227 protein-coding genes, 5 tRNA genes and 8 pseudogenes (2 of these 240 only partly in view) are annotated in these 226,506 nt (G+C 65.5%); 119 read left to right on the top strand and 121 right to left on the bottom strand.

Annotated features, from left to right (window positions below):
* Positions 1–185, bottom strand: partial view of a phosphate ABC transporter substrate-binding protein PstS gene (gene pstS / locus MAAFP003_RS24650; RefSeq protein WP_096290264.1) — the beginning only. 946 nt of this gene lie to the left of the window's left edge; the window shows 185 of its 1,131 coding nt (coding positions 1–185); the start codon lies at positions 183–185; the stop codon falls past the left edge of the window.
* A 158-nt stretch (positions 186–343) separates the two neighbouring features.
* Here pstS (MAAFP003_RS24650) and MAAFP003_RS24645 point away from each other — a divergent pair, with 158 nt between their 5' ends.
* Both MAAFP003_RS24645 and MAAFP003_RS24640 read left to right on the top strand, forming a co-directional pair.
* A complete protein-coding gene (locus MAAFP003_RS24645; protein WP_096290263.1) occupies positions 344–1,168 on the top strand; it encodes an amidohydrolase family protein in 825 nt (274 codons plus the stop codon).
* The gene (locus MAAFP003_RS24640) at positions 1,165–2,715 is read left to right on the top strand and encodes an acetolactate synthase large subunit (RefSeq protein WP_096290262.1); all 1,551 of its coding nucleotides are present in this window, start codon (positions 1,165–1,167) and stop codon (positions 2,713–2,715) included. Before MAAFP003_RS24645 ends, MAAFP003_RS24640 begins: the two co-directional genes overlap by 4 nt.
* A gap of 24 nt (positions 2,716–2,739) precedes the next feature.
* Here MAAFP003_RS24640 and MAAFP003_RS24635 read toward each other — a convergent pair whose 3' ends face one another.
* From MAAFP003_RS24635 to MAAFP003_RS24620, 4 genes are read right to left on the bottom strand one after another with little or no spacing between them, the layout of a single operon-like run.
* A complete protein-coding gene (locus tag MAAFP003_RS24635) occupies positions 2,740–3,453 on the bottom strand; it encodes a serine hydrolase (protein WP_096290261.1) in 714 nt (237 codons plus the stop codon).
* 4 nt (positions 3,454–3,457) lie between these two features.
* Positions 3,458–4,966: a long-chain-fatty-acid--CoA ligase FadD17 gene (gene fadD17 / locus MAAFP003_RS24630; protein WP_096290260.1), complete on the bottom strand. Its 1,509-nt coding sequence runs from the start codon at positions 4,964–4,966 to the stop codon at positions 3,458–3,460.
* A gap of 4 nt (positions 4,967–4,970) precedes the next feature.
* Positions 4,971–6,068, bottom strand: a complete 1,098-nt coding sequence (locus MAAFP003_RS24625) for an acyl-CoA dehydrogenase family protein (RefSeq protein WP_096290259.1) — start codon at positions 6,066–6,068, stop codon at positions 4,971–4,973.
* 23 nt (positions 6,069–6,091) lie between these two features.
* The gene (locus MAAFP003_RS24620) at positions 6,092–7,282 is read right to left on the bottom strand and encodes an acyl-CoA dehydrogenase (RefSeq protein ID WP_096290258.1); all 1,191 of its coding nucleotides are present in this window, start codon (positions 7,280–7,282) and stop codon (positions 6,092–6,094) included.
* Between the two features lie 191 nt (positions 7,283–7,473).
* Here MAAFP003_RS24620 and MAAFP003_RS24615 point away from each other — a divergent pair, with 191 nt between their 5' ends.
* From MAAFP003_RS24615 to MAAFP003_RS24560, 12 genes are all read left to right on the top strand, one after another.
* A complete protein-coding gene (locus MAAFP003_RS24615) occupies positions 7,474–7,665 on the top strand; it encodes a ferredoxin (protein WP_096291388.1) in 192 nt (63 codons plus the stop codon).
* Between the two features lie 35 nt (positions 7,666–7,700).
* Positions 7,701–8,615 carry a 3-oxoacyl-ACP reductase gene (locus MAAFP003_RS24610; RefSeq protein WP_096290257.1) on the top strand — a complete coding sequence of 305 codons (915 nt, stop codon included), beginning with the start codon at positions 7,701–7,703 and terminating at the stop codon, positions 8,613–8,615.
* 237 nt (positions 8,616–8,852) lie between these two features.
* Entirely contained in the window at positions 8,853–9,617 is a 765-nt protein-coding gene (locus MAAFP003_RS24605; protein ID WP_036471724.1) for an MlaE family ABC transporter permease, read from the top strand.
* A gap of 19 nt (positions 9,618–9,636) precedes the next feature.
* A complete protein-coding gene (locus tag MAAFP003_RS24600) occupies positions 9,637–10,479 on the top strand; it encodes an MlaE family ABC transporter permease (RefSeq protein WP_096290256.1) in 843 nt (280 codons plus the stop codon).
* A 17-nt stretch (positions 10,480–10,496) separates the two neighbouring features.
* A complete protein-coding gene (locus tag MAAFP003_RS24595) occupies positions 10,497–11,699 on the top strand; it encodes an MCE family protein (protein ID WP_096290255.1) in 1,203 nt (400 codons plus the stop codon).
* Entirely contained in the window at positions 11,699–12,754 is a 1,056-nt protein-coding gene (locus tag MAAFP003_RS24590) for an MCE family protein (RefSeq protein WP_096290254.1), read from the top strand. The genes MAAFP003_RS24595 and MAAFP003_RS24590 overlap by 1 nt, the downstream gene beginning before the upstream one ends.
* The gene (locus tag MAAFP003_RS24585; RefSeq protein WP_096290253.1) at positions 12,741–13,805 is read left to right on the top strand and encodes a virulence factor Mce family protein; all 1,065 of its coding nucleotides are present in this window, start codon (positions 12,741–12,743) and stop codon (positions 13,803–13,805) included. Before MAAFP003_RS24590 ends, MAAFP003_RS24585 begins: the two co-directional genes overlap by 14 nt.
* Positions 13,806–13,821: 16 nt before the next feature.
* Positions 13,822–15,255 (top strand): virulence factor Mce family protein, encoded by a 1,434-nt coding sequence (locus MAAFP003_RS24580; RefSeq protein ID WP_096290252.1) that lies wholly within the window; start codon positions 13,822–13,824, stop codon positions 15,253–15,255.
* Positions 15,252–16,409, top strand: coding sequence for a virulence factor Mce family protein (locus MAAFP003_RS24575; protein WP_096290251.1), 1,158 nt, complete (start codon positions 15,252–15,254; stop codon positions 16,407–16,409). Before MAAFP003_RS24580 ends, MAAFP003_RS24575 begins: the two co-directional genes overlap by 4 nt.
* Before the next feature lie 10 nt (positions 16,410–16,419).
* Positions 16,420–18,108 (top strand): virulence factor Mce family protein, encoded by a 1,689-nt coding sequence (locus MAAFP003_RS24570; protein WP_096290250.1) that lies wholly within the window; start codon positions 16,420–16,422, stop codon positions 18,106–18,108.
* On the top strand, positions 18,109–18,822 hold the full coding sequence (locus MAAFP003_RS24565) for a mammalian cell entry protein (RefSeq protein WP_096290249.1): 714 nt from the start codon (positions 18,109–18,111) through the stop codon (positions 18,820–18,822).
* Complete coding sequence (locus tag MAAFP003_RS24560) at positions 18,822–19,313, top strand: mammalian cell entry protein (protein WP_096290248.1); 492 nt, start codon at positions 18,822–18,824, stop codon at positions 19,311–19,313. The genes MAAFP003_RS24565 and MAAFP003_RS24560 overlap by 1 nt, the downstream gene beginning before the upstream one ends.
* A 10-nt stretch (positions 19,314–19,323) precedes the next feature.
* Here MAAFP003_RS24560 and MAAFP003_RS24555 read toward each other — a convergent pair whose 3' ends face one another.
* From MAAFP003_RS24555 to MAAFP003_RS24545, 3 genes are all read right to left on the bottom strand, one after another.
* Positions 19,324–19,902, bottom strand: a complete 579-nt coding sequence (locus tag MAAFP003_RS24555) for a hypothetical protein (RefSeq protein ID WP_096290247.1) — start codon at positions 19,900–19,902, stop codon at positions 19,324–19,326.
* Between the two features lie 78 nt (positions 19,903–19,980).
* Positions 19,981–21,462 carry an alpha,alpha-trehalose-phosphate synthase (UDP-forming) gene (locus MAAFP003_RS24550; RefSeq protein WP_096290246.1) on the bottom strand — a complete coding sequence of 494 codons (1,482 nt, stop codon included), beginning with the start codon at positions 21,460–21,462 and terminating at the stop codon, positions 19,981–19,983.
* Positions 21,463–21,627 (bottom strand): hypothetical protein, encoded by a 165-nt coding sequence (locus MAAFP003_RS24545; protein WP_090607062.1) that lies wholly within the window; start codon positions 21,625–21,627, stop codon positions 21,463–21,465. It lies immediately after the preceding gene.
* Between the two features lie 597 nt (positions 21,628–22,224).
* Between MAAFP003_RS24545 and MAAFP003_RS29425 the strand changes: the two genes are divergently transcribed.
* The 4 genes from MAAFP003_RS29425 (at position 22,225) to MAAFP003_RS24525 (ending at position 26,005) form a co-directional block, all read left to right on the top strand.
* Entirely contained in the window at positions 22,225–23,190 is a 966-nt protein-coding gene (locus MAAFP003_RS29425) for a DivIVA domain-containing protein (protein ID WP_096290245.1), read from the top strand.
* Between the two features lie 107 nt (positions 23,191–23,297).
* The gene (locus MAAFP003_RS24535; RefSeq protein ID WP_096290244.1) at positions 23,298–24,233 is read left to right on the top strand and encodes an enoyl-CoA hydratase; all 936 of its coding nucleotides are present in this window, start codon (positions 23,298–23,300) and stop codon (positions 24,231–24,233) included.
* Between the two features lie 112 nt (positions 24,234–24,345).
* Positions 24,346–25,191 carry an SDR family oxidoreductase gene (locus tag MAAFP003_RS24530; protein ID WP_096290243.1) on the top strand — a complete coding sequence of 282 codons (846 nt, stop codon included), beginning with the start codon at positions 24,346–24,348 and terminating at the stop codon, positions 25,189–25,191.
* Positions 25,192–25,213: 22 nt separating this feature from the next.
* Positions 25,214–26,005, top strand: coding sequence for an SDR family NAD(P)-dependent oxidoreductase (locus MAAFP003_RS24525; protein WP_096291387.1), 792 nt, complete (start codon positions 25,214–25,216; stop codon positions 26,003–26,005).
* An 18-nt stretch (positions 26,006–26,023) separates the two neighbouring features.
* On the opposite strand, the gene MAAFP003_RS24520 is transcribed toward MAAFP003_RS24525, so the two are convergent.
* Positions 26,024–27,604, bottom strand: coding sequence for an LCP family protein (locus MAAFP003_RS24520; protein ID WP_096290242.1), 1,581 nt, complete (start codon positions 27,602–27,604; stop codon positions 26,024–26,026).
* 265 nt (positions 27,605–27,869) lie between these two features.
* On the opposite strand from MAAFP003_RS24520, the gene MAAFP003_RS24515 reads away from it, so the two are divergent.
* The gene (locus MAAFP003_RS24515; RefSeq protein ID WP_096290241.1) at positions 27,870–28,520 is read left to right on the top strand and encodes a hypothetical protein; all 651 of its coding nucleotides are present in this window, start codon (positions 27,870–27,872) and stop codon (positions 28,518–28,520) included.
* Positions 28,521–28,536: 16 nt separating this feature from the next.
* Here MAAFP003_RS24515 and MAAFP003_RS24510 read toward each other — a convergent pair whose 3' ends face one another.
* Entirely contained in the window at positions 28,537–28,812 is a 276-nt protein-coding gene (locus MAAFP003_RS24510) for a hypothetical protein (protein WP_207768628.1), read from the bottom strand.
* A gap of 59 nt (positions 28,813–28,871) precedes the next feature.
* Here MAAFP003_RS24510 and MAAFP003_RS24505 point away from each other — a divergent pair, with 59 nt between their 5' ends.
* The 8 genes from MAAFP003_RS24505 to MAAFP003_RS24470 all read left to right on the top strand — a co-directional run bounded on the left by MAAFP003_RS24505 (position 28,872) and on the right by MAAFP003_RS24470 (position 36,186).
* Positions 28,872–30,020 carry a TDT family transporter gene (locus MAAFP003_RS24505; RefSeq protein ID WP_096290240.1) on the top strand — a complete coding sequence of 383 codons (1,149 nt, stop codon included), beginning with the start codon at positions 28,872–28,874 and terminating at the stop codon, positions 30,018–30,020.
* A gap of 189 nt (positions 30,021–30,209) precedes the next feature.
* Entirely contained in the window at positions 30,210–30,380 is a 171-nt protein-coding gene (locus tag MAAFP003_RS29295; protein ID WP_165796487.1) for a hypothetical protein, read from the top strand.
* Between the two features lie 24 nt (positions 30,381–30,404).
* Complete coding sequence (locus MAAFP003_RS24500; RefSeq protein ID WP_096290239.1) at positions 30,405–31,280, top strand: alpha/beta fold hydrolase; 876 nt, start codon at positions 30,405–30,407, stop codon at positions 31,278–31,280.
* A gap of 127 nt (positions 31,281–31,407) precedes the next feature.
* A complete protein-coding gene (locus MAAFP003_RS24495; RefSeq protein ID WP_165796486.1) occupies positions 31,408–32,052 on the top strand; it encodes a S1 family peptidase in 645 nt (214 codons plus the stop codon).
* A 143-nt stretch (positions 32,053–32,195) separates the two neighbouring features.
* A complete protein-coding gene (locus MAAFP003_RS24490) occupies positions 32,196–32,660 on the top strand; it encodes a lipoprotein LpqH (protein ID WP_096290237.1) in 465 nt (154 codons plus the stop codon).
* Between the two features lie 51 nt (positions 32,661–32,711).
* On the top strand, positions 32,712–33,644 hold the full coding sequence (locus MAAFP003_RS29420; protein ID WP_207768607.1) for an MAP_0585 family protein: 933 nt from the start codon (positions 32,712–32,714) through the stop codon (positions 33,642–33,644).
* A 17-nt stretch (positions 33,645–33,661) separates the two neighbouring features.
* A complete protein-coding gene (locus tag MAAFP003_RS24475; protein WP_096290234.1) occupies positions 33,662–34,432 on the top strand; it encodes an enoyl-CoA hydratase in 771 nt (256 codons plus the stop codon).
* Positions 34,433–34,548: 116 nt separating this feature from the next.
* Complete coding sequence (locus tag MAAFP003_RS24470) at positions 34,549–36,186, top strand: diflavin oxidoreductase (protein WP_096291385.1); 1,638 nt, start codon at positions 34,549–34,551, stop codon at positions 36,184–36,186.
* Here the strand turns inward: MAAFP003_RS24470 and MAAFP003_RS24465 are convergent, their stop codons facing one another.
* Positions 36,187–36,792, bottom strand: coding sequence for a TetR/AcrR family transcriptional regulator (locus MAAFP003_RS24465; RefSeq protein WP_096290233.1), 606 nt, complete (start codon positions 36,790–36,792; stop codon positions 36,187–36,189).
* Positions 36,793–36,863: 71 nt separating this feature from the next.
* Between MAAFP003_RS24465 and MAAFP003_RS24460 the strand changes: the two genes are divergently transcribed.
* Together MAAFP003_RS24460 and MAAFP003_RS24455 are read left to right on the top strand one after the other, a co-directional pair.
* Positions 36,864–38,279 (top strand): ABC1 kinase family protein, encoded by a 1,416-nt coding sequence (locus tag MAAFP003_RS24460; protein ID WP_207768606.1) that lies wholly within the window; start codon positions 36,864–36,866, stop codon positions 38,277–38,279.
* A 148-nt stretch (positions 38,280–38,427) separates the two neighbouring features.
* Positions 38,428–39,491 (top strand): annotated as a pseudogene (locus MAAFP003_RS24455) (cytochrome P450).
* Here the strand turns inward: MAAFP003_RS24455 and MAAFP003_RS24450 are convergent.
* From MAAFP003_RS24450 to MAAFP003_RS24425, 6 genes and pseudogenes are all read right to left on the bottom strand, one after another.
* Positions 39,488–40,597, bottom strand: a pseudogene (locus tag MAAFP003_RS24450) (sensor histidine kinase); the annotation flags it as partial. The pseudogenes MAAFP003_RS24455 and MAAFP003_RS24450 overlap by 4 nt on opposite strands.
* A 713-nt stretch (positions 40,598–41,310) precedes the next feature.
* On the bottom strand, positions 41,311–41,754 hold the full coding sequence (locus MAAFP003_RS24445; protein WP_096290231.1) for an ATP-binding protein: 444 nt from the start codon (positions 41,752–41,754) through the stop codon (positions 41,311–41,313).
* Positions 41,755–41,842: 88 nt separating this feature from the next.
* A complete protein-coding gene (locus MAAFP003_RS24440; protein ID WP_096290230.1) occupies positions 41,843–42,283 on the bottom strand; it encodes a response regulator in 441 nt (146 codons plus the stop codon).
* 115 nt (positions 42,284–42,398) lie between these two features.
* Positions 42,399–42,761 carry a hypothetical protein gene (locus MAAFP003_RS24435; RefSeq protein WP_243394189.1) on the bottom strand — a complete coding sequence of 121 codons (363 nt, stop codon included), beginning with the start codon at positions 42,759–42,761 and terminating at the stop codon, positions 42,399–42,401.
* A gap of 233 nt (positions 42,762–42,994) precedes the next feature.
* The gene (locus tag MAAFP003_RS24430) at positions 42,995–43,309 is read right to left on the bottom strand and encodes a class I SAM-dependent methyltransferase (RefSeq protein WP_096290228.1); all 315 of its coding nucleotides are present in this window, start codon (positions 43,307–43,309) and stop codon (positions 42,995–42,997) included.
* 155 nt (positions 43,310–43,464) lie between these two features.
* The gene (locus MAAFP003_RS24425) at positions 43,465–44,181 is read right to left on the bottom strand and encodes an SDR family NAD(P)-dependent oxidoreductase (protein ID WP_096290227.1); all 717 of its coding nucleotides are present in this window, start codon (positions 44,179–44,181) and stop codon (positions 43,465–43,467) included.
* Between the two features lie 254 nt (positions 44,182–44,435).
* Between MAAFP003_RS24425 and MAAFP003_RS24420 the strand changes: the two genes are divergently transcribed.
* The gene (locus MAAFP003_RS24420) at positions 44,436–45,227 is read left to right on the top strand and encodes a DUF732 domain-containing protein (RefSeq protein WP_096290226.1); all 792 of its coding nucleotides are present in this window, start codon (positions 44,436–44,438) and stop codon (positions 45,225–45,227) included.
* A gap of 389 nt (positions 45,228–45,616) precedes the next feature.
* Here MAAFP003_RS24420 and MAAFP003_RS24415 read toward each other — a convergent pair whose 3' ends face one another.
* The 4 genes from MAAFP003_RS24415 to MAAFP003_RS24400 form a co-directional block, all read right to left on the bottom strand.
* Positions 45,617–45,874: a hypothetical protein gene (locus MAAFP003_RS24415; protein ID WP_096290225.1), complete on the bottom strand. Its 258-nt coding sequence runs from the start codon at positions 45,872–45,874 to the stop codon at positions 45,617–45,619.
* 53 nt (positions 45,875–45,927) lie between these two features.
* On the bottom strand, positions 45,928–46,227 hold the full coding sequence (locus MAAFP003_RS24410; protein ID WP_096290224.1) for a hypothetical protein: 300 nt from the start codon (positions 46,225–46,227) through the stop codon (positions 45,928–45,930).
* Between the two features lie 165 nt (positions 46,228–46,392).
* A tRNA-Thr gene (locus MAAFP003_RS24405) sits at positions 46,393–46,464 on the bottom strand.
* A gap of 29 nt (positions 46,465–46,493) precedes the next feature.
* Complete coding sequence (locus MAAFP003_RS24400; protein ID WP_096290223.1) at positions 46,494–47,219, bottom strand: hypothetical protein; 726 nt, start codon at positions 47,217–47,219, stop codon at positions 46,494–46,496.
* A 158-nt stretch (positions 47,220–47,377) separates the two neighbouring features.
* Here MAAFP003_RS24400 and phoP point away from each other — a divergent pair, with 158 nt between their 5' ends.
* Positions 47,378–48,097 carry a two-component system response regulator PhoP gene (phoP, locus tag MAAFP003_RS24395; RefSeq protein ID WP_096290222.1) on the top strand — a complete coding sequence of 240 codons (720 nt, stop codon included), beginning with the start codon at positions 47,378–47,380 and terminating at the stop codon, positions 48,095–48,097.
* A gap of 35 nt (positions 48,098–48,132) precedes the next feature.
* Positions 48,133–49,584, top strand: coding sequence for a sensor histidine kinase (locus MAAFP003_RS24390; protein WP_165796485.1), 1,452 nt, complete (start codon positions 48,133–48,135; stop codon positions 49,582–49,584).
* Here MAAFP003_RS24390 and MAAFP003_RS24385 read toward each other — a convergent pair.
* From MAAFP003_RS24385 to MAAFP003_RS24340, 10 genes are all read right to left on the bottom strand, one after another.
* A complete protein-coding gene (locus tag MAAFP003_RS24385; protein ID WP_096290221.1) occupies positions 49,581–49,991 on the bottom strand; it encodes an HIT family protein in 411 nt (136 codons plus the stop codon). The genes MAAFP003_RS24390 and MAAFP003_RS24385 overlap by 4 nt on opposite strands.
* 37 nt (positions 49,992–50,028) lie before the next feature.
* Positions 50,029–50,448: a ketosteroid isomerase family protein gene (locus MAAFP003_RS24380; protein WP_096290220.1), complete on the bottom strand. Its 420-nt coding sequence runs from the start codon at positions 50,446–50,448 to the stop codon at positions 50,029–50,031.
* Between the two features lie 19 nt (positions 50,449–50,467).
* A complete protein-coding gene (locus tag MAAFP003_RS24375; protein ID WP_096290219.1) occupies positions 50,468–52,522 on the bottom strand; it encodes an oxidoreductase in 2,055 nt (684 codons plus the stop codon).
* A 15-nt stretch (positions 52,523–52,537) separates the two neighbouring features.
* The gene (locus MAAFP003_RS24370; protein WP_096290218.1) at positions 52,538–53,665 is read right to left on the bottom strand and encodes an NDMA-dependent alcohol dehydrogenase; all 1,128 of its coding nucleotides are present in this window, start codon (positions 53,663–53,665) and stop codon (positions 52,538–52,540) included.
* Between the two features lie 154 nt (positions 53,666–53,819).
* Positions 53,820–54,374 carry a nuclear transport factor 2-like protein gene (locus tag MAAFP003_RS24365; protein ID WP_096290217.1) on the bottom strand — a complete coding sequence of 185 codons (555 nt, stop codon included), beginning with the start codon at positions 54,372–54,374 and terminating at the stop codon, positions 53,820–53,822.
* Between the two features lie 3 nt (positions 54,375–54,377).
* Entirely contained in the window at positions 54,378–54,584 is a 207-nt protein-coding gene (locus MAAFP003_RS24360; protein WP_096290216.1) for a ferredoxin, read from the bottom strand.
* Positions 54,585–54,593: 9 nt separating this feature from the next.
* Positions 54,594–55,946, bottom strand: a complete 1,353-nt coding sequence (locus tag MAAFP003_RS24355) for a cytochrome P450 (protein WP_096290215.1) — start codon at positions 55,944–55,946, stop codon at positions 54,594–54,596.
* 52 nt (positions 55,947–55,998) lie between these two features.
* Positions 55,999–56,823 (bottom strand): SDR family oxidoreductase, encoded by an 825-nt coding sequence (locus MAAFP003_RS24350; protein WP_096290214.1) that lies wholly within the window; start codon positions 56,821–56,823, stop codon positions 55,999–56,001.
* Positions 56,823–58,046: a cytochrome P450 gene (locus MAAFP003_RS24345; protein WP_096290213.1), complete on the bottom strand. Its 1,224-nt coding sequence runs from the start codon at positions 58,044–58,046 to the stop codon at positions 56,823–56,825. Before MAAFP003_RS24345 ends, MAAFP003_RS24350 begins: the two co-directional genes overlap by 1 nt.
* Positions 58,043–58,681, bottom strand: coding sequence for a TetR/AcrR family transcriptional regulator (locus MAAFP003_RS24340; protein WP_096290212.1), 639 nt, complete (start codon positions 58,679–58,681; stop codon positions 58,043–58,045). Before MAAFP003_RS24340 ends, MAAFP003_RS24345 begins: the two co-directional genes overlap by 4 nt.
* A 223-nt stretch (positions 58,682–58,904) precedes the next feature.
* Between MAAFP003_RS24340 and MAAFP003_RS24335 the strand changes: the two genes are divergently transcribed.
* From MAAFP003_RS24335 to MAAFP003_RS24320, 4 genes are read left to right on the top strand one after another with little or no spacing between them, the layout of a single operon-like run.
* Positions 58,905–60,371 carry an aldehyde dehydrogenase gene (locus MAAFP003_RS24335; protein WP_096290211.1) on the top strand — a complete coding sequence of 489 codons (1,467 nt, stop codon included), beginning with the start codon at positions 58,905–58,907 and terminating at the stop codon, positions 60,369–60,371.
* A 19-nt stretch (positions 60,372–60,390) separates the two neighbouring features.
* The gene (locus MAAFP003_RS24330) at positions 60,391–61,140 is read left to right on the top strand and encodes an SDR family oxidoreductase (RefSeq protein WP_096290210.1); all 750 of its coding nucleotides are present in this window, start codon (positions 60,391–60,393) and stop codon (positions 61,138–61,140) included.
* Positions 61,137–61,991 carry an NAD(P)-dependent oxidoreductase gene (locus MAAFP003_RS24325; protein WP_096290209.1) on the top strand — a complete coding sequence of 285 codons (855 nt, stop codon included), beginning with the start codon at positions 61,137–61,139 and terminating at the stop codon, positions 61,989–61,991. The genes MAAFP003_RS24330 and MAAFP003_RS24325 overlap by 4 nt, the downstream gene beginning before the upstream one ends.
* Positions 61,992–62,420 carry a carboxymuconolactone decarboxylase family protein gene (locus MAAFP003_RS24320; protein WP_096290208.1) on the top strand — a complete coding sequence of 143 codons (429 nt, stop codon included), beginning with the start codon at positions 61,992–61,994 and terminating at the stop codon, positions 62,418–62,420.
* 9 nt (positions 62,421–62,429) lie between these two features.
* On the opposite strand, the gene MAAFP003_RS24315 is transcribed toward MAAFP003_RS24320, so the two are convergent.
* Positions 62,430–63,524 (bottom strand): aldo/keto reductase, encoded by a 1,095-nt coding sequence (locus MAAFP003_RS24315; RefSeq protein ID WP_096290207.1) that lies wholly within the window; start codon positions 63,522–63,524, stop codon positions 62,430–62,432.
* 72 nt (positions 63,525–63,596) lie between these two features.
* Between MAAFP003_RS24315 and MAAFP003_RS24310 the strand changes: the two genes are divergently transcribed.
* Together MAAFP003_RS24310 and purD are read left to right on the top strand one after the other, a co-directional pair.
* A complete protein-coding gene (locus MAAFP003_RS24310; protein WP_096290206.1) occupies positions 63,597–64,004 on the top strand; it encodes a MarR family winged helix-turn-helix transcriptional regulator in 408 nt (135 codons plus the stop codon).
* A 25-nt stretch (positions 64,005–64,029) separates the two neighbouring features.
* Complete coding sequence (gene purD / locus MAAFP003_RS24305) at positions 64,030–65,298, top strand: phosphoribosylamine--glycine ligase (protein WP_096290205.1); 1,269 nt, start codon at positions 64,030–64,032, stop codon at positions 65,296–65,298.
* Here the strand turns inward: purD and MAAFP003_RS24300 are convergent.
* Together MAAFP003_RS24300 and MAAFP003_RS24295 are read right to left on the bottom strand one after the other, a co-directional pair.
* Entirely contained in the window at positions 65,295–66,878 is a 1,584-nt protein-coding gene (locus MAAFP003_RS24300) for a gamma-glutamyltransferase family protein (protein ID WP_096290204.1), read from the bottom strand. The genes purD and MAAFP003_RS24300 overlap by 4 nt on opposite strands.
* A gap of 19 nt (positions 66,879–66,897) precedes the next feature.
* A complete protein-coding gene (locus MAAFP003_RS24295) occupies positions 66,898–67,812 on the bottom strand; it encodes an alpha/beta hydrolase-fold protein (protein WP_096290203.1) in 915 nt (304 codons plus the stop codon).
* A 73-nt stretch (positions 67,813–67,885) separates the two neighbouring features.
* Here MAAFP003_RS24295 and MAAFP003_RS24290 point away from each other — a divergent pair, with 73 nt between their 5' ends.
* On the top strand, positions 67,886–68,503 hold the full coding sequence (locus tag MAAFP003_RS24290) for a TetR/AcrR family transcriptional regulator (protein WP_036471656.1): 618 nt from the start codon (positions 67,886–67,888) through the stop codon (positions 68,501–68,503).
* A gap of 2 nt (positions 68,504–68,505) precedes the next feature.
* Here the strand turns inward: MAAFP003_RS24290 and MAAFP003_RS24285 are convergent, their stop codons facing one another.
* The gene (locus MAAFP003_RS24285; RefSeq protein WP_096290202.1) at positions 68,506–69,252 is read right to left on the bottom strand and encodes a DUF429 domain-containing protein; all 747 of its coding nucleotides are present in this window, start codon (positions 69,250–69,252) and stop codon (positions 68,506–68,508) included.
* A gap of 190 nt (positions 69,253–69,442) precedes the next feature.
* On the opposite strand from MAAFP003_RS24285, the gene purB reads away from it, so the two are divergent.
* Both purB and MAAFP003_RS24275 read left to right on the top strand, forming a co-directional pair.
* Positions 69,443–70,861 (top strand): adenylosuccinate lyase, encoded by a 1,419-nt coding sequence (purB, locus tag MAAFP003_RS24280; protein ID WP_096290201.1) that lies wholly within the window; start codon positions 69,443–69,445, stop codon positions 70,859–70,861.
* Positions 70,858–72,117 (top strand): cytochrome P450, encoded by a 1,260-nt coding sequence (locus MAAFP003_RS24275; RefSeq protein WP_096290200.1) that lies wholly within the window; start codon positions 70,858–70,860, stop codon positions 72,115–72,117. Before purB ends, MAAFP003_RS24275 begins: the two co-directional genes overlap by 4 nt.
* Before the next feature lie 49 nt (positions 72,118–72,166).
* Here the strand turns inward: MAAFP003_RS24275 and MAAFP003_RS24270 are convergent, their stop codons facing one another.
* Positions 72,167–72,787, bottom strand: coding sequence for a hypothetical protein (locus MAAFP003_RS24270; protein ID WP_096290199.1), 621 nt, complete (start codon positions 72,785–72,787; stop codon positions 72,167–72,169).
* 56 nt (positions 72,788–72,843) lie between these two features.
* Between MAAFP003_RS24270 and MAAFP003_RS24265 the strand changes: the two genes are divergently transcribed.
* The gene (locus MAAFP003_RS24265) at positions 72,844–73,737 is read left to right on the top strand and encodes a phosphoribosylaminoimidazolesuccinocarboxamide synthase (RefSeq protein WP_096290198.1); all 894 of its coding nucleotides are present in this window, start codon (positions 72,844–72,846) and stop codon (positions 73,735–73,737) included.
* The gene (locus tag MAAFP003_RS24260) at positions 73,734–75,884 is read left to right on the top strand and encodes a S9 family peptidase (protein WP_096290197.1); all 2,151 of its coding nucleotides are present in this window, start codon (positions 73,734–73,736) and stop codon (positions 75,882–75,884) included. Before MAAFP003_RS24265 ends, MAAFP003_RS24260 begins: the two co-directional genes overlap by 4 nt.
* Positions 75,885–75,915: 31 nt before the next feature.
* On the opposite strand, the gene MAAFP003_RS24255 is transcribed toward MAAFP003_RS24260, so the two are convergent.
* Both MAAFP003_RS24255 and MAAFP003_RS24250 read right to left on the bottom strand, forming a co-directional pair.
* Complete coding sequence (locus MAAFP003_RS24255; RefSeq protein WP_096291382.1) at positions 75,916–77,556, bottom strand: DHA2 family efflux MFS transporter permease subunit; 1,641 nt, start codon at positions 77,554–77,556, stop codon at positions 75,916–75,918.
* Positions 77,557–77,781: 225 nt separating this feature from the next.
* Entirely contained in the window at positions 77,782–79,401 is a 1,620-nt protein-coding gene (locus tag MAAFP003_RS24250) for a DHA2 family efflux MFS transporter permease subunit (protein WP_243394188.1), read from the bottom strand.
* A gap of 232 nt (positions 79,402–79,633) precedes the next feature.
* Between MAAFP003_RS24250 and MAAFP003_RS24245 the strand changes: the two genes are divergently transcribed.
* Both MAAFP003_RS24245 and MAAFP003_RS24240 read left to right on the top strand, forming a co-directional pair.
* Entirely contained in the window at positions 79,634–80,338 is a 705-nt protein-coding gene (locus tag MAAFP003_RS24245; RefSeq protein ID WP_096290196.1) for a DUF2334 domain-containing protein, read from the top strand.
* A 50-nt stretch (positions 80,339–80,388) separates the two neighbouring features.
* Positions 80,389–82,056 carry an FAD-binding dehydrogenase gene (locus MAAFP003_RS24240; RefSeq protein ID WP_096290195.1) on the top strand — a complete coding sequence of 556 codons (1,668 nt, stop codon included), beginning with the start codon at positions 80,389–80,391 and terminating at the stop codon, positions 82,054–82,056.
* 86 nt (positions 82,057–82,142) lie between these two features.
* Here MAAFP003_RS24240 and MAAFP003_RS24235 read toward each other — a convergent pair whose 3' ends face one another.
* Positions 82,143–82,781, bottom strand: coding sequence for an MBL fold metallo-hydrolase (locus MAAFP003_RS24235; protein WP_096290194.1), 639 nt, complete (start codon positions 82,779–82,781; stop codon positions 82,143–82,145).
* 32 nt (positions 82,782–82,813) lie between these two features.
* On the opposite strand from MAAFP003_RS24235, the gene MAAFP003_RS24230 reads away from it, so the two are divergent.
* From MAAFP003_RS24230 to purQ, 3 genes are all read left to right on the top strand, one after another.
* Entirely contained in the window at positions 82,814–83,491 is a 678-nt protein-coding gene (locus MAAFP003_RS24230) for an ATPase (RefSeq protein WP_096290193.1), read from the top strand.
* 64 nt (positions 83,492–83,555) lie between these two features.
* Positions 83,556–83,795 (top strand): phosphoribosylformylglycinamidine synthase subunit PurS, encoded by a 240-nt coding sequence (gene purS, locus MAAFP003_RS24225; protein WP_096290192.1) that lies wholly within the window; start codon positions 83,556–83,558, stop codon positions 83,793–83,795.
* Positions 83,792–84,466, top strand: coding sequence for a phosphoribosylformylglycinamidine synthase subunit PurQ (gene purQ / locus MAAFP003_RS24220; RefSeq protein ID WP_096290191.1), 675 nt, complete (start codon positions 83,792–83,794; stop codon positions 84,464–84,466). The genes purS and purQ overlap by 4 nt, the downstream gene beginning before the upstream one ends.
* Here the strand turns inward: purQ and MAAFP003_RS24215 are convergent.
* Complete coding sequence (locus MAAFP003_RS24215) at positions 84,437–85,858, bottom strand: WS/DGAT/MGAT family O-acyltransferase (RefSeq protein WP_207768605.1); 1,422 nt, start codon at positions 85,856–85,858, stop codon at positions 84,437–84,439. The genes purQ and MAAFP003_RS24215 overlap by 30 nt on opposite strands.
* Before the next feature lie 209 nt (positions 85,859–86,067).
* On the opposite strand from MAAFP003_RS24215, the pseudogene MAAFP003_RS24210 reads away from it, so the two are divergent.
* Positions 86,068–86,365: pseudogene (locus MAAFP003_RS24210) on the top strand (SDR family NAD(P)-dependent oxidoreductase); the annotation flags it as partial.
* Positions 86,366–86,444: 79 nt separating this feature from the next.
* Here the strand turns inward: MAAFP003_RS24210 and MAAFP003_RS24205 are convergent.
* Both MAAFP003_RS24205 and MAAFP003_RS24200 read right to left on the bottom strand, forming a co-directional pair.
* The gene (locus MAAFP003_RS24205) at positions 86,445–87,251 is read right to left on the bottom strand and encodes a lysophospholipid acyltransferase family protein (protein WP_096290188.1); all 807 of its coding nucleotides are present in this window, start codon (positions 87,249–87,251) and stop codon (positions 86,445–86,447) included.
* Positions 87,252–87,395: 144 nt separating this feature from the next.
* The gene (locus tag MAAFP003_RS24200) at positions 87,396–87,860 is read right to left on the bottom strand and encodes a type III secretion system chaperone family protein (RefSeq protein WP_096290187.1); all 465 of its coding nucleotides are present in this window, start codon (positions 87,858–87,860) and stop codon (positions 87,396–87,398) included.
* A 255-nt stretch (positions 87,861–88,115) separates the two neighbouring features.
* On the opposite strand from MAAFP003_RS24200, the gene MAAFP003_RS24195 reads away from it, so the two are divergent.
* On the top strand, positions 88,116–88,514 hold the full coding sequence (locus MAAFP003_RS24195) for a VOC family protein (RefSeq protein WP_096290186.1): 399 nt from the start codon (positions 88,116–88,118) through the stop codon (positions 88,512–88,514).
* Here MAAFP003_RS24195 and MAAFP003_RS24190 read toward each other — a convergent pair.
* The 7 genes from MAAFP003_RS24190 to MAAFP003_RS24160 all read right to left on the bottom strand — a co-directional run bounded on the left by MAAFP003_RS24190 (position 88,508) and on the right by MAAFP003_RS24160 (position 94,834).
* Positions 88,508–88,975: a cupin domain-containing protein gene (locus MAAFP003_RS24190; protein WP_096290185.1), complete on the bottom strand. Its 468-nt coding sequence runs from the start codon at positions 88,973–88,975 to the stop codon at positions 88,508–88,510. The two genes, MAAFP003_RS24195 and MAAFP003_RS24190, sit on opposite strands and share 7 nt — an antisense overlap.
* Positions 88,976–88,989: 14 nt before the next feature.
* A complete protein-coding gene (locus MAAFP003_RS24185; protein ID WP_096290184.1) occupies positions 88,990–90,441 on the bottom strand; it encodes a dihydrolipoyl dehydrogenase family protein in 1,452 nt (483 codons plus the stop codon).
* Positions 90,442–90,611: 170 nt separating this feature from the next.
* Positions 90,612–91,301, bottom strand: a complete 690-nt coding sequence (locus MAAFP003_RS24180; protein WP_096290183.1) for a haloacid dehalogenase type II — start codon at positions 91,299–91,301, stop codon at positions 90,612–90,614.
* A 42-nt stretch (positions 91,302–91,343) separates the two neighbouring features.
* The gene (locus tag MAAFP003_RS24175) at positions 91,344–92,393 is read right to left on the bottom strand and encodes a zinc-binding dehydrogenase (RefSeq protein WP_243394187.1); all 1,050 of its coding nucleotides are present in this window, start codon (positions 92,391–92,393) and stop codon (positions 91,344–91,346) included.
* Between the two features lie 139 nt (positions 92,394–92,532).
* A complete protein-coding gene (locus tag MAAFP003_RS24170; RefSeq protein WP_165796483.1) occupies positions 92,533–93,189 on the bottom strand; it encodes a TetR/AcrR family transcriptional regulator in 657 nt (218 codons plus the stop codon).
* A complete protein-coding gene (locus MAAFP003_RS24165; RefSeq protein ID WP_096290182.1) occupies positions 93,186–93,887 on the bottom strand; it encodes a TetR/AcrR family transcriptional regulator in 702 nt (233 codons plus the stop codon). The genes MAAFP003_RS24170 and MAAFP003_RS24165 overlap by 4 nt, the downstream gene beginning before the upstream one ends.
* Before the next feature lie 77 nt (positions 93,888–93,964).
* Positions 93,965–94,834: an alpha/beta fold hydrolase gene (locus MAAFP003_RS24160; protein ID WP_096290181.1), complete on the bottom strand. Its 870-nt coding sequence runs from the start codon at positions 94,832–94,834 to the stop codon at positions 93,965–93,967.
* 249 nt (positions 94,835–95,083) lie between these two features.
* Here MAAFP003_RS24160 and MAAFP003_RS24155 point away from each other — a divergent pair, with 249 nt between their 5' ends.
* Positions 95,084–96,787, top strand: coding sequence for an MOSC and FAD-binding oxidoreductase domain-containing protein (locus MAAFP003_RS24155; protein WP_096290180.1), 1,704 nt, complete (start codon positions 95,084–95,086; stop codon positions 96,785–96,787).
* Positions 96,788–96,894: 107 nt separating this feature from the next.
* Here MAAFP003_RS24155 and MAAFP003_RS24150 read toward each other — a convergent pair whose 3' ends face one another.
* Positions 96,895–97,695, bottom strand: coding sequence for a family 1 encapsulin nanocompartment shell protein (locus tag MAAFP003_RS24150; protein ID WP_096290179.1), 801 nt, complete (start codon positions 97,693–97,695; stop codon positions 96,895–96,897).
* Positions 97,692–98,753 carry a Dyp-type peroxidase gene (locus MAAFP003_RS24145; protein WP_207768627.1) on the bottom strand — a complete coding sequence of 354 codons (1,062 nt, stop codon included), beginning with the start codon at positions 98,751–98,753 and terminating at the stop codon, positions 97,692–97,694. Before MAAFP003_RS24145 ends, MAAFP003_RS24150 begins: the two co-directional genes overlap by 4 nt.
* 10 nt (positions 98,754–98,763) lie before the next feature.
* On the opposite strand from MAAFP003_RS24145, the gene MAAFP003_RS24140 reads away from it, so the two are divergent.
* Both MAAFP003_RS24140 and MAAFP003_RS24135 read left to right on the top strand, forming a co-directional pair.
* Entirely contained in the window at positions 98,764–100,032 is a 1,269-nt protein-coding gene (locus MAAFP003_RS24140) for a M18 family aminopeptidase (RefSeq protein ID WP_096291378.1), read from the top strand.
* A 10-nt stretch (positions 100,033–100,042) separates the two neighbouring features.
* Entirely contained in the window at positions 100,043–100,390 is a 348-nt protein-coding gene (locus tag MAAFP003_RS24135) for a VOC family protein (protein ID WP_096290177.1), read from the top strand.
* Positions 100,391–100,510: 120 nt separating this feature from the next.
* Here the strand turns inward: MAAFP003_RS24135 and MAAFP003_RS24130 are convergent, their stop codons facing one another.
* Positions 100,511–100,909, bottom strand: a complete 399-nt coding sequence (locus MAAFP003_RS24130; protein ID WP_096290176.1) for a nuclear transport factor 2 family protein — start codon at positions 100,907–100,909, stop codon at positions 100,511–100,513.
* A gap of 125 nt (positions 100,910–101,034) precedes the next feature.
* Between MAAFP003_RS24130 and MAAFP003_RS24125 the strand changes: the two genes are divergently transcribed.
* Together MAAFP003_RS24125 and purL are read left to right on the top strand one after the other, a co-directional pair.
* Positions 101,035–101,823: a helix-turn-helix domain-containing protein gene (locus MAAFP003_RS24125; RefSeq protein WP_096290175.1), complete on the top strand. Its 789-nt coding sequence runs from the start codon at positions 101,035–101,037 to the stop codon at positions 101,821–101,823.
* Positions 101,824–101,873: 50 nt separating this feature from the next.
* Positions 101,874–104,150 carry a phosphoribosylformylglycinamidine synthase subunit PurL gene (purL, locus tag MAAFP003_RS24120; RefSeq protein ID WP_165796504.1) on the top strand — a complete coding sequence of 759 codons (2,277 nt, stop codon included), beginning with the start codon at positions 101,874–101,876 and terminating at the stop codon, positions 104,148–104,150.
* Positions 104,151–104,156: 6 nt separating this feature from the next.
* Here purL and MAAFP003_RS24115 read toward each other — a convergent pair whose 3' ends face one another.
* Together MAAFP003_RS24115 and MAAFP003_RS24110 are read right to left on the bottom strand one after the other, a co-directional pair.
* Positions 104,157–105,449 (bottom strand): HAD family hydrolase, encoded by a 1,293-nt coding sequence (locus tag MAAFP003_RS24115; protein ID WP_243394186.1) that lies wholly within the window; start codon positions 105,447–105,449, stop codon positions 104,157–104,159.
* Between the two features lie 36 nt (positions 105,450–105,485).
* Positions 105,486–106,691: an MCE family protein gene (locus MAAFP003_RS24110; RefSeq protein ID WP_096290172.1), complete on the bottom strand. Its 1,206-nt coding sequence runs from the start codon at positions 106,689–106,691 to the stop codon at positions 105,486–105,488.
* A 19-nt stretch (positions 106,692–106,710) separates the two neighbouring features.
* Here MAAFP003_RS24110 and MAAFP003_RS24105 point away from each other — a divergent pair, with 19 nt between their 5' ends.
* The 3 genes from MAAFP003_RS24105 to purM all read left to right on the top strand — a co-directional run bounded on the left by MAAFP003_RS24105 (position 106,711) and on the right by purM (position 109,926).
* Positions 106,711–107,100, top strand: a complete 390-nt coding sequence (locus tag MAAFP003_RS24105) for a sterol carrier family protein (RefSeq protein WP_096290171.1) — start codon at positions 106,711–106,713, stop codon at positions 107,098–107,100.
* A gap of 136 nt (positions 107,101–107,236) precedes the next feature.
* Positions 107,237–108,772, top strand: coding sequence for an amidophosphoribosyltransferase (gene purF / locus MAAFP003_RS24100; protein WP_096290170.1), 1,536 nt, complete (start codon positions 107,237–107,239; stop codon positions 108,770–108,772).
* A 59-nt stretch (positions 108,773–108,831) separates the two neighbouring features.
* Positions 108,832–109,926 carry a phosphoribosylformylglycinamidine cyclo-ligase gene (gene purM / locus MAAFP003_RS24095; protein WP_096290169.1) on the top strand — a complete coding sequence of 365 codons (1,095 nt, stop codon included), beginning with the start codon at positions 108,832–108,834 and terminating at the stop codon, positions 109,924–109,926.
* Positions 109,927–109,989: 63 nt separating this feature from the next.
* Here the strand turns inward: purM and MAAFP003_RS24090 are convergent, their stop codons facing one another.
* From MAAFP003_RS24090 to MAAFP003_RS29740, 3 genes and pseudogenes are all read right to left on the bottom strand, one after another.
* Positions 109,990–110,169 carry a DUF3073 domain-containing protein gene (locus MAAFP003_RS24090; RefSeq protein WP_096290168.1) on the bottom strand — a complete coding sequence of 60 codons (180 nt, stop codon included), beginning with the start codon at positions 110,167–110,169 and terminating at the stop codon, positions 109,990–109,992.
* A 146-nt stretch (positions 110,170–110,315) separates the two neighbouring features.
* Complete coding sequence (ygfZ, locus tag MAAFP003_RS24085) at positions 110,316–111,410, bottom strand: CAF17-like 4Fe-4S cluster assembly/insertion protein YgfZ (RefSeq protein ID WP_096290167.1); 1,095 nt, start codon at positions 111,408–111,410, stop codon at positions 110,316–110,318.
* Positions 111,407–111,478 (bottom strand): annotated as a pseudogene (locus tag MAAFP003_RS29740) (16S rRNA (guanine(966)-N(2))-methyltransferase RsmD); the annotation flags it as partial. The pseudogene MAAFP003_RS29740 and the gene ygfZ, both read right to left, overlap by 4 nt.
* 183 nt (positions 111,479–111,661) lie before the next feature.
* Between MAAFP003_RS29740 and MAAFP003_RS24080 the strand changes: the two are divergent.
* The gene (locus MAAFP003_RS24080; protein WP_096291377.1) at positions 111,662–112,534 is read left to right on the top strand and encodes an aminodeoxychorismate lyase; all 873 of its coding nucleotides are present in this window, start codon (positions 111,662–111,664) and stop codon (positions 112,532–112,534) included.
* A 242-nt stretch (positions 112,535–112,776) separates the two neighbouring features.
* Here the strand turns inward: MAAFP003_RS24080 and MAAFP003_RS24075 are convergent, their stop codons facing one another.
* From MAAFP003_RS24075 to lmeA, 9 genes are all read right to left on the bottom strand, one after another.
* The gene (locus MAAFP003_RS24075; RefSeq protein WP_096290166.1) at positions 112,777–114,303 is read right to left on the bottom strand and encodes a sensor domain-containing protein; all 1,527 of its coding nucleotides are present in this window, start codon (positions 114,301–114,303) and stop codon (positions 112,777–112,779) included.
* Between the two features lie 153 nt (positions 114,304–114,456).
* The gene (locus MAAFP003_RS24070) at positions 114,457–116,829 is read right to left on the bottom strand and encodes a hypothetical protein (protein WP_096290165.1); all 2,373 of its coding nucleotides are present in this window, start codon (positions 116,827–116,829) and stop codon (positions 114,457–114,459) included.
* Between the two features lie 117 nt (positions 116,830–116,946).
* Positions 116,947–117,612 (bottom strand): heme-binding beta-barrel domain-containing protein, encoded by a 666-nt coding sequence (locus MAAFP003_RS24065; RefSeq protein WP_096290164.1) that lies wholly within the window; start codon positions 117,610–117,612, stop codon positions 116,947–116,949.
* Between the two features lie 163 nt (positions 117,613–117,775).
* Positions 117,776–118,078, bottom strand: coding sequence for a DUF1416 domain-containing protein (locus MAAFP003_RS24060; protein WP_036471607.1), 303 nt, complete (start codon positions 118,076–118,078; stop codon positions 117,776–117,778).
* A gap of 1 nt (position 118,079) precedes the next feature.
* Positions 118,080–118,913, bottom strand: coding sequence for a sulfurtransferase (locus tag MAAFP003_RS24055; protein WP_096290162.1), 834 nt, complete (start codon positions 118,911–118,913; stop codon positions 118,080–118,082).
* Positions 118,914–118,950: 37 nt separating this feature from the next.
* On the bottom strand, positions 118,951–119,421 hold the full coding sequence (locus tag MAAFP003_RS24050) for a DUF4395 domain-containing protein (RefSeq protein ID WP_096290161.1): 471 nt from the start codon (positions 119,419–119,421) through the stop codon (positions 118,951–118,953).
* 95 nt (positions 119,422–119,516) lie between these two features.
* Complete coding sequence (locus tag MAAFP003_RS30170; RefSeq protein ID WP_372513296.1) at positions 119,517–119,600, bottom strand: Ms5788A family Cys-rich leader peptide; 84 nt, start codon at positions 119,598–119,600, stop codon at positions 119,517–119,519.
* 41 nt (positions 119,601–119,641) lie between these two features.
* Entirely contained in the window at positions 119,642–120,067 is a 426-nt protein-coding gene (locus MAAFP003_RS24045) for a thioredoxin family protein (RefSeq protein WP_096290160.1), read from the bottom strand.
* The gene (lmeA, locus tag MAAFP003_RS24040) at positions 120,064–120,876 is read right to left on the bottom strand and encodes a mannan chain length control protein LmeA (RefSeq protein WP_096290159.1); all 813 of its coding nucleotides are present in this window, start codon (positions 120,874–120,876) and stop codon (positions 120,064–120,066) included. Before lmeA ends, MAAFP003_RS24045 begins: the two co-directional genes overlap by 4 nt.
* A gap of 187 nt (positions 120,877–121,063) precedes the next feature.
* Here lmeA and MAAFP003_RS24035 point away from each other — a divergent pair, with 187 nt between their 5' ends.
* From MAAFP003_RS24035 to pstB, 6 genes are all read left to right on the top strand, one after another.
* A complete protein-coding gene (locus tag MAAFP003_RS24035) occupies positions 121,064–121,837 on the top strand; it encodes a winged helix-turn-helix transcriptional regulator (protein WP_096291376.1) in 774 nt (257 codons plus the stop codon).
* Complete coding sequence (gene mshD, locus MAAFP003_RS24030) at positions 121,834–122,751, top strand: mycothiol synthase (protein ID WP_096290158.1); 918 nt, start codon at positions 121,834–121,836, stop codon at positions 122,749–122,751. The genes MAAFP003_RS24035 and mshD overlap by 4 nt, the downstream gene beginning before the upstream one ends.
* 143 nt (positions 122,752–122,894) lie before the next feature.
* Positions 122,895–124,019, top strand: a complete 1,125-nt coding sequence (pstS, locus tag MAAFP003_RS24025; RefSeq protein WP_423790940.1) for a phosphate ABC transporter substrate-binding protein PstS — start codon at positions 122,895–122,897, stop codon at positions 124,017–124,019.
* A gap of 47 nt (positions 124,020–124,066) precedes the next feature.
* A complete protein-coding gene (gene pstC, locus MAAFP003_RS24020) occupies positions 124,067–125,098 on the top strand; it encodes a phosphate ABC transporter permease subunit PstC (protein WP_096290157.1) in 1,032 nt (343 codons plus the stop codon).
* Positions 125,095–126,009, top strand: a complete 915-nt coding sequence (pstA, locus tag MAAFP003_RS24015) for a phosphate ABC transporter permease PstA (protein ID WP_096290156.1) — start codon at positions 125,095–125,097, stop codon at positions 126,007–126,009. Before pstC ends, pstA begins: the two co-directional genes overlap by 4 nt.
* A 12-nt stretch (positions 126,010–126,021) precedes the next feature.
* Positions 126,022–126,798 carry a phosphate ABC transporter ATP-binding protein PstB gene (gene pstB / locus MAAFP003_RS24010; RefSeq protein WP_096290155.1) on the top strand — a complete coding sequence of 259 codons (777 nt, stop codon included), beginning with the start codon at positions 126,022–126,024 and terminating at the stop codon, positions 126,796–126,798.
* A gap of 4 nt (positions 126,799–126,802) precedes the next feature.
* Here the strand turns inward: pstB and phoU are convergent, their stop codons facing one another.
* The 5 genes from phoU to MAAFP003_RS23985 form a co-directional block, all read right to left on the bottom strand.
* Positions 126,803–127,471, bottom strand: coding sequence for a phosphate signaling complex protein PhoU (gene phoU / locus MAAFP003_RS24005; RefSeq protein WP_096290154.1), 669 nt, complete (start codon positions 127,469–127,471; stop codon positions 126,803–126,805).
* A 57-nt stretch (positions 127,472–127,528) separates the two neighbouring features.
* Positions 127,529–129,658 carry an LCP family protein gene (locus MAAFP003_RS24000; RefSeq protein ID WP_096290153.1) on the bottom strand — a complete coding sequence of 710 codons (2,130 nt, stop codon included), beginning with the start codon at positions 129,656–129,658 and terminating at the stop codon, positions 127,529–127,531.
* A gap of 223 nt (positions 129,659–129,881) precedes the next feature.
* A complete protein-coding gene (dusB, locus tag MAAFP003_RS23995) occupies positions 129,882–131,015 on the bottom strand; it encodes a tRNA dihydrouridine synthase DusB (protein ID WP_096290152.1) in 1,134 nt (377 codons plus the stop codon).
* Between the two features lie 7 nt (positions 131,016–131,022).
* Positions 131,023–132,051: an acyl-ACP desaturase gene (locus MAAFP003_RS23990; protein WP_096290151.1), complete on the bottom strand. Its 1,029-nt coding sequence runs from the start codon at positions 132,049–132,051 to the stop codon at positions 131,023–131,025.
* A 134-nt stretch (positions 132,052–132,185) separates the two neighbouring features.
* Positions 132,186–132,797, bottom strand: coding sequence for a TetR/AcrR family transcriptional regulator (locus tag MAAFP003_RS23985; RefSeq protein ID WP_096290150.1), 612 nt, complete (start codon positions 132,795–132,797; stop codon positions 132,186–132,188).
* 68 nt (positions 132,798–132,865) lie between these two features.
* On the opposite strand from MAAFP003_RS23985, the gene MAAFP003_RS23980 reads away from it, so the two are divergent.
* Complete coding sequence (locus tag MAAFP003_RS23980; RefSeq protein WP_423790939.1) at positions 132,866–133,924, top strand: oxygenase MpaB family protein; 1,059 nt, start codon at positions 132,866–132,868, stop codon at positions 133,922–133,924.
* Here the strand turns inward: MAAFP003_RS23980 and MAAFP003_RS23975 are convergent.
* The gene (locus MAAFP003_RS23975) at positions 133,921–134,424 is read right to left on the bottom strand and encodes a nucleoside deaminase (protein WP_096290148.1); all 504 of its coding nucleotides are present in this window, start codon (positions 134,422–134,424) and stop codon (positions 133,921–133,923) included. The two genes, MAAFP003_RS23980 and MAAFP003_RS23975, sit on opposite strands and share 4 nt — an antisense overlap.
* Before the next feature lie 122 nt (positions 134,425–134,546).
* Between MAAFP003_RS23975 and MAAFP003_RS23970 the strand changes: the two genes are divergently transcribed.
* Positions 134,547–135,446 (top strand): class I SAM-dependent methyltransferase, encoded by a 900-nt coding sequence (locus MAAFP003_RS23970; protein WP_096290147.1) that lies wholly within the window; start codon positions 134,547–134,549, stop codon positions 135,444–135,446.
* A gap of 3 nt (positions 135,447–135,449) precedes the next feature.
* Here MAAFP003_RS23970 and MAAFP003_RS23965 read toward each other — a convergent pair whose 3' ends face one another.
* From MAAFP003_RS23965 to MAAFP003_RS23955, 3 genes and pseudogenes are all read right to left on the bottom strand, one after another.
* On the bottom strand, positions 135,450–136,271 hold the full coding sequence (locus MAAFP003_RS23965; RefSeq protein WP_423790954.1) for a TIGR04255 family protein: 822 nt from the start codon (positions 136,269–136,271) through the stop codon (positions 135,450–135,452).
* A gap of 19 nt (positions 136,272–136,290) precedes the next feature.
* Positions 136,291–136,440, bottom strand: a pseudogene (locus tag MAAFP003_RS23960) (helix-turn-helix domain-containing protein); the annotation flags it as partial.
* Positions 136,441–136,552: 112 nt separating this feature from the next.
* A tRNA-Lys gene (locus MAAFP003_RS23955) sits at positions 136,553–136,625 on the bottom strand.
* A gap of 136 nt (positions 136,626–136,761) precedes the next feature.
* On the opposite strand from MAAFP003_RS23955, the gene MAAFP003_RS23950 reads away from it, so the two are divergent.
* The 3 genes from MAAFP003_RS23950 (at position 136,762) to MAAFP003_RS23940 (ending at position 137,055) form a co-directional block, all read left to right on the top strand.
* A tRNA-Glu gene (locus MAAFP003_RS23950) sits at positions 136,762–136,834 on the top strand.
* A 39-nt stretch (positions 136,835–136,873) separates the two neighbouring features.
* Positions 136,874–136,947 (top strand) — tRNA-Asp (locus MAAFP003_RS23945).
* Positions 136,948–136,981: 34 nt separating this feature from the next.
* A tRNA-Phe gene (locus tag MAAFP003_RS23940) sits at positions 136,982–137,055 on the top strand.
* Positions 137,056–137,167: 112 nt separating this feature from the next.
* Here MAAFP003_RS23940 and MAAFP003_RS23935 read toward each other — a convergent pair.
* The 8 genes from MAAFP003_RS23935 to MAAFP003_RS23900 form a co-directional block, all read right to left on the bottom strand.
* Complete coding sequence (locus tag MAAFP003_RS23935) at positions 137,168–138,109, bottom strand: zinc-binding dehydrogenase (protein WP_096290146.1); 942 nt, start codon at positions 138,107–138,109, stop codon at positions 137,168–137,170.
* 34 nt (positions 138,110–138,143) lie between these two features.
* Positions 138,144–138,992 carry an SDR family NAD(P)-dependent oxidoreductase gene (locus MAAFP003_RS23930; protein WP_096290145.1) on the bottom strand — a complete coding sequence of 283 codons (849 nt, stop codon included), beginning with the start codon at positions 138,990–138,992 and terminating at the stop codon, positions 138,144–138,146.
* Positions 138,989–140,227, bottom strand: a complete 1,239-nt coding sequence (locus tag MAAFP003_RS23925) for a cytochrome P450 (protein WP_096290144.1) — start codon at positions 140,225–140,227, stop codon at positions 138,989–138,991. Before MAAFP003_RS23925 ends, MAAFP003_RS23930 begins: the two co-directional genes overlap by 4 nt.
* Before the next feature lie 87 nt (positions 140,228–140,314).
* Positions 140,315–141,355 carry a substrate-binding domain-containing protein gene (locus MAAFP003_RS23920; protein WP_096291373.1) on the bottom strand — a complete coding sequence of 347 codons (1,041 nt, stop codon included), beginning with the start codon at positions 141,353–141,355 and terminating at the stop codon, positions 140,315–140,317.
* 52 nt (positions 141,356–141,407) lie between these two features.
* Positions 141,408–141,959: a hypothetical protein gene (locus MAAFP003_RS23915; protein ID WP_096290143.1), complete on the bottom strand. Its 552-nt coding sequence runs from the start codon at positions 141,957–141,959 to the stop codon at positions 141,408–141,410.
* Positions 141,959–143,104 carry an LLM class flavin-dependent oxidoreductase gene (locus MAAFP003_RS23910; protein ID WP_096290142.1) on the bottom strand — a complete coding sequence of 382 codons (1,146 nt, stop codon included), beginning with the start codon at positions 143,102–143,104 and terminating at the stop codon, positions 141,959–141,961. Before MAAFP003_RS23910 ends, MAAFP003_RS23915 begins: the two co-directional genes overlap by 1 nt.
* 6 nt (positions 143,105–143,110) lie before the next feature.
* Complete coding sequence (locus tag MAAFP003_RS23905) at positions 143,111–144,352, bottom strand: cytochrome P450 (RefSeq protein ID WP_096290141.1); 1,242 nt, start codon at positions 144,350–144,352, stop codon at positions 143,111–143,113.
* 57 nt (positions 144,353–144,409) lie between these two features.
* Entirely contained in the window at positions 144,410–145,081 is a 672-nt protein-coding gene (locus MAAFP003_RS23900) for a TetR/AcrR family transcriptional regulator (protein ID WP_243394184.1), read from the bottom strand.
* Positions 145,082–145,230: 149 nt separating this feature from the next.
* Here MAAFP003_RS23900 and MAAFP003_RS23895 point away from each other — a divergent pair, with 149 nt between their 5' ends.
* The 5 genes from MAAFP003_RS23895 (at position 145,231) to MAAFP003_RS23880 (ending at position 150,429) form a co-directional block, all read left to right on the top strand.
* Positions 145,231–146,418, top strand: coding sequence for a cytochrome P450 (locus tag MAAFP003_RS23895; protein WP_096290139.1), 1,188 nt, complete (start codon positions 145,231–145,233; stop codon positions 146,416–146,418).
* A 45-nt stretch (positions 146,419–146,463) separates the two neighbouring features.
* Positions 146,464–147,663, top strand: coding sequence for an alcohol dehydrogenase catalytic domain-containing protein (locus MAAFP003_RS29290; RefSeq protein ID WP_207768603.1), 1,200 nt, complete (start codon positions 146,464–146,466; stop codon positions 147,661–147,663).
* A 41-nt stretch (positions 147,664–147,704) separates the two neighbouring features.
* The gene (locus MAAFP003_RS29285; RefSeq protein ID WP_279304558.1) at positions 147,705–148,226 is read left to right on the top strand and encodes a nuclear transport factor 2 family protein; all 522 of its coding nucleotides are present in this window, start codon (positions 147,705–147,707) and stop codon (positions 148,224–148,226) included.
* 115 nt (positions 148,227–148,341) lie between these two features.
* On the top strand, positions 148,342–149,304 hold the full coding sequence (locus MAAFP003_RS23885; RefSeq protein WP_096290138.1) for a zinc-binding dehydrogenase: 963 nt from the start codon (positions 148,342–148,344) through the stop codon (positions 149,302–149,304).
* Positions 149,305–149,478: 174 nt separating this feature from the next.
* Positions 149,479–150,429, top strand: a complete 951-nt coding sequence (locus tag MAAFP003_RS23880; RefSeq protein ID WP_133160887.1) for a C1 family peptidase — start codon at positions 149,479–149,481, stop codon at positions 150,427–150,429.
* A 4-nt stretch (positions 150,430–150,433) separates the two neighbouring features.
* On the opposite strand, the gene MAAFP003_RS23875 is transcribed toward MAAFP003_RS23880, so the two are convergent.
* The 3 genes from MAAFP003_RS23875 to MAAFP003_RS23865 all read right to left on the bottom strand — a co-directional run bounded on the left by MAAFP003_RS23875 (position 150,434) and on the right by MAAFP003_RS23865 (position 152,402).
* Positions 150,434–150,889 (bottom strand): PPOX class F420-dependent oxidoreductase, encoded by a 456-nt coding sequence (locus MAAFP003_RS23875; protein WP_096291371.1) that lies wholly within the window; start codon positions 150,887–150,889, stop codon positions 150,434–150,436.
* A 25-nt stretch (positions 150,890–150,914) separates the two neighbouring features.
* A complete protein-coding gene (locus tag MAAFP003_RS23870) occupies positions 150,915–151,754 on the bottom strand; it encodes a mycofactocin-coupled SDR family oxidoreductase (protein WP_096290136.1) in 840 nt (279 codons plus the stop codon).
* Between the two features lie 99 nt (positions 151,755–151,853).
* Complete coding sequence (locus MAAFP003_RS23865) at positions 151,854–152,402, bottom strand: TetR/AcrR family transcriptional regulator (RefSeq protein ID WP_243394226.1); 549 nt, start codon at positions 152,400–152,402, stop codon at positions 151,854–151,856.
* Positions 152,403–152,552: 150 nt separating this feature from the next.
* Between MAAFP003_RS23865 and MAAFP003_RS23860 the strand changes: the two genes are divergently transcribed.
* Together MAAFP003_RS23860 and MAAFP003_RS23855 are read left to right on the top strand one after the other, a co-directional pair.
* On the top strand, positions 152,553–152,756 hold the full coding sequence (locus MAAFP003_RS23860; RefSeq protein ID WP_096290134.1) for a ferredoxin: 204 nt from the start codon (positions 152,553–152,555) through the stop codon (positions 152,754–152,756).
* 22 nt (positions 152,757–152,778) lie between these two features.
* The gene (locus MAAFP003_RS23855) at positions 152,779–154,059 is read left to right on the top strand and encodes a cytochrome P450 (RefSeq protein WP_096290133.1); all 1,281 of its coding nucleotides are present in this window, start codon (positions 152,779–152,781) and stop codon (positions 154,057–154,059) included.
* Between the two features lie 6 nt (positions 154,060–154,065).
* Here MAAFP003_RS23855 and MAAFP003_RS23850 read toward each other — a convergent pair whose 3' ends face one another.
* Positions 154,066–154,563 carry a hypothetical protein gene (locus MAAFP003_RS23850; protein ID WP_096290132.1) on the bottom strand — a complete coding sequence of 166 codons (498 nt, stop codon included), beginning with the start codon at positions 154,561–154,563 and terminating at the stop codon, positions 154,066–154,068.
* A gap of 365 nt (positions 154,564–154,928) precedes the next feature.
* On the opposite strand from MAAFP003_RS23850, the gene MAAFP003_RS23845 reads away from it, so the two are divergent.
* Together MAAFP003_RS23845 and MAAFP003_RS23840 are read left to right on the top strand one after the other, a co-directional pair.
* Positions 154,929–155,621: a M15 family metallopeptidase gene (locus MAAFP003_RS23845; RefSeq protein ID WP_423790953.1), complete on the top strand. Its 693-nt coding sequence runs from the start codon at positions 154,929–154,931 to the stop codon at positions 155,619–155,621.
* Between the two features lie 60 nt (positions 155,622–155,681).
* Positions 155,682–156,488: a class I SAM-dependent methyltransferase gene (locus MAAFP003_RS23840; RefSeq protein ID WP_096290130.1), complete on the top strand. Its 807-nt coding sequence runs from the start codon at positions 155,682–155,684 to the stop codon at positions 156,486–156,488.
* A gap of 10 nt (positions 156,489–156,498) precedes the next feature.
* Here the strand turns inward: MAAFP003_RS23840 and MAAFP003_RS23835 are convergent, their stop codons facing one another.
* Both MAAFP003_RS23835 and MAAFP003_RS23830 read right to left on the bottom strand, forming a co-directional pair.
* The gene (locus tag MAAFP003_RS23835) at positions 156,499–158,028 is read right to left on the bottom strand and encodes an amidase (RefSeq protein ID WP_096291370.1); all 1,530 of its coding nucleotides are present in this window, start codon (positions 158,026–158,028) and stop codon (positions 156,499–156,501) included.
* Positions 158,029–158,090: 62 nt separating this feature from the next.
* Positions 158,091–158,417 (bottom strand): annotated as a pseudogene (locus tag MAAFP003_RS23830) (SDR family NAD(P)-dependent oxidoreductase); the annotation flags it as partial.
* An 89-nt stretch (positions 158,418–158,506) separates the two neighbouring features.
* Between MAAFP003_RS23830 and MAAFP003_RS23825 the strand changes: the two are divergent.
* The 4 genes from MAAFP003_RS23825 to MAAFP003_RS23810 are packed head-to-tail and all read left to right on the top strand — an operon-like array spanning position 158,507 to position 162,479.
* Positions 158,507–160,084: a methylmalonyl-CoA mutase family protein gene (locus tag MAAFP003_RS23825; protein ID WP_096290129.1), complete on the top strand. Its 1,578-nt coding sequence runs from the start codon at positions 158,507–158,509 to the stop codon at positions 160,082–160,084.
* Positions 160,085–160,501 carry a cobalamin-dependent protein gene (locus MAAFP003_RS23820; RefSeq protein ID WP_096290128.1) on the top strand — a complete coding sequence of 139 codons (417 nt, stop codon included), beginning with the start codon at positions 160,085–160,087 and terminating at the stop codon, positions 160,499–160,501.
* Entirely contained in the window at positions 160,486–161,442 is a 957-nt protein-coding gene (locus MAAFP003_RS23815; protein WP_096290127.1) for an LLM class F420-dependent oxidoreductase, read from the top strand. Before MAAFP003_RS23820 ends, MAAFP003_RS23815 begins: the two co-directional genes overlap by 16 nt.
* Entirely contained in the window at positions 161,439–162,479 is a 1,041-nt protein-coding gene (locus MAAFP003_RS23810; protein WP_096290126.1) for a CaiB/BaiF CoA transferase family protein, read from the top strand. Before MAAFP003_RS23815 ends, MAAFP003_RS23810 begins: the two co-directional genes overlap by 4 nt.
* A gap of 27 nt (positions 162,480–162,506) precedes the next feature.
* Here MAAFP003_RS23810 and MAAFP003_RS23805 read toward each other — a convergent pair whose 3' ends face one another.
* From MAAFP003_RS23805 to MAAFP003_RS23795, 3 genes are read right to left on the bottom strand one after another with little or no spacing between them, the layout of a single operon-like run.
* Positions 162,507–163,772: an amidohydrolase family protein gene (locus MAAFP003_RS23805; protein ID WP_096290125.1), complete on the bottom strand. Its 1,266-nt coding sequence runs from the start codon at positions 163,770–163,772 to the stop codon at positions 162,507–162,509.
* Between the two features lie 23 nt (positions 163,773–163,795).
* Complete coding sequence (locus MAAFP003_RS23800; RefSeq protein ID WP_096291369.1) at positions 163,796–164,110, bottom strand: DUF4286 family protein; 315 nt, start codon at positions 164,108–164,110, stop codon at positions 163,796–163,798.
* 20 nt (positions 164,111–164,130) lie between these two features.
* On the bottom strand, positions 164,131–164,433 hold the full coding sequence (locus MAAFP003_RS23795) for a 2Fe-2S iron-sulfur cluster-binding protein (protein WP_423790938.1): 303 nt from the start codon (positions 164,431–164,433) through the stop codon (positions 164,131–164,133).
* Between the two features lie 180 nt (positions 164,434–164,613).
* Here MAAFP003_RS23795 and MAAFP003_RS23790 point away from each other — a divergent pair, with 180 nt between their 5' ends.
* The 4 genes from MAAFP003_RS23790 to MAAFP003_RS23775 are packed head-to-tail and all read left to right on the top strand — an operon-like array spanning position 164,614 to position 168,753.
* Positions 164,614–166,017, top strand: a complete 1,404-nt coding sequence (locus MAAFP003_RS23790; RefSeq protein ID WP_096290124.1) for a class I adenylate-forming enzyme family protein — start codon at positions 164,614–164,616, stop codon at positions 166,015–166,017.
* Positions 165,995–166,900, top strand: coding sequence for an acyl-CoA dehydrogenase family protein (locus MAAFP003_RS23785; RefSeq protein WP_096290123.1), 906 nt, complete (start codon positions 165,995–165,997; stop codon positions 166,898–166,900). The genes MAAFP003_RS23790 and MAAFP003_RS23785 overlap by 23 nt, the downstream gene beginning before the upstream one ends.
* Positions 166,887–167,984: an acyl-CoA dehydrogenase family protein gene (locus MAAFP003_RS23780; protein ID WP_096290122.1), complete on the top strand. Its 1,098-nt coding sequence runs from the start codon at positions 166,887–166,889 to the stop codon at positions 167,982–167,984. The genes MAAFP003_RS23785 and MAAFP003_RS23780 overlap by 14 nt, the downstream gene beginning before the upstream one ends.
* 1 nt (position 167,985) lies before the next feature.
* On the top strand, positions 167,986–168,753 hold the full coding sequence (locus MAAFP003_RS23775) for an enoyl-CoA hydratase/isomerase family protein (protein WP_096290121.1): 768 nt from the start codon (positions 167,986–167,988) through the stop codon (positions 168,751–168,753).
* A 36-nt stretch (positions 168,754–168,789) separates the two neighbouring features.
* Here the strand turns inward: MAAFP003_RS23775 and mbp1 are convergent, their stop codons facing one another.
* Positions 168,790–169,032 carry a microaggregate-binding protein 1 gene (gene mbp1, locus MAAFP003_RS23770; protein ID WP_096290120.1) on the bottom strand — a complete coding sequence of 81 codons (243 nt, stop codon included), beginning with the start codon at positions 169,030–169,032 and terminating at the stop codon, positions 168,790–168,792.
* 142 nt (positions 169,033–169,174) lie between these two features.
* Positions 169,175–170,044: a proline iminopeptidase-family hydrolase gene (locus MAAFP003_RS23765; RefSeq protein WP_096290119.1), complete on the bottom strand. Its 870-nt coding sequence runs from the start codon at positions 170,042–170,044 to the stop codon at positions 169,175–169,177.
* 311 nt (positions 170,045–170,355) lie between these two features.
* Here MAAFP003_RS23765 and meaB point away from each other — a divergent pair, with 311 nt between their 5' ends.
* Complete coding sequence (gene meaB / locus MAAFP003_RS23760; protein WP_096290118.1) at positions 170,356–171,243, top strand: methylmalonyl Co-A mutase-associated GTPase MeaB; 888 nt, start codon at positions 170,356–170,358, stop codon at positions 171,241–171,243.
* Positions 171,244–171,371: 128 nt separating this feature from the next.
* Positions 171,372–172,271: a thiamine pyrophosphate-dependent enzyme gene (locus MAAFP003_RS23755; protein WP_207768601.1), complete on the top strand. Its 900-nt coding sequence runs from the start codon at positions 171,372–171,374 to the stop codon at positions 172,269–172,271.
* Here MAAFP003_RS23755 and MAAFP003_RS23750 read toward each other — a convergent pair.
* Positions 172,264–172,917 (bottom strand): response regulator, encoded by a 654-nt coding sequence (locus MAAFP003_RS23750; RefSeq protein ID WP_096290117.1) that lies wholly within the window; start codon positions 172,915–172,917, stop codon positions 172,264–172,266. The two genes, MAAFP003_RS23755 and MAAFP003_RS23750, sit on opposite strands and share 8 nt — an antisense overlap.
* A 113-nt stretch (positions 172,918–173,030) precedes the next feature.
* Between MAAFP003_RS23750 and MAAFP003_RS23745 the strand changes: the two genes are divergently transcribed.
* Complete coding sequence (locus MAAFP003_RS23745) at positions 173,031–174,248, top strand: sensor histidine kinase (RefSeq protein WP_165796480.1); 1,218 nt, start codon at positions 173,031–173,033, stop codon at positions 174,246–174,248.
* A 4-nt stretch (positions 174,249–174,252) separates the two neighbouring features.
* Here the strand turns inward: MAAFP003_RS23745 and MAAFP003_RS23740 are convergent, their stop codons facing one another.
* Together MAAFP003_RS23740 and MAAFP003_RS23735 are read right to left on the bottom strand one after the other, a co-directional pair.
* Positions 174,253–175,866: an FAD-dependent oxidoreductase gene (locus MAAFP003_RS23740; protein ID WP_096290115.1), complete on the bottom strand. Its 1,614-nt coding sequence runs from the start codon at positions 175,864–175,866 to the stop codon at positions 174,253–174,255.
* 14 nt (positions 175,867–175,880) lie between these two features.
* On the bottom strand, positions 175,881–176,558 hold the full coding sequence (locus MAAFP003_RS23735) for an IclR family transcriptional regulator (RefSeq protein ID WP_096290114.1): 678 nt from the start codon (positions 176,556–176,558) through the stop codon (positions 175,881–175,883).
* 127 nt (positions 176,559–176,685) lie between these two features.
* On the opposite strand from MAAFP003_RS23735, the gene MAAFP003_RS23730 reads away from it, so the two are divergent.
* Genes MAAFP003_RS23730 through MAAFP003_RS23695 form a run of 8 tightly spaced genes read left to right on the top strand, consistent with a single transcriptional unit; the run spans position 176,686 to position 185,806 of the window.
* The gene (locus MAAFP003_RS23730; RefSeq protein WP_096290113.1) at positions 176,686–177,549 is read left to right on the top strand and encodes an alpha/beta fold hydrolase; all 864 of its coding nucleotides are present in this window, start codon (positions 176,686–176,688) and stop codon (positions 177,547–177,549) included.
* Positions 177,549–179,255, top strand: coding sequence for a bifunctional 3-(3-hydroxy-phenyl)propionate/3-hydroxycinnamic acid hydroxylase (locus MAAFP003_RS23725; protein ID WP_096290112.1), 1,707 nt, complete (start codon positions 177,549–177,551; stop codon positions 179,253–179,255). Before MAAFP003_RS23730 ends, MAAFP003_RS23725 begins: the two co-directional genes overlap by 1 nt.
* Complete coding sequence (locus tag MAAFP003_RS23720; RefSeq protein ID WP_243394183.1) at positions 179,203–180,120, top strand: 3-carboxyethylcatechol 2,3-dioxygenase; 918 nt, start codon at positions 179,203–179,205, stop codon at positions 180,118–180,120. Before MAAFP003_RS23725 ends, MAAFP003_RS23720 begins: the two co-directional genes overlap by 53 nt.
* A gap of 11 nt (positions 180,121–180,131) precedes the next feature.
* Positions 180,132–181,829: an FAD-binding protein gene (locus tag MAAFP003_RS23715; protein WP_096291366.1), complete on the top strand. Its 1,698-nt coding sequence runs from the start codon at positions 180,132–180,134 to the stop codon at positions 181,827–181,829.
* Positions 181,830–181,847: 18 nt separating this feature from the next.
* Positions 181,848–183,152 carry an LLM class flavin-dependent oxidoreductase gene (locus MAAFP003_RS23710; RefSeq protein WP_096290110.1) on the top strand — a complete coding sequence of 435 codons (1,305 nt, stop codon included), beginning with the start codon at positions 181,848–181,850 and terminating at the stop codon, positions 183,150–183,152.
* Between the two features lie 20 nt (positions 183,153–183,172).
* The gene (locus MAAFP003_RS23705) at positions 183,173–184,012 is read left to right on the top strand and encodes a coniferyl-alcohol dehydrogenase (RefSeq protein WP_096290109.1); all 840 of its coding nucleotides are present in this window, start codon (positions 183,173–183,175) and stop codon (positions 184,010–184,012) included.
* Positions 183,990–184,988, top strand: coding sequence for a cyclase family protein (locus MAAFP003_RS23700; RefSeq protein WP_096290108.1), 999 nt, complete (start codon positions 183,990–183,992; stop codon positions 184,986–184,988). Before MAAFP003_RS23705 ends, MAAFP003_RS23700 begins: the two co-directional genes overlap by 23 nt.
* Positions 184,988–185,806 (top strand): alpha/beta fold hydrolase, encoded by an 819-nt coding sequence (locus MAAFP003_RS23695; protein WP_096290107.1) that lies wholly within the window; start codon positions 184,988–184,990, stop codon positions 185,804–185,806. The genes MAAFP003_RS23700 and MAAFP003_RS23695 overlap by 1 nt, the downstream gene beginning before the upstream one ends.
* Here the strand turns inward: MAAFP003_RS23695 and MAAFP003_RS23690 are convergent.
* The 3 genes from MAAFP003_RS23690 to MAAFP003_RS23680 all read right to left on the bottom strand — a co-directional run bounded on the left by MAAFP003_RS23690 (position 185,803) and on the right by MAAFP003_RS23680 (position 189,253).
* The gene (locus MAAFP003_RS23690; RefSeq protein WP_096290106.1) at positions 185,803–187,437 is read right to left on the bottom strand and encodes a multicopper oxidase family protein; all 1,635 of its coding nucleotides are present in this window, start codon (positions 187,435–187,437) and stop codon (positions 185,803–185,805) included. The two genes, MAAFP003_RS23695 and MAAFP003_RS23690, sit on opposite strands and share 4 nt — an antisense overlap.
* A 99-nt stretch (positions 187,438–187,536) precedes the next feature.
* The gene (locus MAAFP003_RS23685; protein WP_096290105.1) at positions 187,537–188,295 is read right to left on the bottom strand and encodes an SDR family oxidoreductase; all 759 of its coding nucleotides are present in this window, start codon (positions 188,293–188,295) and stop codon (positions 187,537–187,539) included.
* A gap of 82 nt (positions 188,296–188,377) precedes the next feature.
* Positions 188,378–189,253 (bottom strand): hypothetical protein, encoded by an 876-nt coding sequence (locus MAAFP003_RS23680; RefSeq protein WP_096290104.1) that lies wholly within the window; start codon positions 189,251–189,253, stop codon positions 188,378–188,380.
* A gap of 133 nt (positions 189,254–189,386) precedes the next feature.
* Here MAAFP003_RS23680 and MAAFP003_RS23675 point away from each other — a divergent pair, with 133 nt between their 5' ends.
* From MAAFP003_RS23675 to MAAFP003_RS23635, 9 genes are all read left to right on the top strand, one after another.
* Complete coding sequence (locus MAAFP003_RS23675) at positions 189,387–190,196, top strand: SDR family NAD(P)-dependent oxidoreductase (protein WP_096290103.1); 810 nt, start codon at positions 189,387–189,389, stop codon at positions 190,194–190,196.
* A gap of 140 nt (positions 190,197–190,336) precedes the next feature.
* The gene (locus MAAFP003_RS23670) at positions 190,337–191,002 is read left to right on the top strand and encodes a TetR/AcrR family transcriptional regulator (protein WP_096290102.1); all 666 of its coding nucleotides are present in this window, start codon (positions 190,337–190,339) and stop codon (positions 191,000–191,002) included.
* An 11-nt stretch (positions 191,003–191,013) separates the two neighbouring features.
* The gene (locus MAAFP003_RS23665) at positions 191,014–191,208 is read left to right on the top strand and encodes a ferredoxin (RefSeq protein ID WP_096291365.1); all 195 of its coding nucleotides are present in this window, start codon (positions 191,014–191,016) and stop codon (positions 191,206–191,208) included.
* 1 nt (position 191,209) lies between these two features.
* On the top strand, positions 191,210–192,454 hold the full coding sequence (locus MAAFP003_RS23660) for a cytochrome P450 (RefSeq protein ID WP_096290101.1): 1,245 nt from the start codon (positions 191,210–191,212) through the stop codon (positions 192,452–192,454).
* 65 nt (positions 192,455–192,519) lie between these two features.
* Positions 192,520–193,692 (top strand): amidohydrolase family protein, encoded by a 1,173-nt coding sequence (locus MAAFP003_RS23655; RefSeq protein ID WP_096290100.1) that lies wholly within the window; start codon positions 192,520–192,522, stop codon positions 193,690–193,692.
* The gene (locus tag MAAFP003_RS23650; protein ID WP_096290099.1) at positions 193,692–194,936 is read left to right on the top strand and encodes a M24 family metallopeptidase; all 1,245 of its coding nucleotides are present in this window, start codon (positions 193,692–193,694) and stop codon (positions 194,934–194,936) included. The genes MAAFP003_RS23655 and MAAFP003_RS23650 overlap by 1 nt, the downstream gene beginning before the upstream one ends.
* Complete coding sequence (locus tag MAAFP003_RS23645; protein WP_096290098.1) at positions 194,926–196,053, top strand: M24 family metallopeptidase; 1,128 nt, start codon at positions 194,926–194,928, stop codon at positions 196,051–196,053. Before MAAFP003_RS23650 ends, MAAFP003_RS23645 begins: the two co-directional genes overlap by 11 nt.
* A 2-nt stretch (positions 196,054–196,055) precedes the next feature.
* A complete protein-coding gene (locus MAAFP003_RS23640; protein ID WP_096290097.1) occupies positions 196,056–197,051 on the top strand; it encodes an enoyl-CoA hydratase/isomerase family protein in 996 nt (331 codons plus the stop codon).
* Entirely contained in the window at positions 197,048–199,462 is a 2,415-nt protein-coding gene (locus MAAFP003_RS23635; protein WP_096290096.1) for a CaiB/BaiF CoA transferase family protein, read from the top strand. Before MAAFP003_RS23640 ends, MAAFP003_RS23635 begins: the two co-directional genes overlap by 4 nt.
* On the opposite strand, the gene MAAFP003_RS23630 is transcribed toward MAAFP003_RS23635, so the two are convergent.
* Positions 199,459–200,298 (bottom strand): SDR family NAD(P)-dependent oxidoreductase, encoded by an 840-nt coding sequence (locus MAAFP003_RS23630; RefSeq protein ID WP_096290095.1) that lies wholly within the window; start codon positions 200,296–200,298, stop codon positions 199,459–199,461. The genes MAAFP003_RS23635 and MAAFP003_RS23630 overlap by 4 nt on opposite strands.
* 108 nt (positions 200,299–200,406) lie before the next feature.
* On the opposite strand from MAAFP003_RS23630, the gene MAAFP003_RS23625 reads away from it, so the two are divergent.
* Together MAAFP003_RS23625 and MAAFP003_RS23620 are read left to right on the top strand one after the other, a co-directional pair.
* On the top strand, positions 200,407–200,892 hold the full coding sequence (locus MAAFP003_RS23625; RefSeq protein ID WP_096290094.1) for a MarR family winged helix-turn-helix transcriptional regulator: 486 nt from the start codon (positions 200,407–200,409) through the stop codon (positions 200,890–200,892).
* Positions 200,893–200,901: 9 nt separating this feature from the next.
* A complete protein-coding gene (locus tag MAAFP003_RS23620) occupies positions 200,902–201,318 on the top strand; it encodes a DUF5313 domain-containing protein (protein WP_096290093.1) in 417 nt (138 codons plus the stop codon).
* Between the two features lie 3 nt (positions 201,319–201,321).
* Here the strand turns inward: MAAFP003_RS23620 and MAAFP003_RS23615 are convergent, their stop codons facing one another.
* The 3 genes and pseudogenes from MAAFP003_RS23615 to MAAFP003_RS23605 form a co-directional block, all read right to left on the bottom strand.
* Complete coding sequence (locus MAAFP003_RS23615) at positions 201,322–202,161, bottom strand: mycofactocin-coupled SDR family oxidoreductase (protein WP_096290092.1); 840 nt, start codon at positions 202,159–202,161, stop codon at positions 201,322–201,324.
* Positions 202,162–202,192: 31 nt separating this feature from the next.
* Positions 202,193–202,417: pseudogene (locus MAAFP003_RS23610) on the bottom strand (cytochrome P450); the annotation flags it as partial.
* 218 nt (positions 202,418–202,635) lie between these two features.
* Positions 202,636–203,286 (bottom strand): TetR/AcrR family transcriptional regulator, encoded by a 651-nt coding sequence (locus MAAFP003_RS23605; protein ID WP_096290091.1) that lies wholly within the window; start codon positions 203,284–203,286, stop codon positions 202,636–202,638.
* Between the two features lie 240 nt (positions 203,287–203,526).
* Here MAAFP003_RS23605 and MAAFP003_RS23600 point away from each other — a divergent pair, with 240 nt between their 5' ends.
* On the top strand, positions 203,527–204,702 hold the full coding sequence (locus MAAFP003_RS23600) for an acyl-CoA dehydrogenase family protein (protein WP_096290090.1): 1,176 nt from the start codon (positions 203,527–203,529) through the stop codon (positions 204,700–204,702).
* Here the strand turns inward: MAAFP003_RS23600 and MAAFP003_RS23595 are convergent.
* The 8 genes from MAAFP003_RS23595 to MAAFP003_RS23560 are packed head-to-tail and all read right to left on the bottom strand — an operon-like array spanning position 204,699 to position 210,758.
* Positions 204,699–205,013, bottom strand: coding sequence for a DUF4190 domain-containing protein (locus MAAFP003_RS23595; protein WP_096290089.1), 315 nt, complete (start codon positions 205,011–205,013; stop codon positions 204,699–204,701). The genes MAAFP003_RS23600 and MAAFP003_RS23595 overlap by 4 nt on opposite strands.
* 46 nt (positions 205,014–205,059) lie before the next feature.
* Positions 205,060–205,872, bottom strand: coding sequence for an acyl-CoA dehydrogenase family protein (locus MAAFP003_RS23590; RefSeq protein WP_096290088.1), 813 nt, complete (start codon positions 205,870–205,872; stop codon positions 205,060–205,062).
* A 2-nt stretch (positions 205,873–205,874) separates the two neighbouring features.
* Positions 205,875–206,981 carry an acyl-CoA dehydrogenase family protein gene (locus MAAFP003_RS23585; RefSeq protein WP_096290087.1) on the bottom strand — a complete coding sequence of 369 codons (1,107 nt, stop codon included), beginning with the start codon at positions 206,979–206,981 and terminating at the stop codon, positions 205,875–205,877.
* Positions 206,982–206,991: 10 nt separating this feature from the next.
* Positions 206,992–207,423, bottom strand: a complete 432-nt coding sequence (locus MAAFP003_RS23580; protein ID WP_096290086.1) for a nuclear transport factor 2 family protein — start codon at positions 207,421–207,423, stop codon at positions 206,992–206,994.
* Positions 207,398–208,621 (bottom strand): metal-dependent hydrolase family protein, encoded by a 1,224-nt coding sequence (locus MAAFP003_RS23575; protein WP_096290085.1) that lies wholly within the window; start codon positions 208,619–208,621, stop codon positions 207,398–207,400. The genes MAAFP003_RS23580 and MAAFP003_RS23575 overlap by 26 nt, the downstream gene beginning before the upstream one ends.
* Positions 208,622–208,624: 3 nt before the next feature.
* Positions 208,625–208,948: a hypothetical protein gene (locus tag MAAFP003_RS23570; RefSeq protein WP_096290084.1), complete on the bottom strand. Its 324-nt coding sequence runs from the start codon at positions 208,946–208,948 to the stop codon at positions 208,625–208,627.
* Entirely contained in the window at positions 208,932–210,209 is a 1,278-nt protein-coding gene (locus tag MAAFP003_RS23565; protein ID WP_096290083.1) for an aromatic ring-hydroxylating oxygenase subunit alpha, read from the bottom strand. The genes MAAFP003_RS23570 and MAAFP003_RS23565 overlap by 17 nt, the downstream gene beginning before the upstream one ends.
* An 18-nt stretch (positions 210,210–210,227) precedes the next feature.
* Positions 210,228–210,758 carry a carboxymuconolactone decarboxylase family protein gene (locus MAAFP003_RS23560; protein ID WP_096290082.1) on the bottom strand — a complete coding sequence of 177 codons (531 nt, stop codon included), beginning with the start codon at positions 210,756–210,758 and terminating at the stop codon, positions 210,228–210,230.
* 419 nt (positions 210,759–211,177) lie between these two features.
* On the opposite strand from MAAFP003_RS23560, the gene MAAFP003_RS23555 reads away from it, so the two are divergent.
* The 9 genes and pseudogenes from MAAFP003_RS23555 to MAAFP003_RS23515 all read left to right on the top strand — a co-directional run bounded on the left by MAAFP003_RS23555 (position 211,178) and on the right by MAAFP003_RS23515 (position 218,887).
* Complete coding sequence (locus MAAFP003_RS23555) at positions 211,178–212,476, top strand: amidohydrolase family protein (RefSeq protein WP_096290081.1); 1,299 nt, start codon at positions 211,178–211,180, stop codon at positions 212,474–212,476.
* Between the two features lie 72 nt (positions 212,477–212,548).
* Positions 212,549–213,715: an acyl-CoA dehydrogenase family protein gene (locus MAAFP003_RS23550; RefSeq protein WP_096291364.1), complete on the top strand. Its 1,167-nt coding sequence runs from the start codon at positions 212,549–212,551 to the stop codon at positions 213,713–213,715.
* A 55-nt stretch (positions 213,716–213,770) separates the two neighbouring features.
* The gene (locus MAAFP003_RS23545; RefSeq protein ID WP_096290080.1) at positions 213,771–214,583 is read left to right on the top strand and encodes an enoyl-CoA hydratase/isomerase family protein; all 813 of its coding nucleotides are present in this window, start codon (positions 213,771–213,773) and stop codon (positions 214,581–214,583) included.
* Positions 214,584–214,587: 4 nt separating this feature from the next.
* Positions 214,588–215,736: a thiolase family protein gene (locus tag MAAFP003_RS23540; protein WP_096290079.1), complete on the top strand. Its 1,149-nt coding sequence runs from the start codon at positions 214,588–214,590 to the stop codon at positions 215,734–215,736.
* Between the two features lie 113 nt (positions 215,737–215,849).
* Positions 215,850–216,443: a TetR/AcrR family transcriptional regulator gene (locus MAAFP003_RS23535; RefSeq protein ID WP_096290078.1), complete on the top strand. Its 594-nt coding sequence runs from the start codon at positions 215,850–215,852 to the stop codon at positions 216,441–216,443.
* 32 nt (positions 216,444–216,475) lie between these two features.
* On the top strand, positions 216,476–216,991 hold the full coding sequence (locus MAAFP003_RS23530) for a hypothetical protein (RefSeq protein WP_096290077.1): 516 nt from the start codon (positions 216,476–216,478) through the stop codon (positions 216,989–216,991).
* Between the two features lie 135 nt (positions 216,992–217,126).
* A pseudogene (locus MAAFP003_RS23525) lies at positions 217,127–218,378 on the top strand (cytochrome P450).
* A complete protein-coding gene (locus MAAFP003_RS23520) occupies positions 218,375–218,563 on the top strand; it encodes a ferredoxin (protein WP_085223765.1) in 189 nt (62 codons plus the stop codon). The pseudogene MAAFP003_RS23525 and the gene MAAFP003_RS23520 overlap by 4 nt, the downstream one beginning before the upstream one ends.
* Before the next feature lie 30 nt (positions 218,564–218,593).
* Entirely contained in the window at positions 218,594–218,887 is a 294-nt protein-coding gene (locus MAAFP003_RS23515; protein ID WP_096290076.1) for a DUF1330 domain-containing protein, read from the top strand.
* Between the two features lie 3 nt (positions 218,888–218,890).
* Here MAAFP003_RS23515 and MAAFP003_RS23510 read toward each other — a convergent pair whose 3' ends face one another.
* The 9 genes from MAAFP003_RS23510 to MAAFP003_RS23470 all read right to left on the bottom strand — a co-directional run.
* Complete coding sequence (locus MAAFP003_RS23510) at positions 218,891–219,091, bottom strand: ferredoxin (protein WP_090606577.1); 201 nt, start codon at positions 219,089–219,091, stop codon at positions 218,891–218,893.
* A gap of 10 nt (positions 219,092–219,101) precedes the next feature.
* On the bottom strand, positions 219,102–220,307 hold the full coding sequence (locus MAAFP003_RS23505; protein ID WP_096290075.1) for a cytochrome P450: 1,206 nt from the start codon (positions 220,305–220,307) through the stop codon (positions 219,102–219,104).
* Positions 220,308–220,427: 120 nt separating this feature from the next.
* A complete protein-coding gene (locus tag MAAFP003_RS23500) occupies positions 220,428–221,243 on the bottom strand; it encodes an NAD(P)-dependent oxidoreductase (protein WP_096290074.1) in 816 nt (271 codons plus the stop codon).
* On the bottom strand, positions 221,233–222,048 hold the full coding sequence (locus MAAFP003_RS23495; protein ID WP_096290073.1) for an NAD(P)-dependent oxidoreductase: 816 nt from the start codon (positions 222,046–222,048) through the stop codon (positions 221,233–221,235). Before MAAFP003_RS23495 ends, MAAFP003_RS23500 begins: the two co-directional genes overlap by 11 nt.
* Positions 222,045–222,935 carry an alpha/beta hydrolase gene (locus tag MAAFP003_RS23490; RefSeq protein ID WP_096290072.1) on the bottom strand — a complete coding sequence of 297 codons (891 nt, stop codon included), beginning with the start codon at positions 222,933–222,935 and terminating at the stop codon, positions 222,045–222,047. The genes MAAFP003_RS23495 and MAAFP003_RS23490 overlap by 4 nt, the downstream gene beginning before the upstream one ends.
* A gap of 7 nt (positions 222,936–222,942) precedes the next feature.
* The gene (locus tag MAAFP003_RS23485) at positions 222,943–224,607 is read right to left on the bottom strand and encodes a thiolase C-terminal domain-containing protein (RefSeq protein ID WP_096290071.1); all 1,665 of its coding nucleotides are present in this window, start codon (positions 224,605–224,607) and stop codon (positions 222,943–222,945) included.
* A 132-nt stretch (positions 224,608–224,739) separates the two neighbouring features.
* Positions 224,740–225,060, bottom strand: a complete 321-nt coding sequence (locus MAAFP003_RS23480; RefSeq protein WP_096290070.1) for a hypothetical protein — start codon at positions 225,058–225,060, stop codon at positions 224,740–224,742.
* Positions 225,061–225,180: 120 nt separating this feature from the next.
* Positions 225,181–225,477 (bottom strand): ferredoxin, encoded by a 297-nt coding sequence (locus tag MAAFP003_RS23475; protein ID WP_096290069.1) that lies wholly within the window; start codon positions 225,475–225,477, stop codon positions 225,181–225,183.
* Positions 225,474–226,506: the 3' portion of an NADH-ubiquinone oxidoreductase-F iron-sulfur binding region domain-containing protein gene (locus tag MAAFP003_RS23470; RefSeq protein WP_096290068.1), read on the bottom strand. It continues 269 nt past the right edge of the window; 1,033 of the gene's 1,302 nt are visible here — the last part of the coding sequence; its start codon lies off the right edge, out of view; the stop codon is at positions 225,474–225,476. The genes MAAFP003_RS23475 and MAAFP003_RS23470 overlap by 4 nt, the downstream gene beginning before the upstream one ends.

Raw genomic sequence — 226,506 nt, 5'->3', positions numbered from 1 at the left:
TCGAGCAGCGGGTAGAGGTCCTTGGAGCCGGTCTCCGACAGCGTCACGTTTGACGTTGGTGGGGCGGTGGCGATGGTGACGGCGGCGCTGGCGGTCGACGACGCGCCCGACGAGTGTGAACCGCAGGCAGCGGTGATCAACAGCAGCGGAATGACCGCGCCTAGCGCGAGCAAACGAATGTTCATCGGCCCTCGTCGAGTTTCCGTCGTCCCTGGCAGCCACCGGGAAGCCTGCGAACACTATTGCAGTTCCACACATGTTCTACAGCGGTTCCAATCGAGGCTGCTTGCCTGACCATCCGCTTGCCCTATGTGGCCGGTACGGGCCGTACAGTCGAATCGCGATGACGATCGATGTGTGGATGCAGCACCCCACTGCGCGGTTCCTGCGCAGCGACATGCTGGCGTCCTTGCGCCGCTGGACGGGTGGCGCCATGCCGGACGCCGATATCCCGATCGACGTCACCGTCGCGGCGATGGACGCGGCCGACGTCGGCTTCGGGCTGCTCAGCGCGTGGTATGGACCCCACGGTCAGGACCTGGTCTCCAACGACGAGGTCGCCGAGTGGGTTCGGTTGCACCCGAACCGGTTTGCCGGTCTGGCGACCGTGGATCTGGATCGCCCGATGCAGGCGGTCCGTGAGCTACGGCGCCGGATCGCCGAAGGATTTGCCGGGCTGCGGTTGGTGCCCTGGCTGTGGAACGCGCCGCCCACCGATCGCCGTTACTACCCGCTGTTCGCCGAGTGCGTGGAGGTCGGCGTGCCGTTCTGCACGCAAGTCGGCCACACCGGACCACTGCGCCCCTCGGAGACCGGGCGCCCGATTCCCTACATCGACCAGGTGGCGCTGGATTTTCCCGAGCTGGTGATCGTGTGCGGACATGTCGGCTATCCGTGGACCGAGGAGATGGTGGCCGTCGCGCGCAAGCATGAGAATGTCTACATCGATACGTCCGCGTACACCATTGAGCGGCTGCCGGAAGAACTGATCCGGTTCATGAAAACCGGTACCGGACAACGCAAAGTCCTGTTCGGCACCAACTACCCGATGATCACGCACACGCACGCCTTGGCCGGGCTCGACGGGCTGGGGCTTCCCGACGCGGCCCGCCACGACTTTCTGCACGGCAATGCCGAACGCATATTCAAACTGGAGGCAAGCAGGTGAACGGTGCGCAGGCTCTGATCAACACCCTGGTCGACGGCGGCGTGGACGTGTGCTTCGCCAATCCCGGTACCTCGGAGATGCACTTCGTGGCCGCACTGGACACCGTTCCCCAAATGCGGGGCGTGCTGGCCCTTTTCGAGGGCGTCGCGACGGGCGCGGCCGATGGCTATGCCCGCATCGCCGAGCGGCCGGCGGCAGTGTTGCTGCATCTGGGGCCAGGCTTGGGCAATGGCCTGGCCAACCTGCACAACGCGCGCCGGGCGCATGTGCCGATGGTGGTCGTCGTCGGAGACCACGCCACCTATCACAAAAAGTTCGACGCCCCACTGGAATCCGATATCGACGCGCTCGCGGGCAGTGTCTCGGGATGGGCGCGCCGCACGGCCACCGCCGCCGATGTGGCGCTCGACGCCGCCGAGGCGATCGCGGCGAGTCGGTCCCGTTCGCAGATCTCCACGCTGATCCTGCCCGCCGACGCGTCCTGGTCGGATGGCGCCCAGCCCGCCGCAGCACCGTCCGCGCGGCCGGCGAGTGCGGACCCGCTGCTGGCGCCCGCGGTCGCGCAGGTCCTGCGATCGGGGGAACCGGCGGTGATCATGGTGGGCGGTGACGCGACCCGCGGCCCCGGGCTGGCCGCCGCCGCGCGGATCGCGCAGGCAACCGGGACTCGCTGGCTTTGCGAGACGTTTCCGACGCGCCTGGAACGAGGCGCCGGCGTTCCCGCCGTCGAGCGGTTGGCGTATTTCGCCGAGGCCGCCGCGGCCCAACTGGACGGCGCCAAGCATCTGATCCTGGCCGGTGCCAAATCTCCGGTGTCGTTCTTCGCCTACCCGAACATGCCCAGCGACCTGGTACCGGCGGGTTGCGAGGTGCACGTGCTCGCCGACTACCTCGGTGCGGCCGATGCGCTGATCGCGCTGGCCGACGAGATCGCACCCGGCACGGTCGCGCCCCTGGCCGCCGCGTCGCGCCCGCGGCTGCCGACCGGCGCGTTGACCTCGGCGTCGGCGGCCGACGTGATCGGCGCGCTGCTGCCCGAACGGGCGATCGTCGTCGACGAGTCGAACACCTCGGGCCTGATGCTGGCGCAGGCCACTGCCGGGGCGCCGGCGCACGATTGGCTGACGCTGACCGGCGGGGCGATCGGCTACGGCATCCCCGCCGCGGTCGGCGCCGCGGTGGCCGCCCCGGACCGGCCGGTGCTGTGCCTGGAGTCCGACGGGTCGGCGATGTACACGATCGCCGGGCTGTGGACGCAGGCGCGCGAGAACCTCAACGTGACCACCGTGCTGTACGACAACAGCGCCTACGACATCTTGCGGATTGAGCTGCAGCGCGTCGGTGCCGGTTCTGCCCCCGGTCCCAAGGCCCTTGATCTGCTTGATTTATCACGTCCCACAATGGATTTCGTCAAGATCTCCGAGGGCATGGGGGTACCGGCCCGCCGGGTGGACACCGCCGAGGAGTTCGCCGACGCGTTGCGCGAAGCCCTGGCCGAACCGGGGCCGCATCTGATCGACGCGGTGGTGCCTTCGATCACGGGTTGACGCCCCATGATTGGGCCGCATCCGTCAATAACGGGCCAGCACGGGAAGCCGGCTGACGAGCCAGTCCGTCAACGTGTTGACGACCTCGACTCCGGTTTCAAATCCGCCATCGTGGACTTCGGCCGCCACTGCCACGCCCCATTCCCCCGAAGGCGTGGGCAGGATCCCGAATTGCCGTACCAGGTACTCGCCATCGGTGCCCGGGCCCCAACCACCTTTAGCCGCAGCACCATTGGCGGCCAGGCCCCATCGGTGGTCGGGCGTGAGGTCGGCCATCAGCTCGATCACATCCGCCGCGCCCGGTACCGACGGCAACTCCGCGGCAAATCGCGCCTGCCGCTGCAGCGTCCACTGCGTCTGGCCGAATGCGGTGTAGCCGCGTCGAAGTCGCCGCGATTCGACCACCGTCGCGGTGTCGCCACCTTCGGCGACGACGCCCTGTACCTTGCGGGCCGCGTCCACCGGTTCGCCCAGCAGCGACCACAACTGTTCGGATGCGCGATTGTCGGATTCGGTGATGGCCTTGACCGCCGGCTCGCGGGCGTTGAGCCAATCGCTGCGCAACGCCGCGATCGCCAACGGCACTTTGATCGTCGACCAGGCGACGCCCGACCACCACCTGCCCAGTGAATAAGTCCGGTCCGGACGCGCGATCGCCACACCGATGTTGGCCGGTACCGCGTCGGAGAGCTGTTCAAAACTCGCTTCCAGCGCGAGTTCCAGAGGCCGGGACGTCATAGGGCTATCGGGGTATCGGCCATACCCGATCATGACAGTCGACACCTTCGGCCGCCAACTGGCGTTTGAGCACCTTGAAAGTCACCGTCCGCGGCAGCTCCGCGCTGATCCGGACGTACGACGGCCATTGTTTGGGCCCCAGATCGGGCTGCTCGGCCAGGAACGCCCGAAACTTCTCGGCGTCGAACTCGCTGCCCGGTGCCATCACCAAAGCGGCCATCACCTGGTCACCGACCACCGGGTCGGGGATCGCATAGACGGCGACCTCGGCCGCGTCGGGGTATCGCGACAGAACCCGTTCGATCGGTGCCGCACCGAGGTTCTCGCCGTCGACCCGCATCCAATCACCAAGGCGCCCAGCGAAGTACGCGAATCCGTCCTCGTCGCGATAGGCGAGGTCACCACTGTGATAGATGCCGCCGGCCATTCGCTCGGCCTCGGCGGCAGCGTCGTTGTAGTAACCCTCGAAACGGCCCGGCCCGCTGGTGTTCACCAACTCGCCGACGACTCCGGCCGGGCAGGACTTGCCGGTCTCGGGGTCGACGATGTCCAGCCCCTCGGTCAGCGGTCCCAAGGCGCCCGGCGGCGTGTCGGGTGTGCGGGCGATCGCGACTCCACCTTCGGTCGAGCCGAACCCGTCCTGCACCTTGCAGCCGAATCTGCGTGCGAATCGTTCGATGTCGGTGGGCACGCCCTCGTTGCCGTACACCACCCGCAGCGGATTGTCCGCGTCGTCGGGTTGCTCCGGCTGGGCCAGCACATAGGACAGCGGCTTACCGACGTAGTTGGCGTAGGTCGCCCCGTAGCGGCGGACGTCGACCATAAAGTTCGATGCAGAGAACTTGCGCCGCAACGCCATTGAGCCCCGGCACGCCGCAGCCACCGCCCAGCCGACCAGAACCGCGTTGGAATGGAACAACGGCATCGACACATAGCAGACGTCGACACGGCCGAGGTCGAACCGTTGTGTCATTGTCGTTCCGGCGATCGCGACCTTGCCATGGCTGCACTTCACCGCCTTGGGCTCCCCGCTGGTGCCCGAGGTGAAGATCAGCATGAAGAGGTCTTCGGCCGACGCTGACTGGAAACTCAACTCGGCATCACGATGTGCGTCGACTTCGGCCACCCACTGCGCCGAATCGACGTTCAGGTGATCGATGTCATCCAGTGTCGCAGCGGATTTCGAGTCGGCGAGGACCAGCTGGCAGTCGGCCCGGCTGATATCGCGGGCCAGTGCCTCGCCGCGGCGCACCGAGTTGAGACCGACCGGCACGATCCCCGACGTGCCGGCCGCCGTCAACATCGCCGAGAAGAACGGCGTGTTCTCCAGCAGTACGCCGACGTGCGGCGGCCGGTTGGGGTCGAGCCGCTCGCGCAGCGTCGCCGCGATCGCGGCACCGTGTCGCAGATGATCGCGCCAGCTGGTGAACGACTCCTCGAAGTAGATCCCCCGGTCGTCGATCTCAGCCAGCGGCTCCAGCAGCTTGGTGACCGTCGGGTCGGCCGGAATCACGAAGCTAGGCAGGAGTTTCCGCCAGCTCGCGACCGATGCGGCGCAGCTGCCCGGTGGCACCGCCCAACGCGAACTCCGCCTCTTTGGCGGCCAGGAAGTAGCGGTGTGCGGGGTGATCGGTGTCGACGCCCACGCCACCGTGCACGTGCACGATGGTGTGCGCGACGCGGTGTCCGGCGTCGGCGGCCCAGAACGCGGCGCTGGCCACGTCGATCTCGGCGGGGATGTCCTCGGAGACCTTCCACGCCGCCTGGGTGAGCGTCAGCCGCAGCCCCTTGACGTCGATGTAACCGTCGGCCAGTCGTTGTGACACCGCTTGGAAGCTGCCGATCGGACGGTCGAATTGCTCGCGCTCGCGGGCGTATTCGGCCGTCATCTGCAAACCGCGATCGAGCACCCCGAGCTGATAGGCGCTGCGGCCCAGGGTCCCCAGCGTGCCGAGCCAGGCGACGACTTCGCTTCCGCCGACCTTGCGGGCCTCGTCCACCGCTACGCCGTCCAGCGCGAGATGCCCGACACTGTTCTTCCCGGTGGTCGCCAGCGTGGTCACCTTGACGCCCTCGTCTTCGGCGCTGACCAGGAAAACGGCTGTGCCGGAATCGGTTTCGGCCGGAACAAGGAAGGCATCCGCAACGGGGCCGAAGAAGACCTGGGTGCGCGTCCCGGTCAGCTGGTAACCGTCACCGGCGCGGGTGGCCCGCACGGGGCCCTCACCCATCTCGCCGTCCAGGGCGGGCGTCAGGATCTTCTCTCCCTTGACGGCGGGTACTCCCCAGGTCTGCTGCAGATCCTCGGAGCCGAAGCGTGCCAGCACTCCGGCGCCCAGCATCACCGATTCCAGGTACGGCACGGCGGCCAACTGGCGACCGAGCGCAACCAGGATCGCGACCTGTTCGAGCGCACCGAAACCGTCGCCGCCCAGCGCCGACGCCGACGCACTGGTGAGAATGTCGGCCTCGATCAGCTTCTGCCACAGGCCGCGGTCGAACCGTTGATCGAGCCCGTCGAGCTCGCGCTGATGCTCCGGTGTGCACACCGAGTCCACGATCGTGTCGACCAGGCCGCCGAGGTCAGTCGCCGCTTCGGTTGTCGTGAAATCCATTCCGATGCCGTCCTTGTCGATGCTTAGCGGTTTCGAGGCAGCCCGAGGGCGACCATGCCGATGATGTCGCGCTGCACCTCGTTGGTGCCGCCGCCGAAGGTGAGGATCAGGCATGCGCGGTGCATCCGCTCGACCCGGCCGCGCAACAGCGCACCCGGCGAGTCCTGGCGCACCGTCGCCGCGGTGCCCAGCACCTCCATCAGCAGCCGGTAGGCCTCGGTGGCCAGCTCGGTGCCGTACACCTTCGCCGCCGACGCGTCCGCGGGGCCCAGGTCGTGCCCCTGCGCCCCCCCTGCTTCAGAGGCCAGTTCCCAGTTGATCAACTTGAGCACCTCGGCCTTGGCGTGCACTCGCGCCAGGTTCAGCTGGACCCACTCGGAGTCGATCAGCCTGGCCCCGCCGTCGTCCTTGGTGTTTTGCGCCCATTCGCGAACCTCGCGCAGGGCCAGGAAGATCGGTTGCGGCGAGACCAGGGCGACTCGCTCGTGGTTGAGCTGGTTGGTCACCAGCTTCCAGCCGCCGTTCTCCTCGCCGATCAGGTTGGTCACCGGGACGCGCACGTCCGAGTAATAGGTGGCGCTGGTGTCCACCCCGGCCATCGTGTGCACGGGAGTCCAGGAGAAGCCCTCGGCGGTCGTCGGCACCGCCAGCATCGAAATGCCGCGGTGCTTCTTGGCTTCGGGGTTGGTGCGCACCGCCAGCCAGACCCAGTCGGCGTAGGCGATCAGGCTGGTCCACATCTTTTGGCCGTTGATCACGTAGTCGTCGCCGTCGCGGACCGCCGTGGTGCGCAGGTTCGCCAGGTCGGTGCCGGCGCCGGGCTCGGAGTAACCGATCGAGAAGTGCAGTTCTCCGGCGGCGATCTTGGGCAGGAAGAATTTCTTCTGCTCTTCGGTGCCGAACGCCATGATCGTGGGTGCCACGCTGTTGATCGTCAGGAACGGCACCGGCACGCCGGCGATCGCGGCTTCGTCGGTGAAGATCAGCGAGTCCATCGGGGACCGGTCCTGGCCGCCGTACTCCTTGGGCCAGTTCAGGGTGAGCCACCCATCCTTGCCCATCTGCGCAACGGTGTCGCGATACGCGTTGCCCGTTCCGACCTCGCCCTGGGTCGAGTGCAGCGCCTCGCGGCGTTCCGGCGTCATGAGCGCGGTGAAGTACGACCGCAGCTCGCGACGCAGCTCCTCCTGTTCAGGGGTGTAACTGATGCGCATTCCAGCCGTCCTTTTGGTTGAACGTGACAAGCGGCTATTTGACCAACGGCGACCCGTTCGTCTTCCCGGTTGTAACACGTTCTAGTCTGGGAATCCAGCGACCGTTTCCTCAGACGCACGTGAGCCCTATGGTGGAGCTACATTCTGATGGGACACAGGACGAGATCCGGGCCAGCTTCAAGGAGGATGCCGTGCGGGTGATCGTGGATCGTGACCGGTGCGAGGGCAACGCGGTGTGCTTGGGAATCGCACCAGATGTCTTCGACCTCGATGATGAGGACTACGCCGTCGTAAAGCTCGATCCGATTCCGTCCGACCAAGAAAATCTCGCCGAGCAGGCGATCGCCGAGTGCCCGCGCGCGGCGTTGCTGCGCGAAGACTAGCGGCGAGAGACCCCGAAACTAGAGGTATTCATAAATTGACTAGCAGCACGAACGCGACCGATCTATCCGGGAAGGTCGCGGTGGTGACCGGTGCGGCCGCGGGACTCGGGCGCGCCGAAGCGCTTGGTCTGGCCCGCCTCGGCGCCACCGTCGTCGTCAACGACATCGCCGCCGCCCTGGATGCCTCGGACGTGATCGACGAGATCGGCGCCGCCGGTTCCAAGGCCGTCGCGGTGACCGGTGACATCAGCCAGCGCTCGACGGCCGACGAGCTGGTGTCGTGCGCCGACGGCCTGGGCGGACTCGACATCGTGGTCAACAATGCCGGCATCACCCGCGACCGGATGCTGTTCAACATGTCCGACGAGGAATGGGACCAGGTCATCGCGGTGCACCTGCGTGGGCACTTCCTGCTCACCCGCAACGCCGCGACCTACTGGCGCAGCCGGGCCAAGGACGCCGGCGGATCGATCTTCGGCCGGATCGTCAACACCGCCTCCGAGGCCGGACTGGTGGGTCCGGTCGGGCAGGCTAACTACGGCGCCGCCAAGGCCGGCATCATCTCGCTCACCCTGACCGCGGCCCGGGCGCTGGGCCGTTACGGGGTGTGTGCCAACGCGATCTGCCCACGCGCGCGCACCGCGATGACGGCGGACGTGTTCGGCAGCGCACCGGATATAGAGGACGGCGGCGTCGACCCGCTGTCGCCCGATCACGTGGTGAACCTGGTGCAGTTCCTAGCGTCTCCCGCGGCCGCCGAGGTTAACGGTCAGGTGTTCATCGTTTACGGACCTCAAGTGACATTGGTCTCAGCTCCGACGGCGGAGCACCGATTCATCGCGGACGGCGCCGCGTGGGACTCGGACGACCTCAGCAGCACTTTGCGCGACTACTTTGCTGGTCGGGATCCAGAACGTAACTTTGCCGCGACCGCATTAATGGAACAATAGCGACGCGAAGCTGTTTCTCCGGGCGAAATCAGCTAGTAGAACGTGTGTCAGATTGGCACTGACTTAAGGCCGCTGACCAGGACAAATTAGCGGTTTAGACAGAGATAACCTGTTCATTGACACCGTGAACTTTCTCTGAGTTAATATGATCCGGCTCACACGGAGCCGGCTGCGAGTAAAGACAACGCAAAGGCGAAGCACAGGCTTCGCCGTGAGCAGCAAAGGGGGGCTACCGGGTTGATCGAACAGCTTGCGGTTCCCGCCCGTGCTGTCGGCGGGTTTTTCGAGATGATGATCGATACGGCCCGTGCCTCTTTCCGACGACCGTTTCAAGGCCGCGAGTTTCTGGATCAGACGTGGATGATCGCGCGGGTGTCGTTGGTCCCGACTCTGTTGGTCTCGATCCCGTTCACGGTCCTGGTCGCATTCACCCTCAATATCCTGCTTCGCGAGATCGGCGCGGCCGATTTGTCCGGCGCCGGAACGGCGTTCGGCACCATCACCCAGTTGGGCCCGGTGGTGACCGTGCTCGTTGTCGCCGGGGCGGGCGCCACCGCGATCTGTGCCGACCTCGGTGCCCGCACCATCCGCGAAGAAATCGACGCGATGCGGGTGCTCGGCATCGACCCGATCCACCGGCTGGTGGTGCCCCGCGTTCTGGCCTCTACCGTTGTCGCACTGTTGCTCAACGGTTTGGTGTGCGCGATCGGCTTGTCCGGTGGGTACGTTTTCTCCGTGTTTCTCCAGGGGGTGAATCCAGGCGCGTTCATCAACGGGTTGACCGTGTTGACCGGTCTGCGCGAGTTGGTGCTCGCCGAAGTCAAGGCGCTGCTGTTCGGTGTGATGGCCGGTCTGGTCGGCTGCTACCGCGGCCTCACCGTCAAGGGTGGGCCGAAGGGCGTCGGCAACGCGGTCAACGAAACCGTCGTCTACGCGTTCATCTGTCTGTTCGTCATCAACGTCGTGATGACGGCCATCGGCGTGCGGTTCTCGACCAAATGACGAGGCGAGTGATCACGCGATGAGTTACGACGTCACTTACCGGTTCCGCCGCGTGTTCTCCCGGCTGCAGGGGCCGGTCGACGACTTCGGCGAGCAGGCGCTCTTCTACGGCCAAACCGTGCGCTACGTCCCCAACGCGCTGACCCGGTACCGCAAGGAGACGATCCGGCTGGTCGCGGAGATGACCCTGGGGGCCGGCGCGCTGGTGATGATCGGCGGCACGGTCGGCGTCGCGGCGTTCCTGACGCTGGCCTCCGGAGGGGTCATCGCCGTCCAGGGTTACTCGTCGCTGGGCAACATCGGTATCGAGGCATTGACCGGCTTCCTCTCGGCGTTCCTGAACGTGCGCGTGGTCGCACCGGTCATTGCCGGCATCGCGCTGGCCGCCACGATTGGTGCCGGTGCCACCGCCCAACTGGGCGCGATGCGGGTCTCGGAGGAGATCGACGCCGTCGAATGCATGGCGGTGCACTCGGTGTCCTACCTGGTGTCGACGCGACTGATCGCCGGCCTGGTCGCGATCGTGCCGCTGTATTCGCTCTCGGTGCTCGCCGCGTTTTTCGCCGCCCGGTTCACCACGGTTTTCATCAACGGGCAGTCGGCGGGTCTCTACGACCACTACTTCAATACATTCCTCATCCCCTCGGACCTCCTTTGGTCGTTCCTGCAGGCCATCGTGATGTCCATTGCGGTGATGCTGGTCCATACCTATTACGGCTACAACGCCAGTGGCGGGCCGGTGGGAGTGGGCATCGCGGTCGGTCAGGCGGTGCGGACCTCGCTGATCGTCGTTGTCGTCATTACTTTGTTCATCTCGCTGGCTGTGTACGGCGCGTCCGGTAACTTCAACCTCTCGGGGTAAGGGGACCGCTTAAACACATGTCGGATACCGGATCGCGACGCACACATGTTCGGCTGGCAGCGGCGCTGCTGGCCAGTTTGTTGGTGGCGTTTTCGGTGCTGACGTACCTCTCGTACACAGCGGCTTTCGCCTCCGTCGACACGGTCACCGTCGCGGCGCCACGTGCTGGTCTGGTGATGGACAAGGGCGCCAAGGTCAAGTACCGCGGCATCCAGATCGGCAAGGTCACCGACATCAGCTACGGGGGTGAGCAGGCACGCCTGACGCTGGCGATCAACAGCGACGACCTGCATTTCATCCCCTCCAACGCGCCGGTGCATATCGCGGGTAATACGATCTTCGGCGCCAAGTCGGTGGAATTCGTGCCGCCCCAGGCTCCTTCGCCGACATCGCTGCGTCCCAACGCACACGTCGAGGCCTCCGCGGTGCAACTGGAAGTCAACACGCTGTTTCAGTCGCTGATGGATCTGCTGCACAAGGTCGACCCGATTGAATTGAACGGGACGCTCAGCGCTTTCGCCGAAGGTTTGCGCGGTCATGGTGACGACTTGGGTGCGCTGCTCTCGGGCGTGAATACCCTGGCACAGCAAACGAATCCGAAGTTGCCCGCGCTGCAGGAGGACTTCCGCAAGGCCGCGATCGTCACAGGTGTGTACGCCGACGCCGCCCCGGACCTGAACACGATCTTCGACAACCTGCCCACCATCAACAGGACCGTCGTCGACCAGCAGAAGAATCTCAACGACACCCTGCTGGCCACGATCGGCCTGTCCAACAACGCTTACGAGACGTTGCAGCCGGCCGAGAAGGACCTGATCGACACGATCAACAGGCTGCGGGCCCCACTCAAGGTGGCCTCGGACTACTCGCCCGAATTCGGTTGCCTGTTCGCGGGTATCGATCGGGGGCTCAAGGAGTTCGGCCCAATTCTGGGTGTCCGCAAGGCGGGCCTGTTCACCTCGTCGAGCTTCGTCCTGGGCGCGCCGGCCTACACGTACCCGGAGTCCCTGCCGATCGTCAACGCTTCGGGCGGACCCAACTGCCGTGGGCTGCCTGACATTCCGAACAAGCAGAACGGCGGATCGTGGTATCGGGCGCCGTTCCTGGTCACCGATAACGCCAACATCCCGTACGAGCCGTTCACCGAACTGCAGTTCGACGCGCCCTCGACGCTGCAGTTCTTGTTCCACGGCTCGTTCGCCGAACGGGACGACTTCTGATGGCGGGGTCGGAAATGCCATCGCACCGGTCGATGGTGATCAAGGTCAGCATTTTCACGGTAGCGATGCTGCTGGTCGCCGCGGGTTTGGTGGTGGTCTTCGGCGACTTCCGGTTCGGCAACGAAAGCAGCTATCACGCAACGTTTATCGACGCGTCTCGACTGAAGGCCGGCCAAAAGGTTCGCATTTCCGGTGTACCCGTCGGTTCGGTGAACGGCGTCAAACTCAACCCGGACAACACCGTCGACGTGGCATTCGGCATCGACAGCCGCTACACGCTGTACTCGTCCACGCGCGCGGTGATCCGCTACGAAAACCTGGTCGGTGACCGTTTCCTCGAGATCACGTCGGGTCCGGGGGAGCTGCGCAAGCTGGCGCCGGGCGGCACGATCAACGCCCAACACACCCAGCCCGCACTGGATTTGGATGCGCTGCTGGGTGGACTGCGGCCGCTGCTCAAGGGTTTGGACGCCGACAAGGTCAACACGATCAGCGGCGCCGTCATCGAGTTGTTGCAGGGCCAGGGCGGGGCGTTGTCGAACGTGCTGGCCGACACCAGTGCTTTCTCGACGGCGCTGGGCCAGCGCGACCAACTCATCGGCGACACGATCACCAATCTGAACCAGGTGCTGGGCACCATCGATCAAAAGAGCGCGCAATTCTCGACCAGCGTCGACCAGCTGCAGCAATTGATCAGTGGGCTGGCCAAGAACAAGGACTCGATCGCCGGAGCCATTCCGCCGCTCGCGTCGACGACGACGGATCTCACTGAGCTGCTGAAGAATTCACGTCGGCCGCTGCAAGGCATCCTGGAAAACACCCGGCCGTTGGCCACCGAGATCGACAACCGCAAGGCCGAGGTCGACAACGACGTCGAGCAACTGGGCGAGGACTATCTGCGCCTGGCCGCACTCGGTGCCTATGGCTCGTTCTTCAACATCTACTTCTGCTCCGTGACGATCAAAATCAACGGACCGGCCGGTAGCGACATCCGCCTGCCCCTGGGTGGCCAGGTGGATCCCAGTCAAGGAAGGTGCGCATTTGTCAAGCAATGACAAGCGTGAACGTGATCCGTTGCGCACCGGGGTCTTCGGCGTGGTGCTGGTCCTGTGCGTGGTGTTGCTCGCGTTCGGTTACTCCAACTTGCCATTCTGGCCGCAGGGCCGGGTCTACGACGCCTATTTCAGTGACGCCGGCGGTATCTCGCCCGGCAACTCCGTGTACGTGTCGGGCTTCAAGGTGGGCAAGGTGCAGGCGGTCGGTCTGGCCGGCGACAGTGCGAAGGTGACGTTCTCCGTCGATCGCCACGTCGCGGTCGGTGACCAGTCACTGGCCGCGATCCGCACCGACACCATCCTGGGTGAGCGCTCCATTGCGGTGACTCCTGCCGGTCACGGCAAGGCCACCACGATTCCGCTGAGCCGCACGACGACGCCGTACACGCTGGCCGGTGCCCTCGAGGATCTGGGTCAAAATGCCAACAACCTGAACAAGCCGCAGTTCGAACAGGCGTTGAACGTTCTCACCGACACGCTGCACGGCGCCACCCCGGAACTGCGCGGCGCGCTGGACGGGGTGACCTCGTTGTCCCGCACCCTGAATCGCCGAGACGAGGCGCTGCAAAGCCTGCTTGCACATGCGAAGTCGGTGACAGCGGTGTTGTCCGACCGGGCCAATCAGGTCAACAAATTGGTCGACGACGGCAACGAGTTGTTCGCCGCGCTCGACGAGCGCCGCGCCGCCCTGGGGCAATTGATCTCGGGCATCAACGACGTCTCGGTCCAGATTTCCGGCTTCGTCGCCGACAACCGCAAGGAGTTCGGCCCCGCCCTGAGCAAGCTCAACGACGTGCTGAGCAACCTCAACGAGCGCCGCGACTACATCACCGAGGCCCTCAAGCGGTTGCCCACGTACGCCACCGAGCTCGGCGAGGTGGTCGGGTCCGGGCCCGGATTCAACGTCAACGTCTACGGCGTCATTCCGGCACCGCTGCTGGCCACGATGTTTGACTTCTTCTACCAGCCGGGCAAGCTGCCGGCCAGCCTCTCCGACTACCTGCGCGGGTTGATCCAGGAACGCTGGACCATCCGCCCGAAGTCGCCATGATGCCGGGATCGTCCTCATGAGGAGGATCGCCGGCAGCCGCGGGCTGCGCTACACCACCATCATCGCGCTGGTCGCGGTGCTGGTGGGTGGCGTGTATGTGCTTACCGCGAAGGCGAATAAACGCACCATCACCGGATACTTCACGTCCGCGGTCGGGTTGTATCCCGGAGATCAGGTACGGGTGCTCGGTGTGCCGATCGGCACGATCGACTCCATCGAGCCGCGGCCGTCGGACGTCAAAATCACGATGTCGGTGCCCAAGGACGTGAAGATCCCCAAGGACGCCAAGGCCGTCATCATGTCGCCGAATCTGGTGGCGGCCAGGTTCATTCAGCTCGCGCCGGCCTACACCGGTGGGGCGGTGCTACCCGACGGCGCCAGCATCGATCTGTCCCGCACCGCGGTTCCGGTGGAATGGGACGAGGTCAAAGAAGCCCTGACCCAATTGGCGGTCTCGTTGGGACCGACCGCCGGCTCGATGCAGGGGCCGTTGGGCGCGGCGATCAACCAGGCCGCGGACACGTTCGACGGCAAGGGCCAATCGTTCCACAGTGCGCTGCAGGAGCTTTCGCAAGTGGCTGGGCGACTGGGGGATTCGCGCAGTGACATCTTCGGCACGATCAAGAACCTGCAGGTGCTGGTCAACGCGCTGTCGGCGAGTAACGACCAGATCGTGCAGTTCGCCGGAAACGTCGCGTCGGTATCGCAGGTGCTCGCCGACAGCTCACGCCATCTGGACAACACGCTGGGCAACCTCAACCAGGCACTCACGGACATCCGCGGGTTCCTGCACCAGAACAACTCGACGCTGATCGATACGGTCAACCAGCTCAACGACTTCAGCAAGACATTGAGCGATCAGAGCGACAACATCGAACAGGTGCTGCACGTCGCCGGCCCCGGTATCGCCAACTTCTACAACATCTATGACCCGGCCCAGGGCACGCTGAACGGCCTGTTGTCGATTCCCGAGTTCGCCAACCCGGTGCAGTTCATCTGCGGTGGCTCCTTCGAGACGGCCGCCGGCCCGCGCGCACCCGACTATTACCGGCGTGCCGAGCTGTGCCGCGAACGGCTGGGACCGGTGCTGCGCCGGCTGGCGGTCAATTACCCGCCGGTCATGTTCCACCCGCTCAACACGATCACCGCGTACAAGGGTCAGATCATCTACGACACCCCGGCCACGGAAGCCAAGGCGCAGACCCCGATTCCGCAGCTGACCTGGATACCGGCTCAAGGTGTTCCGCCGCCGGCCGTCCAGAATCCGGCCGACTTGCAGGCCCTGCTGGTGCCGACCGCCCCGCAGGCTGGACCGGCGCCGGGTCCGGCCGGCGCGCCCTCGCCCGCTCCTGCTCCCGGTCCCGGCCCGGGATCCGCGTTCGGCCCCCTGCCGGGTCCTGCGCCGGGCCCCGCCGCAGGACTGCAAAATGCTCCGGGCGGCGGCGGATGAGACGAATCATGTTGCGCGGCAGCGCATTAGCGGCGGGCAGCGGATTGCTCGCCCGCTGCCCGTTCGGCGGGCTGAACTCGCTGTCGATGCCGGGCACCGCCGGTCACGGCAGCGGCGCATTCTCGATCACAGTCGAAATGCCCGACGTCGCGACGTTGCCGCAGAACTCACCGGTGATGGTCGACGACGTCACGGTCGGCAGTGTGGCCGGTATCGCTGCCGAGCAGCGCTCCGACGGATCCTTTTATGCCGCAGTAAAATTGGCGCTGGACAAGAATGTCGTGTTGCCGGCGAACTCCACCGCCACCGTCGCGCAGACCTCGTTGCTGGGTTCGCTGCACATCGATCTGGCGGCGCCCAAGGGCAAGCCGGCGACCGGCCGCCTCGTCGACGGGTCCAAGATCTCGGAGTCCAACACCGGCCGATTCCCGACCACCGAGGAGGTCTTCTCGGCCCTTGGCGTCGTGGTCAACAAGGGCAATCTCGGTGCGCTGGAAGAGATCACCGATGAGACGTACCAGGCGGTGGCGGGACGGCAGAACCAGTTCGTCGACCTGGTACCCAGGCTGGCTGAATTGACGTCGGGACTCAACCGGCAGGTGGGTGACATCATCGATGCGGTCGACGGTTTGAACCGGTTTTCCGCGACGCTCGCGCGCGACAAGGACAATCTGGCCCGGGCGCTGGACACCCTGCCCGAGGCGCTGAAGGTGCTCAACAAGAATCGCGAACACATTGTCGACGCGTTCGCTTCGCTGAAGAAGTTGGCGACGGTCACCTCACACGTATTGTCGAAGACGAAGACCGACTTCGCCGAAGATCTCAAAGACCTGTATTCGGTCGTCAAGGCGCTCAACGACAACCGGAAGAACCTCGTCACGTCGCTGCAGATATTGCTGACGTTCCCCTTCCCCAACTACGGCATCAAGCAAGCCGTCCGTGGCGACTACCTCAACGTGTTCACCACGTTCGACCTGACTTTGCGCCGACTCGGTGAGACGTTCTTCACCACGTCGTATGCGCTCGACCCGAACATGATGCACATGAGCGAGATCCTCAACCCGCCCGACTTCTTGACCGGCGAACTGGCAAACCTGTCCGGACAGGCGGCCGACCCGTTCAAGATTCCGCCCGGCACGGCTTCGGGACAGTAAGGGCGGCACGATGATTGACAAACTCACCAGGATTCAGCTCTGGGTATTCGCGGTGATCACCGCGGTCACGCTGACCATCATGGCGATCTTCTACCTGCGCTTGCCCGCGACGTTCGGCATCGGGACCTATGTTGCCAATGCCGACTTCGTCGCCGGCGGCGGTCTGTACAAGAATGCCAACGTCACCTATCGCGGCGTCGCCGTCGGCAGGGTGGAGTCGGTGGCACTGAACCCAAGTGGCGTCACCGCCGAGATGCGGCTGAACAGCGGCACTCCCATTCCGTCGAACGTCATCGCCACCGTGAAGAGCGTGTCGGCCGTCGGTGAGCAGTACATCGACCTGGTGCCACCCAAGGATCCGGCATCGAGCAAGTTGCACAACGGTTCTCGCATCGACCGGGCGAACACCCGGATCGGTCAGGACGTCGCCGATCTGTTGAAGCGAGCCGAGACGCTGGTCAACAGCCTGAGTGACACCCGGCTAAAAGAGCTGCTGCACGAGACGTTCCAGGCGGCCAACGGTTCGGGTCCAGAGCTGGCCCGGTTGCTGGAATCGGCCCGGTTGCTGGTGGACGAGGCCAACGCCGACTATCCGCAAGTCTCACAGCTGATCGATCAGGCGGGTCCGTTCCTGCAATCCCAGATCCGTGCCGGCGCTGACATCAAGTCGCTGGCAGATGGGTTGGCGCGGTTCACTTCCGAGGTGCGACGGGCCGACCCTCAGCTCCGTTCGACGTTGGCCACCGCGCCGGGCGCCGCCGACGAGGCAAGCACCGCGTTCTCCGGCATCCGCCCCAGTTTCCCGGCGCTGGCCGCCAACCTTGCGAACCTGGGCCGGGTCGGCGTGATCTACCACAAGTCGATCGAGCAGCTGTTGGTGGTATTGCCGGCGCTGTTCGCCGCGATCATCACGATGGCGGGCGGCCCGCCCCTCGACGAGGGCGGCAAGTTGGACTTCAAGCTCGACCTCAACGACCCGCCGCCGTGCGCTGTCGGGTTCTTGCCGCCGCCGTTGATGCGCACCCCTGCCGACGAGACGGTGCGCGAACTCCCAAGGGATATGTACTGCAAGGTCGCGCAGAACGACCCCAGCACCGTGCGTGGCGCGCGCAACTATCCATGCCAGGAGTTCCCCGGCAAGCGTGCCCCGACGATTCAGCTGTGTCGTGACCCGAAGGGCTACGTCCCGATTGGGCGTAACCCGTGGCGCGGTCCGCCGGTGCCGTACAACACGCCGCAGACAAATGGGCTGAACACGTTGCCGCCCAACAAGTTCCCCTACATTCCGCCGGAAGCGGAGCCGGACCCGGGTACGCCCATCGTCGGTCCACCCCCGCCGGGTGTGGTGCCGGGGCCGGGGCCGCTGCCCAACCACCAGCCCGCCTTCGATCCCCCGCCGCCCAACGACAGGCCGCCGCCGCCGGGCAACCCGTCGTGGATGCCGCCCGGCGTCCCCCCGGTGCCGCCGCTGCTCCCGTATCCGAAGTGGCTGCCGCCTCCATCACCCCCGCAGGCCATGGGTCCGCCGGTTGCGCCGAGTCTGCCGTCACAGGCCGGCGGCCCCGCGTACACCACCTATGACGAGTCCACCGGCGCGTTCAGGGACCCGGCAGGAGGCACTGGTATCTTCGCGGCCGGCGCGAACACGTCGAGCGCCGAGAATTGGGTGGACCTCATGCTTGATCCAAGGCCGATGTAAGTGGCCTCTGCAACAGGGGGCGAACAATCCACGACGCCACCGCGTACTCGTCGCCGGGCATCGCGCGCGGCCGGTCCGGCGAAGAGCGAGTCGAGCATCGCGACCGAGATTGCGCTCGAGGCTCCCGCCGCACCGAAGAAGCAACCGGTCAAACGCGCCAAGACCCTCAAGGCGCTCAAGCCGCCACCGCGGCGGCGGCCGAATGGTCGCATGGTTGGCTGGATTTCGTTCGCGGCCGCATTGTTGGCGCTTGGCGGGCTGGCGGCGGGCCTGACCGCCCTGGTTATTTCGCAGCGTCACGCCGAAGCCGCGCAGGCCCGTGATCAGCGTTTCGTCGACACCGCCACGCAGACGGTGCAAAACATGTTCAGTTACAAGCAGGACAACATCGACGAGAGCGTGAACCGTTTCTACAACGGCACCAGCGGACCGCTGCGCGGCATGCTGGGCGCCAATAACAACATCGAAAACCTCAAGGCGCTTTTCCGTTCCACCAACGCGACGTCGGAGGCAGTGATCAACGGCGCGGCTCTGGAAGGCATTGACACGGTTACGGATAACGCCTCGGTGCTGGTGTCGGTCCGGGTAACGGTGGCCGACATCGACGGCGTGCACAAGCCATCCATGCCCTACCGACTGCGAGTCGTCGTGCACGAGGACGAGCAGGGGCACATGACGGGTTACGACCTGAAGTACCCCGACGGGGGCAACTGATGCGTTGGCGGCGTTGGCTGATCGCCACCGCGGGATACCTCGCGGTCGTGGGCGTGGTCGGGTTGTCCGCTGCGGCCGGCTGGTTCTACTGGGAACGGGTGGAGATCCGTGGCGAGCAGGCGGCGCGAGCGGTGTTACCGCAGCTGGCCGCCAAAGAGGTGCCCGCCGTGTTCGCTTATGACTACCAGACCGTCGAACGCAGTCTCGCCGAGGCGTATCCGATGCTGACGCCCGACTATCGCCAGGAATTCCAGAAGAGTGCCAACGCGCAGATCATCCCCGAGGCCAAGAAGCGCGAGGTGGTCGTACAGGCCAATGTTGTTGGCGTTGGGGTCATGTCGGCGAAGCGGGATTCGGCTTCAGTGATGGTGTACATGAACCGCACCGTGACCGACAAGACGCGGCAGCCGCTTTACGACGGCAGCCGACTGCGGGTGGACTTCAAGAGGATCGGCAACAAATGGCTGATCAACTACATCACGCCGATCTAAGCCGATCCGCTCAGAAGCACATCGCAAATTCGTTGCAGTGCATGGGGTAACGCTGGATCGGGCTGGGCGGTGGCCCGGTCATCTGCAGCGAGAACGGCGTCTTCTTCATCGCCGGTTCCATGCCACAGACGGCACCGTGCATCGTGGTATGGGTGCCGCTCATAGATTCGTCGCTGAAGGCCCAGGTTTCGGTGGACGGTGCGGTGCCGCCGCCCGGACAGGACACTCCGTCTGCCTTGTCGACGCCGAAAGTCCACAGCATGCTGGACATCCGGGCCCGGCCGCTGAAGTTCTGCAGTTTGTCGGCAGCGCTGATCTTCTCGTCGGTGGCGCTCACGACGTTCAGCGCGCATTGCATCGCGAAAACGATCGGGTCGGAATAGTCGTTCATATTCCGGGTTCCGGAGGGCTGATCGCAGATCGCGGTGATGGTCCAGGTAACGCCCGATACGCCGGCCTCATTGTAGCTGTACTTGCCGTCCGCCGGTGGGCCGAGAGCGTGTGCCGGGTTACCGGATTCCAGCGCGATTCCGATTGCCACTGCTGAGAAGACGCCGGCTCCTGCGGCCAGCGCGCGACGCATCTTCACAGTGCCCTCCCTTCCGGCTTTCCCAATACGCTGCATCGAGTAAAACAGCGTTTCGGCACCAGCACCATGGGTCCGGCGCTATTTCGTAATCGGCGGATGCGCCTCTGCGAGCGCATCGAGAAATGATCGTGCCCAACGGTCCACGTCATGAGCAAGCACCTGGCGCCGCAACGATCGCATCCGCCGGCGGCCCTCGTCGGCCGGCTGGTTCAGCGCCGCCTCGATCGCGTCCTTGACGCCCTCGAGGTCGTGCGGGTTGACCAGGTATGCCTGTCGCAATTCAGCTGCAGCGCCGGTGAATTCGGACAGAACCAGCGCACCGCCGAGATCGCTGCGGCAGGCGACGTACTCCTTGGCCACCAGGTTCATGCCGTCCCGCAGCGGAGTGACCAGCATGACGTCGCTGGCCACGAAGAACGCGATGAGCTCGTCACGGGGAACCGAGCGATGGATGTAATGGACCACCGGATGCCCGACTTCGGCGTATTCGCCGTTGATGTGGCCGACTTGGCGTTCGATGTCGTTGCGCAGAATCTGGTAGCTCTCCACGCGTTCGCGGCTTGGTGTGGCCAGCTGGACCAGCACCGTGTCGTCACGCTTGATGCGTCCCTCGGCGAGCAACTCCGAAAAGGCCTTCAGCCGGACGTCGATGCCCTTGGTGTAGTCGAGCCGGTCGACCCCGAGCAGGATCTTGCGCGGGTTTCCCAGCTCCGCGCGAATCTCCTTGGCGTGGCGCCGGATGTCGCGGTGCCGGGCTACCTGGTCAAGAGCGCCGGAGTCGATGGAGATGGGGAAGGCGCCCACCCGGACGGTGCGGGATTCCAGCTGCACTTCGCCGAACCGCGACCGCACCCCGACGGCGCCCCGCGAGGTGTTGGCACCGACCAGTTGCCGGGACAAAAACAGGAAATTCTGGGCGCCACCGACCAGATGAAATCCGACCAGGTCGGCCCCCAGCAAGCCCTCGATGATCTCGGTGCGCCACGGCATCTGCATGAACAGCTCGACCGGTGGGAACGGGATGTGCAGGAAGAAGCCGATGGTCAGATCCGGGCGCAGGGTGCGCAGCATCTTGGGGACCAGCTGCAGTTGGTAGTCCTGAACCCAGACCGTCGCGCCCTTCGCGGCGGCGCGGGAGGTGGCTTCGGCGAAGCGCTCGTTGACCTCGACGTAGCGGTCCCACCATTCGCGGTGGTAGATCGGCTTGACGATGACGTCGTGGTACAGCGGCCACAGCGTCGCGTTGGAGAACCCCTCGTAGTACTGGGCGACGTCGTCGGAGGACAGACGTACCGGGTGCAGCTGCAGCTCGTCTTGCGCTACCGGCTCATCGTCGACGTCGACTTCGTCGTCGACGACGCCGGGCCACCCGACCCACGCCCCGCTGCGCTTGCGCAGTAGCGGCTCCAAGGCCGTGACCAGGCCGCCGGGGCTGCGTTTCCAACTTGTGGTGCCGTCGGGGAGCCGTTCCAAATCGACCGGCAGCCGATTAGCGACCACCACAAAGTCGGAATTCCCGAACTCTGAGGTCGTCGAGCGCTGGCTTCCCCGGGGAGCCATTTATGCGTCGAGTTTCGCCGGTCCAATACCGAGCATGGACAAGAAAACGCGGCACTCGTCAGCGTCGTTCGCGTATGCGGCGACGACTCGCCTGGCCTGGTTAGCGGTGCTGTCGGCCAGCGGCTCGACATCGCCGATTTCGCCAGGGTCAGATTTCGTAGGCATGAGACAACTCTATGCGACGCCGATATCGGCCTGCAGGAGTCCGGTGCGGCGAGGGAGCCCGGCCGACCGCGGGACCGGATTTGCTCGTGCCGCGCACCGGGTCGAAACCCGGGCGCAGTCATTTGTTCATGCAAAGAACTGGAATCGTTAACAAGTACCGAATCTTCGTCTTGGTGAGATGCGGTCGCGGGCGCCGCGCCGGAGGGCAACGCAAAGCGCCGGAGTTAAATCCGAAGATTCGCATTCGCCGGCTTCCGGGTGACGATTCCGCGGGGCGTCCTGGCGAACGTTCGCGGCGGCTCAGGCACCGGGCCATCCGGCGGGATCCACCCCGGTCTCAATTGCCGGCCGGGTGACGCCGCGAGGTGCACCGACGCCAGCACGATCACGGTTGCGACGTGGAAAGACGTGGCTTGAGGGTAGTGCCGGGGGCTCGTTTCGCGATAGCCTGCGCAGGGCCGCACCTGTCTGTCTACTGACTGATGTCCAGTTGTTCAAAGGCAAACCAGGATGTCATCGCGACAAAGGCATTATCCTAAGCCGCAGTGCGCCGCATTTTGGCGTTGCGTTGACATCTAAGACTTCGGGAGAAGAACAATGGCTCTCACGCCGGCCGATGTTCACAATGTCGCGTTCTCCAGGGCGCGTATTGGGAAACGTGGCTACAGCGAGCAAGAAGTCGACCTGTTCATCGACCTGGTTGAGCAAGAGCTGATCCGTCACATCGAAGAGGACGCCGAGCTTCGTCACCGCAACGCCGAGCTGCGCAACCGCGACGGGGGGCTCAAGAAGCGGGAAGCCGAGCTGGCCCAGCGGGAAGCGATGCTGCACGAGCACGAATCCGAAGTCCGCCGGAAAGAAGTCGAAATCCGCAAGCACGGGGAACAAGTTCGCCACCAGGAGGCCCAGCTCGCCCACCGGGCAACGCCGCTTCCTCAGCAGGTCGCCCAGCTTCGCTATCGGGAAGCCCAGGTCGCGCAGCGCGAGGCGCAATTCGCCCAGCACGAGGCCGAAGTCGCGCAGCATGAGGCGCAGCTCGCCCAGCGGGAGTCCGAGCTTCGCCGCCGGGAAGCCGAGCTCAACCAGTGGGAGTCTGAGCTTCGTCAGCAGGAGGCCGAGTTCGAGCAGCACGAAGCGCGGCTCGCCGAGCGGGAATCGGAGATTGAACAGCACGAAGCCGAGCTGCACCATCTGTTGGAGCAGCCCCATGCGGTGGCATCCGGCGCAGAGCCGGGGGCCGCCCAGATGGCGCGGCAGCAATTGCGAGCGGTGCCGCCGGTCGCGGTCAACGGGGCCGGGCACCTCGAGGAGACGCGTGCGGTCGCGGCGGTGCACGGGCGCCATGACATGGAGCGGATGGCGATCCGGGCGGTCACCGACACGCTCGGCAACACGCTGACCGAGACGGTGCACGAGCGGACCCGCCGCAGCGAGGGCACCGTCGCCACCGACGAGGTCACCGAACTTGATCAGCTGAAGGAAGAGAACGCCGAGCTGGCCCGCTCGCTGGGCTTGCTCAAATCCGCCGCCGCCCTCCTGGCCGCCGCTCTCGACCGGCCGTAGCTCGGCTGGCCGCAGCTCGACCGGTGGCGACCAACCCGACGCGGAGTTGCTTACACACTCGCCGTAATGTGTAAACAAGCGCATTCAACGACGAACGAGGTGGCGCAATGACAGTCTCCGAGCAAGCCGACGCCGCTGCGGCCAACTCCGGCGCCGACGAGCTGGTGGCCTACGAGACCCTCGACGAGGGCCGCATCGCGCGGATTTGGCTTAACCGGCCCGAGGCCCACAACGCGCAGAGCCGCGGCCTGCTGGTCCAGCTCGACGAGGCGTTCGGCCGCGCGGAGGCCGATGACACCGTGCGCGTGGTGATCTTGGCGGCACGCGGCAGGAACTTCTCCGCCGGCCACGACCTGGGCTCCGAGCAGGCGCTGGCCGAGCGTGCACCCGGGCCCGGGCAGCACCCGAGCTTCCGGTCACGCGGGGCCACCCTCGAGCCGATCATGGAGAAGCTGTACCACCAGGAATGGCACTATTTCTTCGAAAACACTTGCCGCTGGCGCGATTTGCGCAAGATCACTATTGCCCAGGTTCAGGGCAACGCGATCTCGGCGGGCCTGATGCTGATCTGGGCGTGCGATCTGATCGTCGCGGCCGACAATGCGAAGTTCAGCGATGTGGTTGCCGTGCGGCTCGGCATGCCGGGTGTCGAATACTATGCCCATCCTTGGGAATTCGGACCGCGTAAGGCTAAAGAGCTTCTGCTGACCGGTGATTCGATCGACGCCGATGAAGCACACCGACTGGGTATGGTTTCCAAGGTGTTCCCGGTCGACGAATTGGCGGAAAAGACACTGGAATTCGCGCGGCGTATCGCCGAGCGGCCCACGATGGCGTCGCTGCTGATCAAGGATTCGGTAAACGCCGCCTCCGACGCGATGGGCTATACCGAGGCGCTGCGGCACGCGTTCCACGTCCACCTGCTGGGCCACGCGCACTGGGCCGCGTTCAACGAGAACAGGTGGCCGGTCGGCCAGCCGCCGCACGTCGAGGACTGGCGTAACGCGAAGCCGACGAAGATCGCTCGCCGCGATCAGCCGTAGTAGCCGCCGCCCCAGCCGGGGCGGCCGCCTAACGAGACCCGGGGTAGCGATATTCGCCGCTGGTGCTGCATGCTTCTATAGCTAGAACCTGTTCCAGTTTGAGAGGGCCCTCGTGCAGCTATCTTTCGAAGACCGGACGTATGTGATCACCGGCGGCGGCAGTGGAATCGGTAAAGGTGTGGCCGCCGGGCTGGCCGCGGCCGGGGCTTCCGTCATGATCGTCGGCCGCAATGCCGACCGGTTGGCGGGCGCCGTCGAGGAGGTCCAGGCGCTGGCCGACAGCGCGGGCAAAGGCGGGGCGATCCGTTACGAGCCCGCCGACGTCACCAGCGAGGAGGAGGTGACCCGTGCGGTCGACGCGGCGACGGCCTGGCACGGCCGGCTCAACGGCGCGGTGCACTGCGCGGGCGGCTCGCTGACCATCGGGCCGATCACCCACACCGACTCGGAGGCTTGGCGAAACACCGTCGACCTCAACGTCAATGGGACCATGTATGTGCTCAAACACGTGTGTCGTGAGTTGGTGCGTGGCGGCGGCGGCTCGTTCGTCGGAATCTCCTCGATCGCGGCCAGCAACACCCACCGATGGTTCGGACCCTACGGCGTCACCAAGTCGGCGATCGACCACATGATGATGTTGGCCGCCGACGAACTCGGGCCGTCCTGGGTGCGTGTCAACAGCATTCGCCCGGGCTTGATCCGCACGGATCTCGTTGATGCCAGCGTCATTCAGTCCCCGGAGATCAGCGGCGACTACGCGTTGTGCACGCCGCTGCCCCGGGTGGGCGAGGTCTCCGACGTCGCCAACCTGGCGCTGTTCCTGCTCAGCGACGCGGCGAACTGGATCACCGGACAGTGCATCAACGTCGACGGCGGCCACATCCTGCGCCGCGGCCCGGACTACTCCTCGATGATGGTGCAGATGTTCGGCGAGGACGCGTTGCGCGGAGTGGTCTAGCGGAGTGGTCTTGGAGAAGCAGATGAACAGACTCGAGGGCAAGCGGATCCTGGTGACAGGCGCCGCATCGGGGATCGGCCAGGCCACCGCGCTGCGGTTGCTCAGCGAGGGCGCCGGCGTGGTAGCTGCTGACATTTCGGCCGCTGGTCTCAGCAACACCCAGGCCGGCGCCGAGGAGGCAGGGACGGCGCAGCGGCTCACCACCGTGCCGATCGACGTCGGCAACGAGGACTCGGTCATCGACGGCGTCTGCTGGGCGGTCGAGCAGCTCGGCGGCCTGGATTCGCTGGTCAACGCGGCGGGCATGCTGCGGGCCTGGCATACCCACCAGACCACCCTGGACCAGTGGAACCAGATCATCGCCGTCAACCTGACCGGCACCTTCCTCGTGGTCCGCGAAGCACTGCCGGCACTACTGGCGAATTCGCGCAGCGCGATCGTGAACTTCAGCTCGACATCGGCGTCGTTCGCCCACCCCTACATGGCGGCCTACGCCGCGAGCAAGGGGGGTATCCAGGCCTTCACCCATGCGTTGGCGCTGGAGTATGCGAAAGACGGTCTGCGTGCCACGTGTGTCGCGCCGGGCAGCATCAAGTCCGGAATCACCGATGCCACCGGCGGATACATTCCGAAGGACGCTGATTGGACGCTGTTTCCCCGACTGATGCCGATCCTGCCGACCACGACGGAATCCAGCGGCGCGGGGATGGCCGGACCCGAGGCGGTGGCCGGCGTGATCGCGATGCTGGTCTCCGACGACGGAGCCTGGATCACGGGCACCGAGATCCGGATGGACGGCGGCACGCACGCCTGAAGGTGCCTGCGATCGCCGCTAGTTGACGCACGGAACGCCGCCACCGTCGATCGGCTTGCCCTGATCGGGTGTCGGATAGGTACTGGTGCCATAGCCGTAATTCCAGCTGCTCTTGCTCGACGTCGTGGTGGACGACGACGAGGACGACGACGAGTACGAGTCGTCCATCGATTCGTCCGGCGTCGGCATCGTGAAGCTGGTGTCGACGGTCACCCGGACGTGTCCGGGTTCGACGCCGGCGTCGGGCTGCTTGGGGGCGTCCAGGCTGAGCAGGTTCGCCAGGTTCTGCGCATCGGCCTCGGCGCCGGCGCCGTACTGGATGGATGTCTTGCTCGGATCGAACCAGTTGCGGTCGCGGATTGTGCCCGCGGTGTAGCCGTACTTCTTCAGTGTGCGCGACACCTGGCTGGCGAGACCGCTTGTGCTGCTTGCGTTGACCACGTCGACGATGGTCGACGGATTGGGCTTGGCGGCGGTCGTCGGGGACGAGCTCGTCGGGCTGTCGCCGCCGATCGCCGAGGCGACCTCGGCTTTGATCGCCACTGGGTCGACGATGTTCACGTCCTGCCCGCCGATGTTGTCGTACCGGACCACCGGCAGCGTCCGGAATACCACCTGGTTCGCCGCTGCGCTGCCGGCGATTTCGCCGATGCGGCGGAACATGTCCTCGTCCCAGCCGGCCGACAGCACGACGTCTTTGCGGGCCACGGCCATCAAACTCTTCATCTTGTCCAGGTTGGTGAAGGTGCCGGAATCCTGTAGCTCTCGCATGACCGACGAGATGAAGGCTTGCTGGCGGTGGGTACGGTCCAGGTCGCCGTTGTCCAGCCCATGACGTTGCCGGACGAAGGCCAGCGCCTCGGAGGCATCCAGCCGTTGCGGCCCGGCGGGGAAGTCGGCGCCGGAGTAGGAGTCGTAGACGGCGTGGTTGAGGCAGACGTTCACGCCGCCCAAGCTCTGCGCCAGATCGTAGAAGCCGGCCAGGTTGACCTCGGCGAAGTAGTCGATCGGAACTCCGGTCAGGTTGCGTACCGCGCGCAATGTCGCTGCCCGGGCGGCTTCGCGGCCCTTGGTCTCCAGCTCCTTCTGGCTGCTCAGCCCCTGGTTGAGCAGCTTTTGAGCGACGTACTGCTTGGTGAGGCCGTACGCCTCCTTGATCTTGATGTGGTTGTACCCGGGCACGCCGTTGAACGGCACCCAGTCGTCGCGGGGGATCGAGAAGGCGACCACCTTGTTATCGGAGCTGACGTGCACGAGGATCAGCGTGTTGGTGTTGTAGCCGCCGTCATCTGAATCGCCCGCGTGCAGCTGCTTGAGGATCGAATTGGGAAGGTCGTTGCCGTCCTGGTCTTTTCGCGAATCCAGTCCGATCAGCAGGATGTTCATATTGTCGCCGCTGGATCGCGGATCGTCGGGACTCAGCGCCTGGGAAACGGTGATGCCACCCAACGCCCCGTGTGCCACGTAGTAGCCGGCGCCGGTCATCAGCACCGCCGCGGTGGACACCAGCGTCATGAACGCCCGCGTCACCCCTCTGCGCAGAGGCGACGGTTGGCGAACCGCCCGATGGCGGCGATGTGCACCGCCGGAGCGTGCCATCAGAGATCTTGACCCTTCACCCGGACACCACCGGATACCGCATCTGCGGTTTGCGGTGATGAGGCGAAAAGCATGAGGTCAAGTATGCGGTAGCTTGCTGTGAAGCCCCCAATTTTGATCGCGCCCGGCGGCCCACTGTGGTCCTTCTCACGCCCGCGAAACGCCCAACTCGCCGATGGCGATCTTCGCGCTACCAGCATGTTTTGGCTAGGATGCCCCGAGCCTAGGGTTCGTAACCGTCGCGGACCGGTCTCGGGAGGAAAACATGGCCGACGAGATCGATGCCGACTCGTCACCGGACGGAAACCACCACACGGGCAAGGTCGATGCCGAGGCGCCGGACCGCGGCTTACGGCAGTTCTGGCAGAAGGTCCCACCGGGTCTGCGGACGGTGCTACCCCTGGCTTTGCTGGTGTCCGTCGTGATCGTCGGCTTCTACAACTGGGTGCGGCCTTCGCGGGACGATTGGTCGCATCTGCCGGACCGGCTTGTCTGCCAGATGCAGTCGGTGACCAGACCACCACCCGCGCTCGTCGTGGACTCGGTCGGTGTGAGCCATCCCCGCGCCGACGTTCTGCGACTCGTGGTGCACTTTGCCCAACCACTGCCGGCGGCGCCGAGCTATCAATTGACCTACCGCCTCGCCAACAACGGCACCCCGTTCGCCGTGCTGACCCAGCGACCCGGCAGCGACGACTTGGCGATCAGCAACACCCGATCCGACGGTTCCGACATCCGAACGGATCTTGGCACGCACGCCAGAAGGACGGCACCTGACACCGTCGAGATGACACTGAATCTACCGAAATTCGGTATCCAGAAGGACTTCGTGAGCCCGACGCTCGCGGTTTCGTCGCAGCTCGACGCGCGCGGCGGCGAACCGATGGCTTACGCGTTGCAGGTTTGCCACGGATAGCGAAAGCTGTTGCGGCTCAAGGTTGGCGAACTTTTTCGAGGTCCTCGCCGGAACGGTAGAACACCCGGATATTGGACCCGGTCACCATTTCTGCCAGGTATACGCCGACCGGTTCAACTTCGTAGTAATGGTGAACGTAGCCACGTTTGTCCAACGTGGTGGCACAGGTCAGGCCCGGCGCCCCGCACCGTTGCTTGGTGGGCAACGCGAGTACACCGATGACCAGCATGACGATGATTCCGATCAAGATTGGAGCCTTGTTCACGGTGTGCCTCGTTTGCACGGAATACATCACCCGATGGAGTGTAAGCGCAACATCGCCCGATCCCGGGGAAGTAGGGTCTGTCAGCTATGACGAGTGCAACCTCTGACAACCCACCGTCGTCGCCCGCCCGGGTCGAGGTACTCGGCAATATCGGTCCCAATTGGTTTGCCTCGGTAATGGGGACGGGGATCGTCGCTATCGGCGGTGCCACGCTGCCGTTTCACGTCGTGGGTCTGCGGGCCTTCGCGGAAGTGGTGTGGGTGATCGCCGCCCTGCTGCTGGTGGTGCTCATCGTCTTGGTTGGCGGTCACTGGTTGCTGCATCCGACCGTGGCGCGCGGGCACGCCCGCAATCCGCAGATGGCGCATTTCTACGGCGCCGCGCCGATGGCGCTGATGACGGTCGGCGGGGGAGCGATGGTGGTCGGCCGGGACCTGATCGGGGAGCGCATCGCCGTCGACCTGGACTGGGTGCTGTGGACCGCGGGGACCCTCGGCGGGCTGTTCACCGCGGTCACCATTCCATTTCTGATGTTCACCCAGCACGATGTCGAGCCCGACGCGGCGTTCGGCGGCTGGTTGATGCCGGTGGTTCCGCCGATGGTGACCGCGGCGATGGGGGCGTTGTTGCTGCCGCACATGGCCGCGGGCACCGGCCGTCAAACCATGCTCTATTTCTGCTATGCGATGTTCGGGCTGTCGCTGCTGGCCTCGTTCAACATCATCGCGATGATCTGGAGCCGGCTGGTCCTGTACGGCACCTCAGGCACCGCGCGGGTGCCGACGTTGTGGATCGTGTTGGGTCCGCTCGGCCAATCCATCACGGCGGCAGGGCTTCTCGGAGGTGTCGCGGGGTTGGCCGTCGAGCATGACGTTGCCGAGGACCTGAATGTGTTCGCGATTCTGTATGGGGTTCCGGTGTGGGGCTTCGCGGTGCTGTGGATCGCGCTGGCCACCTCGCTCACCGTGCGTACCCTGCGACGCGGAATGCCGTTCGCCCTGACGTGGTGGAGCCTGACCTTCCCGGTCGGCACTTTCGTGACCGGGACGTCGCAGCTTGCGGCTCACACGCACCTGCCGGCCTTCAAGGTGGCCGCCGCCATCGCCTACGCCGGCCTGCTCTTCACCTGGCTGTTGGTCGCGATCCGCACCGCCCGGGGCAGCCTGCGCGGCAACCTGTTCAAGCTGCCGCCGAGCGCTGCGCCGGTCAAGGCCCACAAGGAACAGGTGTCTTGAATGCCGATCTGCGGCTGCGGCATCCGCGCGATGCCACGCTGAACGACGTATTGCGCATCTGCCGACGGCGCGTGAGCGCGCACCGTTTTGATACACCCGCCCGGCGGGTAGGCAACGTTGAACCGGCTCGGGGTGAACATGTCGGATCCGCCGGCAGAAACTCGGCTCATCGAGAAATGGAGGACACCCATGCGCGCTGAAGAAGGCGACGAATCAGTCGACGACTATGCCCGGGAAGGCAAGCAGACGCACGACCGGATCAAGGATGCGCAGCGAGCGGGAAGCCCGTTGGGACGGATCGCACAGCGGGTCGCCAAGTTCTTTCGCGGCGAACACGATTCCCCGGCCGGCAACGACTGATTGGGGTCGTCTTACGATCTCTTGATGACGACGGCTCCTGAACAGTTCTCCACCTCAGGGATAGGTGGCGTTCGCATCGTCGCCGATCGCCAGGGCAACCCCCTTTCGCGGGCCGTAGTTTTCTTGCACGGCGGAGGCCAGACCCGGCGCTCCTGGGGCCGTGCGGCTGCCGCGGTCGCCAAGCGTGGCTGGCAGGCGGTCACGATCGATCTGCGGGGCCACGGCGAGTCCGACTGGTCCAGCGAAGGTGACTACCGCGTCGTCAGCTTTGCCGCCGACGTCCAAGAGGTGCTGCGGGGGCTGCCGCCGAAACCCGTATTGGTAGGCGCCTCTCTCGGCGGCTTCACCTCAATGCTGCTGGCCGGGGAGATCTCGCCCGGCATCGCCAGCGCCGTCGTTCTCGTCGACATCGTTCCCAACATGGAGCAATCCGGGGCGAATCGGATCCACAACTTCATGTCCGACCGGGTGGAATCCGGGTTCGCCTCATTGGAAGAAGTCGCCGACGCGATCGCCGAATACAACCCTCACCGCCCGAGGCCGACGGACCTCGAGGGGCTGACCACCAACCTGCGCCGTCGTGGGGATCGTTGGTATTGGCATTGGGATCCCCAATTCATCAGTGGCACTGCGGCTTTCCCGCCCTTCGAGGTCACTGACGCCGATCGCATGCACACCGCCGTAGAGGCGATCCTGAGCAGCGGCGTGCCCATGCTGCTGGTTCGTGGCCAGGTCAGCGACCTGGTCAGCCAGGAGCGGGCCGACGAATTTCTCGCGCGCTTTCCCGAGGTCGAATTCACCGATGTGCACGGCGCGGGACACATGGTCGCCGGCGATCGCAACGACGTTTTCGCCGGTGCCGTCCTGGATTTCCTGTCTCGCCACGTCGACGCCGGATAACGTCGCGGCTTTTGCCGGCTGCACGTCGATGGGCCAGCGCGAATACCTGATTGGGGCGTCGCCGCTCTCTGACCAGGAACAAGCCGTATCGGGCTGGTAGCATCCTGGCCCGACAAAGGAGAGCGGCGTGGGTACAGCGCGGTTGCGGGGGTTGGGTTTGTTCGCTGCCATGGTTATGGCGGCGACGGTGTTCGCGAATCCGGCCGCGGCCGAGGAGCCGCCGACGCCGGGTGTGCAGCTCGAGGATGAAAGCAGCAGGTGCACAGCAGGTTTCGCTGCGCAAGGCAATGACGGCAGCTACTACTTGCTGACCAGCGGTCACTGCGACGCACACGACGGCTCGGTATGGACCTACGGCCCGAGTATCCCGCTCGGGGCGATCACCGTCAGCGAGAAGGAAGGCGACAAGCGCGACGCCGCCATCATCCGCCTCAACCCGGCTGTGGGTGTGCCGACCGGTGGTGTCGGCGGACTGACTATCCGAGATGTGTTGAGCAGCAACCAACTTAAGCTGGGTACGCCGTTCTGCAAGTTGGGTGCCGTCACCGGAGAGACCTGTGGGACCATCACCCAGGTCGACGGCGATGTGGTCGAAGCCAGCGTGTACAGCCTGGGTGGCGACAGCGGTAGTCCAGGCTACGTCAAGAACGACGACGGGACCGTAAGTGCGGTGGGTATCTTGATGTCCTCACCGGATGGTGACGACAACACCACATACTTCACCTTGGTGCAGCCGCTTTTGGGCAAGTGGGGAATTCGCATTCTGCCCTGACGAGGACCGGGTTTCGACGTGTTCGGTATTGGGTACTAGCCGGTCCGGCAGCTTGCGTACGGACCCGCGCCGCCCGGTAGGGTCCCTAGGTGCTGACAGAGGCGAACGTGGTTAGCGGCACCAGTAACACAAGGGAGTGGTCGGTGAAACGTGAGATCGTGATCGGCGCGGCCGGCGTGGCCATGGTGGTCGCAGGCTGTGTCGGCTGTTCAAGCAACAAGTCCAACACCGGCGCATCGAGTTCGGCGGCGGCACCGGCCGGCCCCCAGGTCATCGTGGACGGCCAGAAGCAGAACGTCACCGGGCAGGTCACCTGCACGCCGGCCGGCGACAACATCAACATCGGTATCGGTGATGCCTCCGCCGGCGTGGGTGCGGTCATCAGCAACGCCAACCCGCCCCTCGTCCATGCGGTCGGGTTGGGCAACGTCAACGGCATCGCGTTCGGCTATTCCGATGCCGCCCCGAACCAGGCCAGCAATGCCGGGGCCGCCGTGGACGGCAAGTACTACGCGATCAAGGGCACTGCGACCGGTACCGATATGACCAATCCGGACCAGCCGCAGACGTTGACCAAGCCTTTTGAGATGGACGTGACCTGCCCGTAGCGCGGGCCAACGAGACATCATCGGGGCCGACGGCCCAGAGGGGACGCAGCTATGTCGAAGAAGCGTGTCAGCGCGGTGGCGCTCGCGGCGGGACTCAGCATCTCGGCGTTGAACCCGGGATTCGCGAGTGCCTTCCCGCTCGACCCACCGGCGTGCCCGAATGGCAGTTGCCACGGCGGGCCCGGCGGACCGCGCCCGCAGGCGCCGGAAACCACCGCCCCGCCGGCCACCACAGCCGCACCCGCGACCACTGCCGCGCCCGCGACTACGGCCGCTCCCCAGACGACCGCAGCGCCGCAGACCACGGCCGCGCCGCAGACCACTGAGCAGCCGAGTCCGCAAACCACCGCGCCGCAAACCAGTGCGAGCGCGCCAAGCACGACCGCACCGGCCACGCAGACCACGACTCCGCCGGCCAGCCAAACGACCACGCCGGCCCAACAGCCCACGACTCCGCCGGCCAGCCAAACCACGACGCCGGCCGAGCAAACCACCACAGCGCCGAGCGCACAAACCACGACGCCGGCGGGCAGCCAAACCACCTCGCCATCCGGGCAGCGGCCCACTCGGACCGTAGTTGCGCCGAGCACCCAGCCGCCGCACGAGCCGTATCAGCCTCGTGGCACCTACCTGACGGCCAGCGCCGAGGTCGGCGGACCGATGGACTCATCGGTTGGCTTCAGCATTGTCGGCCACGGGGCACCGCCTCCACCGCCGCCGCGCGGCTGGGGCTGGAACGACGGCCCGCCGCCGGGTCACCCGCCGCCACACTGGTACGGCCCGCCGCCTCCGGGTGGCTGGAACGGCCCGCCGCCCCCGGGTGGCTGGAACCGTCCGTGGGTCGGCCCCCCGCGTGACGTGGTGTATGCGCGCAGCAACTTCTCGCCGTTCGCCTACAACACCTTTACCGTCGTACCGGTCTTCAACTGGCAGTTCGGCGGTTGGGGTTACTGGTTCTTCGGTGTCTGGGTCCCGCTTTACTGAGCACCGAAAATCCTTAGTTGGAGCGACGATTCGTCAGGCTGGGCCGCGATCGCGGCCTGGTCACCGTCGAACTGATCAACTCCAAGACGCTCAATATCTTGGGTAGCGGGGCCATCGAGGAACTGTCCCAGGCGTTCCGCGAGATCGGCGGTGACACCGGCGTCCGCGTCGTGGTGCTGCGCGGCGCGGGTGAGCAGGCATTCATCGGGGGCGCCGACATCAACGAGATGGTCGAGTTGGACCGCGCCACCGGCGAGGTTTTCATCCGCCGGCTCGCGGGCTTGTGCGAAGCGATTCGGCAATGCCCGGTACCCGTCATCGCCAGGCTCGCGGGCTGGTGCCTGGGCGGTGGGCTGGAGGTCGCGATCTCATGCGATCTGCGGATCGCGGAGTCGGGGGCCAAATTCGGCATGCCCGAAGTGGCTGTCGGCATCCCGTCGGTCATCCATTCGGCGATGCTGCCCGCGCTGATCGGAGCATCTCATGCGGGCTGGCTGTTGCTGACCGGCGAGACGATCGACGCCGCGACGGCGCTCGGGTGGGGACTCGTCCACGAGGTGGTCGCCGCCGACGAGCTCGACCACCGCATCGCCGAACTCACCACCAAACTCAGCAAGTTCGGCACGTCCGCGGTCCGCCAGCAAAAGCGCCTGCTCAACAAGTGGTTCGATATGACCCTGCACGGGGCGATCGAAGACAGCGTCGAGCAGTTCGGTCTGGCCTTTCTGACAGGTGAGCCCCAGCAGCACATGCGGGCATTCCTCTCCCGCAAGCGCGACAACAGCTAGCCCTGCCGGTCACCGGCCGCGAGTGGGTCGGGTTGTTGCGACTCTCGCGATCCAAAACTAAGGTAAGCCTAAGCTTATGAAACGTTGAGTGTCGTGCGACGACAATGGGAGCGATCATGACTTCTCGACCAGAATTCTCGCTGATTGTCGGCTACGGCAGCGACATGGGCAATGCCGAGGATGCCGCCCTGACGTTCGCCGAAGCGGTCGAAGAATCTCTCGCCGTCAGCACCGCCGCCATCGAGCTGAACCAGATCGAGCCGACCGACCTGCAATCGGCGACCCACTTCGTCGTCGTGTGCTCGACGTGGGGGGAGGGCGAGTTCCCGGACAATGCCTCTTTGTTCTGGGAGGCGATCAGTGCCGAGGGCGCGCAGCGGCTGGAGCATTTGCGGTTCGCGGTGCTTGCCCTGGGCGACACCGGATATGAGCAGTTCTGCAACGCCGGGCGGCTACTCGATGAGCGACTGGAAACCCTGGGCGCAATCCGTTTGATGGACCGCGTCGACGTCGACGGCGTCTATGTGCAGGCGGCCCGGGCGTGGACGGATGATCTCGTCAAGCTGCTACTGGCCGATCGCACCGATCCTGTGGCCGCGATTGCCGTCGGTGTGCCGGACCCTCGCCCGTCCGACCATGCCGAACAAGCACGGCGCGATCGCAGCCATCCCCTCCTCGATGCGCGCGTTGTGGTCAACCGACGGCTGACCACCGCCCAGTCCGACAAAGAGGTCCGCCACTATGAGGTGGACCTCCTCGGTTCGGGAATCGATTACCACGCGGGCGATTCCATCGCGGTCCATGCCAGCAACGATCCGATCCTCGTCGAAGCGATCCTGAGCGAGCTGGGCGTCGGCCCCGAGGACGCCGTCGTCGGCTATGACGAGGTGCTCGGCGAGCTGCTCACCGAGCACCTCGAGATACGGACACCGTCGCGAGCGCTGCAGACGTTGGTCGCCGCCCGCCTTCACGACGCCGCCGCGAACGCGCTGAGTGCCGAAGCCGTTGCGGGGCAAGGTTCTTGGTGGTACGGCAAGGATGTTCTCGACCTGATCCGGCTGGGCGAACTGACTGTCGACGAAGTCGTCGACACCCTGCGTCCACTGCAGTCGCGTGATTATTCGATCGCGTCGAGTCCACTGGTACATCCCGACCGCGTACACCTGACGGTGGCGACCGTCCGCTATACGCTCGGCGATCGCCGGCACGGCGGCGTCGCGTCGACGTTCCTGGCGGAGCGCGCCGACACCGTACGCGTACACCTGCGGCCCAACCACTCGTTCCGCTTGCCCGCGGCCGACGTGCCCATCATCATGATCGGCCCGGGCACCGGCATCGCGCCGTTCCGTGGCTTCCTGCAAGAGCGCCAGGCCCTCGGCGCGTCCGGGCGAGCATGGTTGTTCTTCGGAGACCGGCGGCGGCACTGCGATTTCCTCTACGGCGACGAGCTCGGTGCCTTCCTCCGGTCGGGTACGCTGACCCGGCTCGACTTGGCGTTCTCCCGTGACGGAGCTTCCGGCGAATCGAAACAGTATGTGCAGCAACGTATGTCGGAGAATGCCGCGGACATCTTCGGGTGGTTGCAGGACGGCGCGTATGTCTACGTGTGCGGCGACGCCGACCGAATGGCCAAGGATGTCGACGAGGCATTACGGGCAATAGTGGGCAGCTGCGGCGGGATGAGCGACGGCGCCGCGCACGCGTACGTCAACGACCTCATAAAGAGCCACCGCTACCTGCGCGATGTCTACTGACTAGCTGCCGTTGACCTGCCGTATCCGGGCGCCCAGGAGCTCGGTCCACTCGGCGAGGTAGTGATCGTCGGCAACTCGCGACTCCGGTTGATGAAACAGGGTGGTAGCAAAGCGAGCGCCGAGGATGCCGTTGACACCGAGCGCAGCCAAAACCGTGGCCTGTTGTTGTGTCATTGCGGGTGCCCAGACCCTAATCCACTCTCCCAGTTCCGTATTGAGCGTGTCGACCAGCGCGGCGTATGCGGTATCGAGGCGGGCGGAGCGACCCGCCGAGGTGCGAGCGGCGATCTGTATCAGCTCGATTTCGTCGTCGACAACCGACAGTAGGTACCTGCCCAGGACGGTCAACTCGGCGTGCATGTCGCCGAGGCCGGCGAAGAGATTGCGAATGTCACGCATGGCACGGCGGCGGTCCAGCTGGCGGTCGATACCGGCGTTCAGCAGCTCTTCTTTGGATTTGAAGTGGTGATACAAGGCTCCCGAGCCGGCTGCCAATCCGGCGGCGGCCTCGATCTGGGAGACGCTGGTCGCGTCGAATCCCTTGGCGCTGAAAAGCCGCATCGCCTCGTCGACCAGCCGGTCGCGTGTTGACGCGGGTGTCGTCATTGACCCCTCCAAAGTGATCACTTACTCTTTTACAAGGTAGCACTTAATGGGCGCGGTTGGTGAGAGGCCAGATGCCGGATCAGGATAGTCCGCTGCCGCAGGGCCGGATCCGCCGCACCATGCCGTTGGTGGGCTTCACCGCGAGGGCGGCGGGGGGCCGACTCGTCGCGGGACTGCGCCAACGAGCGGGCGAAGAGGACGCCGTCGAGCGCTTTCACGAACGCACAGCCGACCGCTATACCGAACTGCTCGGGCACTCCAAGGGTGTGCTGATGAAGCTCGGCCAGATCATGTCGATGATCGACAGTCGTGCGGTGGGCACCGGCGGGTTCTGGCCTTATCAGAAAGCCATGAGCCGCCTGCAGGCCGACGCTCCGCCAATGCATCCGGAGCTGGTTAGAGAAGTCCTCGATGCCGAACTCGGTTCGGCCGTAGCGCAATTCGCCGAGTTCACCGACGAGCCGTTGGCCGCCGCGTCGATCGGTCAGGTGCACCGCGCCACCCTGCGCGACGGTCGCGCGGTTGCCGTCAAGATCCAGTACCCCGGTGTGGGCAAGGCAATCCGAGATGATCTGGCCAATACGGAGTTGTTGACCACGTTTCTGCGTTTCATGACCTCGGCATCGGGAATGAAGCCGGACTTTCAGTCGGTGGCCCGCGAGGCCGCGGCTCGGATCTCCGAAGAGGTCGATTACCGGCATGAGGCGGCGATGATCACCGCGTTCAGCGACCTCTACCGGGGCCACCCGTTCATTCGGGTGCCCGAGGTCATCCCGGAGGCGTCCGGCGATCGGGTGTTGACGATGAGTTACCTCGACGGGATGAACTTTGCGCGGGCAAAAGAGGCCGATCAGGATCTGAAAAATGTGTGGAGCGAGGCGATCCTGCGTTTCAGTCAAAGCAATTTCCGGCACGCGAACCTGCTGCACGCCGACCCTCATCCCGGCAATTACCTATTCAACGACGACGGCACCGTGGGATTCGTGGACTTCGGTTGCGTGAAGATCCTGCCCGAACCGCAACGGTGGCGATTGGTCGCGATGCACCGGGCCGTGATCGACGGACGCAAACACGACTACCGCGACCTGATGGTGCAGGCGGGGTTCCTCACTGCCGATTCCGACCTGACCGCCGACGAGCTGTACCGGTGGCAATCGGAGATGCTCTACGAGTTCATCGGTGCACCGCAGCCGGTCACCTACACGCCCGAAACGACCGCACGCACCATCCAGGGGTTGTTCGACCTTCGTGTTCCCGACCATCCGATGGCCCGCATGAACGCGCCCGAAGACTTTGTGTTCGCGGGACGCGTCCAGCTCGCCGTCGGCAGCCTGTTTGATGGCCTCCGCGCGACCACACCGGCCCGGGCCATCATCGACGACATGGACGGTGTGGCCAAGCCGACCACCGAGCTGGGCAAGCTGCATCATGCCTGGGTCCGCAAGCGCCGTCTCCCGTCGGCATTGGACCACCATGACCGTCCCTGAAATCCCTGAAATCCCTGAAATCCCTGACATACCTGAGAACCCGGCGATCACGCGGTTGCCCTGGGACGCCGCGGACCCCTTCGCCTACTACGAGTACCGACGACGCTCGGAGGGCGACGTGGTCTGGGAACAGGGGATGGGGGCGTGGCTGGTCCTCGGCTATCAGCCCGTGCAACAGATTCTCGGGGGTGCCGGGTGGACGAGTAGCCCGCTCGCGAACGCCCGCGCCCGGGAGGCCCTTCGGGCTGTCGATCGAGACATGTTGCGCCGCAACATCTTGTTCAGCGACGGCGTCGACCATCAACGGCTGCGTGATTCGGTTCGAGACTTTTTTACCCCGTCCTTTGTCTCCGGTCTGAACGAAGGCATCGAAGCGATTGCCACGGAAACGATCGACCGCATCCCGGCCGGAGTCGACTTCGACTTCATGACCGAAATCGCAGCGCCGCTACCGATCGCGGTCGTCGCAGCCTGGATGGGCCTCGACGTCGACACGGCACGGTTGTTCGGCGACGAATGTCCAGCCATCAGCCGCATGATCAACGACGTCGCGGACACCGAGGCCGTCGAAGCCGGAACAGCCGCATTCGCGGCACTGGTCGCCGAGTTGCTTCCGCTGGCGGCGGACCGCCGCACCCACCGCCGCGACGACCTGCTCGGCTATATTGCTGCGGACCCAAACCTCGAACTCGACGACGTGGTCACCACGGCGGCGATCATCGCGGCCGCCGGGATTGAAACGACGGCAAATCTGTTGGGCGCAGCCATGATCGGCTGCTAAAGCCCAGGCCCAACCGTATTCGCCTCATAGACGCCATCGACGTGGTCGACGATCGAATTGTCAGCGAGCTACTGCGCCTGGACGGACCCGTCCAGGCCGTGGCGCGCACGGCCACGCTCGACCAGATCGTGGGCGGTGTTGCCATCCACGCCGGGGAGCCGGTCATCGCCGTGATCGGCGCCGCCAATCGCGATCCGGAGGTTTTCAACTGGCCTACCAGGCTCCAGGCGGACCGCTGCGGACCAGCGCCGCTGACGTTCGGCTACGGATCGCACTACTGTCTGGGCGCAGCGCTCGCCCGCCTCGAAATTGCTGTGGCCCTGCAACACATCCTGGCCCGCCGCCCGGTGCTTCGTGATGACCCGATATGGCGGACCACTCCCGCGATTCGCGGTCCCCTGCGCGTGTCGATGGCCTTCGAGGAAGGTTAAAGGTGGCCACCAGCTTGCCGCGGCGCGACCGGGCGTAGCGGCAGGAGGAGCCGAAAGCGTGCCCCGCTGTCGGTCGGCAGGCAGGTCAGCTCCCCCTGGTGGGCGCGCGCCAGTGCGCGGGCGATGGGCAGGCCGAGCCCGGCGCCGCCGTGGTCACGATGGCGCGAAGAGTCAAGTCGGACAAGGCGATCGAAGATTCTTTCGCGGTCGGCGTCCGGGATTCCCGGTCCCGAGTCGGTGACCGTCAACTCGGCACAGCGCAATCCCGAATGATCGGCCGCGCGCACGTCGAGCACGATGTGGCCACCGGCCGGAGTGTGCCGGCGGGCGTTGTCGGCGAGATTCGACACGATCTGGGTGACCCGGGTGCGGTCGGCGTGAATGGGTGCGGTGGGGTCACCGGTACGGCTCACGGTCAGATCGGGGGAAAGCACCGCCGCGCGTTCGCGTTCGGCTTCGGCGATGGCGACGAGGTCGGTGTCGGCGAGCTCCAGGGTCAGGCCCGCGTCGATGCGGCTCAGGTCGAGCATGTCGGCGACCAGCCGACCGGCCCGCCGGGATTCGTTGAGTAACAGTGTCGCGCGGCGGTATTGGCGGTTGGCTGACGCGTCGTCCTCCGCCTGCACAGTGGCGCCCAAGATCTGCTCGGCGGTGGTCCGGATACCGGTGATCGGAGTGCGCAGTTCATGGGCCGCGTCGGCCAAGAACCGACGAGTGCGCTGTTCGGAAGCTTCCAACGCGTCCAACATGCTGTCGAATGCGGCTGCTGCCCGGCCTAATTCGGTGTTGGCGCGATCCGGCCGCAGTCGTTGTCCCCGATCACCGGTGGTGATGGATCGGGCGAGCGTGGTGAGTCGGTCCAACGGCCGCAGGGCGGTGCGGGTGACAACGATCAGCAAGAGACCGGCCACTACAAGGGTGATCACGCCCCCGGCGATCATCACTTCACGCAACCGCCGAATCAGCGCGGTGGTTTGGGTGGTGTCTGCTACCAGGATCACCCGCCCGCCCGATGCCAACGGGTGCACGACGACCGTCGCTGTGGCGTCCGGCGGTGGTGCGGCGGGCGGCGGGAACGGGAAGACCGCGGGTGGCGGCGGTGGAGGACCCCATCCGGGGCGGCTCTTTTACACACCCCACGCCGTCGGCGATAACGCCGAGTTAGGTTTCCGTGAGCACCTGCTTAACTAAATCATAAATATAACTATTAATACTTCTACGCGCGACAACGGGCGCCAGATGGGTAAAAGGGACAGGCCCGGAGCCTGGGCCCCCGACCCATCGCCGGGTGCGCACCAACCAGCTCCCGGCGTACCGCCGCCCCCGGCATCCGGCCCGGGTCGTTGACGGCATGCGCACCTGGTGGCCGCCTGTGGCCGCCTGCGCCGCCGGCACGACCGCCACCGCAGGGCGCGAACTGCGGGAATGAACCGACGAACAGAAATGAGAAATGGGTCGAGTGATGAAGATAAAGACGTTAATCGCTGGGTCGCTGTTGGCAGGTGCTCTCGGGACCGCCGCGATGGGCATCGGTGGCGCGGTGGCCGGAGCGGATCCCTTCCCGCCACCACCGGGCCCTGGTCAGCCGGGACCGCCGCCGCCCGGCCCGGGTGGACCGTTCGGCCCGCCGGGGCCTGGTGGGCCGATGGGGGGCCCGCCTCCCGGTGGCCCGCTTGGGCCGCCGCCGCCCGGAGCGCCGCACCCGCCGGGCTTCTGATTCGGCTACACGTACCTGGTGGCCGCCTCTGTCATTGAGGCGGCCACCGTCAGGTGCAACGACTAAAGTCGTTGGAATCCAACGGCTTTGAGCGGAGCTACCTCAGGGCTTCTGGGCCGCGGAATAATCCAGGCACACCGTGGTGCCGCCGGGGCGAGTGTTGATGGTGCAGTGGTCTGCCAGCGCATGCATCAACATGATGCCGCGAGAAGCTCGAGGGTCGTGGGGTTGGCGCGGCGAGCGCCGGTGCCAGCTGCCACGATCGCTGACGCACACGCTGATCGTCTGCGCCGCGGGGTCATAGCCGGCCTGTAGCCGCATGGGGCCGACGACGTCCTGAGCGTGGTAGGCGTGTTCGACGCAGTTGGCCAGTGCTTCGTTGGCGCCGAGGATGACATCCCCGCTGACCTCTGGCGAGGCCTGCGGCAGCTCCCGCAGCCAGCGTCGCAAGGTATGGCGCAACTTGCACGCGGTCGCGGCGTCGGCCGCACCCGTGCAACTCAACTGCGCCGGGACGGCGGAAACTGCGGGGACCTCAGCGTTCATAGGCCATCGCATACCCCGTCGACTCTGGAAAAAACAAGGGACCCGTATCGCTTCTGCCACAGATCAATAGACGCACCGAGACTTGAGCTCAGCGGCGTGGGGGCAGTCGCACGATCTGGACGAAGAAGTTGTCGATCGTTCTGATGGCCGCCATGTAGCGATCGAGGTCGACAGGCTTTGTGACGTAGGCATTGGCATGGAGGTTGTAACTACGCAAGATGTCCTCTTGGAGAGACGACGTGGTGAGCACGACGACCGGGATGTCCTGCAGGTCGGGGTCTGACTTGACGGTCTGCAAGATATGGCGGCCGTCGAATTTGGGCAGATTGAGATCCAGCAGGATGAGATCTGGCCGTGGCGCGTCGCGAAATTCGCCGCGGCGGTAGAGGAAGTCCAGTCCTTCTGCGCCATCACGTGCGACATGCAGGTTGTTGGCGATCTTGTGGTGTTCGAACGCTTCTCGCGTGATCAGTTCATCACCGGGGTCGTCTTCGACGAGTAGTACGTCTATCGGATAAGGCGACGTCATCGGGGGAATCCACCTTTCGGGCGGGCGACGCGCACAAAGCGCTTCTTGAAAAGTGGTTTACCCCTTGGTAATAGGCACTAATCCGACTGTGACGCTTTGCTCACCAGTCGCTAATCTATTGGCCGGCAATGGCATCCATTGGCGGGCCATCACCGTGCCCGACACCGCGATGGGCCAGGCTCGTCGCCAGTGCCCTACCGCCTTGGACGGTCCCGACAATGTCCACAGCATCGTTGACCGTGAAATGTGAAGCGACAGTGAGCGGTTTGCTGCCATGGCCGGTGATCACGGTGGTGTCCGGGGTGAGCAAATAGGTCTGGGTGTACCCGCTGGCGCTACGCGCGGTTATCGAATCCGCCGATACCGCGATCAGGACTCCCTCCTGACTCACCGGGACCGACGCAGGAGGTGTCGCCGCGGTCACATGGGCAGGTGCCACTGGCTTTTCGGTGTCGACGGTAAGGGCGGCGAAACTCACCGCGCACAGCAGGGAGACGGGAGCAGCCCCACACATAAGCAATCGGCGTCGCCGTCTGCCCGGTCCTGTCAGTCGGTGCTTGGCGCCCACGATCAATCCTTCTTTCCGCGGTGCGGCGCCAATGGTCATCGGCTCCGACCCAGTCAGATTCGTTGCAGGGGGAATTACCCGACGCGCCCTGCGGGTAAACCCGGCGCTGCCGCGGCGGCTCGTCGTCCGGTCGCCGGGATTGTTCAGCTCGCGTTGAGCGTCGGGCAATCCTCGTAGCGAGCCGCGTCGATGTAGGCGTCGGCGCGTTCGGCCGCCTCGTCGCTATCCACCCCGGTCAGGTCGTAGTTGTTCGCCTTTTCCGCGGTGCTGACGATCTGGCGCCGCGACCACCCCTGCGCCAAGGCTGCGCATATCGTCTTTTCGGTCTGGTTTCTATGGTTCGGCCAGTCGGGCAAGAAGGTCACCTGATCGGCGCTTGCCGTGGCGATCATGCCAGGCAGCGCGCCCATTCCAAGGAGTGGAATCGTCAGCGACACTCCGTAGAGCAATTTCTTCATGGCCGCCGACCGTACGCTCGTTAACCGAGAGTTTACTGTGTTGTCACTGTGTGGACTTTCATTTTGCTGGGCAGCTGAACTCAGTTCCGTCACCGAGCGGATCACTATTTGCCGCCATTCACGTTGATCGATTGCCGCACTGGGCCTTTGAATGGCTAGGCTCCGGCGAGCAGGGCTGCGTATTGATTCTCGAGTACCTTGGCTGGGCCCATGCGCCACATTTCCGCCAAGGATTGCGAGAGGGCGTCGGGAAAGATCTCGTCCTCGTCGTTTTCCAGCCCGTCGAAGATCCCCTGCGCCACCGATTGCGTTGATGCTTTTGGTATTTCGAGACCTCGAGTCATATCGGTATCCACCGGGCCAGTGAGTACGGCATGCACGCGGATGCCTTGCGGCGCCAAGGTGAAGCGCAGCGATTGCGTCAGCGAGAACGCCGCGGCCTTGGACACGGAGTACGCCGGGATGATCGGCAATGGCGCCAGGGCGTTGAGCGAAAGGTTGTTGACGATCGAGCCGCCTTGGCGCGCGAGAATAGGCAGGTACGCGCTGATTACCGCGTAGGTGCCGAAAAGGTTGACGGCCAAGTGTTGTTCGAGTGCGGATCGATCGCTCAGGTCGTCGTATTGCGCCACACCCGCGTTATTGATCAGGATGTCGACGGCGTCCACCTGTGTGGCCGACTGTTGAATCTGCGCCGGTTCGGTGATGTCCAGCGCTAACGGTGTTACACGAGAGTCGAAGTTGGCCAACGGCTTTCGTGAGCCGACATATACCCGACTGGCGCCCCTGTTCAGGGCTTCGTCGACGAGGGCGCGTCCGATACCGCGGTTGCCCCCGGTAATCAGCACCGCTTTGTCCGAGATGGTGACCATGATCGCAAGCTCCTTGGTTGCTGGTGGCAGTGAGCGGGCGCCCGCCGGTGTCGGTGGTCGAGCCGTCCGTCGGCAGATGTCCGTATGTGATCCGATACGTGGACCCGTGACGATTCATCGGTCAGCTGGTCAACGGCCGCTGACGTTCGAGCCGTCCGGGCCGACGGACATCGCGGGCGCCGGCGCCGTACCGCGTTGCGCACGGTATCGGCCTGGACTTGTCACAACGTCGTGACACTCGCAAACTGGTTGATATGCGCGACCGCGAGACCATCGAGTCAGAATTACGGCGGATCGCTGCGCAGGGCGCTCAGCCCTCATCCCGAGAGGCCGACGAGCTGCTCGACGAACTACTGGCTCATAGCGCCGGGATTCCGTACTCCGCACCCGTTGCGGCGGCGGAGTTCGACTACGTCCCGGACGCCTGGTTACGCGAGCCTCCTCGCGAGACGAAGACCGAAAAGACCATGACGCGCCGACGCAAGGGCGCGCTGCGCCGCTTCGGCCTTGTCGCGGCGCTGCCGCTGTCTCTGGTAGCACTTGTCGCCGCGGTGGTGGTGATGCTCGCGTTGCGCCATCACGATTCATCGGCGCCGTCGGCGCAACCGCAACCGACGGAAGGCCCGCCGTCGGTCGCGCCGCCCCAGCCGGTCGCACCCAAAGCGCCAGCGTCGCGGGGGGACGTCGTCGACACGGCGTTCATCGAGGCGTTGAAGCACGAAGGCGTACCGGTTCCCAGCCAGGAGTACGTCGTGGCCCAAGGGCACGCGGTTTGTGATTTCCTGGCGCGCCAACGCAATTTCTCGGATGCGGTCGGATTCGTGCAGCGATCTTCGATATGGGACGCCAACCAGAGCACCGAGGTCACCGCGGGCGCCATCGTCTCGTACTGTCCGCAGTCCCGGCCCTCGATGGCGGACGAGATGCAGCCGGCTTACCAGAACACTCTCTCGGATCTGCAGGCCATCGAAGGAAAACTGCAGGGCATCCAAGACGATCTGCACGGCATTCAGGGTGGGCTGGACAACCTCCCGGGTCACCCGTAAACCGGGTCACCCAGCGCGGAGCCTCCTGTCAGGATTGAACTCGCCTGACGGTGCGGCGGGGGAGGGTGAAAGCCCCTCTTAGCAGCGAAAGTTCGTTACCAGAGATCAAGGGAGATATCTGTAACTGCAGCGGAATTGTGGGCATTTTGTGGGCAGAAGTCTGGCGGAGGGCCCGTCGGCCTGCCTCGCATCTCATCCGTTCCGAGATAGCATTCAATTCTGTTCGGGCCTGGTCGATTTGGTCGTAGGCGTACCTCGCGATGGCAGCGAGGTGCCTCGGTCTGTCCGGGCGGGCCCGGTGAAAGTGCGCGACCATTCCTGCCTGCGGACCGGACACCACTTCCGGCTCGCTCACATTGCAGTTCAGAACTGATTGGGCAATTTGTCAGTCACTCATTTGTGGGCCACGCCGAATAGTAGGCTCCGATTGCTTTTTCGATTGCTTGACCGCGCTCGTTCGGCCGCCAATCGGGCCCGAGATTGTTCATCATTTCGGTGATGAGGACGTCCACCACGGCGCGAGTCTGTTCGCTGCTCGGCTCTTTTGTGGCGCGAAGTTCAGTGGGCATGGCCGGTTCCAGGCGTGCCAGTTCGTCAATAATCACCGCGCGATGCTCCGCCGGGATGGCGTCCAGAACATTGTTCACGGGTTGATCTCCGAGAGGGAGGGCACTCCCACGCCACCGACCCCCGCCACCGGTTACACCTGAGGTATCGAGGCGCCGAGAGCGGCGGCTTGCTGCGCGCCATCGATGTCCGTCGCAGCAAACTCGGTGCCCGCCATGGCTGATTTGAGCGCACTCGTTTGCGCTCGTTGGGCCAGGGTGGCGATGGCTTCGTCCAGGGCCGCATGGGTAGCACCGACAGCGCCGGACGTCGCCTGGATGGCTAGCCCCACCCTGGGCAGCGGTGTCGCCGCCACCAACTCCGCCGAGACCGTCGCGCAGTGTGCCGCCAGCACCTGCAACCCCTCATTGCTGACCCGAAAAACGTCGGCCACATCGCAGACTTTAAAGCGCCGCGGGGGACACGCCAGTCAGTTCGCCGTTTGGCTAACGCTCACCTCTGGCCACCTCACCGGAAAATGTGGGCAAGAAAGTCTCAACCGCCCGATTGTTCGACGCCGAAAACGCCTCTACCAGCACCGACGGGAACCGAAAGTGGGAGCCCCCTGTCAGGATTGAACTGACGACCTTTCGCTTACAAGGCGAGTGCTCTACCACTGAGCTAAGGAGGCCGGGGTAAATCGGGTGCCAGCTTAGCCGTTCAGGCGTCGCCCTCGATGATCCGCTGCGACGGCACCGGACGTGACACGGTGCGTCGCCCGGGTCGCCGGCCCGGCAGCGGGATCCGCTCGGCGATGTTGCTCAGCGGGTTAACGACCATAGTGAGCGCGTTGACGGCGTCCTGCAGCGTGGCGATGGCCGGCTCGAGCGCTTCCATCCCGGGCGTCAATCGCGCCAAAGTGTCGGCGACGTCGGCAAGCTGGTCCAGCGGACCGTTTTTGGCGGTCAGCTTGTCGATCAGGCCGCCCTCGGACAACAGGCGGTCCGCCAGCCCATCCTCGGACAACACGCGCTCGATCAGCCCGTCCTCGGATAGCAGCTGATCGGCCAGCCCGCCCGGTTGCAGCGTCCGATGCAGGCCGCCGCCCTCCGCGGTCAGCCGATCGACCAGGCCGCCGTCCGACATCAGCAGGTCGACCACGCCGCCCGGGCGCAGCAACCGGTCGAGCGGCCCGTCGACCGCCATCGCTCGTCCCAGCGGTGCGTCGTCGTCCATCATTCTGGCCAGCCGATTGGCACGGTTGATCGCGTCGTCGAGCCCCAGCATCGAGGTCACCGCGTTGGTGCGGGTTTGTCCGCTCTCGCCGAGTGATCGCTTCGCCACCCCGACGGCCGCGGTGGCAAGATTCAGGCTCGCTTCGGCAGCCGCAAGGCCGACCCGGGCGGGCGCGGTCGCGGCGGACACCATGCTCTTGGCGAGATCCATGGTTCGAGTCTATGCACGACGCGCCCTCAAAAACCGGGTACCGGTCCAAGCTGATGCGATGATTCCTGGCAGACTACTAGCAGAAGCTTGTCACCGAGCTCCCAGGAATTACACAATTATTACATAGGCAATGTTCAGCTTAGGACGGGACAACCCAGATGACAGCGGCACCCCAAAGCGACACCAAACCGGAAGCCCGCATCCTCGTCGTTGACGACGAGGTCAATATCGTCGAGCTGCTCTCCGTGAGTCTCAAGTTCCAGGGGTTCGAAGTCTCCACCGCGACCAACGGAGCCCAGGCCCTGGACCGCGCGCGTGAAGCGCGCCCTGACGCGGTGATCCTCGACGTGATGATGCCCGGCATGGACGGCTTTGGTGTGTTGCGGCGGTTGCGGGCCGACGGCATCGATGCCCCGGCATTGTTCCTGACGGCACGCGACTCCCTGCAGGACAAGATCGCGGGTCTGACGCTGGGCGGTGACGACTACGTGACCAAGCCGTTCAGTTTGGAGGAGGTCGTTGCCCGGCTGCGGGTCATCTTGCGGCGGGCCGGCAAGGGTGGCGCCGAAACCCACAATGCCCGACTGACTTTCGCCGACATCGAGCTCGACGAAGAGACCCACGAAGTGTGGAAGGCCGGCGAACCGGTGTCGTTGTCGCCCACCGAATTCACGCTGCTCCGTTACTTCGTAATCAATGCGGGGACGGTGCTGAGCAAGCCGAAAATCCTTGACCACGTTTGGCGTTACGACTTCGGCGGCGACGTCAATGTCGTCGAGTCCTACGTGTCGTATCTGCGCCGGAAGATCGATACTGGGGAGAAGCGGCTGCTGCATACCCTGCGCGGGGTGGGCTACGTTCTTCGGGAGCCGCGCTGAGTACGCACCCGGCCATTCGCGGAAAGTAGCAATCGGTGGCGAAGAAGACGGAAACGACCGCCCAGGTTCGCCGGGGACTGCCCCTGCGAGTGGGTCTGGTCGCGGCAACCCTGGTGTTGGTTGCGTGCGGGCTGGCGGCCTCGGGGGTCATGGTCACGTCGATCCTGCGGCACAGTCTGGTCAGCCGCATCGACACGACGCTGCTCGAGGCCTCGCGCGGTTGGGCGCTGGCCCCGCGGCGGCAACTGACGGCGTCTTCCTACGAAGGCCCGGACCCGGGCCGGCCCCCGTCGAAGTACTACGTGCGCGGTGTCGGCACCGACGGCCAACCGTTTACCGCCATCAATGACCGCAACGCCGAACCGGCCCTGCCGCCCAACAACGACGTGGGCCCCAATCCGACTACGCTGCCCTCGGTCAACGGCTCCGACATTCAGTGGCGAGCGGTGTCGGTACACGGGCCGCACGGCCTGACGACCGTCGCGATCGACCTGTCCGACGTCCAGCAAACCGTCCGGTCGCTGGTCTGGTTGCAGTTCGGCATCGGGGTGGCCGTGCTGGTGGTGGTCGGCATCGCCGGCTTCGCGGTGGTGCACCGCAGCCTGCGCCCGCTGGTCGAGGTCGAACAAACCGCCGCCGCGATCGCCGCGGGCCAGCTGGACCGTCGCGTTCCCGAACGTGATCCCCGCACCGAAGTGGGCCGGCTTTCGTTGGCGCTCAACGGAATGCTCACCCAGATTCAGCAAGCGGTGGCATCCTCGGTGTCCTCGGCCGAAACAGCACGCGGCTCGGAGGATCGGATGCGACGGTTCATCACCGACGCCAGCCACGAACTGCGGACCCCGCTCACCACCATTCGCGGCTTCGCCGAACTGTATCGGCAGGGCGCGGCGCGCGACGTGGCGATGTTGCTGTCGCGCATCGAAAGCGAAGCCAGCCGGATGGGCCTACTGGTCGACGACCTGTTGCTGCTGGCCCGGCTGGACGTGCAGCGGCCGCTGGAACACCATCGCGTCGACCTGCTGGCGCTGGCCAGTGACGCCGTGCACGATGCGCAGGCCATCGACCCGAAGCGCACCGTCACGATGGAAATCCTCGACGGCCCCGGCACTCCCGAGGTGCTCGGTGACGAGGCGCGGATCCGCCAGGTGCTGAGCAATCTCGTCGCCAACGCCCTGCAGCACACCCCGACCAGTGCCGACCTCATCGTTCGGGTCGGTACCGACGGCGACGACGCGGTGATCGAGGTGGCCGACCGGGGGCCCGGCATGAGCGAGCAGGACGCGTCGCGGGTGTTCGAGCGGTTCTATCGCACCGACTCGTCGCGCGCGCGGGCCAGCGGTGGTACCGGCCTGGGGCTGTCCATCGTCGACTCGCTGGTTCACGCGCACGGCGGCAAGGTCACCGTCCAAACGGCGCCCGGTGAGGGCTGTTGTTTCCGCGTCACCCTGCCGCGCGTGAGCGACGTACCGGCCCAGGTCGGCTAGGCCTGGCCTAGCTGCTCGAGCGCCGCTTTGATCCTGGCCTGCGCCTGATCGAGCGACTCCGGCGACGGATTGCGGTCGACGTTGGCGAAGCCGAAGTCGCTGAGGCTGCGGGTGGGGAAGACGTGAACGTGCAGATGCGGCACCTCCAGACCCGCGATGATCAGCCCGGCCCGCTCGGCCCGAAACGCCTTGCACACCGCCTTGCCTATCAGCTGGCCGACCGACATCACGCGCGCGAACGCGCCTTGTTCGACGCTCTGCCACTGATCGATCTCGGCGCGCGGCACCACCAGCGTGTGCCCCTGGGTCATCGGCTCGATCGTCAGGAATGCGACGACGTCGTCATCCTCGTACACAAATCGGCCCGGCAGTTCACGGTTGATGATCTTGGTGAAGATCGACGACATGGCCCCAGCATAGGTAGGACCATCCGGCGCCGTTGCGTCAGTCCTCCTGGCCGAACTCCATCACGTCGAGGTTCCAGTAGCCGCGCATGTTGGTGATCAGCCCCGCCTCGTTGACCTTGTAGGTGAACACGCCGCGCACCTTGCTGGTCATGCCGCCCTCAAACTTGCTCTGCAGCACCAGAATATGAGCGATCTCGTTGGGATCACTCGATCCGAACGTCTCTTCGCAGGTGATGGTCAGCTGGTTTTGCGCAATGTTGTTGTCGAAGAACTCGCCGACGGCGGCTTTGCCACGCACACCGGTGCCGTCGGGGTTGGTGACCGACTTGCCGATCGGGTCCTCGATGACCACGTCGTCGGTCATCAGCGCCAGCCAGCCGTCCCGGTCTTTGCCCTGCGCGCACCGCCACGACGACTGCGAGGCGGTCAGTGCCGGGGATTGGGTGGTTTGGGTCATCGCTATCTCTCTCCTGTCGTTAGATCGCGCACGCGGCGCGCGCGCCCTCTTCGGTTGCCTTACGAATAAGCCCCAGACCGCTGCAATCGCCGGCGGCATGCACGTCGGCCCCGGGCAGGGCGGCCGTCACGCTGTCGAACAGTGCGGTGTCGGGTTCGACGGACCCGGCGATCACGACGCTGTCGGCGGGCAGTTCGCGAGTGGTCCCACCGACCGGGGTGAATATCACGCCCCGGGTCGTGATGCGGTCGACGGCCGCGCGGATGTGCACGGTGACGCCGAGCCGGTCGAGTCGGTCCATGTGTTCAGTCTTGCGCTTGTTACCCACTTCCGGGGCGATGTCCTTGCCGGACTCGAGGATCGACACCAGCCGGCCCCGGCCGGCCAGGAACTCGGCGAGTTCCAGGGCGACCAGGTCTCCGCCGATGATGACGACGCGGCGGCCCACCGGCATCCAGGCGCGGGTGGCAAGCCGAACGGCGGCCGGGTGCACCAGCCGCTGCCGCCGGCCCGCCAGTAGCGCGGCGCCCAGCCGTTGCCAGGCCGGATCGGTGCCTTCGGCGTGGCCGCCGAGCAACTGACGCAAACCCGGCCCGGTGTGCACGTGCGGCAGCTCGGCTCCTGGAATCGCCGGTACCGCGACGTGACCGCCGGTGGCGACCACCACGGCGTCGGGCGCATGCGCGAGAACGTCGTCGACCGAAACTGCATGGCCCATATGCACTTTGGCGGTGCTGAGCCTGATCTCGTCGCGTAGATACCGTAGGAACGGTTGGTTCTCGGGATGCAGCACGCAGGCCCAGCGCAGCGCGCCGCCGAGTTGGCCGGCGCGCTCGAAGAGCGTGACGCGGTGGCCGCGCTGAGCGGCCACGCGGGCGGCCTCCAGGCCGGCCGGCCCGCCGCCGATCACCACGACGCGCTTGGCGCGACCGGCGCGTGGCGCAGACAGTTCGCGTTCCTTGCCGGTGCGGGGATTGACGGCGCAGTCGACAGAGAAGCGCTGTTCCATTGCGTCGATACAGTTTTCGCAAGAAATGCACTTGCGGATGCGGTGCGATTGACCGGTCTGCAGTTTGCGGGGCAGATCGGGGTCGGCCAGCAGCGGGCGCCCCATCGCGATGAAGTCCGCGCGTCCATCGGCGAGGATCTGCTCGGCCCGGACGGGGTCATGGATCCGGCCGACGGCGATCACCGGCACATCGACCGTCTGCTTGACGGCCGCGGCCGCGCCGACATTGAGCGCGTCGCCGTCGTCGGCGGCGTTGACCATGCCCGTGACGAGCCGGTCTATCACCCCGCCGCTGACGTGGAAGGCGTCGACCCCCGCTGCGACAAGTTCGGTTGCCATGCGGGCGGTTTCGTAGATCGCCCGCCCTCCGGCGACCCGTTCGTAGCCGGAGATGCGCAGCGTGATGGGCAGCGCGTCGCCCACCTCGGACCGAATGGCGGCCAGCGCCTCCAGCACCACCCGCAGCCGGCCCCGGGTGGAGTCACCCCGATAGTCGTCGGTGCGTCGATTACGTTGTGGTGCAAGGAAAGAGCCCAGCAGCATGTAGCCGTGTGCGGCGTGCAGTTCGATACCGTCGTAGCCCGCTTCGGCGGCGCGGCGCACCGCTCCCTTGAACAAGTCGAAGACTTCGCGGAGTTGTCGCTTGCTGATTTCGCTGGACGGGCGGCCGGTGAGATACGACGGGATCACCGATGGCCCCAACGATTCGACCCCGAAAAGCTCCGGGCCCAGCCCGTCGGGGCCGGCGTGCACGATCTGCGGCTGGATCTTGGCGCCGTGTTCGTGCACGACCTCCACCAGCGCCCGATGGGCGCCGATCGCCTCGTCGGTGGCCAGATGAAGGCCACCGGGAGTCTCGGGGTGGTGATGGTCGACCCCGGTGGCGCCCAACGTGATCAACCCGACCCCACCGCGGGCACGAGCGGCGAAATAGTCGCGGGTGCGCGCCGACGGTAGCCCGTCGCCGGTGCCGTACATCGTCTCCATCGGAGACATGACGACCCGGTTGCGCACCGTCATGGCGCCGATTCGCCCCGGCGCCAAGAGGTGCGGAAAGCTGGTCACCCAGGACCGGTCGGGTTACCGGTCGGCGTCGGTGTACCGAATGACGCCGCGAATGTTCTTGCCGTCCAGCATGTCCTGGTAACCCTCGTTGATCTGCTCGAGGCGGTACTGGGTGGTGACCATGTCGTCCAGGTTGAGCTTGCCGGCCTTGTACATCGACAGCAGCTGCGGGATGTCGTACTGCGGGTTACCACCGCCGAAGATGGTGCCCTGCAGGTTCTTCTGCATCAGGGTCAGCATCGCCAGATTGATGTTGACGTTGGTGTCCAACAGGCTGCCGATCGCGGTCAGCACGCAGGTCCCGCCCTTTTGGGTGATGTTCAGGTAGTTGTCGATGTCGGCCCCGTGCAGCTCGCCGACGGTGACGACCACCTTGTGGGCCATCAGGCCGTAAGTGACCTCGGCAATGCCCATCAGCGCGGCGTTGATGTCCGGGTAGACGTGGGTGGCTCCGAACTTCAGTGCCTGGTCGCGCTTCCACTCCACCGGGTCGATCGCGAAGATGTAGCGGGCACCGGCGTTGACCGCACCCTGTAGCGCGGCCATGCCGACACCGCCGACGCCGACGATCGCGACGTCCTGGCCCGGCCGGATGTCGGCGGTGCGGACCGCCGAGCCGTAGCCGGTGGTGACGCCGCAACCGACCAGGGCGGCCACCTCGAACGGCACCGACGGGTCGATCTTCACCACCGAGGCGCGGTGCACAACCATGTACGGCGAGAAGGTGCCCAGCAGCGTCATCGGGAAGACGTTCTGGCCGCGGGCCTGGATGCGGAAGGTGCCGTCGCTGACCGCCTCACCGCCGAGCAGGCCGGCGCCCAAGTCGCACAGGTTGCGCATGCCGGACTGGCAGGTCGGACACTGCCCGCAGGACGGGATGAACGACAGCACCACGTGGTCGCCCGGCGCGATGTCCTCCACGCCGGGGCCGACCTCGGTGACGATGCCCGCACCCTCGTGGCCGCCGAGAACGGGGAAGCCCGCCATCGGGATGCCACCGGTAACTAGATGATGATCCGAATGGCACATCCCGGCCGCTTCCATCTGGATCTTGACCTCGTGCGCTTTGGGGTCGCCGATCTCAATTTCCTCGATGGACCACGGCTGGTTGAATTCCCAGATCAGTGCGCCTTTTGTCTTCATGAAGGACCTCCACTAACGTGCCCTGACCCGAATGCCGGTGAAAGGGGCCGGCCGGGGCCGGATGGCAATTTAGAACGTGTTCTCATTCGCTGACCATTATGACGTGCATCACCGGGCTGTAAACAAGTGGGGGTCCAACCAACCGGTCGGGAGGTCACCAGATGGGAACGGGAGCCTGGCCGAGCGGATAGTAACCGGGCAGCTTCTCGCCGGCGATGCTGCGCTCGATGCGCTTCTGCATCCCGTCGCTCAGGTCGCCGGACTCGATCAGCTTGCCGAACATGTACGCGACGTGACCGAAATCGAAGAAATCACGTTGCCACTCGATTAGTCCTTCGGCGTTCAGGCGGAACCAGCTGCCGCCGATGCCGTAGATCTCGTCGCGGGTGCCGTCGGCCTTGTTCACGATCTGCTTCCAGAAGCCGACGATCTCACCCTGCTTCTCGTCGATGAGCACCTTCTGGTACTCGTAGACCCAGTTCTCCAGGCCCTCCATCTCGAGGCCGAGTGCGACATCGCGGATCTCGTCGACACCCACGCACATCACGTCTTCCTTCGGGCCGATGTTCCAGCCGTAGGTCGCGTCCTTGGCGTAGAAGTCGGCCAACGGCTTCCAGTCGCCGGCCTTTTCGCAGTCCTTGTTGGTCTGTAGCCAGCGCTCGACCCATGCCTCGAGATCTGCGCGCGAGTGTGACGCCTGTGATGTCATGGATCAGTCTTCCTTTTCCTCGATGAATAGGGCTTGGGTTGGGCACATATCGACCGCGCGCTGGACTTCATCGCGGGCGTCTTCGGGCGGTTCTGAGTCGAGGATCTCGACCTTGCCCCGCCTGGGCACCTTGAAGTAATCGGGTGCCTCCAGCTCGCACATGGCGTGGCCCTGACACAAGTCCAGGTCGACTCCGATACGAAATGCCATCGCCGGCTCCTAGGCGGTGCGCTTGCGGTAGCGGGCCTTGGCGGGCCGAGCCAGCTGGACGACCATCTTGGAGTGGTCGTTGTGGTAGGTGTCGGCCGGCTGCGCCATCTCAAACTCGTACTCGCGCAACAGGACCGAGAAGATCGCCTTGATCTGCATCTGGGCGAACGCCGCGCCCACGCAGCGGTGCCGCCCGGCGCCGAACGGAATCCACGTCCACCGGTTGACGATGTCGGCCTGCTCGGGCTTGTTGTAGCGGTCCGGCTTGAACGCGTCCGGATCGGGGAAGTCCTCGGGAATGCGGTTGCTGATCGCGGGGGACGCCGCGACGAAGTCTCCCTTGTGGATCGGGAAACCTTCGACCTCGAACTCGCCTTGAGCCACCCGCATCAGGATGATCAGCGGAGGGTGCAGCCGCAGTGTCTCCTTGACCACGTTGTCCAGCTTCGGAATCGACCGCAGCGCATGGAAACTCACTTCCTGGCCGTCGGCGTACAGCTCGTCGAGCTCGGTCAGCACCTCGGCGTACACGTCGGGATGGCGGATCAACTCGATCAGGGTCCACGCCGAGGTCCCCGAGCTGGTGTGGTGCCCGGCGAACATCAGCGAGATGAACATGCCGGTGACCTCGTCGGCCGAGAAGCGCAAGTTGCCCTCTTCGTCCTTGATGGACACCAGCACGTCGAGCATGTCGCGGTCGCTCTTGTCCTTGGGCGGGTTCGCGATCCGCTGATCCATGATTTCCTGAACCAGTGCAACGAGTTTCACCCGCGCCTCGTCGCGCAGCTTGAAACTCTCGATCGGCAGGTACGGGTCGACGTAGCACAGCGGGTCGGTGCCGCGCTCCAATTGGTGGTAGTACTCGGCGAAGCGGTGGTCGAGCTGCTCGCGGAACTTCAGCCCGATCAGGCAGGCGGTCGAGGTGTAGATGGTCAGCTCGGCGAAGAAGTCGAGCAGCTCGATTTCGCCCTCGTCGCCCCAATTGGCGATCATCTTCTTGACTTCGCCCTCGATCGTGGCGGCGTGCCCCTTCATCTGCTCGCCGCGCAGTGCGGAGTTGTGCAGCATCTCCTTGCGCCGCTCCGGGCTGGCGTCGAACACCACGCCCTTGCCGAAGATCGGCGTCATGAACGGGTAGGCCTCGGCCTGGTCGAGATCCTCGTCGGCGGAGCGGAAGAAGAACTCGTTGGCGTTCGCGCCGGACAGCAGGATCACGTGCTTGTCGACCAGCTGGAACCAACCGACGTCGCCACACTCCTCGCGGACGCGCTTCATCAAACCGATTGGGTCGGTACGGAATTCCTCAAGATGGCCGTGCTCTTCTTCGCCGCCGGAAACCCGTGGCACGATGGCGGCTGTCATTTGCTCACTCCTTCTCGCCGCGCGCCGCGCGCCGCATCGTCGATTCGCGAAGTCATGACGGCATCCCCTCTTCGCCCAGGGCGAGCTTCTGTCGGTCTTTGTTGTCGGCCAGCGGGGCTTCGGGCTGAAGCTCCATGCTTGCGATGAATCCACCACGCGGTGTCTCGGCGACGAACGTGATGGCTCGTCCGAGGTCTGCCGCGCGCAGGAAGTAGTCGTGGCGCGCCTGGCCCCACTTGGCCCAGTCCTCCAGCGCGGGACCGATCTTGTCGGCCGGGAGACTCCAGCCCATCGACGTCTTGGTCGGGCCCGGGTGCACGATCGAGGCCCGCACACCAGTGCCCTCCAGTTCCATCTGGAAATTGGTGACCATGGCGACCAGTGCGGCCTTGGCCGCGCCGTAGGCGCCCATGTGCGGGCGCTGGCGCAGCGCGACATCGGAACCCACGAAGATCAGATCGCCGCGCTGGCGTTCGAGCATGCCCGGCAGCACGGCCGAGGCCAACCGGAAGGCGCCGACAAGGTGGATCTGCAGCTGCGATTCGAACTCGTCGCCTGCGATCTCGGCGAGCTTTCCGAAGTAGGTGTCACCCGCGCCGGCGACCAGTACCTCGATGTCACCGAGGGCGTCGACCGACTGTGCAACAAAGGTTTTCACCGAGTTCGGGTCGGTGACGTCGAGGTGGAATCCGACCGCCTCGCCACCGTCGGCGTTGATCTTGCCGACGATATCGTCGAGCTTTTCGACCCGGCGGGCGCCCAGGGCGACCGGGAAGCCGTGGGCGGCGAGTTCGATAGCGGTGGCCTCTCCGATACCGGAGGAGGCGCCGGCGACGATCACCGGCCGACGTTCGGGCAGGGGGGCGAAGCGAGGCATCAGCGGGTCTCCACGGTGATGGGTAGGTGAGCGAATCCGCGGACATTGCTGGAGTGGACGCGGACGGCGTTGGCCTCGTCGACTTGATATCCGCGGATTCGCTTGAACAACTCGGTGAGCGCTACGCGTGCCTCCATCCGGGCCAGGTGGGCTCCCAGGCAGAAATGCGCCCCGCTACCGAAACTCATTAACTTGGAACCGATTTCACGTCCGATCACATAGTCGTCCGGGTTATCGAACACCCGCTCGTCGCGATGGGCGGAGCCGGGCAGCAGCAGAACCACATCCCCGTCGGGGATCGTGGTGCCGTAGAGGGTGAGCTCGCCGGCCACGGTGCGGGCGAGGATCTGGCTGGACGTGTCGTAGCGCAGGGTCTCCTCGACCCACGGCGTCACCAGTTCGGGATCGTCGTAGACTCCTGCCAACTGGTCGGGGTTCTTGTGTCCCCAAAACGCAGCGTTGGCAAGCAATTTGGTGGTGGTCTCGTTTCCGGCGATCACCATCAGGAACATGAAGCCGAGTACTTCGTCGTCGGTCAGGCGGTCGCCGTCGATCTCTGCTTCCAGCAGCGCGGTGGTCAGATCGTCGGTCGGCTTGGTGCGCCGCTCGGCGACCATCTGCTGGTAATACACGATCAGGTTGATCGACGCCTCGACCGCCTCCGGCGGCACGTCGGTGACGCCCTCGTCGCGGTGCATCACCCCGTCGGCCCAGGCCCGCACCTGCACGCGGTCGGCCTCGGGTACCCCCATCAGCTCGGAGATCACATCCATCGGTAGCTTGCCCGCGAACTCGTCGACGAAATCGACAGTGGCGCCGCCGGATGCGGCCGCGTCCAGCATCGTGTCGAGGTGCTTGACCGCGATTTCGGTGACCCGCGGTTCGAGCTCGCGAATGCGGCGCGGGGTGAACCCCTTCGACACCAATGTGCGCAGCCGCAGGTGGGCCGGATCGTCCATCGCGAGGAAGCTCATCGTCTTGCTGGCATGCGGGCCGCGCGACGCCGGGTCCAATGAGACGCCGTATTTGTTGGAAAGCGTTGTGCTGTTGCGGAATCCCTGCAACACATCCTGATGCCGCGACAGCGCCCAGAACTTCAGTTCGTCATTGCGATACAACGGCGCTTCGTCGCGCAGCCGTTTGTAGTACGGATACGGATCTTCGTGGAAGTCGTAGTCGTAAGGATCGAGGACCAATTCGTGATCTCCAACGTGGAGGGTCATTTGGTTCTTGTCTCCTGGCTCGTCTCCCCGGTGCCGGGCAGGATCAGACTGACGACATAGGCCAACCGGTCGGCGATCTGGTGATAGGTGAACTGGCCACTGGCGGCTTGTACCAGTGCGCCGAAGAATGTCATTTCGAGCGCGGACACCGTGCTGGCGTCGGCGCCTGGCCCGATGGCCGTCGCGATGCGACGGTGGATCTCCGCACCGATGCGGTCCCGCGCGGCGCCCACCGCGGGATCGGCGCTTCCGCCGAGTAGCGCGATCGTGCACGCGGCGCCGACCTCGGGTTCGTCGGCGACCACCAACGCCAGGTGGCGCAACACCTTGTCCACCCGAACGGGCATGGGGTCGTTGACATCGGTGAAGAACGGGACCTGTTGCACCAGGTCCAGATACACCTCGGCGATCAAGTGGTTTTTCGACGAGAAGTAGGTGTAGGCGGTGGCGGGGGCCACTTTGGCCCGGGCCGCGACCGCTCGCACCGTCAGGGCGGCGTACGACTTCTCGCGCAGGGGTTCGATGCCGGCGGCAAGCACCTTGCGGAAAGTCTCCTCTTGGCGGCGATTGCGCGGCGCCTGACCGCTTGATTGCCCGTTCTGGGCTGTGACTGTAACCAGGGCATCGCTGGACACATGTCCAAGCTATCGGACAGCAGGGACGCGAAGCAAGCCCGCCGATCAAATCGGCTGGTTAATGAGCATTTATGCTGCGGTATGCCGTCGGTTTGGAGATCGGCTCTTGCACCGCTGATGGACCGACAGCTATGGTGCCTGGGGGCATTATCGGACAACTGTCCATTCGAATGGGCGTGTCGAATCACCCCTTGGATTTGCCACCCATAGACGGGAGCGAGAGATGGCCTTGTTGGCCGACGGCGTGAGTGAACTCTTCATCGACGGCAAGATGTCGCCTGGCGGAGCCGGTACCTTCCCGACGATCAATCCGGCGACGGAGGAAGTGCTGGGCGTCGCGGCGGACGCCGACACCGACGACATGAGCCGCGCGATCGATGCCGCGCGCCGCGCCTTCGACGAGACGGACTGGTCGCGCGACACCGAGCTGCGCGTGCGGTGTGTGCGCCAGCTGCGCGAGGCGATGCAGCAGCATCTTGAAGAGCTGCGCGACATGACCATCGCCGAGGTCGGCGCGCCGCGTATGCTTACCGCGATCGCGCAGCTCGAAGTCCCGGTCAACGACCTGGCGTTCGCGGCCGATACTGCCGAATCCTATGAGTACAACCAGGATCTCGGCGAGGCCAAGCCGATGGGTATCCCCACCCGGCGCACCATCGCGCGCGAGGCAGTCGGGGTCGTCGGTGCCATCACGCCGTGGAACTTTCCGCACCAGATCAACCTCGCCAAGATCGGGCCAGCCCTGGCGGCCGGCAATACCGTCGTCCTGAAGCCGGCTCCTGACACTCCTTGGTGTGCCGCCGTATTGGGCGAGCTGATCGCCGAGCACACCGACTTCCCCGCGGGTGTGATCAACGTCGTCACCTCCAGCGACCACAGTGTGGGTGCGATGTTGTCCAAAGACCCTCGGGTGGACATGGTTTCGTTCACCGGATCGACGGCCACCGGCCGCGCCGTGATGGCCGACGGCGCCGCGACCATCAAGAGGGTTTTCCTCGAACTGGGCGGCAAGTCGGCGTTCATCGTCCTTGACGACGCCGACCTGGCCGGAGCGGTGGGGGTGGCGGGCTTCTCGGTGTGCATGCACGCCGGCCAAGGCTGCGCGATCACCACTCGTCTGGTGGTACCGCGGGCCAAGTACGACGAAGCCGTCTCCATCGCGGCTGCGACGATGGGCGGTATCAAAGCCGGCGATCCCACCGACCCCGGAACCATCTGCGGGCCGGTGATTTCCGCGCGTCAGCGGGATCGGATCCAGGGTTACCTCGACTCGGCGATCGCCGAGGGCGGGACGTTCGCCTGCGGAGGCGGCCGCCCGGCCGACCGCGAGGTTGGCTTCTTCATCGAGCCCACCCTGATCGCCGGTCTGGGCAACGACGCCCGCGTCGCACGCGAGGAGATCTTTGGACCGGTCCTGACGGTGATCGCGCACGATGGTGACGACGACGCCGTGCGTATAGCCAACGACTCGCCCTACGGGTTGTCGGGCACCGTGTTCGGCGCCGATCCGGAGCGGGCCGCCCGGGCTGCCGCGCGGGTGCGCGCCGGAACCATCAATGTCAATGGCGGCGTGTGGTATTCGGCCGATGCGCCGTTCGGCGGGTACAAGCAATCCGGGAACGGCCGCGAAATGGGTCTGGCCGGGTTCGAGGAGTACTTGGAAACCAAGACGATTGCGACAGCGGTTTAACCAGAGGAGCTTGAAGAACATGAGATTTGAGAACAAGGTCGCCATCGTCACCGGATCGGGCGGTGGCATTGGTCAGGCCTACGTCGAGGCGCTGGCCCGTGAGGGAGCGGCCGTGGTTGTTGCGGACATCAACGTGGCGGGTGCCGAGAAGGGGGCCGACGGGGTTAAGGGGGAGGGCGGCACCGCGCCGGCCCTGCCCGTCGACGTGTCGGATCCGGCGTCTGCCAAGGAGATGGCCGACCGCACCCTGGCCGAGTTCGGCGGCATCGACTACCTGGTGAACAACGCGGCGATCTTCGGCGGCATGAAGCTCGACTTCCTGATCACCGTCGACCCTGAGTACTACAAGAAGTTCATGAGCGTGAACCTCGACGGTGCGCTGTGGTGCACCCGCGCGGTCTACAAGAAGATGGCCAAACGTGGCGGCGGAGCAATCGTCAACCAGTCGTCCACCGCAGCCTGGCTGTACTCGAACTTCTACGGGTTGGCCAAGGTCGGAATCAACGGACTCACCCAGCAGCTGGCCACCGAACTCGGGGGCCAGAATATTCGGATCAACGCCATCGCGCCGGGTCCGATCGACACCGAGGCCAACCGGTCCACCACGCCGCAGGAGATGGTTGCCGACATCATCAAGGGAATTCCCTTGTCGCGCATGGGACAGCCGGAGGATCTCGTCGGCATGTGCCTGTTCCTGCTATCGGACGAGGCGTCCTGGATCACCGGGCAGATCTTCAACGTCGACGGCGGACAGATCTTCCGGTCATGACCGATCTCAGGCTGGGGTACATCGGGCTGGGGAACATGGGCGCGCCGATGGCCACGAAGATGACCGAATGGCCTGGCGGGGTGACGGTTTACGACATCCGCACCGAGGCGATGACGCCACTGGTCGAGAAGGGTGCCGGCATCGCCGACAGCGTCGCCGACATCGCGGCCGCCGACATCATCCACATCACCGTGCTCAACGACGCCCAGGTGCGTGAGGTCGTCGCGGAGTTGGCCGCACATGCCAAGCCGGGTACCGTCATTGCAATCCATTCGACGATCAGCGACACCACCGCTGTAGAGCTGGCGGCCGAACTCAAACCGCAGGGCATTCATATCGTCGACGCGCCCGTCAGCGGCGGGGCGGCCGCCGCGGCGGAAGGCAAGCTCGCCACGATGGTGGGCGCCGATCGCGAGGTATACGAGCGGATCAAACCGGCGTTCAAGCACTGGGCGGCGATGGTCGTCCATGCCGGCGAGCCGGGTGCGGGCACCCGAATGAAGCTGGCGCGCAACATGTTGACGTTCACCTCGTACGTCGCGGCCTGCGAGGCGATGAAACTCGCCGAGGCGGCGGGGCTGGATCTGCAGACGCTGGGCCGGGTGGTCCGCCACACCGACGCGCTCACCAGTGGCCCCGGCGCGATCATGGTGCGCGAAGACATGAAAGACCTTGAGCCGGGCAACTTCCTGTACGAGCCCTTCCTGCACACTCGCGGGCTCGGCGAGAAGGACTTGAGCCTGGCGTTGGCCCTCGGAGAATCCGTGTCCGTCGACCTGCCGCTGGCCCAGTTGGCGTATGAGGGGTTGGCCGCCGGCCTCGGGGTGCCGCACACAGAGAAAGAGACGTAAATGGACGAACTGCGCCGCAAGGGCCTCGAAAAAATGAACGAGGTCTACGGGTGGGAGATGCCCAACATCGAGGGCGACGCTTACTTCGACCTGACAGTTGATCATCTGTTCGGCGACATCTGGAACCGGCCCGGCCTGTCGATGCGAGACAAGCGCATCATGACGTTGACGGCGGTGACCGCGGTTGGCAGCCGCGACCTGGCCGAGATCCAGATCAACGCGGCACTGCTCAACGGCGAACTCAGCGAGGACGAGCTCAAGGAGATGGCCGTTTTCCTCACCCACTACCTCGGCTTTCCGCTGGGCTCCGCGCTCAACGGCGCGGTATCGGCCGTCGTCGCAAAGCGCAAGAAGGCCGCGGCCAAGGGTGCCGGCGAGGACAAGAAGGCCAACGTGGACGCCGCGCTGAAGATGCACTCGGGCGACTGACCCGCTTACTCAGTACGGCTGGCCACCTTCGGGCATCACGTATTCGGAGGGCGCTCCGTAGACACCGTTGACCGTGGTTCCGCCTTGGATGATCCCTGGCGCCATGTCCATCATGCCTTGCGGGAAACCGAGTCTCGGCTTGGTCAGTTTGGTCAACCGAGTCAGTTCGTCATCGGTGAGGTCCACGTCGACCGCGCGGACATTGTCGTCGAGCTGCGAGAGTCTGCGTGCCCCAATGATGATCGACGAGACGGCGGGCTGTGCGCCCACCCACGCCAGCGCGACACTGGCAACGTTGGTCTCGTGCGCCTGGGCGATGGCCTCGAGTTCGTCGATCAGCGCGTAGGTCTTGTCGTTGAGGAATGCACCAACCATCGCACCGCGATCGGCGTTGTGCTGTCCCGCGTTTTGCCGGGTGTACTTGCCGCTGAGCACGCCGCCCTTCAGCGGTGACCACGGCGTGATGCCCAGGCCGAATTCGCCGGCCATCGGCACCAGTTCCTGTTCGATCGTGCGTTCCAGCAGCGAGTACTCGACCTGCAGGCCGATGAATGACGACCAGCCGCGGAACTTGGCGATCAGGTTGGCTTCGACGATCTTCCACGCCGGGGTGTCCGACACCCCGATGTAGCGGACCTTGCCGGCCGCGACGAGATCGTCCAGCGCTCCCATCGTCTCCTCGATGGGGGTGTTGACGTCCCACATGTGCAGCCAGTACAGGTCGATGTAGTCGGTCTGCAAGCGCCGCAACGAGTTTTCGCAGGCATTGATCAGCGATTTGCGGCCCGCGCCACCACCATTGGGGTCACCGGGGTACAGATTGCCGCTGAACTTCGTCGCGATCACCAGGCGATCGCGCCGCGCCGCGTGGCGTCCGACGTGGTCGCCGATGATTTTTTCGGAGTGGCTGCGGGTGTAGAAGTTGGCGGTGTCGATGAAGTTGCCGCCGAGTTCGGTGTAGCGATCGATGATCTGCTGCGACTCTTCCACGCTGGTACCCCAGCCGAGGTCTTCACCGAACGTCATCGCGCCCAGGCACAGGGGGCTGACGCGCAAGCCGGACCGTCCGAGTGTCACGTATTGATCCAGAGGCATGATGGCCACTCCTGGTAGATTGTTCGCTTATGAGATTGTTCATTACCAAACTAGTTCACAGCTGAACGATCTGGCAAGTCGATGTCTGCGGTTGATGCGGCCAAGATCTGGTCACTGAACTATCGGGTACTGCTCTCGGTCATATCGTGCGCCGAGGCCGACATCTGTGCGCTGGGGCTGGAGTCCAAAGAGCTGTTCCTGCTCGCCGAGATCGACGAACATCCCTACCCGGCCGAGTTGGCAGCCGCGCTGAGCATGCCCAAGGCGACGGTGACGTTGTACCTGAAGCGACTCGAGGCCGCCGGGTTCGTGCGCCGGGAGATCGACCCGGCGGATTTGCGCCGCCATCGGCTGCTGCTCACCCCGGCCGGGCGCCAAGCTGCCGCGAAAGGGTTGGCGTTGCTGTCCGCCGAGTTCAACAAGCGCCTTGGGCGCCTGACGGCAACGCAGCAAAAGGACCTCAAAAACCTGCTCGAGAGGATCCTGTAACGCCGTGCCGCTAGTCTGACCTGTCGTGCGCGTTCTGGTGATCGGCTCCGGTGCCCGTGAACATGCCCTGCTGCTGGCTCTCAGTAGAGATCCGCAGGTCACGGGGCTGGCCATCGCTCCCGGCAATGCCGGCACCGGCAGGTTGGCCGAGCAGCACGATGTCGACATCACCTCCGGTGCGGACGTCGTCGCGCTGGCCCGCGAGGTCGGTGCCGACCTTGTCGTCATCGGACCTGAGGTGCCGCTGGTGCTCGGGGTCGCCGACGCCGTGCGCGCCGCCGGCATCGCCTGCTTCGGCCCCAGCAAGGACGCGGCTCGCATCGAGGGATCGAAGGCGTTCGCCAAGGAGGTCATGGCGGCCGCCGGGGTGCGGACCGCTTCGAGCGAAATCGTGGACAATCCGGCGCATTTGGACGCGGCCCTCGGTCGCTTCGGGCCGCCCGCGGGTGACCGGGCCTGGGTGGTCAAGGACGATGCCCTGGCAGCCGGTAAGGGCGTGGTAGTCACGCCCGATCGCGACGTCGCCCGCGCCCATGGCGCGAGCTTGCTCGAGTCCGGTCATCCCGTGTTGCTGGAGTCCTTCCTCGACGGGCCCGAGGTTTCGCTGTTCTGTGTGGTCGACGGCGAGACGGTGGTGCCGTTGCTGCCGGCGCAGGATTTCAAGCGGGTGGGCGACGGCGACGCCGGCCCGAACACCGGTGGCATGGGTGCCTATGCGCCGTTGCCGTGGCTGTCCGCCGATGTGTGCCGCGACATCGTCAGCGGGATCGTCGAACCCGTTGCGGCCGAGATGGTTCGGCGCGGTTGCCCGTTCTCCGGACTGCTGTATGTCGGCCTCGCGATCACTGCCAAGGGGCCAGCGGTGGTCGAATTCAACTGCCGCTTCGGCGATCCGGAGACCCAGGCGGTGTTGGCCCTGCTGGAGTCACCACTCGGGCAGCTGCTGCACGCCGCCAGTACCGGTGCGCTGGCCGGCTTCGGTGAGTTGCGCTGGAAAGACGGTGCGGCCGTGACCGTGGTGCTGGCTGCCGAGAACTATCCCGGGCGCCCGCGAGTCGGCGACGTCATCACCGGATCCGAAGCCGACGGCGTGCTCCATGCCGGCACAGCGCGGCGCGATGACGGCGCGATCGTCTCGTCGGGCGGACGGGTGCTGTCGGTGGTCGGCACCGGCGCCGACCTGACCGGCGCACGCGCGGCGGCATACCGGATCCTGGACTCAATTCGGTTGCCGGGCAGCCATTTCCGGACCGATATCGGGTTGTTGGCCCAAGAGGGCAAAATCCACGTCTAGAACGCGGTGGCTTGCCCGTCCCGGCGTGGGTCACTGGCCGCGAGATACCCGTCGTCGAGGCGCCAGATCGCCTGGCAGCTGCCGAAGGCGTTGTAGTCGTCGACGGTGAGCAGGTCGTGTCCGCGCCGGCGCAACTCGTCGAGTGCCGCCGGTGGGAAGGCCGGCTCGCAGGCCACCTGCATGCCCTGCAACCAGCGGAACCGCGGGCCGTCGCAGGCCGCCTGCGGATTCTGGCCGTAATCGGCGATGCGGACCAACACCTGCACGTGGCCCTGGGGCTGCATCGGACCCCCCATGACCCCGAAGCTCATGACCGGCGCGCCGTCCTTGGTGACGAAGCCCGGAATGATCGTCTGGTACGGCCGCTTGTTCGGCCCGACTTGGTTCGGATGTCCCTGATTTGCAACGAAACCCGCTCCGCGGTTCTGCAGTGAGATGCCGGTGCCCCTCACCACCACGCCGGAGCCGAACCCCATGTAGTTCGACTGGATCATCGACACCATCACCCCCGATGCGTCGGCCGCGGTGAGATAGACGGTGCCTCCCGCCGGGGTGCCCGCCGATGCGGGCTGGGCCTGATCGCGGTCGATCAGCGCGGCCCGCTGCTTGAGGTACTCGGCGTCCAGCAGGTCCTCGGGGGGCATCGCCATGTGGTCGATGTCGGAGACGTAGGCCTGCGCGTCCGCGAAGGCCAGCTTGAGCGCTTCGATCTGCAGATGCAGGCTGTCGGCGGAATCGACTGGCAGCGAGGACATCTCGAAGTGCGCAAGGATTCCGAGCGCGATCAACGCCACGATGCCCTGGCAGTTGGGCGGTATCTCGTGGACGGTGTAGCCGCGATAGGTTCCGGAAATCGTGCCGACCCAGTCGGCGCGGTGGGCGGCGAGGTCGCCGGCCCGCAATACCCCGCCGTGCGCCGTCGCGTGCGCTTCGAGTTGGGCCGCCAGGTCGCCGCGGTAGAACGCCTCACCGCTGGTCGCGGCGATCTTTTCCAGTGTTGCCGAGTGCTCGGGAAGACGCACGCGCTCACCGGGTTTCGGCGCCCGCCCATCGGGCAGGAACGTCTCGGCGAAGCCCGGCTGCGATTCGAACGTCGGGACCTGTGCGGCCCATTGCTGCGCGATCGTAGGTGACACTGCGAACCCGTTGCGGCCGTAGGAGATCGCCGGCTCGAAGAGGCGCTCGAACGGGAGTTTGCCGAACTTGGCGTGCAACTCGACCCAGGCCGACACCGCTCCCGGCACGGTCACCGAATTCCAGCCCAGCACGGGAACACCTTTGCCGCCGAAGTACTCCGGGGTCCATGCGGCCGGCGAGCGACCGGATGCGTTCAGTCCGTGTAACTGCTTGCCGTCCCAGACGATGGCGAAGGCGTCTGAGCCGATGCCGTTGGAGACCGGCTCCACCACGGTCAGCGTGATCGCGGTGGCAATCGCCGCGTCGGCGGCACTGCCGCCCTCGGCGAGCATCCGAAGACCGGCTTGGGCGGCGAGCGGTTGCGACGTGCACACGACGTTCGACCCCAGAACGGGCTTGCGCGGCCAGGAGTAGGGGAAGTTCCAGTCGAACGGCGTGCTCACGTCCGCGAGGGTAGCGCGCCTACGCCGTCAGCAGCGGTGCCATCCAGGTCAGTTCGGCCGGTAGCTGCGAACTCCAGAACGTGGGATTGTGCCCGCCGGGCGAGAAACCACCTGCGGGCGGGTGGGGCAACTGAGCGATGAACTGCTTGGTCGCGTCGTAGAAGGGATCACTGTCGCCGCAGTCGATCCGGATCGGAATGGAGGCCAGCGCCGGCATTCCGAACACCGAATTCGCCGCGAAGTCGTCGGGTCCGTCGAAAGCGCCGGGTGCGGCCGCGCCGGATGACATCCACAACGCCGGGCTCACCGCGCAGATCGCCGCGGTGCGCGCCGGTCCGAGCCGGCCGCCGAGCAGCAGCGCGCCGTAGCCGCCCATCGACCAGCCCAGGAATGCCACCCGCGAGGTGTCCAGCCGCTGGCTGTCCAGCATCGGAATCAGCTCGTCCAGCACCATCGCACCGGAGTCTTCGCCCGACGACCGCTTGTGCCAGTAGCCGCCCCCGCCGTCGACGGCGACGACCGCGAACGGCGGCAGCCCCGCGTTGACGGCCTGCGCCAGACCCTGCTCGACACCGCCGGCCATGACCGTGGCCGCATCACTGCCCTTGCCGTGCAGGGCGATAACCGGACGCAGTGCCTTGGTCTGTCCCGGTGGCCGGGCGATCGCCCAGTTCGTCGATATCCCGCCCCGCGCCGCGGAGGTGAAAGCACCCGTTGTCATCGTCGGCGCCGGGTCCCCGGCAGGGGCCGGTTCCAGCGGCGCGGTCGACGGCGCCAACGGAACCTGCGTGCTGGCGCTCGAAACCGGGATGCTGCGAGTTGTCCTGGTGTGTAATAGGTTGTCGAGCGCAAACGCGCCCGCTGCTCCTATAGCCGCGCTGGCACCAAGACTGAGCACCGCGCGACGGCTCAAGTCGGGCATGCGGGCCATCATGCCATGCCGGTCTGGCGGGCCGTTTAGCGGAAATGGCAATGCAGTACCACTTTGACTGGCACGATGGCTACTCGTGACTGCAGCGGTTACTCCGAAAGGAGAACGTCGACGGTATGCGCTAGTGAGCGCTGCCGCCGAGCTGCTTGCCGAAGGAGGGTTCGAAGCGGTGCGGCACCGGGCGGTCGCACAGCGTGCCGGTCTGCCCCTGGCGTCCACCACTTATTACTTCTCGTCCCTGGACGATTTGATCGCGCGCGCGGTCGAACACATCGCGATGATCGAGGTTGCCCAGCTGCGAGCGCGAGTCAACGCGCTGTCCCGCCGGCGCCGCGGACCCGAGACCACCGCCGAAGTACTGGTCGACCTCTTGGTGGGCGACCTGTCCGATCAGACCCTCGTCGAGCAGCTGATTTCGCGATACGAGCGCAACATCGCCTGCACCCGCCTGACCGCGTTGCGCGAAACCATGCGCCGCAGCCTGCGCCAGCGTGCCGATGCCGTCGCCGAGGCGATCGAGCGATCCGGCCGAGCCGTGCGAATCGAGCTGATCTGCACCCTGATCTGCGCGGTCGACGGCTCAGTGGTCTCCGCCCTGGTCGAGGGGCGCGATCCGCGGACCGCGGCGATGGGAACGGTGATCGACATCATCGATGTGCTGGCACCCATCGACGAGCGACCGGTGCGGATCTGACGTTACTGCCTGGTCAGGTCGGCAGGCAGGGACGGCGTGACGATGTATCCGCTGGCCGAGTCCCCGTAAATCGTGACGCGGGTCGGGCAACGCTGGGCGTATAGCGCTACATAGGCGCAGATCACGGCGTCGACCGGGTCTTCGGCACGACGCAGCTCGCTCTTGCGCTGCGCGCCGGTCACCTGTTCGCGCAGCGCGACCCAGTCGGGGTGATCGGCGACGCGTATCGGCACGTCGGTGTCGGCAAGCCGCTCGACCCCGTCCATCAGCAACAGCAACTCGGATTTCAGCCGCTCGAGGGTGCGGCCGGGTTTGGCCTTGTATTTCAGGGTCCGCTCCAGCCGGAACAACGCCACGGTCGCCGCATGCGGATATACCTCGAGTGCGCGCCGGACGGTGGCGGAGTGTGGATCCATGTCGAGGCTCATCGCCTCGGCCAGCCGCGCCGCGCGGGGCCCATTGGCGAATTCGGGTTTTCCGGTGTTGGCCGGGTGGGCGCCCGCTTCGAATCTGCGGAAGTCGCGGTTGAGCGCCGTCTCGGCCGGGCGCTGACCAGTGGGGTTGTTCACCACCAGCGGTGCGTCGAAGCCGACGGCGCAATCGCCCCGCACGTACGGGCGCAGTGCCGTCAGGATTTCGCCGTCGTCGCGTACCGCACCGGCGCTGACCAGGCAACCGTCGGAGTCGACGACGGCGATACCGGTGGGATTGCGGATGCCCCACGCGAGGTCGACGCCGAGGAAATGCATCGGGACAGGTTATGCGGTAAGCGCTCGTCGCATCGGTGTGTTGTCGGAGCGACGTCCCGTGTGCCCGCCTAAGAGCGACAACGTGGAGATTTGTCAGGGTGACGATCAAATTGTCGCTCGGAGGCGGGCACTTTGGGTCCTGCCGAAGCGAAGAACCATGCCGGCTGTGCCGACCGTAAGCTGTGTGCTTGTGAGCATTCCGAATGTGCTGGCCGCCCGGTACGCCAGTGCCGAGATGGTCGGGATCTGGTCGCCGGAGGCCAAGGTCGTCGCGGAGCGGCGGCTGTGGCTGGCCGTGTTGCGGGCTCAGTCCGAACTCGGTGTTCCCGTGCCCGCGGAAGCGGTCGCCGACTACGAGCGAGTGCTCGAGGACGTGGACCTGGCGTCGATCGCGGCCCGCGAACGGGTGCTGCGGCACGACGTCAAGGCCCGCATCGAGGAATTCAACGCGCTGGCCGGTCACGAGCATGTGCACAAGGGGATGACCAGTCGCGATCTGACCGAGAACGTCGAGCAGCTGCAGATCCGGCGGTCGCTGGAACTGGTTTTCTCCCACGGGGTGGCGGTGGTCGCGCGGCTCGCCGAGCGGGCGGTTCTGTATCGCGATCTGGTGATGGCCGGACGCAGCCACAACGTCGCCGCGCAGGCCACCACGCTGGGCAAGCGGTTCGCATCCGCGGCCCAGGAGACGATGGTCGCGTTGACCAGGCTGCGCGAGTTGATCGATCGTTACCCGCTGCGCGGGATCAAGGGGCCGATGGGCACCTCGCAGGACATGCTCGACCTGCTCGACGGCGACTCGGTCAAGCTGAGTGACCTCGAGCGTCGCATTGCTGAGTTCCTCGGTTTTGCAACGGTTTTGACCAGCGTCGGGCAGGTTTATCCGCGGTCGCTGGACCACGATGTGCTCTCCGCGCTGGTGCAGCTGGGTGCCGGCCCGTCGTCGCTGGCCCACACCATCCGGCTGATGGCGGGACACGAACTCGTGACCGAAGGGTTCGCGGAGGGGCAGGTTGGTTCCTCGGCGATGCCGCACAAGATGAACACCCGCAGCTGCGAACGGGTCAACGGGCTGCAGGTAGTGCTGCGCGGATATGCCTCGATGGCCGCCGAGCTGGCTGGCGCGCAGTGGAACGAGGGCGACGTCTTCTGCTCGGTGGTACGCCGAGTTGCCTTGCCGGACAGCTTCTTTGCCATCGACGGCCAAATCGAGACGTTCTTGACGGTGCTCGACGAGTTCGGCGCCTACCCCGCCGTGATCGAGCGGGAGCTGGATCGCTACCTGCCGTTCCTGGCCACCACCAAGGTGTTGATCGCGGCGGTGCGGGCCGGGATGGGCCGCGAGGCCGCGCATCACGTGATCCGCGAACACGCGGTGGCAACGGCATTGGCGATGCGGGAACGCGGCGCCGAGCCCGATCTGCTGGACCGGTTGGCCGCCGACGAGCGACTGCCGCTGGATCGCGCGGCGCTCGACGCGGCGCTGGCCGACAAGAAAGCCTTCACCGGCGCCGCCGCAGATCAGGTCGATGAGGTTGCCGCAATAGTCGATTCGCTGGTGGGTCGCTACCCGGACGCGGCCAAATATGCTCCGGGTGCAATCCTGTGACCCTCGCCGGCGCGCTCTCGGGGGTCGACTTCACCGATCTGGATAACTTCGCCAACGGTTTCCCGCACGAGTTGTTCGCCGTGCACCGCCGCGAGGCGCCGGTCTATTGGCATCAGCCGACCGACAACACCCCGGACGGCGAGGGCTTTTGGTCCGTTGCGACGTACGCGGAAACCCTTGCTGTGCTGAAGGATCCGGTGACGTACTCATCGGTGACCGGCGGGGCGCGGCCGTTCGGCGGTACGCTGTTGCAGGACCTGTCCATCGCGGGCCAGGTGCTCAACATGATGGACGACCCGCGGCATTCCCAGATCCGGCGGCTGGTCAGCTCCGGGCTGACGCCGCGGATGATCCGTCGCGTCGAAGATGATCTGCGGGCTCGGGCCCGACGGCTGCTGGACGACGTGGTGCCCGGCGAACCGTTCGACTTCCTCGTCGACATCGCGGCCGAACTGCCGATGCAGATGATCTGCATCCTGCTGGGAGTGCCTGAATCCGAACGACATTGGCTGTTCGAGGCCATCGAGCCGCAGTTCGACTTCGGCGGCTCGCGCAAGGCTTCGCTTTCGCAGTTGTCTCCCACCGAAAGAGACGCCGCAGCCGGGTCGCGGATGTACAACTACGGCCAGGAGCTGATCGCCTCGAAACGCGCCGAACCGACCGACGACATGCTGTCGGTGGTCGCCAACGCGACGGTCGACGAGGTGGACGGGCCGGCCCCGTCGGATCTCGAGGTGTATCTGTTCTTCAGCCTGCTGTTCAGCGCCGGCGCGGAGACGACCCGCAACGCGGTGGCGGGCGGACTGCTCTCGCTGGCCGAACATCCGGACCAATTGCGGGCGCTGCGTGCCGATTTCGGCCTGTTGCCGACGGCGGTCGAGGAGATGGTGCGCTGGACATCACCGTCGCCCTCGAAGCGGCGCACCGCCACCCGTGACGCCGTGCTCGGCGGGCAGTCGATCGAAGCCGGGCAGAAGGTACAGATCTGGGAGGGCTCGGCGAATCGCGACGACATGGTCTTCGACCGGGCAGACGAGTTCGATATCGCCCGAAAACCCAATCCGCACCTGGGTTTCGGTCAGGGCGTGCACTACTGCCTGGGGGCCAACCTGGCGCGCCTGGAGTTGCGTGTCCTGTACGAAGAGCTGCTGTCGCGCTTCGGCGCCGTGCGAGTGGTGGCGCCCGTGGAATGGACCCGGAGCAACCGCCACACCGGTATCCGGCATTTGGTCGTGGAACTACTCGAGGAATCGTGAGGTTGCGGCTCGCTGACGTCGAGCCGTCAGCCCGTTGTATTCGCCGCAGCTAGTGCCCGCGAATCGTGATTCCCGCCGAGCGCAGTTCCAGTGCGGCCAGCGCGCGGATCGTGAACGGATCCTGGTGACGCCAGCCGCCGACGGGATCCGCACTGACGCCGGCCAATTTCGCCGGCGAGCGATTGGTCAGTGCCCGCAGTGCCAGCAACTCCTCGCCGGCCGGGGTGGCGGCCAGGGCCGTCACGGTCAATTTGCGCCGGAAGAACCGAAGCCGCAGGTAAAGCCATGGCACGGCCGCGATGAGCACAGGGGGAGCGATCACGGCCAGTGCCAGCAGCACCGCGAGCCAGCTGGCCGTGGTGTCCAGGTCGTGGACCGCGTTGGCGATGTCGAGGGCGGCCTGGCTTGCCGAGGTGAGTGGCTTGCTGACATTGTCGCCGACAACCGGAATGTGTTGTGCGCCATGCCCCGCGGAGGCCAGGTTCCCCGCGATGCTGTGGGTGCCGTCTTCGACTTGGCGGCCGGCGTCGGCGATCGTCGAGATGGCGTCGTAGACGGCGGTGCCGATGAGCAACCAGATCGCCGTCCACACGACGATGACCGCGTCGCTGAACAGCTGGGCCAGCAATCGGCCGGGCGTGGTGGCATAGGGCAGAAAGCGCGATCTCATACCTCGATCCCAGCACAGCTCCGGGGTCGGGGTGGGCTTGCCGATAGGCTGGCCCGATGCGCCCTGCACTGTCCGACTACCAGCATCTGGCCAGCGGCAAGGTCCGCGAGCTGTATCGCATCGACGACGAGCACCTGTTGCTGGTCGCCAGCGACCGGATCTCGGCGTACGACTTCGTCTTGGACAGCACGATCCCGGACAAGGGCCGCATCCTGACCGCGATGAGTGTGTTCTTCTTCGGCCTGGTCGAGGCACCCAACCACTTGGCTGGACCGCCCGATGACCCGCGCATTCCGGACGAGGTGCTGGGCCGTGCGCTGGTGGTGCGCCAGCTGGAGATGATGCCGGTCGAATGTGTGGCCCGCGGATATCTCACCGGCTCGGGATTGCTGGACTATCAGGCGACCGGCAAGGTCTGCGGAATCGCGCTGCCGCCTGGGCTGGTGGAGGCCAGCAAGTTCAGCCAGCCACTGTTCACCCCGGCGACCAAAGCCGCGCTGGGTGATCACGACGAGAACATCACCTTTGACCGGGTGATCGAGATGGTGGGTGCGGTAGCGGCCAACCAGTTGCGCGACCGCACGCTGCAGATCTATGTGCAGGCCGCCGATCATGCCTTGACGAGGGGAATCATCATCGCCGACACCAAGTTCGAGTTCGGCACCGACCGGGACGGCAATCTGCTGCTGGCCGACGAGATCTTCACCCCGGACTCGTCGCGGTACTGGCCTGCCGAGGATTACCGCGTCGGGGTGGTCCAGACCAGTTTCGACAAGCAGTTCGTCCGCAATTGGCTCACCAGCCCCGCGTCCGGCTGGGACCGGCACGGCACGCAACCGCCACCACCACTGCCGGATGACATCATCGCCGCCACCCGCGATCGTTATGTCAATGCCTACGAACGGATTTCCGGCTTGAGCTTCGGCGACTGGATCGGCCCGGCCGCATGACCGCTGACGGTACCCCGCCAGTCGCGAAACGGATCGACACCACCCGCGAGCACCACGGTGATGTGTTCGTCGATCCGTACGAGTGGCTGCGCGAGAAGTCGAATCCCGAAGTCATCGACTACCTGGAGGCGGAGAACGACTACGTCGACCATGCCCTTGCCCAGCTGGAACCGCTGCGGCAAAAGATCTTCGACGAGATCAAGGCGCGCACCAAGGAAACCGATTTGTCGGTGCCGACCAGGCAGGGCGACTGGTGGTACTACTCGCGCACTTTTGAGGGAAAGCAGTATCGCGTCCAATGTCGTTGTCCGGTATCAGATCCCGATGACTGGGACCCGCCGGTTCTTGACGAGAACACCGAAATACCGGGCGAGCAGGTACTGCTCGATTCGAATGAAGAGGCCGACGGGCACGACTTCTTCGCCCTGGGTGCCGCACTGGTCAGCCTGGACGCCAACCTGCTCGCTTATTCCGTCGACGTCATCGGGGACGAACGGTACACGCTGCGGTTCAAGGACTTACGGACCGGCGAGAAGTATCCGGACGAAATCGCCGACATCGCGGGCGGAGTGACTTGGGCAGCCGACAACCGGACCGTGTACTACCTGACTCTGGACGACGCCCACCGCCCGGACAAGGTATGGCGGTATCGGCTGGGCTCGGGGGAGCCGTCGGAACTGGTGTATCACGAAGCAGACGAACGGTTCTGGCTTGGGGCGGGACTGAGTCGAAGCGAGGCATATGTGTTCATCGCCTCGGGCTCGTCCATCACATCCGAGGTGCGCTACGCCGATGCCGCGGACCCGCAGGCGGAGTTCACCGTCGTGTTGCCGCGCCGTGAAGGTGTCGAATACTCGGTGGAGCATGCGGTGGTCGGGGGACAGGATCGCTTCCTGATCCTGCACAACGACGGTGCGGTGAACTTCATGCTCACCGAGGCTCCGGTCGGCGATCCCACCCAGCAGCGCACCCTGGTCGCGCACCGCGACGACGTTCGGATCGAAGCCGCGGACGCCTTTGCCGGTCACTTGGTGATCAGTTACCGGCGTGCGGCATTGCCGCGAATCCAGTTGTGGCCCATCGGTTCTGATGGCGAATACGGTGAGCCCGAGGAGATCGCCTTCGATTCGGAGCTGATGTCGTCTGGCCTGGGCGGCAATCCGAACTGGGTTTCACCCAAGCTGCGGATCAGGGCGGGGTCTCTCGTCACGCCGCTGCGGGTCTACGACATCGACTTGGGTACCGGCGAGCGCACTTTGTTGCGTGAGCAACCCGTACTCGGTGACTACCAGCCGAGCGACTACGTCGAGCGGCGGGACTGGGCAGTCGCCTCCGACGGCACCCGCATCCCGGTTTCGATCGTGCACCGCACCGGCCTCCAATTCCCCGCGCCCACCCTTATTTACGGATACGGCGCCTACGAGATGTGCACGGACCCAACCTTTTCCATCTCGCGGTTGTCGCTGCTGGACCGGGGCATGGTGTTCGTCATCGCCCACGTCCGCGGTGGGGGAGAGATGGGCCGGTTGTGGTACGAGCACGGAAAGCTGCTGGAGAAGAAGAACACCTTCACCGACTTCGTGGCGGCCGCGCAGCATTTGGTGGACTCGGGAGTGACGCGCCCGCAGCAGCTGGTGGCTTTGGGCGGTAGCGCGGGTGGGCTGCTGATGGGCGCGGTGGCCAACCTGGCGCCGGATCTGTTCGCCGGGATCCTCGCTCAGGTCCCCTTCGTCGACCCGCTGACCACGATCTTGGATCCCTCACTGCCGCTGACCGTCACCGAGTGGGACGAATGGGGAAATCCCTTGAGCGACAGCGAAGTCTACGCGTACATGAAGTCGTACTCGCCGTACGAGAATGTTGAGACGAAGAAGTACCCCGCCATCCTGGCGATGACCTCGCTGAACGACACCAGAGTCTACTACGTGGAGCCGGCCAAATGGGTTGCGGCGCTGCGGTACGCCAATGCCGACGGCAACACGGTGCTGCTCAAGACACAGATGGCGGCGGGCCACGGCGGCGTCAGTGGTCGCTACCGGGGCTGGCAGGAGACCGCATTTCAGTACGCGTGGCTGCTAGCCGCTGCCGACGGCGACCGCTACGGCGGCGACGAGGAAGACGATCTCGGCGGGGATGCGCACGGGTAGCCGCGTCGTCATCGACCGGGGCTGAGCAGGCTCAGTCGGCCGGCGCTTCGGCCGGCTCGGGGTCTTGCGCCGGCTCCGGGCGCCTGGTCGGAAGGAACGCGGCCGGGATGATCGTCAACACCACCATCGCGACGGCCACCACGAAGACCGCCGTGTAGGCGTGGGAGAGGCCGTGCGTCACGTTGGTGGCGAATTCAGGGCCCATCGTTTTCCATGCCGAGGACGAGGCTTCGATCGGCATGCGTTGCCCGCTGGCCTGCTGTTGGGCCGCGACGAGCTTGTTTGCCGTCACCAGGGTTTCGTTGTGGTTGAACAGCTGCGTCAGGATCACGCCCAGCAACGCCGCGCCGATCGATCCGCTCACCTGTTGGTTGACCGTCACCAGCGTGGTGCCGCGCGCGACCTGATGCGGGGCCAGCGACTGCAGGACCGCCGCCGACAGGGGCGTCGTGGTGCAGCCGACTCCCAGGCCCACGATGGCCAGCCCGATCAGCAGCGTCGGGTTGTAAGCGGCCTCCGTGGCGACGCCATAGGTGAAGATGCCCAGACCCACCGCCATCGTGGGAAGGCCGATCAGCACCATCAGGCCGGGTCCGCGCTTGTCCATGAATGCCCCGGCCAGCGGCATCGTCAGGACCGCGCCCAGGCCGACCGGGGCCACATACATCCCGGACTGCATCGGTGTTTGATGCATCACCACTTGGAAGTAACTCGGAACCAGCAGTCCCAGTCCGACGAACGGGGCGCCAAATACCAGCAGGGCGAGATTGGCTTGAGTGACCACGCGATTCTTGAAAAGGCGGAGGTCGATCAGCGGATGGTCGGTGCGAAAGGAGTGCAGCACGAATGCCGCGACCAGTAAGAACCCCATGATCGTCGGCACCAGCACGGTCGGACTGCCTACCGTGCCCTGTGCGGGGATGGACGAGACCCCGGCCAAAAACAGCGTGACACCCGGCGGCAGCAGCAGCACGCTGACGATGTCGAGTCTTTCCGCCGGGGCCGGGCGATCCTTCGGAAAGGTGATTGCTGCGAGGACGATCGCGAGCAGGCCGATCGGCAGGTTGATCAGGAAGATCCACTGCCAGCCGTAGGCGCCGACCAGCCAGCCGCCCAGGATGGGCCCCCCGATCGGCCCGAGCAGGATCGGAATTCCCCCGATGGCCATCAGTCGGCCGACGCGCTTCGGGCCCGCCTCATGAGTCAGGATCACGAAGCTCAGTGGCATCAACATGCCGCCGCCGATACCTTGGACCACTCGAAAGACGATGAGCAGCATGATGGTTGGCGATATCGCGCACAGGAGCGAGCCCAGCATGAACACCAGGACCGAACCGATGAAGAGCCGTTTGGTGCCGAATCTGTCCGCTGCCCAACCGGTCACCGGGATGACGGTCGCAAATGCGAGCATGTAGGCCGCCACGGTCCAGGAGACGACCGCCTGGGTGGAATTGAACTGGGTGACGAAGGTGCCTTGAGCGACCGCGACGACGGTGCTGTCGAGCACCGCCATCACGGCGGCCAGCCCGCAGATGAAGACGACGCGCATCAGCTTGGCGTCGAGCTTGTCGGGGTAGTCGCGGCCTGCCGTGGCACTGTGTCCGGCGGAGGCGAGGGGGATCGCGACGTTGGGGGCTGCGGAACGCGCGCCTTCCATAGCGTCGCTGAGCATACGGCCGAGCATAACGAGACGACCGCGCCATTTGGTCGCTTTGCCGGTATTCCCGACCTGTTAAGCCCGGGCGCAGGGGCCGCGATCCGCCCGTGCCGACCGCCCGGCCGTCATCGTCTCGACACTCGCGCGGATTAATTCCACCCGTGCCGAATCAGGGCGTAAGACCATTTTCACCAGACCGTGCGGAGCTGGTATCGGTGCTGCTCGAGAACCCTATTTGGACTATTCGACGGCAGTCTGGACGGCGGGCTTTTTGGGCAGAAATGACGCCGGGATGATGGTGAAAGCCACCAATATCACCGCCACTACGAATACGGACGTGTAGGCCTGCGAAAGGTCGTGCAAGAGATTGGCCGAAAATCCGGGGGCGAGTGACTGATGTGGTATTTGTGACGGATCAACCGGCACGCCGCTGATCGCGGCCTGCTGCTGTAGCGCCGCGAGCTTGTTCGCCGCGACGATGTCGGGGCTCCGGTCGAATTGGTCGGTCAGGATCATCGCCATCAGCGCTGTTCCCACCGAGCCGCCCACCTGGTGGCTGACGCTCATCAGCGTGGTGCCGCGGGCAATCTGGTGCGGCGCCAGTGCCTGCACCGACGCCACCGACAGCGGCATCATCGTGCACCCCATCCCCAGACCCATGATCGTCAGCGCGACCAGCAGGGTGGGTGCATATCCGGCATGCCTGGCCACACCGAAAGCGAACGTGCCCAGGCCGGCGATGATCATCGCGATACCGGCCAGCACATATTTGCCCGGACCATGTCGATCCACGAGTGGACCGGCCAATCGCATTGTCAGCATGGCGCCGAGTCCCTGCGGGATCAGGTGCACGCCGGCCTGCATCGGCGTCTGGTGGAGCACCTGCTGAAAATAACTCGGCAGCAGTAGACCGGCGCCGAAGAATGCGCCGGCGAACAGCAGCATCGTCACATTGGCCCGGGTGAGGACCGGGTTCTGGAACAAATGCAGATCGATGAGCGGATGATCCGCGCGGCGCAATGCGTGCACCACGAACGCGGCAATCAACGTCAGGCCGATGACCGCGGGTATCAAGACGCGACGGTCGGCGACCGTTCCGTAGCGCGGGATGGACGACACCGCGAACAGGAACGTCGCCAACCCCGGTGAGAGCAACAACCCGCCGACGACGTCGAACGTTTCCGACCGCGCAGGGTGATCTCGCGGGAACACGACCCAGGCGAGGATGAACGTGGCGAGCCCGATCGGCAGGTTGATGAGGAAGATCCACTTCCAACTGGAGGTGTCGATCAGCCAGCCGCCCAGGATCGGCCCGGCGATCGGGGCGAGCAACATGGGAATGCTCAATATCGACATCAGGCGACCGAGTCGCCCGGGGCCGGCTTCGCGCGTCATGATCATGAATCCGAGCGGCATCAGCATGCCGCCACTGATGCCCTGCACTACGCGAAATATGATGAGCTGCAATATCGTTGACGCCAACGCGCACAGCAGCGAGCCGAGCACGAACGCCACCACCGAGCCCATGAAAAGCCGTTTGGTGCCGAACCGGTCGGCCGCCCAGCCGGTCAGTGGAATCACGGTCGCCAACCCGAGTGTGTAGCCGGTCATCGTCCACGCGACGACGGCCTGGCTGGACTCGAACTCGGCGATGAAGGTGCGTTGCGCGACGGTGACGACGGTGACATCCAGGATCGCCATGATGGTGGCCAGCAGGCACACACCGGAAATCCGCAGCAGTGGCGCGTCCAGTTTGTCCGGATACACACGTTCCTTCGCACCCGGGAGCCCGGCGGGGGCGGTGGGCAGCGCGGCGTCGCCCGCTGCGGAACGGGCCTTCTCCATGGCGTTGCTTAGCATATCGAACCGTTTCCTGATCGCGACGGTGGTCCGCGTTTGCTCGCGGCGTGTGGCGGGGCGGGCCGCCGGCAGCGTGCAACGCCGGGTGGTGGACGTCACGTGGAGCGGCCCAACTACGTTGTGGCGAAAGCCGTATCGGAGTCGGGAGTGACGTCTGGCATACGCGTCGATATACGCCTGCAGTCTGCGTGTCCTTCACCATCCCGACACCTGCGCTCGTCAAACTGCGGGTGTGTCTGGAAAACTGATCGTCTCGGTCTCAGGGATAGGCGAGCGCACCCTGGACGACGTCGAGGCGTTCTGCGCACAAATGGATTCCCGCAAGGTACCGGTTTCGTTGCTGGTCGCTCCGCGGCTGTCCGGCGACTACCGGCTGGACCACGATCCGCGCACCGTCGAATGGCTGACCGCCCGGCGCGCCGGTGGCGACGCCATTGTGCTGCACGGCTACGACGACGCGGCGACCAAGAAGCGGCGTGGCGAGTTCGCCATCCTGCGGGCACATGAGGCCAACCTTCGGCTGATGGCCGCCGACCGGGTGCTCGAGCACCTCGGACTGCGTACCCGGCTGTTCGCCGCACCGGGCTGGACCGTCTCGCCTGGCGTCGTTAAGGCATTGCCGGGCAACGGTTTCCGGCTTCTCGCTGATTTGCACGGGATCACCGACCTGGTCCGCCACGCCACCGTGCGCACCCGGGTACTGGGCATCGGAGAAGGATTCCTCACCGAGCCGTGGTGGTGCCGCATGGTGGTGCTGTCCTCCGAGCGGATCGCCCGTCGCGGCGGGATCGTGCGGGTAGCGGTTGCCGCCCGCCAATTGCGCAAGCCGGGGCCGTTGCAGGCGATGCTCGACGCCGTCGACCTGGCTTCGATGCACGGGTGCACGCCGACGGTCTACCGCTGGCGGCCCGACAGGGCGGTTCTCGACGCGGCCTGAGCTAAGCCGTCTGATTAATCGCTGCGGCCCGGGCACTACCCTGATCCGACATGGGCGATTCTTCGGCAGCCGGCTTCGCCGCTGACGCGATTGTTGTCGGGGCCGGCCTCTCCGGATTGGTGGCCGCCTGTGAGTTGGTGGACCGCGGCTTGCGGGTGCTGGTCCTTGATCAGGAGAACAGCGCCAACCTCGGCGGTCAGGCCTTCTGGTCGTTCGGCGGTCTGTTCTTCGTCGACAGCCCCGAGCAGCGCCGGCTGGGCATTCGGGATAGTCACGAGCTCGCGTTGCAGGACTGGTTGGGCACAGCGGCTTTCGATCGCGAAGAGGACTACTGGCCACGGCAATGGGCGCATGCCTACGTGGATTTCGCGGCCGGGGAGAAGCGCAGTTGGCTGCGTGAACGGGGCCTGAAACTGTTTCCACTGGTCGGCTGGGCCGAACGCGGCGGCTACAACGCGCAGGGGCATGGCAACTCGGTTCCCAGGTTCCACATCACCTGGGGCACCGGCCCGGCCCTGGTCGACATCTTCGCGCGGCAACTGCGGGATCGCTCCACGGTCCGTTTCGCGCACCGGCACCAAGTCGACGAACTGATCGTCGAGGCCGGCGCGGTGACCGGCGTCCGGGGTACCGTGCTCGAGCCGTCGACTCAACCGCGCGGAGTGTCATCGTCGCGAAAAGCCGTGGGTCAATTCGAGTTTCGTGCGTCCGCAGTGATAGTCACCAGCGGTGGGATCGGCGGCAACCACGATCTGGTGCGCAAGAATTGGCCAAAGCGAATGGGTCGTGTGCCCGAGCAGATGCTGAGCGGCGTGCCGGCCCACGTGGACGGCAGGATGATCGGCATTTCCCAGCAGGCCGGGGCCCGCGTGATCAACCCCGACCGGATGTGGCACTACACCGAGGGCATCACGAACTACGACCCGATCTGGCCGTTGCACGGCATCAGGATCATCCCGGGCCCCTCGTCGCTGTGGCTGGACGCGGCCGGCAAGCGGTTGCCGGTTCCGCTGTATCCCGGATTCGACACGCTGGGCACGCTGGAATACATCACCAAATCCGGGTACGACTACACCTGGTTTATCTTGAACGCCAGGATCATTGAGAAGGAATTCGCCCTTTCCGGGCAGGAGCAGAACCCGGATCTGACCGGGCAGAGTGTGCGCGAGCTGGTGCGCAACCGGGCCAGCTCCGGGCCGCCCGGACCGGTCCAGGCGTTCATCGATCGGGGTGTGGACTTCGTCAGCGCGGATACCCTGGGCGAGTTGGTAAGCGGCATGAACAAGCTGCCCGACGTGGCCCCGTTGGACTATGCCACGGTCGAAGCGGAGGTGACCGCCCGCGATCGTGAGGTCGCCAACAAATTCACCAAAGACGGCCAGATCACCGCGATCCGCGCCGCTCGCGGGTATCTGGGTGACCGGCTGGGACGAGTGGTGGCGCCGCACCGGCTGACCGATCCGAAATCCGGGCCGATGATCGCGGTCAAATTACACATTCTGACGCGAAAGACGTTGGGCGGCATTGAGACCGACCTGGGCGGGCGAGTCCTCACCGACGGCGGCACCCCGTTGACCGGACTGTACGCGGCGGGCGAGGTGGCCGGGTTCGGCGGCGGCGGCGTGCACGGTTACCGCGCCCTGGAGGGCACCTTCCTGGGCGGCTGCATCTTCAGCGGCCGCGCCGCCGGTCGCGGTGCCGCCGACGACATCACCTAGCGGTACTCGCTTAGCCGAATGTCACGCCAGAGTGACGGTGAACCGCGAACGTCGCGCTGGCGTGACGCTCGAAGCCGCCGCCGACGTCAGAAGGTGACCGCGCTTTCCTCCGGCAGCACCTGGAAGTCGGTGTCGGTCATCTCGGTGAACCGGCCGTAGTAGATGCCCCGCGCCTCGGGGGCGACGATGCCCTGGTGGATGGGCACCGCCCGCGTCGGGGACACCGCGCGCAGGTAATCGATGGCCTCGGAGATCTTCATCCACGGCGCGGCCGCCGGTGCGGCCAATACGTCGACCGGCTCGTCGGGCACGAACAAGGCGTCACCCGGATGCATCAACCGCGCGCGATGATCACCGTCGTCAACCAGATACGAAAGGTTCTCTATCACAGGGATGTCCGGGTGAATCACCGCATGCTTTCCGCCGAGCGCCCGAATCCTCAGTCCACCGACCGTCAGCTCGTCGCCGGCGTGCACCGCCTGGAAGGGCGCATCGAGCTGCGCCGCGGTCTGCGAGTCGGTGTAAAGCGCCGCACCGGGGTTGGCCTCGATCAGCGCCGGCAGTCGCGCCGGGTCGACATGATCCGGATGCTGGTGTGTGATCAGAATGGCGTCCAGGCCGGTGATGCCCTCGAAGCCATGCGCGAAGGTTCCGGGGTCAAAGAGCACGCTAGTGTGATCGAACTCGGCAAGTAGGCAGGAATGCCCGAAATGCGTCAGTTGCATGCCTACGATTGTGCCCTGACGGGGGTGGTCGTGTGCGGGTAGTTTTCGCGACGATACTGGTCGCCGGCGGCCTGGTGGCCGCCCTCATCTTCGTGGTTCCGGCCCCGGCCGAGCCGGAGGCCTGTCCGCCCACCTGTGACCAGATCCCGGCCACCGCGTGGATACAGCAGCGCGCCGTGCCGCTGAACTCCACCTACAACTGGCCCGCGCTGGCGGGCCTGGCGGTGCAGGTGACCGGGGCGGGCAACGGGCCGAGGTTCAGGTTCGAGGAGCTGTGCGCCGCGCAGCCGTTGGCGCAGGACCCCCGCGCCTCGGCGGTGGCGGCCCGCGCGAGTGTCGACCATCCGGGCGGCCAGTGGCAGCTCAAGGCCCAGATCGTGCACTGGCGCGGTGATACCGCCCGTGGCGGTGCGATCGCCTCCTCGGTGTTCGGCAATGCCGTCGCGGTGCTGCGCGGCTGCCAGCTGGGCGCGCCGCTGCAGTCGCCCTCGATCACGACCGACGAACCCAACCGGATGGCCGCGGTGATCAGCGGGCCCGTGGTGATGCATACCTACCTGGTCGCGCACGTCGCGAGCAGCACGATCAGCGAGCTGACGCTGTGGTCTACCGCGCCGCCGCAGGCGCCGTGGCCCTCGATGGCGGACAACCAGGTACTGGACTCCATGACGGCCCCGCTGTGCGAGGCGTATATCGCCTCGTGCCCGTGAGCCGCGTCCGGCAACGGCCGCCGGTAGAGTTGGCGCCGACAGCGACTCGTCAGGAGGAACGCCGGTGGCGCGGGTGATCGTTCATGTGATGCCCAAAGCGGAGATTCTCGACCCGCAGGGTCAGGCGATTGTCGGCGCGCTGGGCCGACTCGGACATCACGGGATCTCAGATGTCCGTCAGGGCAAGCGGTTTGAGCTCGAGGTCGACGATACCGTCGACGATTCCGCGCTCGCCGAGATCGCAGAATCACTGTTGGCCAACACCGTGATCGAGGACTGGACGATCAGCCGGGAAGTGCTGTGACGGCGCGGATCGGCGTCATCACCTTCCCCGGCACGCTGGACGACGTGGACGCCGCTCGTGCGGTGCGCCGGGTCGGTGCGGAGGCGGTGAGCCTGTGGCACGCCGACGCCGACCTCAAATCGGTCGATGCGGTCGTGGTCCCGGGCGGGTTCTCCTACGGCGACTATCTGCGGGCCGGCGCGATCGCTCGCTTCGCCCCGGTGATGTCGGAAGTGGTCTACGCGGCGGGTCGCGGTATGCCGGTATTGGGAATTTGCAACGGTTTTCAGGTGCTGTGTGAGACCCGGCTGCTGCCCGGGGTGTTGACACGCAACGCGGGTCTGCACTTCATCTGCCGCGACGTGTGGCTTCGGGTGGCCTCCAACTCGACGGCGTGGACGTCGCGCTTCGAGCCCGACGCCGATCTGCTGGTCCCGCTGAAATCGGGCGAGGGCCGCTACGTGGCGCCGGAGAACGTGCTCGACGAGCTCGAGGGCGAGGGACGGGTGGTGTTTCGGTACCACGACAACATCAACGGCTCGATGCGTGGCATCGCCGGCATCAGCTCGGCCAACGGCCGCGTGGTCGGGCTGATGCCACACCCCGAACATGCCATCGAAGCACTGACCGGTCCCTCCGATGACGGCCTGGGCTTGTTCTATTCAGCGCTGGACGCCGTGCTCGCCGCTTGACATATTCGGCCCGGGAAGCCCTGCGGCACTGCGTAATTCGAGGAAGGCCCGTGCCATGGCGTCGGTCGCTTCATGCGGGTCGTTGAACGTCTGGTCGTCGGTGAGTACCGCGATCCCGAGCCCGTCGACATAGCTCCACACGGTGATATTGACCGGTGCGCCCGGCGAGAGCACCCCGGTGGAGTAGATCTCCGCGACGGCGGCGCCACCGAAATGACCGCGTTCACGCGGCCCCACCACGCTCGAGACCGCCACGTTCATCAGCTTGTTGGGCACGTCGTGGCGGCCGAGCCACCGGAACGCGGCCGGGGCGAATGCCGTCGGCAGATAGGCCATCATCCGGCCGTAGAGTTCGGGACCCATGATTTCGTGGTCTTCCTTGGCGATCCGCGTCGCCAGTGAGACCAGCCGCGCCCGCTCGGCGGGATCGGCGATGTGGACCGGCAGCGAAATCATCAGACCGCTGATCTCGTTACCGGTGATGCGGTCCGACTTGTCGGTGGCGGTGGGCACCGAAGCAATGATCGGACGCTGCGCCTGGCCGTCGTAGCTCAACAGCAGCGTGCGCAATCCGCCGGTGGCTATGGCCAGCACCATGTCGTTGACGGTGATGCCCAATGCCTTGGCGGTCGCTTTCACCTCGGCCAAGGGCAGCGTCGCGCTGGCGAAGCGGCGCTGCGGTGACACCACGTGGTTGAGGAAGGTCGCCGGTGCGGCGAAGGCATCGGCCAGATCCGGGTGATCCCCGCGCTCTTTGGACCGGCGCCGCACCCGGCTCATGCCCACCGCGGCGTCCTTGATCAGTCCGGGCAGTTCCGCGATCTGGCGGACATGGTCTCTGGCGGCCGCCCGCAGCAGATCACCCTTGGTCGCGGTGATGCCTGCCTCGTCGTTGTCGCGCTCGTCGGGCACCGTGCCCTTGAGGTCCATCGCACGCGCCAGCAGATTGACCGAGGCGACGCCGTCGGCCAACGCATGGTGCACCTTTCCGATCAAGGCGAATCGGCCGTCGGCAAGCCCCTCGGCGAAATGGAACTCCCACAGCGGACGGCTGCGGTCCAGCGGCGTGGACGCCACCCGCCCGATGACCTCGTCCAGTTCTCGCCGGCCGCCCGGGTCGGGCACCTGCACGCGGCGCAAGTGGTAGGCAAGGTCGACGTCGCAGTTCTCCTGCCACATCGGGTGGTGAAGCTGCCCGGGGATGTCGACGAGCTTGTAGCGCAACGGTTCCAACAGGTGCAGCCGGCGGCGCACGTGCTGACGGAAGGTCTCGAAGTCGAATTCGCCGTGGAAGTCGGACGGGTCGAGTATCGCGACTTTCAGTGTGTGCGTGTGTAGGTTCGGCGTCTCGCTGTAGAGCAGCATGGCGTCCATGCCGTTGAGTCTTTTCACACGTCACCTCGCCGTGTCGATGCGACCTGAAAACAACTATGTCGTAATGCTTCCGGGTTTGATGTGGGTCGCCGGCCGCCAATGATCGGCGGTAGGAGACGGCGCCTCTTGCGTGCTAGGAGACGCGTCATTGTCGATGCTGCATGTGGGGCGCACGATCGAAGGTGGGAGGTCTCAGCACTCTGGGGAGGAAGCCAGTGACCACTAGCCTGCAGGGCCGCGTCGCGCTGGTCACCGGGGCGGCGCGTGGGCAAGGACGCGCGCATGCCCTTCGACTTGCCGACGAAGGCGCGGATATCGTCGCAGTAGATGTGTGCGCCGCCGTTTCCCCCAACCATCCGCTACCCGGCCGCTACTTCCGACGAACTGGTGGAAACGGCTCGGGCAGTAAAGAATTCGGGATGCAAGGCACTGGTTCGCGAAATCGATATCCGCAATCTGGCCGACCAACAACAGCTGATTGCCGATGCGATCGATCAATTCGGCAGACTCGATGTCGTCGTCGCCTGGCTTGCCGGAGACGGGTCCGCGAATATCTCGGGCAGTCAGGTCGTCGTGGATCGCGGCCACCTGAAGCATTAGCCGGCTAGCCCAGGATGGGGAAGCGGCGCTGGGCGGCCAGCCGCTTGAGCGCGGCTTCCATCACCGAACGCACGTGGGCGTCGACCTCGTCGATGTCGGGGTCCTTGCCGAACTCGGCGATCACGTCGATCGGCTCGAGCACCTCGGTGACGATCTTGGACGGCAACGGCAGGTTCGGCGGAAAGATGACGCTCAGCCCGAACGGGAAGCCGAAGCTGACGGGCAGAATGTCCATGCGGGCCTTGGTGATTCCCAGCTTGCGGGCTAGCCAGTTGCCCCGGGTCAGGAACAGCTGGGTCTCTTGAGCCCCGATCGAGACAGTGGGCACGATCGGCACTCCGGCTTCGATGGCGGTTCGCACATAGCCGGTGCGCCCGTTGAAGTCGATGGTGTTCGCGCTCAGCGTGGGCCGGTAGGAGTCGTAGTCACCGCCCGGAAAGACCAACACGACCGCGCCCGAATGCAGCGCGGTGGCCGCGTTTTCGCGGCTGGCTTCGATAACGCCCACCCGGCGTAGCCAGCCGTCCAACGGTCCCAGGAATACCCCGTAGTGAGCCAGGGTGTACACCGGGCGGCCGTAACCGAATTTGTCGTAGAACGCTGACGAGAAGATCAGCACGTCGGGCGTGAAGATGCCGCCGGAGTGGTTGGACACCACCAGCGCCCCACCGGCCGGCGGAACGTTGTCGAGGTTTCGGACTTCGGCCCGAAACCAGCGATTGACCACCGGGCCGACGGTGTTGCGCACCTGTTGCGTGAACGCCGGATCCCATTTGGCGGTTTCGAGGCTGTCTTCCTCGGCGTTGCCCATCGCGATTCCCCCGCGGTTGTGTTCCTACCAGTAGTTGCCAGCGCGAGGCCGTTACCCCAGGGCACACCGCGTTTGACATAGGTTACTCTCTTTTTGGGAGAATGTCATATCCGTTTGCTGCGGGTTCCACGCATCGGGGACGGCTCAGCCGGCGTCTAACACCAACGGCTGCGAGGGGCACTCGGCGACCGAGTCCACACCGGCGAAGAACTCGATCGCGGCGGCGATGGTGTGGTCGATGTAGGTCGCGAAGTCGTCGAAGTCGACGGGTTCCCGAACCTTGCGGGAGCTGCGCGCGAGGACGCCGACCCGCTGTGGGTCAGAGGATCCGTGGACGGTCACCACGACGTCGCGGCTGCGCCGGTTCCACGAGTCGGCAAGCTCAGCCAGCTCGTCACCGTCGGCGGCGGGGAAGAAGCAGCCGGGCGTGACCTGAATCGTGAACTCGTCGCGGTGCCAACGAGAGATCCCGAGGTGGACATGCAGCCGTCGCGGACGGGTGTTTGCGACATAGAAGAATTCACCGTCGTGCTGGCCGCGGAAGTAGCGGCTGCCACGGGTGCACAGGTAGCGTTCGATCAATTCGGCGGACAACGCCTCAGTCGTCATGAGATTAATGGTGAGGCCTGCGGCTTTACGGATCCTTTGAGTCGAGCGATGTGTCGGCAAAGAAACTGGTGAGAATTTGCTGAGTTTGTAACGAACCGGTCACGCGAAGTGAACTGCCCTGCAACGGAATACGACTGAAGCGTTCAGGGCAGGACACGGACCGAAAGGTTCGACCAGCCGGCCACGCGGTCGATGTCGAATTCGTCGGCGTCGGTGAAGTAGTCTCGTTCTCAGTTCGCGCCAGGAGGGTTGAAGATGGGGTTCGCGGTGCAACGGTTCGACCATATTGTGGTCAACTGCAACGATATTGAGGCGACCGCGGCGTGGTACGAGCGAGTGCTCGGCATGACGCGTGAGACGTTCGGGCTGGCCGGGCGCACCGCGCTGAGATTCGGAAATCAGAAGATCAACCTGCGGCCCATCGGCGCGCTCGCCGACGATCCGGACTGGGTGACCGGGGCGGTCGAAGCGGCGGGCTCCGAAGACCTGTGCTTCATCACCGATTCCAGCCCCTGCGAGGTGCGTGCGCACCTGCAGGCATGCGGTGTCGAGATCACCGCGGGACCGGTCACCAAGAGCGGTGCGCTGGGGCCGATGACCTCACACTACTGCCGGGACATCGACGGGAATCTCGTCGAGATCGCGGTCTACTGATCGCTTTCGAGCGGGTAGAGCGCGGGCAGATTGACCACGATCGCCTCCTGGCTGCTGCGCGCGATCACCACCTCCGCGATGGTGTTCAGGTCGGGATTCTCTTCGCGGTGCGGCAGATACGGCGGGGTGAAGACGTAGTCGCCGGGCGCGGCCGTGATGCGCACCCCGTCAACGCCGTCGTGAAAGACGAACTCGGGGGGGCCGCTTCGCACATAAATGGCGGTCTCGGACTCGCCGTGATGATGGTTGGAGGAGACGGTCTCGGGTAGCGCGTGAGTCTCGCCCATCCACAGCTTCTCGGCGCCGACCGACTTACCGGACAGCGCCGCGAAGCGCCGCAGCCCTTCCGATTGCGCGGTGTCAGAACTGATGTCCGAGGCTTTGATGTGGTGCACCCGGCCGTGCGGGACCTGCCGCCCGGTGTCGTCGAAGTCCGGGTGAAATCCGTCAGCGGTGGCCATCTGCGCTCCTGTCGCTACTCTCGGTTATCCGCATCCCGGTAAGCCTCAAGGAGTCTCAGCCACAGTTCGCTGATCGTCGGAAAGCATGGCACCGCGTGCCAGAGCCGGGCGATAGGAACCTGGCCCGCGACGGCGATGGTGGCAGAGTGCAACAATTCGGTGGCACCCGGACCGACCAAAGTCACCCCGAGCAAATAACGCTGATCCTCCTCGACCACCATACGCGCTCGGCCACGGTAGCCGTCGGCGTGAAGTTTGGCGCCCATGACGACTTCACCGATTTCGATGTCGACAGTGCGTACCCGATGACCGGCCTGCACGGCCTGCTCAGCCGTCAGGCCGACGGCGGCTGCCTCGGGATCGGTGAAGAAGGCTTGCGGTACCGCAAAATGATCGGCCGTCGTGGCATGGGTCCCCCAGGGCGTGGTATCCAGCGGTGTGCCCGCGGCACGGGCCCCGATCGCCGCGCCGGCGATGCGTCCTTGGTACTTGCCCTGATGCGTCAGCAAGGCGCGATGGTTGACGTCACCCGCCGCGTAGAGCCAGCCTTCGGACACGGCTTTCACTCTGCAGGTGTCGTCGACCTCGAGCCAGCTTCCCGGCTCGAGGCCCACCGTATCCAGACCGATGTCGTCGGTGAGCGGTGCGCGGCCCGTGGCGAAAAGGACCTCGTCGACCGTCAATTCGGTGTTGTCGTCGAGTTCGAGGGTCACCGGTCCGGCCGGGTCGGACCGGTGAAGTGTCCGCACTGATACACCCAGGCGCAGATCCACACCCGCGTCTTGCAGCCCCCGGCCGATCAACTCGCCCACGAAGGGTTCCATCCTCGGCAGCAGTCCCGATCCCCGAGCCAACAGCGTCACCGAGGCACCCAAGCCACGCCACGCGGTTGCCATCTCGACCCCGACTCCGCCGCCGCCGACGACCGCGAGGCGCCCAGGGACGTGGCTGCTGTCCGTCGCATGACGGTTTGTCCATGGCCGGGCCTCGACGATGCCGGGAAGCTCGGGGAGTGCGGACCGGCTTCCGGTACACACCACGACCGCGTGCCGAGCACGCAGCGTGACGTCCTCGCCGCTGGACTTGGACACGGTGACTACTCGCGCCCCGCTCAACCGGCCGTGCCCGCGCACCAGTGTGGCACCGATTCCGGCCACCCAGTCGGCCTGGGCGCTGTCGTCCCAGTTGGTCACATAGCGGTTGCGTCGCCCGAACACGCCAGGCGGGTCGATCGGCCCCGTCACCGCCTCGCGGGCTCCGTCGACGCGCCGGACATCGGCCAGGGCCAGGACCGGGCGTAACAATGCTTTGCTGGGTACACAGGCCCAGTAAGAACATTCGCCTCCGACGAGTTCGCGCTCCACCATCGCGACCTGCAGGCCCGCGGCCCGGGCGCGCTCCGCGGCATTCTGCCCAATGGGTCCGGCCCCAAGGATCACCACGTCGAATTCTGCATCGGATGCCATCGTTGAAATCGCCTCTCGTTCGGTTGGTCGCGGTGGTGTTGCATGGCGCTCAGTTGCCCAAAACGGCTGGGAGCAATGTGGTGATTACCCGGCGACATGGTGAATGCCGTTGTGGGGCAAAAGAATGACGCGGGACATTGGGGGTGCCGGATGGGTGCATGGTGGCGGACTCAGCCCGGCCCGGCGATGAGCCGGTCGGCCAATTGGTGCAGGTCGTCGACCACCATCGTCGGTTGCGGCAGCCCCTCGGCCCGCAGCGGGGAATTGCCCGGGCGGGCGACGAGCGCGGCGCTCAAACCCACGTTCTGCGCGCCGAGTAGATCCCATACGTGGGCGGCCACCATCATGCAATCCGCCGGCGCCACACCGAGTGCCTCGCAGGCGTGCCGGTAGACCACGGGCGATGGCTTGAAGGCGCGACACGATTCCACGCTGAGCTGTCGATCGAAAAGGGGTGCCAGCCCGGCATTGTCCAGCGGCGTAGCGACGCCGGCCCGGTGTGGTGAGTTCGTCAGCGTCACCAATCGAAAACCGTTGTCGCGCAGCGTGGCCAGCGATCCTGCTGCATCGGGGTGCGCAGGCATGGTGCGCATCTGCTCTTGCAGGCGGCCCGCGTCGGCGTCGGTGACCTGCACCCCGTAGGCGTCGGCCAGCATGTGCAGTACACCGCGACCGAGGGTGAAGAAGTCGACATAGCAATCGGCCATCGTGGCCGTCATCGAGTATGTGACGAGCTGGCCGAACCACTCACGAAGCACCCGCTGGTCGCCGAACAGCTCGCCGAAAAGCGTTGCAAGAGAATCGATATCGATCAACGTTTCATTCACGTCGAAAATGAGGACAGACGGCGTCGTCGGCATGCCTAATGTTTTCCCAACTCCTGATCGGTGTCCAGTCCGCGGCTAATCCAGCACCACGACGATCTTTCCGCCGGCCTCGCCCGACTCCGCCACCCGGTGCGCCTCGCGAATCTCGCTGAATGAGAAGACTCGCGCCGGCTTCGCGTCGAGCTTGCCGTCGGCGATTTCTTGGGCGATCTCGCTCAGCGGTATGTTCGACACCTCGAAGCCCGGATTTCCAAAGACGGGACTGGCGAAGAAGGAGAAGCTCACGCCGCTGGCCATGCGTGCCAACGGGTTGAAGTCACCAATAGGCGCGAGTCCGCCCAGCCAGCCGGCGAGGCAGGCGGTGCCGCCCACGCGCAGCATGTCCAGGGAATCGAGGATGGTGCTGTTGCCGACCAGGTCGAGCACCGCATCGATGTGCTTGGCCTCGGCGATGTGAGCGGCGAGGTCGGGCCGTTCCAATTCGACGCGAGCGGCGCCGAGTTGCTCCAGCATGGGAAAGCGCTTCTCGCTGCGGGCGGTGGCGATGATGTCGGCTCCGGTGATGACCGCCATCTTCAACGCGGCCTGGCCCAGCGCCGACGTCGCGCCACGGATCACGAGTGTCTGTCCGGCTGTCAGCTTGAGGTTGCGAAACAGGCAAGTCCAGGACGTCGCATACGTTTCCGGCAAGGCCGCCAGTTGCGACCACGGCAGGTCGGATTCCATCAGGGTGACGTTCGCCGCGCGTACCCGGGTGTACTCCGCATAGCTTCCGTTGACAGTTCGGCCCAGGCCACCCATCAGTGCGGCGACCTTGGCGCCGACCGGGAACTCGCCGCCCGGGCACGAGTCGACGATGCCGACGCATTCGATGCCGCTGACTTCGGCCGCTTCGGCCCACTCGCCGCGGCGCATGTGTATTTCGGCGTGGTTGACACCGAAGGCCTTGACTTCGATTACTACTTCGCCCGCCTTGGGCAGTGGTTTGGGGATCTCCGTATGGACCAGCCGGTCCAGACCCCCGAACCCGGTCAGAATGATCGCCCGCATCGTGTCCCCGCCGGGCTGCTCGCGTACCACTGCCGGAGCGGTCGGCAGCGCGGTCGCATGGCTGGTGGTGGTCATGACATGCCTCTTTGCAATCTTCGGTCAGACTTGGACGTCGGCGCGCCATAATAATGGGTCGTATAACCCATTATTATGGGCCGCTCAGCCCAAAATTGTCCAGCCCGGGCCGATCGGTAAATGGGTCAGGATGCGGTGCTCAGACTTTTCTCTTGCGCGCCAGGTTCTTTCGGCTTCGGGCATTGACCTCGAAGGAACGTACATAATCTACGGCGGCGTTGACGGCGACCCGCAGTGGTTCGGCCTCACCGGTGGCGTGCGTGATCATCGCGCCGCCTTGATGCGCGACGACCAGCGAGACGGCCAGATGCCGTGGGTCGGCGTCGGCGCGCAGATCGCCGCGGCGGCGCATCGCGTCGATGCCATGGCGGAACAGTTCGAGCCACCGGTCGTAGCCGTGCGCAAGGTCGTCACGAACTTCGTCGTCGGCCTCGATCAGTTCTCCGGCCAGTGACCCGTAGACGCATCCGTTCAGCCGATACACGGTGTCGATGTTGTCGACGCAGGCGTCGGCCCAGGCCTGCAGCGCCGCGATGCTGTCGAGGCCCCCGAGTCGGGGTTGGGTATGAAACTCGATGACGTCATTGCGGCGCGCGGCGATGACCTCACGGGTCAGGTCACGTTTGTCGCGGAAGTAGTGCGACATCTGCGACCCGCCCACCCCGGCGGAGCTACGTACCTCGTCGATGCTGGTGTTGGCCACGCCGCGCTGGAACATCAGCCGGGCGGCGGCCTCGACGATGCGCGCCCGTGTTGCCTGTCCTTTGCGGGTGAACGGAGACTTTCCCTCAGTCACGTTGCCGCCCTATGCTTTCCGTGCCGCCCGCGGGGACGTCGCGGGGGCCGGGGCGTGCGTTCGCCGGCATGGGCGGCAAACATTCGCAGGTAGTTGACCGCGAACCGGGTGGCATCGGCATGCGGCCACGCCGCCCGGTAAGTGAAGGCCAACGTGCCGCCGCCCTGGTGCGCACAGACGATGGCGAGCGCCAGTTCCCGTGGATTGGCGCCGGCGACCAGGACCCTGGTGTCTTTCATCCGTTGGATGGCGTGCTCGAGCAGATCTACCCACTGCCAGTAACCCGTCGCCAAGGTGGCGCGGGTCTCGTCGTCGGACTTGGCCAGCTGGGCGGTCAGCGCATGGTAGGTCGGTGTGCCACCGGAGGTTCCGATACGACGCAGGTAACGCATGTTCAGATCGATCCATCGCTCGAAGTCGTCGAACGAGTCCAGGTCGCCGAGCAGGGGCTGGCGATGGAAGTCCAGAACGACGCCGATCTGGCGTCTGATCACCGCGCGAATCAATGCGCCCTTGTCGGCGAAATAGTGGGCGAGCTGAGAGCCGCTGACCGACGCGGCCTTGCGCACATTCTCCATGTTGGAGGCCGACAAGCCTTCGGTGACGATGAGCTGGGCCGCGGCCTGCACAATCCGATCGCGGGTGGCACGCCCCTTGGCGGTCAACCGTTGTTCGTCCTGAACATCGGAATGGGCCATCGCGTCAGGCTAACTCGCGAACGCCGCTGATTATGGGATATGCAGCCCATTGCTATCCGCGCCGCCCGCGGGCCCGGTTAGGCGGGCACGCGAGCCTCGAGGAAGTTGCGGATCAGCCCGGTGACTTCGTCGAGGGCGGACTCCAGCAGGAAATGCCCGCCGTCGAGCAGATGAATCTGCGCGTCGGGCAGGTCGTCGGCGAACGCTTCGGCGCCGGCGGGCCCGAAGATCTCGTCGCCGCGGCCCCACACCGCGAGCAGCGGAACCCCGGTGGTGCGAAAATACTCGTGCACCCGGGGATACATCGCAGCGTTGGTGGCATAGTCGCGAAACAGCTTCAGCTGCACCAGGTCGTTGCCGGGCCGCGACAGCAGCGCGAAGTCGTGATGCCAGCACTCGGGATCGACGAGCGTCTCGTCGGCCACGCCGGTGACGTATTGCCAGCGGGTCGCGTCCAACGTGAGAAATTGGCGTACCGGGGCCTCGGTCTGCGCGGTCGGGTTGGCCTGGTAGGCCCACACGGTCTTCCAGAAACTCTCCACGAAGCCGGCGTCGTAGCCATTGCCGTTCTGGCTGATGATCGCGGTAACTGAGGACGGCTCACGCAGCGCCAACCGCCATCCGATCGGGGCTCCGTAGTCCTGCACGTAGATCGCGTACCGATCGAGCCCGAGGCTGCGCAGCAGGCCCGCGGTCAGGTCAGTCAGCGCATCGAAGGTGTAGTCGAACTCGGTGACGGCCGGGGCGTCGGAGAATCCAAAGCCCAGGTGGTCGGTGGCGATCACGTGGTAGCGGTCGGCCAGCGCCGGAATCAGGTGCCGGAACATGTGGGAGCTGGACGGAAACCCGTGCAACAGAACCAGCGCCGGCTTACCCACGTCCCCTGCCTCACGGTAGAACAGCCGATGGCCGTCGACGGTCGCGTAACGATGATGAACAGCCGGCATGGGATTCCTCCTGCCCGACCTTCCGGATTTTGGGATATATATCCCAGTATGCACCAAAGCCACCACCCCGCAATAGTTCCGGAACAGTTGACGGTCGGGGCGCTCCGGGAATATTCTGGGTTGGGCATCCCAATCTAACCGCGTTGAGGAGCTGTTCGCGTGAACAAGACTTTCATGGCCGATATGACGTCGAAAGTCGACGGCGGCGAGCCGCTGATCTAGGCTCACTCAAAGCCAAAGGAGACAACCGTGGGCAGGCTCGTGTCGGTGAATGTGGGCATGCCCAAAAACGTGCAGTGGCGCGACAACACCGTCTATACCGGGATCTGGAAGTCGCCGGTCCAGGGCCCGGTCATGGCGCGACGCCTCAACCTCGACGGCGACGGACAGGGTGATCTCGGCGGCCACGGCGGCGAGCAGCGCGCGGTCATGGTCTACCAGACCGAGTCGTACGACTTTTGGAAGAACTACCTCCAGCGTGACGATCTGGTTCCGGGCAATTTCGGCGAAAATTTCACCATCACCGGGCTATCCGACTTCGACGTTTGCATCGGCGACCGCTACCGCATCGGCGATGCCGAATTCGAAGTTACCCAACCACGGGTCACCTGCTTCAGAATTGGGCTAAGGCTCGACGAACCGGAGATGCCCAACCTCCTTGTCGCCCAACATCGTCCAGGGTTCTACTTCCGCGTGATCACCGAGGGCCATGTCCAAGCCGGCGACGACATCGTGCGAACCCGCCGCGGCCGCCACGAGCTCAGTGTCGCCGATGTCGACGCACTGCTGTACCTGCCGGACAAAGATGGCGATACGCTGCGCAAGATTGTCGACGTCCCGGCACTGAGTCCCGGATGGCAGCAATCCTTCAACGACATGCTCGCCTTACAGACGCAGGCGGGTCCTGCCATCGGAGTCGAGCCCGGGTGGAACGGGTTTCGGCCGTTGCGGGTCACGGCAACGCACCGCGAGAGTCCCTCGGTGCTGTCGATCCGCCTTGCGGCCGACGACGGCGCCTCGCTGCCCGCGGCACTGCCGGGGCAATACCTCACCATTCGCATTCCCGGGGCCGGCGATCCCGTACCGCTGCGCAGCTATTCGCTCTCGGGCAATCCCGCCGTGGGCGATCATTACCGCATCAGCGTCAAACGGGAAGAGCATGGCTTGGCCAGTCGGTGGTTGCACGCGCACATCGAACCCGGATTGGTTCTAGAAGCGGCGGCGCCGCGCGGCGATTTCTACCTCGCCGACGACGACCGGCCGGTGGTATTGATGTCGGCGGGAATCGGCATCACCCCGGTCTTGGCGATGCTGCACGCACTCGCGGCGGCCCACAGTGCCCGCGACATCTGGTGGCTGCACACCAGCCGCAATCGCGAAACTCAAGCCTTTGCAACCGAAGTCACGATCCTGATCGAGTCGTTGCCGCATGCTCGCCAGCAGGTGTCCTACACCGAGACGCGGGGGCGATTGGATCAGCGGGCCATCGCGGCGCTCGGACTGCCGGCCGACGCCGCGGCGTATCTCTGCGGCCCTACCCAATTCATGGCCGATATGCGCGAGGCGCTGGCTGCCGCGGGTCTGGACACGACGCGTATCCACAGCGAGCTGTTCGGTGCACTGCCGCCGATCAATCCCGGTGTCGTCGGCGGAGCTGCACGGACGCCCCCACACCCGCCGGCCGGCCCGCCGGGAACCGGGCCGTCAATTACCTTCGCCCGCAGCGGACTTACCGCCAACTGGTCGGCCGACTACGGCACCATCCTCGATTTCGCCGAGGCTTGCGACGTGCCGACTCGCTTCTCCTGCCGAAGCGGTGTGTGCCATATCTGCGAGACGGGGGTCGTGACAGGTACCACGAAATACGTCCAAGCGCCGCTGGAGCCGCCCGGGCCGGGCACGGTGCTGGTCTGCTCCGCGGCTCCCGACAGCGACCTGGTGCTCGACCTCTGATCGCCCGCGCCCGTCGAGCCCGTAATTTCGCAGGCCTCCACTTGCACTTTGCCTGCAGAATGACAGGCTCGGGAAGTCAGCGCGAAAGTCGTTGCGCTGAGCCTGTTCTAGGCGCCCAGCGCGACCGATGCCTCGGCGGTGTAGCACAGGAACGTCAGGGTTTCCTGCAGATACAGCTGTACGGAGTCGGCGTCATGGCTGGTGTAGCCGATCGACACATCAGTGCCCAGCTGCAGATCGAAGTCACCGCCCCGAGTGGTCAGGACGAACGCGCCGTCGATGGCGGGCGCCCAGATGATGTCACCGGGAACCAGCCGGTCGATGTGCTCGAGGATCGGATACCCGTGCTCGGTGGTCTCGCTGACCCTGGTGTACACATCGGCGGCCAGCAACACCGAATACGGGCCGTCCACGCCGGCCAGCCGCAGCTCGGTGATGGCTTGGGTGATGACGTCCGGGATCTCACGCGGATCCGCCGGTAACGTCAGCGGTTTGTTCGAGCTGGCGGCGCGAATGCCCTCGATCTGCGCGGCGGGGTAGCCCTCGAAGATGGCCCGGTCCTCGACGAATGCCAACTTCTTGGCGGCTTCCTTGACCGGATCCCAATCCGAGTCCTGCGCACCGCGCTCGACATTGTCGATCTCGGTACGGGACAGGGTAAACGGAACCCGAAGTCGGACAAGGGGATTACTGGCCCTCAGGTGTGCGACCACACCATCGGTTGGTGCCTGAACGTCGACCAGACGCCCCGTGCTGACCGCGGCGGTGACCGGACCGCCCGGCTCGCTCACGTCGACCACGCGGCGCCCGGCGATGTGTCGCTTGAACGTTCGCGTCGCCTCCAATTCGATTTCCGCCCAGGCGGCATCGGTTACCGGTGCCAGATTGCGGTACAGATTGTTCGTCATGGACTGGTTCCTTTCAGACTGCCGATCGCGAGTGTGCCCTCAGGGGCGGGGGACGGTTCCGGTCGCACGGTCTCGAGTGGCGCGGGAAGGGGAGGTGGATCGTCGAGGAAGTCGACGGTCGGGGAGAAGAACAACCCGCCGGTGACGGCGGTCGAGAAGTCCAGGATGCGGTCGGTGTTGCCGGGCGGGTCGCCGATGAACATATTGCGCAGCATCCGTTCGGTGACCTCCGGTGTGCGCGAATACCCGATGTAGTAGGTGCCGAATTCGCCGGCGCCGAGTTCGCCGAATGGCATGTTGTGCCGGATGATCTTCAGCTCGTTGCCGTCGTCGTCTTCGATGACGTTGAGCGCGACATGCGAGTCGGACGGCTTCACATCGTCGTCGAGTTCGATGTCCTCCAGTTTGGTCCGGCCGATCACCCGTTCCTGCTCGGTCACCGACAGCGATTCCCATGCCGTCATGTCGTGTAGGTACTTCTGCACGTGGACATAGCAGGAGCCGGCGAAGCCGGGGTCCTCATCGCCGATCGTGCTTGCGCTGACAGCGATTGCGCCGTCGGGGTTTTCGGTGCCGTCTACAAACCCCAGCAGGTCGCGGTTGTCGAAGAATTTGAAACCGTGCACTTCGTCGACGACGGTGACCGCGTCCGCCATCGACTTGAGGATGCGGCCGGCCAGTTCGAAACACACGTCCATCGTCTCGGCTCGAATGTGGAACAACAGGTCGCCGGCGGTGGCAGGCGCGGTATGCCGCGGTCCGTTCAGCTCGATGAACGGATGCAGTTCGGCGGGCCGTGACCCGCCGAACAACCTATCCCAGGCCGCCGAGCCGATCGAGGTGATCACCGACAGGCGTTTGGTCGGGTCGCGAAAGCCGATGGCGCGCACCAGCCCCGAGATGTCGGGCAGCGCGTCGTGGACGGTCGCTTCGCCGCCGTCGTCGATGGTGACCACCAGAAAAATCGCGGCAGGTGTCAACGGAGCGAGGATGGGCTGGGGCTGGACCGTCGGCACTCTGCCGACCCTAGCGTGAACTGCGCGGCAACGAACAGCCATGATGTTGAACATGTCGGCCAGCGCCGCAGGCCTCTGCGAATTCATCGACGCCTCTCCGTCCCCGTTCCATGCCTGCGCGACGGCCGCGAACCGGTTGCTCGCCGCCGGCTACACCGAACTCCGCGAAGCCGACCCCTGGCCCGCAGATCCGGGGCGCTTCTTCACCGTCCGCGCCGGGTCACTGGTCGCCTGGAACACACCCGGCCCCGACGGTGCGTTCCGGATCGTCGGGGCGCACACCGACAGCCCGAACCTGCGGGTCAAGCAACATCCCGACCGGGTCGTCGCGGGCTGGCAGGTGGTGGCGCTGGAGCCTTATGGCGGGGCGTGGCTGAACTCGTGGCTGGACCGCGATCTGGGACTCAGCGGCCGATTGTCGGTGCGGGACGGCTCGGCGGTCGACCATCGGCTCGTCCGGATCGACGACCCGATCCTGCGCGTGCCGCAACTGGCCATCCATCTGGCCGAGGACCGCAAGTCGGTGACCCTGGACCCGCAGCGCCACGTCAACGCGGTCTGGGGCTCGAACGCACAAGCCGACCAAGCACGTGGATTCGTGGACTACGTGGCCGAGCGCGCCGGGGTCGCACCGACCGATGTGCTGGCCGCCGACCTGATGACGCACGACCTGACCCCGTCCACGGTGCTCGGCGCCGACGCGAGTCTGCTCAGCGCACCCCGGCTGGACAACCAGGCCAGTTGTTACGCGGGCTTGGAGGCGTTGCTGGGTGCCGAACCGCGGGGCAACGTGGCGGTCTTGGTGCTGTTCGACCACGAAGAGGTCGGGTCGTCGTCGGACCACGGTGCACAGTCCAACCTGCTGAGCACGATTCTGGAACGCATCGTGCTGGCGGCCGGCGGCAGCCGGGAAGACTTCCTGCGGCGGCTGCCGGTATCGCTGCTGGCCTCGGCGGACATGGCGCATGCCACTCACCCGAACTACCCGGAGCGTCACGAGCCCGGCCACCTGATCGCCATCAACGGCGGACCGGTACTCAAGGTGCATCCCAATCTGCGGTACGCCACCGACGGACGAACGGCGGCGGCGTTCGCGCTGGCGTGTGAGCAGGCCGGGGTGGCGCTGCAGCGTTACGAGCATCGCGCCGACCTGCCGTGCGGTTCGACGATCGGGCCGCTGGCCTCGGCGCGAACCGGCATCCCCACCGTCGACGTCGGTGCGCCTCAGCTCGCGATGCACTCCGCGCGGGAATTGATGGGTGCTCACGATGTGGCCGCGTATTCCGCTGCGCTGCAAGCGTTTTTGTCGCCGGCGACGTAGGGTTTCGCGTATGGCACTCCACGTGGAAATGATCACCATCGACTGCAGCGATCCGGCGACCTTGGCCGGTTGGTGGGCGGACCAATTCGGCGGCACGACGCACGACTTGCTCGCCGACGAATTCACGGTGGTGACCTTGTCTGAGGGGCTGCAGCTCGGGTTTCAGAAGGTGCCAGATCCCACTCCCGGCAAAAACCGCGTGCACCTGGATTTCGGTGCTGCGGACGTGGACGAAGAGGTGTCGCGGCTGACGGCCGCGGGAGCCACCGAGGTGGGTCGGCACAGCTTCGGAGATGATTTTCGCTGGGTAGTACTGGCCGACCCCGAGGGCAACGTGTTCTGCGTGACCCGTCAGTAGCTCGATACGCCGTCGAACAGCGCGTCGACGAGCCCGTCGAATCCGGCGCCCGCGGTCGGTCACGTCAGCGCGTGGAGGAGCAGCGTGCCGATCGGCGCTCGCCGAGATCGTGGGCTGAGTTCAGCCCTGCCCCAGAAACAGCGGGTCGTAACGGATCACGTTCTCCACGACCAGGCCGTCGCGAGTCCGCACCCGGTCGAGGCCGCGGATCTGGAACGGGCCGTCCGGCCCGGTGCCCCGGCCGGTGTAGTGCAAGAACACCAGCTGTTCACCCGCGGCGGACCCGGCGACCGTCGCGCTGTCGACGACGTGGAGCTGCAAATCCGGTGCGGCATCGAGTATTTCGGCGATCTTAGCCGTGTAAGCCGCAATCCCGCGGACCGGCTCAGTGTCGCCCGGCCAATAACCGACGATGTCGTCGGCCAAAATGTGCAATCCACGCGACAAGTCGGGAGCGGCCCAAAACTCCGCGAACAGCTCGGCGCTGAACTTGGGCGCAGCGGAAGCGATGTCGGTCATGATTTCCTCCGGGGGTCGACGCTCCGAATGAGCGCGTTGCAGGCAAGCGTGTCCGCGTGCCCTGCGGCAGCACAATTACCTCCGAGGTCATCGCCTCGGGTACGCATCGTGGCTACCGTGAGTGCGTGAGTAACGCGCCGGTCGGTGTTCTGTTGCGCGAATGGCGCACGCGCCGGCGGGTCAGCCAGCTTGACCTGTCGTCGAGTGTGGGTGTGTCGGCGCGACATCTGAGCTTTATCGAGACCGGGCGCTCGCGTCCGAGCCCGGAGATGGTGCTGACGCTGGCCGAGGGCCTCGACATTCCCTTGCGCGAGCGCAACGCGCTGCTGCTGGCCGCCGGGTTCGCCCCGCGCTACCGGTCGCGCCCACTCGACGACGCCGCGCTGTCCCCGGCTCGCGACGCGATCCAGCGGCTCCTCGATGCGCACGACCCTTACCCCGGTGTGGTCATCGATCGGTGCTGGAACATCGTGGGGGCCAACGTTGCCGCGTCCGCGCTGACCGCAGGCCTGCCCGGGGAGCTGCTCGGCCCGCCGATCAACGTCTACCGGCTGTGCCTGCATCCCGACGGGCTGGCCGGGCGGACGCTGAATTTCGGAGAATGGGCCGGCTACCTGCTGCACCAGCTGCAGCGGACGATTGCGCTGACGGGCGACCCGGCGTTGCAGGCGCTGTGCGACGAAGTGCGCGGATACCCCGGCGTCGCAACAACCGCGAACCCGTGGGGCACGCCATCGGAGGCCACGTCGCTGCTCGTTCCGTTCGTGCTCGATGCCGGCGCCGGTCAACGGCTGTCGATGTTCACCACGCTGACGACGTTCGGCACTCCGCTCGACGTGACGCTCGCCGAATTGGCCGTCGAATTGTTCTATCCGGCCGACGCCGAAAGCGCCCGCCTGCTGCGCGGCGGCTAGCTCTTTAGACTGTGTGCGTGACTGTCTCCGGAGCGGGCGCCCGTACTCACGTGGCCGACACCGTCGAACATGCGGCCGCCACCCCCGACCAGCCGCAGCCCTTCGGCGAACTGGGCCTTAAAGACGACGAGTACCAGCGGATTCGCGCGATTCTGGGCCGCAGGCCCACCGACACCGAGTTGGCGATGTACTCGGTGATGTGGAGCGAACACTGCTCCTACAAGTCGTCCAAGGTCCATCTGCGCTACTTCGGTGAGACCACCACCGAGCAGATGCGCGCGGGCATGCTGGCCGGCATCGGCGAGAACGCGGGTGTCGTCGACATCGGCGACGGGTGGGCCGTCACGTTCAAGGTGGAGTCGCACAACCACCCGTCTTACGTGGAGCCCTACCAGGGTGCGGCCACCGGTGTGGGCGGCATCGTGCGCGACATCATGGCCATGGGTGCCCGGCCGGTCGCCGTGATGGACCAGCTGCGGTTCGGCGCCGCCGACGCGCCCGACACCCGCCGCGTGCTCGACGGCGTGGTCCGCGGTATCGGCGGCTACGGCAACTCACTCGGCCTGCCCAACATCGGCGGCGAGACCGTCTTCGACGCGTCGTATGCGGGCAACCCGTTGGTGAACGCATTGTGCGTCGGGGTGCTGCGCAAGGAGGACCTGCACCTGGCTTTCGCCTCGGGAACCGGCAACAAGATCATCCTGTTCGGCGCGCGCACCGGCCTGGACGGGATCGGCGGCGTATCCGTACTGGCGTCGGAGACCTTCGGCGGCGACGAGGGCGGCACCACCGGCCGCAAGAAGCTGCCCTCGGTGCAGGTTGGTGACCCGTTCACCGAGAAGGTGCTCATCGAGTGCTGCCTGGAGTTGTACGCGGCCGGGTTGGTGATCGGCATTCAGGACCTCGGCGGCGCCGGATTATCCTGTGCGACTTCAGAACTCGCATCCGCAGGGGATGGCGGAATGCGGGTCGAGCTGGAGACCGTGCCGTTGCGGGCGGCCAACATGACGCCGGCTGAGATCCTCTCCAGCGAGTCGCAGGAGCGGATGTGCGCGGTCGTCGCTCCGGAGAACGTCGAGGCTTTCCTGGCGGTGTGCCGCAAGTGGGAGGTGCTGGCGACGGTCATCGGTGAGGTCACCGACGGCGACCGGTTGCGCATCACCTGGCACGGCGAGACCGTCGTCGACGTGCCGCCGCGCACCGTTGCGCATCAAGGGCCGGTATACGAACGCCCGGTGGCTCGCCCGGAATCGCAGGACGCGCTGAATGCCGACACCTCGGCCAGCCTGCCCCGGCCGACCACCGGTGAGGAGCTGCGCGCGACTTTGCTTGCGCTGCTGGGCAGCCCGCACCTGTGCAGCCGGGCATTCATCACCGAGCAGTACGACCGCTATGTGCGCGGCAACACCGTGCTGGCCGAGCACGCCGACGGTGGGGTGTTGCGCATCGACGAGTCCACCGGCCGTGGCATCGCGCTGTCGACCGACGCGTCGGGGCGCTACACCAAGCTGGACCCCTACACCGGAGCCCAGCTGGCGCTGGCCGAGGCCTACCGCAATGTCGCGGCCACCGGGGCCGTCCCGGTCGCGGTGACCAACTGCCTCAACTTCGGCTCGCCCGAAGATCCGGGGGTGATGTGGCAGTTCTCCCAGGCGGTCCGGGGGCTCGCCGATGGCTGTGTGGCCTTGGGGATTCCAGTGACCGGCGGCAACGTCAGCTTCTACAACCAGACCGGGTCGATCGCGATCCTGCCCACCCCGGTGGTGGGGGTGCTGGGCGTAATCGACGATGTCGATCGGCGCATCCCGACGGCCCTGGGCACCGACGCGGGAGAATCCCTGTTGCTCCTCGGCGACACCCGCGACGAGTTCGACGGCTCGATCTGGGCCCAGGTGACCGGCGACCATCTCGGTGGCTTGCCGCCCGCGGTCGACCTGCAGCGGGAGAAGCTGCTGGCCGAGGTGCTCAGCGCCGCAGCTCGCGACGGATTGGTGACCGCGGCCCATGACCTGTCCGAGGGCGGCTTGGCCCAGGCCATTGTGGAGTCGGCTCTGGCGGGTGAAACCGGTTGCCGCATAGTGCTTCCCGAGGGCAGCGATCCGTTCGTGACGCTGTTCTCCGAGTCGGCAGGACGGATGCTGGTGGCGGTGCCGCGCACCGAGGAGAGCCGGTTTCGCTCCATGTGCGAGGCGCGCGGACTTCCCGCCGTCCGCATCGGCGTGGTCGACCAGGACTCGGACGCGGTCGAATTTCAGGGCCTGTTCACGGTGTCACTGGCCGAACTGCGTGCGACGTCCGAAGCGGTGCTGCCGCGATTCTTCGGCTGACCCGAGCTATCCCGCGTGCACGCGGTCCTGCTGGTCGGGCACGGGGCTGCCATCAGGCCGCAGCAAGGGCGCCTGGCCGCCGTTAGGTAAATCGAAACCCTGTGTCGCACAAGGGTAGGGCGGACTGACGCCCAACGGGGTGGTGAACATCGGGTTGACCAGCCATCGCCCGTCGAGATTGGCATAGGCCCGGCACATCAACTCGATCTGGTTGCGATTGATCACCAGGCGCAGCGCGGTCGCGTCCGCGGTGAACGTGGCGTCGCCGTCGGAGTCGCCGGCCCCGAACACCTGGCGCCGATCCTCGGGTCGTTGCTCGAACGCCGCCGGACCCCCGACGCCGAACACCTGCTCGTTGACCCGGCAGCGTTTGCCCTCGTTGAACGGAATCGAGGTCTCCCCACCGCAGGACGCCAACCGCGCGGTGAGCAGGTCGCCGTCGTGCTCGGTGCGGGTGCCCATCACCCGGTCGGCGGAGATTCCGAGGTCGGCGGCCCACACGCGCACCACGGGCTCCGGTGAGGCCGAGATGATCCGCACGTCAAATCCGTTGGCCTGCAGGGTCGCAACCAGATCGCGCATCTGGGCGTAGTAGCGAACCCACCCGGCCTGGCGGCCACTGCCGACCGCCTGCTCGGTGCCCTCGGGGGCGTCCAGGTTCTCCTTCCGGGCCGTTTCGGCGAATCCGGTGACGTCGGCCTCCGTCCAGCCGGCGAGCAGTTGCACCGCCCAGGCGGCAGCGGGAGCCATGCGCCGATGGTTGTATCCGTCGAATGCCGCTGACCCCGTACGTGTCTGGCGAGTGCTGTACACCGAAACCAGTTCGTCAGCGCATCCGGGGTTGGTTCCCGTCGGCAACGGCTGGCCTGCAGGTGCCAGCGCGCCGCACGCGGAGGCCAGCGCCGCCGCGGCGGTAGCGGTGAGGTACGAGCTTGTGGTGCGCCAATTCCCGTCGGCGGGCTGGCGCACCTTGGAATTGCGCACCATCCAGAAGAACGTCGCGTCGCCGATGTCGTTCTTCACCATGGTGCCGTCCCAGTCGAACAACGCCAGCGGAGGGTCGTCGGTCTCGGGTTCCAGCTTGCCGCAGGTGCCGAGGTGGCTGACCATCGCGTTGAGCCGGTCCCGGTTGTCGCCATACCAACCAGGATCGGCGGCCAGCGTGCGGCAGCCGTTGTCGCTGGCGTCGCCTTCGCGATGGTCGCCGGAGTCGCCGCAACCCGACACCGACAGCGTTGCCGCGGTGATCGTCAATGCCGTGAGCCGACGAGCGAGCGACGCCGCCCGGTGAGCAGCCAAGCGTGCGATTGTCATCGCCTCTGTTCGGACCTCTCTTCAGGGGTTGATGGTGTAGTCGCCCAGTTGGCGGCCCCACACATACTCCACGGCAACCGGTGAACCGACCTCGAAGTGGTTGTATGGGGCCACGCTGGCGCCGGTGTCCATGACGAGCAAGGGAGCGGGCCACAGTTCGCGGGTAATCGACTGCCAGCATCCTGGCCGGCCGCCGGGCCCGCCCCGGGCGTTGGTGCGCGGCAGGTTCTCCGGGTAGGTGTACGGGTTGGGCGCTCCCGCGATCGAGCCCGACGAGTGGGCGCCCAGCGCGTACCCGTTGTCGCCGAGCGCGACGTGGATCTTGGGTGCGACCTGGTTGAAATTGCGGATGGTGCAGAAGATCTCGGGGCTGTACTCGTCCAGCAGTTGGGCGCTGGGAACGAGATCGGCCGCACCGCGTGCCAGATAGGGTCCACCCCGGCCGAACACGTCGGCGCCGCCGTTGCCCAATCCCGCCGCCGCCAGCAACGCCACATCCAGATCTCCAAGCTGGCGGTCGATGGTTCGCGCGGTGGTCATCGCGTGCTCGAGCGCATTCCACAAGTCCGGCGCGGCGTCGGCGTAGGTGTCACCCAGCGCCGCCAGCCGCGCAATGTCGAAGTGGATCATCGGCATCCGAGGGTTCACGTCGTCGAGGATCGCGTTGCCGTTGAGTAACGATGCGCCGAATTTTTCGCCCAGCCCGGCCAGCGCCTGTGCCGTCGCGGACAGCGTCAGGTTCACCTTGACGGGGTCGATCTTCTCGGTGATCGACGTCAGCGTCTCGAAGACAGTGTTGAACTCGGTCGTGACCGTCGTAGCGTCGATCACCATCGAAGGTGTAATCGATTGTGGCGCAGGGTTCTTCGGTGAGCTCAGCGCAACGTATTTGTTGCCGAATACCGTGCTCGCCTTCACTTCGGCCGCCACGTTGGCCGGAATCATGTTGACGTACTTGGGAGTCACGTCCAGCACCACCTTGGCGGCCGGCTTGCCGTCTCGGGTGATCTCGGAAATGCCGGCCACCCGGCCGATCTCGACACCGTTGTAGGTGACCTTCGAGCCGGGATCCATCACCAATCCCGCCCGGGGGGCTACCAGGGTCAACTTCGTCTTGGGTGTGAAATCACCGCGAAACTGCGAATACAGGACCAGCCCGATGAGCCCCATGACCACGATCGTCACGAGGCCGACGGTTTTATACGGTGGCCCGCGGCGCGGATCCATGGTTCTGAGACCCTAAGGCATGGCCGCCCGCGATACTGCCGATCCGGCCAAGACGCGTCAGGTCCTGATGACCGTCGCGGACTGGCTGCGCGACCAAACCGGCCCGCCACCCGATCGCGCCACCCTGGCGGCCGCTGTCCGGCTCACCGCGCGCACTCTGGCCGCGCTGGCCCCCGGTGCCAGCGTCGAGGTCCGGATCCCGCCGTTCGTGGCGGTGCAGTGCGTGGCGGGGCCGAAGCACACCCGCGGCACACCGCCCAACATCGTCGAGACCGATCCGCGCACCTGGCTGCTGCTGGCCACCGGGATGTTGACACTCGCCGACGCAAAAGCGAACGGATTATTAACGCTCTCCGGGTCGCGTGCGGGTGAAATTGACCACTGGTTGCCCTTATTCGATGTGAGCTGAATATAACTCTGAACTGCAGGTTTAGGGTGACACGCCGAGAACATTCGTGCTCAACACGCCCAACGGATTCGTCCGCTGGGCTTACGTGCCCGTAAACTCCGAGGAGTCACTACCCCTCGCTAGGGAGCCGCCCACCGTGACCGTCGCTGGATCAGATGTATCCGAGCAGGACCTGAACTCGCCCCGTGAAGAGTGCGGTGTATTCGGGGTATGGGCCCCGGGCGAGGAAGTTGCCAAACTCACCTACTACGGCCTCTACGCGCTGCAGCATCGCGGTCAGGAAGCCGCCGGCATCGCCGTCGCGGATGGATCTCAGGTATTGGTCTTCAAAGACCTCGGCCTGGTCAGTCAGGTGTTCGACGAGCAGACGCTGGCCGCCATGCCGGGCCACGTCGCGATCGGGCACTGCCGATACTCCACCACCGGCGACACCACCTGGGAAAACGCCCAGCCGGTGTTCCGCAACACCGCGGCCGGTACCGGGGTTGCCTTGGGGCACAACGGGAACCTGGTCAACACCGCTGAGCTTGCCGGCCAGGCCCGTGACGCCGGGCTGATCGCCAAGCGCGCCCCGGCCCCGGCGACGACCGACTCCGACATCCTGGGCGCGCTGCTCGCCCATGGTGCGGCCGACTCCACTCTGGAACAGTCTGCGCTGCAACTGTTGCCGACCGTGCGCGGCGCCTTCTGCTTGACGTTCATGGACGAGAACACGCTGTATGCGGCCCGCGATCCCCATGGGGTGCGGCCGCTTTCGCTCGGACGCCTCGACCGCGGCTGGGTGGTGGCCTCCGAAACCGCCGCGCTCGACATCGTCGGCGCTTCGTTCGTCCGCGACATCGAGCCGGGCGAACTGCTGGCCATCGACGCCGACGGCGTGCGCTCCACCCGCTTCGCCAACCCGACTCCCAAGGGTTGCGTTTTCGAATACGTCTACCTGGCCCGGCCGGACAGCACGATCGGCGGTCGATCGGTGCACGGCGCCCGGGTGGAGATCGGCCGCCGGCTGGCCCGCGAACGCCCGGTGGACGCCGACCTGGTGATCGGTGTGCCGGAATCGGGCACCCCGGCCGCGGTGGGATACGCGCAGGAGTCCGGCATTCCCTACGGGCAGGGCCTGATGAAGAACGCCTACGTCGGGCGGACATTCATTCAGCCGTCCCAGACCATCCGTCAGTTGGGCATCCGGTTGAAGCTCAACCCGCTCAAAGAGGTGATCCGCGGCAAGCGGCTCATCGTCGTCGACGACTCGATCGTGCGGGGTAACACCCAGCGTGCCTTGTTGCGCATGCTGCGCGAGGCCGGCGCCGTCGAGGTGCACGTGCGGATTGCCTCGCCTCCGGTGAAGTGGCCGTGCTTCTACGGCATCGACTTCCCGTCACCGGCCGAGTTGATCGCCAACGCCGTCGAGGACGAGGAAGAGATGCTCGAGGCGGTGCGGCATGCGATCGGCGCCGACACGCTGGGCTACATCTCGCTGCGCGGCATGATCGCCGCGACCGAGCAGCCGGCCTCCCGGCTGTGCACCGCCTGCTTCGACGGTAAGTACCCGATCGAGCTGCCCAGCGAGACAGCGCTGGGTAAGAACGTCATTGAGCACATGCTCGCCAACGCCGCGCGCGGCGCGGAGCTCGGCGATGTCGCGGCCGACGAGGTTCCTGTCAACCACTGACGGAATCCTTCAAGACGTTTGATACCGGCGCGAAGCGCCTACCGGTAGCCTTTATCGCGATGACGGATCCCGGAAAAAGCCCCGGAGAAGAACCGGGCAGCCAGGGCATTACTTACGCATCGGCCGGGGTGGATATCGAAGCCGGTGACCGCGCGGTCGATCTGTTCAAGCCGCTGGCTGCGAAAGCCACCAGGCCCGAGGTACTCGGCGGGCTCGGCGGATTCGCCGGACTGTTCGCGCTGCGTGGTGACTACCGCGAGCCGGTGCTGGCGGCCTCCAGCGACGGCGTCGGGACCAAGCTGGCGGTCGCGCAGGCGATGGACAAGCACGACACCGTCGGCCTCGACCTGGTGGCCATGGTCGTCGACGACCTCGTTGTCTGCGGCGCCGAGCCACTTTTCCTGCAGGACTACATCGCCGTCGGGCGCACGGTGCCCGAACGGGTGGCGGCCATCGTCGCGGGTATTGCCGAGGGATGTGTGCGCGCGGGGTGCGCGCTGCTGGGTGGCGAGACCGCCGAGCACCCCGGGCTGATGGAACCCGACCACTACGACATCTCGGCCACCGGCGTCGGCGTGGTCGAAGCCGACGACATCCTGGGGCCCGATCGGGTCAAACCCGGCGACGTCATCATCGCGATGGGGTCCTCCGGTCTGCATTCCAACGGATATTCCCTGGCTCGCAGCGTCCTGCTGGAGATCGACCGGATGAACCTGGCCGGCTACGTCGAGGAGTTCGGCCGCACGCTGGGTGAAGAGTTGCTGGAACCCACCCGGATCTACGCCAAGGACTGCCTGGCGCTGGCCGCCGAAACCCAGGTGCGCACGTTCTGCCATGTCACCGGTGGCGGGCTGGCGGGCAACCTGCAGCGCGTCATCCCGCACGGGTTGACCGCCGAGGTCGACCGTGGCACCTGGACGCCGGCGCCGGTGTTCGCGATGATCGCCCAGCGCGGCCGCATCGTCCGCGAGGAGATGGAGAAGACCTTCAACATGGGCGTCGGCATGATCGCCGTCGTCGCACCCGAAGACACCGACCGCGCCCTGGCGATTTTGACCGCACGCCATTTGGACTGCTGGGTGTTGGGGACGATTTGCAAGGGCGGAAAAGATGGCCCGCGCGCGAAACTCGTGGGGCAGCACCCGAGATTCTGAGAGCCCGCGCCTAGCTGGGAACAACACTGTGCCGATGCACGCGGCATCGGCACGGAGCAGATTCTAGCGGCGCCAGTCGTCTTCGTAATCCGAAGATTCGTCGGCGCCATCGAGGTGACCCGATTCGTCCCCACCGCTGCCCGCCAGCTCGCGCTGAAGCCGATCGAAGTCGGTCTGCGGGGAGCTGTACTTAAGTTCTCGAGCAACCTTGGTCTGCTTTGCCTTAGCCCGGCCGCGGCCCATGGGGGAACCCCCTCGCGCAATAACGGAGCGGCCTAACAAGTAGGCGGCTCCGATCTCTGGTGTCGTTATTGTCCTGCCAACAGCTTACCGTGCCTCGCGGATGAGCGTCGGTGCCCCCTGCCCGCCGTGTTGGACTTCAACGGACATTATCTCGTCCCGCCCCGCAACCGCTCGACGGCGAGCCGTCCCGCCCCGATCTGTTCGCTCGGCGGCAGCGTATCGGCGTCGATGACCGCCGCTACCGAGCCCTCCGGGCCGGTTGCCAGTTCGGTGTCGGCCGGTATCCCGCGCTTGAGCAACGCCAGCGCGATCGGGCCCAGATCCACGTGATCGACGACGGTGCCCAGCCGTCCCACCACCCGCCCGCCCGCGAGCACCGCGTCGCCGGTCGACGGCCGGTCCACCGAGCCGTCGAGGTGCAACAAGACCAGCATTCGGGGTGGTTTGCCCAGGTTGTGGACTCGGGCGACGGTTTCCTGGCCGCGATAGCAGCCCTTGTCCAAATGGACGGCCCCGTCACCCGGACCACCGATCCAGCGCACCTCGTGCGGAATCGTGCGTTCGTCGGTGTCCACCCCGAGGCGCGGGCGCACGGCCGCGACCCGATGGGCTTCGTAGGCCCATACCCCGGCCGGACGCACGCCGGCCTGCGCGAAGCGGCGTTGCCAGTCGGCGGCATCGCCCCGCGGTACCAATAGGTCGAGTTCGATCTGGCCGGCTCCGGAGGTGGGCATCCGCCGCACGAAGCCGCCGCCGGGTAGCGGGATCGCAGCCACCTCGTCGGGCAGGGCGTCCAGGCCGAGCACCTCGAGCACCGCGCGGTCGCCCAGCCGCGGTCCGATCAGCGACAACACCGCCAGGTCGGCGGCCGCGGGCGTGACGTCCGACCAGAACACCATCTTGCTCAGGTAGTTCAGCAGCGGCTCACCGCGCCAGGGTTCGGTGTCTAGGTAGCTGACGCCGCCGAGCTCGGTCTGCATCCAGTGGTCCTCCACCCGGCCCTGCCCGTCCAGGCTGAGGTTCTGCGTGCTGGCCCCGTCGGGTAGCTCGCTGACGTGTTGGGTCGAGATGTTGTGCAGCCAGCTCTGCCGGTCCGCGCCGGTCAGGGTGAGCACCGCGCGATGCGAGCGGTCCACCAGCACGGCATCGGTTTCGGCCGCGCGCTGCTCGCTGAGCGGGTCGCCGTAGTGCCAGATCGCGCCGGCGTCGGGCCCGGAATCGGGGGCGGGTGCTGCAGTCATGTGCGCTGCTCCTCCTCATCGCTTCGTCCCCCGCAAGCGGGCGGTACCCCCACTGCATCGTGGCTAGCGCAGGTCACACGTCAACTCTACGGATCTGGGCTCTGGTCCAACGAGTGTGCGGCCAGCCGCACGTTGGGCGACGAGTGCGCGGCCAGCCGCACATTCGGCAGTGTCTGCGTGCTGTCGCCCGTTCGCGGCCGGCGTAATCACGCGACCCGATAGGCTCTTTCGGCATGGCAGCCCAGACGGGTGTGATCGTCACCCTCGACGGCGAGATACATCCGCCCGATACCCCGCTCTTGCACGCCGACGATCTCGCGGCCGTGCGCGGTGACGGTGCCTTCGAGACCCTGCTGGTCCGCGACGGCGGTGCCTGTCTCGTCGGGTCGCATTTGCAGCGCCTGACTCAATCGGCCAAATTCATGGACCTGCCCGAGCCGGACCTTCCGAAGTGGCGGGCCGCGATCGACATCGCCACCCGGGAGTGGGTGGCGGGCTCGTCTGCCGAAGCCGCGTTGCGGCTGATCTACAGCCGCGGGCGTGAGAGTGGGTCCGAGCCCACCGCGTACGTGATGGTCAGCGCGGTTCCGGAAAGGGTTGCCGTGGTTCGCCACAATGGCCTGGCGGCGATCACGCTGGACCGAGGACTGCCCGCGATCGGTGTCGGCGAGATGCCCTGGCTGTTGGCCGGTGCGAAAACCCTGTCCTACGCGGTGAATATGGCCGCGTTGCGCCACGCCGCCCAGCGGGGCGCCGGCGACGTGATCTTCGTCAGCTCCGACGGCTACATCCTGGAAGGCCCGCGTTCGACGGTGGTGATCGCCACCGATTCCGATGCGGGCCCGGACCGCAATCTGTGCCTGCTGACGCCGCCGCCCTGGTATCCGATTTTGCGCGGCACCACCCAGCAGGCGTTGTTCGAGGTGGCACGCAGTAAAGGCTACGACTGCGACTACCGGGCGCTACGGGTCGCGGATTTGCATGCTGCCCAAGGAGTCTGGTTGGTATCGAGCATGACCCTGGCCGCTCGCGTGCACACGATCGACGGCCGTCCGCTGGGTCGATCGCCGATGACCGAGGACTTCGCCCAGCTGGTCGACGCGGCGATCGTCAGTGATCGCTGAGCGCTGAATTGTGTTGTCGGCTCGCGCAGTGGCGGGTACGGTCGGCCGTACACAAGGAAGGAGGTGGTCCGCGAAATTGATAGCTTCATGGACATGTGAGGTGGCTACGCGCTAGCTGCATGGCTTCCGAAGAGCTAGCGATATACGCGCGCTGGCGAATTCCACGTAGCCACCCGGCCCCCGAGCTTCCCGGTCTGTCCAACCGGGAGCATGGCTCGGGGGCCGCTCCATGTCTTGGGCCTTTAGTCGTCCACCTTCTTGGCGATCTGCTCGGCGATCTTGCCGGCTTGGCCCGGCGCGGCATCCGGGCCGCACACATTCACCTCGATGACGTTGGCGCCCTCCGCGTGCAGCACGTGGTGGCAGGTTTTGGCATTGTCCGAACGGGTGCGTTGCATCGCGATCCGGGGTACGGTCCCGTCGACTTGGGCGAATGTGTAATCGAAGCTCTTGCCATTGAGCTTCTCCGTCACCGTTTTTCCGGCGCAGGCCTTCCACTTGTCGGCGGATGCCGCGACGAACGCGCTCGCCTTCTCGGACGACGAGAATTCCGAGACGGCCTCGATGATCCGCAGCGGCGGGTCCTGTCCAGGCGAGTGCACGACCAGCGTGCTCGTGGCGGTGAATCCGCCGGCGTCCTGATAGACCGCCGCGATGGTGGGCTCGAAAGCGCCGGCGCACTCGGGATCGGACAGCGTGTACTTCGGGCTGCGTAGCCCACTGACTTTTTCGCCGGGCACCAACGTTGGGTCACCTACGATGGCGCCGACTTCAGGGGCGCCGATCAGGAAGGAATCCAGCTTCGCCGAGCCCGGATTGGGTGCCGAATTCGGCGTGGCCGGAGCCGAATTCGAGTTCGACGCCTGCGGAGCAGGCTTGGGCTTGCTGCTCTGCGTGGTCATCACCACGACGATCGCGATCGCGGCGATGACCGCGCCCGCGGCACCGCCGATGATGAGCAGCCGCTTGTTCGATCCGCCGCCGCCGGCCGCGCCGCCGCTCACCGCGGTCGGGACGGTGACAGCGTTCGCGCCGCTGGGTGCTGCCGCGGGAGTCGACGCAGCGGCAGCAGCCGGAGCCGCGGCCTTGGCGGCGCCTCCGGGCGAACCGTCCTTGGCCTCGATTTCGGCCAGCACGTTGTCGATTTCGCTTCGGGTGCGGTAGGTGACGTCGTGCCGCAGGCGCAGCATGCGCAACAGCTGCGCGATGTCGCCGCGGGCGCTGGGGTCGTCGCCGTCCTCGTCGAACCCGGAGCGCAGTTCGACCAACAGCTGGAGCTGCTGCTGCGGGCTCAGCTCTTTTTCGGCCAGGGTGTTCCCCAGCCGGGTGATGTAGCCGAACGGCACCGGGGGCTCTTCGGGCAGCGGGTCGGGCAACGGCACGGGCTTGCTGCGAAGCGCGTGCACGGCGGTGACCAACTGGATGCCGGCGTCCACCGTCGGTTCGCGGTAATCGATGATCTGCAATGCGGCAAGGGGATTCACGCGCATGCTGTCGACTTCACCGATCCGGACGGGAAGGATCGGACGGCCCAGCGCCTGGGCGTAGCGCAGCTCCGCCTGGCTCGGCTTGGATTGCAACCAGTTGCTCGACAGCGCGACGATGAACACTTCACAATCGCGGATCTGCTCGAGGATCTTGGCCCACCACGAGTCGCCGCCGCCGAGCTCTTGGTCGAACCACACCTGGTTCTGTCCGCGGCGAAGGGCGGTGGTCAGGGCGTCGACCGTCGACCGATCTTGGCTCGAGTAGCTGATAAACAGCGCCATCGCACTCTCCTAGGGTGAAGCGGAGCTAACCAACTGGGGCGAAAGCCTGCCTGCGCGACCCATACGCACATGCGCCGATACCGTATCAGTGTTGGGCCGCTTCAGGATGCGCAAATTTTCAGCGCGATTTCGGACTCGCAAACAGACGACCGGTCACCCCTCGCCACCGTTTGGGGCATGGGCTTCTTCGGGCGGTCGGTACGCGGCGTAGCGCCGGGCGAACTCGTCACCGGGGACCGGCCACTGCTCACCGCTGGCTCCGCGCACCACCCAATCGCCTTCGGCGGCACTCGTCGGCCCCTCCAGGGTGTTGATGGTTTCGCCCGGATACGCCGGGCGGGCTTGTACCCGCCCCTTGCGTTGCCACTGCCCGTCGCCCGCGGGCTCGTAGGTGTCCCGGAAAATGTCGTCACGCACCGACCAGACCTTGCCGTCCTCGGAGATGGCCCAGTCGCCCGCGTCGGCGCGCATCGGGTGCCCGGAGTCCGACGTCCATGCCCATGGCGCGCTTCGTTGCTCGGCGGTGACCGTCCCCACCCGGGTGAAGGACTGCCACAGCGGACGCGACCGGAAGCCCAGCTGCCGCAGGCTCCACAGCGTTCCCGCCAAACTGCGCACCGCGGCGTTGAGCAATTCCGGGTCGCATTCCACGGCGGACCAGTCGACCAGCTTGTTGTGGATCTTGCGTGAGTCATCGCGCGGGGAGCCGTATTTCCAGCCGTTGCGCCGGTAGTAGCGACACCAGTCCTCGTGCTCTGCCCGGGCCATCCGCAGCGCGGAATCGTGGTCGAAGCCCATCAGCGCAAGCTGTTCCAGCGGCGTCAACTCGGCCATTTCGCTGCCCGAGAGCTGTTGTGGCGGGCTGCCCCAGGTGTTCCAGGTATGACCCGCGATTTGTTCGACCATCCATAACGCGTTGCGGACCTGGCGCCGGTTGGACCCGCGGTAGAACTCGTTGAGCTCGGCCCACGGCACCGATGCGGGGCCCCGCGTCCAGCTCGGGTCGATCGTGGCGACATAGCGTTCGTGGATCAGCCGGGCCGCGCGCTCCCAGGCGTCCTGAACCTGACCCTCCTGGGTGTCGAGCACCAGCGAGTAGGACTGCAGTCGGCCGACGACCTGGATCGAGTCGTCGGTGATGCTGGTGTTCAGGTCGGAGGCGTAGATGGGCATGTCGGGGAAGCGGGCGGCCAGCCGGGCCGCGGTTGTTCCGGCATGCGCGTCGACGAAGATGACCGCGCTGGTGGCAGGGTCGACATCGCCGATCAGCTTCAGCATGGTCGGTATCGCCGGGGCCTCGGCAACCGCGTCGATCGTCGGGCCCTCGGAGGCGAATCCCGCTTGCTGGCGGTGGAACTCGTGATCGCGCAGGTACTCTTCGGCGTCTCGTTCGACGAGGGTCAGCGCGGGCAGCGTGACCGCGCCGGGCGGGGTGTAGAAGTCGCGCTCCAGCGCGCGCTGGGTCAGGTCGGCGCATAGTGCCAGTGTCAATTGCGAAGTGCCGCAGACGAATACCTGCTTGGTCCGCCCGGTCGCCAGAATGCTGTTGAGTAACCGGCCCGCGGTCACCTCGTATTTGCCGACCACGTCGGCCGCCCATCGGGTGTCCGACCCGCCGAACTGCTGGGCGCGCCACGCCTGGGCCAGCCAGGGATCGTCCATGCGCACGATCAGCGGCAACCGCTGCTTGTGCGCGATTTCGGAGAGCCGGCGGCTGATCAGGTCGAGCCACATCAGGTTGAGCGCCGGGTCCGGTGCTATCAGGTAGAGCCGAGAAAGGCGGCGCCACAGCCGAAGTGACACCAGGGTCGACGGGGTGTTGAAGTCCACCAGCACCACCCGGGCGCCTTGGCGGCGGGCCCGCTGCACGCGGTCGTCGCTGGCGCCGGTGATGACGACCAGGGTGCTGCGCCGGTCCAAGGTGCGCCCGACGGCGCTGAGCATCGACGGGGTGTCACTGTCGATCCCGACGACCGCCGTAACGGATTCGGCCCAGTTGGCCCGTATCCGGTCCACCTGGGATCGGAAGACCCCGACCACGGCACCGCCCAATCCGGTGAAGATGGCCGACAGCGCGGCGATCCGGGCCAGTTCCAGGCCGACGGGCGTGGGGCTCGGGCAGGTTTTCCCGCCGACCGAGAAGTCCCCGGTACCGCCCTTGACCAGACTCGCCGTCGCCATCAGGGGAGTGAAGAAGGCCGGATGGTTGGCGTCGTGACATCCCCAGTAGGAAGTCAGCCCGAGGACCGCCGTCATCGGGACCAGGGCTGCAATCAGGGTGAACGAAACACCCACCACCCGGTGGCTACCCGAGCGGAAATTCAGCACCGACGCCCAAATGAGCACGACGACAACGACGGCGAGCGTCGGCATCGATCCCGGCCGGCCGAACCACCCCAGCCAGGCTGGAAATGAGTCGTCGACCGACGGGCGCGCATCCAGGACGGCCAAGTAGGTGATCAACACCAGGCCGACCGCGGTTACGGCCCAACGCAAGATGGGCGAGGGTGCCCTCTTGGGACGCATCCGCCGATCTCCCTTCGCGCGGTCGCTCGGACGTCGAACAGTACACGCAATAGATTGGGCGAAGGCAATGGTTTGGTGCGAGTGCGAATTAGCTAGTCGGGCAACAGCAGCGGGCCGCTAGCCGACGAATCGCGACAGCCGCGCCGACAGGTGCGGGACCAGTCCGCCGTCGGCGTCCACCCGCTCCTCCACGTAGGCGAGGTCGCCGCCTTCGACGATGCCGTAGAGGCGCTTGGCGCCGCCGACCAGAACGCCCGATCGGCTGCGGGCCAGGGCATCGGTCACCAGCTCCCACGACGACTGGTTGCGCGGGCGCCCATAGAAGAGTTCGACGTAACCAGACGAGTGTGCCAGCAACAGCTCGATGGCCTGGGATTCGCTCAGGTCGTCGGGGTCGAAGACGAATCGCCAGAAGCCGGTCTCGCGCAGGCCGGGTTCCTGGTAATTGCCGTCGCCGTCCACGCGCCAGGATCGGGCTTCCCAATTCAGGTAGTCGCCGCCGTCGTGGGAGACCACGATCTGCTGCCCGAACCGGTAGTCGCCATCGGGTCCGCGGCCCTCGCCCTCGCCCCGCCAGACGCCTACCAGCGGCAACAACGCCAGCAGCGCGTCGTTGAGGTTGGCGCCTTCACGCAGGTTCGCCGTGTCGGGCGGGACCGGCAGATCGTCGAAGGCCGGGATGTTGCGGGCCGCGGTCACCTTGGCGCGTTCGGCTGCGGCAGCCACCGCGCGGTCGCCGGAGCCTGCAGAACCGGCCGGTCCCTCAGGGTCCTCGTAAGTCACGACTCGTCGGTGATGAGTCGGTAGAGGGTGTACAACGCGAACCAGGAGATGACCACGACTGTCGCGACCAGCATGATCTCGAAGAAGAGCACCACGCTGACGAGTCTATTCGCCTCGCGCCGTCAACCGCGCTCCCGGGTGATCCCGGTCGCGGCGTCGGCGGTCATGCGATCTTGACGTCCACCTCGTGGATACCGGCGCCCGACGGCGCGACGACAGCGTCGCCGTTGCCCGCCTTGGACAGCGCACGCAGCGTCCACGCTCCCGGTGCGGCGAAGAACCGGAAGTCGCCGGTGGCCGACGCGACGACCTCTGCCGTGAACTCGTCCGACGAGTCCAGCAGGCGGACAAAGGCGCCACCGACGGCCTGGCCGTCGCGGTCGACGACGCGGCCGGTGATCACGGTTTCCTTCTCCAGGTCGACGCTGGCCGGCAACGTCTGTCCTTGCCTAGGTGCAGAGCACATATCAGCTTCCCAACTCGATCGGGGCGCCCACCAGGGAGCCGTATTCCGTCCAACTGCCGTCGTAGTTCTTGACGTTCTTATGCCCGAGTAATTCCTGCAGGACGAACCAGGTGTGCGACGAACGTTCCCCGATTCGGCAATAGGCAATCGTTTCCTTGGTGCCGTCCAGGCCGGCGTCGGCGTACAGCTTGGCCAACTCCTCGTCCGACTTGAAGGTGCCGTCCTCGTTAGCGGCGCGGCTCCACGGCACGTTGATCGCTCCCGGAATATGTCCGGGTCGCTGGCTCTGCTCCTGCGGCAGGTGCGCGGGCGCCAGGATCTTGCCGGAGAACTCGTCGGGGGAGCGCACGTCGACCAGGTTTTTGGTGTTGATGGCCGCGATGACCTCGTCCCGGAACGCCCGGATGGTGTTGTCCGGCGGCGCCGCGGTGTATGAGGTGGCCGGGCGGCTGACGGGGTCGGCGGTCAGCGGGCGCCCGTCGAGCTCCCACTTCTTGCGGCCGCCGTCGAGCAGCTTGACGTCGTTGTGGCCGTAGAGCTTGAAGTACCAGTAGGCGTAGGCGGCGAACCAGTTGTTGTTGCCGCCGTAGAGCACCACGGTGTCGTCATTGGCGATGCCGCGGTCGGACAGCAGTTTCGAGAACTGCTGGGCGTCGACGAAGTCGCGCTTGACCGGGTCCTGCAGGTCGGTGCGCCAATCGAGCCTGACCGCACCGGCGATGTGGCCTGCGTCGTAGGCACTGGTGTCCTCGTCGACCTCGACGAACACGACGTTCGCCGTGTCGAGGTTTTTCTCAGCCCATTCGGCGGAGACCAGGACGTCAGAGCGTGCCATGGGGTGGATCCTTTCGATTACTTGCGATGAACGTGGGTTACGCCGGGCCGGCGGTCGGTCGTAAGCGAACCACAAGCGGATAAAGCTGGCGGCCCAGGCAGATGCCGAAGGCCGCATTCAGGAACGCCGCCACCAGCGCGAAGGCCGTCGCGACGACGCCCACCAGGGGAGCGCCGACAGCGAATCCGGTCGTACCGACGATCGCGAAGACCAGGCCTACCAATTGGGCGAACTTCAGGGGAGCCACGGGTTCGCGCTCCTTGACCGGGCCCAGCCGGGGTGCCACCAGCGTGGCGAACACCCGGCCATAGGGGTGGCGGCGCGGGCCGCCCAGAGCGCCGATTCCGAAGATGACGGCCTGCAAACCCAGGATGACCGCGGCCGCCGGCGGGCTCAGGGCGGAGACGAGCAGGGTGACGACCAGGACCGCAGTGGTGACCCAGGCGGCGAATCTGGGTCCGCGAACGTCGACGCGGTCCAGCTGGGCGGTGGTATCGGGGCTTGACACGAAAGACTCCTATTCGCCTGTTGCACGGAAAAGTAGAGACACACCACGGTGGGGTTCCGGGCTGCTCCGAGTGCTGCGCGGGCGGGCGCGGCTACTCAGCAGCTACAGCAACAGCGACAACAACAACCCGCGATGCGGCACAGATCGACTGCGCGACGCCTGGTGAGCATGGGCTCCATGCGGGATAACACGTCGGTCAGCTTACCCAATGACATCGCGATCAAGCCAACAGCGGTTCGAGCGCGGAGCGCAGGTCGGCGGGCTTGGGGACACCCGATACCCGGAAACGCTGACGTCCGTCGACGTCGAAAATCAGGGTTGTCGGCAGCGACAACACCGAAAACCGGCGTGCGGCTGCGGGGTTGGCGTCGATGTCGACTTCGACGTGCGCCACGTCGCCCATGTTGTCGCACACCTGGCCGACCACCCGGCGGACACGATCGCAGGGTCCGCACCACGGTGCGCTGAAATGCACGACGGTCGGCCCGGTACTGGACAGGCCCAGGTCCGCGGAGTCGGCGCCGGCGCTCTCGCCGGGTCCGGGAGCAACCTGTTTCAGGCTTCCGGAGTGCCGGGTCATCAGCCAACCGGCAACTGCCGCCAGGGCAACAGCCGCCAGGATCGCGACGACGACGGTGGTGGTCATGATTGCTTAAACCCTTCGAGGGTCACGGTTACTCCCGTGGTGATGCCCTCGATGATGACGTCCGAGCCGCGAGCTCCCACCGTGCGCGGCGCCACGCCGAACGGAAGCCGCTGATTGGGCAGTCTGGCGGCGAACACGCGCAGCACGGCGTCGCGCTTATCGTCCGGGACGGCCTGGTTGGCGGTATCGGGTCCGGTCATGATGCCGGTCGGGGTGAACACGAGTGTCGCCGGGTCATCAGCAGCGATCGACAGGTCCACCGACACGCTCACCCGGTGGTCGAAGTTTGCCGATTTAGGGGTGCCGCTGAACACCAGCCCGTGGTTGCCGGAAATACCCGATTCGGTGGTGCCGCCGGTGGCGTCGTTGGTCTCGGCGGGTGGCGCCTCCACCATCAGGTCGTCCATGCCGAGGTAGCGGCCCAGGTGCGTCGAGTCGAGGATGATGCGGCTCTCCAACTTGCCCACCGGTAGCTTCGCATCGGGTCTGATCAGCCACGATGCGTAGGTCAGGTCGATCGAGTGCATGGTGGCTTCCAGCGTGGCCTTGCCGGTCGGCGCGTGCTCGATGCCGTTTGCCTTGATCTCCAGCTCGTTGTAGTGGCGGCGAATGGCCTGCGGAATGAACGGGAAGGCCAGGATGGCCACGAAGGGGTCTGACCCCAGATCCGCCGCGGTGCGTACGGTGCGCGAGAGGTGGTATTCGGCGTAAATGCTGGCGCCGTAGTCCACGCCGACGGCGCCGACGACGATGGCCGCCACGACGGAAACCGAGGCGATCACACTGATCAGCACCCTGTGCATGCGCATATTGTGGCGTAGTTCGCCGCGTGGCGCGGCGGCGGATTCCGGTCTGGATTGCCTCGTGGCGGGGCTCACAGTCGTCAGCAAGGACACGCACAAAGGCCAGGTAGCACGTTATCGTTAGATGGCCTGGCCACTAACGCCGCGTGGCTTTATGAATCTGGGAGATGCCTTTCCCACGAGCTGGAGGGGCTTGTTGGAGCTACTACTACTCACCTCTGAGCTGCACCCGGACCCAGTCCTGCCGTCGTTGTCTTTGCTTCCCCACACCGTGCGGACGGCGCCGCCCGAGCCTTCTTCCCTGCTGGAGGCGGGGACCGCGGACGCGGTGCTCGTGGACGCGCGCACCGATCTGTCGGCCGCGCGCGGGCTTTGCCGTCTGTTGAGCACCGCGGGCCGGTCGGTGCCGGTGGTGGCGGTGGTGGCCGAGGGCGGGCTGGTCGCGGTCAGCGCCGACTGGGGGCTGGACGAAATCCTGCTGCCCGGCACCGGACCCGCCGAGGTTGACGCCCGGATACGGCTGGTGGTGGGTCGCCGCGGTGGGCTGGCCGACCAGGAAAGCGCCGGCAAGGTCAGCCTGGGCGAGCTGGTGATCGACGAAGGCACCTACACCGCGCGGCTGCGGGGCCGCCCGCTGGACCTCACCTACAAAGAGTTCGAGCTGCTGAAGTACCTGGCCCAGCATGCGGGCCGGGTGTTCACCCGCGCCCAGCTGCTGCACGAGGTGTGGGGATACGACTTCTTCGGTGGCACGCGCACGGTCGATGTGCACGTGCGCCGGCTGCGGGCCAAACTCGGACCCGAGTACGAGGCGCTGATCGGCACGGTTCGCAACGTGGGCTACAAGGCGGTTCGCCCGGCGCGCGGACGAGCGCCGATTCCCCAACCCGACGACGAGCCCGAAAGCGACGAGGCCGACTCCGAAAATCTACAGGATCCACTGGCCGACCCGCTGCGCAGTCAGTGATCGCGCCTGACTGGCGCTCCGCACTGACCGCGCAAGAGCAGCAGCAGGTGCGTGAACTGGTCGCTGCGGCAACCGAATTGGATGGGGTAGCACCCGTCGGTGAACAGGTACTTCGCGAACTCGGGCAGGACCGCACGGATCACCTGCTGGTCACCGCTGACAACACGATCCAGGGCTACCTGAATCTCAGTCCGCCGCGTGACGGCGTTGACGGGATGGCCGAGCTCGTAGTCCACCCGCAGGCGCGCCGACGCGGTATCGGCACCGCGATGGGGCGCGCGGCAATCGCCAAAACCCTTGGGAATAACCGTTTTTGGGCCCATGGCACGCTGGCGCCGGCCGCCGCGACCGCGGCTGCGCTGGGGCTGATCGCGGTGCGGGAACTCGTCCAGATGAGGCTCTCGCTGCACGAGATCCCCGGGCCGGTAAGCCCGTTGCCCGGCGTGCGGGTGCGTACCTATGCCGGTACCGACGACGACGCCGAGCTGCTGCGGGTCAACAACGCCGCGTTCGTCGACCACCCCGAGCAGGGCGGATGGACCGCGGCCGACCTGGCCGAGCGGCGCAGCGAGCCGTGGTTCGACCCGGCTGGCTTGTTCTTGGCGTTCGACGACAGCGATGCGCTACTGGGCTTCCACTGGACCAAGGTGCATCTCGACCAGCCGCGGCTCGGCGAGGTGTACGTCCTCGGTGTCGACCCGTCCGCGCAGGGCCGCGGTTTGGGGCAGATGCTAACGGCCGTGGGCATCGAGTCGCTGGCGCGCCGGCTCCTCGGGTCGCCGGACTCGGGCGGCGTCACCGTGTTGCTCTACGTCGAATCGGACAATGTCGCTGCGGTTCGGACCTATCAGCGGCAGGGATTCACCACCCACAGCGTCGACACCGCCTATGCGCCGGCGTCCACCACCGGCTGAAAGAAAGCGCAGGCAGAAGTGGCGTGCCAGCTGACAATTCACCGCACGTTCACCACCTAGGCACTCTTGTGAACGGTGCGTCAGCGCATAGTTTCGAGCGGCGGCGGCCGCATGCGTCGAAACAGTGTCAGAAAGCGAGATCGGTGAGCCTGGACAACGTGGGCAAGGCGCTGGCGGCAGCGGTGCTGACGATCACGATGACCAGTGCGGGCCTGACGGCCTGCGGCAGCGATGACAACCGTCACGACCCGGCCTCGGGCGCGTCCTCGGGACCCGCCGGCACGCCGACCTGCGGCGGCAAAAACGAACTGACGGCCGAAGGGTCGACCGCCCAACAGAATGCGATGGCGGTGTTCGGCCATGTCTGGGGCCAGTACTGCCCGCGCAAGTCGGTGTCGTACAACCCGACGGGATCGGGAGCGGGCCGCGAGCAATTCATCGCCGGCCACGTCGATTTCGCCGGATCGGACTCGCCGCTGATCGCCGACCAGATCCTGCCCGCCACCAAGCGCTGCAACGGAAACCCCGCGTGGGACCTGCCGTTGGTGTTCGGCCCGGTGGCGCTGGTCTACAACCTGCCCGAGGCCAAGACGTTGATCGTCAACAGCGATGCGCTGGCCAGGATTCTGACCGGCCGGATCACCTTCTGGAACGACCCTGTCCTGACGGCGCTGAATCCCGGTGTCGCCCTGCCTGACATCAGGATCGCGCCGATCTACCGGATGGACTCGTCGGGTACCACCGACAACGTGCAGAAGTTTCTGACCGCCGCAGCGCCCGAGAGCTGGTCGCAGGGAGTCGGTACCGAATTTCTGGGCGGTGTCGGCGAAGGAGCGACGAAGTCCTCCGGTGTGATCCAGGCGGTGCGAGCCACCCATGGCGCCATCGGATACGTCGAGAAGGGTTTCGCGGACCAGGCTGGCCTTCCCTACGCCCAACTCGCCACGGCCACCGGCGTGGTCCCGCTGACCACCGAGACGGCCAGTGCCGCGATCGACACGGCCACCTTCGTGACGGGAGGCAACGACCTGGTGCTGAACCTGAATTCGATGTATGCCGCCCAGCAGCCGGGCGCCTACCCGTTGGTGCTGGCCACCTACGAGATCGTCTGCTCGAAGGGTTATGACTCCGAGACCGCCAAGGCGATCAAGTCCTTCCTGAGCGTGGCGGCGAACACCGGCCAGGCCAACCTTTCCTCGGCCGGCTACATCCCGTTGACCGATAAGGTCAAGGAGCGACTGATCACCGCGATCAATGCGATGCAGTAGCCCGCGGGCCCCAGGAGCACACCAAAACCAGCAGTGACGGATTGACAATGACTACGCCAGATCCATCCCAGGCGGGTTCGGGGGCGGTTGTCGCCGCGTCCTTTCCGGAGGCGCCAGTCGTGCCCATCCGCTCCTGGAAGGCTGTCGAATCCCGGTTCGGGGACCGGGTCTTTCGCAAGTTCGCGGAGACCTCGGCGGTCCTGGTCGCCACCGTCGTCATCGCGATCGGCGGGTTTCTGCTGATGCGCGCCGTACCGGCGTTCAAGCGCAACCAGGAAGACTTCTTCACCTACCGCGGCAACTGGGGCACCACCAACACCTCGGCGATGCACTTCGGCATCCTCGACCTGCTACAGGTGACAGTGTTCATCTCGGTGTTCGCATTGATCCTGGCGATGCCCGTGGCGCTGGGCGTCGCCATCTTCCTCACCCAGTACGCACCGCGGCGGCTCGCCGGGGCGCTGGCCTACACGGTCGATCTACTGGCCGCGGTGCCCTCGATCATCTACGGGGTATGGGGCCTGTATGTGCTGGCGCCGCAGCTGCGGCCGGTCGCGACCTGGCTGAACCAGTCGCTGGGCTGGTTCTTCCTGTTCGCCGACGGCACTGCGTCTCCCGCCGGCGGCGGCACCATCTTCACCGGCGGGATCGTGCTGGCGGTGATGATCCTGCCGCTGATCACCGCAGTCACCCGGGAAGTTTTCGTGCAGACGCCGAACGAGCAGATCGAGGCCGCGCTGGCCCTCGGTGCCACCCGCTGGGAGGTCGTCACCACCACGGTGTTGCCGTTCGGTAGGTCGGGGTACATCAGCGGCGCGATGCTCGGGCTGGGCCGCGCCCTGGGCGAGACGGTCGCTCTGCTGATCATCTTGCGCGGCACTCAAAAGGCGTTCGGCTGGTCGCTATTCGACGGCGGCTCGACCTTCGCGACAAAGATCGCGGCCACCGCGTGGGAATTCAACGACCGATATAAAGCCGGCGCGTATATCGCGGCGGGACTGGTGCTTTTCGTGCTGACCTTCATCGTCGATGCGCTGGCGCGCGGCGCCCTCGCCGGGATCCGCAAGGGCGCGCGATGACCTCGATCTACGACCGGCCGCTCAAGGCTCGCACACTGTCCGGACTCGGACGGCGCCGCCGGGCTTCGAACATCGTTGCGACGGTGTTGGTTTCGCTGTCGATGCTGATTGCGCTGGCGCCCCTGCTGTGGGTGCTGGGCGCGGTTGTCGTCAAGGGATTCAACGCGATCGCGTCCACGTCGTGGTGGACGCATTCGCAGGCGGGCACGACGCCGTTTGCGCGCGGAGGGGGTGCCTACCACGCGATCGCCGGCACCCTGTTGCAGGGATTGATGTCCGCCGCGATCTCCGTCCCGATCGGGGTCATGCTCGCGATCTATCTGGTCGAGTACGGGGGCGGAACACGGCTTGGCAGACTGGCCACATTCATGGTGGACATCTTGTCCGGTGTGCCATCAATTGTTGCCGCATTGTTCATCTACGCGTCGTGTGTAGCCACGCTGGGCCTTGGCCGTTCCGGGTTCGCGGTGTCGTTGGCGCTGGTCTTGTTGATGCTGCCGGTGATCGAGCGATCGACGGAGGAGATGCTGCGGATCGTGCCGATGGATCTCCGCGAGGCCAGCTACGCGTTGGGCGTGCCGAAGTGGAAAACCATTGTCAGGGTGGTGATTCCGACCGGGCTGCCGGGCATTATCACCGGGATCATGTTGGCGCTGGCACGGGTGATGGGCGAGACGGCGCCGCTGCTTGTCTTGGTCGGTTATTCGCAGGCGATGAACTTCGATCTCTTCAAGGGATTCATGGGGACGTTGCCTGGCATGATGTTCAACGAGACAGCAGCGGGCGCAGGCGTTAACCCGGTTCCCACCGAGCGGCTCTGGGGCGCGGGGCTTACCCTGATCGTGATGATTGCCGCGATCAACGTCGGAGCCAGAATGGTTTCGAAGATGTTTGCTCCCAAGAAGTCCTAGGCAGGAGTACCGGTGGCCAAGCGGTTGGACCTCAAAGACGTCAACATCTACTACGGGTCGTTTCAGGCGGTCGCCGACGTGACGCTGTCGATTCTTCCGCGGAGTGTGACGGCCTTCATCGGCTCATCCGGCTGCGGCAAGACGACCGTCTTGCGCACGCTGAACCGGATGCACGAGGTCATCCCGGGTGCGCGGGTCCAGGGCGCGGTGATGCTTGACGATGAAAACATCTACGCCCCCGGCATCGACCCGGTTGCTGTACGACGGGCGATCGGCATGGTGTTCCAGCGGCCAAACCCGTTTCCCGCCATGTCTATTCGCGACAACGTGGTGGCGGGGCTGAAGCTGCAGGGCGTGCGCAATCGCAAGCTGCTCGACGAAGTCACCGAACACTCGCTGCGCGGGGCCAACCTGTGGGATGAGGTCAAGGATCGGTTGCACAAACCCGGTGGTGGTCTGTCCGGCGGACAGCAGCAGCGGTTGTGCATCGCGCGCGCGATCGCCGTTCAGCCCGATGTGTTGCTGATGGACGAGCCGTGCTCCGCGCTGGACCCGATCTCGACGATGGCGATCGAGGAACTGATCAGCGAGTTGAAGCAGGACTACACGATCGTGATCGTGACGCACAACATGCAGCAGGCCGCTCGTGTCAGCGATCAGACGGCGTTCTTCAACCTGGAAGCCGCGGGCAAGGCCGGCCGGCTCATCGAGATCGACGACACCGAGAAGATCTTCTCCAACCCCAAACAGAAGGCCACCGAGGACTACATCTCCGGTCGCTTCGGCTAACGGGTTACGGCGACGTCTGCGCCGCCTCGTCTTCGGGTAGCTTGCCCGTCGCCTGGAAGATCACCCGCCTGGCCACCTCGACCGCATGGTCGGCGAAGCGTTCGTAGAAGCGGCCCAGCAGCGTCACGTCGACGGCGGCCGCCACACCGTGCTTCCATTCGCGGTCCATCAGCACCGAGAACAAGTGCCGGTGCAGATCGTCCATCGCGTCGTCTTCTTCGCGGATACGGGCGGCCTTCTCCGGATCGCGAGACAACACCACTTCTTGCGCGCTGTTGCCCAATTCGACTGCGACCCTGCCCATTTCAGCGAAATAGCCGTTGACCTCTTCGGGCAGGGCATGCTGAGGGTGGCGTCGACGAGCGATCTTGGCGACGTGCAGCGCGAGCGCGCCCATCCGGTCGATATCGGCCACCATCTGGATGGCACTCACGATGGACCGCAGATCGCCGGCCACCGGTGCCTGCAACGCCAGCAGGACAAAGGCGCTCTCCTCGGCGCGCGCACTCAACTGGGCTATCTCTTCGTGGCCGGAGATCACCTGTTCGGCCAGGACGAGATCGGCTTGCAAGAGCGCCTGGGTTGCCTGCTCCATAGCTACCCCCGCCAGCCCGCACATCTCGCCGAGGCGCTCGGACAAATCCGAGAGTTGCTCATGATAGGCGGTCCGCATATCGCCAAGCCTACTGACTCAGCGTGGTAATCGGCGATCTACTGAGCCGAAATACGGTTATTCACAGGTGGTATCGGCGGCGTTCGTCACCGTCAGGTCGTCCGGCAATTTGGTCGGCGTGCTACTCGGACTGTGGTCGATCTGGACGGACAGCGACGAGCCGCTGGGCGCCGGAGTGCTCACCGACTTGAAGTCCGGGCCGAGCACTACCTGAACGACCTGTCCGTAGCCGGAAACGCGGGCCACCTTCGAGTTGGCGAATGCCGATGCCACCGTCGCGGCCGCTTGTTCGTTGCCGGGCGAGAAGAACACCGTCGTGGCGTTCAGTGAACTCGGATAGTCATCGGGTGACATGACGTTGAAGCCGTTGCGTTTGAGTTGGCTGGTGGCGGTGGCGGCGAGTCCGCTCTGCGGGGTTGCATTAGAGACCCGCACAGTGACCTCGTCGGGCGAGGTCGTCGTCACCTGCTCGCGTCGCCCCTCGGGTGCGGCGCTCGGCGGCGATGACTTCTTGGTGGTGGGTGCGGTCGTCGGTCCCGAGCTCGGCGTCGTCGACAGGTTCTGCGCGTTCTGGTCGTTCTCCTCGGGCAGCGGATCATCGTTGATGATCGCGCTGAACAGGGCCTTCATGTCGGCGGTCCGCGGCGGTTCGTCGCCGTTCTGGTCTGTCACACCGGTGGGCACCGTGACGAAGGTGAAGTGCCCGGCGGCCATGCCCTGCAGCGACTGACCCAGCTGAACAAGGTCTTTGGTCTGGACGTTGTCCACGCGGCTGTTGCTGATGAACATGTTGACGACGTTGTTGAGCTTGTTGAGGTCGGTCAGGGTGGATTCAGAGATCAGCGAACGCAGCAGCGACGACAAGAACAATTGCTGGCGTTTGATGCGCCCGTAGTCGCCGTTGAATTCCGTGGTGATCTGGCGGGCCCGCACGTAGTTCAGCGCCGTTGGGCCATCGATGATCTGGCGTCCCGAATGCTCGAGGACGGTACCGAGTTCGTAGTCGTGCAGCGGGGTCTTGCTGCACACCTCCACGCCGCCGAGGGCTTCGACCATCTTGGCGAACCCGGCGAAGTCGACGGCGATGAACCGGTTGATGCTCAAACCGGACAGCTTCTGAATTTCCTTCACCAGACATTTCGGGCCGCCGAAGGAGAACGCCGAGTTCAGCTTGGTCTCGGTGTAGACCATCTTGGGACCCCAGGTCTTCGTCTTCTCGTCGTAGAGGGGGCCGTACTTACCGGTTTCGGGGTTCCACGCTTCGCACTGCATCGGGGTGATCGCCAGGTCGCGGGGGAAGGAGACCGCCACCACGCGTTTGCGGTTCGCCGGGATGTTGACCAGCATCACGGTGTCCGACCGGGCGCCGCCCGCGTCCTCGGTGTCACCCGCGCCCATGTCGGCGTTCTCCCCGGAGCGCGAATCCATGCCGACGATCAGGAAGTCTTCATCGCCGTACTGGCCACCAGGGTCGACGATGTCGCCGGAGTCCGGGTCGAGCGCATTGACGACGTTGAGGCGATGGTTTTTCGACGCACTCCACTGGTAAGCACCGCCGGTCACGGCCAGCGCCACCCCGGCACACAGCGCGGCCATCGATCGAACGACCAGCAGTATCGGCCGACGGCGGGACTTGCGTTTCGGCGCCGAGTTCGCGGGAGATTTCGGTCGGCGGATCCGCTTCGGCTTCACCGGACGCGCATCGCTGGGTTCCTCGACCGCGAGTTCCAGCTCGGTCTCGTCGCCATGCGGATAGTTCGTCAGCCCGAGGTCGGGAACCTCCGAGACCACGTCGAGCAAGTAGGCCGGGGTATCAATGACCTGGGTGTCCTGCAGGTCCGGCTCGGGTTCGTCGGCTCCCTCGTCGAGGGCCGCCCGGCGGTGCCTTGTGCCGGCGTTGGTTGCGCCGACCTTGGCGATCAGGTCCGCGACGCTGAGCGCACCGGAGGCATGGCTTCCACCGCCTCGCTCCGTGCTGCGGGCCGACCGCTCGACAGGTTCGGCCGGCTCTTGGTCGGATGTCTGGGCGGGCGGCTCGATCTGCCATCGGTGGACGCTGTCGTCGGCGAGTGGTTCGGAGAATCGCTCCCACGGTGCGGCGCTCGAGCCGGCCGAACTCGGGGAGGCATGACGGTCGCGGGGGCCACGGCGATGGTCAAGAGTGGCGTCCACCTCGCCGTCACTCATGTCCTACCCGCCTCCGAAGCCCTGATGCCGCCGTCAGTGATGTCCGTGCGCCAATTCACCGCCGCGCCACGCTAATAGCGCTGCAGCTTCGCCACCCCGTGGGTCGCGCCGTAATCCACAGCCCCTGGGCAGCGGGTTAAACCGACCGCTACCCAAACGCAATCAAGCAAGGTCCACATCGTACTGACTTATCGCCGCAGACGCGATTTCGAGCGGGTTCGGCTCAGCCGCCGGAGTGCATGACGTCGGCCCCCGCTGGAACCGTGCAGTCATCGGGGTCCTTCAGCCACCCTTCGGGCAGACTGACGCGGGCCGGTGAACCCTGGCGCCCGCGTGGCCCGGTCGCCGCCTCCGGGAACTCGACGGTGCGGTCCAGCCGGTCCAGCAGCGCGTCGAGCTCGTCGAGCGTGTTGACGAGGGCCAGCGCGCGCCGCAGATCGGATCCGGCCGGGAAACCGTGCAGATACCAGGCGACGTGTTTGCGGATGTCCCGCATGCCCTTGTCCTCACCGAAGTGCGCGGTGAGCAACTCGCCGTGCCGGCGCACGATGTCGGCGACCTCACCGAGCGTCGGCGGGGTGGGGGACAGGGTGCCGGTGAACGCGGCCGACAGTTCGGCGAACAGCCAGGGCCGGCCCAGGCAACCGCGGCCGATCACGACGCCGTCGCATCCGGTACTGGCCATCATCGTCAGCGCGTCGCTGGCGTCGTAGATGTCGCCGTTGCCCAGCACCGGAATCGTCGTGACATGTTGCTTGAGCAAAGCGATCTGCTCCCAGTCGGCGGTGCCGGAGTAACGCTGCGCCGCGGTTCGGGCATGCAGCGCGACCGCGGCCGCGCCCTCGGCTTCGGCGATGCGGCCGGCGTCGAGGTGGGTGTGGTGGTCGTCGTCAATGCCGATGCGGAATTTCACCGTCACCGGAATGTCGGTGCCTGCGGTGGCGCGCACCGCCGCGGCGACGATCTGGCCGAACAGGCGCCGCTTGAACGGCAGTGCCGCACCCCCGCCGCGCTTGGTGACCTTAGGCACCGGGCAGCCGAAGTTCATGTCGATGTGGTCGGCCAGGCCTTCGTCGGCGATCATCTTGGCCGCCGCGTAGGTGGTGGCCGGGTCGACGGTATACAGCTGCAACGAGCGCGGCGATTCGTCCGGGGCGAACGTCGTCATGTGCATCGTGACCGGATGCCGCTCGACGAGGGCCCGGGCGGTCACCATCTCGCAGACGTAGAGCCCGCTGACCGTGCCGACCCGGGTCAACTCCAGCTCCCGGCACAGTGTCCGGAAAGCCACGTTGGTCACGCCTGCCATCGGTGCCAAGACCACCGGGCTGGCGAGCTCGATGGAGCCGATGCGCACTGCTTGGTTACCGCCTGCTCATCGCCAGCTTGCCGGCGGTCTGGTGCAGCTCGAACGCGGTGACCTTCTTGCCCGTGCGAGCTTCCCGCTCGAGCTGGCGCTGCTTGGACACCTCGAACTTGTCGCAGGCATCCTCGAGTTCCTTGATCAGCAGGCCGAGGTCGTCGCGCAGTGCGGCCGCCTCACCGGTGATGTCCTCGCGCTCGAAGAAGCGCCATTTCTTCAGCACCGGCATCACGACCTCGTCGAGGTGGATGCGCGGATCGTAGACGCCGCCGACGGCGATGTAGACGGCCTTGCGGCGGAACTCGGGCACCTGGAAGCCGGGCATCTGGAAGTTGCGCAGGATCTTGTGCAGCGACCTCGTCGCCTGGTTGGGGTCGATCTCGAAGCCGGCCTCGCTGACATCGCGGTAGAAGATCATGTGCAGGTTCTCGTCGGCCGAGATCTTGCCCAGCAACTGGTCCGCGATGGGCTCGTTGCAGGCCCTACCGGTATTGCGGTGCGAAATCCTGGTCGCCAGCTCCTGGAAGGTCACGTAGATGACCGAGTCGAACAGGCTCTCGGCGAACAGATCGTCACGGACCTGGTGATTCTGGCCCGGGCTGAAGCCGCGGTTGACGACCTCGATGCGCAGCTTCTCCAGCTCGACGGGGTCGACCGCGCGGGTCACGACAAGATAGTCGCGCAGCGCGATGCCGTGCCTGTTCTCTTCGGCGGTCCATCGGTTGACCCAGGTACCCCAGGGGCCGTCGAGACCGAAGTTCATCGCGATCTCGCGGTGATAGGAAGGCAGATTGTCCTCGGTCATCAGGTTCTGCACCATCGCCACCTGGGCGAGGTCGGAGAGCTGGCTCTGCTCGGGGTCCCAGTCCTGCCCGCCGAGCGCGTAGAAGTTCTTGCCGTCCGACCACGGGATGTAGTCGTGCGGGTTCCACGGCTTGTGCATGCTCAGGTGCCGATTCAGGTACTTCTCGACGACCGGCTCCAGTTCGTGCAAAAGCTGCAAGTCCGTCAGGTCGGCTGTCGCTGGCATGACACCCCCAGTTATCTGTGTCTAATAGTTGCAGTCAATATATCTGTGTCGATCAGTAGCATCAAGTTCCGCCCCGGGCGCGCCGAGTAACAACTTGGCTACTTAGTCTGGACGGCTTTTCGCGGGCGAACGCGTTACTCGGATACCCCGTCCAGGGGCGGAACATACGGGGCCGCCGTGTTGAAGAGCATGTTCACGCAATAGTCGATGAACTGTTTGCGAGTGGCCCCGAGCTGCCTGTTCAGATAGGCAGTGAACAAGCTGGTCAGGCCGCCGACCAGGCTGGTGGCGATCATCTTCTGCAGCACCGGGTCGCCGATGTTGGACAGCTTTTTCTGCAGTAGGCCGATGAAGCTTGGCATCCACTCCGCGCCCGATTGCGTCAGGATCGGCTCGACGGCCGGCGCCAAGAGCAGCACGCGCCCGCGCACCGGATCATCGACCATCAGCTCGACGAACTGCTCGACCGCTTCCCGTGGGGTGTCCGCGGAGGTAAGGGTCGTCATGGCCCGGGCGCAAACATCGTCGTAGACCGCGCGCACGAATTCGTCGCGGTCGGAGAAACTCTCGTAGAAGTACCGTTCGGTCAACGCCGCCTTGCGGCAGACGGCCCGGACGGTCAGCGCTGGACCGCGCTCGCTGCCCAGTAATTGCACGCCGGCGGCGATCAGGTTGTCGCGTCGCAGAGCGTGGCGACTTTCCAGGGGAACGCCTGACCAACGGCCCCGTCGTTGACCGGTCTGCACATCGCTCCTAAACTCTAAAATGACAACGCACGTAGTCAGAATCTCGGCTAGCTATAGGAAACCCAATAGTGACCCAACATACGTCCGCAGCCTGCCCACTGACCAGCGCCGAAGCTGGTAGCGGCGCGACCACTCTCGACGAGTTGGCAATGTCTGACCGCGCCTCTGACGGGGTCGCGAGCGGGTGTCCGGTATCACAATTCGGATATAACGCTTTACCACTGGGTCCCGATTCCCTGACGTGGCGCTACTTCGGGGATTGGCGCGGCATGTTGCAGGGGCCGTGGGCGGGATCCATGCAGAACATGCACCCGCAACTGGGCGCTGCGGTCAGCGACCACTCGACCTTCTTCCGGGAACGCTGGCCCCGGCTGTTGCGGTCGTTGTATCCGATCGGCGGCGTCGTCTTCGACGGGGACCGCGCTCCGGCCACCGGCGCCGAGGTGCGCGACTATCACGTCAACATCAAGGGTGTCGACGAGCAGGGTCGCCGCTATCACGCGCTGAATCCCGATGTCTTCTACTGGGCGCATGCCACCTTCTTCGTCGGGACTATCCATGTGGCAGAACGGTTCTGCGGCGGGCTGACCGAGGATCAGAAGCGGCAGCTGTTCGCCGAACACATCGACTGGTACCGGATGTACGGCATGAGCATGCGACCGGTCCCGGCGTCCTGGGAGGACTTCCAGGTTTACTGGGATCACATGTGCCGCAACGTATTAGAGGACCACGAGGCCGCACGTGCGGTGCTGGATCTGACCGACCTGCCCAAGCCGCCGTTTGCCGGCAAGGTTCCGGATTGGTTGTGGGCGGCGCAACGCAAACTGCTGGCGCCGTTCTTCGTCTGGTTCACCGTCGGTCTGTACGACCCGCCGGTGCGGCAGCTGATGGGCTACCAATGGTCACGCCGTGACGAATGGCTGCACCGGCGCCTCGGTGACCTGGTTCGTCTGGTGTTCGCTTGTGTGCCAGCACGATTCAGAAAGCACCCGCGGGCCAGGGCGGGGTTGGATCGGGCGTCTGGACGGATCCCGGCCGACGCGCCGCTGGTGCACACCCCGGCGCGCAACCTGCCGCCCGTCGACGAGCGGGACAACCCAATGCACTACTGCCCCAACGTTTCCTAGGGCGAGGCTGGGACGACCGTCGATTTACGCTCGCCGCCATTGCGTTCGTTCCACAACCGGTAGACCTCGACCGCGGCGTCTTGAGGCTGGTATCGCATGGGTAGCCGCCGCTGGTCCCAGCTTTTCGCGAATTCGTCGTAAAACGTCGAGACCTCAAAGTATTTGCGGTCGTCGAGGTAGTACTGCTCGTAGGACTCGCGGGTGATCAAGAAGACGACTTCCGCAGGCGAGCAGTAGTACAGCGAGCCCAGGCACATCGGGCACGGATGGGCCATCACGTAGATGGTGGCGTCAACCAGGTGCTCGGTGCCCAGCTTGATGCAGGCTTCGCGGATCGCGAGGATCTCGGCGTGGGCGGTCGGATCGTTGGACTGGGCGACCTTGTTGGCGCTCTCGGCGAGCACCTGGCCGTCCTGGACGATCACGGTCGCGAACGGCCGGCCGCCCTCGGCGACGTTTCGGCGGGCCAGCTCGATGGTCCGTCGGGCAAAATCGGTCACGGTTCCTCCGGCGCGGGCGGGCAGTTAAGTCGGAGAGTAGTCCCGACCGGTGCAGCGGCCGCCCGTCGTGGTAATAACTAGCTTGTCTATGTTTGTTGGAGATACGGATTCAGGGGAGCACTGTGGCGCGCACCGATAGCGATCGCTGGGACCTCGCGACGAGCGTCGGGGCGACAGCCACCATGGTTGCCGCCCACCGGGCGCTGTCCCACGATGAGAAGTTGATCGACGACCCGTACGCCGCGGCTTTGGTGCGGGCAGTCGGGATAGATGTGTACGTCCGCATGGTCGACGGGCAGATTCCGGTCGGCGGGGATGCCGAATTCGACCCTCGCCGCACGGCCGAGGGGATGGCGTGTCGCACCAGGTTCTACGACCAGTACTTCCTGGCAGCCGCACGCAGCGGCGTCGCGCAGGCGGTGATTCTCGCCTCGGGTCTGGATGCGCGCGCCTACCGTCTGCCGTGGCCGGCGGGCACCGTCGTCTACGAGGTCGACCTGCCCGACGTGATCGAGTTCAAGACCCTGACTCTGGGTGATCTCGGCGCACAGCCGACCGCGCAGCGGCGCGCCGTCGCGGTCGATCTGCGCGACGACTGGGCCGGCGCGCTACAGGCCGCGGGATTCGACCCGACGGCGCCCTCGGCGTGGAGCGCGGAGGGCTTGCTGGTGTACCTGCCCGACGAGGCTCAGGACACGTTGTTCGACCACATCACCGAGCTCAGCGCCCCGGGCAGCCAGCTGGCTTTCGAATTCGTCCCCGACACAGCGATTTTCGCGGATCCGCGGTGGCGCGCACACCACGACCGGATGAGCGAACTCGGCTTCGAAGTCGACTTCAACGATCTCGTCTACCACGGGCACCGCAGCCACCTCGTCGACCACCTCAAGCAGCGTGGCTGGGACGTGTCGTCACAGACGGTCAAGGAACTGCACGCGGCCAACGGCTTTCACTACCCCGACGACGACGTCGCGCAGGCGTTCGCCGATGTGACCTACAGCAGGGCTGTGCGTACCCGCTAGGGCTCAGGCCTGCAGGTCATCCTTCAGGCTGCTGGTGAGCATTTCCTGAAACACCGCACGGGCCGGCTCGTAGAGATTGTGGAACGTCGCACGGACCGCATCGCGGTTGTATTCGGGGATCGAGGCGGCCGGGGTCCAGAAGCTGTCGATGTCCAGCTGGAAAAACGGTCCGGGCTGCGCCGGCAGGGTGCGGCGCAGGTAGTAGTTGGGGTCCAGGGCCTGGCCGATGCCCGGTCCGTAGCGCACGATCATCGATTTGCCCGGTTGCTGTTCGCGGTAGACCGCAGCGCCCTGCCATTCGGTGAGGGTCAGGCCGCCGGGAGCGATGCGTTGCGGGCCGAGCAGCGGCTCGGCGATCCATTCGGCCCAGTCGATGCGACCGTCGGCGCCCAGCGGGACGCGGATCTCCAGCAGATAGCGCAGACCGATGCGTTCCACGCCGACGATCGAAGACACCTGGGAACGAGCCTCGATGACGCGCATCGCGACGTCTGACAGCGCATCGAAGGTGGAGTAGGCGGTGGTCTCGATGACGATTGCCTGGTTCTTGATCGAGGCGGCCAGCGTGCCGTCCCGGTTCACATAGCGGGCGAACTGTTCCGCCGTCGGCGCAGGGCCTCCCCCTGGAGCCATCGCCCAGGCGACGTCCTGAGCTTGGCGTTCGATGGGCAGGTCGTCGGCGAGCAGGCTTTTGAGCTCCCGGCTCGACGATTCGGTGAGGGAATCCGTTGCGGGGTGACGGATTTCCATCGTTACCAGGGCTGCGGGCGCGTTTTGCCAGGCCGGATCGACACTCACCCGCGAAGCATAGCCAAGTCGGGTCAGGGTCAAACGAGGACTTCGGCAAGCCCTCAGCCTCGTAACGGGCCAGCGATCGGTGCAGCGTTTGACGCGCCACCCCGACCTTTTCCGCGGCCTGCGACACCGACAAACCGTCGCCGATCACCGCCAACACGGCCGCATACCGTTGCTCGGCCAGACTCAACTCCCTCATCTCGGGAGTGTCAGGATCAGCCGAAGTAACTGTCAACCATCAGCCGAAACACTGTCGCGCATCAGCCGAAGGAGAAATGTCACGCATCAGCCGAGGTAATACAGCGTTTTTGTGCCCCCACTAGGACTCGAACCTAGGACCTGCGGATTAAAAGTCCGTAGCTCTACCAACTGAGCTATAGGGGCGGCGAACGTTCAGGATACTTGGGCTCGAAACGCGACTCGAACGGCGCTCGTTTGAGGATTAGGCCTGCGGTGACCTAAGCTAGCGTGGCTTCCAACGGTAGTTGCGTTGCGAGTACCCCGGAGTGATTCGGTTCGGGCCCCCATCGTCTAGTGGCCTAGGACGCCGCCCTTTCACGGCGGTAGCACGGGTTCGAATCCCGTTGGGGGTACACGCAACGGCGGTAACGTCGGAGCGAGCAGTACAGCAAGGCCCTGTGGCGCAGTTGGTTAGCGCGCCGCCCTGTCACGGCGGAGGTCGCGGGTTCGAGTCCCGTCAGGGTCGCCCTTAAGGCGAGGCACGTTATCGGTGCCTTCCGGGCCAGGTAGCTCAGTTGGTACGAGCGTCCGCCTGAAAAGCGGAAGGTCGCCGGTTCGATCCCGGCCCTGGCCACAACTGTCGAACGTACTGGCCGGTCGAGCTCGGCCGCGAAGAATCCCGAGCCTTCTTCAAAATCGCACGTGCCTTGAGCATTTCGGCATTCTCCTAGCGGAGGCGCTTTGACTCAGCCGGTTTCGGCGACCAGGCGTCCTCGGGTGTCACCAGACTTGAGTCGTTCGATGGCTTCAGGGATGTCATCAAATCCGATGGTTTCGGTGTGGATCGACAGCTGGCCGGCGGCCATCAGGCCCAGGACGGCTTTCAGGTCGCCGGGGTGACCGCCACGCGCGCCGCGCAGGACCACTTCTTTGAAGACGAGTTCGGTGGTTGGGATGGTCGCTTCGTCGACCCCAAGGCCCACCTGGATGACCCGTCCTTCTGGTCGGACCGCGCTGACGGCGCCAGCGGTGGTGGTCCCGAATCCGGCGAAGTCGACGATGACGTCCAGTTGCAGGGGCGCCAGGTCGCGAACGTCCTCGAAGATCTGGGTGACGCCGTTTTGCGTCGCCAGTTCCCAGATCTCGCGTTTGGGTTCGGCGGCGAAGACCTCGGCTCCGGCCACCACCGCGATGCGCGCACCGGTGAGGCCTAATCCGCCCAGACCGACGATTCCCACACGTTCCCCGGCTTGTAGCGCGCCGACTCCCATGACGGCTCCGTAGGCGGTTTGGCCCGCGTCAGTGGCGGTAGCTGCTTGGGCGAAGCTGATCTGATCGGCCAGCTTGATGACGCCCTTGGCGGAGGCCAGGCACTTGTCGGCGAAGCCGCCGTCGGCTGACCAGCCGGGGGCGCCATGTTCGCTCAATTCGATGACGACGCGGTCGCCGACGGCAAGATCCTCGACGTCGGGGCCCAGTTCGGCGATGACGCCGGACACTTCGTGTCCGGGAATGATCGGCAGCTTGGGGAGCAACGGGGTCAGAGTGCCGTCGAGGAAACCGACGTCGCTGTGGCACAACCCGGCGGCGCGGACGTCGACAACGACTTGACCCGGCCCGGGCTCGGGGTCGTCGCATTCCACGCGCTGCAACGGCTGGTTGGCTGCGATCAGGTGCCAGGCTTTCATAGGTACTTGCTCCTCGATGAGTTGCGGCGGGGGATCAGCGAATGGGGTTGCGGTCGATGCCGGTGAGTTGGTCGCTGACGCGGCACAGCTGGGCGCCCAGCGCCGCGTCGCGAGCCAGCTTGGAGGGTTGCTTGATGCGATTTCGGTTGAAGTAGGCGCCGGTGACGTTGTCGAGCCGCGGTTCGACAGCGACGTGGGTGATGCGGGCGCCTCCTTGGGCGGGAGTCAGCATCGCGACTCGTTTGACCGCCGCGACCAGCGGGCGCGCCAAAGCGGGTGTGCTGTCCCAGATGTCGGTGGCCACCATGCCCGGGTGTAGCGCATTCGCGGTGACCCCTTTGCCGTCCAGCTCGGCGGCCAGGGCGCGCATGTAGAGGACGTTGGCCAGTTTGGATCGGTAGTAGGCCTTGAAGCTGTCGTAGTGATGCTGGAAATGCAGGTCGTCGAAGTCGATGGAACCGTGTGAGTGCCCGGAAGAGGCGGTGATGACGACGCGGGCCGGGGCACTGTGTATCAGCAACGGTTTGAGACGTTCGGTCAGCAGATAACCCGCCAGGTGGTTCACGCCGAAGGTGGCCTCGTAGCCGTCGCGTGTCACGGTGCGGTGGCCGAACAGCCCGCCGGCGTTGTTGATCAAGACGTCGAGTCGGTCGCAGCTGTCGAGCACCACTCGTGCCGCCGCATCGACCGCACGCAGTGATTGGAAGTCGGCGACAACGGTGTCGACGTGAACTGCGCCGGCGGCGCGGACTCGTGCGGCCGCGGTGGCGAGCTTGGCTTCGCTGCGGGCAATCAGCACCAGGTGATGCCCCGCAGCGCCGAGTTGCTCGGCGCTGTGCAACCCGATACCAGCCGTCGCACCGGTGATCACAATCGTCTTCACGCGTGCGCGCCTGGCCCGATGGAGTGTTTCGCCGGATGGGTGTGGGCGGGAAGGGCGTCCCAGCCTCGACCCGTTGATGTGGTGGAGAACCGGGCGTTAGTCACGTCGACATCCCATTCGGGGAATCGCTTGAGGACTTCCTCGAGGGCAATCCGGCCTTCCAGTCGCGCCAACGCCGACCCCAGGCAATAGTGCGCGCCGACGCCGAAGACCGCATGCTGATGCACTGGGCGGTGAATGTCGAACACGTCACCGTTGGGCGGATGCTGACGATGGTCGCGGGTCGCGGCGGCCAGCAGCAACAGCATGATGCTCCCTTCGGGCACGGTCTGTCCGTGCAACTGGACCTCGCGGGTGACGTAGCGAGCGACATGCGGAGCCGGGGTCTCGAACCGCAGCAATTCCTCTATCGCCTGCGGGATCAGCTCCGGGCGTTCGGCGAGTTCGCGACGTTGGTCGGGGTGGTCGGCGAGGACCTTGCCAATCCACCCGATCAGCCGCACGGTGGTTTCGTTGCCCGCGCCGGCGACGACGTTGACGTAGTTGAGGATCTCTTCTCGGGTCAGGCGGCGCGTGATGCCGGTTTCGTCGACAAACTCCGCGTTGAGCAACTCCGTCATGATGTCGTCAGCGGGATGCTGGGCGCGCCAGTCCAGGTACTCGCCGAACATCTCGCCCAGCACCAGCCCCTCCGACGCCGCCCTGATCGGCTTACCGTCGTCGGTGCGCATCTGGGCGTTGGAGTGATCGCGAATCGCCTCCCGGTCGGCCTCGGGGATTCCGACCAGCATGCTGATGGTCTTCATCGGCATCTGCGCGCCGAGATCCTGGACGAAGTCGAAGCGTCCGGTCCCGACCAGCGGATCGAGGCTCTCGGCGCAGAATCTTCGGATTTGTGGCTCCAGCGCCATCACTTTGCGGGGCGTGAACATCCGCGACAACAGCTTTCGATGCACGTCGTGCAGCGGCGGATCCTCGAAGATCAGGACACCGGGCGGAATAGTGATGTCGGCCTTGATCAACTCGACAATCGCGGTTCGCGCGGAACTGTAGGTCTCGTGATCGACCAGTGCGGCGGCGACGTCGCTGAAGCGACTCAGTGCATAGAAGTCGTGGTCGGCGTTGTAGTACAGCGGCGCTTCCTCACGCAGCCGCGCGAACATCGGATACGGGTCGGTGTTCAGTGCCGAATCGTAGGGGTCGTAGTACGCCCGGGTCGGATTGCTGACAGTCATGGGCCCGTCCTTTCGTACGAGGTCGCTTACACGATTAAGCTAGTTACACGATTAAGTCAACCCTGGAGGCAGGGCGCCAATCCGGGGCTAGGTGGATTCGCGTTGGATCAGGGCGACGAATTCCGTCGCACCGGGAGCGGGACTGTCGTCGACATCGAAATCTACGTCTAAACCCAGTTGTGTCATCAGGGCCGTGACGGCCTGTCTGGCGATCGCCTCGATGTTGAACGACACCGACGTGAGAAGCGGGTCGCTGACGTGGCCGAGTTCTCCCGCATCGGCGCCGATCACCGCCACGTCGCCAGGGCATCGCAAGCCCAGTTTGTGGATGCCGCGTAGGACCATCAGCGCGGTCAGATCGGTTTGCGCACAGACCGCTGTGACACCCGACTGTTTCCAGTCCTCCACGACGGCGGCGGCGCTGCCCCCGGTCGTCGGTACTGTTGCCGCCGCCACGTCGGGCAGACCAGCCTGCGACGCGGCGGCGCGAAGCCCGCTCAGCCAGTAGTCGCCTTGCGCCCGTAGTTTCTCGTCGCCCGAGTAGGCGAAGGCCAGTTGGCGATGTCCACGGCTGACTAGATGCTCGACCCAGACCCGGCCGAGGCTGTCATTGAGCGATTCCAATGTCTGCAGGTTCGCGCTACCCAGATAGACCTGCGGCAGTCCAGCGGCTTCCACGGCGTCACGTACCCGACCGCCGAGGGGGAACACGCTGGTCACCGCCATCGGCCGCAGATTGTGAATCGCATCGATGACGTCTTGCGCATCAGTGGTCTCCACCTGCAATGACAGCACCAGTCCACGTTGCGACAACGCGGCTGTCAGCCGGCTGGCCACCTCGATGAGGACCTCGCCCAGAGGCATGCGCGGCACCACGTAGAGCACCAGTCCGCTGCCGCCGGTGCGTAGGTGGCGGGCCACCAGGTTGGGCCGGTAACCCAGGTCCTTCGCCGCACCCAGGACGGCTGCCTTAGTCTGCGCCGAGATCGACTGGCCGGGAGCACCATTGAGCACATAGCTGACCGTTGCCGTAGACACCCCTGCGCGGCGCGCGACGTCGGCACTAGTCACCGGCCTGCGTGCGCCCGTGTTCTGCACCGCTACCTCCCTAACCGCACCGCGCACCATCATGGCAGCTGGCGGTGTCCCGGCGCGGTGTGCACCGCCCGGAGCGGGGCAGTTATGCGAACAGCAAGGCTCGTTCTGTGCCCTGAGTGGTGTGGAAGGTCTCAGTGAGTGCGCGGGTTTTATGAGCTGTCCGGATCGCCTTGAGCGCATGGTCCCTGAAGACGTTTGCGGCGGCGCTCGGTTGGTGGCTGGCTGGTGTTAGGAATGAACGCAAATCATGCGGGCAAGTGCCGCCCCAGAGGATGACCGCGATGCGACTGTCGTCGAGCGCGAGATGTACCCCACGTCGGATCCGGTCGTCGGTGTCGTAAGCCTGGGTCGCTACCGCGATGGCGCGGGGCAACGCGAGGGCGTCAGGGTTTCGCAGTGAGTGCTCGAAATTGCCGACGTCGACTCCAAGGATCGATAATCCGCGCAGCTCAGCACATTTGGGCGCAAGTGCCTTGACATCCCACCCGGCCTTGACAAGGTCGAAAAGCCACCCCCCGATGCCGCTGACCATTTCGACCGCTTCGGTCGCGACAACGTCGAGGCGGTAGCGGGCGGAATGTGCGAAGTCTTCCGATCGGTTGGCGCAGTGCAGTTTTGTCAGCGGTGTGGTCATCAGAGCTTTTTGAGTCCGCGGATGACTTTTAAGTACGGTCGGGTGGTTGCCATGCCTTTGGTCATGCTGGGTTGGATAGCGCTGGCGTTGCCGACGACCAGGTAGCGCAGCCCCTGGTCGCGCCATTCCGCGAATTGTTCGACGACTTCGTCGGGTGTGCCGACGGCGAATTGTTCTTGCAGAAGGCTTTTGGGCACTTTGGTGGCGTAGCGCAGTGCGGTCACTTCGTCGATGGTCTGCGGGACGAGATCTTGCACGCCGGTGAACTCGGCGCCCATCGGGTGTTGGCTGCCGTGGCGGGCCCACGCTTCGGCGGGTGAGGCGAGCATGAAGATCTTAGCGATGTCGGAGTCGAGGATTTCGTTGATGTCGTCCCAGTTGCGGCCGGTGATAACGAATCGTATGGCGGCTGGGGTGATGTGGTCAGGGTTGCGGCCGGCGTCGGAGGCCGCGGCCCGTAAAGCGGTGAGTTTCTCACCATAGGTCTTGGGTTGAGTGATATTGGCGGGGAACCAGCCATCGGCGTATTTCCCGGCGGCGCGGATCATTCGTGGCCCGTTGGCGGCGATCCAGACGGGCGGCCATGCACCTTTGTACGGAGGCACGTTGAAGGTGGCGTTGTGTAGCGGGAAGAAGGGCGAGTCTCGGTTGATGAGTTCGCCGCGGGAATCCCACAGCGCCCGGATGGTGGCTAGGGCTTCTTCAAAGCGCGCCACGGGTTTTGACCAGTCCACGCCGTAGGGTTCGTTGCCTTCACGTTCGCCGGTCCCGATTCCCAAGATGGCACGCCCCTTGGTGAGCAGATGCAGTGTCGCGGCGGCCTGGGCAGTGACGGCGGGGTTGCGTCGACCAGGATCCGTGACCGAGATTCCGAGTCGAAGTCGGCCGATCCGGCTCAGGGAGGCCAAGTGTCCGAGCATGGTCCAGGGTTCGAGGTGGGCGTCGATGTTGGGGATGATCTTGGCCAGGCCGGTGTGTTTGGGTGTCCACATGGAACGCGGGAGCACGCCGTTGAGGTGATCACCCACCCATAGCGAGTCGGATCCGGTAACAAGGGCCATGATGTGGTCGGCCCGGACCAGCGGCCCGGGTCCGAAGCGGGAGTTGATCGTGTTGTGCAGCACGCCCAGTTGAAGTGCGGTCATGGTCCCTTACCAGCTGACTGGGAGTTCGTAGGCGCCGTAGGCCAGCCGGTCGTGCTTGAGGGGCACCTGGTCGAGCGGGACGGCTAGTTGCAGCGTGGGGATGCGCTTGAGCAAGGTGGAGAATACGATCTGCAGTTCGACTCGGGCCAGGCTTTGTCCGATACATTGGTGCCGGCCGTAGCCAAAACCCATGTGTTTGTTAACTTCTGGGCGCTGCAGGTTCAGTTGGCCGGGGTCGTCGAACACTGTGGGATCCCAGTTCGCCGGGACAAGGTCAATGATGATGCCCTCGCCGCGGCGAATCACTTCGCCGGCGATCGCGATGTCCTCGGTGGCGACGCGACGCTGGCCGTTGTGGATGATGCTCAAGTATCGCAACAACTCTTCCACTGCCGAGGAGATGATCTTCGGGTCGGTGGTGTCGCGCAATATCGCCATTTGGCGTGGATGTTCCAGCAGGGCCAGCACGCCCAGGCTGATCATGTTGCCAGTGGTTTCGTGGCCGCCGATGAGCAATGTGTTGGCGGCTTGCGCGGCTTCTTTCAATGTCAGCTCGCCGATTTTGACGCGTTCGGCGATGTCGGAGACCGCGTCTTCGGCGGGTTGCTCGATTTTCGATTCGACGAGCTGCCGCAGGTAGGTGAACAGGCTGCGCCCGCTTTTGGCGGCGTCGTCGGCGGTGGCGTAACGGGCCAGGCCGTTGGTAGCTGATTCCTGAAAGAATTCGGCGTCTTCGTAGGGGACGCCGAGCAGCTTGCTGATCACCAGCGACGGGATCGGCAGGGCCAGCGCGGTGACGATATCGGCCGGTTTGGGGCCGGCCAGCATGGCGTCGATATGGTCGTCGGTGATCTGCTGGATCAGCGGGCGCATCGCTTCGATGCGTTTGACCGTGAATGGCTTGGAAAGCATGCGGCGAAATCGGGTGTGGTGTTCGCCGTCGGCGGTGACCAGTGAGGCGGCCCGCTTGCGGGCCATGACCTGCATACCCTCGTTCCAATACGGGAACCCATCTTGGTGATCGTCGACACTGACGCGCGGATCGGCGAATAGGGCCCGTGCCTCGTCGTAGCCGGTGACCAGCCACGGCGCGGCACCGTTCCAAATCCGGACACGGTGCAGGGGCCCGTCGGCGTTCAGATCGAGAAGGTGCTGTGGTGGATTGAATGGGCAGCGCCCATCGCGCACCATCGGATATCCCGGCAGTTCTGCAGAGTCGATCGTGGTGGTGTCGGCGAACTCTGTCATCGAATCTCCTTGCAGGCTGCGCGATGTCGGTACGTCAGTGGGTGGCGGAGACGCGGGCTAGTCTCCCGGCGCTTCGGTGTCGGGAGAAACCGGTGCTCGCCACAGGCCTACCATCGCGTCGATCAGGCCGGAACCGATGCCGTCCCAAGTGGTTCGGGGCATCGGTCGACCTTCAGCGAAGCTGGTTTCGTACTCGGCGCAAACATGGTTGAGCAACAGGCGTGTGTAAAGGTGTCGCTCGCTGCGCACGTGGCCGGGCAGCTCGGGTAGGCATTTCCCGATGCCGTCGAGCACTTGCTGCAACGCTGAGGAGGTTAGAGCGCCTGACGTCATGACCTTTGCATAGACCGGATCAGTCATGGTTTGGGCGCAGAACCGTGCATACCAGCACGGGGTGCCCAGCGAGGCGAGGTGATCGGTGTATGACCGAACCAGACACCCAATCCAGTCGGTGAGACTGGTGGACCCGGCCACTCGCCGGACGTGCTCAGCCAGGCGGCGCTCGACATGATCGGCATGCTTGCGTTCGATGGCGCGGACCAACTCGGCTTTGTTGCCGAAGTGGTAGGCGACCGCGGCGTTATTGCCCTGCCGTGCGCTGGCCACAATCTGCCGGTGAGAGACATTGTTCACCCCGTGCTCGGCGAACAGCTGTTCGGCCGCTGTGAGGATCGCCGCGCGGGTGGATTCCCCACGGTCAGAACGCGATTCACCAACTGCTGACGTCACTCTCGGCTCCTTCGACAACCCGGGTCGTGCCTAGCGCGCTACCCAGTGAACAACCTTCTCTGAACTAAGTCAAACGTTTTACTTAATGTGATAGCGTTCGTCGCCGTAGTGAGTATTCCGTCGCACACAGCACGAAGTTGAGGGGTTTGATGACTGCTAGCACCGCCGGCGAGCTCTACTACGACCCGTACGACGTCGCGCTGAACACCGATCCGTTCGCAATGTTTCGGCGGCTGCGCGAGGAGGCGCCGCTGTACTACAACGCCCACCACGATTTCTATGCGTTGAGCCGGTTCGACGACGTGAGTGCCGCGCTCGTCAATCACGAGGTTTTCAGTTCGGCACGCGGTGCCATCCTGGAGATCATCCGGGCCGACATGTCGATCCCCTCCGGATTGCTGATTTTCGAGGATCCTCCAGTCCACGACATCCACCGCAACCTGTTGTCGCGGGTGTTCACCCCCCGTCGTATCGGCGCGCTGGAACCACAGATCCGCCAGATGTGCGCGGAAATCCTCGCGCCCGCGGTGCAAAACGGTGGATTCGATTTCGTCACCGACGTGGGGTTGCTTCTTCCGGTCCGGGTGGTGGGAAAACTGTTCGGCATCCCGGAAGGCGAGCAAGACCGCCTATTCCAAAAGAGCCTATCGACGCTCGATAACGAACCCGGCCAGCCACTCGTCGGCCTGGCAAACGGTGAAGTTTTCGCTGACTATGTGGACTGGCGTGCCAAGAACCCTTCCGACGACTTGCTGACCGAGTTGATGAACGCGGAATTCACCGACGAGTCTGGCGTCGTGCGCCGACTGTCCGGCGAGGAGCTGCTGCTCTACCTGACCGTCGTGGCGACGGCCGGCGCCGATACGACTACGCGGCTGATTGGTGCGGCTGGAAAGCTTTTGGCCGATCACCCCGATCAGCGCCGCGATCTGGTCGATGACCGCTCACTAATAGGGCAGGCCGTCGAAGAAATCGTGCGATTCGAACCGCCCGCGGTGCACGTGGCTCGCTACGTCACCCGCGATATCGAATTGCACGGGCAGACGGTGCAAGCGGGCAGTGTGGTGATCTTGTTGCTCGCCTCGGCCAACCGGGACGATCGCCGGTTCGTCAACGGCGACACCTTCGACGTGCACCGAAAACCGCGCCAGCATCTCGGTTTTGGTGTGGGCACCCACTATTGCCTCGGGAATGCGTTAGCACGGCTCGAGGGCCGCGTTGCCCTCGACGAAATACTCAACCGCTTTCCCGAGTGGCGCATCGATGAATCTGGCGCCCGATACACCACCACTTCGCTGGCGCGCGGCTGGGCATCACTTCCGGTGTTCGTGTCCTGATTCGGCATGCAATCCTCCGCAGGGCCGCACAGGAAAGAGGCCGATATGTCAGCCGCGCAAGCGGGACGCCCGGGATCTACCACGTCATCTAATGACCCGTCCGGCAAGGCCGCTGGAGCACTGCTTCGCGGGCTACGGATCAGCTCGTCGGTTTCTGACGGAGCAATTCGGCTCGAGGTTGCCGATGTGGTGGTGCGTTCACCCAAGCCAGGGCAGGTCGTCGTTCGGATGGAGGCAGCGCCGATCAACCCGTCGGATCTGATGACCATGCTCGGTCCCGCTGACCTAGCGAACGCCGAATTCGACGACACCGCAAGGTATCCCAATGTGCGGATTCCGGTGCCGGGATCGGCGCGCGCAGCGCTTGTCGCACGCGGCGCGGCGGCGCTGCCCGTCGGTCAAGAGGGTGCAGGAACCGTCATTATGACGGCACCGGACTGCGCGGACTGGCGGGGACGTCGTGTTGCCCTGATGCCACGAACCGGGGGAACGTTTGGCCAATACCTCACCGTGTCGGCCGGCGAATGCGTCGCGGTTCCCGATCACATCGAGGCAACCCACGCTGCCGCACTCATGGTCAACCCCTTGACGGCATTGGCGATGGTGGAAACTGTTGTGCGCAAAGGCCATCGAGCGCTTATCAATACGGCCGCGGCATCGAGCCTTGGCCAAATGCTGGTGAAACTCTGCCGCCAGGACAACATCGCGTTGGTAAACATCGTGCGGCGAGAAGAACACGTTCGCACGTTGCAGGCTTTGGGTGCCGAATATGTCTGCAACTCCGCCAACCGCACCTTCTCCGAGGCACTGGTCGCCGCGGTCGCGGCCACCGGCGCGACCGCGGCGTTCGACGCCATCGGCGGCGGCACCATGAGCGCCGATCTGCTCGTCGCCATGGAGTATGCGGCCGCCGCCCGCATGACGCACCCCACTCCGTATGGCTCCGTCGAGCCCAAACACGTCTACATCTACGGCCACCTGGACCCCGGACCGACCCTGGTGCACGCCACCGGCAACGGCATGCTGTGGGGGATCAGCGGATGGACCATGGCGCACGCCTTGGCTCGCCTCACACCGCAACGCAATGCGGAGTTGCGTCAAAGGATCATCGCCGAATCCGACACGACGTTCGCCACGACCTATGCGCGGACGGTTCCCCTCACCCAAGCGCTCACTCGCGAAGCGATGCTCGGATATTGCCGGCAAGCCACCGCTGGCAAGTACCTCATCTCTTGCCAGTCGTGACCATAAACAGCTCCACCACCGCTAAGGGAGGCGCGCACGCAATGATTGACGATAGAACCGCTGTGATCGATGTGGTCAACCGCTATGCGCTGGCCGTCGACACTCGACAGTGGGACCTGTTGGATCAAGTCTTCGACACCGAAGCCGACATTGATTTCGGTCGCGGCGCCCGGTGGAGTAACCGCGCCGATCTCAAGAAGGCGTTCGCCGCCGTGCACGCTGACTACGAGGCGACCCTACATGTCACCACTAACCACGTTGTGAGCGTCCAGGGCGATACCGCCCACTGCCTCAGCTATGTCCACGGTCTGTTCGTCAAGAAAACCCAGGGCGGCAACGAATTTGAGTCCGCGGGCTGGTACGACGACCGTCTTTCACGCCGCGGTGCGGCATGGTGGATTACTCAGCGCACCTGCACCATGGTGTGGTCCAAAGGAAATCCCAAAGTCATGGGCGCTCCGGACGTCGCGACCGATCCGACTGCGGTGATCGTGCTCGGCAGCCTGCACAGCGCCGCGGCAGCCGGCAACATCGAGTATCTGCGCCAGCTGTCCGCCATCTAACCGCGACGATCTCGTCTACGACCACGATCGTGCGCCGACATCAACAGGCACCACGACCCACTCGGTAGATCGGCCCAGATGCGCACACTGCGTACAGGAACTGAAAGGTTATTGCATGAAAGCCTGGCAACTCACCGCTGCCAACGAACCTCTGCGGCTGGTCGAACTCGACGACCCGTGCCCCGGGCCCGGTGAAGTCGTCATCGACGTAGCCGCAGCGGGCCTATGCCATAGCGACGTCGGCTTCCTCGACGGAACTTTGACCCCGCTACTGCCTAGATTGCCCATGACCCTGGGCCATGAAGTCGCGGGCTACGTGTCCGAAATAGGGCAAGACGTAAAAGGATTCACCATCGGTGACCGCGTCGTCGTCGGCGGTCCCGAGGATTTCGCCCCTGGCTGGGCCGTTGACGGCGGCTTCGCCGAGAAATGCCTCACCAAAGCGAGCGGGCTCATCAAATTGCCCGACACCGTTGCATTTGACCAAGCCGCCACTGCCACCGACGCCGGCCAAACCGCTTACGGCGCAATCGTAGCTGCCGGAGAGGTCCGACCTGGTGACCGAGTCGGCATCGTCGGGTTAGGCGGACTCGGACTTACCGGGGTGCAAATCGCCAAACTCCAAGGCGCCGAAGTTCACGCCGCCGAACCCAAACACGATGTGTGGGACATTGCAAAGACCCACGGAGTCACCACGGTCGTCGACGACGTCAACGAACTCACACCTCTCAACCTCGACCTGATCGTCGACTTCGCCGGCTTCGGCACCACCACCAGCGGAGCCGTCAACGCCGTCCGCATCGGAGGACGCGTCGTACAAGTCGGCCTCGGCCAGCTCGAAGCCACCATCTCCACGGCCTCGCTGGTTTATAAAGCGGTCACGCTGCGCGGATCAAGAGGCGGGACAGACCCACGCCACCTCGACGCCGTGCTCGCGCAAATGGCATCCGGGGACCTGCGCATCCCAACCAATCTTGTCGGCTTTGAGGAGATTCCCGATGCGATTGAACGACTCAAAGCCGGAGACGTGATAGGGCGGTTCGTGGCGGTTCCCCGCACTGCCCGGCCGAACACATAGTGACCTACCCAACACGCCGCGCCTACGGAGCGGCCATCAGATCCCGGCCCTGGCCACCTTCGATCGACGCACTCCATCAAGCCGGGTTCTGTAACGCCGGGCGAGCACGGGCCGGCGCAATTAGGTTATGAGGCGTCGTCGGCAAACTCCGCCGCCTTCACCTAGGGAGAACCCGTGGATCCAAGGATCAGCAGGCGTTCGATGCTGAGCTTGTCGGCGGCCGGCGCCTTGGCCGTGGCGTTGTCCTCGTGCAGCGGACACGAGCAAGCCGCCGAGAAAGTCGAAAATTACAGCGAAGAACCGGCCGATCTCACCTCCTATGGATACGATCCGGATTCCGGAGAACCCGGGAAAACGGAAAAGCCCACGCACCGCGGCGAAGTGCCGCCGGCCGCGCATGTCCCGGACGAGTGGCTGCCCCCGGTGGGGCGGCAAACCATGCCGAATTGCTTCGTGTGGGCTTCTGTATACGGCCTCGCGACGTTCTACGCGGCCCGCAAAAGCCGCATCGCACCAACCCGTCCCGACCGGCTGGCCGGACCCGACTACGCCTACATTCGATACGAGATCGCGAACAAAACGCCCGAAAACACCTGTCACGGTGGCCAAATCACCAAGTGCCTGGAATGGCTTCAATCCAACGGCGGCACTCCGTCCCTGGCTGCCGCCCCGAACCGCAAGCCGGGATCCAAGGCAACCTGCGGAGTGGAATGGTCGCAGTACGGCTCGCAGCCAATCCCGCCGGATGCCAGCTTCCGCATCCCCGAGTACAAGTTGACGCACATCACCGGGGCCGACGGATTGAACAATCTTCGTACGGTCATCGCGTCCGGCGTGCCGATCGCCTTCGGCACCTCGCTCTACACGGACTTTCCGCATTACCGCGGCCAACCGTCGCCGTATGTCGGGAATGGAAAGGTGAGTCGGGACCGCAACGGTAAGAAATCCGGTCATGTGATGCTCATCGTCGGCTACGACGACGCATATCCGAATAGCACCGGCGCGGTCCGGATTCAGAACAGCTGGGGAAGACACTGGGGCCAAAAGGGATTCGTCTGGATGGCCTACGACACCCTGGAAAAATTGGCCCAGGGACAAGGCATCTACGTACCAGAGTCGGCTTGAGTCCCTACTTCGGCGGGAAACCGCCGGTGGCCACCGGACCCCAGCGGCGCGGGGTCACGCGGATCAGACACTTGCCCTGATCGACCATGGCGCGGCGGTAGTCGTCCCAGTCCGGGTGTTCTCCGGCGATCACCCGGAAGTAGTCGACAAGCAATTCCACTGCGTCGGGTACGTCGATGACTTCGGCGTCCCCATCGACTTGCACGTAGGGCCCGTTGAAGTCGTCGGAGAGCACCAGCACACTCGCCGACGGCCTGCGGCGGATGTTCGCGCTTTTGGCGCGCTGCGGATAGGTGGCGATCACGATGCGGCCCTGCTCGTCCACACCACCGGTCACCGGGGAGCTGTGCAGCGACCCGTCCGAACGGAAGGTGGTCAGCAGCATCTTGTGTCGCGGCCGAATGAACTCGAGAAGGTCGGGAAGACTGACCACGTCCGCGGTCGCCACTTTGGGAGCCATGAAGTCCAGGGTAGCCACCGGGCGCCTACTTGAGCATGCTCCCGGCATCGACGGTGACGGGAAGACCTGTGATGTAACGGGATTCATCGGAGGCCAGGAACAGCACCGCGTTGCTGATGTCCACCGGCTCCACCCACCCGATCGGAAGGACGTGCATGAACTGCGCGGCAACCTTCAGATCGTCAGGACCGGGGTTTTCCAGATCCGGACGAAACAGTTTCATCGTGCCCTCGTTCATGAACATCGGCGTGTTCACGTTGGTGGGGTGCACGGAGTTGACCCGGATGAAGTGCTGACCGAGTTCGACGGCGAAGGTACGCATCAGGCCTACGACGCCGTGCTTGGCGGCGATGTAATGACCAGTGTGCGGATACGCCTTCAGTCCGCCGACCGAGCTGGTGAGGATGATCGAGCCTCCTTGGCCTTGTGAAATCAAGTGTGGCACGCCAGCTTTGATCGTCTTCCAGACGCCCGAGAGGTTGACGTCGATCATGTCGTTCCAGTCGTCTTCACTGGTCTTGTCGAGTGTCTGTCCACCGTTTCCGATGCCGGCGTTGGCGCAGATGATGTCCAGCCGGCCAAGTTGCTCGACGCCGCCGTCCACCGCGGCTTTCAGCGCCGCAAAGTCGCGCACGTCAACTGCGGCGGTGACCACGCGACGGTTGAGGCCTTTGATCAGATCGGCGGTTTCGGCCAGGTCATCCGGTGTCGACGGCGGGATCACGCTGTTGCTGCTGACCGCCGTGCAGATGTCGACAGCGATGATGTCGGCGCCTTCGGCCGCCAGGCGCATCGCGTGGCTGCGTCCCTGCCCGCGAGCCGCGCCGGTGATCAACGCGACCTTGCCCTCGACTCGTCCACTCATGACCGCACCCTCGTTGCTCGGTTGATACTGATCGATCGATCAGGAGCCTGGCACCAATCGTCCGCTCTTGTCAACAGCACTGCCGTGCAGCGGCCGATGCTAGCCGCGCCGTGTCGGCGCGGGCGTTTTGAGTAGAACCATCAAACGTGCTACGAATGACCGCAATTCATCGTGCCCCTGAGTGACACCCACGGCGCTCTCGTTGCACAGGCTGCGGGCGGTCTGCGCGATCAGCATCGAAATCGCCATCGGCGGATAGTCGTCGAGGTCGACGCCGTTGGCGCGGAGCACCATCGTGACCGCGGCCGTTTCGATGTCGCGGACACGTTCGGCATACGCCTTCAGCTCGGCTCCAATTACCTTGCGATGGTTGGCTAATGCCATAAATTCGGCGTTGAGCGTCGTGAATGCCGAATCACTGTTGATCAGCCACAGCGCCTGCAGTGGATCGTCGTCGGACAGCAAGGCGCGCATGCGGCTCAGGGTGACTTCCGCCCCGGTGCGCAACACTTCGACGAATAGGTCGTCCATCGTCGGAAAGTAGTAATAGACCAGGGCCTGCTTGACGCCGGCCGTCGCGGCGACCCGCCGGGAAGTGGCTGCGGCATAACCTTCCTCGCGCATGATGCGGGCGGTCGCCTCGATCAGTTTAGCGCGCGCGCCGGCGTCGTTGCGCCGCGCCGCCGGCGCCGAGGTTTTGCTTGACCGGTCTGTGCCGCGCGTGGTAGGCATACCGCATCCTAACAATTTGATCGAGCGATCAGTTATTTGAGGCGCAGACACGAGACGGAGGCGCAGATGCGTGTTCGGGTGGATCCACGCCTGTGTGAGGCGCACGCGCTCTGCCTGGAGATCGCGCCCGAAGTTTTCGACCTTGGCGACGACGTCGCGACCTGCGACGAGCGGCCGGCCGAGTCGTTGCGGCACAGCGTGGAAGCCGCGGTAGCCGCTTGTCCGCGCCAAGCCATCAGCGTGGTCGCCGAAGATGCGCCGGATCTGTAGTTCCCGGAAAGGATTCGAACCGATGACCGATCTCGCCGACGTCGACTACTTCACCGACGCCGCCACCGCCCAGGATCCCTACGCGTACTGGGACTATCTGCGGGAGCAGGGTCCGGTGTTCCGGGAGCCGCATCACGGCGTCGTCGCCGTCACCGGCTACCAGGAAGTCCACACCGCGTTCAAAGACGTCGATTCGTTCTCCGCGGTCAACGCGATCGGCGGCCCCTTCCCGCCGCTGCCGTTCACCCCGGAGGGCGACAACATCAGCGAGCAGATCGAAGCGCATCGCCACGAGTTCCCGATCTTCGAACACATGGTCGTCATGGACCCGCCCGAACACGAAAAGGCGCGTTCGCTGTTGGGGCGGCTGCTGACACCGCGCCGGCTGCAGGAAAACAAGGACTACATCTGGCAGCTGGCGGATCGGCAGATCGACGAGTTCATCGCCAACGGTCGCTGCGAGTTCCTCGGCGAGTACGCGAAGCCGTTCGCGACGCTGGCGATCGCCGATCTGCTCGGCGTTCCGGACGAGGATCGCGCGGAGATTCGCCGCAATCTCGGGGCGGGCACCGCACCGGGCACCCGGGTGGGCGCGCTGGACCACGAGCCGGTGGGGAGCAATCCACTGCAATACCTCGACGACTTGTTCAGCGGTTACATCGCCGAGCGTCGCGAACGTCCGCGCGAGGACGTGCTCACCGGACTGGCCACCGCCACCTACCCCGACGGGTCGACCCCGCCGTTGCTGGAGGTGGTCAGGCCGGCCACCTTCCTGTTCGCCGCGGGACAGGAGACGGTGACCAAGCTGCTGAGTTCGGCCGTACAGGTGCTCGGTGATCAGCCGGAATTGCAGCAGCGGTTGCGCGAAGACAGAGACCTCGTCGCCACATTCATCGAGGAGGCGTTGCGCATGCAGAGCCCGACGAAGGTCGACTTCCGTCTGGCGCGCAAGACCACCACGCTCGGTGGTGTGCACATTCCGGCGGGCACGGTGCTGATGCTGTGCCTGGGCGCGGCCAACCGCGATCCGCGGAAGTTTGACAGTCCCAACGAGTTTCAGATCGACCGGAAAAACGTGCGTGAGCACATCGCCTTCGGCCGGGGGATCCACACCTGCGCGGGTGCACCGCTCGCGCGGGTGGAAGGACACGTCACGGTCAACCGGCTACTCGATCGCACCCGCAGCATCGCGATCAGCGAGGCCAAGCATGGGGCGCCATCCGACCGGCGCTACGGGTACACGCCCACGTTCTTGCTGCGCGGGCTCACCGAGTTGCATATCGAATTCACCGCGGCGAATTAGAGGCCACTAGATCGGCGTGACAATTTCCGAGGTGTAGAAGTCAATCGGTGTCTGCGAGTGCGGCGAAGGGCGGTCAACGAAAACCCATACGCCGGTGGAATTTGCGGCGAGCGGGCCTTCCAGTGTCGTCGTGCCCGCCCCGCTGCCGTCGGTGTCCAGGCCGCCGGCGCTGACTCCGACGTCGCCGGCTCCGCAGCCTGCCGAAGTCCGGGGTGACTGAATCATCCTGACGTTGTAATGGGCTCCTGGCTCGGCCGCAATCAGTTGCACCTGCGCGACGACCGTGTTGGACGCGGCTCTGCTGATGACGGCCTGGCCGCTGCCCTTGCCCATCGTCGGTACATTGACCGCCCAGGTGAAGTCGCACGCCCGGAATTTCGGGGTCAAGGGCACCAGCGTGCCACCCGAACTGGCATCCGCCGTCGCAACTCCCGTTGCGCCCCAGAATGTCGCCGTCGCAGCCATATTGGCGCCAACGAACAACAGCGCGATACTTCTTCGCATTTACTTCCTGACGCTAAATTCCTGCCAAAGATACAGCCCAGAACGTATCAAGATTAGTGAACGACGGCGCCTATAATTAGCAGACAGTTAGGCAAATCACACGCCGCGTCGGGTGCAATCCAGCTCACACCGTCGATGCGCGCGCGACTTTTTGTTAAAGATGTCGGCAGTTAAATGACATTGCCACCGCCGCCGAAATCTCGTTCGGGATTTCGTGTCTCAGCATCCCGACATGGAACGTTCGTAAACCCTGCGGCTCGATACCCGCCTCCGCGCCTTCGGGCCGAAACGGGTGATCGCCGGAGATTTTCGCCGTCCTACCGGGCTAATCGACGGCCGGCCGCGACAATGGCTTGATGCGATGTGTGCGCCTGGTCCTCGCGGTTGCGCTAGCCGACGGTTTTATCGCGCTGTTCGGAGTCGTAACCGGACACGCGAGTCCCGACGTGCCGCCCGTCAGCGACGCGGCGCGCGCGGCCGGTTTCGTCGACGTTCGCACCGTCGTTCCCGACGCGATCATCGATCTACGCTACGCGACGACCAACAATTTCACCGGCACGCAGCTGTATCCCGCCGACGCCCGATGTCTTGTGCACCAGTCCATGTCTGCGGGCCTAGCGACCGCCGCGTCGGCACTACGCCCGCAAGGGCATCTACTGGTGTTCTGGGATTGCTACCGTCCGCACGACGTCCAGGTCCGGATGTTCAATGTGGTTCCCAACCCGGCCTGGGTGGCACGGCCGGGTCCGTACGCGCACAGCCATGAGTCGGGACGTTCGGTGGACGTGACATTCACCAGCGTGCAGCCACAGTGCCCACCGGAGCGTCACGCCGGCGGGCTGTGCCTGGCCGACATGGGCACCGACTTCGACGATTTCACCCCGCGCGCAACGGCATTCGCCACTCAGGGAGTCAGCGCGGACGCCCAGGCGAATCGGGCCCGGTTACGCGACGCGATGAAGTATGGCGGATTGTCCCCGTACGCGGGTGAGTGGTGGCATTTCGACGGTCCCGGGGCCGGCGTCGACCGCCCGATCCTCGATGTCCCGGTCGACTAACCGTCTCATATAGCGAGACGGTAGTTTCATAATGTGACCGCACGCCGGTAGGCTTGCGGCATGCACGACCGGGCCACTTACACGCACGGACATCACGAGTCGGTGCTGCGCAGTCATCAGCGACGCACGGCGCAGGATTCCGCGGGCTACCTGCTGGCGTACCTGAAGCCCGGGCAGTCGTTGCTCGACGTCGGCTGCGGCCCCGGCACGATCACCGCCGACCTCGCCGACATCGTGGCGCCCGGACCGGTCACGGCCATCGACCAATTCGCCGACGTCCTCGACGTGGCCCGCGCGGAGGCGCAGCGACACAACCTGTCCAACGTCTCGTTCGCGACCGCCGACGTCGAGCGGCTCGACATCGCCGACGACACGTTCGATGTCGTGCACGCGCACCAGGTGTTGCAGCACGTCGCCGATCCGGTACGGGCGCTACGCGAGATGCGCCGGGTGTGTGTGCCGGGCGGCATAGTGGCTGCTCGAGATGCCGACTATGCGGGGTTCAGCTGGTATCCATGCCTTGCGGCACTGGACTTTTGGCGCGATATCTACCAGCAGGCCGCGCGTGCCAACGGCGGTGAGCCGGACGCGGGCCGACGGCTGTTGTCGTGGGCGCTGGAAGCGGGCTTCGACGACGTCAGGCCCGCGGGAAGCCTCTGGTGCTATGCCACGGCCGAGACCCGCCAATGGTGGGGTGGCATGTGGGCCGACCGCATCCTGCACTCCGGCATCGCCGGCGACATACTACGGTTCGGCCTGGCGACCACCGCGCAGCTCGAGGAGATCTCGGCGGCATGGCGACAGTGGGCCGCCGCCAAAGACGGTTGGTTGGCGATCCCGCACGGCGAAATCATCTGCCGCGCATGAATTTATGATCTCAACCCGGTGCCACCGGAAAGCCGCCGCACAGCGATTCGAACGCGTCGGCGAGCCTGAGCACGGTCGCGTCGTCGAAGAGCTTGCCCACCAGCATCATTCCTACTGGCAGCCCGTCGACCAGGCCGGCCGGCACCGATATCGCCGGATGACCGGTGATATCCATCGGCCCGGTGTTGAAGGCCTTACCCATGGCCCGTGGGATCAGGGCGACGTCTCGCGGTCCGCCCTGTGGCAGCAGATTGGCGAGACCCGGCACGGTCGGCATGGCCAGCACATCGTAACGCGCCAGCGCCTCGTCGTAGGCGGCACTGACCCGCGGTATCAGATTGCGCGCCTTGGCATACGACGCTCCACCCAGCGTGTGTAGCCCATAGTGGCCGGTCAGCGCGGCGACCTTGACCGTGCTGGCGAGTTCATCGGCCTTGGCAACTCGCTGTGTTGCGAAGTGCGCCACGAGTTCTGGGTCATAGCGCCCCTTTACGCCGGACCCGTACCCGTTGCCGTCCAACATCTGCGCCGTGCCGCCGTCGGTGAGGATGACGGCAAGTATGTGCAGGGCGCTCAGGTGCCAAGGCACGCTGACTTCGCCAATACTGCAGCCTATTTCGCCGAATCGCTGGACTGCGGATCGTACTGCGTCGTCGACCGCCGGCGGCGAACCGGGCCATCCGAATCCTTCCAGCAGGATGCCCACCCGCAAACCGGTCACGTCGCCGGTGAGTGCGGCCCGGTAGTCGACCGCCACCGGCTCCGTGCACTGGCGCGGGTCGTTTCCGTCGGCTCCGGCCAGCACCGTGAGCAACAGCGCAGCGTCGGCGACGGTGCGTGTCATGGGGCCGAGGTGATCGACCGTTCGCTCGATCGGGAACGCGCCGGTGTAGGGGACCAATCCGTGCGTCGGCTTGTGCCCGACGATGCCGCACAGCGAGGCGGGGATGCGGATGGAGCCGCCCTGGTCGCCACCGAGGGCCAGGTCGACTTGGCCACTGGCAACCAATGCTGCACTGCCACAGGATGATCCGCCTGTCTCGCGATCGGTATCCCAGGGATTGCGCACTGGACCGGAGGCCGGTGTGAAGCTGGAGCCCGAACAGCACAGGTCTTCGCAGACGCTCTTGCCCGCGATCGTGGCCCCCGCTGCCAGCAGCCGCTCGACCACCGTCGCGTCGCGCCCGGGGAGGTAACCCTCCAGCGCCCGCGACCCGTTCATCATCGGAATCCCGGCGACCGCGATGTTGTCCTTGATCGCCACCGATCGTCCCGACAACGGGCCATCCGCGCCGGATGTGATCTCGGTGGTCACGTACCAGGCGCCCAGCGGGTTATCGGCCGGTTGCGGGAACTGGTATGCGCGTTCCGGCACTTGCGGACGTGCGAATTTCTCGTAGAGCGCGTCGACCACGTCGTAAGAGGCCAGTGTCTGCTCAACGGCTGCCAGGTAACCCGGTCGTTCCTCGGCGTTAAGGTGAAAGCCGAAATACTGTGCAGCAGCGTCGATATCGGCTGCCGATGGCCGGGAAACCGTCATTTCGACCTCGTCGGGGTAGTCGGCGGTCGGTGCGCCCAGCAGCTTAGTTGTCAATCGAGGAAAAGGTCGGGTATCGGCTGCTCGCCGCCGCCATAACGAGAGAGGTCGGTGACACGGGCGGATTTCAGCACAGCGGAGTCGACCGCGCGCTCCACATCCTCTTCACGGCGGACGTCGCCGACGACCGCGAGCGCCTTAGCGCCGGCGGCCTCGATCTCGGCGGCCGCGGTGTGCACCGTCCCCGGCAGGCGGGGATGCGGGGTGTCGGTCTTGGCCAGCAGCACCACGTTGGCGCCCCGGCGGGCCGCGCCGATTCCGATGGCGAGTCCGATGCCCCGGCTGCCGCCGGATATCACCACCGTGCGGTCGGCGAGCCTGTTGTCGGCCATTCGCCTCCTCTGTGCAGCCCAGTCAGGTATTTGACCTGATCAGCGCGTGGTATTGGCATTCTCTTTTTTTGCAAGTACGTTATTCATCGATGGATAATACGGCCCACACTCCCTCTGGTATCCCGCTGCAGCCCGTATACGGGCCGGCGGATAGGAGCGCGGAGCCTCCGGCGCCCGGAGAGTTCCCCTTCACCCGGGGCAACTTCGCGTCCGGCTATCGCGGCAAGTTGTGGACTTTCCGCCAGTACTCCGGCTTCGGCACCGCCGAGGAATCCAACCGTCGCTACCGTTACCTGCTGGAACAAGGCGGGACCGGGCTGTCGGTGGCACTCGACCTGCCCACTCAATGCGGATACGACTCCGACGACCCCGAGTTCGGTGAGGAGGTCGGCCGGGTCGGCGTCGCGGTCGACACCCTGGCCGACTTCGAGATCTTGTTCGACGGGATCCCGCTGGACACGCTCAGCACAAGCATGACGATCAACGGGACGGCGGCGATCCTGCTGGCGTTCTACGTCGCTGCCGCGGAGAAAAAAGGGATTCCGCGGGCGAAGCTCACCGGCACCATTCAGAACGACATCCTCAAGGAGTACGCCTCGCGCGGAACGTGGATCTGGCCGCCGGAACCGTCGCTGCGGCTGATCGCCGACACCATCGAGTTCTGTGCGGCCGAGGTGCCGCGGTTCAACGCCATTTCGGTGGCCGGAGCGCACTTCCGCGACGCCGGCGCCAACGCGGTGCAGGAGATGGCCTTCACCCTGGCCGACGGGGTGACCTACTGCGACACCGTCGTGGAGCGCGGCCGGATGACCATCGACCAGTTCGCCCCGCAGATCTCGTTTTTCTTCTACACGCACGGCGATTTCTTCGAAGAGATCGCCAAATACCGTGCGGGACGGCGCCGTTGGGCGACCATCGTGCAAGAACGTTATGGAGCGACTACCGCCAAGGCGGCGATGTTCCGTTTCGGTTGCGTCTGCGGTGGCGCATCGCTGTACGCGCCGCAGGCCCACAACAACATCGTCCGGGTGGCCTACGAGGCGATGGCCGCGGTGCTGGGCGGGGTCCAGTCGATGTTCACCGCGGCCTGGGACGAGCCGTTCGCCCTGCCCACCGAGGAGACCACGACGCTGGCGCTGCGCACCCAGCAGATCCTGGCGCACGAAACGGGCGTCGCCAGCGTAGCCGACCCGCTGGGCGGCTCGTATTTCGTGGAGGCGCTGACCGACGCCACCGAGGAACGCATCATCGAGATCATGTCCGACCTGGAGCGGCACGGCGGCATGGTCCATGCCATCGAGGACGGATACCTGCAGGGCCTGATCGCTGACGAAGCCTTCAACTTGCATCGTGACGTCGAAGCCGGTACGCGACCGGTCGTCGGGGTCAACCGGTTCGTGACCGAGGAGCCCGAACACGATGTCGTCACCTACGAACTCGACGCCGAAGGGCGTGATCTGCAGCTCAAACGGCTGTCCAAGGTCAAGGCTGAAAGAGACTCGGCCGCAGTGCAATCCAGCCTTGCGGCCTTGTCGCGTGCCGCCGAGGGAGACGACAACCTGATGCACAAGTTGATCGACTGTGCCAACGCCTACTGCACGGTCGGAGAAATGGTTTCCGCACTCAAGGCGGTCTGGGGCGAATTTCAGCAACCGGTGGTGTTCTGAATGGCGGTAAGAATCCTGGTCGCGAAACCAGGCCTCGACGGACACGACCGTGGCGCCAAAATCGTCGCCCGTACCCTGCGCGATGCCGGATTCGAGGTCATCTACACCGGCATCCGGCAGCGCATCGAAGACATCGCGTCGATCGCGGTCCAGGAGGACGTCGCCGTCGTCGGCCTGAGCATCTTGTCGGGTGCACACCTGGCGCTCACCGCCCGAACCGTCGAGGCGTTGCGCGCCGCCGATGCCGCTGACATCGCCGTCGTCGTCGGGGGAACCATCCCGCACGCCGACGTGCCCAAGCTGATCTCCGCCGGCGCCGCCGCCGTATTCCCCACCGGCACACCGCTGGAGAACCTGGTACGCGAAATCCGCTCACTGACCGGCACTGCCACGGAGGAAACATGCGCGTCGGAGTGATGATCGGCGCCGAGCGTGGCGATATGGCCCGCAAGGTGGACAAGCTGGTCTCCGATATCGAATGGGCCGAATCCGCGGGTCTGGACACCGCGTGGATGCCGCAGGTACCCAACGACTTCGACTGCCTGACCATGGTGTCGTTGATGGCCGCGCACAGCTCACGCATCGAGCTGGGTACCGCGGTGGTACCGCTGCAGGCCCAGCATCCGATTGCGCTTGCGCGCCAGGCGCTTTCGACGCATGCGGTGGCCGGTGGGCGGCTGGCGCTGGGTGTGGGACCGTCGCATCACTGGATCGTCCGCGACATGCTCGGCTTGCCCTACGTGAAGCCGGCCGCGTACACGCGGGACTACCTGCAGGTGCTTAACGCCGCTATCGCCGGGCCGGGATCCGTTGACATCGAGAATGACTCGTTCACCGTGCACAACCCGATGGCGATCGGCGCCGATACCCCGATGCCGGTCCTGGTCGCCGCGCTGGGCCCGGTGATGCTGCAGATCGCCGGCGAACTCGCCGACGGCACCGTGCTGTGGATGGCCGATGAGCGCGCGATCGGTGATCACATCGCACCGAAGATCACCAAGGCCGCCGCGGACGCTGGTCGTCCGGCGCCGCGGATCATCGCGGGCATCCCGGTATGTCTTTGCGAGCCTTCACGCGTCGACGAGGCCAAGGAGCGGGCCAACCGGATCCTGGGTGAGGCCGAGGTGTCGCCCAACTACCAGCGTCTGCTCGACCGCGGCGACGCGCGCGATGTCGGCGATCTGTGTGCGGCCGGCGACGAGGACGCGATCCTCGCCCGGATGCGGCGGTTTGCCGACGCGGGGGTGACCGACCTGTCGGTGCGGCTGCTCCCGATCGGTGACAACCGCGACGAGCTGGTCGCTTCCAAGCGCCGCACCCGCGAAGTGATCGCCTCACTCGCAGCGGAATTGCGTTGACCGACAACAACACCGGGCCGCTGGCGGGGATACGCATCCTCGAAGTCGGCACGATGCTGGCGGGTCCGTACGCCACCATGCTGCTCGCCGATCTCGGTGCCGAGGTCACCAAGATCGAGCCCGCCGGCGGCGAGATCTCCCGCAGCGTCGGCGCCACCTACTTCGCCAGCATCAACCGCAACAAGTCCAGCATCACGCTGGACCTGAATTCCGATGCGGGACAGCAACGCCTGGGTGAAATGGTCGCCAACGCGCATGCGTTGCTGGTGAACCTGAAGCCTTCGGCCATCCGTCGGCTGGGGCTCACCTACGACGCGCTGCGACGCCACAACGAGCGGATCGTCTGCGTCGCGATCACCGGCTTCGGCCTGTACGGCGGCGATGACCCGGCCTTCGACTACGTGGTGCAGGCCGGCGTCGGAACCGCCGCGTTGACCGGAGACCCGGATGGCCCGCCGACGCTGCCGGGCTACTCCTCGGCCGACAACTCCACTGGAATGACAGCGGCGCTCGGGCTTTTGGCCAAGATCATCTCTGGAACCGGTGGGCAGGTCGATGTGTCGCTGCGCGACGTGATGCTGTCGCAACTGAACTATCACGCGTCGGCCTATCTCAACAGTGGTGTCGAGCCGCAGCGCCGGCCGTACGGAGCCCACTCGTATTACGTTCCGGCCCAGCTGTTTCCGACGGCCGAGGGGTATCTGGCGCTGTTCATCACGCACGACGGCTTCTGGAAGTCGTTTGCCGCGGAAGCGGGCATCGGGGGGTTCGAAACGATGGCCGAGCGAGTCGCTCGCCGCGACGAAGTGCTGGCGGTGGTCACGGCGATGCTGGCAACCGACAGCGCCGCCGGATGGGAACGACGGCTGCGCCCGCTGGGCGTTCCGGCGGCGGCCGTGCGGACCCTGCCCGAAGCACTCGAGGCGACGCCGGAAGTGATTGTGACGGCAGGGGATTTCCGCCTCGTCGGCAGCCCGATCCACGTTTCCGGGTACCGGCCCGACTATCGGCCGCCCCCAGAGCTGCCGGAGGCCTAACACGCTCGGCGCCGACTGCCGCCGGATCTACCGCGCTACGGCGGCCTGCTTTTCCTCGTAGAGCCGCGCCCACTCGGCCCGCGGCCGGATGGACACGTCCACGTCAGTCGCCTTGGCGCGCAGAGCCTTAACTGTCGCCTGGTCGCGGGCGGTGCGGGCGAACGGGTCCCAGCTGAAGAACTTGCAGGCGTTGCCCCAGGTGATCTTATTGATGTCGGAGTCGTCGGCGCCGGCGGCGTTCAGCTCGGCCAGCACCTGCTCAGGCGCGTCGGGCCAGAAGCAGTCCGAGTGCGGGTAGTCGCACTCCCAGGCGATGATGTCGATGCCGATCTCGTGGCGCAGCTTCAGCGACGTCTTGTCGGTGACGTAACAGGCCAGCGAATGCTCGCGGAACACATCGCTGGGCAGCTTGTCGCCGAAGTCGCGGCGCAGCCACTTCTGGTTGGTGTAGTGGCGGTCGCTGCGGTCCAAGTAGAACGGGATCCAGCCGATGCCGCCCTCGGAGAAGGCGAACTTCAGGTCGGGATAGTTGCGCATCGCGGGGCCCCACAGCAGATCCTGCGCGCACATCGCCGACACCTGGGTGGCCAGGATGATCATGTTGTCGATGGGTGCGTTGGGGGCCATGCTGATCGCCCCGAATCCGGTGCCGATGTGCAGGCACATCACCACGTTCTCCTCGGAGAGCGTCCGGTACACCGGGCCCCAGTAATCCTCATCGTGGTAGCTCGGAAGTCCTTCCAGGTGCGGCAATTCCGGCATCGTCACCGCGTGGCAGCCCTTGGCTGCCACCCGGCGGATCTCGGCGCACATCGCCTCCGGGTTCCACGTCGGCAAGATGGCGATCGGGATGAACCGGTCCGGGTAAGAACCGGCCCATTCGTCGATGTGCCAGTCGTTGTAGGCCGACACCATCACCAGCGTCGCCTCCTCGCGGTGCATATTGAGGTGCCGCGCGGAGAAGCCGGTGAACGTCGGGAAGCACATCGACGCGAGGATGCCGTTGCGGTTCATGTCCCGAACGCGTTCGTGGACGTCGTAGACGCCGGGACGCATCTCCGCGAAACCGGCCGGATCGCGACCCCATTCCTCTGCCGGCCACGACACCACGGCATTCAGCCCGCTCACGCCCTGCGGCCTGCCCTGGTACATCCACTGGTCGACGCCCTTGTCGTCGACCACGACGATCGGCGCCTCGGGCTTGTACTTGGCGGGCACGTGGCGCAGGAACATGTCCGGCGGCTCGACGACGTGGTCGTCAATGCTCACCAGGATCAGGTCATCGACATCCATACGGGATTCCTTCCCAGACAGCGCTAGCCATCGCACTCGGTCGTCGTCAACAGCAGCCGGGGGATCGGCGCGGGATCAAGCAGCAACGCATCCGACATCGTCAGCTGCCCGGCGTTGGCGATCATGTTGTCCAGGACGGCCTGCAAGTCGTCGCCCTCGATCTCGTAGATGGCTACGTAGGGGTCGTCCGCGTTGACCGGACGCAGTCGTCGCGCCGAGACGAATCCCTCGAGAGCGACGAGCTCAGGCAGATGGACTTCGTCGTACCAGGTGTTGTACTCCTGGTCGCGTTCGGGCGAACTGGGTCGACTCTCCACCAGAATGATGCCCTTGGCCATTGTCGCCACCTCTTTCGTGACTATTCGTAGCGCACCGTAACCGAATCCGAATCGGGTATGCCCTGGCACGTCAAAATGTAGCCTTCGTCCACTTCGTCGTCGTCGAGAGCGTCGTTGATCCGCATCGTCGCGTGCCCGCTCTCGAGGCGAGCCATGCAGGTGCCACAGTTGCCGGCCTCGCAGTTGAACGGGGGATCCAGGCCGGCCCGCCGCGCGCTTTCCAGGAGCGTCTCGCCGGGAACCAGCGGCACCGACGCCTTCCTGCGTTCCAAGAAGATCGTCACCGTGCCGGGCTCGGCACCGTTTGAAGTGGGATCTGGCACCCTTGGAGTCTCCTCGATCGTCGCGGCGACCGCCGCGCGCTGGAACGCTTCGGGTTCCAACTTTGCCGCCCCGTCCGTACTTGCGTTCTTCAGTATAGAGAATACTATTCTCACAAGCCGATAGCATCTTCTCTACTGCGCCGAAGTCGGGTCAACCTGGCCTGCGGGGAAGGACAGGACGTGACCGAGCCGGCCGCGCTCGTGTTTGAAGACCGGCAGTTCAGCCTGCCCGAGCTCGACGCGATGGCCAACAGTCTGGCCGCGGCGCTGGGCAAAAGCGGTGTCGCCGCGGGCCGGCGGGTGGCCGTCATGTCGTCGAACCGTCCGGAGTTCGTCGCCGTCCTGCTCGGGATCTGGCGGCTGGGCGCCACGGCGGTGCTGATCAGTCCCGCGTGGAAGCACGACGAGGTCGATCACGCGTTGTCGCTGACCGATCCCGGCCACGCCGTCGGGGACCATCCGGTGCTGGCCGGGTTGATGCCGATGCTGCACCTGGACGATCCGGTCGCTCCCGCCGAGCCGATGCCGATGTCGTCTCTGCCGCGCGCCGATGCGGTGCTGGTGTTCAGCTCGGGTACCACCGGCCTGCCGAAGGCCGTCCGGCATACCCATGCCACATTGACCGCGGCCGTGCGGCATTGGCGCGACGCTCTGCAACTCACCCGCCAGGACCGCATCCAAATTGCCACGCCGCCGTCGCACATCCTCGGTCTGCTCAACATCGTCACCGCGCTGCGCACCGGCGCCTGGCTGCGCCTGCATCGCCGCTTCAACATCGACTCGATGCTCCATCACATCGAAAAAGACCGCATCACAATCGAAATGGCAGTTGCGCCAATCTCACTGGCCATCGCCTCGCACCCCAGGCTCGAGTCATACGACCTGTCGTCGCTGCGCTACATCATGTGGGGCGCGACGCCGGTCAGCAGCAGCGTCGCCGAGACCGTGACACGGCGCACCAGCGTCGGATGGGTCCCGGCCTATGGCACCACGGAATTGCCTGTCATTGCCTGTAATCCGCTCGACAGTGCCCGGCTCGACACGGTCGGGCGGCCGGTGCCGGGGGTGGAGCTGCGGGTGGTCTCGCTGGAGACCGGCCAGCCCGTCGGCGTGGGCGAGGTCGGTGAGATCCAGGCGCGGTCAAGCATGTTGATGGCCGGCTACCTGCCGGCCGCGGCGACCGGTGAGGCGGTGTGCGACGGCTGGTATCGCACCGGGGACGTCGGCTGGCTCGACGCCGACCGTTGGCTGCGGATCACCGACCGCCTCAAGGAGATGATCAAGGTGCGCGGCTTCCAGGTCGCGCCGGCCGAAATCGAGACGGTGTTGCAAGGGCATCCCGCCGTCAAAGACTGTGCGGTGTTTGGTATTCCGGACGGGATCAACGGGGAGGCCGTCGTCGCCGCGGTCGCCACCCGGGTCCCGGTCGACGCCGCCGATCTCACCGCCCGGGTGGATGAGAAGCTGGCGTCCTACAAACATCTGAGCCGAGTCGTGTTCGTCCCCGATATTCCCCGCCTGCCGTCGGGCAAGGTGCTGCGCCGAGTGCTGAAGGAGCGCTATGGATGTACGTCTGACAGCTGAACAGCAACAGTTGCGTGATGCCGCTGCGAAGCTGGCCGATGATCTCGGGCCGGCCACGGTTGCCGACCTCGCCGACGACAGCCGAATCGCCAGGCTGGACAAGCAGATTGCGGCGACCGGCTGGAGGTCGCTGCGCTCCGACGGGGCCTCCGGTGTCGAAGTCGCGATCGTCGCCGAGGAATTCGGCCGACGGCTGGTCGACACCCCGTTTCTCGGACCGGTGCTGGCCGACGACCTGGCCCACCGCATCGGGGCCGGCGCCGCCGACGCGACGGTGGCCGTCGACGACCGCGCGATCGACGCGCGCGGCGCCCGGCGCGTGCTATCGCTGTCGGGCACCACCGTGCTGGCCGCAGACTCCGATGGCGCGCGCGCCGGTGCCGACTTGACCAGGGCCGAGGCCGAATTGGGTGGCTCTGCCGAGAAGCTCGGCGAGCTGGCGGACGATGCCGCGGCCCGGTGGTACGCGCTCGCGCTGGTCACCACGACGGCAGACCTGGTCGGAATCGCCCGGGGCGCACATGCCGTCGCGTGTGACTACGCCAAAATTCGTGAACAGTACGGCAAACAGATCGGCTCGTATCAGGCCATCGCCCACCTGCTGGCGGAAAGCCTTGCCCTGATTGAGGGTTCGGTCAGCGTGCTGCGCCATGCCGCGTGGGGAGTCGACGAACTCGAGCCGGCCGAAGCCATTCGGGCCGCGCAGATCGCGAAGGTCTACTGCGCGCGGGCCACCCGAACCGTGTGTGAGACCGCGGTTCAGGTGCACGGCGGCATCGGCAACACGTGGGAGTGCATTGTGCACGTCTACCTGCGCCGCGCCCTGACATCGACGGAGCTGTGGCCCGTCCCGTTGAAGGAGATCGATCTTGGACTTTCGTGACTCACCCGACGAGGCCGCCTTCCGCGAGCGACTGCGCAGCTGGCTTTCGGTGCACGCCAGGGAATTCTCGGGATCGGGCGACGAGTACTGGGCGCGGATGGCCGACTGGCATCGTGCCCTGTACGAGAACGGCTTTTTCGGCCTGTCGTGGCCACGCGATTGGGGCGGTCAGGACTTGGCGCCGGTGTACGACGTCATCGTCGACGAGGAGCTGGTGCGGGCGGGCGCTCCGCCGCGGCCCAGCGTCGGCTATCTGGTGTACGGCATCGGTGAGCACGCCAGCGATGAGGTCCGCAAGCGCTTCCTGCCCGGCATCATCAACGGCACCGAACGCTGGTGTCAGGGCTTCAGCGAACCCGGAGCCGGCTCGGATCTGGCGTCGCTGACCACCACCGCCACCCGCGACGGCGACAACTACGTCATCCACGGACACAAGATCTGGACCAGCTACTCCGACGTCGCGGACTGGTGTCTGCTGCTGGCCCGCACCGATCCCGACGCGAAGCGGCACCGGGGTTTGTCGGCGTTTGTGATCGCGATGAAACAGCCTGGCGTGCAACAACGCCCATTGCAGATGATGAACGGCGTCACCAACGAATTCGGCCAGGTGTTCTTCGACGGCGCCACGGTGCCGGCGGATCGGATGGTCGGTGCTCCCGGTGACGGCTGGGCCGTTGCGATGACCGTGGTCGGACACGAACGTGAGCCCTCGACCCTCGGCTACGCAGCGCGATACGGCAAGCTTGTCCGAGAACTGTTGGCGCACTGGGTTGATCGCGAAGGTTCGGTTCCTGAAGAGCTGGCCTGGGCTGCTGTTCAGTCGGACATGTTGACCCACCACGTGCGACGCCGGCTGTCCGAGCAGCTGGACGGGGTGTCGCACGGCTCGGAAGGCTCGCTGGACAAGCTGCTGATGACCTGGGTGGAACAATCCGTGGGCCACGCCGCGCTGGCGGTCGCCGGAACCCGCGACCCAGACCTGCTGAGCGCCTACCTGTACAGCCGCGCGCAGAGCGTCATGGGCGGGACATCACAGATCCAGAAAAACATCATCGCTTCGCGCATCTTGGGATTGGGAGTCTGACGTGTACGACATGCCTGCTGAAATCGACGTCCGTGCCGACGGTGCGCTGCGGATCATCACGCTGAACCGGCCGGACTCGCTGAACTCGGTCAACGACGACCTGCACTCCGGGCTGGCCCGGATATGGCAGCGGCTGACCGACGACGCGGGCGCCCGCGCCGCGGTGATCACCGGTGCCGGCAGGGCATTCTCGGCCGGCGGTGACTTCGGGTACCTCGAAGAGCTCGCGAACGATGCGGACCTGCGGGCCAAGACCATTCGCGACGGACGCGAAATTGTACTGGGTATGGCGCGATGCCGAATTCCGGTGGTAGCGGCCGTAAATGGACCGGCCGTCGGATTGGGCTGCAGCCTGGTCGCCCTGAGCGACCTCGTCTATATAGCCGAAGATGCCTACCTCGCCGACCCGCACGTGCAGGTCGGCTTGGTCGCCGCCGACGGTGGGCCGCTGACCTGGCCGCTGCACATCAGCCTGCTGCTGGCCAAGGAGTACGCGCTGACCGGCACCCGTATCAAAGCGCAGCGCGCCGTAGAAATCGGGCTGGCCAACCACGTGGCCGCCGACCCGCTCGCCGAGGCGATCGCCTGCGCCGAAAAGATTTTAAAGCTGCCGCAGCAAGCGGTCGAGAGCACCAAGCGAGTGCTCAACATTCACCTGGAGCGGGCGGTGCTGGCCAGTCTCGACTACGCCCTCTCGGCCGAAAGCCAATCGTTTCTGACCGAAGACTTCCGGGCCAACGTCGCGAAGTTCAACGCCGCGAAGAACTGAGCCGCGCAACGCGACTCAGCTCTTCGACAGGCGTGATCAGCTCTTGGCCGCAGCCTTTTCGCGGGCCTCGGCCGTCTTCTCCGCCCCGCGGGCGGCCTCGGCCTGAGCCTCTTTCTTGGCCACGTCGCGCTGCGCCTTGGCCTTGTCCTGCTGGGCGCGGCCTTCCTTACGAAGACCCTCGTGGTTGACAAGGATGCCAAGGATTTCCTTGGTCTTGCCGATCGCGTCCTCGATGACGCCCTTGATGCCTTCCACGATTCCATTGTCGCGCTCAGTCATGATGGAACCCCCTTCGTGAGAAGTTATTGGTCTAATGTCCCGTACCCGAAGAGACCGGCGGGACAACGTTTTAATCGGCGCGTCGGGTGTGGTGTCGGTCACCTTCTCCGTTCACCAGCGACAACGGCCTTCGAGTCCGGTCTCAAACGTCGTGGTGGCCCAGGAAGTCGCGCATCACCTCGTCGAACAACGCGGGTTCCTCGATGAACGGCATGTGTGAGCTCGACTCGAACAACTCGAACCGCGAGTCTTTGATGCGCCGATGCATGGCGTACATGTGCTCGTGGTCGCATTCGTCGTACCTGCCCGCTACTACGAGGGTCGGCAGGTCGAGCTCGGTCAATCGGTCGAATACGTCCCAGTTGCCGACGTTGCCGACGATGCGAAAGTCGCTGGGGCCGAACATCGTTTCGAAGACTTCGGCGCCCATGCGGATGAACGCATCCTGAAGTTCTGGTGGCCACGGCCGGACGCGGCAGAGATACGTCTCATTCCAGGTGCGGATCGCGTCCTGGTATTCGGGCGAGTGCGTCGTGCCGGCGGCCTCGTGTCGGTCGATGGCGGATTGAGTGTCCGGGTCCAAGTCGCGCTTGAGCCGGGCCACCATCTCCGAGAACGCGGGGATGGACGCGATGCTGTTCGAGATGGTCAGGCTGGCCGCGGTCGACGGGACGTCGAGCAGGTACTGCTGCGCCAGCATTCCGCCCCACGAGTTGCCGAAGACGTGGAAGCGTTCCAGGCCAAGCGCGCCGACGACGGCGGACACCTCGGCGACCGAGCGGTCCATCGTCCAAAGTGTGGTGTCCGACGGGCACTCCGAATTCCCGCAGCCAAGCTGGTCCCAGAAGATGACCTCGCGTTCATCGGCCAGGCGTTCCAGCGACAGCAAATAGTTGTGCGGTACGCCGGGCCCACCGTGAATCGCCAGCAGCGGAAGACCCGCCCCACCGCCGACGCGCTTGAACCACACTTTTCCGCCCGGAACCGCGATGGTCCCCTCTGATTGCGTCATGGCTGCCCGCCGCCTCCATACATCCGAAAGAGCAGTGTCCGCCGATGGCACGAAATCGTAGTCCGCCCGGAAACGCCGCCGCGAGGCTGCAACTAGCGCCGCATTTGCCTAGTGGCATCGTCGGTGGTTGCAATCTCGCGGGTCCGCGAAGGGTTCGAGTCCGGCGAACGCCTTGCAACTGGCACTCTCGTAATGAGAGAATACCGTTCTCATTAACTGTGGGCGGCTCTCGAAGCCGCGCACTGTGCCGGCCGAATTGGAGAAACCCGTGCCCGAAGCAGTCATCGAGGTACCGGCTCCATAATGTCTTCATGACGATCGCCGATCTAATTGCCGCAGCGCGCAACGGATCTCAGCGCGCGGCGGGTCGGCTGCTCAGCCTCGTGGAGGGCGACCAGCGCGACGAGGTGCTGGCCGGCATCGGTCCGGCAAGCGCTCTCACCGTGCGTGTGGTCGGAATTACCGGTCCGCCCGGCGCGGGTAAGTCGACGACGGTTGCGGCCCTCGTCGGCGCGTATCGCGAGCGGGGCTCCCGGGTGGCCGTGTTGGCCGTCGACCCGTCGTCGCCGTTCAGCGGCGGGGCGCTACTGGGTGACCGCATTCGGATGGCCGCGCATATCAATGACTCTGACGTGCTGATCCGCTCGGTGGCAAGTCGCGGACATCTCGGAGGCTTGGCGGCCGCGGTACCGGCGGCCATCCGCCTGCTGGGTGCGATCGGGTACGACTTGGTGCTGCTGGAAACCGTGGGGGTGGGGCAGTCGGAGATCGAGATCGCCGCCGTCGCCGACCCCACCATCGTGATCCTCAACCCCGGAGCGGGAGACGCCGTCCAGGCCGCCAAGGCCGGGGTGCTCGAAGTCGCCGACATCGTCGCGGTCAACAAGGCCGACCGCGAAGGTGCCGAACAGACCGTGCGGGACCTGCGCGCTGAAACCAAGGCGCCCATCGTCAGCCTGATCGCCGCACGAGGTGAGGGTGTCGCCGACCTCGTCGCCGTCATCGACGACCACCACCGCACCGACAACCGTGAGCGTCGGGTGGCGCGAGCCCGCGCTCAAATCCTGTCCCTGGCCCAAAGCCAGTTGAGGACCCGGGCGGGCCTCGACGCGCTCGCCCAGTCGGTGGTCGACGGCCAGGACGACCCGTACTCGGCCGCCGCGCGACTGCTGTTACGCGCAGGTCAGGGCCAGGATTGAGGCTTGCATGTCCCCCGATCGGGGGAACGGGCTTTCATCCGGATTCCGGCCCGATCAGCGGAGGTTTAGCCAGCTGGAGCGGCCTAACTTAACTCTTGTATCCACGACGAGTTAAGGAGACCCGCAAGATGACTCGCACACCCGAACTGTCCGCGGCACGGTTGCGTGACCAGGTGGAGATGTACCGCCAAATGTGGGTCCTGCGCCTGCTCGACATGGCGGTGGAGGAGTTGCGCATCGACGGTCGCCTCAACCAGCCCGTCCAGGCCGCATTCGGCCAGGAGGCCGTTGCCATCGGAACCGCGGCGGCACTTCGCCCGGGTGACGTCATGACCACCGGCATCGTTCATCTGCAGCACGCTCAGCAGGTCGCTTGCGCGCTCCCGCTGGGCCCGGCCATCGCCGCGCTGTCCGGGCCGGGCTTCGGTCCGGACGATGACGAGGACGCTTCGTTCGCGGCGTCGGTTCGCGGGTTGTCGGCAACCCAAAGTGCTTTGCAGCAGTCCCCGCTGCTGGCCGTCGGACATGCCTACGGCAAGCAATTGCTCGACGATGGCCGGGTTACGGTGTGCGCCATGGAAACTCGTGACGTGAAGTCCGCGGACTTCGCCGAGGCCGCGCACATCGCGGTGTCCTGGCAGCTTCCGGTGGTGTTCGTCGTCGAGAACGCCCGTCAGGACAACTACGCGGCCGAGTGCCACGGCATCCCGGTGCTCTCTGTCGACGGCAACGACGTTGAGGCGGTTCGTGACTCGGTCGCCGAGGCAGTGCGACGCGCGGGCGAGGGCGGGGGTCCCGTTCTGGTTCAGGCGATGACAAAGCGTACGAACGGCGTCTCCTCGGTCGACCCCCTGGTCTTCGAAAGGCAGCGCCTGATCGGCGCCGGCATCAGCGCCGGCCACCTCTACGAGCTGGAGCGCCGGGCTCGGCACCTGGTCGCCGAGGCCGAAGCCCACGCCAAAGCGATGCTGGCCGAAGAGCAGCCGGAGCCGATTCGGGAGCCCGAGGTCTGGCCGGCCGCTAGTTGAGCAGACCTTGGCGCATCGCCTCGGCGACAGCTGCCGCCCGGTCGCTGACCCCGAGCTTCTCGTATAGCCGCTGCACGTGGGTTTTCACTGTGGACGGCGCGACGAACAGCTCGCCGGCGATCGCGGGGATGCTTTGACCGCGCGCAATCCGATTGAGCACCTCGCGCTCGCGAGCGGACAGGACAGGAGCCGACGGTTCGGCTCGTTGCCGAATCTGCGCGGCGAGGCCTCCGGCAAGAGAGGGCGCCACCACGTCGTTCCCGTTCGCGCAATCGAGCACGGCTTTGACGATCTCGGTGCGTGTCGAATCCTTGAGCAGGAAGCCGGCCGCGCCCTGCTGCAGCGCTTGGTACACGATGGCCGCCTCGTCATGGGCGGACAGCAGCAGCACGCGGGTGGGCAAGTCGTTGCTTCGCACCGCGGCGGCCACCTGGGCCCCGTCCATGCCGGGCATCCGGAAGTCGAGCAACGCGACGTCGGGCCGGTGCTCCTTGATCAATTCCAGCGCTTGCGTGCCGTCGTCCGCCTCGCCGACGACGTTCACCTCACCGCTGAGCGCGAGTGCGCGCACCACCCCCTCCCGAAAGAGCGGGTGGTCATCGCCGACAACGACGCTGACCTTCTCGGGCGTTGCTGCGCCGGCCATGGCGGTCAGTGTAGCGGTTTGCCGCACCAGCGCAGATTGTCGCCGCGGAGAACCTGATGGGGGTTTTGCCGCTTAGCCCGGGAGGGGCGCGCACAGATGAGTACTGTGTTCGCGTGGCGGATACCAGCGACGCAGAGCTGCACCGGGTACGCAGGATTCACCAGCTGCGCTCGTATCGGATCGCGTCGGTGATTCGGATCGGCGTGGTGGGGCTGATGATCGCGGCCATGATTATCGGCACCCCGCGGTATGAATGGCCGCAACAGGCCCTATTGATTGTTCTGTACGCACTTGTCGCACAGTTTGCTTTGGCCCGGGCGTTTTCTCCCTTTCAATGGCTCCAGCGGGGGCGCTTGATCGGGATAGGCCGACTCGAGCCATTCGCATTCACCATCGTGGACGTCGCAACGTTGACGGTCTTTCAGGTGTTGTCCACAGACCGCATCGATCCATTGCTGATCATGATGCTGCTGCCCATCTTCATCGGCCTGGATACCTCGTCGCGGCGGGCGGCCGTGGTATTGGCCTGCTCGATGGCCGGGTTTCTTGTTGCGGTGCTGGAAGATCCGTTCATGCGAGAAGAATTCGGACTTGCCGAGTGCTTGTTCCGGTTCACCCTTTACGCCTGCCTCTGCGGCACGGCCTATATGGCGGTGCGGATGGAGGAGCGGCATACACGCGCGATCGCTGGGCTGAGCGCGTTGCGGGAGGAATTGCTGGCTCAGACGATGACCGCGTCCGACGTGCTACAGCGCCGCATTTCGGAATCCATTCACGACGGACCCCTGCAAGACGTGCTGGCCGTGCGGCAGGAGGTCGTCGAACTCAGGGCCGCCTATCCCGGCGATGAACGTGTCGAGCGTGCGCTCTCCGGTCTTCAGATCGCCTCGCAGAGCTTGCGGCAGGCGACTTTTGAGTTACATCCGGCGGTGCTGGAGCAGGCCGGGTTGGGTGCCGCGGTGCAGGAACTGGCCGCTTACACCCAGCGACGGTCGGGCATCGAGGTCAGTACCGACATCGATTATCCGATCCGCGACGAGATCGACCGGATCGTCTTCGGCGCCGTGCGCGAACTGCTGTCCAATGTCGTGCACCACTCGAAGGCCCGGCACGCATCGGTCACGCTGGGGGTGACCGACGGCAAATGTGTGTTGAACGTGACCGACGATGGCGTGGGCTTCAACGCCGAGACCATGGCGCGCCGCCTCGGCGAGGGCCACATCGGATTGGAGTCACACCGGACCCGGGTGGACGCGGCCGGTGGCATCTTTGCGATCCTCGACGCCCCGGTGGGCACTCATATCTGCGTCGAAGTGCCACTGAAGGGATGAACTCCTACTTCAGGTCGACAGACTTTCCGGTGGCGGCGGCGTAACCCGCCCGATAGCCGAAAACCATTGCCGGACCCAGGGTTCCGCCGGCACCTCCGTAGGCGCGGCCGGTCGCCCCGGCCATCGCGTTGCCCGCGGCGAACAGGCCCGGGATCGGTTCCCCATTGACATGCAGGACGCGGCCGTCGTGGTCGGTACGCGGCCCGCCCTTAGTGCCCATCGCCCCGATCGACACCGGCACGGCGTAGTACGGCGCGGTGTCGATCGGGCCGAGCGTCTTGCCGGCAGCCGTGGTGGCGCTGTCATCACCCCAATAGCCGTCGTACGCACTGGAACCGCGGCCGAAGTCCGGATCCGCCCCCGCGGCGACATGGCGGTTCCAGTCGTCGATCGTGCGGATCAGACCTTCGGCGTCGATACCGGTCTTGGCTCCCAATTCGTTCAGGTCCGCGGACTCGCAGAACCAGTCCGGAACCGGCTCGCCGGGAGCGACACCCAGAAATCCGTAGCGCTGCAGGTGAACTGAGTCGAACACTATCCAGCCGCGATCATTGACATAGCCCCCGTGGGGATCCAGGTACTGGAACGCGCCGGCCATCGAGTTGTAATCGCATGCCTCGTTGACGAAGCGGTGTCCGGCTTGGTTGACGATGATGCTTCTCGGCCGGGTCCGCTCCAGTCGCACGCTGCGGCTGCGCTGCTTGCCTTCGATGGTGTCGCCGGGGATCTGCACAATCGGGACCCACCATGCCTCGCCCATGTTGGCCAGATCCGCACCATGTGCCATCGCCATCCGCAGCCCGTCGCCGGTGTTATTCGGCGGCGAGACCGGACCGTGCATCGGGCCGCGCAGGAATGCCTGCACCAGGCCGGGGTCCCACTCGAAGCCGCCGACGGCGAGGACGACCCCGCGGCGCGCGTGCACGTTGATCTGCCTGCTGGCCAAGGCAATTCGCACGCCGGTGATCTCCCCGCCCTCGGCGATGAGTTCCTCGGCGCGAGCGTTGGTGTGCGGGGTCACCCCGGCATCCAGTAAACCCTTGAGCAGTCCCGCGATCAGCGCGGTGCCGGCGACGCACAGGTCGCTGCCTTCCTCGATCTGCACGTGTAGCCGTGCTCGGGTTTCGGCGTCGATACCGACGTTGGACCAGTCGGCGGGAAACGAGGTAATCCGTTGGCCCCACTCGCCGATGTTGTTGAGGTCGAACGGCCCCGCACTCAGGGACCGGCCGCCGGTCGGCTGTCCGCCGGGCAGCTCCGGCCGGTAATCGGGGAAACCGGCGGCGACGTCGAAGCGCAGGGCGCTGTGCTCCTCCACGAATTCCAGCATGGTCGGACCGGTTCGCACGAACGTTTCGAGCAGGGCATCGTCCATCTGCCCGAGGGACTGCGCACGCAGGTACCGCAACGCGTCGGCTTGCGTCAATTCGCCCTCGGGACAACGGTTATGGGCGGGGATCCAGATGATGCCACCCGACACCGCGGTGGTCCCGCCCACGGTCGGGGCCTTCTCGAACACCTCGACGGAGGCGCCGGCGGCCACCGCGGACAGCGCGGCGGGGAGCCCGGCCCCGCCAGTGCCGAGCACGACGACATCGACTTCGGAATCCCAAGACATCAACTGCAATCCCTTCAGCTCAGCAGCTCGGACAACTGCTTCGCGGCTTTGACGACCGCTTCCCTGCCGCGCATCACGACGTCCTCCCGATGGGAGATGAGGTTGATGCACGTCGGCGGGGACGGCGCCGGACGGTGGACCGCCACGGCCAGGCCGTAGGTGTTGGGCTCGATCTCGCCATAGGTCGTCACCCAGCCGCGCTCGCGTGCCCTCGACACCAGTTCCCGTTCACCTGGGCGTGGCGGCAGGCTTGCCAGCAAGGCGATTCCGGCGGCGCCGCGGTCCAGCGGGTACCGGCTGCCCTCGTGGAAGGACAGTTGGTAGGCCACGTGGCTCGGCACGATCACCGCGATCGCCACCTGTTGATCGCCCTCGGCGACCAGTAAGGACACGGTGGTACCCAGCTCGTCGGCCAAGGCCCGCAGCGTCGGCAGACTCAGCTGGCGCACGTTGCGGTCGAATGAGGCACCGAGCACGGCGAGGCCGGCGGCCGGCCGGTATCGCCCGTCGTCGCCCTTGGCCACCAAGCGGAATTGGGACAGTGTCGAGAGCAATCGGTAGGCGATGGTCCGGTGCACGCCGACCTGGTCAGCGAGCTGTTGGACGGTCAGGCCGGTCGGGGAATCCGCCACTATCTGCAGCGCGGTGATTCCCCTCGCGAGCGTTTGCGAGCCGCTACCCGAACTCGTCACAGCCTTGACATACCTCCATACGAGAGCGAAGCTCTAACTTATAACGCACGCCGGTGTGCGATATTCGCACACGGGCTTAGTCTAAAACGAGAACCAGATTTCCACCAGTACCAGCCGGAGAGGAACCGTGGCGGAGTTCGAGAGCATCTGGAGCGACCTGCAGGGTGTCGCGTTTGAGCAGGGCTATCTCAACGCCGGGGGCGTCCGGACCCGCTACTTGCGTGCCGGTGATCCCGCCAAGCCGGTCCTGATGCTGCTCCACGGATCCGGCGGCCACGCCGAGGCGTACGTGCGCAACCTTGCCGCCCACGCCGAGCATTTCTGGACCTGGTCGATCGACATGCTGGGTCACGGGTACACAGACAAGCCGGGTCATCCGCTGGAGGTCAGCCATTACGTCGGGCACCTGATGGCCGTGCTGCGCACCATCGGCGCGAACCGCGCCTACATCAGCGGCGAATCGCTCGGCGGCTGGGTGGCCGCGCGCGCCGCGGTCGATCATCCGGATGTGGTTGAGCGACTGGTCCTTAACACCGCTGGCGGTTCCCAGGCCGATCCGGTCGTGATGCAACGGATCATCACCCTGTCGATGGCGGCCGCCGAGAACCCGACCTGGGAGACGGTGCAAGCGCGCATCAAATGGCTGATGGCCGACAAGTCGAAGGACTACGACGATCTGGTTGCCAGCCGGCAACGGGTATACCGGCAACCGGGATTCGTGTCCGCGATGAGCGACATCATGGCGTTGCAAGACCCCGAGATTCGCGCGCGCAACATTCTCGGCCCGGCCGAATACGGAGCGATCATCGCGCCGACCCTGGTGCTGTGGACCAGTGACGACCCCACCGCCGACGTGACCGAGGGGCGCCGAATGGCGTCGATGATCCCGGGCGCGCGGTTCGAGGTGATGCCCGGCTGTGGTCACTGGCCGCAGTACGAGGACGCCAAAACGTTCAACCAGTTGCATCTCGACTTCCTGCTGGGGCGCTGATGGCGAGCGACGGGCACCAGACGCCGGGCCACGATGTCGACGTGGTCATCGTCGGCGCGGGTCCGGTCGGCTTGACATTGGCCAATATCCTTGGCCTGCAAGGTGTCCGGACCCTGTTGGTCGACGAGCGGGACACGCTGATCGACTACCCCCGCGGGGTCGGCCTGGACGACGAGTCGTTGCGCACCTTCCAGTCGATCGGCCTGGTCGATCGGGTGCTGCCGCACACGGTGCCGAACCAGATTCTGCGTTTCTTCGACGGCAATCGCCGGGTGCTGGCCGAAATGGCGCCGCCCGATTCGCGTTTCGGCTGGCCGAAGCGCAACGGGTTCGTCCAGCCACTCGTCGACGCCGAATTGCTGGCCGGGCTGGACCGATTCGATTGCGTCGAGGTGCGCTGGAGCCGGCCGATGACGGCCTGCCGGCAAAACGCCGACGGCGTCACGGTCGATCTCGGCGGCGAAGGCGCCACCGTGCGGGCCCGCTACGTCGTGGGCTGCGACGGCGGCCGCAGCATGACCCGCCGGATGATGGGCGTGTCGTTCGACGGGACGACGTCCTCGACGCGCTGGCTGGTGGTCGACATCGCCAACGATCCGCTGGGTCACCCGAACAGTGAGGTGGGCGCGGACCCCGAACGTCCCTATGCCTCGATTTCGATCGCGCACGGAATTCGCCGCTTTGAGTTCATGATTCATGCCGACGAGACCGACGAGCAGGCCGAGGATCCGGCGTTCCTCGAGCAGATGCTGGCCCGGATGGTGCCGCGGCCCGACCGGGTCGACGTGATCCGTCGCCGCGTGTACACCCACCACTCGCGCATCGCCGGGGCGTTCCGCAGCGGCCGGCTGCTGCTGGCCGGCGACGCCGCGCACCTGATGCCGGTGTGGCAGGGGCAGGGCTACAACAGCGGCATCCGGGATGCGGCCAACCTGGGCTGGAAGCTGGCCGCGGTGGTCAACGGCCGCGCCCACGACACATTGCTCGACACCTACGACGTGGAGCGCCGCAAGCACGCGCGGGCCATGATCGACCTTTCCACGATGGTGGGCAGGGTCATCTCGCCGACCAACCGGCGCGTCGCCACCGCGCGCGACCTGCTGGTGCGTTCGGCGTCAATTGTGCCGACACTCAAGCGATATGTGCTCGAGATGCGGTTCAAGCCGATGCCACGCTACGAGCACGGGGCCGTCGTGCACTCCGCCCCGCACGGCGCGCAGTCGCCGGTCGGCACGCTGTTCATTCAGCCGCGGGTCGATACCCGGACTCAGCAGGATGTCTTACTGGACGATGTGCTGGGCCCGTGGTTCGCCGTGCTGTGCTGGAACAACAACCCGCGCAAGATTCTCGGTGACGCGGCCTTCGCGAAGTGGAAAGCGTTGGGCGCGCGGTTTGTTGCGTTGCGACCGCAGACTCAGCTGCACTGGCCCGGACACGACGACCCGGATGTCGTCATCGTGGGCGACCGCACCGGGGGGCTCAAGTCCTGGTTCGACGTGCACTCCGAATCGGTGGTGTTCCTGCGCCCCGATCGCTGCATCGCGGGAGCTTGCATCGCCCAGCTCTCGCCCGATCTGAGCGCATCGCTGCTCGATGCCCTCACGCTCATCCCGGGAGGGGGTGATGTCGACAGTGGCAATGGCTCTGTGCTGTATGTCCCACAGCCCGCTCCTGAATCTTCCGGGGCCGTCGCGGGACCTGCTTGACGACGTCGAAGGGGCCATCGCGCAGGCTGCCGAATTCGTCCGCGATTACGATCCCGAACTCGTCGTCATCTTTTCGCCGGATCACTACAACGGATTCTTCTACAAGGCGATGCCACCGTTCTGTATCGGCTTGAACGCCAACGGAGTCGGTGACTACGGCACCCACGCCGGTCCACTCGACGTCCCGGCCGACCTGGCTTCACAGTGCGCGGAGGCAGTGCTCGAGGCGAGCATCGACGTGGCGGTATCGGCCAGCATGGACGTGGATCACGGGACCGTCCAGCCGCTGGAAAAACTCTTCGGCGACGCCCTGTCGCGTCCGGTGATACCGATCTTCGTCAACGCCGTCGCGGTGCCGCTGGGACCGTTGCATCGATGCCGCGCGCTGGGCGCGGCCGTCGGCAAGTATCTGGCCACCCTCGACAAACGGGTCTTGGTGATCGGGTCCGGTGGGCTGTCCCACAGCCCGCCGGTACCGACCCTGGCGACGGCGCCGGAACCGGTGCTGGAGCGCATCGTGGGGGGCCGGCCGATGACGCCGGAGCAGCGACAAGCCCGGCAGGTCGCCGTCATCGAGGCGGCCAGGGCCTTCGCCGGCGGCGAGAGTGACCTGCAACCGCTGAATCCGGCGTGGGATCACCGCTTCCTGGAGATCATCGACGCCGGCCGGCTCGAAGAGTTCAACCTCTGGTCGAACGCCTTCGTGCTCTACGAGGGCGGCAGCTCCGCACACGAAGTCCGTACCTGGATAGCGGCTTTCGCCGTGCTGGAGACCGTGGGCCCGTATGAGACGGCGTTGCGCTACTACAAATCGGCCGAAGAACTGATCGCCGGGTTCGCGATCAGAACGGCGATGCCGGCATGACGAGCGCGAAGATGAACGGCTTCGATCATGTCGTCGACGTGTTGATCGTCGGCTCCGGCGGTGGCGGCATGGCCGCCGCCCTGACCGCGCGCGCGTCCGGCCTCGACGCGTTGGTGATCGAAAAGGCATCGTATTTCGGCGGCTCCACCGCATTGTCGGGTGGCGGCATCTGGGTCCCCGGTGCGCCCGCGCAACGCCGGGAGGGCTACTGTCCGGATCCCGAGGGCGTGGTCGAATACCTGCTCAGGATCACCGAGGGACTGGTCAGCGAGGCGCGCATCCGGCAGTACGTCGAATCGGCGCCGAAAATGCTGGAGTTCCTCGAAGGGCTGTCCGGGTGGTTCGAATTCGTCTGGAAGCCCGACTATGCCGACTACTACCCGGAACTGCCGGGCGCCTCGGAGCTGGGCAGCACCATCAACGTGCCGGCCATCGACCTGCGGAAGCTGGGCGCCGACGAGCACCTTATGCTCAAGCCGCTGGCACTAGCTCCCCGGGGAATCTGGTTGGGCCCCAGAGATCTTCGGACCTTCTACCGGATCAGGCAGACGTGGGCCGGCAAGGGCGTGCTGTTGAAACTCCTCTGGCGGATGTTCAAGGCGAGAGCCTTCAACGAGCGGATGGCCGCGATCGGCCAGTCGCTGGTCGCGCGGTTGCGGTTGGCGCTGCGGGACAGCGGCATTCCGCTGTGGCTGGACGCGCCGATGACCGAGCTGCTCACCAACGCCGACGGATCGGTGACCGGGGCGGTGATCGAACGTGACGGCGCCAGGCAGCGGATCGGTGCGCGCCGCGGCGTCATCCTGGCGTCCGGGGGATTCGATCACGACCTTGCCTGGCGCAAGGAGCAGATGCCCGTTGTGGACCAGGACTGGAGCTTCGGTAACCCCGTCGCGATGGGTGACGGCATTCGCGCGGGCGAAAAGGTGGGCGCCGCGACCGACCTGCTCGACGAGGCGTGGTGGTTCCCGGCGATCCAATGGCCGGACGGCCGAATGCAATTCATGCTCAACGAGCGGATGATGCCGTCGCAATTCATTGTCAACGGCGAAGGTAAGCGGTTCATCAACGAGGCGGCTCCTTACATGGACTTCGGCCACGCGATGATCGATGGGCAGAAGTCCGGTGTCACCCACATTCCGTGCTGGCTGATCACCGATCATCGGTCGTGGAATCGCTACGTCGTCGGTGGTCACCTGCCGCTACCGAAGATTCCGGGTGCTCCGGTGCCCACCGGCCGCAAGATTCCGAAGGCGTGGCTGGAATCCGGTGTGGTCAAGGCGGCGACCAGCTGGGACGAAATGGCGACCAAAATCGGAGTTCCGGCAGTCGAATTGCGGTCCACTGCAGCACGTTTCAACGAACTCGCGCACAACGGCCACGACGACGATTTCAACCGAGGAGACAGCGTTTACGACAACTACTACGGCGACCCGACCTTGCCCAACCCCAACCTGTACCCGTTGGGCGATCCGCCCTACTATGCGTTCCGAATCGTGCTCGGCGACCTCGGCACTTCGGGTGGTCTGCTCACCGACGAATACGCCCGTGTGCTGCGGCCTGACGCGTCCATCGTGCCGGGGTTGTACGCGGTGGGCAACACGTCCGCGCCGGTAATGGGTCGCAGCTATGCGGGCGCCGGGGCGACCATCGGTCCCGCCATGACCTTCGGCTTTGTCGCCGCCAAACACCTTGCCAGCCAGGCCTAGTCTCTTGAGGAGGTAACAATGAAAATTTCACTGTTCTACGAGTTCGCTCTGCCCCGTCCGTGGGCGCCCGACGACGAACATGTCCTGTTGCAGGACTGCCTGAACGAGGTGGAGGCCGCCGACAAGGCGGGATTCTCCACCGTCTGGCTGACCGAGCACCACTTCCTCGAGGAGTACTGCCACTCCACCGCGCCGGAGATCTTCCTGGCCGCGGCCAGCCAGCGAACCAAGAACATTCGGCTCGGGTTCGGCATCATGCATCTGCTGCCCGCGGTCAATCACCCCGCCCGGGTGGCCGAACGCGTCGCGACCATCGACCTGCTTTCCAATGGGCGCGTGGAGTTCGGCACCGGGGAAGGTTCCTCGGTCGGCGAACTCGGCGGATTCGACGTCGACCCCGCCGACAAGCGCGCCCAGTGGGAGGAGTCCCTGGAGGTCGCGATCCGATGCATGATCGAGGAGCCGTTCACGGGTTTCAAGGGTGAGCAGATCCAGATGCCGCCTCGCAACGTCATCCCCAAACCGTTGCAAAAGCCGCACCCGCCCGTCTGGGTCGCCTGCACCCGGCCGGCAAGCGTGCAGATGGCTGCCCAAAAGTGCATTGGGGCACTGAGTTTCGCCTACACCGGACCCGGTCCGCTGACCGACCGGGTCAACGGCTACTACAAAGAATTCGAGGAGAACGGCGTGCCGATCACGCCGCAGATCAACCCGAACATCCTGGCCATCGGCGGTGACTTGTCGATGATGGTCGCCAAGACCGAAGAAGAGGCGCTGCAACGGCTGGGGCAGGGCGGTGGATTCTTCTCGTTCGGGATCATGCACTACTACCTGACCGGAATGCACAGCCCGGGCCGCACCGGAGTGTGGAAGCGCTATCTCGAAGAGGTGGAAAAGGACCCGACGCTGGCCTACGGACCCGGCCGCGGCGCGATCGGATCCCCGGACACCGTGCGCGAGTTCCTGCGCGGGTACGAGGAGAGCGGCGTCGACGAGATCATCCTGCTGCTCAACCCGCGCAGCCACGAAGGCACCATGGAATCCATTGAGCTGATGGGCAAAGAGGTACTGCCCGAGTTCATCGAACGTGACCAGAAAGCGGTGGCGGAGAAGGCCAAGCGGCTGGCACCGGTGATCGAGAAGGTCGAGGCGCGGCGGCCGAAGCCGAGCGCCCCGTTGTTCGACGAAACCTACGCGTTCGGCGGCTTGCCCACCGGGCGCGACAAATTCACCGCCAGCGAGATCCCCGAGGCCATGGCGGAGATCAACGAGGGCCGGGTGCAGGCGGCACAGCGCGCGAAGGAAGAGCAGAAAAAGACATAGCGCCGGAAGATAATCGAGCCGTGGGCGAGATTGACGGGTTGTGGCGCTACGACGGCCGCCGTGCGGTGGTGACCGGATGTGCGTCGGGTATCGGCGAACATGTGGTGCGTCAGCTCAGCGAACTCGGGGCCGAAGTCGTCGGGCTGGACAAGTGGCGACCGTCGTTCGAACTCAACGAGTTTCATGAGGTCGACCTCGCCGACCCGGAGTCGATCGATGGCGCGGTAGCGGGCATCGCCGGGCGGGTCGACGCGTTGTTCAACGTCGCCGGTGTCTCCTCCGGGATCGGCAACCCGGCACTGGTTGCCACGATCAACTTCCTGGGTACCCGCCAGGTCACCGAGGCGCTGGTCCCGAGAATGGTTGCGGGATCGTCGATCGTCAGCGTGTCCTCGCTCGCCGCCGCCGCCTACCGCGAACACGCGGCGGCGGTGGCGCCATTGTTGAATACCGCGACGATGCAAGAGGGTATCGACTGGTGCGACGCGAATCCCGACGTGGTGGGCAACGGCTACCAACTGTCCAAGGAAGCGATCATCTTCTACACGATGCGCAGTGCTGCGCCGTTGGGCGCCAGAGGCATCCGCATCAACTGCTCCGGCCCCGGCGTTACCGAGACGCCGATACTCGATCAGCTGCGCACGGCGTACGGGCAGGGTTTCCTCGACGACATTCCCAAGCCGCTGGGGCGCGTTTCCGACCCCGCCGAGCAGGCAGCCGTGCTGCTCTTCTTGAATAGTGGTGCGGCCAGCTACATCACGGGACAGATCATCTGGGTCGACGGTGGAAACGTGGGCGCGGCGATCGCTCGTGAACTCGAGAAAGGAGCCCCTCCAGATGAGCCGAGCCGACTTGACTGATTTCCGGCGGGTCGCAAGGGACGTCTCCAATTGGGGACGCTGGGGGGACGCCGACGAGCTCGGCACCCTGAATTTCATCACCGAGGACAAGGTCGCGCAGGCCGCCGGTCTGGTCAAGCACGGCAAGGTATTTCCGCTCGGCGTCGACTTCGGCGCCTCAGGTCCGCAGGGCGCCTTCGCGTTTCGGCACAACCCGGTGCACATCATGACCGTCGACGGCGGCGATGTGAATACGCTGGCCAAGTACGGGCCGAGCTGGCCGCGTAATCCAGTGGCTCAGCAGCTCAGCGGCTACATGACGGCCGACAATCCGTTCCGCTTCAACGACGACATCATCATCATGCCGCTGCAAGCGGCAAGCCAATGGGATGCGCTGTCCCACGTGTACTACGACGACCAGCTGTACAACGGCTTCGCGGCGGATTCGGTGACCAGCATGGGCGCCTACCACTGCGGCATCGACAAGGTTGACGTCAAGGGCATCACGTCTCGCGGTGTGCTGCTGGACTTGGTCCGCCATCGGGGAGCGGAGGTGTTCCTCGAAGCCGGAAACCCGATCTCGCCGGAGGAACTCGACGACGTGGTTCGCGCCCAGGGTGTGACCGTCGGTCGGGGCGACATCGTGCTGATCCGGACCGGCTGGTGGACAAGGTTTCTGATGACCGGTAACAGGACCGAGGGCTATTCCGGCCTGGACTGGCGATGTGCCCAGTGGCTGCATGATCACGAGATCGCGGCCGTGGCCGCGGATAACCTTCAGGTCGAAGACCTGGTTTCCGGAGTCGACGGCGTCACCTTCCCCCTGCATCTACTCTGCCTGCGCGACATGGGCATGATCTTCGGCGAATACTGGGATCTCGCCGCGCTGGCGCAGGATTGCGCCGCGGACGGCGTCTACGAGTTCCAGCTCGTCGCCCCGCCGCTGCGGGTGGTCGGCGCGGTCGGCTCTCCCGTGAACCCGATTGCGATCAAGTGATGGACTTTGCGCGCCGGACCATGCTGGTCGACGGTCTTACCACGGGTTACCTGGATGCCGGCAACGGCGATCCGATAGTGCTGCTACACGGCGGCGAGTTCGGCGCCAGCGCCGAACTGGGTTGGGAACGCAACGTTTCCGCGCTGGCCGCACACTACCGGGTGCTGGCTCCGGACATGCTGGGGTATGGAAACTCGGCGAAGGTGATCGACTTCGTGGACGGCCGGGGGATGCGGATACGGCATGTGGCTCGCTTCTGCGAGCTGCTCGGTATCGACTCCGCGCATTTCGTCGGCAACTCGATGGGCGCGATCAACCTGCTCAACGACACCACGTCCGAAGCGCCGCGGTTGCCGGTCCGTAGCCTGACGATCATCTGCGGCGGCGGAGAAATTCAGCAGAACAAGCACTTTGAGGCGCTGCAGGACTACGACGCCAGCCTGGAGGCGATGCGCCGCATCGTGGAAGCCCTGTTTCACGATCCCAGCTATCCGGCCGACGAGGAATACGTGGGGCGCCGCTACGCATCGAGCACCGCGCCGGGGGCGTGGGAAGCGGTGGCCGCGGCCCGATTCCGCCGCCCCGGTTCCTCGCGGCCGCCGACCCCGTCGACCACCCGAGCCTACGAGCGCGTCGGCGTGCCGACGCTGGTGGTCGAAGGGGGAGAGGACAAGCTGTTGCCGCGAGGTTGGGCCGCCGAGATCGCCGAGCAGATCGACGGCGCCCGCTCGACGGTGGTCGTCGGCGCCGGTCACTGTCCGCAGATCGAGCAGCCGTCGACGGTCAACGAATTGCTGCTGGAATTCCTGGCTTCTTAGAAGACGTATTCCAGCCGGGTCATCATTCCGGCGACCTGGTGATAGGTGTTGTGGCAGTGCATCTGCCACACGCCGGGATTATCGGCCACCAGAACGGCCAGGATCTTCTGCTTGGGCAGCACCATCACGGTGTCCTTGCGGGCGCCCAGCGATCCGTCGGGGTTGATCAGCTGGAATGTGTGCCCGTGCAGGTGGATTGGATGATACATCATCGTCGAGTTGTCGAAGGTGATGGTCGGCCGCTGGCCCTGCTGAACGTGCAGCGGATTGGTCTTGCTGTATGGCTCGCCGTTGATCGTCCAGTCGTACTGGACCATGTTGCCGCCCAGCACGACGGGAAGGTTGAGCCCCGGTTCGGGTCGGCTCAACATGACCGACGTTGCGGCGGTGAACATCTCGATCGTTCCTACGCGCCGGTTCAATTCGGCTGGTTGGAACTGCGGATCGGGCGGGCTGCCCTTGCCGGTGGACAGCAGCGCCCGCGCCAGCGCCCCCTTGCCCTCGGCCAAGGCGACCAGCGGGAAGACGCCGTCGGCGGCGGTCACGATGACGTCGTATCGTTCGGCCATCCCGATCAGCAGGGCGTCGACCTGTCTGGGCACCACGGCGTAGCCATCGGTGTGGGTGACCGTCATGGGGTGGCCGGTCAGCGCGACGCGGAAGGTGGTGTCGGAGCCGGTGTTGATGAAGCGGATCCGGATGCGCTGGCCCGGCTTGGCATTGAAGGTGGTGGGAGCCGCGGGAATTCGCCCGTTGATCAGATAGTACGGATAGGCGATGTCTCCGGCGTCGCCGCCAAGCAGGTCGCTGTTTCCGACCCGGGCAGTCGGCGTTGCCGACGCTGATGTCGACGTCGACGTGGGAGTGGTCGACGTCGTCGGGCTGGTCGAAGTGGTCTCGCTGGTCGAGGTGGTAGGGGTTGTCGACGTGGTCGGGGTTGTCGAGGGTGCGGCCGGCATGTTGGACATGCTGGGTTTGTTGGGGTTCGTGAGTTCCTCGTAGAGCTGCTGCGGACTCTTTCCCACGCCATCGGTCCAGTCATCAAGGACGACAACCCATTCGGCGTCGTAGTTGCTTTCGGTGGGGTCATCGATGATGACCGGCAGGTACAGCCCGGTGTCTTCGTCGAGGCCGGTGTGCGGATGTGCCCAGTAGGTGCCCGAGTTCGGTACGGAGAACTGATACGTGAATTCCTGGCCGGCTTCGATGTTCGGGGTGGCCGGTTCCGCGCCATCCATGTTGTTGCGCAACGCGATACCGTGCCAATGCACCGAGGTCATGTGGTCGAGTTTGTTCGAGACCTTGACCACGAGTTCGTCGCCGACGTTGGCCCGGATCAGCGGGCCGGGGATCGTGTCGCCGAAGGCCAGCGTCCGCACGACCGGTCCGCCCAAATCGATCTGGGTCAGCTGCTGGGTCAAGCTGACGTTGACCGTGCGTCCGCTGTGCGGCCGTGCCGCCTCGGCAGCAGCGATCGCGGCGGCCATCTTGTCGGCACTGCTCAGGTCCTGCGACTTGGAATGGCCGCACGCCGCCAGTGTCAATCCACCCGCGATGCTGGCCGCCATGAAGCCGCGCCGGGTCAGCTGCGCCCCGTCGAAGGTAACCCCACTGGTGGGTAGCAGCGGCATTGATCGCTCCTCGTCGTCGGTCGATACGGGCCCGGCGAGTTATACCGTGCTAGGGAGTTAGCCAGAACGCAACCATTGCCGAAGATTTTTCGGCCGCTATCAGCCGGCCTGCTGCCGGGAATCCGCCCAGTTGCTGAAGTTGGTCGGGTAGATCGTGACTTGCTCTCCGTCGATAGGAACGATGCCGCGGTCGTCGAGCAGCGCACCGTAGTAGCGGGCCTGCGGGTCGGTGACCACCTCGCGCGCATCGCCGGTTGCGGCGAACCACGTCCGGATGAAGTCGTCCATCCCCTGCTTGTCGGGGCCGGCGATGTTGATCAGCCCGGCCGGATCGTCGATCGCCGCGCGGGTGACGGCCGTCGCGACGTCTGCGGAGGCGATGGGCTGGAACGCTCCGTGCGGCGCGCGAACAGTGTCGCCGTCGGCCATCGAATCCGCAATGCCGCCAACGAATTCGAAGAACTGCGTCGCGCGCACGATCGTGTTCGGGAATTCCGAGTCCTCGATCACCTTCTCCTGTGCGACCTTGGCCCGCATGTAGCCGCTGTCGGGCAATCGGTCGGCGCCCACGATCGAGAGCGCGACGTGGTGCTGTACGCCGGCGGCTCGCTCCGCTTCGAGGAGGTTGCGGGTCGAGGTGGTGAAAAACTCGAGCACGTCGTCGTCGGCCCAAGACGGGGAATTGGACACGTCCACCACGGTGTGGACACCGGCGACGGCCTCGGTGAGGCCTTCGCCGGTGATGGCGTTGACACCCGAGCGCGGCGAGGCGGGAACGGCTTCGTGGCCCAGGTCGGTGAGCATGGTGACAACCTGGGATCCGATCAGCCCGCTGCCACCGATAACCAAAACCTTCATGAGTACGCCCTCCCAGTTTTCCGATGAACTGCCGTACCCAGCATGGCTGGCGCGCGGCCCGTCCGGAACCCCTATGAGGCCGTTAACGCACGCGTGGACGGAAACCGTCGTCGGTGCTCGCGACCGAATAGCAGGCCGCGGTCGAGATGATCGTCGGCACGATCAGCGCGAGCACGAAGACGAATATGACGAACGCGCGGTTGGGGGTCGTCAGCCAGCCGATCGGAAGGCGCGCCAGGCTGACGGCAAGCCATGAGCCGGCGACGGCGAGGAACAGCGTTCCCACCGTGGCGACCTTGATCGACCGCAATGCCAATTGGGTCGGCTCGGCGGTGTTGGCCAGCGAGCGGTTCAGGGCCTTCGTACGGAAGTAGACCACCACGAAATCGAGCAGGATGGCCAGCGCGCAGAACGTCACGATCGACCCCGTCAGCCACAGCGCGGGCGGGTGCCCGAGCACGAAATGCAGGTAGTCGATGCTTGTCTCGCTCATGATCAACGTCGTCGCCATCGCGGCGCCGAAGGTCAGCCACCCGCCGAGGTCGGCGAGGAAACAGTAGGCGCGGATGTCCGCTGGATCTTCGGCGGGCACCTTGTTCACCGCGTGGCTGGCCAGCATCCAGCCCAGGCCGGCGAACAGTCCGGTGGTGCCGGCCGCGAGCATCCCGGTCGCCAGGTCGCCCTGGGTCCAGGCGATCGCGCAGATGCCCTGCCGGTCGCCGTTGTCGGGCGGGTGGGTGCCGCTGATGAGGCTGAACAGAAAGCTGTCCAACATCAGGATCAGCACCGCCGACGCGAACAGTGCCAGGGTGTGCACGCCTTCTCGGCTGTTGCGGTCGAACAGCAAAGCGATTGCGGTGATGAGGAATCCGCCGAGCACACCGGCGAGCTGTGACGTCGACGCCGCCGACGCGATCATGCTCCATTGGTCGGAGGTGCAGAAAGTATCGGGATTCATCGACGCCGCAATCCGTTGGCCAGGATCCGTTCGTTCACGCAGCAAACACTAATCCAGCAGTGGCAGGCCAATTCCGGGAAAGACTTAAATCAACTGCTTGACTTAACAGTCGCGTGCCCGATTAACTCGTCGGGTGGTCAACGAACTGGATGGCAAGGTCGCCATCGTCACCGGCGGGGCGTCGGGCATCGGTCGCGGCATCGTGGAACGGTTTCTTGCCGAGGGCGCCCGGGTCGTCGTCGCGGACGTCGAGGCCGAGATGGGCGAGCAGCTGGCTGCCACCCTGGGCCCCGGTGCGCTGTTCATCCGGACCGACGTCTCGGATCCCGAACAGGTGCAGGCGCTGGTCGCGACCACCGTCGAGAAGTTCGGCGGGCTGCACGTCATGGTGAACAACGCGGCGGTGTCCAGCCCCTTGCGTCGATTACTCGACGACGACCTGTCGGACTTCCACCGGATCATGGGCGTGAACGTCCTCGGCGTGATGGCCGGTACCCGAGACGCCGCCCGGCACATGGCCGAAAGCGGCGGCGGATCGATCATCAACCTCACTTCGATCGGCGGGATCCAGGCCGGCGGCGGGGTGATGATCTATCGGGCGTCGAAAGCGGCCGTCATCCAATTCACGAAGTCCGCGGCAATTGAGCTGGCGCGCTATGAGATTCGCGTCAACGCGATCGCGCCGGGCAGCATCCCCACGCCGATCCTGGGGAAGTCGGCGGCCGGGATGGACGCGGAGCAGCTGGCCCAGTTCGAGGCGAAGATCCGCCAGGGCATGCGAGACGACCGGCCGCTCAAGCGTGAGGGAACGACCGACGACGTCGCCCAGGCCGCGTTGTATTTCGCGGGCGATCGCTCGCTCTATGTCACCGGAACCGTGCTGCCGGTGGACGGCGGAACCTCGGCCGGCAAGGTGATGCCTTCGAAGAGGCGCGAGGGATGAGGTCTCGGCCCGAGCGCGCCGGTGCCGTCACGTCCGGCGCCGAGCACGACCGCAGCGTCACGCCGAAGGCCGCCGGGCAGACCCGAAATCATTTAAATCAAGCGCTTGACTTAAACCGTTCCAAGCGGTTGACTGGGCCAATGACCGCGGCAGGCAGGGCCGTTCGCACCGAACGGGCCAGCTCCACCCAGGAGGCGATCCTGGTGGCGGCCGAGCGACTGTATGCCGAGCACGGGATGTTCGCGGTGTCCAACCGCCAGGTCAGCGAGGCCGCGGGGCAGGGTAACAACGCCGCGGTGGGCTACCACTTCGGTACCAAGGCCGACCTGGTGCGTGCCATCGAGGAGAAGCACCGCGGACCCGTCGAGGAGCTGCGCGAGCAAATGGTGGTCGACCTGCGGGCGTCGGGCGACTCCGGTGAGCTACGCGCCTGGGTGGCGTGTCTGGTGCGCCCACTCACCGACCACCTCGAGGATCTCGGCAACCCGACCTGGTACGCGCGTTTCGCGGCGCAAGCGATGACCGATCCGGCCTACTACAACATCGTGGTCAAGGGTGCGCTCAGCTCTCCGTCGCTCGTCGAGGTGGTCGACGGTGTCAACCGCTGCTTGCCCAACCTGCCGGCCGATGTGCATTTCGAACGCAACGTCATGGCCCGAAACCTCTTGATGCACACCTGCGCCGATCGCGAGCGTGCGCTTGCCGCAGGCGCCCCGATGGCTCAGCCCTCTTGGCGCGCAGCCGCGTTCGGCCTCATCGACGCAATCGTGGGCCTGTGGCTGGCGCCGGTCACTCCGTACGAATGAAGAGCAAGCTGATGAAAGTTACTGTCGACCAGAACATTTGCGCGTCCTCGGGAAACTGCGTGATGAATGCACCCGAGGTGTTCGACCAGCGCGACGAGGACGGAGTGGTCATCCTGCTCAACGAGCACCCGTCCGCCGAGCAGACCGAAGGGGCCCGTCAGGCCGCCTCGGCGTGCCCAGCCCAGGCAATCTACATCGAGGATTGACATGTCAGACGCACTGACGAGCAGCACGGCCGAGGCCGTGTCAGAGATTCCCGACTACCCGATGGCCCGCGATGAGCGCTGCCCGTTCGCCCCACCCCCGGACGTCATGGCCCTGGCCCACGAGCGGCCACTGTCGCGGGTCCGGATCTGGGACGGCAGCACCCCGTGGCTCATCACGGGCTACGAGCAGGTGTGCGAGCTGTTCTCCGATTCCCGGGTCAGCGTTGACGACCGGGTGCCCGGCTTCCCGCATTGGAACGAAGGCATGCTGTCGACCGTGCACAAGCGGCCCCGGTCGGTGTTCACCGCCGACGGTGACGAGCACACCCGCTACCGGCGGATGCTGTCGAAACCGTTCACCTTCCGGCGCGTGGAAGGCCTGCGGCCCACGATTCAGCAGATCACCGATGACCACATCGACACGATGCTGGCCGGACCGCAGCCCGCGGATGTCGTTGCCGCCATTGCGCTTCCGGTCCCGTCCCTGGTGATCAGCCAGATGCTCGGCGTGCCTTACGAGGACGCCGAGATGTTCCAGGAGCACGCCTCGATGGGGCTGGCGCGCTATGCCACTGGCGCCGACACCGCCAAGGGTGCGATGAGCCTGCACAAGTATCTGGCCCAGCTGGTCGAAACCAAGATGGAGAAACCGGCGGAGGACGCGATCTCGGATCTGGCCGAACGCGTCAAGGCCGGCGAGCTCAGCGTCAAGGAGGCCGCACAGCTCGGTACCGGATTGCTGATCGCCGGGCACGAGACGACCGCGAACATGATTGGGCTCGGAGTGCTTGCGCTGCTTGAGAATCCCGATCAACTTGCCGTGGTCCGCGATGCCGAGGACCCGAAGGTTCTGGCCAGCGCGGTGGAGGAGCTGCTGCGGTACCTGAGCATCATCCAGAATGGGCAGCGTCGCGTTGCCGTCGACGACATCCACATCGCCGGCGAGACAATCCGCGCCGGCGAAGGCATCATCATCGACCTGGCTCCCGCGAACTGGGATCCCGACGTCTTTCCCGAGCCCGATCGGCTTTACGTGCACCGTGCCGGGGCCGACCGCAACGTCGCCTTCGGTTACGGCCGCCATCAGTGCGTGGGCCAGCAGCTCGCGCGGGCGGAACTGCAGATCGTGTTCCAGACGCTCTTGCGTCGCATCCCGACCATGAAACTGGCCGTGCCGTTCGACGAGATCCCGTTCAAGCACGACCGGCTCGCCTACGGCGTCTACGAACTCCCGGTGACCTGGTAAACGAAATCCATTGAGCACCAGCCCGAGATGATCACTTCCAAGCAGATCCGAATGGAGGGTCAATAATGTCAACGTCGACAACCACCGCCTCGCTCTACCCGCCCGGAGGCTACGGCGCTCCCAAGGATCGGCGTGGCCACGCCGTGGGCAGCGATGTCGGGCTTCCCGAGGGGACCGTCGTCTTCTCGGCCGACAACCACATCTCGCTGGCCGACGACATCTTCTTCGACCGCTTCCCGGATGACCTGAAGGACAAGGCGCCGCGGATCTGGTACGAGGACGGTGCCTACCAAGTCGGGCGCAAAGGACAGTCGTTCCTGCCGGGAGACTTCAGCGCCGTCCTGATGCAGTACGACGACCTGCCCGGCGCCGCAAGCACCAACATCGAGGCACGGATCCAGGAGCTGCGCGAGGACGGCGTCGAGAAGGAACTGGCGTTCCCCAACGCGATCTTGGCGCTCTTCCACTACCCGGACAAGAAACTTCGTGAACTGGCCTTCCGCATCTACAACGAGTACATCGCCGAGTTGCAGGAGCGGTCCAACGGCCACTTCTACGGCGCGGGCCTGATCAACTGGTGGGAACCCGAAGGTGCCAAGCGCACGCTGGCCGAATTGAAGTCGTTGGGACTCAAGACGTTCCTGCTGCCGCTGAACCCGGGCAAGGACGATGACGGCAACGTGATCGACTACGGCAGCACCGCGATGAAGCCGGTCTGGGACGAGATCGAAGCGGCCGGCCTGCCGGTGACCCATCACATCGGCGAAACCCCGCCGAAAACCCCATGCCAGTTCAACAGCGTGGTGGTCGGCATGATGATCAACGTCGACGGCTTCCGCGAGCAGTTCGCCAAGTACCTCTTCACCGGAATTCTCGACGACCACCCCGGGCTGCGGATCGGCTGGTTCGAGGGCGGGATCGCCTGGGTGCCTTGGGCGTTGCAAGATGCCGAGCATCTGGTGGCGTCCTATCAGCACATGTTCAACCGGCCGCTCGAGCACGACGTGCGCTACTACTGGGACACCCACATGACCGCGTCGTTCATGGTCGACCCGCTGGGCTTGCGGCTGATCGACGAGATCGGGGTGGACAGGGTGATGTGGTCCAGCGACTACCCGCACAACGAAAGCACATACGGCTATTCCGAGAAGTCGCTGAAGTCTGTCGTCGAGGCCGTCGGCCCGGCGAACGCGAAGAAGATCGTCAGCGACAACATCACGAAGTTCCTGGGCCTGTAGTGACGACCTTCGCGCAACTGGGCACCAGCACCGGTAACGGACTGGTGATTCCCGAAACAGCCGATCTGGCCCGCCTGCGTCGCGAGACCGGGGCCCGGCTGCGGTCGGCGATGGCCGAACGCGGCGTGGACGCGATGATCCTGCTGGGCAACAATGCCGTCGTCTACGCCACCGGCGCCAGCTGGCCACTCGGCGACGCCGGCCTGTCCTACGTCGAGCGACCGGTGGCCGTCGTGGTCGCCGGCGACGAATGGCCGCATCTGTTCCTGCCCTTCCGCGAGGGAGCGTCGCACGAATCCGACCTGCCCGCCGATCACTTGCACGGGCCGGTCTACCTCGAATTCGAAGAAGGCGTCGCCGATTTCGCGAGGACGATTGCCGACCTGATTCCGCCCGGTGCGGTGATCGCGGTCGACGAGTGCACGGGCGCGATGTCTCGTGCCGCAAACCTATTGTTCCCCGGTGGTGCTCCCGTGGACGCAGCGGCGATCGTCAGCGCGGCCAAGTCGGTCAAGACCCCGGACGAATTGTCGTGCATGCGCACCGCGATACGGATCACCGACGAAGCCATGGTGGAAGTCCAGAAACGGCTGGCCCCCGGAATCCGTCAGATCGATTTGTCGGCAAGCTTTCTGCGGCGCGCGTTCGAGCTGGGGGCCACGGCCAGCATGCTGGAGCCGATCTGGCAGGTGATGCCGCCGAGCAAGGCCGAGGGCGTATGGACCACGCACGGAGACCTGGCGCTGCCACTGCTGAGCACCGAGCGCGAGCTGGTCGAAGGTGACGTGTTGTGGACCGACGTTAGCATCACCTACCAGGGTTACTGCTCCGACTTCGGACGCACCTGGCTCGTCGGCCGCGACCCATCGCCGCGCCAGCAGGCGCAGTTCGACAAATGGTTCGAAATCATGAGCGCGGTGCTGAGCGTCGCCAAGGCCGGCGCCACCGCCGCCGACCTGGGACGGGCCGCGATCAAGGCCAACGGTGGCACCAAACCGTGGCTGCCGCACTTCTATCTGGGCCACGGCATCGGCGTCAACGCCGCCGAAATGCCAATGATCGGAACGGATCTCGGCCAAGAGTTCGACGAGAATTTCGTGCTCAAGTCCGGGATGGTGCTGGTCCTGGAGCCCGTGGTGTGGGAAGACGGCACCGGCGGCTACCGCAGCGAGGAGGTCCTGGTGATTACCGAGGAAGGCTGGATTCGTTTGACCAACTACCCGTATGACCCTTATGGCAACTGAAGTCCTGCCCGACGAGCGCACGCTGCGATCGGGCCGTCGGCAGCGGGCGCTGGACCAAATGGCCGCCCATGATCTCGATGTCCTGGTCCTCGGGCGGCAGGCCAACGTTCGCTATGTAACGGGCGCGCCGCAACTCTGGGTCGCGGGCACGCGACCGTTCGGCCCGAGCTGCGTGCTGGTGCGCGAGACCGGTGCGGTGCACCTACTGAGCACGTGGGACGAGGGCATCCCCGAGGACATCCCGCACGAGAACCTCTACGGCATCTCGTGGAATCCGATGAACACGATGTCGGCGCTAGAGCGCATCCCGGGTGCGGCAACCGCTCGGCGGGTCGGAACCGACGCGCTTTCACCGGTTTTCGCGCAACTGTTGCCGACGGCGTTCCCCAATGCGCAACTGGTGGACGGCGAGCTGGCGATGCGGGCCGCGCGCCGGATCAAGACGGCCGAGGAGATTGCCGCGCTGCGGCACTCCGTCGCGGTCGTCGAGTCGGCTCTTGCGGCTGCGGTATCGGAGTTGCGGCCGGGGGTCAGCGAACAAGCTCTGGCCGGAGTCCTGCTGGAGGCCTCGGCGGCCGGCGGAGTGAGCACGCCCTCGAATCAAGATGTCGCATGGGTGACTTCGCGCACGCACCCGTGGCGCCGGGCCGACGGTGACGGCCGTATCCAGGACGGCGATCTGGTGGCATTCTCCGCCGGAGTGCTGGCCGGCGGCTATGTCGGCGAGGTCGGACGGACCTGGCCGGCTGATCGCAAGCATGCACCCAACGGCGCCGCCGCATTATACGCGCGCTGGGAAGGCCTGTGGGGCAGGCTGATTGCCGCCTGCCAGCCCGGTGCCGGAGCCGGCGAACTGCTGGCCGCTTACCGGGCTGCCGGGGAGCCGGAGCCGCCGATGCCGGTGGCCCGCGGCCTCGGCATGGGGTTCGACCCACCCGTCGTCTCCAAACACCTGCCCTCGACCGCGGCCGAGGAGCGGTTGGAGCCGGGGATGGTGCTCGCAGTGACCGGCTACGTCTGGGCCGAAGGAGTCGGCGCGGTATTCGGGCGGGAAGCGGTCCTGATCACCGCCGACGGTCCCGAAGTGCTTACCGCGAGCCCGTCCTGGCAGCCGTAGCCGTGCCTGAGCCCTCGGAGCCGGCGGCCGAAGAGATCGTCCGGTACCACAAAGACGCGACGACGCGGATCGCGACGATCACGTTCGACCGGCCGGACTATCTCAACGCGCCGACGATCGCCGCGCGGCTGCGCTACGCGGAGTTGTTGCACCAGGCCGGCATTGACGACGACGTCAAAGTCCTGGTGATTCGCGGAGCCGGCGACGATCTCGGCTCGGGCGCGGACCTGACCGAGGTGCTGCGGGTCCGCGATGCGGCCGACCAAGGCCCACGACTTGCCGAATACCGGATCAGCCCCGACGACGTCAGATATCCGCCGCAAGGGTCGTTTCGCAACGGCGCGACCCTGGGCCAGTGGTACGCCAACCCGAACTCCGGCATCCGCGGCCTGCAGGACTTCAAGAAAATCAGCATCCTCGAGGCCAAGGGCTACTGCTACGGCTGGCACTTCTACCAGGCGGCCGACGCCGATCTGGTCATTTCCAGCGACGACGCGTTGTTCGGGCATCCGTCGTTCCGGTACTACGGCTGGGGCCCCCGCATGTGGTGGTGGGCGCAGACGATGGGCATCCGCAAGTTCCAGGAAATGGTGTTCACCGGACGGGCTTTCACCGCGGATGAGATGTACGACTGCAACTTTCTCAACAGTGTGGTGCCCCGGGACGAACTCGAGGCAGAAGTCGCGAAGTACGCGCAGGCGTGCGCCCGCAATCGCCCCACCGACACCGTCTTCATGCAGAAGGTCTTCTTCGAAATCATGAAGCAGTTCCAGGGCGAGTACCTGGGCAGCATGCTCAGCGGCGTCTTCGAATCGATGGGCGGCAGCGTCCGTCCGGACAGTGGCGACGAGCTGACGATCGATGACGCCATCAAACAGGGGTTGGGCGAGGCGGTCAGAGACAACGACACCAAGTTCCCCGACGACTGGGCGCTGAGCAAGAAAGCCCGCAAGAAGGCACGTGCCGCAAAGGCCACCAAAGCGAAGAAAAAGAAATAGTGGCGCCCGTCGAACCGCCACTGACCGGGTATACCGTCGTCGATCTGTCCACCGGCATCGCCGGTGCCTATTGCACCAAACTGCTGGCCGACGGCGGTGCCGTCGTCGTCAAAGTCGAAGCACCAGAAGGGGACCCGCTGCGCGGGTGGTCGGCGTCCGGCGCTCCCGTTCCGCCCGACGGTGACGGCGCGTTGTTCGGTTTCCTGGCCGGTGCGAAACACAGCGTGGTCGCCGACGTCGCCCAGGACGCCGAACTGGTGAACCGGCTGCTGGCATCGGCGGACGCGGTGATCTGGTCGGCTGGTTCGAAAGTCGCTGAGCACCCGGAGTTTTCACCGCAGGCCCTGCATCGCCGCCATCCGCATCTCACCGTCACCGCGATCACACCGTTCGGGCTGGAAGGCCCTTGGCGAGACCGCGCCGCGACCGAGTTCACGCTGCAGGCGTGGTCGGGCGGGATCGTCGGGCTCGGACGTGGCGACCAGGAGCGGGCGCCCGTCTTCGTCGGCGGGCAGGCCGGCGAGTACCTGGCCGGCGTCTATGCGAGTGTGGCCACCCTGACGTCGCGATGGCGCCGGAACGACGGCGGTGCCGGCGAATTGCTCGACCTGTCGATGCTGGAAACCCAGGTCCTGTGTCTGACCTACTACCCGGTGACCTACTTCGAACTGCTTGGCCGACCGTGGCGGGACACGCGGCGGCCCACCATTCCGGGGGTGGCTCAGGCGAAGGACGGCCTGGTGGATCTCGGGTGTGGCACGGCGCAGCAGTGGTTCGACTTGTGCGCGATGGTGGGTCATCCGGAGTGGATCGACGAGGAGTCGCCGCTGTCGATCACCGAGCTGGCCAACGTCTACGCCGACGAGATCTTCGAATGGGTGGCCGCGACCCCGGTCGACGAAATCCGGGAACTGGCCTCGGCGTTCCGGATTCCCAACGCGCCGGTCGCCAACGGCGCGAATGTCACCTCGTTCGATCAATTCGTGGAGCGCGGTTCGTTCGTGCGCAATCCGGGCGGCTTCTGGCAGCCGGCTCACCCGTATCGGATGCGGCCCGCACAACTGCGCAGCCCGCAACCGGCGCCGCGGCTCGGGGAGCACACCGAGCACTACCGCGCCGCGAACCTGCCACCGCGGCCCGCGCCGACCGGAACGGCAAAGCCGTTGCCGTTCATTGGACTTCGGGTGCTGGACATGACGACGTTCTGGGCGGGTCCCTGCGGCACCCACTTTCTGGCCATGCTCGGTGCCGAAGTCATCCACGTCGAGTCCACCCGTCGTCCGGATGGCACCCGGCTGATCGCCGGCATACCGGTCACCGAGGAGCAGTGGTGGGAGAAGTCGCCGATCTTCGAGGCGCTGAACACCAACAAGAAGAGCCTGACGCTGGACCTGCAGAGCTCGCGGGGCCGGGAGCTGCTGCGGGATCTGATCGCTACCTGCGACGTGATCGTGGAAAACTTCACGCCTCGGGTGCTGGACCAGATCGGTCTGGATTTTGCTGCCGTTCAATCGATTCGGCCGGATGTGGTGATGGTGCGGATGCCCGGTTTCGGCCTCGACGGGCCGTGGCGCGACAACCCTGCCTTCGCGTACGTGATCGAAGCCGCATCCGGGGTCAGCTGGCTCACCGGCTACCCGGACCGCACGCCGTATGACCCGTATTCGATCGGCGATCCCAACGCCGGTGTGCACGCGCTCAACGCGATATTGCTGGCGCTCGAGCATCGCCGCCGCACCGGCGAGGGTGTGTTCGTGGAAGCGGCGATGGTCGATGCGGCGCTGAGCATTTCCGCCGAGCAGGTCATCGAGTACTCGGCGTACGGGGCGCTGCTGGAGCGCGACGGCAACCACGGTCCGGCGGCGGTGCCCCAGAATCTCTACCGCAGTGCCGACATCGACGAGTTCGGCCGGCTCGACAGCTGGGTCGCCGTTGCGGTGGCCACCGACGGGCAGTGGGAAAGTTTATCCCGGGCGCTCGGATCACCCTCCTGGGCAACCGATCCCGCGTTATCGACTGAGGCCGGCCGGCGGGCGCACCAGGATTGCGTCGACGAACACCTGGCCGCCTGGTGCGAGAACCGTACCCGCGACGACATTGTGGCAACGTTGTGGGACGCCGGTGTCCCGGTGGCCAAGGTCATGCAACCACATCGGCAGACCGAGCTGGAACAGCTGACATTTCGCGGTTTCTTCGAAGAAGCCGATCATCCGGTGAACGGTCGGGCGAGGCTGAGCACCGTGCCGATGAGATTTTCCGACGGGCCCCGGGTGTTTCACGCTCGTCCCGCACCCACACTCGGGCAGCACAACCATGAGGTGCTCGCTGAGTTGGGCTTGAACCCGACGGATATCGCGGACCTGGAAGCCGCCGGAGTCATCGGCGTAACGCCCGCAATGCGGTCGGGCTAGTGCTTCCAGCCTTCGGCGGCCTGGTCGTCGAAGGTGTGGTCGATGCGTTCGAACCGGCGCTTGACCGAGGCCCGAGCCGCCTCGTGCGGCAGGATGTACAACCGGTTCGCCAGAATCGCATCGGCGGTCAACCGCGCGACTTCGCCGACCGTCACGCCTTGATCCTGCGTCGGCGGCAGCGGCCCGAAGCTCTCCGTCAGATCAGGCGTCGAGGCGAGTCCATAGTCCGCGCCGCGAATGCGTTCGGAGTTGGAGACCAGCTTCGTTTCGATGACCATCGGGCACAGCACCGAAACGCCGATCCCGTTGTCCTTGACCTCGCGAGCCAGCGTTTCGGCCAGGCCGACAACGCCATACTTGGCGACACCGTACGCCCCGAGGCCGGCGTTGGGCACCAGCCCGGCGAAGGATGCGGTGAAGGCGATGTGACCGCCCTTGCCCTGCTCGATCAGCCTCGGAACGAACGCCTCGACGGCGTGGATCGAACCCCACAAATCGATGTCGATCACCCAGCGCCAGTCCTCGTGGGTCATGGCGGCGAGCGGGCCCGCGACGACGATGCCGGCATTACTGAAGACGATGTCGACCTGGCCGAGCAGTCGGAACGCCTCGTCCGCGAGGTGAACCATCTCCTCGACGTGCCGCACGTCGCACTCCACGCCGTGCGCGTCGGCGCCCTCGCTCTTGAGGTGTGCCACGGCATGTTCCAGCGTGGACTTGTCGACATCGGCCAGCACGATGCGGGCGCCGCGACGGGCGAACTCGGTAGCGGTGGCCAAGCCGATTCCGCTTGCACCGCCGGTGATCACTGCCCCGCGTCCCTCGAATCCGTCCATGGAATCCGAGGGTATTCCTGCCGCTCCGGCCGGCTGACCGCGGTCTCATCGAGGGTGTGAGGGACCCCCATATAGATAGGGCACTAACTATTAGGCTACGATGTAAACATGACCACGCTGACCACCCGCGAGATCGATCCGCTCGCCCTAGAACACCAGGTGTGCTTCGCGTTGGCGACCACAAATCGCGCGGTGCTGGCGGTGTACCGACCGCTATTGGAGCCGCTGGGTCTGACCCATCCGCAATATCTGGTGATGCTGGCGCTGTGGGATCATCGGAAGGCGGCGAACGAGTCCCCGCTGTCGGTCAAGCAGATCGCGACCGCCTTGCAGATGGAGTCGGCCACGCTGTCGCCGATGCTCAAACGGTTGGAGGGACTTGGCTTGATCACCCGCGCCAAGAACGTCGTCGACGAGCGCAGTACCGATGTCACGCTCACCGAGCGCGGAATCGCCCTGCGCGAGCGCGCACTTGAGATTCCGCCCGCCGTCGTCGAACGGCTGGGTGTCGAATTGACCGAACTCGAGAACCTGCACCAGGTCCTGACCCGAATCAACGCGGCCGCCGTGGCGGCGGGCGCATTGCAATCCTGAGGAGTCACCATGACCGCCACGAAACCCAATCTGTGGCAACGCATCGGCTATGCCTACGGCCGGCGCCTGCCGGATTCGATGCGCAGCTGGGTCGCCAACGATCTGGCCGGCCCGGGAGCCATCCGCCGGCACATGATCAGGTGGGCGATACCTCCCCTGCTCGTGCTCGCCCCCTTCTGGCTGCTGCCGGCCTCGCTCTATGTGCACACGGAGATGACCGTGCCCCTGTACGCGTGGGCGTTGGTGGTTAACTTTGCGCTGAACAAGGTTTGGCGCCGTCACCGGTTGGCGGTCCATGGTTTGGATCCGAACCTGGTCGACGTGATCAACCGTCAGAAACAGGCCCGGATGCATGAGGACTACGCCCGCCGTTACGGGCCGCGGCCAGCCGAGGCCGAATGGCAGGCCAACAGCAGCCCGTTCTAGCGGCTACTTGAGGCAGCTGCCACCGTCGACGGGCAGCGTGACGCCGGTGATGTACCGGGCCTCGTCGGATGCCAGGAACAGCACCGCGTTGGCGATGTCCTCGGGCTCGACCCAGCCGATCGGCAGGGTGTGCATCAGCTGGCCGACCACCTTCATGTCGTCGGGCCCCGGGTTCTCCAGATCGGGACGGAACAGCTTCATCGTGCCCTCGTTCATGAACAGCGGAGTGTTCACGTTGGTCGGGTGCACGGAGTTGACGCGGATGTTCTGCGCGCCGAGCTCGACGGCGAAGGTACGCATCAAGCCCACCACACCGTGCTTGGCGGCGACATAGTGCCCGGTGTGCGGATAGGCCTTGAGACCGCCGACCGAGCTGGTCAGGATGATCGAACCACCGTTGCCGCCCGCGAGGATATGCGGCACACCGGCTTTCACCGTCTTCCACACGCCGGCGAGGTTGATGTCGATCATCGCGGTCCAGTCGGCTTCGCTGGTCTTGTCCAGCGTCTGGCCACCGTTGCCGATGCCCGCGTTGGCGACGATGATGTCGAGCTTGCCGAGCTGCTCGACTCCGGTGTCCACGGCGGACTTCAGCGCGTCGTAATCCCGGACATCGACCTCGGCGGTGTAGATCCGCCGGTTCTGTGCCTTCACCAGGTCCGCGGTCTCGGCCAGATCCTCCGGCGTGGAGGCGGCGATCAGATCGACGGTATCGATCTTCTTGCAGATGTCCACCGCGATGATGTCGGCGCCCTCCTGGGCCAACCGCACCGCATGTGCACGGCCCTGGCCACGCGCCGCCCCGGTGACGAAAGCAACTTTGCCTTCAACACGTCCGGTCATCACTACCTCAATTCCTGACTTGATTTCTTTGACAGAATCCGCGGATCTTGGGCTCAAGTGCATTGACCTTGCGCGGAGTAAACATGCGGGACAACAACTTACGGCGAATGTCCTGGATCGGCGGATCCTCGAAAATGACCGTCCCCGGCGGGATTTCGATGTTGGCTTTGACCATATCCAGGATCGCGCCCCTGGCGGCGATCAGCCCCACGTCGTACGGGTCGAAGTAGACATCGCTGGTCGCGCTGACTGTCACGGGTAATCAATCGCCTCTCGCAGGAACCACGTACACCCGCTCCCAGGGGCGGGAGGGCGCCGCCACTGAACTCTGTCATCACCCGGGAACGGGTGTCAACGGCGAATCCGTTTCGGCTACTTGTAGTTCTAGATATTAGAGAACCTGATTCTCGCCAAGCAAATCAGGTGCGCTATTTGCTCAGGTCAGGCGATGGCCGACGCGTTTCGCGGCAGGTGTCAGGCGACGAATCCGGCAGAGCAGAAGTCCCAGACCTCGTCAGCGGTGATCGGATGAATCGTCGCATCGTCGGAGCCGCCGCTGGACTGAGCGATGAACATCACCGTCTGCATCGTCATCGCAGCAATGCGGCGAGGATTGAGCCCTTCGCGCAACTTGCCTGCGTCGCAAGCCGCTTCCATGAGCTCGGTCAGCAATGCCAGCAGCGGTGCATGGGCGATCTTGACCTCAGCGGGGTGTGTTACCAGCAACCGCGGGGCAAAGTCGGTGAACAGCGGGCGTTTGGCCGTGGGGTCCGGACGTGAGGCCTCGTACAACAGCTCCACGGCTACCTTGAGCCGCTCGAGCGGGTCGGAGTGGCTTTCGGTAGCGGCCCGGATCTGGTCGGCCGACCGGCTCAGCGCATCCTCGAACAACGCGAGCAACAGCTCGTGCTTGCCGTCAAACTGCAGGTAAAAGCTCCGCAGTGACTGGCGGGAGCGGTCCACGACCTCCTGGACGGTAAAGTCTGTGCTGCCCTTTTCGATGATGATGGCCTGCGCCGCGTCGAGGAAGCGCTGAACGCGCTGCGCCGCACGCAGTTTCGCCGTTTTGATTGATCGCTCGACGGCGCGCTGTTTCCAGGCCGGCTCTTCGCTTGGGTTGGTCACGGAAGGCTCGGACGATTGCCGCGAGGGGAGAACATGGTTGGACTCTACCGGAGAACGCCGTGACATCGCTGCGCTCGACCCCCTCTCGGACCATATGGCGGAGATTGTAACTTTCTTGACACGAGAATACTATTCTCCTAGACGTGTGTATAGAAGCGGAATCGCAAGAGTGAACCGCGCCATCGGCGGAAACCCGGATCTACCGATAATCCACGCGCTAGCGAATCTCAAGGGAGTGCTGTGCAGCTGACCTTTGACAGCGACGTCGAGGATTTCCGCGCGGAGTTCGCGGCCTTCCTGGACGCGAATCCGCTCGACGCGGCGCAGACGGGCGAACGGCCGCAATCGAGTTCGGACATTCCGCAGTGGGCCCGTCGCTGGCAGCGGTTGCTGTTCGACAACGGGTGGCTGGTACCCGGGAACCCCCCGGAGTTCGGCGGTCGGAATGCCACGCTGCTGCAGCAATACGTGTACCTCGAGGAGTTGTCGCGGCGGCGGATCTATCAAAGTTTCAATCCGCAGGGCGTGGGCATCATCGCGGCGTCATTGCTGTCGTTCGGGACGCCGGAACAAAAGCAGCGCTGGGCAGTGCCGATTCTGCGCGCGGAGATGACGGCATCGCTGGGAATGAGCGAGCCCGGCGCGGGCTCCGATCTCGCCTCGCTGAAGACGCGCGCGGTGCTTGACGGTGACCAGTTCGTCGTCAACGGGCAGAAGGTGTGGACGTCGGGTGCCCATCACGCCGACGTGCTGCTGACGTTCGTGCGCACCGACCCCGATGCGCCAAAACACAAGGGAATCAGCGCTTTACTGATTCCGACCGACACGCCCGGTGTGGTGCGTCGTCCGTTCGCCTCGGTGGCCGACATCGAAGACGTCGACTTCAACGAGGTCTTCTTCACCGACGTGCGAGTGCCGGCCGAGAACTTGGTCGGCGAGCTCAATGCGGGCTGGCGCGTCGCGACCGGTTCACTCGGCCACGAACGCGCCATGCTGTGGCTGGACTACGCCGACATGCTGCACGCGCTGACCGTCGAGTCCAGCCCTACCGGACCCGTGCAGCGGGATCGCTACGCCACGCTGGTGATGGACTTTTACGCGATGCGATTGCTGGGGTCGGCGACCTTGGCCAAAGCCGCGCGTGGCCACGAAGATGTGCCCGCGCAGTCGGTGCTCAAGCTGCTCGGTTCGGAGGCCATGCAACGCGCGTGCGAGGACGCCCTGAACGCCAAGGGGGGCGACGGGCTGGTGTTGCGCGGGGTCACCGCTGGATTCGCCCCACTCAACCTGGACAGCCATTACGGCAGCTGGTTTGACCGCTACACGCGCACCTTCGCCGCGACCATCGCCGGCGGCACGTCCGAAGTTCAGCGCAACATCATCGCCGAACGAGTCCTGGGACTGCCCCGGGGCTAGCAGTTAGTGGTGGCGGGGTTGTCCAGGCATCGCTGCAAACGGTCCGGATCCTGGGTGTCCAGCCACGAGTAGTAGCCGATGGCGATGAGCCCGGCGACGATCGCCACCGTGCCTAACACCATGCCGGCTACCGCGGCCCGGGGATTGGTGGCCTCACCGCGGCCCGCCCGCCGGCGGGCGATGTCGCCCGTGATCAGCGCCGCGATACCCAACGGCACCCCGATCAGCAACCAGCAGGTGGCGAGTGCCAACCCGCCCAGGACCACCGCGGCGACGCCGGCCTGATTTCGAGGTTCCACGTGATAGCGCATGTGCGCTAATACTAGGCAATGCGCGCCCGCGCGCGACTCGCAGGCGCTACAGCTGCACCAGCCGCGGCGCAGATCCCTTGGCCCGCAAGGCTACTCCGGCCTGTGAGGTCAGTTCCCGGGCGCTGCCGAGCAGGTTGTCCAGAATCAGCGACCGTTTGATGTGGTGGTGAAGCCGGTGTTCGGCCGTGAAACCGATCCCGCCGAGCACTTGCTGACAGTGGCGCGCCGCGGTCAGCGCGGCCTGACCGGCCGCCGCTTTGGCCAGCAAGCTGGTCAGGTCGTCGGGGTCGTCGGATGCGGCGGTGGCGGCGTGCAGGGTCGCCTCGGCGCCCTCGATCGCGACCAGTGTCTCGGCCAGCCGGGGCCGGGTCGCCTGAAACGAGCTGATGTGGCGGCCGAACTGCACTCGGTCCAGGGCGTGCTGGCGCGCTAGTGCGAGCATCGCGCGGCTGGTACCCACCAGCCACCAGCCCAGTGCTTGCCGGCCGGCGGCCAGCCCCGCTTGCGCAGCTGAATCACCTTCTGCGACAGGATGTATCGGCAAGTCGTTGTCGATAGCCGAACTTGGGATGTCGTCGCGCTTCCACACCACCCAGGAATCTCCGGCGAACGGGAGCGGGGTGAGGCCGCCGGGGGACCGTCCGGCCGCGCGCAGCACCACGTCGTTAAGCACGGGCGCGTGCGCGCCGGTCTCGCCGAGCAGGCGGAACACCAACGGTATTGCGATATCTGGGATTTCGTCCAACATGTCGTGCCAGCCGAGGTCCGTCAGCGCCGCATCGAGCATGGCGCCGGAAGACGAGCCCATCGCGGTGCGCACCGACTCGGCCAGTAACCGCAGTTCCTCGGAGTGGTCCATGATCACTCCTTTCCGAGGTCGAGGAGCCGGCGGGCGATGATGTTGCGCTGAATCTCGGCGGTCCCGCCGTAAATGGTCGAGGCACGCGAGTACAGGTACTCCGCGCGCCACGGCGTGTCGTCGAGCTCGAGGTCGCCGGGCAGCAGGTCGCGCACGGTGTCGTACAGCCGTTGTTCGGCGGAGGCCAGCAGCACCTTGTCGATGGAGGTGTCGGGGCCCAAGCGGGCGCCGTCGCGCAGCCGGTACTGGGTGGCACGCGAGCGGCACCGCAGCGTGTGCAGCGCGAGATAAGCTGCACCCAAATCATATTCGTCGTGGCCGCCGTGCTGGCTGCCGCCGGAGACCTCGGCGATGAGCGCATCGAAGCGCGAGTAGAGGTAGGCGATGCGCTGCCAGAAGCAGGTGGACCGCTCGAAGGGGAGCAGATCCATCGCGAGTTTCCAGCCGTCGCCCGGCTGGCCGAGCATCCGGCTCGACGGGATCACCACGTCGTCGTAGTACACCTCGCAGAACTCGTCGACGCCGTGCATGGTGCGCAGCGGGCGGATGGTGATCCCGGGGGTGTCGAGATCGACGAAGAATGCGGTGATGCCGTCATGGCCGGGCCCGGTGCGAGTCAGCAGAACGCAGCGGGTGGAGAACTGGGCGAAGCTGGTCCAGACCTTCTGCCCGTTGACGATCCAGTTGTCGCCGTCCGGAACAGCCCGAGTGGTCAGCGAGGCCAAGTCGCTGCCGGAACCGGGTTCGGAAAAGCCTTGGCACCATTGTTCTTCGCCGCGCAGCAGCCGCGGCACCATCGCCGCGGCCAGTTCGGGAGGGGCGTAGTCGATCATAGTGGGTGTCAACACCTCGAGCATCGAATACGGGCCGGGCTCGGCCAACCGCCGGCCCACCACCTCTTCGCCGACGATCGCGCGCAGCAGCGCCGGCCCGCCCAGCCCGCCGACCTCCTCCGCCCAGCCGTAGCGCATCCAGCCGGCGTCGTACAACGCCCGGCTGACGCGGCGGAACTGCAGCATGTGCCCCTGCAGCGAGTGGTCGGGTCCGGGCGTTAAGTCGTTCTCGTCGAGCCACTTACGCAGACCCGACCGGAACTCCTCGACATTCACGGCTCGGCTTTCAGGGCTGCGGACGGCCGATGGCGTGCGGACGTCCGGAGTCGTGCACACCGCTGCGGCGAATGAACGTCATGGCGCGGGTCTTGAGTCGCCAGCCTTCCGCGGTCCGCAGGTAGGTGTCGCGGTAATAGCCGATCCGCATGTCATGCGTCGAGCCGTCGATGAAGCACAACGGCTGGGTGCCACTCGCCGAGTCGCCGTCGAGATTCTCGACCAAGGCAGTTCCGGTGAGGAACAAGCCCTTTGGTGCGGCGGCCACCAGCTCGGGAAACCTGTCCAGCTGATAGGTGGAGCCGAACGCGCTGTAGGTCCCGTCCGGGGTGAAGACGCCGATCAGGCCGTCGATGTCTTCTTGGGTGATGGTGACGGCGTAGCGGGCGAGCAGCTGCTGAATCTCGACCAGATCGTCAGTTCTGGTTGGCTGTGTTGGCATAGACCTTGCCGCCTTTCATGACAAAGCTGACGCGTTGGGTAACGGTGATGTCTTCCAACGGGTTTCCCGGTACCGCGATGATATCCGCGAGCTGACCCGACGCCAGCCGGCCCCGGTCGGTCTTGTTGATCAGCTCTGCGGCGGTGGTGGTTGCGGCCCGCAGCACCGCCAGCGGCGGCATGCCCCATTCGACCAGCGTGACAAGTTCGTCGGCGTTTCGGCCGTGGGGAATCGCGGGCGCATCGGTGCCAACCGCGATCTTGACCCCGGCTTCATAGGCGGCCTTGATCGATGTCTCTGCCTTGGGGAACATCTCGGCGGCCTTGTCCTGCAATTCCTTCGGAGCGCGGGACACATCCATCGCCTGAGCGAGTCTGCGGGTGGTCACCAGGAACCGGTCGTTGTCGACCAGCATCTGAATCGCCTCGTCGTCCATCAGGAAGCCGTGTTCGATGCAGTCGATACCGCACGCGACCGCGTGCTTGACCGCCTCCGCGCCGTGCGTGTGTGCCGCGACGCGCAACCCGCGCCGGTGCGCCTCGTCGACGATCGCGCGCAGTTCTTCGTCCGAATAGTGTTGTGCGCCGGCCTCACCGGTCAACGACATGACACCGCCGGAGACACAAACCTTGATCAGCTGGGCACCGTGCTTGATCTGGTAGCGCACCGCCTTGCGGATCTCGTCGACGCCGTTGGCGATGCCCTCTTCGACCGTGAGCTGTAACGCACCCGGCATGAAGGCGGCGAACATCGTCGGGTCCAGGTGCCCGCCGGTGGGCGTGATCGCGTGTCCGGCCGGGACGATTCGGGGTCCGTCGATCCACCCCGCGTCGATGGCCTTACTCAGCGCGACGTCGAGCAGGTAGCCGCCGGTTTTCACGAACAGGCCCAGGTTGCGCACGGTGGTGAAACCCGCACGCAGGGTGCGCCGGGCGTTGCCGACCGCACGCAGCACTCGCGTCGGGGGATCGTCTTGCACCTGGGACAGCCCCGGCGTCTCACCGCGCCCGCCCATCAGGAGGTTGACCTCCATGTCCATCAGGCCGGGCAGCAGGATCTGATCGCCGAGATCGATTATCTCGCCTTCGGGTTCGCCACCGACGCCGACGATCCGGTCTTCCTCGATCTTCACGATGCCGGGCGAGACGATTTCGCCGGCGTCGACGTCAAGCAGTCCGGCGGCCTTGAGCGTCTGCACCGCTCAGATCACCGGTTCCCGAATGACTTCGACCCACGCGGCGCCGCTGTCGGGAACGCGCGGCTGCTTCCATGCCTCGATCGGGAAGGACACCATGACCAACGACTGCATGATGTGCATCAGGCTTTTCGCGTCGTCGGGCAGGTCGTTGAGCGGGAACTTGTCGCAGTACGCGATGGCGTCGTTGAGCTTCGGGAACGCGACGTCATAGAACGCCTGCATCTCGGGCATCGTCGAGGCCAGCCGCTTGGCGTAGCGCTCGGGCTCGGTGGCCAGATCCCACTCCAAAAACGGCTCCAGGGCAGCGAATTCAGACGGTAACGCCATTGCGCTGGTACTCCTTCACGTAGTCACCGGTGGTCTTGTGCAGGTGGCGGATCAGGACTTCCTGGTCGCACAGCAAGAACTCCTTGACGGCGCGGGTGCCGATCATGGTCTGGGTTGCCTCCAAGGTGTTGGCGTCCTGCAACGCATACTCCTTGAAGGTTACGGCGGCCAACTCCTGAGCCAGGCGCTCCCGCGCATTGCGCGGCGGAACGAAATACAGCGACGACTCGAAGATGTGCTTGTCCACCGCGGTAGGCCAGTAGTGGTAGGTCAGATACCAGCCAGGTTCCCAGATCAGCAGCATGAAGTTCGGGTAGAACAGCCACGAGTCGATGCCCCACTGCGGGACCCTCTTCACGTTGACGCCCGGCGGCAGCTCGAAATTCTGCATCAGCTCGGGCTTGTCCCACGGGCCGAACAAACCGCTGCGCAGCACCTGGTCCAGGGGCTTGACCATGCTCATGTCCGCCGGCGGCGCCTGACCACCCCAGGTCGACTGCAGGCTGTGCGGGCCGGCCACTTCGTAGTGCAGTGCCTCGTAGCCGTACTTCTGGATCTTGGCGGCCTCCTCCTTGGTGTACTGCCCCTGGTGCAGGATCGGCGCGTGGTAGAACTCGACGAACGCGTCGATGAACAGCTTCCAGTTGCTGCCGACCTCGGCCCGGTACGAGTACGTTTCGGTCATCTCGCTGAAGGGGTAGCCCTCGATGCTCTTGGCCAGCGGCCCGAGGTAGTCGGTGAGCGGCGCCGCGTTGTCGTCGAAGTTGATGAAGATGAAGCCTTCCCACACCTCGCAGCGAACCGGTGCCAGACCGTACTGACTCTTGTCGAGGTTGAAGAACTCGTCTTCTTGTTGGACGAAGGTCAGATCGCCGTCCAGGCTGTAGCGCCAGGCGTGGTACTTGCAGGTGAACTGCCGACAGGTGCCGGAGGTCTCCTCGTTGGGAAAGTCGTTCCACACCAACTTGTTTCCGCGGTGCCGGCAGACGTTGTGGTAGGCCTTGACCGTTCCGTCCTTGGTCTTGGTGATGATCACCGAGGTGCCCTTGCCGACCGACGGCAGTTCCCTGGTGAAGTAGCTGCCCGTCTTGGGCAGCCGCTCGACCCGGCCGACGTTGAGCCAGGTCTTTTTGAAGATCGCGTCGCGCTCGGCTTCGAAGAACGCCGGGTCGATCGAGTCGGTGTAGTCGACCGGCGCGGTCCCCAGCTCGGGGTAGTTTTCTGTCCAGCTGCCGGCGGCCGGCTTGGGGAAGTGGGCCACGTTATCAACCTCTCTTGTCTAGGTCTTGCCGCCGGATTCGGCGGCCTGTTCGAGCTCTACGCCAAAAGTGTTGAAAGCCATGGCCAGCAGGCCATAGCAGCCGACAGTGAAGACGAAATCCATGCGCTGCTGGTCGTTGAGGCGTTCACCGAGCGCCGCCCAGGTTTGGTCGGACAGCTGGGACTGTTCCTCGAGTTCGTCGACCGCGGTCAGCACCGTGCGGTCGAACTGATCTGTGGCCTCGCCCCGGCGGACGTCGTCGATCTGCTCGTCGGTGATGCCCTCCGCCTTGGCCATGCTGACGTGGTGCGACCACTCGTAGGCGCACTCGCGGCGATGGGCGACGCGCAGGATGGCCAGTTCGCGGATGCGGGCCGGCAGCGTCGATGTCATCAGCAGATGGACGTTGAATCGGAGGAACGCCTTGGCCAGGGGCGGGTGGTGGGCCAGCGTGGACAGTGCGTTATTGGTGTCCGCGCCCCGCATCGCCGAGAGTGCCTGCTGGGTAGCCTCGTCCCACTGATCCGCGGGCAGCGGCGACAAGCGCATCAACGGCTTCCTCTCGGTGAAAGAGAATCATATTCTCATTTACAACCAACAGACTTGCACGATTCGCTCGGTTGGTCAATGCCAACGGGTAGTGCACCGCAGCCGGCCGAGAACCTCGCCGCCGCACACCGGTATGTCGGGAGTGCCGGGCGACACCGCTGCGGGCGCAGCTGAACAAAGTTTTGGTTCATTCTTTGGAGTCAGGGCCGGTGCTGGCCTTTCTGTGATGGCGTAGTCGCACGTGAGAGGTCAATCGGGGCTCGAATGGGGTGTGCCGGAACAGGCCCTCGATTGCTCGTCCAGTCCTGTGGATGTTGATTCTCGCCTGGCGAGAAGCTAGTTTTCAGAGGTAGCGGGGCGAGACGACAGCCGATGCCCTTGGAGCAGACTGCACGTGGATCCGATGGAGAGGGAAGCTCATGAACAAAGAAGACATGATGCTGATCAGCGTCGACGACCACACCGTCGAACCGCCCGACATGTTCAAGAACCACCTGCCGAAGAAGTACCAGGACGACGCACCGCGGCTGGTGCACAACGATGATGGTTCGGACATGTGGAAGTTCCGCGACACGGTCATCCCCAACGTCGCGCTGAACGCCGTCGCCGGCCGGCCCAAGGAGGAGTACGGCATCGAGCCGACCGGGCTCGACGAGATCCGGCCCGGTTGTTACAACGTCGACGAGCGCGTCAAGGACATGAACGCCGGCGGCATCCTGGCCTCCATTTGCTTCCCGTCGTTCCCGGGTTTCGCCGGGCGGCTGTTCGCGACCGACGACCACGACTTCTCGATCGCGCTGGTGCAGGCCTACAACGACTGGCACATCGACGAGTGGTGCGGCGCCTACCCCGCGCGCTTCATCCCGATGGCGATCCCGGTGATCTGGGACGCCGAGGCGTGCGCCGCCGAGGTGCGAAGGGTGTCGAAGAAGGGCGTGCACGCGCTGACCTTCACCGAAAACCCCGCCGCGATGGGTTATCCCAGCTTCCACGACGAGTACTGGAACCCGCTGTGGAAAGCTCTGGTGGACACCGACACCGTGATGAACGTGCACATCGGTTCGTCGGGCCGGCTGGCCATCACGGCGCCGGACGCGCCGATGGACGTGATGATCACGCTGCAGCCGATGAACATCGTGCAGGCTGCCGCGGACCTGTTGTGGTCGCGGCCGATCAAGGAATACCCGGACCTCAAGGTCGCCCTCTCCGAGGGTGGGACCGGCTGGATTCCCTACTTCCTGGAGCGCGCGGACCGGACCTTCGAGATGCACTCCGCCTGGACGCACCAGGACTTCAAGGGCAAACTGCCCAGCGAGGTCTTCCGCGACCACTTCCTGACCTGCTTCATCAGCGACAAGGTCGGTGTGGCGCTGCGCAACATGATCGGCATCGACAACATCTGCTGGGAGGCTGACTACCCGCACAGCGACTCGATGTGGCCGGGTGCGCCCGAGGAGCTGTGGGATGTGTTGAGCCTCAACAATGTTCCCGACGACGAGATCAACAAGATGACCTACGAGAACGCGATGCGGTGGTACTCGTTCGACCCGTTCAGTCACATTTCGCGCGAGCAGGCCACCGTGGGCGCATTGCGCAAGGCGGCCCAGGGACACGACGTGTCGATCAAGGCGGCGGGCCACGCGAAGGACACCAGGGGCGGCTCGTCCTTCGCGGACTTCGCGGCCAACGCGAAAGCCCTTACCGGCAATAAGGATTGACGCTCCACCGGATCGCTGGTGCGCCGGTGCATGAACCGACTTGAAGGAGATCTGGCAGTGCCCGGCGGTGGAATGAATTTCGAGCTGACCGATGACCAGGAGCTGATCCGAAGGTCGGTCGCAGAGCTCGCTCGCAAGTTCGACGACCAGTACTGGATGGAAAAGGATCTCGCGCACGAGTTTCCGGCCGAGTTCTACCAGGCGATAGCCGACGGCGGCTGGCTGGGTATGACGATCCCGACCGAGTACGGCGGCCATGGACTCGGAATCACCGAGGCGACCATCCTGCTCGAGGAGGTAGCCAAGGCCGGCGGTGCGATGAACGCGGCCAGCGCGATCCACCTGTCCATCTTCGGCATGCAGCCCGTCGTCGTGCACGGTTCGGACGACCTCAAGGCGCGCACCCTGCCGTCGGTGGCGACGGGCGAGGTGCACGTCTGCTTCGGTGTGACCGAACCCGGTGCCGGACTTGATACCTCACGCATCACCACGTTCGCCAAGCGCGACGGAGACAAGTACGTCGTCAACGGCCGCAAGGTGTGGATCTCCAAGGCGGTGGAATCCTCCAAGATCCTGTTGCTGACCCGAACCCAGAGCTATGACGAGGTCACCAAGAAGACCGACGGGATGACGCTGTTCCTCACCGATCTCGATCGCAGCCGCGTCGACGTCCGCCCGATCCGCAAAATGGGCCGCAATGCCGTCAGCTCCAACGAATTGTTCATCGACAACCTAGAGGTGCCAGTCGAGGACCGAGTTGGTGAGGAGGGCAAGGGATTTCAGTACATCCTCGATGGCCTGAATCCCGAGCGGATGCTGATCGCGGCGGAGGCACTCGGCATCGGCCGGGTGGCGCTGGAAAAAGCGGTGAAGTACGGCAGCGAGCGTGAGGTCTTCGGCCGGCCGATCGGCATGAACCAGGGCCTGCAATTCCCGCTCGCGGATTCGCTGGCCCGTCTCGACGCCGCCGAACTGATGCTGCGCAAGGCCACCTGGCTGTACGACAACGGCAAACCCTGTGGGCGCGAAGCGAATACCGCAAAGTACCTCTGTGCCGATGCGGGCTTCGCCGCCGCCGACCGGGCGTTGCAAACCCACGGCGGCATGGGTTACGCCGAGGAATACCACATCACCCGCTACTTCCGTGAGTCCCGGCTGATGAAGATCGCTCCGGTCAGCCAGGAGATGATCCTGAACTTCTTGGGCGCCAATGTGCTGAAACTGCCGAGGAGTTATTGATGGCAGGTGCTGCCGGTGGACGGCGGCATGGTGACCTGACGTACGTTCGACCTCGATGACCACGACCGACGAAGCCGTGCTGCTGTCCGCGGACGACGATGGGGTGCGCACGCTGACTCTCAACCGTCCGCGCCGCAAGAATGCCATCAGCCCCGAGCTGTGGATCGCATTGCGCGACGCGCTGCTCGAGGCGGGCCGTGACCCCAGCGTGCGTGCGCTGGTGATCACCGGTGCGGGCGGAGCGTTTTGCTCCGGCGCCGACATCGGTATTCCCGACGACATCCACCCGAAGTACAAGCTGCAACGGCTCACCGACGTCGCGCTGGCGCTGCACGAGTTGCCAAAGCCGACGGTGGCCAAGGTGACGGGCGTCGCGGTCGGCGCCGGATGGAACCTGGCGCTGGGCTGCGATCTGGTGGTCGCAACTCCCGATTCGACGTTCTCGCAGATCTTTTCGAAACGGGGTTTGTCAATCGACCTCGGCGGCTCCTGGCTGCTGCCGAAACTCGCTGGCCTGCAACAGGCTAAGCGGCTGGCACTGCTGGCCGACACCATCGACGCCGCGGAAGCCTTCGCGCTGAACCTAGTCACCTGGGTCGTGTCGGCTGAAGAGATCGACACTTTCGTTCAGGATTTGGCCGGGCGGCTGGCGGCTGGTCCGCCGATTGCATTGGCCCAGACCAAAGCCCTGCTGAACGAGGGCGCCGACCGCACCCTGCGCGACGCGCTGGCCAACGAAGCACGCGCGCAGATCGGCAACTTCGCGACCGCGGATGCGGCCGCGGCCTATGCCGCCTTCAGCGAGCGACGGGAACCGTCGTTTACTGGCCGGTGGGCGTTATCGAAATCGGACCAGGAATCGGAGTAGAGACATGCGGGAGACGGTCATCGTCGAGGCGGTGCGCACGCCGGTCGGGAAACGCAATGGCGGGCTGTCGGGCATGCACGCCGCGGACCTGTCCGCCATCGTCCTCAACGAGGTGCTGGAACGCGCCGGAGTGGGGCCAGAGATCGTCGACGACGTGATCTGGGGGTGCGTGTCTCAGGTCGGCGACCAGTCCAGCAACATCGGGCGCTACGCGGTACTGGCCGCCGGCTGGCCCGAGAGCATCCCCGGGACGACCGTCAACCGGGCCTGCGGTTCCAGTCAGCAGGCCCTGGACTTCGCGGTGCAGGCGGTGATGTCGGGCCAGCAAGACGTCGTCGTGGCAGGCGGGGTCGAGGTCATGAGCCGCGTACCGCTGGGTTCGGCGCGGGCGACCGGCATGCCCTACGGCCCGAGAGTCCTCGCCCGCTATGACGACTTCTCCTTCAACCAGGGTCTGTCCGCGGAGATGATCGCCAAGAAGTGGGGCTTCTCGCGCACCCAACTCGACGAATTCTCCGTCCAATCCCATGAACGGGCCGCGGCCGCGCAGGACAGCGGCGCCTTCACCAATCAGATGATCCCGGTCATCACCGACGACGAGGCCGTCGTCACCGCTGACGAGGGTGTGCGGCGGGGGAGCACGGTGGAGAAGCTGGGCGCGCTCAAGCCCGCCTTTGCCGACGACGGCGTTATTCACGCCGGCAATTCCTCCCAGATCTCCGATGGTGCCGCCGCGCTGCTGGTGACGACATCGGAAATGGCGGTCGAGCTGGGGCTGACACCGATCGTGCGGTACCGTGCCGGAGCCGTCACCGGGGCGGACCCGGTGCTGATGCTCACCGGTCCCATTCCGGCCACCGAAAAGGTGCTGAAGAAGGCGGGTGTTCCGCTGGCAGAGGTCGGTGCATTCGAGGTCAACGAGGCCTTCGCGCCGGTCCCGCTGGCCTGGATCGCCGAGACCGGCGCCCAGCCCGGCCTGGTCAATCCGCTGGGCGGCGCGATCGCACTGGGCCACCCGCTGGGCGCGTCGGGGGCGGTGCTGATGACCCGGTTGGCGCACCATATGCGCGACAACGGCATTCGCTACGGGCTGCAGACCATGTGCGAGGGCGGCGGCACGGCCAATGCCACCCTGGTCGAATTGGTCGCCTGACACCGACCAGCGGTTTTTCTATGAGTCCGCCTGAGACGGTTGTCACAGGCGGCAAACCTACCTACTGTGTGTTCAGAAGGTTGGTTGAGCCGCCGATCGGTCAAAGGAGCCCGGTGCCAGACGCACGGCGTTACGACACGCTTCTCGCCAAAGGCGAGGACCGTAAGCAGCGGATCCTCGCGGTCGCCCAGAGCCTGCTGATTCGCAACGGCTGGCGAAACACCACGCTGGCCCAGATCGCCGGCGAGGCCGGCGTCACCCCCGCGGGGCTGCTGCATCACTTCGAGTCCAAGGAACAGCTGCTGCACGCGGTCCTGGACGCCCGCGATCAGGACGACGATTCGCACGCCGACCGCGCCGGCGACCTGATGGCCCAGATCTCCGCCGTCGCCGATCGATTCCACCGCGCGCCCGAATTGGTCGGCACGTTCACGGTGCTGTTGGTCGAGAACATCCAACCCGACGCCCCGTTACACGACCGGATGCTCGACCGGCACCGGCAAGCCGTCGACATCGTCGCCGATCTCATCCGCACCGGTCAGGCCGACGGCCGGTACCGCGCCGACATCGACCCCACCATCAAGGCAGTGGAGATACTCGCCTTCGTCCACGGAATGGAAACCACATGGTTGCTCGATCCTTCGATACCGCTGACCGAGGTGTTCAAGCAGTACGCCGAGACGCTCGCGCGGGACTTCGCGCCTTAGGAAAAGCCACCGACAAGGCCACTGAGCACGACATGCGGTACCGACTCGACGTCGTCGCCTCCAGCGTCCTCGACGTGGTGCGGTTCGCCGGGGGGTGGCTGTTCGACCGGTCGATGGCCGGATGGGACGTCACCGTCCTGCTCACCGACCTGGCCGACCACTCCGATCTTCGGCCGCTGCAGATCATCGGGGCCCGCCCCCTCGACCTCGACCGCGCGCTGGAGTCGGTCGACGACCGTCCCCGTCCGCAGGCGCTGGCGGCCGCGGCCGATCTGGTGGGTTGCGACTCGCGGGTGCGCCAGGGCGTTTTGCGGGCCCTCGATCACGGCGTCACCGAGGTCACGTTGTGGGGTGACACCTGGCCCGCGGAGCTCGATGGCAGCGTCGGCCTGGTGCAACACCGGCTGAGCGTGGCCGCCCAGAAGTTCAAGGCCAAGGCGCTGGCCGCCGCGGCGATGCCCGAATACTCGATCGGTCACACCGAGAAATTCCGCAGCGGGCTGCTGGCCTGTCCGTCGGTAGCCGCCGATCTGGTCCCGGCCGGCTAGGTCCCGACCCAGCGCTGATTCGGAGCGTCATTACCGCTTAGCGGCACCCGTCGTTGACGACGATCACGCCGTGTGGAAATCTAATACTCATCTCTGAGAGGCTCATTCTCATTGCTGAGATTCGAACGGAGCAAGATGACGAACGACTTCTCCAAGATGGACTTCTTCCGAGGCAAAGAGCTCATCGCGGACCCATACCCCTACTACGAGTCGCTGCGTGAGCAGTGCCCGGTGGCCCGCGAAGAGCACCACGGGGTCACGATGGTGACCGGCTGGGACGAGGCCTGCGCCGTGCTGAACGACGCGGACACCTGGTCCTCGTGCATTTCGGTGACCGGGCCGTTTCCCGGCTTCCCGGTGAGCCTCGCGGGTTTGGAAGACAGTGACATCACCGACCTGATCGAACAGCATCGCGACGAGCTGCCGTTCAGCGACCAGCTGCCCACCCTCGACGATGCGGCTGATCACCCCCAAGCGCCTCAAGGAGAACGAGGACGCGATGTGGGCGCTCGCCGACCAGGCCCTCGACGACTTCCTGGCACCCGGGTACGGCGAATGGATCAAGGGCTTCGCCGGCCCGTTCACCCTGCTGGTAATCGCCGACTTGCTGGGCGTGCCGATGGAAGATCGCGACAAGTTCGTCAAGGGCATCGCCGAACACGCGGGCGGCGGGATCGGCGGCACCGGCAAGGAATCGCTGTCACACAGCCCGCTGGAATTCCTGTACGGCCTGTTCTCCGACTATGTCCGCGACCGACGGCAGAACCCCCGCGACGACGTGCTGACCGGCCTGGCGACGGCAACCTTCCCCGACGGTTCGACACCGGAGGTCGAAGACGTCGCGCGCGTTGCGGCCAACGTCTTCTCCGCAGGCCAGGAGACCACGGTTCGGCTGCTGGGCGCGGCGTTGCAGACGCTGGGCGAGCGCCCCGACATCCAGGCGCAGTTGCGCAAGGACCGCAGCCTGCTGCCCAACTTCATCGAGGAGTCGCTTCGCCACGAGAGCCCGGTCAAGGGCGATTTCCGGATGAACCGGCGGCCCGTCAATGTCGGCGGCGTCGACCTGCCGACCGGCACCACCGTGATGATCGTGCAGGCGGCGGCCAACCGCGACCCGCGCCGGTTCGAAGACCCCACCACGTTCGATCCCGCCCGCAAGAACGCCCGCCAGCACATCTCGTTCGGGCGCGGCATCCACAGCTGCCCGGGTGCGCCGTTGGCGCGAGCCGAAACCCGTGTCGCGATCGAGCGGCTGCTGGATCGCACGACCGACATCAGGATCAACGAGCAGATGCACGGGCTGGCGAATGACCGCCGCTACCAATATGTTCCGACGTACATTCTGCGTGGCCTGACCGAATTGCATTTGGAGTTCACGCTGGCATGAAAGTCTGGGTAGACGACCAACGCTGTCGCGGCCACGGTATGTGTCTCACGCTCTGTCCGGATGTGTTCAGCCTGACCGACGACGGTTACGCAGAGGCGATAGATTCCGATGTCCCAACGGAATTGGAAGCCGCCACCCAGGAAGCCATCGAGTGCTGTCCAGAACAGGCGATCAGCGAGAAGTAACGAAATAGACCGGCGGATAAGGAGACCACAGTGCCTAACGGGCCAAAAGGCTACGTCATCCTCACCGAGGCCATCAGGGACCCAGAGGGCATGAAGGCTTACGGCAAGGCTGCCGGCTCGGCGATGAGCGGGGCCACCATTCTCGCGGTGGATACCGCGCCGGAAGTCATTGAGGGCAACTGGCACGGCGATCAGACTGTCTTGCTGGAGTTCGAATCCGTCGATGCCGCCCGCGCCTGGTACGAATCCGAGGGCTACCAGAAGGCGGCCAAACTGCGCCAGGCGGCCGCCGACTGCAACGCGGTCATCTTGTCCGGATTCTGACCGCTATTCTCCGACGATCGCGATTGCCTGCCGAGGGCATTGACGGACGGCCTCACGCACGTCGGCCTCGTTCTCCGGGGTGACTTCTTCGGTGTGAACGGTCAGCATGTCGTCATCACCGAGCTCGAAGATGTCGGGGTTGATGCCCATGCAGACACCGTTGCTCTCGCAGAGTCCCCAATCGACCTCAATCTTCCTCGTCATCGTGGCCCCCTCATCGAAGCACTTTGACGGGCACGCTCTTCCAACCCGCCACGTTTTGCATGGTTACCCGCTTGCACCTCGACCAGTCCACCTCGTAGCGAGGCATGAAGTCCAGCAGTCGCTCCAGTGCGATCCTGCTTTCCAAGCGGGCGAGAGCGGCACCGAGGCAGCTGTGAATGCCGTATCCCAGGCCGAGATGTTGCGCCTCGGTCTGGTCGCGCTCGATGTCGAACGTGTCGGCGTCGGTGAACGCATCGCTGTCGCGGTTAGCCGCTGCGCCGCATAGGAATACCGGCTTGAAGGGGGGAATTACGCCGCCGCTGACGTGTGCCTCTTTGAGGGTGTAGCGGACGTTGTACTGCACCGGCCCCTCGTAGCGCAACAACTCTTCGACGGCCCCCGGGATCTTCTCGCGGTCGTCCTGTAGCTTCTGCCACTGGTCGGGGTGCCGGGCGAAGATGACCGCCGCGTTGCCCATCAGTTTGGTGACGGTCTCGGCGCCGGCACCGCCCAGAAGGGTTGCGAAACCGCAGATCTCGATGTCGTCGAGTTTGCGGGGCTGACCGTCTTCGGTGGGGATCTCGGCCGCGATCAACCTGCTGATCATGTCGTCCTGCGGGTCCGCACGCCGCTGTTGAATCAGACCGTAGTAATACATCGCGGTCTCGATGTTGGCCTGCATTCCGGCCTCGCTGATCTCGATCTGTCCGGGTTCGTGATGCAGGCTGGTGTCGATCCAGTGCCGCACCTGCTGGCGGTATTCCTCTGGCACACCGGCCATCCGGGTGATGACCTCCACCGGGAACGGCCCGGAGAAGTCCTGCACCACGTCGAAGTTCTCCGGATCGCAGGCGTCCAGGTACTTGTCGATCACCTCGATGATCGTTTCGCGCTGCGATTGAACGGCCCGAGGCGTGAACGCCTTGTTGAGCAGGCTGCGCATGTGGCGGTGGTCCGGCGGGTCCATGAAGATGATCGACCGCTGCTCAGGCGAGACACCCCGGCGCACCATCGCCAGGTCGCACCCGCGTGCCGAGGAGTACGTCTCGAAGTCCTTGAAAGCCGCCGACACGTCTTCGTGGCGGGTCAGCGCGTAGAAGTCCTCTTTCTCGTCGTAGTACAACGGCGCGTCTTCACGCATCCGCGCATAGATCTCGAACGGATTGTTGTAAAAGTCGTCGGAGTACGGATCAAAGAGAACTTTCGGCTTTGTCACTGACGTGCTCCTCAGCGGCGAGGGTTAGGGCGGGCTGGAACCGTTACGGTTGAATGCCTGACTGTAACGCTAACGGTAGCGCTTTCGTCGCGAACCGGGAAGAACCGAAGTGCCGATATGTCAAACCTTTCCGCCGACATTGAGGACTTCGATGACGTCGTCGAGGGCACCGAGGTCCGCGGCGATGGCGCGCACGGCCGCGACGTCTTTTCCGATGAATTCCCCGGCCACCTCGATGAACCCCGCGATCGAGCCCGTTGCGGCCACGATGTCCAGTACCCGGCTGGTGGCGCTGCCGTGCGCCAACGCGCCCAGCAGGGTCGGTTCCGCAACGCCGAGGCGCTCGCCCAGCCGGATTGACTCGGCAAGCAGCCCGAGGTGGCCGGCGAACAGTGCATTGTTGACCAGCTTCACCGTCTGACCGGCGCCGCGTGGGCCGACGTGCAGTACCGGGTCGCCGTAGCAGCCCAATACCGTTTGCAGTCGGGCCACGGTGGCATCCGGACCGCCGACGAACAGCGTGAGGGTGCCCGCCGCGATATCGTGCGGGCCGCCGCTGACGGCGGCGTCGACGACGTCCACATGGCCCGCCTGGGCCGCGATGGCCTCGATCGTCTCGGGGCGGGTGGTGGTGTGCACCACCAGCGTCGAACCCGTCGGCATGGCCGACAGCAGTGGGCCGCCCAGGCAGACCTGTCGCACCTGCTCGTCGGTGAACACGCAGAGCACCACTACGTCGGCCCGCGAGGCGGCGTCGGCCGCCGCGTTCACCACGGCTACGCCCAGCTGCTCGAGGTCGTGACGCCGGGCGTCATCCGTCGCGTCGCGCACCACGACCGCGACGTTGTGGCCGGCCGCGGCGAGGCGCGCCACCATCGGACGGCCCATCCGCCCGGCCCCGACGAACCCGACTTTCACTGCGCCTTCATCGGGCATTACCCATCATTGCCAGCGCGGCGTCGGCCGCGTCGAGGACGGCACCCCCGCGAGCGGCGGCCGCCTCGGCGAGGTCGACGATCAGCCGCACGTCCTTCTGCAGCAACGTGCCCGCCACACCGGCCAGCCGGTCCAGGCCACCTGTTCCGCCGATGACATTGAGCGCGAAGCTGTTTCCGCTGCCGCGTGAGACGACTTCGACGAGCCGCTCCGGTGCGACGCCGAGGGACTGCGCCAGCGAAAGGGCGGTGGCCGCGGTTCCCAGGTGCGCGGTGAACAACAGGTTGTTGAGCAGCTTGGTGGTTTGGCCGGTGCCCAGTTCGCCGAGGTGGACGACGGGATCGCCATAGGTTTCGAAGACGGGACGGCAGCGCTCGACGACGCCGGTTTCGCCGCCGACCATCACCATCAAGCGTCCCTGCGCGGCGGCCGGACCGCCGCCGCTGACTGGGGCGTCGAGCACCGAAACACCGCTACTGGCAACCTTTTTCGCCAGCGATTTGCAGGTGTTGGGGTGCACGGTGCTGTGCACCGCGATCACACTGTCCGGCTGCAGGCCCGCGAGCAGCCCCTGGTCGCCGGTGGCGATTTCCTCGATGTCGGCCTCGCCGACCACACAGAGGCAGACCAGATCGCTGACGGCGGCGAGCTCAGCGGGTGAGGACGCGATTTCCGCCGGGGTGTCGGCGAACTGCTCGACCGATGCGGGCCGGCGCGCCCACAGCGTGGTCGCGAATCCGCCCTCGACGATCCGCCGGGCCATGGGGCCACCCTGGCTGCCTAATCCGATGAATCCAACTCTCATCCGACGGCCTCTTCGTCGGTTGGACGCACGGCCAAGCACTCGTCGACGAACCCCAGAACCTTTGCGTGGTATTCCGGGGCGGAGTGGCCGAGGCTGATGTTGTGCCCGGCGTCAGGTTGCCGGTGCAGAGCGAAACGCGGCACGCCGGTGAACATCGAGACTATCTCCTGCACCGCCGAATCGTCAGTCTGCCATACCTTTTCGTGCTCGGCGATACTGAAGTGCACCGGCACCCGCACGGCGGGGGCTAGCGTTGGGAAGGTTTGACGGGCCCAGTCCGACACCATCTGGTCCTCGTAGGAGGGAGCCGAGGGGGATACCGTCGCTCCGCCGAGCACCTCGGTCGGATACATCTCCTGCGGGCTCCACAGCAGGTCGCGCATGCCCGGCGGGCGGCGTTCGCGGGTCGCTGTTTTGAGTATTTCTTTGGCTGCCGGGTGATAGTGCCGGCCGGTGCCGGCCAATTCGATGCCGAGCAGCTCGGCGCCGCGTTCGTCGGCGGCCATCCGCATCGTCAGCTCGCAGCCGCCCGAATGGCCCATCACGAACAGACCTGCGCCGCTTGGTCGTTCGCCGATGATGCGTTCGACCGCGCCGTATGCCAGGTTGACGCGCTGGTCGCCCTCGGCCATCGCCTCGGGGTAGGGCGCCGAACTGCCGTAGCCGGGCCGGTCGAGCGCCACCACGGTGAATCCCGCTGCCGCGCCGGTGCGTAGGAACGAATACGACGGATGGCCGGGGCAGTCGAAATAGACCGCGGTGGTGCCGCCGCCGTGGATGGCCACGATCACGGCCTTGGGGTCAGCGGCTTCGCAAACCACCGCCGACATCGGTACCCCGTCGACGATCACCAGCCGGGGTCGCGGAGTCGGCGCGGCAGTGCTCATGCTCGCCTCATTCCGGGGTCCGCAGCAGAAGCACGCCGCTGGGGGTGAGGCCGCCGCTGCTGACCACCCCGACCCGGGCATCGGCGACCTGACGGTCGCCCGCCGTGCCCCGCAATTGGGTGATGGCCTCGTGCAGCAAGCCCATGCCGTGGGTGCGGCCGTGCGATAGTTGGCCGCCGTGCGTATTGAGCGGCAGCTGGCCGTCGCGGGCGATGTTCTTGCCGCCGTCCAAAAACTCCTTGGCCTCACCGATTCCGCAGAAGCCCAGCGCCTCGATCCACGACAGGCAGTTGAACGAAAAGCCGTCGTACAGCTCGGCGACGTCGACGTCGGCGGGCCGCAGCGTGGTGCGCGTCCACACATGCGCGGACTGGCCGAGCACCTGCGGCTCGTGGGTCAGCGTGCTCTGGTCCCAGTCGAGTCGCTCGACGATCTGCGTTCCGACCGCCTCGACCAGGACCGGGGGCTGGGCCATATCGCGGGCCACGTCGATGGCGGAGACGATCACCGCGATCGCGCCGTCGCACGGTACGTCGCAGTCGTACAGGCCGAACGGCGTCGTGATGGGCCGCGCGTTGAGATAGTCATCCATGGTCATCGGGGTTCGGTAGATGGCCGTCGGGTTGAGTTCGGCGTTCGCCCGCTGGTTCAGCGCGATCCAGCCCAGCGTTTCTTTGGTGGTGCCGTATCGATGAAAGTGCCGCTGCGCGTTCATCGCCAACGTGTGTGCCGCGGAGGTGGCACCAAATGGCATCTGCCAGCCCGGCATTCGGCCCGCTGAAGCACCGGCCGGGGCGATCTTGCCCTGCTTCATCAGCTCGCCGTTGGTGGCTTCCCATAGCGTCCGGAAGCAGAGCACGTGACGCGCCAGCCCGCAGGCAACCGCGAGCATCGCCGCGATTACCGAGCCGCCTGGGCCGAACGTCTCCATCGCGCCGTTGTGCCACGTCGGCCGAATACCCAGCGCCCCCTCGAGAGCGGTGGTGCCGCCCTCCCCGAATCCGCCGACATTGATCGCGCCGGGGTAGGTGGACAGGCCGTCGATGTCGGCGTAGGTCAGGCCGGCGTCGGCGATCGCGGCCTCGCACGCCTGCACCGTCAGCGCCAGCGGCGGTTGCATCAGCCGCCGGCCGATAGGTGACATGCCGATCCCGGTCAGGGCCACCTTGTCTTCGAACTTGTCGGTGGTGAGCATCGGGCGCACGTATTCGCCGAAGCGTTCCGGTGGGATCTCGTCGACCGGCAGCGCAGCGGGCTCGGCATCCGGGCTGGGCCGAAACAGCGGAAACCACACGTTCTCGACCTGCTCGAAGACGACCTCGACCTGTTGGCCGAGCTCGAGCTGATCGGGCTCGCAATCCACGATGTTGGTCGTCAATCGCACCCGCGGGTCTTCGGCGATCGCAACCTGCGCGATCACATACGGCGCCACCAGCCCGGGCAAGCTGAACCGCTCGTTGATGGTGAAGCCGGCCAGCGTCGCCTTGCCGGAAACCGTGCGCACTCCGATATCCAGCGACCGGCAATAACGGCACACCGGCGCCGGCGGGTGGATCAGGGATTGGCAGGCCTGACATTGCTGCAGCCGTAGCTTGCCGTCGGCGCCCGAGGTCCAGAAAAACTCGTTCTCCGGCGTGACCTGGGGCAATGGGCGTCCCGGTGCTGCTGACACGTCACCTCCGCGAGTCGAACGGCCCGTGGGTTCAACGTGGTAGGCCCGTTATACGAATCGGAGAATTACGTTATCACTGCCAAGCGGGCGTGATCCAGAAGGCGTCAAGGATTGGGACGACGACCGCCGGCGTCAGTACGGGACCCAGACGCCGTTGAAATAGGCACCCCATTGGTGAAAGCCGACGCTCCACATCGGATCGTTCGGTGACCACCACGGCCGTGGCGGTGGGGGCGGCACGTCAAGCCCGGCGAACGACGGCGCATACGCCGGCGGGGCCACGTACCACGCGGGCACCGGCGGCGGCGGTTTGCACTCGAAGGTCGCCTGATTCCACGACATGTTCGAATCGCACTGCGCCCAGCTGATTCCCGGCGTCGCGATCACCGCCGTCGCCATTGCCCCGAAAACGATCGCAATGACGGCGGTCAGGCGACGAATAAACCACCCCATGACGGTCCTCCTCTTTGGAGTGTCCTGGCCTCGGCTGGCCTCAGTTTATTCCGTCCTCTTCGCAGCCGACGGCGTCGAAGGCGAGTTACCTGGACGGCTACGAGTCAGAGCCGGGAAGGTTCAACGGGTGAAGCCCCATTCGGCTTCGTTCTCGTCGGTTTTGAGATGCTCGGCCGGATCGTCTGCCTCGGTGAGCGGTAGCGAGGCGGCGGGAAAGATGCGTTCACCGATCTCGGTGATGGCATGCACCGGGCAATCCATCAGTGCGCGCATCACGGCGTCGCGATCCGCTTCGGCCACGGTGCCGTCACCGATCAGCGATGCATAACCCCAGTCGTCCAGTGAGAAATATCCGGGCGCGTACTTGGCGCAAACTCCGAACCCGTCGCAAATGGTGCGGTCCAGACGGATTTTCATGCTTGCCTCAGAGCTTGCGCCTCGTAGGGACGTTCGGCGCGGAATGCGCCGCCGGCGCAATCCGGACAGGTTTTGTCGAGATGCGCGGCGACCTCGGCGGGGAACTGGTCGAGCAGGCTCGCGGCCACATTGGTGGCGGCATCAAGTGTGGCGCAGGCGCCGCGCCCGCGCAGCAGCACCGACCAGCGGCGCAACCGGTCGACGTCCTCTTTGGTTGCGGCGCCGTCGCGCAGCGCCCCGGCGGCGGCCGCCATCGCCGCCGTCCCGTTGAAGCAGGAACCGCATTGGCCGGCATTCTCGCGGTCGAAATAGGCCAGCACGGCGGCCGCGACCGCGACGGGGCAATCATCGGTGATCACCGAGACCGCGCCGCAGCCCAGGCCGCTGCCCAGGCGCCGCATCGTCTCGTGGTCCAGCGTGGTCTCCAGCACCGCACGGTTGAGCAGACCCGCGAAGTATCCACCCATCAGCGCACCCCGCACGTTCTCGGGGGAAATCCCATGCAGGGCAAGCAGTTCGGTGAACGCCAGACCATGGGGCAGCTCGTACAGCACCGGCGGCTTGCCGGCGCCGGTGATCGTGGCCAAGAACGTGCCGGTCGACAGCGACGTGCCCTGCGAGCGGAACGCCGCCGATCCGTTGCCCTGTACGTAAGGCAGATTGGCCAGCGTCTCAACATTGCTGACCAGCGTGGGCAGCTCATCGACGCCCGCTTCGAATGGGCGTGGCGGCTTGTCGGTCGGCTTGGCCAGACCCCCGTTGATCACCCGAACCGCGGCGGTCTCCTCGCCGGCCACGTATCCGGGCTGGACGGTCAACACGTGGACCGTGACACCGAGGGCGCCGGAATCAAGCTCGCCGAGCGCGGTTTCGACGCTGTGGGCCGACTCGGGGTCGGACACGTACACGTAGGCACGGTCCGCGGCCACCACCGCCGCGGCCAGTCGCAGTCCGTCCAGCACCAGATGCGGGCGGCTGCGCAGCAGCCAGCGGTCCTTGACCGAAGCCGGTTCTCCCTCTTCGCCATTC

Source organism: Mycobacterium ahvazicum (assembly GCF_900176255.2).
Lineage (GTDB): Bacteria > Actinomycetota > Actinomycetes > Mycobacteriales > Mycobacteriaceae > Mycobacterium > Mycobacterium ahvazicum.
This window is presented reverse-complemented; position numbering and strand designations above follow the sequence as displayed.

Coding starts and splice junctions, on each gene's coding strand:
- MAAFP003_RS24645 (WP_096290263.1), top strand. CDS start 344: ATGACGATCGATGTGTGGATGCAGCACCCCACTGCGCGGTTCCTGCGC.
- MAAFP003_RS24635 (WP_096290261.1), bottom strand. CDS start 3,453: ATGACGTCCCGGCCTCTGGAACTCGCGCTGGAAGCGAGTTTTGAACAG.
- MAAFP003_RS24625 (WP_096290259.1), bottom strand. CDS start 6,068: ATGGATTTCACGACAACCGAAGCGGCGACTGACCTCGGCGGCCTGGTC.
- MAAFP003_RS24620 (WP_096290258.1), bottom strand. CDS start 7,282: ATGCGCATCAGTTACACCCCTGAACAGGAGGAGCTGCGTCGCGAGCTG.
- MAAFP003_RS24600 (WP_096290256.1), top strand. CDS start 9,637: ATGAGTTACGACGTCACTTACCGGTTCCGCCGCGTGTTCTCCCGGCTG.
- MAAFP003_RS24595 (WP_096290255.1), top strand. CDS start 10,497: ATGTCGGATACCGGATCGCGACGCACACATGTTCGGCTGGCAGCGGCG.
- MAAFP003_RS24590 (WP_096290254.1), top strand. CDS start 11,699: ATGGCGGGGTCGGAAATGCCATCGCACCGGTCGATGGTGATCAAGGTC.
- MAAFP003_RS24580 (WP_096290252.1), top strand. CDS start 13,822: ATGAGGAGGATCGCCGGCAGCCGCGGGCTGCGCTACACCACCATCATC.
- MAAFP003_RS24575 (WP_096290251.1), top strand. CDS start 15,252: ATGAGACGAATCATGTTGCGCGGCAGCGCATTAGCGGCGGGCAGCGGA.
- MAAFP003_RS24570 (WP_096290250.1), top strand. CDS start 16,420: ATGATTGACAAACTCACCAGGATTCAGCTCTGGGTATTCGCGGTGATC.
- MAAFP003_RS24560 (WP_096290248.1), top strand. CDS start 18,822: ATGCGTTGGCGGCGTTGGCTGATCGCCACCGCGGGATACCTCGCGGTC.
- MAAFP003_RS24550 (WP_096290246.1), bottom strand. CDS start 21,462: ATGGCTCCCCGGGGAAGCCAGCGCTCGACGACCTCAGAGTTCGGGAAT.
- MAAFP003_RS24545 (WP_090607062.1), bottom strand. CDS start 21,627: ATGCCTACGAAATCTGACCCTGGCGAAATCGGCGATGTCGAGCCGCTG.
- MAAFP003_RS29425 (WP_096290245.1), top strand. CDS start 22,225: ATGGCTCTCACGCCGGCCGATGTTCACAATGTCGCGTTCTCCAGGGCG.
- MAAFP003_RS24535 (WP_096290244.1), top strand. CDS start 23,298: ATGACAGTCTCCGAGCAAGCCGACGCCGCTGCGGCCAACTCCGGCGCC.
- MAAFP003_RS24525 (WP_096291387.1), top strand. CDS start 25,214: ATGAACAGACTCGAGGGCAAGCGGATCCTGGTGACAGGCGCCGCATCG.
- MAAFP003_RS24520 (WP_096290242.1), bottom strand. CDS start 27,604: ATGGCACGCTCCGGCGGTGCACATCGCCGCCATCGGGCGGTTCGCCAA.
- MAAFP003_RS24515 (WP_096290241.1), top strand. CDS start 27,870: ATGGCCGACGAGATCGATGCCGACTCGTCACCGGACGGAAACCACCAC.
- MAAFP003_RS24510 (WP_207768628.1), bottom strand. CDS start 28,812: ATGTATTCCGTGCAAACGAGGCACACCGTGAACAAGGCTCCAATCTTG.
- MAAFP003_RS24505 (WP_096290240.1), top strand. CDS start 28,872: ATGACGAGTGCAACCTCTGACAACCCACCGTCGTCGCCCGCCCGGGTC.
- MAAFP003_RS29295 (WP_165796487.1), top strand. CDS start 30,210: ATGCGCGCTGAAGAAGGCGACGAATCAGTCGACGACTATGCCCGGGAA.
- MAAFP003_RS24500 (WP_096290239.1), top strand. CDS start 30,405: ATGACGACGGCTCCTGAACAGTTCTCCACCTCAGGGATAGGTGGCGTT.
- MAAFP003_RS29420 (WP_207768607.1), top strand. CDS start 32,712: ATGTCGAAGAAGCGTGTCAGCGCGGTGGCGCTCGCGGCGGGACTCAGC.
- MAAFP003_RS24470 (WP_096291385.1), top strand. CDS start 34,549: ATGACTTCTCGACCAGAATTCTCGCTGATTGTCGGCTACGGCAGCGAC.
- MAAFP003_RS24465 (WP_096290233.1), bottom strand. CDS start 36,792: ATGACGACACCCGCGTCAACACGCGACCGGCTGGTCGACGAGGCGATG.
- MAAFP003_RS24460 (WP_207768606.1), top strand. CDS start 36,864: ATGCCGGATCAGGATAGTCCGCTGCCGCAGGGCCGGATCCGCCGCACC.
- MAAFP003_RS24445 (WP_096290231.1), bottom strand. CDS start 41,754: ATGAACGCTGAGGTCCCCGCAGTTTCCGCCGTCCCGGCGCAGTTGAGT.
- MAAFP003_RS24440 (WP_096290230.1), bottom strand. CDS start 42,283: ATGACGTCGCCTTATCCGATAGACGTACTACTCGTCGAAGACGACCCC.
- MAAFP003_RS24430 (WP_096290228.1), bottom strand. CDS start 43,309: ATGAAGAAATTGCTCTACGGAGTGTCGCTGACGATTCCACTCCTTGGA.
- MAAFP003_RS24425 (WP_096290227.1), bottom strand. CDS start 44,181: ATGGTCACCATCTCGGACAAAGCGGTGCTGATTACCGGGGGCAACCGC.
- MAAFP003_RS24420 (WP_096290226.1), top strand. CDS start 44,436: ATGCGCGACCGCGAGACCATCGAGTCAGAATTACGGCGGATCGCTGCG.
- MAAFP003_RS24400 (WP_096290223.1), bottom strand. CDS start 47,219: ATGGATCTCGCCAAGAGCATGGTGTCCGCCGCGACCGCGCCCGCCCGG.
- phoP (WP_096290222.1), top strand. CDS start 47,378: ATGACAGCGGCACCCCAAAGCGACACCAAACCGGAAGCCCGCATCCTC.
- MAAFP003_RS24385 (WP_096290221.1), bottom strand. CDS start 49,991: ATGTCGTCGATCTTCACCAAGATCATCAACCGTGAACTGCCGGGCCGA.
- MAAFP003_RS24380 (WP_096290220.1), bottom strand. CDS start 50,448: ATGACCCAAACCACCCAATCCCCGGCACTGACCGCCTCGCAGTCGTCG.
- MAAFP003_RS24370 (WP_096290218.1), bottom strand. CDS start 53,665: ATGAAGACAAAAGGCGCACTGATCTGGGAATTCAACCAGCCGTGGTCC.
- MAAFP003_RS24365 (WP_096290217.1), bottom strand. CDS start 54,374: ATGACATCACAGGCGTCACACTCGCGCGCAGATCTCGAGGCATGGGTC.
- MAAFP003_RS24360 (WP_096290216.1), bottom strand. CDS start 54,584: ATGGCATTTCGTATCGGAGTCGACCTGGACTTGTGTCAGGGCCACGCC.
- MAAFP003_RS24355 (WP_096290215.1), bottom strand. CDS start 55,946: ATGACAGCCGCCATCGTGCCACGGGTTTCCGGCGGCGAAGAAGAGCAC.
- MAAFP003_RS24350 (WP_096290214.1), bottom strand. CDS start 56,823: ATGCCTCGCTTCGCCCCCCTGCCCGAACGTCGGCCGGTGATCGTCGCC.
- MAAFP003_RS24345 (WP_096290213.1), bottom strand. CDS start 58,046: ATGACCCTCCACGTTGGAGATCACGAATTGGTCCTCGATCCTTACGAC.
- MAAFP003_RS24335 (WP_096290211.1), top strand. CDS start 58,905: ATGGCCTTGTTGGCCGACGGCGTGAGTGAACTCTTCATCGACGGCAAG.
- MAAFP003_RS24330 (WP_096290210.1), top strand. CDS start 60,391: ATGAGATTTGAGAACAAGGTCGCCATCGTCACCGGATCGGGCGGTGGC.
- MAAFP003_RS24325 (WP_096290209.1), top strand. CDS start 61,137: ATGACCGATCTCAGGCTGGGGTACATCGGGCTGGGGAACATGGGCGCG.
- MAAFP003_RS24320 (WP_096290208.1), top strand. CDS start 61,992: ATGGACGAACTGCGCCGCAAGGGCCTCGAAAAAATGAACGAGGTCTAC.
- MAAFP003_RS24310 (WP_096290206.1), top strand. CDS start 63,597: ATGTCTGCGGTTGATGCGGCCAAGATCTGGTCACTGAACTATCGGGTA.
- MAAFP003_RS24295 (WP_096290203.1), bottom strand. CDS start 67,812: ATGATGGCCCGCATGCCCGACTTGAGCCGTCGCGCGGTGCTCAGTCTT.
- MAAFP003_RS24285 (WP_096290202.1), bottom strand. CDS start 69,252: ATGCATTTCCTCGGCGTCGACCTCGCGTGGGGCATCCGCAATCCCACC.
- MAAFP003_RS24270 (WP_096290199.1), bottom strand. CDS start 72,787: ATGAGATCGCGCTTTCTGCCCTATGCCACCACGCCCGGCCGATTGCTG.
- MAAFP003_RS24265 (WP_096290198.1), top strand. CDS start 72,844: ATGCGCCCTGCACTGTCCGACTACCAGCATCTGGCCAGCGGCAAGGTC.
- MAAFP003_RS24260 (WP_096290197.1), top strand. CDS start 73,734: ATGACCGCTGACGGTACCCCGCCAGTCGCGAAACGGATCGACACCACC.
- MAAFP003_RS24255 (WP_096291382.1), bottom strand. CDS start 77,556: ATGCTCAGCGACGCTATGGAAGGCGCGCGTTCCGCAGCCCCCAACGTC.
- MAAFP003_RS24250 (WP_243394188.1), bottom strand. CDS start 79,401: ATGCTAAGCAACGCCATGGAGAAGGCCCGTTCCGCAGCGGGCGACGCC.
- MAAFP003_RS24240 (WP_096290195.1), top strand. CDS start 80,389: ATGGGCGATTCTTCGGCAGCCGGCTTCGCCGCTGACGCGATTGTTGTC.
- MAAFP003_RS24235 (WP_096290194.1), bottom strand. CDS start 82,781: ATGCAACTGACGCATTTCGGGCATTCCTGCCTACTTGCCGAGTTCGAT.
- MAAFP003_RS24205 (WP_096290188.1), bottom strand. CDS start 87,251: ATGGGCAACGCCGAGGAAGACAGCCTCGAAACCGCCAAATGGGATCCG.
- MAAFP003_RS24200 (WP_096290187.1), bottom strand. CDS start 87,860: ATGACGACTGAGGCGTTGTCCGCCGAATTGATCGAACGCTACCTGTGC.
- MAAFP003_RS24195 (WP_096290186.1), top strand. CDS start 88,116: ATGGGGTTCGCGGTGCAACGGTTCGACCATATTGTGGTCAACTGCAAC.
- MAAFP003_RS24190 (WP_096290185.1), bottom strand. CDS start 88,975: ATGGCCACCGCTGACGGATTTCACCCGGACTTCGACGACACCGGGCGG.
- MAAFP003_RS24185 (WP_096290184.1), bottom strand. CDS start 90,441: ATGGCATCCGATGCAGAATTCGACGTGGTGATCCTTGGGGCCGGACCC.
- MAAFP003_RS24180 (WP_096290183.1), bottom strand. CDS start 91,301: ATGCCGACGACGCCGTCTGTCCTCATTTTCGACGTGAATGAAACGTTG.
- MAAFP003_RS24175 (WP_243394187.1), bottom strand. CDS start 92,393: ATGACCACCACCAGCCATGCGACCGCGCTGCCGACCGCTCCGGCAGTG.
- MAAFP003_RS24165 (WP_096290182.1), bottom strand. CDS start 93,887: ATGGCCCATTCCGATGTTCAGGACGAACAACGGTTGACCGCCAAGGGG.
- MAAFP003_RS24160 (WP_096290181.1), bottom strand. CDS start 94,834: ATGCCGGCTGTTCATCATCGTTACGCGACCGTCGACGGCCATCGGCTG.
- MAAFP003_RS24150 (WP_096290179.1), bottom strand. CDS start 97,695: ATGACGAACAATCTGTACCGCAATCTGGCACCGGTAACCGATGCCGCC.
- MAAFP003_RS24145 (WP_207768627.1), bottom strand. CDS start 98,753: ATGGCTGTTCGTTGCCGCGCAGTTCACGCTAGGGTCGGCAGAGTGCCG.
- MAAFP003_RS24140 (WP_096291378.1), top strand. CDS start 98,764: ATGTCGGCCAGCGCCGCAGGCCTCTGCGAATTCATCGACGCCTCTCCG.
- MAAFP003_RS24135 (WP_096290177.1), top strand. CDS start 100,043: ATGGCACTCCACGTGGAAATGATCACCATCGACTGCAGCGATCCGGCG.
- MAAFP003_RS24130 (WP_096290176.1), bottom strand. CDS start 100,909: ATGACCGACATCGCTTCCGCTGCGCCCAAGTTCAGCGCCGAGCTGTTC.
- MAAFP003_RS24110 (WP_096290172.1), bottom strand. CDS start 106,691: ATGGATCCGCGCCGCGGGCCACCGTATAAAACCGTCGGCCTCGTGACG.
- MAAFP003_RS24105 (WP_096290171.1), top strand. CDS start 106,711: ATGGCCGCCCGCGATACTGCCGATCCGGCCAAGACGCGTCAGGTCCTG.
- purM (WP_096290169.1), top strand. CDS start 108,832: ATGACGGATCCCGGAAAAAGCCCCGGAGAAGAACCGGGCAGCCAGGGC.
- MAAFP003_RS24090 (WP_096290168.1), bottom strand. CDS start 110,169: ATGGGCCGCGGCCGGGCTAAGGCAAAGCAGACCAAGGTTGCTCGAGAA.
- ygfZ (WP_096290167.1), bottom strand. CDS start 111,410: ATGACTGCAGCACCCGCCCCCGATTCCGGGCCCGACGCCGGCGCGATC.
- MAAFP003_RS24075 (WP_096290166.1), bottom strand. CDS start 114,303: ATGGCGCTGTTTATCAGCTACTCGAGCCAAGATCGGTCGACGGTCGAC.
- MAAFP003_RS24070 (WP_096290165.1), bottom strand. CDS start 116,829: ATGCGTCCCAAGAGGGCACCCTCGCCCATCTTGCGTTGGGCCGTAACC.
- MAAFP003_RS24060 (WP_036471607.1), bottom strand. CDS start 118,078: ATGTGCTCTGCACCTAGGCAAGGACAGACGTTGCCGGCCAGCGTCGAC.
- MAAFP003_RS24055 (WP_096290162.1), bottom strand. CDS start 118,913: ATGGCACGCTCTGACGTCCTGGTCTCCGCCGAATGGGCTGAGAAAAAC.
- MAAFP003_RS30170 (WP_372513296.1), bottom strand. CDS start 119,600: ATGGAGCCCATGCTCACCAGGCGTCGCGCAGTCGATCTGTGCCGCATC.
- MAAFP003_RS24045 (WP_096290160.1), bottom strand. CDS start 120,067: ATGACCACCACCGTCGTCGTCGCGATCCTGGCGGCTGTTGCCCTGGCG.
- lmeA (WP_096290159.1), bottom strand. CDS start 120,876: ATGCGCATGCACAGGGTGCTGATCAGTGTGATCGCCTCGGTTTCCGTC.
- pstC (WP_096290157.1), top strand. CDS start 124,067: ATGACTACGCCAGATCCATCCCAGGCGGGTTCGGGGGCGGTTGTCGCC.
- pstA (WP_096290156.1), top strand. CDS start 125,095: ATGACCTCGATCTACGACCGGCCGCTCAAGGCTCGCACACTGTCCGGA.
- phoU (WP_096290154.1), bottom strand. CDS start 127,471: ATGCGGACCGCCTATCATGAGCAACTCTCGGATTTGTCCGAGCGCCTC.
- MAAFP003_RS24000 (WP_096290153.1), bottom strand. CDS start 129,658: ATGAGTGACGGCGAGGTGGACGCCACTCTTGACCATCGCCGTGGCCCC.
- MAAFP003_RS23990 (WP_096290151.1), bottom strand. CDS start 132,051: ATGCCAGCGACAGCCGACCTGACGGACTTGCAGCTTTTGCACGAACTG.
- MAAFP003_RS23935 (WP_096290146.1), bottom strand. CDS start 138,109: ATGAAAGCCTGGCACCTGATCGCAGCCAACCAGCCGTTGCAGCGCGTG.
- MAAFP003_RS23925 (WP_096290144.1), bottom strand. CDS start 140,227: ATGACTGTCAGCAATCCGACCCGGGCGTACTACGACCCCTACGATTCG.
- MAAFP003_RS23920 (WP_096291373.1), bottom strand. CDS start 141,355: ATGGTGCGCGGTGCGGTTAGGGAGGTAGCGGTGCAGAACACGGGCGCA.
- MAAFP003_RS23915 (WP_096290143.1), bottom strand. CDS start 141,959: ATGACCACACCGCTGACAAAACTGCACTGCGCCAACCGATCGGAAGAC.
- MAAFP003_RS23910 (WP_096290142.1), bottom strand. CDS start 143,104: ATGACCGCACTTCAACTGGGCGTGCTGCACAACACGATCAACTCCCGC.
- MAAFP003_RS23905 (WP_096290141.1), bottom strand. CDS start 144,352: ATGACAGAGTTCGCCGACACCACCACGATCGACTCTGCAGAACTGCCG.
- MAAFP003_RS23895 (WP_096290139.1), top strand. CDS start 145,231: ATGACTGCTAGCACCGCCGGCGAGCTCTACTACGACCCGTACGACGTC.
- MAAFP003_RS29290 (WP_207768603.1), top strand. CDS start 146,464: ATGTCAGCCGCGCAAGCGGGACGCCCGGGATCTACCACGTCATCTAAT.
- MAAFP003_RS29285 (WP_279304558.1), top strand. CDS start 147,705: ATGATTGACGATAGAACCGCTGTGATCGATGTGGTCAACCGCTATGCG.
- MAAFP003_RS23885 (WP_096290138.1), top strand. CDS start 148,342: ATGAAAGCCTGGCAACTCACCGCTGCCAACGAACCTCTGCGGCTGGTC.
- MAAFP003_RS23875 (WP_096291371.1), bottom strand. CDS start 150,889: ATGGCTCCCAAAGTGGCGACCGCGGACGTGGTCAGTCTTCCCGACCTT.
- MAAFP003_RS23870 (WP_096290136.1), bottom strand. CDS start 151,754: ATGAGTGGACGAGTCGAGGGCAAGGTCGCGTTGATCACCGGCGCGGCT.
- MAAFP003_RS23860 (WP_096290134.1), top strand. CDS start 152,553: ATGCGTGTTCGGGTGGATCCACGCCTGTGTGAGGCGCACGCGCTCTGC.
- MAAFP003_RS23855 (WP_096290133.1), top strand. CDS start 152,779: ATGACCGATCTCGCCGACGTCGACTACTTCACCGACGCCGCCACCGCC.
- MAAFP003_RS23850 (WP_096290132.1), bottom strand. CDS start 154,563: ATGCGAAGAAGTATCGCGCTGTTGTTCGTTGGCGCCAATATGGCTGCG.
- MAAFP003_RS23840 (WP_096290130.1), top strand. CDS start 155,682: ATGCACGACCGGGCCACTTACACGCACGGACATCACGAGTCGGTGCTG.
- MAAFP003_RS23835 (WP_096291370.1), bottom strand. CDS start 158,028: ATGACGGTTTCCCGGCCATCGGCAGCCGATATCGACGCTGCTGCACAG.
- MAAFP003_RS23825 (WP_096290129.1), top strand. CDS start 158,507: ATGGATAATACGGCCCACACTCCCTCTGGTATCCCGCTGCAGCCCGTA.
- MAAFP003_RS23820 (WP_096290128.1), top strand. CDS start 160,085: ATGGCGGTAAGAATCCTGGTCGCGAAACCAGGCCTCGACGGACACGAC.
- MAAFP003_RS23815 (WP_096290127.1), top strand. CDS start 160,486: ATGCGCGTCGGAGTGATGATCGGCGCCGAGCGTGGCGATATGGCCCGC.
- MAAFP003_RS23805 (WP_096290125.1), bottom strand. CDS start 163,772: ATGGATGTCGATGACCTGATCCTGGTGAGCATTGACGACCACGTCGTC.
- MAAFP003_RS23800 (WP_096291369.1), bottom strand. CDS start 164,110: ATGGCCAAGGGCATCATTCTGGTGGAGAGTCGACCCAGTTCGCCCGAA.
- MAAFP003_RS23785 (WP_096290123.1), top strand. CDS start 165,995: ATGGATGTACGTCTGACAGCTGAACAGCAACAGTTGCGTGATGCCGCT.
- mbp1 (WP_096290120.1), bottom strand. CDS start 169,032: ATGACTGAGCGCGACAATGGAATCGTGGAAGGCATCAAGGGCGTCATC.
- MAAFP003_RS23765 (WP_096290119.1), bottom strand. CDS start 170,044: ATGACGCAATCAGAGGGGACCATCGCGGTTCCGGGCGGAAAAGTGTGG.
- meaB (WP_096290118.1), top strand. CDS start 170,356: ATGACGATCGCCGATCTAATTGCCGCAGCGCGCAACGGATCTCAGCGC.
- MAAFP003_RS23755 (WP_207768601.1), top strand. CDS start 171,372: ATGACTCGCACACCCGAACTGTCCGCGGCACGGTTGCGTGACCAGGTG.
- MAAFP003_RS23750 (WP_096290117.1), bottom strand. CDS start 172,917: ATGGCCGGCGCAGCAACGCCCGAGAAGGTCAGCGTCGTTGTCGGCGAT.
- MAAFP003_RS23740 (WP_096290115.1), bottom strand. CDS start 175,866: ATGTCTTGGGATTCCGAAGTCGATGTCGTCGTGCTCGGCACTGGCGGG.
- MAAFP003_RS23725 (WP_096290112.1), top strand. CDS start 177,549: ATGGCGAGCGACGGGCACCAGACGCCGGGCCACGATGTCGACGTGGTC.
- MAAFP003_RS23720 (WP_243394183.1), top strand. CDS start 179,203: ATGTCCCACAGCCCGCTCCTGAATCTTCCGGGGCCGTCGCGGGACCTG.
- MAAFP003_RS23715 (WP_096291366.1), top strand. CDS start 180,132: ATGAACGGCTTCGATCATGTCGTCGACGTGTTGATCGTCGGCTCCGGC.
- MAAFP003_RS23710 (WP_096290110.1), top strand. CDS start 181,848: ATGAAAATTTCACTGTTCTACGAGTTCGCTCTGCCCCGTCCGTGGGCG.
- MAAFP003_RS23700 (WP_096290108.1), top strand. CDS start 183,990: ATGAGCCGAGCCGACTTGACTGATTTCCGGCGGGTCGCAAGGGACGTC.
- MAAFP003_RS23695 (WP_096290107.1), top strand. CDS start 184,988: ATGGACTTTGCGCGCCGGACCATGCTGGTCGACGGTCTTACCACGGGT.
- MAAFP003_RS23690 (WP_096290106.1), bottom strand. CDS start 187,437: ATGCCGCTGCTACCCACCAGTGGGGTTACCTTCGACGGGGCGCAGCTG.
- MAAFP003_RS23685 (WP_096290105.1), bottom strand. CDS start 188,295: ATGAAGGTTTTGGTTATCGGTGGCAGCGGGCTGATCGGATCCCAGGTT.
- MAAFP003_RS23680 (WP_096290104.1), bottom strand. CDS start 189,253: ATGAATCCCGATACTTTCTGCACCTCCGACCAATGGAGCATGATCGCG.
- MAAFP003_RS23670 (WP_096290102.1), top strand. CDS start 190,337: ATGACCGCGGCAGGCAGGGCCGTTCGCACCGAACGGGCCAGCTCCACC.
- MAAFP003_RS23665 (WP_096291365.1), top strand. CDS start 191,014: ATGAAAGTTACTGTCGACCAGAACATTTGCGCGTCCTCGGGAAACTGC.
- MAAFP003_RS23660 (WP_096290101.1), top strand. CDS start 191,210: ATGTCAGACGCACTGACGAGCAGCACGGCCGAGGCCGTGTCAGAGATT.
- MAAFP003_RS23655 (WP_096290100.1), top strand. CDS start 192,520: ATGTCAACGTCGACAACCACCGCCTCGCTCTACCCGCCCGGAGGCTAC.
- MAAFP003_RS23645 (WP_096290098.1), top strand. CDS start 194,926: ATGGCAACTGAAGTCCTGCCCGACGAGCGCACGCTGCGATCGGGCCGT.
- MAAFP003_RS23630 (WP_096290095.1), bottom strand. CDS start 200,298: ATGGACGGATTCGAGGGACGCGGGGCAGTGATCACCGGCGGTGCAAGC.
- MAAFP003_RS23625 (WP_096290094.1), top strand. CDS start 200,407: ATGACCACGCTGACCACCCGCGAGATCGATCCGCTCGCCCTAGAACAC.
- MAAFP003_RS23620 (WP_096290093.1), top strand. CDS start 200,902: ATGACCGCCACGAAACCCAATCTGTGGCAACGCATCGGCTATGCCTAC.
- MAAFP003_RS23615 (WP_096290092.1), bottom strand. CDS start 202,161: ATGACCGGACGTGTTGAAGGCAAAGTTGCTTTCGTCACCGGGGCGGCG.
- MAAFP003_RS23595 (WP_096290089.1), bottom strand. CDS start 205,013: ATGCGCTATCACGTGGAACCTCGAAATCAGGCCGGCGTCGCCGCGGTG.
- MAAFP003_RS23590 (WP_096290088.1), bottom strand. CDS start 205,872: ATGGACCACTCCGAGGAACTGCGGTTACTGGCCGAGTCGGTGCGCACC.
- MAAFP003_RS23580 (WP_096290086.1), bottom strand. CDS start 207,423: ATGCCAACACAGCCAACCAGAACTGACGATCTGGTCGAGATTCAGCAG.
- MAAFP003_RS23570 (WP_096290084.1), bottom strand. CDS start 208,948: ATGGCGTTACCGTCTGAATTCGCTGCCCTGGAGCCGTTTTTGGAGTGG.
- MAAFP003_RS23560 (WP_096290082.1), bottom strand. CDS start 210,758: ATGCGCTTGTCGCCGCTGCCCGCGGATCAGTGGGACGAGGCTACCCAG.
- MAAFP003_RS23555 (WP_096290081.1), top strand. CDS start 211,178: ATGAACAAAGAAGACATGATGCTGATCAGCGTCGACGACCACACCGTC.
- MAAFP003_RS23550 (WP_096291364.1), top strand. CDS start 212,549: ATGAATTTCGAGCTGACCGATGACCAGGAGCTGATCCGAAGGTCGGTC.
- MAAFP003_RS23545 (WP_096290080.1), top strand. CDS start 213,771: ATGACCACGACCGACGAAGCCGTGCTGCTGTCCGCGGACGACGATGGG.
- MAAFP003_RS23540 (WP_096290079.1), top strand. CDS start 214,588: ATGCGGGAGACGGTCATCGTCGAGGCGGTGCGCACGCCGGTCGGGAAA.
- MAAFP003_RS23530 (WP_096290077.1), top strand. CDS start 216,476: ATGCGGTACCGACTCGACGTCGTCGCCTCCAGCGTCCTCGACGTGGTG.
- MAAFP003_RS23520 (WP_085223765.1), top strand. CDS start 218,375: ATGAAAGTCTGGGTAGACGACCAACGCTGTCGCGGCCACGGTATGTGT.
- MAAFP003_RS23510 (WP_090606577.1), bottom strand. CDS start 219,091: ATGACGAGGAAGATTGAGGTCGATTGGGGACTCTGCGAGAGCAACGGT.
- MAAFP003_RS23500 (WP_096290074.1), bottom strand. CDS start 221,243: ATGCCCGATGAAGGCGCAGTGAAAGTCGGGTTCGTCGGGGCCGGGCGG.
- MAAFP003_RS23495 (WP_096290073.1), bottom strand. CDS start 222,048: ATGAGAGTTGGATTCATCGGATTAGGCAGCCAGGGTGGCCCCATGGCC.
- MAAFP003_RS23490 (WP_096290072.1), bottom strand. CDS start 222,935: ATGAGCACTGCCGCGCCGACTCCGCGACCCCGGCTGGTGATCGTCGAC.
- MAAFP003_RS23480 (WP_096290070.1), bottom strand. CDS start 225,060: ATGGGGTGGTTTATTCGTCGCCTGACCGCCGTCATTGCGATCGTTTTC.
- MAAFP003_RS23475 (WP_096290069.1), bottom strand. CDS start 225,477: ATGAAAATCCGTCTGGACCGCACCATTTGCGACGGGTTCGGAGTTTGC.